The organism is Cyclobacterium salsum, assembly GCF_010119245.1.
GTDB classification, from domain to species: Bacteria; Bacteroidota; Bacteroidia; order Cytophagales; family Cyclobacteriaceae; genus Cyclobacterium; species Cyclobacterium salsum.
Window position 1 is genome coordinate 229774 of sequence record NZ_WNKG01000002.1, and the last position, 230686, is coordinate 460459.

A 230686-nucleotide genomic window follows, 5' to 3' on the forward strand; every position below is an offset into this window, starting at 1 on the left:
AAAAGTTTGTTTTCATCGATGTTCGCGAAGAATATGAATTCGAAGATGATAACCTGGGAGCCTGGCTCATACCCCTGGCCCAGTTGCCAAATAAATTAGCTGAATTGGAAGCCCATAAAGAAGAGGAAATCATCATCCACTGCCGTTCTGGGGCAAGAAGTGGCAATGCCAAGCAATTTCTGGAAAGCAAAGGCTTTCCGAAGGTCAGGAATGTGTTGGGAGGGATTCTGGCATACCGGGAATTGGAGGAAGAGGACTGAACTTTCCTGAGCTCGCATTCCTGGTAAAGACTATGCTGCTACGCTGCAAATAAGGTCCAGAAACAAATCCCAACGTCAGAATCGTACCTAGAAATCCAACCGTAAACGAAATCCCCCTTTCTCAAAGGGGGATAGGGGGATTTTTTCGATGGCCTCATTATTTAATATTGCTGAATCGGAAAAGGTCCGTACTGCTCACAATGTACGGCAGCTATCTGGAATTTACGTACCTAGAAATCCGACCGTAAACGAAATCCCTCCGCCGCGGCGGAGGGAAAGAGGGGTTTTTTCAAGAATTTCAAATATATAAGCATTACTCGATCATGAAAGGTCTGGGGATAAAGCAGAGGATAAAGATCAGAATGGCAATCCATCCCAGGATTTTTCTGTTCTGGTCCAACGGTCGGCCATCCGGTACTTCGGGATGATTAATACCCAATACCCTGCCAATTAGAAAGGCAAATAACAACCATCCCGAATAGCCCTGAATACCTGGATAAAAACTGACCAGGGTGTATTGAATTGCGGCCATGCCCAAGGCGATAATCCATTGGTTGGTATTCGAAATTCCTGCTTTTCGAAAGCATATATAAAGAAATCCAATGTAGAGGGGAAGGGCAAAAATCAGGTAATTCAGGTCCTCGTAGGGGCTGATAACCCCCAAGCCGGCAAAAAACAAAAACAAGGTATAGGCCAGTAGCGACAGTTCTTTATGGTGCTTTGGCAAGATCCCAAATACGACGTGTCCACCGTCCAGTTGCCCGATGGGAAGCAGGTTTAAGGCCGTAAAGAACAGGGCAAGGTAGCCGGCAAACAGGTAGGGGTAATGAATGACCTCTGCCATTTCCGGCATTCGTTCCGGGTCGGCCAGTGTTTCCTGCATGATCCAGAAAAGCAGGTTGTAGCCCAACTGAATATCCATCACGTCTTCATCTGCATCTTTATCATAGCTAGGGTCCGCGTATTCCGGGTGAATTTCATAAATATAGGATGCCTCGGGAAGGGTGGTAAAGCCATAGACAAGAACCGCTAATGCCACTACGAAGCCTGCCAAGGGACCGGCCACCCCGATATCAAAGAATTTTTTACGGGAGCCCACCTGGCTTTTCATCTGTATCACCGCTCCAAAGGTACCGATGGAAGGCGCTCCGATAAAGCCCAGCCAGGCCGGGATAAAGAAGGGTAGGGAGGAGCGGACTTTATGGTAAATGGAGGTAAACAAATGACCCATTTCGTGTACAAATAAAATCCCCAGGAAGGGAATGGAAAATTGCATGGATAGGAGAAAATACTCCCAGGTGAGCGGTTTTTCATCAGAAAGCACGCTTCTGCCGTACAACCATTCCCCGCCCGCAAGTGTGGTGGCAATAAGGGTCAAAAATAAGAGTAGTCCGTGCTTTAGGTAGTCCCTGTTACTGTACATCCTGAAAAAAATTGATAAGTGCTTTAGGGTGATCGATATGAAAGGTTTTAAGGCCAACCTTTTCGGCACCCAAAAGGTTTTCTTTGAGGTCATCAAAAAACAGGCATTGTTCGGGTTTGGCCCCTAGTGTTTGAAGTACCGATTGGTAGATGGCCTCGCCGGGTTTTCTTAGCCCCATTTCGTGACTTAAAAACAAGTGCTCAAACAAATGGGGCCAGGTATTTTCCGGCAGTTGGTTTACAAAGGCCTGTTCGACTACCTTAAAATGGATGGCATTGGTATTACTGAGCATAAGCAGGGGGTACTTTTGCTTGAGTTTCAGCAGCAGGTCCAGCCTTTCCTGGGGGATCGCCACCAGCAGGCTGTTCCACACCTCATCGATCCAGGCATCTTCCCAATCGGCGGAGAAATATTCCCTTACCCCATTTCTAAAGGCCGCTTCATCTATTTTGCCGGTTTCCAGGTCATAGTGGATGGGAGAAACCATGAAATCCTTTACCATGGCATGCTTTTCGTTGGGCAGTTTGGCATACAACTTATCAAAAGTCCTTTGGTAGTCAATATCATAGATGACATTTCCCAGATCAAAGATTAAAAATTGGATTTCCGGATGGTTTTTCATGAAGATATATGTTGTGAAATTAAAATCAAATATGTAACATTGCAGTCCCAAAAGCAAGGTAAAATGATCAAAAAAAGCGGTATTTTAAGCTTTAAAGGCTTGGTTAGTAGTTTGCTTCGGGGATAGAAAATAAAATAGAATGGGCCTATAACTCAGTTGGTTAGAGTATCTGACTCATAATCAGAAAGTCCCTGGTTCGAGCCCAGGTGGGCCCACGATAGTCCTGATTATCAGGTAGTTACAAGAAAGTGGTGCAAAAAACGTGCAAAAACACCAAGATTCTTTTAGGGGAATTAGTCCTGTCAGGATCCACTGGCAGGACTTTTTTTATACTCACTCCCGAAAGTTAAACGGAACTTGATAAAGTCAAATCAATTTTATCTAATGCTTGCTAACCGTTCAGTCAAGTATGCGACCCATTTATTTGAGAACGGTACGATATACGGTACATTCAGGAATTGTTTGGGTACCAGCGCCGCATGACGACTGAGAATTGTATCTGTGGCAGAACGAAGTCTTTGCAACATAAAATGTCTCCTTTCTATTATCTTTAAAGAAAAAATTAGTAATATTAAACCGTGGTGGAAAGATAAATTATGAGGGATGACCAACCGATGTTGGTCAAAATTTCCTGATGTTGTCAGGTATATATACATGTTGTGCTTCATCAAACAGAATCTATGAATAGAGCTTTCCTTTCACATAGCAGTAAACAAAAAGAACTTATCAGAAAAATAGCAGCTAATCTTGGTAAGGCCAATTGTGTTTTCGATGAATATGAATTTGAGTCGGGTATGCCAATTCTAGATGAGATCTTAGCGGGCATGGAGAACACAGAGTTATTTGTAATTTTTATTTCCGATGACTCTCTGACCTCAGAGTGGGTCCAAAAAGAAATAACTCAAGCCCAAAGAAACTTAGAAGAAGAGAATAACAAAAGGATGCTTCCCATCCTTATTGACAAATCAATTGATGTAGTCAAAGATTCAAGAATCCCAGAATGGCTTAAATCATATCTTCTCAAACCTTATCAAGATCACTTCATCATCACAAAAAAAATTAATCAACGATTAAGGGAAATAAGCTTCGAACAAAACCCTCATTTCAAAGCAAAAGAGAGCTTGTTCGTTGGAAGAAATATTCTTTTTGAAGACTTCGAATCAAAGATCTATTCCTTAAAAGAAGAAAAACCAAGCTCAATTATTGTTTCTGGACTAGAAGGAATTGGACGACGGACCTTTTTAAAAAATGCTTTGAAGAGAACAAATAAGATTAAGGAATTTTATAATCCAATATTTTTAAGCCTAGATACAAAGGATAGTATAGAAGATTTCATTATTAAACTTCAAGATTTTGATGATGAAACATCCAGCGAATTTCTATCAGAGCTTCAAAAATTATCATTGACTGAGAAAATTCAACAGGCTAAAGAGCTACTAGACAAGGTTCAGGATTCGAACGAAATTATTTTCGTTATTGATGCTGGTTGTATTGTGCGACCGACTAGTGAGGTTGCTGAATGGTACTTGAAATTAATAAAAAATCAAAAACACAAAGAAATTTTTACTTTAAATATCATTTCTAGGTTTAGACCTTCGAATGGCTTGTTACGTTCAAGAAATGATATTATTCACTTTCATGTTACGACTCTTTCCGAAAAGGATACGGAAAAGCTGTTCGTTAAGTATTGTGAAATGTTAAGGCTGGATTTGAGCAATATTGATGCTAAATCCATTCTCACAGTTATGAATGGCACTCCCTCTCAAGTACAATATTCTGTCGAATATATTAGTGAATACGGTGTTAAAGAAGCTATTAAAAACATTAGCGAACTAATAGATTTTGGTGAAACACAAGTTTACTATTTAATTGAGCTCGTAAAATCAAAAGGCCAACATGCTAGTTCACTACTGGCTTTGTTAGCTAGTTTCGAATTTGTTAGTTACGACTTTGTTTACTCCATAACTGGGAATTCTAATGAAATTGAAGAGCTACTAAGTTATTTCTTTATAATTGGGATATTCGATCTTGTTGGTGCTAACAAGGAATACATAAAAGTACATTATTCTATTAGGGACTATTTGAGACGATCAAAACAAAAAATAAGTGCCTCACATGCTCAAAAATTACGTCAAAGCATTAAAAATTTCATTGCTGAGGAAAGTGAACACTCAGATTTCAAAGACATTTCAGAACTACTTTTCAATATAAAAGGTGCAATACTTGCTGGTCACAAGCTTCCAGAGAAATACTACATACCTTCTTTCGTACTTAAAACAATAGTTGAACTATACTATCAAGGAAAGTACAGAAATGTGATTTCCCTTATTGATAAGGTACTTGAAAACCCGGGCAGACTTGATACCAGCTTGGAAAGGGAATTTAGATACTGGCTTTGCCTGACTCTAGCTAGAAATAAGTCTTCAAGATTCGAAGTAGAAGTTGATTATTTGGATGGAGCCGATTATGATTTCCTTTATGGGTTTTATCTCCGGTTTAAGGGGAAATTAGAAGCAGCGATGACTTTCCTACAAAGATCCCTTGAAAAAAACCCAAACTCTCAAAAAGCAAAAAGAGAATTAGTAAACATTTTATTACTTAATAAAGATTATAAAAAAGCGATTGCACTAGCAAAGGAAAACTATGAACAACAAAAACTAAACGCCTTTCATATACAAGCTTATTTTATTTGTCTTATTCGAAAACCATATCTGTCAAAGGATGATAAATTGGTAATTGATCAATTGTTTAAAAGTATTGAGAAAAGCTATGACTCAAAGTCGAAAGAAATAGCCTCAGTAATGGAAGGTGAGTATGAATATTATGTAAAAAAAGACACTACTAAGGCAATTAGCATACTCCGAGAGTGTATTAAAAATAACAGTAGCAAGCATTACCCACAAAAAGCCCTGGAGGAACTTTATAATGCTACTGGGATGATTGCAGCAAAAAATGACATATCAGACAAATTTGCTAAAGTGGAACAATCATTTTTGGAGTAAGAAAGACGAAGCACATTGTATAAATATAATGCGCGATGAACGGCTAAAAATGAGCCTTTTGCGACTAAGAGACTTGCGATGAGTAGACAGTGAATCGCTCCGAATTCCGCACTACGCTCATACTTGACCACTGTTCTTCAAGATAAAAATATCATCGCTCATCCAAAACCATTCGTTTCTTCATCAAATCCTACATCTAAAAATCAGAGGACAAAATTTCATTCAAACCTAGGCCCCATACTGAACAAAATTCAGTAAATTGACCAAAAAGAAGGTAATAGTTAGCGTAAATGAAAGTAAACAGCTTGAAACCCAGGAAGGCATTAAACAAAGCCTTTTTAAAAGTAAAACCGAACAGGACTGAAATTGAAGGTTTCAAGACCAACCTGATCCAGTTGGCGTCATTGTCGAAGCCAAGAAGCCCACGAATAAATCTGATAGGGTGACTTCCTGGTAAGCCAGAAAAACAACTGGATAAATCAGCATTCTAGTGTTGGTAGTACCAGACAGTACACTTACTAGCAACAACAAATGCATTAAAAACGAACTAATGAAACAACTGGAAAAATCTTTGATGAAGCTGATGAATTAAAATGAAAACTTTTCAACTAGAAATCACCCCTCAAAAAACCTCGGGACATTTTCTACGCCGCTGATGACGGGGATGATAGATGTGGAAGAATAGGACCCAACTGATTTTGAGGAAGGAGATGAAGAGGGAATGATGATGGGTGAGCTTGAAATGAAATATAAATCCAAGACCAAGTAATTATGCTGAGTTATCAGGAGTACGAAAAGGCTGTCTATGATTCTTTGATGGAGAAAAGAAAGTCAGATAATCGATACAATTTTTCAGTAAGACAAAAAGCTTCAAATGGGGCTGAAAAAGATTACTTCATAGGAACCGAGAAAGGCAAATATTTTGGAACCACCTTTTGGAAAATCAACGTAGGATTTCCTGGTTCTGCGGGCGACTTGATTAATATTTTTTTTTGGTACACGCCTGATTCAAAACTGGGATATTATTTTGAATGTAACCAAACCAAAAATCCAGATAATGATCAGAATAAATGGGCTTTGGAATTGATAAAAAAACTGGAACCGATCCTTGAAGAAAAGATCGGTTTAGCTAAAAAAAGCAAGCCTAGTCAAAAAATACTCAACTATAAAACGAAGGGTAGACAGGCCTCCTATACTTCATTAGGGGATATGATGGAAGATGTTTTTAAAGACGGTGAAGTCATCATTCCCCTGGTAAATCAAGAAATAGATAAGATCAAAACTAAGCACCCTCAATTTGTAGCACACCAGTTTACAGATGAAGAATTTGATCAAATGCAGGAAAAATTAAAGAACCGCATGGATAAGGATTCTTCAACTGATCAAGAAAAAGTTTCTGATGAAGAAGTTCATGTACAAAGTGAGGAACTTTTACGCTTCCCTCTCAATCAAATTCTTTTTGGCCCTCCGGGTACTGGCAAAACCTACCATACCGTCAATGAGGCACTCCAAATAATCGGTATAGATATTTCCGGATTGATTCGTGCCGAAATCAAGGAAGAATTTGACAAGAAGATAAAGGAGGGACAAATTGTCTTTACTACTTTTCACCAAAGCATGAGTTATGAGGAATTTATTGAAGGAATTAAGCCTGGTCTTGAGCCTGAAAAGGATGGTGAGGAAGTTATTTACAAAATCGAGCCGGGTTTATTCAAAAAATTAAGTATTGAAGCATCCTTTGACATTGCCAAGTTCAGAAAGTCAAAAGGAACAGCTGAAGTGTTGGATTTTTCAAACCTCCATGATATGTTCATCGAGGAAGTGCAAGAAAGGCTAATCAATGAGGAAGAAGTAGAATTGAAAACTAAATCGGGGGGTACTGTATTGATTGATAGCATCTCTCAGCAAGGCAATATTATCATCAAACATCACAATGGCACCAGAACCTACACAGTTTCCAAAGGGAGGTTGACCAAGCTACAAGCCGCCATTGATAGTTTAGATAGCGTTAGTAATATCAACGATGAATTTAGAGAGGTAATTGGCGGCAGTAATTCATCCGCCTATTGGTCTGTTTTGAATGCCATAAAACAGATGACCAAGAGGGCGAATGGCAAAGTTGAAGAGAAAACGTACACCTACAACGACAAAGTTGAAGTGGTTAAAAAGATGATCAAAGAAGACTTCTATACTGCTAAAGGGAAAAACTACGTCCTTATCATTGACGAAATCAATCGGGGAAATGTATCTCAAATTTTCGGGGAGTTGATCACCCTGATTGAAGAAGACAAACGTCTCGGCAAAAATGAAGCGTTGGAAGTAAGCTTGCCGTACAGCAAAGAGAAATTTGGTGTACCTCCCAATCTCTACATCATCGGCACGATGAACACGGCTGATCGAAGCGTAGAGGCATTGGATACTGCGCTAAGGCGAAGATTTAGCTTTACAGAAATGCCTCCCCGATACGATTTAACCGGCCTTGATTATGGATTTGCCGGAGTTAAGGGCTCTGAAATTTTAATGAAGATCAACAAGCGTATTGAAAAGCTTTTGGATAGGGACCATCTGCTCGGGCACTCGTATTTCTTACTTAATGAACAAGAAAAACAGCAACCTGAAGCCAAGCTATTAGACTCATTCTACCGCAACATTATTCCCCTGCTGCAGGAATATTTCTTTGGTGATTATGCCAAAATCGGTGCAATATTGGGCAGTGGATTTGTCTACGCAGAGAATGAAAGTGATCAGGCAGAATTCGCCACTGGATATGAAAATGAGGATTTCGCTGAGAAAGACATTTACCAGATCATAGATTACAGGCCCAATCAACCGGTCAGCAGGTACATTCAACCTGGAATGACCTTTGAAAAGGCCATTCGCTTATTGATGAACCAGCAGGTGGAACAAGAAATTGAAAGCTAAGAGAGAACATATCCGTGTTTTTGAACACCAGACCATCGTACTCAATCAGCGGTTTGAGGACGGGGTGATTTTTGATGAAACCAAACTAGAAGCTTTTGTGCGCTTTTTCGGGAAGGGCGTTGCCTATTATAGCTTGATTCGAAACGGAATACAATTCAATGAATACGTAGGAGCCATTCAGGTAGGTAATACCCTTATCAGTGTGCTGCCCAAAGCGGACAAGAGACTGAAAGAGGATGAGTCGGAAAAGAAAAAATGGAATCAGGTCATGATTGATATGCTACGGGCCGTACATGGTTTTGATGTAAAAGCCTCTAGTTCATCGCATTTGAAAATCAAAAACAATTCCGTACTGGATTTGTACTTTGAACTATTGGTGTTAGAAGTCGAATACCTATTGCATCGGGGTCTGGTCAAAAAATACCGCAAGACCGAGGGTAATTTAAATGCCCTCAAAGGAAGCTTGCAATTCAGCCAGCAAGTAAGTAAAAACCTGGTACACAAGGAGCGATTTTTTACAAAGCACAGCACCTATGATACTGAACATGTCCTCCATGTTATTCTCTATCAAACCATACAGGTACTCAATAGGATCAATACCAACTCGGCATTAGCCGGCAGAATCAATGCCTTATTGCTGAATTTTCCGGAAATGCCCCATCAGAAAATAACCGAATCGATTTTTGATAAACTGGTTTTTAACCGCAAATCAATGGGCTATATGAAAGCCATTGAAATTGCCCGCTTAATTTTACTCCACTATCACCCTGATTTGAGCAAGGGAAGAGATGATGTACTGGCCTTGATGTTTGATATGAATTCACTTTGGGAGCAGTTTGTATTAGTAAGTTTGAGGAAAAACAAGCAATTTAACGTTAGAGGTCAGCATTCGAGGTATTTCTGGAAACCGGAAGGAGGACAAAGAAGAAGCATAAGACCCGATATTATCGTTTCAACTAAAGACGGAAACTACGTGCTGGATACGAAATGGAAGTTGGTAGCCGACAAGCCATCTATGGAAGACATAAGGCAAATGTATGCCTATCATCATTACTTTGACGCGAACAAAGTTGCCCTTTTGTATCCCGGTGATGCGCCTTACGTCACCGGAAAGTTTGTTGATATCAAGGGTCAAAACCAATTGACTGACTTAGAGTGTGGGTTATTGTTTACGCAATACAGTGATTCTGTAAAGAACTGGCAGAAAAGAATCTGCAAAGAGATAAAGTACTGGATCAATTAAATGAACGAATAAATGAGCTATGAGTAATCAGAAGATGGATTGGTAGATGCCTCCGGGAAAGGTTGATAGCTTAAGTCAGCGGCTTAGCCATTCCCAAAAGTCTACAGAGGAAGGAGATTAAATTTTTCCTTTTTCAACCGGCTATATTTTAAAATTTATTGCTAAAAGCCGGATGTACTATATAACAGCCCCGCCTTCATTTTGCTAGGGGAAATGCCCCCCAGGGTAATTTCATTCTCAAAATCAGGAACCCCGCTCACAGAAACTAAAAATTTCAATGGGGCTCATATCCACTTTCGGAGGAGTAGAAAATTAATGGTTCATACCCTAGGGAAGGTCGCAGGTAGTGGAGGCCATTGTTTATTTTTCAAGTATACATGCGGATTTCATCACTTCAATCTTAAACCTCCCAATATTCTACACGGATTCCGGTTCAAAAATCAGGTAATCAAAATGGGACAGCTGGTGGCTTGCTTCTTCTTGGACTTTTTCACTGGTCTTGCCGGAATAATTTAACGAGACTATTTTTGTGCGCTGGATTGCCTCCAACTAGGTGGCCAAAATTTCAGCCCACCTTAAACCGCTGCGCTATTTTCAGCGCACGATCTTGACCGAACCAGAATCCCGCACCAGCGACCCCCGCATATACTTTTGGCACTCAAGGCAAAAAAGTAAAAAACAAATCAAACCCTTCTCCTCGTTCTGAATAGAAATAAGGGGCAATCCCTTGACTCCTTGCCCGAAATCCTTAATTTGTGTTCCAATATCAATGAATTACTGAACATATTCCTCAAACAACATTGCGTCTGGAACATTGAGAAACAAAGTTGTAACGCCTCGTTTTAATAGAACAGCTAATAATGAGATTTTCCTCAAGAAATAACTACTCACCAAAAGAAGTTCCAATCACGACAAGGGAAGAAGCACCGCCCGAACTACAAGAGTTTATCATTCAGACAGCGTATGACTTTAACTTTGGTCCAGCGGGACTAAGAAAAATTGTATGCAGGTTGCTCCGAAAGTCTCCTAACCGGAATAATTGGACCGAATTTCCAAATATTGATGGTGAAGTCCATGACTTATTGGGCCAATGCGAATGGTTTTACGTCTATGATTTAATTGAAGAGCTATATGAATGCATTGGGAAACTGTTAAAACATCCATCACAAAAGTCTGATGAACAGTTCGCAGAAGAGATAAATCAATTCTTTAGAACTAACGGTATTGGATGGCAATTGAGAGATGGTAAAATAGAGTATAGAGGCGATGACGATTTTGAGGCCCTTCGAGAGAATGCAGTAAAAGCGCTAGAAAATGCAAATAAAGAAACTTCCAAATATGAAATTAAGGAAGCAATAAACGACCTTTCAAAAAAACCTAACCCAGACATAACAGGCTCAATCCAACATTCTCTGGCCGCCTTGGAATGTGTCATTCGAGAGGTTACTGGAGATACAAAATCAACGTTAGGGAAATTAATTAACGATTATCCCGATATTGTACCGAAACCAATTGATACCGTTATCGCCAAATTATGGGGATATACTTCAAACGTGGGTAGACACATTGAGGAAGAAAACCCGCCCGATTATGATGAAGCTGAATTGGCAGTCGGCGCTTCGTCAATCATAATCTCTTACTTAGCAAAAAAGAATTTTCAGGACAAAAAAGAGAATAGCGACTTGGGATGGTGATTTTAATTGCGGGTTAAAAATGATTTATGCAATTGACCAACCAGTATTTTGTATAATTTTTCTTGTTCACAGCCATCAGCTGACACTTCGCTAGCAAAAAAGCTTTTTTTTGCCCATACTTTACTAAAATGTTGGTAGTTTAGAATTGAATTAATAGGACCGAAAATAAATGTCTAAAAACGCAAACAATAAAAAGTCGAAATCAATTGAAGAAACCCTATGGGAATCAGCGAATAAACTGAGGGGTTCTGTAGAATCCTCGGAATATAAACATGTAGTCCTCGGGCTGATCTTCCTAAAGTTTGCCAGCGACAAGTTTGAAGAACGCAGAAAAGAGCTCATTGATGAAGGGAAAGAAAAGTACCTGGAAATGAAAGAGTTCTACAATATGAAGAACGTTTTCTTTCTGCCAGAAGAATCCCGTTGGTCGTTCATTATAGAAAATGCCAAACAAAGCGATATAGCCCTGAAAATTGACACGGCGCTGCATACGGTGGAGAAAAACAATCCTGCATTGAAAGGTGCTCTGCCGGATAATTACTTTTCCCGGCTTAATCTCGATTCCAGTAAACTGGCCGCCCTACTCGATACCATTAACAATATCGATACCATCAAAGATAAACAAACCGATATTGTCGGTAGAGTGTATGAATACTTCCTCAGCAAGTTTGCCCTGGCGGAGGGCAAAGGCAAAGGTGAATTCTACACCCCCAAAAGCATTGTTAACCTGATTGCCGAAATGATCGAACCCTACAAAGGGGTGATCTATGATCCGGCCTGTGGTTCCGGTGGTATGTTTGTGCAATCGATCAAATTCATTGAAAGCCACCACGGCAACAAAAAAGAAGTTTCCATTTACGGCCAGGAATATACGGCTACCACCTACAAGCTGGCCAAAATGAACCTGGCCATACGAGGAATTTCCGCCAATCTCGGTGATATCCCGGCTAATACCTTTTCCCGGGACCAACATCCAGATTTAAAAGCCGATTTTATTATGGCCAATCCCCCTTTTAACCAGAAGGACTGGCGGGCAGCAGATGAGCTGACGGATGATCCCCGCTGGAATGGCTATGAAGTACCACCCAAGAGCAACGCCAACTACGCCTGGATACTCAACATGGTGTCAAAACTTTCTGAAAATGGTGTCGCCGGGTTTATCCTGGCCAATGGCGCATTATCAGGTAGTGGCGAAGAATACAAAATTCGGAAAAAACTGATTGAAAACGATCTGGTGGAGGCGATTGTAATCTTACCTAGAAGCATGTTTTATACCACTGATATAAGTGTAACAATTTGGATCCTAAACAAGAACAAAAAGCAGCGCACACTGAAACTGCCGGACACAACCAGAAAATATAGAGACCGACAGTATGAAATATTGTTCCTCGATTTGAGGGAAATCGGCGTGCCCTTTGAGAAAAAATTTACGGCTTTTAGTGAAGCCCAGATCAAAAGCATAGCCACAACCTACCACAGTTGGCAACAGGAGGAGAGCGGATATGAAGACCAACCGGAATACTGTTATTCAGCCACATTAGAGGAACTAAGGACCAAAGATTATTCCCTGGTGCCAAGCAAATACATTGAATTTGTAAACCGGGACGAGTACCTGGACTTTGATAAAAAAATGGCAGCGCTTCAAGGAGAGTTCTCCGAGTTACTGAAACAAGAAGAACAATCCAAAAAGGAATTGTTGAAAGTATTTAAAGAGTTGGGCTATGCGATCGAATTATAAAAAGCTGGGAGCATTTATTCGACCTGTTAATGTCCGCAACACGGATTTGAAAGTTGAGAAACTGCTTGGTGTGAGTATTCAAAAAGTATTGATGCCATCTATTGCAAATACAGTTGGAACCAATATGAATACGTACAGAATTATTGAGAAGAATCAGTTTGCATATGGACCGGTGACATCAAGAAATGGCGATAAAATATCTATTGCTTTATATGCAGATCATGAGAAAGCCATCATTTCCCAGGCCTACACAGTATTTGAAGTCAAAGATGAGAATAGGCTAGATCCGGAATATCTAATGATGTGGTTTAGAAGACCAGAGTTTGACCGATATGCTAGGTATCATTCACACGGTTCAGCCAGAGAAACATTTGATTGGGAAGACCTGTGCGATGTTGAACTCCCCGTCCCCTCAATTGAAAAGCAGCGCGAAATGGTTGCCGAGTACAACACGGTGGTGAACCGAATCAGACTCAACGAACAGCTTAACCAAAAACTGGAAGAAACGGCTCAGACCATTTATCGACGGTGGTTTGTGGAATTCGAGTTTCCCATCTCCAAGGAACAGGCTGCTGGAATGGGTCAACTAGAGTTGGAGGGCAAACCTTATAAATCTTCCGGTGGTAAAATGGTGTGGAATGAAGAGTTGGGGAAGGAAGTGCCGGAGGAATGGAGAGTTTCTAAATTAGAAAGCTATCTTGACTGCAATGTGTCGAATTACAGTACGGATTATGATTTTGATGAATTACTGTATTTGGACACAAGTAATATTACAAATAACAAATTTGACGAAATAAAACTATTAAAAGTTGGTTCAGATACCATCCCAAGTCGTGCAAAAAGATTGGTAACACATAATGATATTTTGTATTCAACAGTACGTCCAAATTTGAAACACTTTGGTTTAATAAAATACCCACCTGAAAACATGGTTGTTTCAACAGGGTTTGCAGTCCTTAATAATAAGGCAAATATATATTGTTCAGAAATTCTTTATCAAATATTAATCGAGGAGGAAGTGATTAACACCTTACAATCCAAGGCGGAAATGAGTGTTTCAACATATCCTTCAATCAAACCAGAAGACTTATTAGAAATAGTAGTTGCCCTCCCGAAAGAAGATGCTGAGTGTTTGCACATAATAAAGTCACACTTATCGGCTACCTATGAACTGATATACTACGATAATTTGGAAATTGATAAGCTAAATCAAATGAAGGCGATAATGCTATCTAAAATGACCAAAGTTGAACCGGAAAAACAACTGGTTGAGTAAACAGAAATTAAGGATATGAATATGAATCTGAATTATTTCCCCATTCATTTTGATTTTTCGAATTACCAGATAATTACTAAACCCTATTCTGACGATCTACTTGAAAAATTGAGACTAAAATATAATAACTGGTATTCTTTTTTTAGATACGATGATTTGATTGTTGTTTCCAATAAAGATGATGATGACAATCAATTAACTGGTGAGGTTGAACAACGGTCTGTATTTGAAGATAACAGGGTTACTTCATCTTTGGTAAAGCATATATTCTTCAGGACATTTAAAGGTTTTGTTCCAGTAGACTTCTACCCATTCCGTTTTTATTCTCGCCAAGAAAAAGATGATTTGATCTTAAGCTTTCTTCCTGAATCACTTAAGCATAAAATATCCTTTAAAAAGCTTATTGAAGTTCAATTAAGAGAGACAAATATTAATGGAACAAAAGGCTTTGCGTTTGTAGTGAATATTCGTAGGAATTGGGTTTTTAATATTTCTTGCAAAGAACTTGCTAAAGAGGGATTTGATCTAACAGACTTTGAAGTATTACATGCTGAAGTACTTCCTGGATTAGACAATATTCTCGCTCCTAATGAAGAGTTTGTCGGTACTCTTCATGCAATTAAAGGCGACACTGCTCTAGTTTATACAAATGAAGGAGAGAAAAATTATCCTCTAGATAAATTGTTTATTCGTAAAACGAGAAAAAACATCCAAGAATATTTAAACTTCGCCATCGGTCAACAAAAATCTGAACTGATACTGTCAGCTGTGAGAAAGGAGCAAATTAGTAGACAAAATCCTGAACATCTACTCAAAGAAATAACACGTATAGCAAAGTATTTATTTTCCGAACAAGGCGAACCTATCCTTTTTCAGAACAAAGATGGATTTTGCTTTAAGGTAGATACCACGCCTTTAAAGGTACAAAATAGCACCAGTTTAGAAACCCCAACATTTATATACGATCAAGCCCGAACCAAAACAAATAATTACAATGCAGACAAGGGGTTAAGTTACTACGGCCCCTATGATAGCGTAACTTTTGACATTAAAAAGCCGGATGTTTTAGCTATCTGTCATAAAGCAAACAGAGGGTCCTTTACTAAATTTCTACATGATCTAAAAGACGGGCTACCAAATTCAAATTATTTCAAAAAAGGGCTATTAAGGAAATATGAATTGCAAGACGTGGATTACAATATTCAGGAATTGTCAGGCTATTCTTTAGATGAATATTTGAAAATTATCCGAACAGAATTTAGCGACAGGCCTAACCTTGCAATTATTGAAATACCAGAACAATTTAAAAAATTACCTGATTCAGAAAACCCCTATTATAAAATTAAGGCAAAACTATTGTCTTTGGAGATTCCGGTTCAGTTCATAAGGAGCTCCAATATCAAAAAATATGATCAAAACCTATTAAATTCAGTTGCCCTTCAAATCTATGCAAAACTTGGGGGAACACCGTGGGTATTACCTGCACAAGGCTCAGTAGATCGAGAAATTGTTATTGGGATTGGTCACAGCTGGTTAAGAAGTAACCAATTCAGGGGAGCTGAAAGTGATCGTGTGGTAGGTATCACTACATTTATGTCTGGAGATGGCCAGTACTTATTGGGTGATAAGGTAAAAGATGTACCTTATGAAAGATATTTTGAGGAATTACTTATAAGTCTCAAAGATTCAATCAAACGATTATCCGAAGAGTATGCATGGCAAGAGGGAGATACTGTCAGGCTTATATTTCATATTTTTAAACCTATTAGGAATGTAGAGTTTGAGGTTGTCAGTAAATTGGTTCAGGAAATCTCTCAATTCAAAATCAAATTTGCTTTCGTTACAATTAGCAAAGGACATCCAAGCATTATATTCGATGCCAGCCAGCAAGGTATTTCAAAATATGGCTCGAATACAGTAATAGGAAAATATATTCCTCTAAGAGGTAGCAATATCTTTATTGACGAAGAAACCAGTTTGGTACAGATGCTCGGGGCAAAAGAGCTTAAAACTTCTAAACATGGTATGAGTACACCAATTCAAATCAGAATTAGAAAACCACAAGGTAACTATGAAAATCCTGAATTAAAAGGAATGTTATTTCACGATCTAAATTATATCACCCAACAGATTTATTCATTCACATACCTGTCCTGGAGAAGCTTTTTACCAAGAGAAGATCCAGCCACTATGCTTTATTCTAATCTAATTTCGCATTTACTTGGGAAAATGAGAAATGTACCGGAATGGGATGCAGATAAACTGAACTATAGCCTAAAGAGAAAAAAATGGTTTTTATAGAAGAAAAGCATAGGTATTTAAGCAGTTTGTCAGACCAGCCTAAACAACAAGCTCTGTTTACATTGGTTGCTGAGGAAATATTTCAACCTCCGCAAGATAATGTGTCGGAGACAGATAATATCTACTTTTCGTCAATACAGGCAATAAAAAAGAATTCCAAAGAAGGATTCGATACTCAATACATTAAAATTTCAAAACGCAAAGTCTCGGAAAACTCAACAGCGCCTTTTGTTCATGATGACTTTTTGATATTCACCTTGATCATTGGAGTTCTCAAATTTGAATTAGGAAAAGAGTGGCTATTGGGGGTCATAAAAAATCGAGCAAAAAATGCAACAACTACGACTTTTGAAAACCTGCTTACTGGGAATTATCAGAGCAAGGCAAACATTCAATCATTGGTATTGGTGTTTTTGTTTTTATTGGACAAATCCAAGATAAATAATAATCAGCTTATTGAAGCTTACAATACAATTAGTGATACGCATCAATCATTCAACGGTGATTTTATTCGCATTATTCATTACAGAGCTGTCGATATAATTGTTCAATTTAAATTGCCAAGAGATTTAGATAAAATTTCTCAGCTATTGGATTTTGAAATTATTTTTAAAAAGCGAATTAAAATCTTTAGCTATTTCGTCTATAATATTCTTTTGTTGGCGCTCTTATTTGCAAGTTATCAAATAGTACACTCACTATCGGAGGAACTAAAATTAAAAATTAACGAGGTAGCTATAATCACTGGGATTGCTGGAGTAGGGCTTTTTGGAAACCTCATTCCAAAGTTTAGAGTAAAATTTCAAGAATTAGTGTTACGATCGTTTGGTTACCCGAAGGAACTGAATAAATAGAAACTAAATATGCCCGAAACCAATCGTATAGAATATAAAGCCCAACTTACCAAAGACTTGGATCTGGAAAAAGAGGTGGTGGCCTTTCTGAATTACCGGGAGGGAGGGTTGATCTATATTGGCATTGATAAAACGGGCAAGGTATTGGGTGTTGCGGATACAGACGGGGATGCCTTGAAAATCAAAGACCGCATCAAGAATAATATTGCGCCATCTGCCATGGGTCTATTTGACGTGGTACCGGAAGAACGTGAAAACAAGGACCTGCCTGGTGGAGAGGCAAGTATTCTTAAAATCATTGTGGCAAGTGGTAGCGAAAAACCCTATTTCAAAAAGAAGTACGGTATGACAGAAAAAGGCTGCTATATCAGGATTGGTACAGCAGCAGAGCCCATGCCTCAAACGATGATCGACAAATTCTTTGCCTCGCGCACCCGCAACTCCATCGGTAAGATCAAAGCCCACAGGCAAGATCTGAGCTTTGAGCAGTTGCGCATCTACTATGAGGAAAAGAAAAAGCCGCTCAACAAGCAGTTTAAAAAGAACCTGGAACTACTCACCGAAGATGGCTCGATAAACTATGCCGGTTATTTACTGGCAGATGAAAACAACGTCTCCATCAAAATAGCCAAATACAGTGGTGATAACCGGGTGGACCTGATAGAAAACAACGAATACGGCTACTGTTCGCTGATCAAGGCCACTAAAAGTGTACTCGACAAAGTTGAGCTGGAAAACCGTACGGCTGCCACCATCACGGCTAAAGAACGAAAAGAACAGCGGCTATGGAATGCCATTGCTTTACGAGAGGCCATTATTAACGCCTTTGTTCACAACGATTACACCCGGGAAATTCCACCAAAGTTTGAGATTTTTGCAGACCGAATTGAAATCACTTCTGCAGGGTCGCTACCGGAAGGGTTGAGCCGGGAAGAGTTCTTTGAAGGGTATTCCATTCCCCGCAATAAAGAGTTGATGCGCATTTATAAAGATTTGGAAATGGTGGAGCAGTTGGGTTCAGGCATCCCACGAATTTTGGAGACTTACGGAAAAGAATGTTTTCACTTTTCTGAAAACTTTTTGCGAATGGTTTTCCCTTGCCGGTCCGGGATGCGGGTTCCTGTGGAAAAGCCCCCCCAAGATACCCCCCAAGATACCCCCCAGGTCACCCCCCAGGTCGAAGGACTACTTTCAGTAATGGATAAAGACCTATCAAGGGTTGAAATTCAGGAAAAACTGGGATTATCTGATAAAAAGAACTTTAAAGAAAACTATTTGTCTCCGGCACTTGAGGAGGAGCTAATCGAAATGACTATACCGGAAAAGCCTAGCAGCAGACATCAAAAATACCGGTTAACCCAAAAAGGAAAAGCACTTTTGAGCCGATGAAATCAAGAATGACGCAAGCGACTCACGGAGGAATGATTATTCATCATGCGAAGATTCCATGTGACCTTTGAAAAGCAAATTATAAACACATGAAATTTACGGAGGAAAAACTAGAACAGGTATTTACTGAACTGCTCAGCCAGCAGGATATCCCCCATGTGCACGGATCAACAATTAAACGTAGTCCGGATGAAGTGCTCATTGAAGAGGATCTAAAAACCTTTCTGTTTTCAAAGTACGAAAAAGAAAAACTCACGGAAAATGAAGCTGATCAAATTGTCCGCCAACTAAAAAGCTATGCAGCCTCTGACTTGTACGAGAGCAACAAAGCGATCATGAAGTTGCTTTCGGACGGATTTATCCTGAAACGTGAAGACCGTTCTCAAAAAGACCTCTATATCCAGCTCATCGATTATAGTGGATTGGCGGCTTTCCGAAATCCTGATACAGAACAACTTCCCTATATAATAGGGGCAGATCCTGAACCGTATAGTAACGTCCACAACATCTATAAGTTCGTTAATCAATTTGAAATTGTAGGTTTTGAAAAGCGTATTCCGGACGGCATTCTTTATATTAATGGGTTACCGCTAGTCGTTTTTGAATTCAAAACGGCCATTAGTGAGAATTGTACCATTTATGATGCCTATATTCAGCTTACAACCCGATACAAACGAGATATTCCTGAACTGTTTAAATACAATGCTTTTTGCGTCATCAGTGACGGTGTAAACAACAAAGCAGGTTCGCTCTTCGCTCCTTACGAATTCTTCTATGCCTGGCGTAAAATTGAAGGCATGGCAAAGGAAGTGGATGGAATTGATTCCATGTATACCTTGGTTCAGGGTATGTTTGACAAAAATCGTCTGAGAGACATCATTCGAAATTTTATCTATCTGCCCGATTCATCCAAAAAGGATGAAAAGATACTTTGCAGATATCCGCAATACTATGGAGCAAACAAGCTCTTTCAAAGCATCATTGAACACCAAAAACCGGAAGGTGACGGAAAAGGAGGAACTTATTTTGGGGCTACCGGCTGCGGAAAGAGTTTTACCATGCTTTTTTTGACCCGTCTTTTGATGCGGAGCAAATTATTTTCCAGCCCTACCATCGTATTGATTACAGACCGGACCGATTTAGACGATCAGCTGGCAGGACAATTCACAAACGCTAAAGAGTACATTGGGGATAACAATGTCATCAGTGTAGAAAGCAGAGCGGAATTGCGTGAAAGATTACAGGGCATACAAAGTGGCGGCGTTTACCTTACAACTATTCACAAATTTACAGAAGACACGGAACTACTTACTGACCGATCTAATGTCATTTGCATATCCGATGAAGCCCACAGAAGCCAAACCAATCTTGACCAAAAAGTAAAAACCACTTCAAAAGGTGTTTCAAAGACCTATGGTTTTGCCAAATACCTTCACGATTCTTTGCCTAATGCTACTTATGTTGGTTTTACAGGAACTCCGGTTGATGCAACGCTGGATGTGTTTGGGGATATTGTGGATGCCTATACCATGACGGAATCTGTAAAAGATGAAATTACGGTTCGCATCGTCTATGAAGGCAGAGCGGCTAAAGTATTATTGAATAACAGTGAACTGCAAAGAATTGAGGATTATTACAACCAATGCGCTGAAGCAGGAACCAATGACTACCAGATAGAAGAAAGTAAAAAAGCCGTCACCAACATGAATGTGATATTGGGCGATCCGGACAGATTAAAGGCATTGGCAGAAGATTTTGTAACGCACTATGAAACCAGGGTAAATGAAGGCGCAACCGTAAAAGGGAAAGCCATGTTCGTTTGTAGCAGTCGTACGATTGCATATGAATTTTATAAAAATGTTATAGCCTTGCGTCCTGAATGGGTAGAAATAATGGCCGCAGAACCAGGGTCTGAACTTACCGAAAAAGAAAAACGCGAAATCAAGCCGATGGAACGCATTAAGATGGTAATGACCAGAGGCAAAGACGACCCGAAAGAATTTTATCACCTACTGGGTACAAAAGAATACAGAAAAGAATTAGACCGCCAATTCAAGAATGCCAAATCAAATTTCAAAATAGCCATTGTGGTGGATATGTGGCTTACTGGCTTTGATGTGCCCTTCCTGGACACCATATACATAGATAAGCCCATTCAACGGCATAACCTGATTCAGACCATTTCGCGGGTAAACCGAAGGTTTGAAGGGAAAGAAAAAGGCCTGGTCGTAGATTACATCGGTATCAAAAAGCAAATGAACCTGGCACTGGCTCACTACAATAAGGCTGATAGCCAAAATTTTGAGGATATAGAACAGTCAGTGGTTGTTGTAAAAGACCATTTAGACCTATTGGCCAAGATTTTTCACAATTTTGATAGTAGCAAATACTTTTTAGGAAGTCCGGTAGAGCAATTAAATACGCTGAACATGGCTGCAGAATTTGCGCAGCTGACCCAGGATTTAGAAAAACGATTTATGTTTCTTGTAAAGCGGATGAAAGCAGCATATGACATCTGCGCTGGTAGCGACAAAATAAATCAGGCGGAAAGAGATTGGATCCATTTTTACCTTGCCGTTCGTTCCATCGTTTTCAAACTGACAAAAGGAACAGCACCCGATACCGCTCAAATGAACGCTAAAGTGCGAGAAATGATCAAAGAAGCGTTAAGCAGTGATGGGGTAGAAGAAATCTTCAAACTAAATGATGATAAGAACGCTGAAACCAATATTTTTGATGATGACTATTTAGCTAAGATTGAAAAAATTAAACTACCTAATACCAAGATCAAACTGCTCCAACAGCTACTTGCCAAAGCCATTGAAGATTTTAAAAAAGTGAACCGTGTTCAGGGCGTTGACTTTTCCAAAAAAATGCAAAGTCTTGTGGAGAAGTACAATGAACGAAAAGAAGGGGATGTGCTCAGAAGTGAAGTTCTTGAAGACTTCACAGATGAAATCATAGACCTCTATCATGCCTTAAAGAAGGAAAAGGAATCCTTCAACGAACTGGGGATTGATTTTGAAGAAAAAGCGTTTTACGACATCCTTAAGGCATTAACCGTCAAATATGACTTCATCTACCCTGACGACAAATTGATCCATTTGGCTCAGCATGTAAAAGAGGTTGTTGATGACAAAGCCAAGTACACCGACTGGAGTAAAAGGAGTGACATTAAAGCGGAATTGAAAGCCGACTTAATCATTTTATTAGCTGAGAATGACTACCCCCCAATAGATAGGGATGAGGTTTATAAGGAAATTTTTGAACAGGCAGAGAACTTTAAAAAATACCAAAAATCGTAAAAAACCACACACATTGCCCGGACGTTCAATTCCGAATCTTGGTAGAGTTAAGATTACAGTCTCGTAGACCGACACAGTTTAATCGTATTCATGCGACAAAATCCGATACTTCAGAAACCGGCTTCTGTAGGCAAAGATGTCGCATGAAAAGAATAAATGAATTGGGCTTTATAGGGAATGGAAAGAATCCGGAAAAGGCAAAGCTGATTTTGCCGGTGAAAAAGGTATCGGACAAAACACATTTTGTTACCGGACCAGCCTGTTCAGCAAACTGTTGACGATTGTAGTTCGATCTTGAAGAATCTTAAATTGCTTCGGAATAAAAATAAGTATGGAAATCATTCAACTAAAACATTGGAAAAGGAAGGACTTATATACTAAGTTTATTGACTACGAGGATCCAATTATATCAGTTAATGCAAACATCCCAATACACGATGCGATTGATTTTACGGAAACTATGGACATACCCAAGACTATTTTTTTTATTTATATAATATTGAGGAGTATAAATCGATTAAATGATTTTAAGTATATTGTGATTACCGTCTCAAAAGGCTTAACGGGTGTGGGCGATGACCGTCCTGTTTGGGAGTCCATCAAAGACTTAAAAGCCGGAGAAACCTACGAGCACATAGAAAAAATCCAGTTGTTTTACGGCAAAAAAGTAACCTACCACGCGCCATTTGATAAGTGCGATAGGGTGGAGGATTATAAAGTGGTGTGGGGGCATTTGGAGGAGGTTTTTAAGGAGGAGAAAGTATGATGGAAACTATAGAATTCATCAATGAAGTTAATAAGCTCAAGCAAGCCAATGTAGATACATACAGGAGCATCACACGCAGAATAACGGCTGACTTTAGGCTGGAAAGGGCGACCACAAAATCGTATAATGGTCGTCAAATATTGGAACTGCTTCAAAATTGCGATGACGCGTTAACAGAGTCTTCAAGTTGGGAAGAATCCAGGGTGGAAATATCACTAGACACGAAGAATCAAATTTTGAGTATCGCCAATTTTGGGGAACCCTTTTCCATTGATGGTATAGGCTCTTTGCTCATTGCGAATACTTCTAGTAAAGGAAAAGAGTTCATTGGAAATAAAGGGTTAGGGTTCAGGGCAATACTAAATTGGTCCCATGAAATTAACGTTCTAACGCGCGGTTGCAAAATCACCTTTTCAAAAGATCGGGCGCAGAAAGCCTTTGAATCTTTGATTTTGGAATCGGAGCAACAGGAACTGCGCAAGGATAATGCAGACTACATTGAAGGTAATGAAGTGCCTCTGGCTGTTCTTTCAATGCCAGAAGTTCGTTCTGCCGAAGATCAATCGAGTTACTCTACCGTCATAGAAATCAAGTATAAGGAAAGTAAAGAAGAAGATATAAAAAAGCAATTGAATGAGTTAAACACCAAACTACTTCTCTTTCTCAATTTCATTAAAAAACTCACCATTTCCTACACAGATGAAGGGCTTAACCGTATTTTGGAAGTTAACCGAGAGGTTAGTAACCCCGAGTTTGTTTTCACCAACGATGGGGCTTGGCACCTTGCAGATTCCGGTGATCAACGCTACGAAACTGAAGGCGAAAATGAAAAATTCTACCGTATTAAAATAGCTTGGCAGGATAGCCTCAACGAGGCTGATGCCAAATTCTACACTTTTTTTCCAACGGCCGTTCCAACGGAGTTGCCTGTACTTATTCATGGAACCTTTGATTTAGACCCTACGAGGAATTATTTGAATAAGTCTGATGACAATGCCAATCAAATTATCTTACAGGCCACTGCAGAATTGATGTTGGAAACTGCAAAAATTCGGCTATGCCATGGCGATTCATGTAATTGGGATGCATTTCGCTTCATGTTTCCCCAAAAGGTCTCATCAAATAAGATGCTTGCCGAATTTTATACTACGCTGAACACATACCGGGCAGAAGAAGCAGTTATACCTTGTGTAGACGGATGCTACAGAAACTTGCAAGATGTTGTTTATTTGGGAGATGAATTTTCTAATTGGATTATAGAGAACCAATTGGAAAATGAATTCTCCAACTTTATTGTTGCCAAAGGAGAGTTACCCATAAATATTACGAGTTCAGTCGGGTTTGAAGTGTTCCATGATATCCTTGATCAAGTGAACGAGCGAATCTCAATATCAGCCCGGGTTGACATCCTACGCATGATCACCATGAATCAAGAGGGACTTTTTGATTTCCTATTCAACCAACCTGATAAATTACCACTACTATTAGATGTGAACGACAAGCCTGTATCTGTTGCCAGCCAGGTTTTCACAAAGGATACAGAAAGCGCCGAATACGATTTACCTGATTTCATTGGTGATATTGCGTTCATTTCAAAGGCCCTATATGCTGCCATCAAGGAAGGATTAAAAGAGCAAATGGAGGATAAACAATTGGATACAGAAAAAGGCCGCCCCTCACGAGCTGTAAAAAGACTACTCAGTCCGGTTGTAAACATTGGATCAGATGACATAACTGATGTTATTCAGCATATCGTTTCCCAAACCAATAGGAGACTGGAAGAAATTAGCAATGATACGAAGACTATTAAAAAAATGGTGAAGTCTCTGTATTCCATATTTATTGTTAATACCGACAGAAAGGGAACTTTAAGTTCCATTCAAAATATCCCCTTGGTCACAAGGGAAAAGACCATTCGAGTAGCAACCAAGTTAAATTTTGGAAAAGAGTTTAAAAAAGGTGTTGAACCGGAGCTCATACTCGGGTGTACTCGTAAAGATTCTGACTACCTCATTGGAAATGAGTTTTGGGAACTTAACGCAAATGGCAATGAACTAGAGCTCTTTTTCACTTGGTTGAATGTTAATCATTTTGTGAGGTATTTGAACATTGAGAAGGAGTTAGGGAGATACGATTCAGACCCTTATACTGAATTCATAATAACCCACTTAGATAGACCAAGAAAAGATACTCATAAGACTTATAAGGTCCAAATTATTGATAACATTGAAGGTGTATTGAACCATCAGAATTTTACTATCGAACATTTAATAACTTGGGTAGCTAAGGATCAAAACTTGAGAATTTCTTTAACCTCCGAGCATAGTGATATTTTCTCAACTAAATTAGGCAAGATTCAAGATGATTTTACAAAAATTACTTCTTTCATAAAGTTTCATATTTCAGTTTCAGGAATTACCCGCAATGTTTTTGCAAATATACCGGTAGATAGCCTAAAAGAATTTAGGAGCGTAGATTTTAATTGTGACCTATTCAGGCAACTAAACTTGAGGGAGTCGGAGATCATGGAAGCTATATACGCACTCGGTATTAAGACTTCTTTTAATGACATAAGACCTGATGAAGTTTACCATATTCTTGCTAGTTTGCCCGCTTCCGCTGAGGCGCAAAAAAGTCAATCAATCTATAAATTGATCTATGAGTACTTTAAGAATAATGAGGGAACTCAATTAAAGGACTTTCCACCACAGTTTGAAGGTATGCGCTATTTCTGCAGACAAGGAGGCATTGGAAGGGAAATAGCCATAAAACCAATAGATGAAGTTTATTATTCAGATAACAAGTTGCTTCCTCAAAGTATCCTGGATAGGTATTGGTTCATCAATCTACCAAGACGTATCGGTGAAAACCGGGTAAAAAAGTTTTTCGGAGTTCAGTTAATTAAAGATTTTGTTGATGAGATAAAAGTTGAGCAAATAGAGCTAAACAACTTGAATGAAGAATTCAATAAGTATTTAGATCAACTAAAACCGATTATTCTTTGCTATAGGCTTGAATCTCTCAAACAAAATGAGTCCATTAAAGCAGAGACTCAACGGCTCAAAAGCTTGCATGTTAAATTAGTGAAGGATGCTTCTTTCCGCTTTGCCGGTGCGGAAACTGCTAAACTAGGTGAAGGAGAATTGCTACCATCAGACAAAGAATTCATACTCAGGAGCTCAATCCAGTATTCGTTGACTAATCTCAGAAATGATAAACTGCTATGCGATGCTATTGCTGAGTTGTTTTCTATTCTTTTTAAGGTTCAGGACTTAAAAAACACATTTAGAAGAGTATTTAAAGATGGTTTTGGCGACAGTATGCATCTTATTAAAACAGACGACCTAAACAGATATTATGAAGAGGCTGTTACTTTGTTGGGTGTGAGTCCGGAAGAAAAGGAATTCTGGCAAAGCTTATTTCCAAAAGAAGAACTTGACTTTCTCAACCGAGAAGTCTTAAAAAAACAGTTAGTAAATAAGTTGGGAATGCCATTATCCACGATTTATGAAAATATGAACTTCTCTGAGTTTTCGGGAAAATTAGAGCTTGAATTCTTGTCAGAGATATCCCAAAAGACAGGTGTTTCAACTAAATACTTCTTAAAAGAAGGAGCTTTGGAAAAGTGGCACAAGCTAAAATTGGTAGATAAAGTAAAAGACTTAGCCAATCAATTCGAAGAGAAATTATGGCATATCGCCAATGTCAGTGATGATCTTATGATGAAAAAGGATTTCTTCAAAAAATGTATCGACTTTGAAGATGCCGTTGATAATTATGCCTTTACCTCATACTTGTCTGAAAACCAATTTGAGCTCTTCCCTGATTACTTTAAGGCGATTCGAGATTATGCTAAAAACACTTATGGCATAGATCTTCAATCGGAAGACAAGTCTCAATTTAAGGCAGAAACCAAGTATAGGTCCATCATTGCTGGATACTCATTTGGGATGGATCTAGCGGATATGGAGAACATTATTAAGCAAGACTCTCTCCAGTCATATAGCCTGATGTACTTTGACGGTTTTGAAGATCGCATCAAAGAGGCCTGTGAAGCGCAGCAAACTGAATTTAATGGCGAAAAGAGCAATGTAGATGAATCGGAAAATATGGAAGGCCATCTACTTGTTTTAAAAAATGCCGAATTAAAGGCTAAACACACTTCCCCTACTGGCGGCATAAAAAAGGGTGGTAGTTACTCCCACACCACAAAAAGTGATAGGAAGAAAGCGCGTGCCGGTAAAAAAGAAGAAAACAAAGTCTTTCAAGCACTAAAAGAACAGGGATTTGAGGTTAGACGTGTTTCTCAAAAAAGAGACTCCAAACACTATGACCTGGAGTACAAAGAGCCGGGCAAAGAATGGCGATTCCTCGAAGTGAAAAAAGATTCAGGAGGCTACTTTTTCTTAAGTGCAGCTGAAAAAGAAACAGCTTTGTCGAACGAATATTCTGACAGGTATGATGTTGCAATTGTAAATGGTGATGAAATTCATTTGGTAAAATGTCCTTTCGAGTTAGGAACCGAGGAATTTGAAAACAATTCAAATTTTTATGCAGAACCAACAGAGTTTCTAATTAGCTTTTCAATAAAAGAAGAATAGAAATGCTTAGTTTAGACCATTCCATAGAAATAAAGTGTAGTAGCTCTGATGTTATCTGACAGTTGGATAAATTTAAACCACATTTTATTATGGGATATTACTCCGTATATGATTGTAAGATAAGGGTCTTTTTACGGCCCCTTGATCATTTCGGTAGTCCGGGGTATTCCTGACAGGTGGGTCACCGCCAGAGCCTATTTCCACTTCGCCCGGCGTTGGTAAAGTTACGACTTTTTCATGATTTAAGTCCAGCATTTTTTCGTCAGACGAATAAATCACTCATAACCAAGTTTCAAATCCTGGGCTTGCGCTGAAAGAAATTTCAATTTTTCTTCTCTGGTCCATTGAAGGCACTTTTCGTAGGTGAGCAAATCTCCTAATAGGATTCTTCGATGCTCCCCACTTTCTTGAACGGAATGGTAGTATTGTTTTCCAGTAATTTAATCCACTTTGGTAATGTTCCTGGGCTTTCGTATTTTTCTTTTCAATAGCTATCCCAATTTGAACAAAGAGCAGGTTCTGGCTGCACTTTTTTTCCATTCCAATAGTTAAAAGGGACGATGCAAAGTCCTCTCGATTTTACCTACTGCCTGGCAACCTTCCTGCCAATGAAAATGAGCATGTTACTTGAAGGTTTCGGTAATTTTCCGATAGTTAGAGGGGAGTCCTTTTCAGGCGATAATAGAAAAAACAGCAAGGATTTCGGTTAGCCAATAGTTGCTTCATTTTAGTTTTCATTTTTATAATTGTAATTGTATTTCATGAGATAAGCGTATTATTAATCATAATTCATGAAAAGTAATTGATTTTCATGGTATATTTGTACTTGTATGTCATAAAAAGGGATAATGCATCACTGTTTTTCACAACAAGTAACTGTATTTCATGGAAGATCTACTCCAGAACCTGGATTTCTTGCTGGATATGCATTATTAGTAGCTATAATTGAGGAAAATGGGGTGAACGTTCCTTTACCTGACAGACTTGCCATTATTACTGAAAAACATCAACGGTACAATACCAACCAATGGCAAGTATTTACAATCAGACATAAACCTGCCAATGACATAACCAGTCATTTAGCTTTTGCCATAAAATACGAAGGAATAGATCTATACATTCTAAAAAAATTCTTTCAGCACACAGGGAGCGAGCCTGTTCTGCATATGCTAAAGAAAGAGCCAACCAGTCAATACAGCAGAAAGGTATGGTTTCTTTATGAATGGCTAATGGATAAAGTGCTTGACGTACCAGATCTCAAGGCAGGAACATATGTCGAAATAGTCAATCCCAAACTTCAATACACAAGCTCTTCAATTAACTCTACCCGACACAGAATAAAAAATAACCTACCGGGGACACCTGCATTTTGTCCCATGATTAATAAAACAGATAAAATCGAAAACTTCATATCTAAAGATTTATCTGGTTCAATGGAAAAAGGCTTGGATGGCAGGGACAAAGATATCATTAGAAGGACTGCTGCATTTCTGTTATTAAAAGACTCAAAAGCTTCCTTTGCTATTGAAGGAGAATATCCTCCAAACCTTAGAGCAAGAAATTGGGGAAAAGCAATTGGACAATCAGGAAAAAAACAACTAACCATAGAAGAATTAGAGCGGCTTCAAGACATCGTTATTGGGACAAAAAAACTGAAGAATATGGGGTTAAGAACGCAGGAAGGCTTTATCGGAGAGCATGATCGCGAAACCTTTTCTCCCTTACCTGACCATATATCAGCAAAATATGAGGATTTACCATCTTTGATGAAAGGACTATTGGATGCAAATAAGCTTCTACAAGAGTCAGCGTACGACCCTGTATTAGCAGCAGCCACCATAGCATTTGGATTTGTATTTATTCACCCTTTCTCTGATGGTAATGGCCGTATACACAGATACATAATTCATCATATATTGACTCGAATGGGGTATACTAAAAGGGGCATGATTTTTCCAATATCAGCAGCCATACTAAATCGGATTGATGAATACCAGTCAATTCTAGAATCATACTCTTCTCCAAGAATAGAATTAGTAGAATGGGAGCCCACACCAGATCATAATGTTAAAATCCTCAATAATACAATTGATCTATATCGTTATTACGACCTAACCAAACAGGTGGAATTTTTATACGAATGTGTAGAGGAAACCATCGAGCAAATAATACCAGAGGAACTAGATTATTTAGAAAAATATGACCGAATAACTAATTATATAAACAATTATTTGTCTTTGCCAGACACCAAGGTGGATTTATTGATCAAGTTGCTAAATCAGAATAACGGTAGGCTATCAAAGAATAAAAGACAGAAGGAGTTTGACGATATCACTGATGAAGAAATTTCATCAATTGAAGAGAACTTTCAGTCCATTTTTGAAATAAATAATAAATAAACGAAAGCCCAACAAGAGCTAAACTGCATTGAAACGCAGTTTAGCCAAAAGAGATGATTTATGGTGAGAGACCTACGGCATACTTTGATTTTCGGTTCAGATTGAGATTTTGTAAATTTGAAATGGTTTAAAATTAATAAGATAGGTGAAAATAAGTTCGCTGATTTTTCATTGACAGATGAAAATTTAAACTGGAACGATTACGACTTGATTTTCCTATTTCTGATTTATATAATGGACAAATAGAAGCATAAAGATTGACTGTATGGTTTACGCCTACAACTTTTGCATCATACCTCTAATCGAGCAGCAAGGAGCTGCCAAAGTTACCCTCTTGATGAGGTTTATGATTAGCACTTTGTACAAAGGAACCAGTTAACTGACATGATAATGCCAAAAAATAAAAGCTTTTCCAGCAGAAAATACCAACGGCAAAGCAACCCTGTTATCGAATGCGCCAAATCCCACATCACCCCTTTACCCGGTCAGACGCTGGAAAATTCCACATTAAACCATTGCCCGTTTATTCACCGGAACATTGGGTGCATATTGCTCGTTTTTTTTGCATCCTTGCTATGCGCATGTGCTCCGTCCAAAGTCCCTTCTGATACATTTTTTGATGGCCAGTCATTCAGGGGCTGGAATGCCCACACAGCATCGGTTTGGCGCATTAAGGATGGAGTCATCACGGGTGGCAGTTTAAAGGGGAATCCGCGCAATGAATTCCTGGCAACGGACAAGGTCTACAAAAACTTTCACCTGCGGCTCGAATACCGGCTTGTTGGCACAGAAGGATTCGTGAATGGTGGCGTACAGTTTCACAGCCGGCGAACCAGCCATCCGGCGAATGAGATGAGTGGTTACCAGGCAGACATCGGTGCAGGCTACACGGGCTACCTCTATGATGAGTCTCGGCGTAATCGCTTTTTGGCGGAGGCAGACTCTGATTTCGTTGCTTCGATTGAGCGGCCGGGCCAATGGAACCAATACGAAGTCATTGCCCGTGGCAAGCAGGTGACGATTATTCTCAATGGTCAACGAACGATTACCTACCAGGAGCAGGAGGAAGCTATTCCGCTGGAGGGACACATCGCCTTGCAGATCCATGGCGACAGCAAATCAGAAATCTCTTTCCGAAACCTTCAAATTGAAGAGTTGGATGATACCGTCATCCCTCCCAATGAGGCTATCCTGAGTCGTTTCGGAACCTTACAGAACCGGGCACCCGTTCCCGCCTTCGAAGAGGGCAACTTCCAGTTGCAAGAAGAAGATGTTGTCGTATTTGTAGGTCAGGAAAACTTTGTGCGTGAGCAAAAATCGGGCGAATTGGAGTCGCTGTTGGCGGCAGGTTTTGCCAGGCAACGGCCCCGCTTTCGTTCGATGGCCTGGGAAGGTGATGTGGTCTATGAGCAATGGCGTGACCTGAACTTCGGCGATTGGGGCGATCAATTGGATGCGGTGGGCGCTACCGTGATCCTGGCTCAATTCGGTCAGATGGAAGCACTGGATGGACCCGACCGACTGGCGGATTTCGTAGCAGCCTACCACCAGTTGCTGGATCAATTTTCCCGCCGTACCCACAAGTTGGTGCTGGTGTCACCCATCCGTTTTGAAAAACCGCTTGCTTCCCATGCACCCGATCTTAGGGAAAGGAATGACGATCTTCAGTTGTATGTGAAATCGATGGAAAAGATTGCGGCTCAACGCAATGCGCTATTCGTGGATCTGACCAGGATGCGTTCCGGGAATCGGCTCACTGAGAATGGAATCCATCTGACACCGGAGGGGCTTCGCCGGGTGAGCGCGGAAATTGCCAGGCAGTTGGATGTTGAAATCGGGGAGATACCTTCGGAGAGGGTCCGTCAGGCCATCGTTCAGAAAAATCGCCTCTGGTTCGATTTTTGGCGACCGGCAAACTGGTCCTTTGTCTACGGAGATCGCGTGAATCAGATGTATGGGCAAGGTGCCGGGGAGGAGCCCTCGTTGCAGGTCGCGTTTGAGCAGCAGCTGCCCCTTGTGGAAAGCGCAGATGCCGTCATTTACGACCGGATCGCTGGTAAAGAAGCACCGGGAGTCTCGGTCGCTCCGGTGGTGTACAGTGAGATGGATGCGTTGACACCGGAAGAACAACTGGCGGGTTTCACGACCGCAGAGGGGTATTCGGTCAATCTGTTCGCTTCAGAGCTGGAAGGAGTAGTGAATCCCGTGCAATTCGCATGGGACGAGGAGGGAAGACTCTATGTAGCCTGTTCACCCTCCTATCCGCAGACATTGGCTGGGATGCCTGCGCAGGATTACATTCAAGTCCTGGAGGATCGTGACCGTGACGGGGTAGCAGATAGTTCCTGGCGGTTTGCCGAAAACCTGAGCATGGTTCAAGGCATAGAACCGGGTGGAGACGGGGTCTATGTCTGCGACTTCGATCGAATTCTCTATCTCCGTGACACCGACGGGGACAAAAAGGCCGATGAGCGGGAGGTACTATTCTCCGGTTTCGGCGTAGGCGACACGCATCAAATGGTAAACAGCATTACGCATGGCCCGGATGGGACACTGTGGTTCACCCAGGGGCTCCACGCCATTTCCCGGGTCGAAACCCCGCATGGAGTTGCCCGTCTGGACCGGGCCGGGGTTTGGCGATATCGTCCACGCCGCTTAAAATTGGAGAGTTTCTTCGGAGGGGGAATGGCGGGCGCCAATTGCTGGGGCGTCGCATTTGACGACTACGGGCAGGTCTTTCACAAGACGGGAGATCGCCCGGAAGGCTATTGGACCGTGCCCGGATTGGTTCCTTTTCCGGAACAAGACGATTCCCGCTACCATGAAGATCCGAACACGGCCTACGAAAAGAACAATCCGGAGCAGTATCACGATATAGGCCCCCTATTTGAGACTTCACCCAAAACAACCTCCCTGGAAATCATTGGAACATCCGCCATGCCCGAAGAGCTACAAGGTGCGGCACTGATCGCCGGATACTTTGGATCTGTAGTGGAATTGCACCAATTCGAGGACGCAGGTTCCGGATTTGCTACCCAACAGCTTCCCAGATTGATCACGTCGTCTGATAATTCCTTTCGCCCGGTGGATGTCTCTGTGGGACCCGATGGGGCTATGTATGTGGCCGATTGGTTCAACCCGATCATTGGTCACTACCAGGCGAGCTATGCCGACCCACGACGTGACAAGTCACATGGCCGCATCTGGAGGATCACAGCAGATTCCAGGTCGTCCTTTAACTATCCCGATCTATCCGCAATGGATGGGGGCCAACTGCTTGCACTTCTGGATTCTCAGGAGCGATGGTTGCGCTACCAGGCGAAGCGCTTGCTTTATTACCAACCAACGGAAACGGTTGTGGCCGCAGCAGATGGGTTGGACCTTCAGGATCGGAAAGATCAGTTTCTCCTCGAATTGATCGGAGTCTACCAGGCCCATGAAACGGTCCGGCCGGAGTTGCTCGATCGCCTGTTGCGGTCGAAGGATTTCCGGATTCGGGCCTATGGTGCCCGTGTGCTGGGAGACTGGGCGTCGCGGCTGGAAGGTGGAGCGCTTGGTCGGCTAAGGGAATTGGTTAATGATTCCCACCCCCGGGTCCGGTTGGAGGCAGTGATAGCCGCCAGCTACCTACGGGAGATCCCTGCGATCGAAGTGGTAACCGCAGCGCTCGAACATGAGTTGGACCCCTTTCTACAGTACGCGTTGAGGCAGAGTGCACGGTCCCTTCAAATGCTCTGGGAGACTCCTTTTCAGGAGGGGGAACTCCACCCTGCGTCCAAGGTTCAGGAAAACTTTCTGCGCGAGCTGCTGGACCAGGGCCCTGCGCTCGTTTCTACTGGCGAAGCCTTGTATGAAAAGGCCTGCCTGTCATGCCATCAGCCGGGTGGTAAGGGCCTGCCAAAGGTGTATCCACCCCTGCTGGGTTCGAAGCGGGTCACCGGAGACGAAACGAAGCTCATCAAAATCGTGCTCAATGGGCTTACCGGTCCCCTGGACGTAGCGGGAGAGCAATACGGTGCCGGAACCCAGTCCATTCCCATGCCTTCCATGGGTGGAATGAGCGATCAGGAGATCGCTGAGGTCCTCACCTACATCCGCAAGGAATTTGGTGACGGATCTCCCGCGGTTGCTCCCGAAACGGTTGCGAAAACCCGGGCGGAGGTCTCCGGACGAACCAAGCCCTGGACTGCTCGGGAGCTGGACGACTGAGCAGCCTTACAGGAAAAGCACCCTAGTGCGATTAAATGAGGGGCAGTTGGTGCCAATGCAAAAAGAGAGTACTGGCACCAATACGAAGCTAAAAGCAAGTGGGCGGAACACTATTCATTTATCATTCATCCACAGGTACTTCTTTGACATATTGAACAATGGTCTGATAAGGCATTTTTTCTCCATATTTGGCTTTTAGCTCCTGGTATTCAGCTGCTTTTTTATCTTCCTCGTTTGGAACCAGAAACTCGGAATATTCCAGCTTTTTAACATCGAATTCATCTGTATCTTCCAAGTGAAAATCCCAGAACGATTTCATTACCTCTGCCCGGTAAACATCCGCTGTTAAAGGCTCAATCGAACTGGATGAGCTAAATTTTGAACTTTCAGAATTCTGCGAGCTGATGGTAATGCTCCTGCCTTCCACATCAATTTTGTATTCTTTATTTAAATATGCTTTTTCAACCGTTGAAAGGTTACTTTCGCTGTAAGCGGAAAAATGTTTTCGATGCTTTTTACCAAAAGCAACCACATCTTCATGAATGACCAGGTCCACGTCCATCACTTTATATGCTTTCGTTACCTTAAGTATTTCAGCGTCAGGATCCTGCTCTGATAAAACCACACTGACGACAAAAGCCTCCACCTTATCACCATACCTTTCTTTTAAAATCCCATAGTTTTCAGTTGCACCAGCCTCCGGCTTTTCCAGCGGAACAAACCTTCCCGAAATCATTATTGGGGCATCTTTACGCAAATCAAATCGGGTAAAAGAACCTTCTCTTTTAAGTTCGAATACATCGGAATCATCCATTTGTTTCAATACCATGGGGCCGCGCTCCTTTTCCCTCTGAACCTGCCAAACCGCCAGTTCCTCGCCCTGCCTTTCAATCTTGTAAACCGGGCTTTTCATTTGTTGCTCCATTTGCACCTTACGCATTCCGTTCCATTGCACGGCTTTCTGATCGTTTTCCTCAAAAAATTCATTTACCACTTCATCGTTTTCAAAAACCACTTCTCTCACCTCATAGTATTGGGCATTTATGAAAAAAGGTGCTGTCAAGAAAACGATTAAAAGGACTGTCTGCTTCTTCATCATCATTTATTGGTTTTTGGTTGCACACAATTTTTAAAATAGAAAAAAGAATGTTCTTTACCAACCCTAATCGAATGATGAAATCCTTGGATTCATCCTGGAGAAATTTGAAAAAAGAACTTTATGAATGCGTATTTGAAAGAATTTTACGATTTAGGTAAATCCAAAAATGGAAATATATTTTTTATTAAACCCAAAAAACATAATTTTATGTTTAAATATACCTAAATTGCAGCTAAATATTCTACTAAAAATAAAGTTGAATTTCTCTGGAAGTTCTGCTATTTTATATTCAGAAGGTGGGTAGGGTGTTATTTTTATTTTTAAATAAGTACCCCTAAGTTAAAATGAGATGGGCTATAAAAATGAGTTGGCAGAAGCCAACCGAAAAATCGAATTTCTTTATCAGGAAAAGGAAAAAAGGGCGGGGGAGTTGTATATCGCTAATCTGGAGCTTATCTACCAAAACGGGGAAAAGGAAAAACGCGCAGATGAACTGGTAACAGCCAATCTGGAGTTGGATTTTCAAAACGAGGAGAAAGAAAAGAGAGCGGATGAATTAATAACCGCTAACCTGGAATTGGACTTCCAAAACGAGGAGAAGAAGAAAAGGGCTGATGAATTAGCGATCGCTTACCTGGAACTTACTTTTCAAAATAGGGAAAAGGAAAGTAAAACCGAAGAACTGATCCTGGCAAACAAAAAGCTTTCGGTTCAAAAAGTCCAATTGGAGGATTTTTTCAATATTGTCTCTCACAACTTACGAGGCCCTTTGAACAATATTTTCATACTGGTGGATGATATTACCGAAAGCAAAAAGGAATCAGAAGTTGCCACACTTAAAGAACTTCTAAAAGGATCAACCGTAATCCTTAGGGAGATTCTAGATGAATTGATGGAATCTCTTCAGGTCAAATATGATTTAGAAATCAGATCGAAAAAAATTGACCTGAAAGACTATTTCTTAAAAACATGTGCAGGCTTGAGAGGGGAAATCGATCGTTCCAATGCGCTGCTTGAATGCGATTTTGATGAGTCGCTTTTTCTCCATTTTCCGCCAACGTATGTTCGGAGTATCATGCATAACCTGATTAGTAATTCATTGAAATACAAATCACCTTTACGTACGCCCCATATTTGCGTCACAAGTAAACGAGAGGGAAATAAAATGGTACTTTCTGTTGCGGACAATGGTTTGGGTATCGATTTAAACAAGCATGGCAAGGACCTGTTCAAAATCCGAAAGGTATTTCACACGCATCCAGACGCTAAAGGATTTGGTTTGTATATCACAAAATGTCAGATGGAAGCCATGAAGGGCCGAATCTGGGCCGATAGTATCCCCCAAGTGGGTAGTACCTTTTATGTGGAGTTCAATAACCAACCTTTATGACTGTAATTTCAACGGCAAAAACATCTATTACGATAGATGCTGCTCCGTAATCTAAAAACCATGACCGTGTTTGCTAACGAACCCGGCTCGAATCAGGTAGGCAGGTAAGAGATGTTTCTGAGAGACCGGTCCTGATAGCAATCAAGAGCTACCGGGATACAAAATCGGCCGGATGACCGAGATTAATCTCCTTAGTAGAAGGCGGTTTTAACATCAGAAAAATGCTCTTTTCGACAATAGCTAATGAAATAATTAGTAATATTAACTACTGATACACAGGTAGAGTTTGTGAGGGAGATCTATTCGGAGTTCGTTTCACAACCCTGATGCCCCTGGGTATCGGCAAATTTCAAGGGCATGTTGAGGGAAAATTTGATGGCGAAAAAGGAAAGGAATTAGCGCCATTTGCTGCCTAATAAAAAACGGTTGGATCAATTAGTAGACAAAGACGACAACAATTTTTCAATAATGAATAAAAAAGTAAAGGACTTTGGTCACTTTCAATGGATAGATATAGAAAATCCACTGGAAGAAAGTCTTACAGACCTTGAATTCCCTTTCCGCTTGGATATAAAATTTCTGGAAGATTCTCTTAAATCAGGGCATTTGCCTAAACTGGAAAGGACGGCTGAATATACTTTTTTGATACTTCGAGCCTATACGGCATCGGAAGATGAAAAAGCAATAGAAGTCGGTCAAATCAGTAATAAAATTGCCTTTTTTGTAAATAAGGAAGCTGTAATCACGATACACCGAGCTTCTTTTTCATTTTTAAAAAATATTCATGACAATTTTGACTCTTCAGATGAATTGGTCTTACATATTATCAATGATTTACTCCAAACCTTTGAAACCCCCATCAAAACACAATCTGAAAGGATGGATGCATTGGAACAAAGCATATTTCTTAAAGGAGGAGACGATCTATCTATCGAAAAGCTCTATTTTGAAAAGTCTAAAGCAAGGTTAACCAAGAAACTTTTGGTAATCATGCAGTCAGTGTTCCATCACTTTAAGGTTGATGATTCTTTAAATACCAACCTGCAAGATATTAAAGACACCCTATTGGATTTGACATTACGAACGGAAGAGGTGGTAGATGATGCAAATGCCTTGCTAAATTCATATATGACCTTCCAAGCCCAAAAAAGCAATGATGTAATGAGGTTGCTGACTGTATTTTCTGCGTTCTTCCTTCCTCTGACGTTTATCGCAGGTGTTTACGGAATGAATTTTGAAAATATGCCCGAACTTCGCTGGGATTATGGATATTTCCTTTCATTATTGGTAATGCTCATTATTGCTAGTGCCATTTTTATATGGTTCAAAAAGAAAAAAATAATTTGAATGCTTGAGAATCATGGAATCTGCAATGATCAATCGTGCAGACCTGGAAAACAGACCATTTATTTTCAGGACGGTTCGAAAATCCTGCGTCCTGCCACCTTCTGGTTTCGTTATTGAAAACGCTGGAGCGCAACCGATCGGACAGGGATGTCACGGGCGGCCTTTGTTGCGCCTGAGGCAGGCCGTTGTGATGAGTTCTGGGCAGTTACCTAAGCCTTTGCCTGCTCCTTACAGGCATTTACCAGCACATCCAGCTCGTCCAGCGTCGTATAGAGATTTGGGCTAATCCGACAGCCATGGACATTTGAACCGTCGATGGCAACGGTAAAAATCTTGTACTTTTCCATCAGGATTTTCGCAAAGTCAGCTGGTTTCAGGCCTTCAATGCCGACGTTTCCGATTCCGCAATGTCGGGCAGGATCCTCGGGCGTGTTTACAATTACCCCCGGAATATCCCTGACCTGGCTGGTCCAGTACGTTTGCAAATACCGGAGGCGTTCTTCTTTTCTTTTTCCCCCAATGGCATGATGGTAATCAATGGCATCACTGATGGCCAGGTCGGTATACGCCGGGTAGGTTCCAATATGGTTCAGGCGATGGATGTCGTTGGGGTCTCGCTCTCCTTCGGCAAGCAAGGGCCAGACATGCTCCGCATTCCCTTTCTTTACGTATAAGAGGCCGGCACCAAGCGGCGTGCTCAGCCATTTGTGCAGGCTTGTCCCGTAATAGTCGCAGTTCAGATCGGGTAGGTTAAACTGGAAATGGGCAAAGGCATGCGCCCCGTCCACCAACACCTGCACCCCTTTGCTATGGGCCATGTCACAAATCTTCCGGACGGGCAAGATCTGCCCGGTAATGTTGATCATGTGCGAGACCATTAGCAGCCGCGTCCTGGGGGTGATGGCAGCCGCGTAGAGCTCCACAATTTCTTCGTCGGATTGGGGCAGGTTCGGAACGGATATCACCTTGTTGACCACCCCGTACCGTTTGGCGGCCAGTTTGAACTGATTCAACATGGCACCGTAGTCCTGCTCGGCCATGACGGCCTCGTCTCCTTCCTTCCAATGAATGCCGGTAATGATCAAATCCAGGGACTCGGTGGCGTTTCGGGTGATGACCACCTCCTCGGGGCTGCAGCCGCCCAATTCCGCCAGACGGGCAGTGGTGGCCGCTTTGTTTCCCTTCCGCTCGTTTCGCATGTACCAGGATCCCTGGTAATTTACCTCCCGCACATGCCCGATTAAATTTTCAAGGGTTTCCTGCGGGACAAAGCAATAAAAGCCATTTTCCAGGTTGATGTAATCGGGTTTGAGCCGGTAACCGGCCCGGATTTCGGCCCAGAAGTCTTCGTTGGAGGCAAGTTGAGCAGGAGGGATGTGCTCATAACGGGACAGGAGCTGGCCAAAGGAATTGACGCCGGGGCTGGCCGTAACACCCAGGGCCAAAAGGTTTTTCAGAAAGGTTCTTTTTCTCATCTTCTGGAACATTTGTATAAATGTAAGAAAAAAATAACTGGGTGTAAAGGGAGTATTTCACCCCAGGGGAGGATTGGGTAGCTGAAGATTATTCCAGAGCATGTAGAGATGAATAGGTTAAAAATATGCACTTCTAAGGAAATCGGTAGATCTATTGTGCTTCGCTCAACCGTTTTCCCGCTGCAACTTTGGAACTCGAAAATCGATTTATAGATATAATTTCAGATTTAATTAAAATAATATTTTTAATATAAAAAAAAATAGAAAGAATATTCGTCTTTTATTTAGAATCAGAAAAACGGTAATCAGCTGGGTGTTGATCAAATAATTTTTTAGTGACTTATTAGTCAACAGCTCGGATGCCGCAGCCATCATAACGATTATCATTGGAAGATCCGGGTTGAACTGGCTAACATATCATACGTTTTTGATAAGATGAAGGACAGTAATCTTTTGCCGATGATTTAATTTTGAATTCTACTAACAAATTAAATAATTGTATTGTATAGAGAAGTAATACAGGATAAGCTTGTTCATTTGAATCTGAATTTAATTGAAAATAGCCAGTTCAAGTAGGGTTTTACACTGCTAATAATATAGGTTTGGTTGCCAGGGATTCGCCCTGTTTCCTCAAAATCACGGATGGTAAAACTTGCTGAAAAGAATTGACTGAGGTTACGCGCATGCTGAAGGTTGGATGGATACTGACCAGAATAGATGGATTTATTTTGAATTAATTAGGTTAATACGTTAAGTGTCTGCTTTACAATCCGATTTTTCAGCATGTGCGGACTTTGGTTGACTATCATTTATTTAAGACGAAGAGCCCTGTCAACCTGAGTTCGATTTTAATGGATGGCAATTTGGTTCTTTGGAACGGCTTTTTGCTTGATTCCGGGCCTTTTTGGAAAAAAATGTTCAACCCACTCCGGGGTTGCTGGAAGGATAGATTGGCTCCTAAACCCCGGGTTTCGCTCGGGGTTATTATTGTTGAAGCCCTGCAGGCTTCGGAGTCGAATAGGAGTTTGTTTCTTGAGCAGTGATCTGGAACCTCCTTATAACGTAATTGGACTAACGGAAAAAAACGCTATAGATGCCAATTTAGGCTGCTGCTGATTCTCTCAGTAAAAGCAGGCCTGAAGGGCCTGAACAACAATAACCGTGGGTGCAACCCGCGGAAAGCTAACAAAAACGAAGCTCCAACCCCGGCAGGGGTTGAACCTTTTTACGGAAAATAGATCGAACTTAGGTTGTCAGGTTTTTGAAACCTTACAGATTTTTTTTTCTACTCTTTTAAAAACCGGATCCGGTCCGTAAATCCGCTGTTTTCCAATTTAATAATATACAAACCGGTTTTTAGGTGAGCTACCGGTATGGGAAGTACCTTCTCGTTGGCGGGGAGTACATAGGTTCCTACCACCTGCCCATCCACAGACAGCAGGGTCACTTGGCTGGGCTCCGGGAAGGCGCGTTTTACCTCAAGGGCCGCCTGGCCTGTTGAGGGATTGGGGTTCAGGCTAACCTGCCTTTTGACTACAAAATGAACCGCATTGGTAGTCAGCAACTGACCATCGCTTCCTTTCAGGATTGCTGAAGTTTGGTAGGAACCTGGACGGAGCTGTTCCGGTAAGCTGTGCCAAGTGAGTTCATCGCTTTTTTCCCAGGATAGATTTCCCAACTTTAGGTCTTGCGTCAAGGCGATGCTTTCCGATCCATGCAGTGGGCTGCCGGTCTTTAAAATCAATTTCACCTTCCCATCTGTTTCCTCTGCGCGTAAGCTGGCCTCTTGTCGCATCCGCAGGCTGCTTGGGGAAGATTTGCCCAGTTGGATAAGCAGTGGCTTGGAAGACAGGGGTAGCAGCAGTTGGCCGTTTTCATAGCCTACAGTAGCAACTTCCCCCTGTGGGTCCAGTCCGGAAAGGTACCAGGCCGATGCTGCAGGCAATTCGTAGGGAAGGGCAAGGTTTACGGCCACAGAATCATCCCCGGTGACCGGTCTCCAGGCGATTAAATGGCTGTCTTCACCGGCTTCATTGCGCAGCAGGTAAATATAGGCCTTATCGTCTTCCTTCAATACTTCTTGAAAACGTAGGCTGGCCATTCGGTTTTGAAGTGCTTCGGCAGCGAAAAAGGACCTTTTTTCTTTAAAGTTAAAGTTGAGGGATTCCGTAAGGCCGGAGCGGTCGTAGTTTCGTTGGGAGTCCGTACTTTCCAAATCCACATTCGCATAGAAATACCAATGGGCCCGGTCAACGCCCATGCGGCTCAGCCAAAGCAGTCCTCTCACGGCATACACGGCTTGGGAAATGGCCGATACGGCTTCGCTGTTGGAAGCGGTTTCATTGGCACTGGAAGCATCCCAGCCCCATTCGGTGACGTGGACCTCCTTGCCGGGCATGTTATGATCCCGGAAGCGCAGCCCGGCAAAGAGTGCCCGCATCTCCGAAGCCGGATGCTCCGGGTGCACGGCCAGGCGAATTCCCGCTTCGTTTCGGATATAGCTGTACAGGTGCAGGTTGATGCCATCCAGGTACGGAGCAGCGGCTTCCGATAGTTTGTAGCCCATGTAATTTTTGCTGATTCCGGAATTCCCGGCCTCGGGATTGGAGGCCTGAAGCGCCGCAGGCAGCACGGTCAAGGCTGGGTCGGCGGATTTCATACCCTTTGCCATGCCCTCCAGGATAAGCCGGTAGGTCTCATTGCTGTAATCCCAGGGTTCGTTGCCAATCTCCGCGGAACGGATAAGATCCAGGTTTCCAGGTCCGAAGGTGCCGGCAAAAGCCTGTCCCAGGGCCTCCCCCGATTCGTAGGGGCTATCCCAGTCGGACTCCCGAAACCGGTCGAAGGTGTACGTCGCATCCACGGAAAACCCCTTATTTTTCCAATCGGAATATTCCTGTTCCCATTGGGTCCATTTCAGGTGCACCTGCAGGTTGTCCGGATCATAGCTGGGGATCTGATCCGGATCCGGGGTATCCCAGTGGATGTTGTGATAATTTCTGGCCTGGGAAGCCGCCCGGATAAATTTTTGAGCACCTTCGTCGGGACCCTGCAGGTTCGGTACTTTCTTTGTTCCCCAGGCCCAGACGGTATTCAGCCCAAAGAGTTCCCCGAAACTCCGGTCCTGTGGTTCTGGGGCAGGAGGGGGGCCATAGTTGCCGTATTCGTCGTAAACGGTGATTTCCTGTATGGTGGCTTTTTTATAATTTTCATCGGCCAACTGTATTTCCATCCTCAGGTAGCGGGCCGGAATGGGTTCGGGCAATTGGATCGTTTGGAAATCCAGGATGCTTGGGTCCAGGTCTTTTACCCCTACCAGGCTGTCGGGATGGTTTCCCAGGAGCAATGTAGCCGAAATGGCGGTGCCTGCACCGTTCCATTGCCGGGTTCGGATCCAGGAAACTTGCTTTTTCTCTCCCAGATCCATGGTCAGGTGCTCGGTCAGGGGCTGGCTGTAGGCCGCGATTTCCTGAATGCTGAAGGCCGAAGGAGAACTCAAATAAACTTCGGTGACCTGGTCCAGTTCGACGGTAAACCGTTGGTGCCCACTGGTACCTACCGGATAGGAAAGTTCTTTCCTTTCTCCGTTGGCCGTGGTAAGGCGTATGCTAATGGGTTCGCTGAAATTGTTCGAAATCCGCAATCCCAGACGGTGAATGGGCAGGGAAGGAACAGAAAGGCGGTACCAGGCGAGGTTTTCTCCCTCGGGTATTGGAATAGTGGGCGTACTGTTTCCCAATAAACCATCGGTAGCTTTTTCGACAGGGATCGCTCCGGATGCTTCTCCGGCCAGATGCAGGAGCACATTTTGCAGGGGATTGGAAACGTACCGGTCAGGCAGGGGATTATCGGATACCCAGGCCGTGGAAAAATCGTTGTCCAGGACCCTGGAGGCCTGATTTTGCGCTCCGGCTGCGGTGGAACTGGCAACTACACTTGCCTCTGAGGACAAGGCCGGGTAGAGACCGGCATGCGGATCCCATGTAACGGAGGGCGGGGGATTAGGGGCATTTTCCCCAAAAATTTCCAGTTCAAATACGGATACCTTCTTATAATTTTCAGGTACCAGGGTATGGGCAATTCTAACGTACCGTGCTTTTATGGCCTGCGGAAATTCGGTAATAACAAGCGAAAGGTCTGTTGGATTGAGGCTGCCTACCTGTACCAAGCTGTCCAGGTGGGTACCCATCAGCAGGGATGTTGCCGTGGCATTGCCCCAGCCGGCCCAGTGCTTGCTGTGGATTTGCTTTATCCATCGGTCCTGCTCCAGGTCAATGGTAAGGTATTCCACAGCGGCTTGCTCCAGGGCTGCCAGGTCATAGATAAAAAAGGGGGCAGTACTGGAAAGGCTGATGCTGACAATGTTTTCTACATCCGGCGTGTAACGGATCGTGGCGTTATTTTGGATGTCGGTGTAAAGCAGCAAGGTAACGTTGCCGGAGGCATCAAAAAGGTTGATTTCAACATCTTCCTGAAGGCCACCCAAACGAAGGCCCAACAGGTGGATTTTTTTTGGATCGGAGAAGAGCAGTGCTGCAGTTGCCTTACCATCGACTAGGCTGATTTGAGGAGTATAGGTACCTAATTTCCCATCGGTGGCATTGGCCAATATTGTGCCAGAGGGGCTGTTCAGGGCTTGCCCCAACAAAATATTTTGTTCCGGATTGCTGAAATAAAGGTTTGGAAAAGGATTGGCCGATACCCAGGAGGTACTGAGATTGCCGTCAATGGCTTGTTGTGCCGGGGCATTGGCTGCGGCCGAACTTGCGGTGACGGTCCCGGTCACTTTGATAAGCGGATTTTCCCCGGAAAACGCAAAAGAAGCGCTTTCGCAGAGTAGCAAAATGCAAAGGGGGAGTAATCTAAAAGGCATAGGCTAACAGGAATGAGAAGGATGACCCCGCAAGTTAAATCAAATTCCCTGAAGTTGGAATTGGTTTTTTTAGATGAATTGAAAATCGGTTGCCGATTGGCTATTGACTTTTTTAATTAAATGTTTTAACTTCCTGATAGGTAGGTAACTATATATTCTGTTTTCCCCACACTAAACAACAGGGCTATGAAGAGATTACCTCTGCTATCTCCTTACTTTGACCCGGAGGGCAGCGAAAAGAATTGGAGGCCGGCCATTAGAGCAAATTTGTTTGCCGGGATAGGCAGTTATTCCAATGATTTTGGGGGTTCGTCAACTATTCGGGATGATATCGTTCGATTCGGGGGATCTATTGAGCCAGGTATCCTATTTAACCCCCGGAAGGGATTATACCTGGGCATGTACTTCCCCTTATTCTCTTATACACAGACCCGGTTTAGCAATGAATTTACCGCAGAACCCTTTGTCGACAAGCAGTTTAAATTTGGCCTCAACAAACCCGGCCTGGGCATGGAGGTGTCGTTTAGGTTTTAGGTGGATTGTTCGTGAAGTGCCTGTCGAAGCAGTAAACATGGAAATCAGGGAAAGCCGAAAGTGCAGAGCAGAAGACACCCAACCTATCAGTAGCATATATATAGCTTCAAAACAGCATCCCCTCGTCTTAAATCTCAAGGCAACCGTTGGTGAAATCCTATTTTTCCACTATCTTGCCCGCATTGCTTATCGCTGAATCATGTTTTGTAGAATCTTTTTAAGTGGAAGGAATATCCCGGAGAGGCAGTTTTGTTAAAAAGGGGCAGCGGAGATTTGGGCAATGAAAAAGAAATTTTGTATTGTTGAATTCCAATAGCTTGTACGGAGTTAATTCTTTTTAAATAGGAACAATAAAACGAGTTAATTGGCGACCTGGTTCTGTTAATATCTATTTTAAAGTGCTCGTAATAAATAGGTTAATAGAAAGTTAGAAAACAAGGAAGGTCCGAGAAAGCCTACGGAGTCGTAGTCCAGCGGTGTTCAAATGAAATTTTTGCAATGGAAAAGTGGAGTCTAGAACCCACTAAAAAAAACGGGGCGGAAACGAAAAGCCAAACGAGTAGTATAATTTAAATTTTAAAAAAGATGAAAGTATTAAATTTTTCAGTGGTATTTTTTCTATGCTTAGGTGTCATATCTTGTAGTGAAGATGATTTTAAACCAGAAAATTCAGAAAGATTAATTACAAATGCAGAAACAGAAAACCGGAGTAATGAATGGGACATAACAGGTCAACTTCATAATGATTTTTTAGATTTTTTTATAACTCGTGATGATTTTGAAAATAGTGCTTTTCGCAGTAATTTATTGGAAATAACTAGAGAATTTTATTCTATAAATAACCTACCCTACAATGGGAATGAAATCAATGCAACATTTGATGTATTCCAAGAAATGGAAAACGATGGTGTGGATGTAGGAATAGTTTTAGACAATCAATCGTCGACTGGATGTGATTATATTCCGACATTATGCGATCTCTTCCCTTTCAATCCATTTCCAATACCAGATTTTAATTTTATAACTTCCGGTAACAATACCGATAAAGTATTAGATTTTATCGAAAGAACTAAAGAACTAGAAAATGATGTATTAAAAAATGATTCTTTTAGTGAAGAGCAAAAAGCTGTTCTGTTAGAATCTTATGCTGTTTCGAGATATTCACATCAATATTGGCATAATCAGGAAGTTTTGGGGAATGAAAGTCAGTGGGTGGACTCTATACGCGAAATAGATGTAATTGAACAAGCTTGCTCTGTTTGTAAAGCTGATTTTGTCGGAGCAGTTACAGGGGCATTTACAGGTCCTGGAGCATTGATTGGGGCTGGTGCCGCAAGTGCTGCTCAAGCATATGCTAATTGGTTGTTTGGGGAATAATAAATTTTTCTCTTTTTCAGGTGAATAAAAGCTGTTTTAGAATTCTATTGGCTTTAAAACGTTTGAAACCATGGAAAATAGTTGATTTTCTATGATTTGATTTTTAATAGCAATTAAACTTAGAATTATCTAAAACTACCCCATAAACTCACCTAAACTCAGGAGCGGGTTTGCAGATAAAATTACACTATTATACTTAAAATTAAGCCTAGTGATTTTATTGAAACGAAAGTAAGTTAAACCCGCTCCTGCATGTATAAGGCCTGACTTGAAGGGGTCACAGAGCTTTGGAACAGCTCATCGACATGCTGATGTGGGAATCCGACTTTAAACAGGTTGCATCGAGCAGCTTTCTATACAGAAGGGTTGTCAAAATGGCTGCTGCTGTTTTTGAGAATTCATGCTTAAGGGGAGGTATTTATGCGAGTTTTATCGCATTCCGGCAAGTACCGGTGGAAGGGTGTTCCCCCTTTTCCTGAACTGATTAGTTCTAAATAGAAAAAGACATGCTAAGTACGTACTTTTTTCATGTATTTATACGTATTAGTTATAATGAATCATGGATAAAAAATCAACATTGAAACTTGACAAATCCGTATTTGTACCGGATCGTTTCGGACATGGTAATAAAATATCGGGCAAACTTGGTTTATTTTAAAATATTGACCAATTTGTACCAACCTGCAAGAGTTATGAAAAAAATCAAAAGAAAATATATCGTTGACGAGGACCAAAAAAAAGTGGCCGTACAAATTGATATCGCCGATTTTGAAAAAATAGAGCAGCTATTAGAAGATCATGCACTGGGAAAATTAATGGAGGAAAATGATTCTGCTGAAAATCTAGATTTAAATGAAGCGAAAGCCTATTACGATCAATTAAACAAAACCTGATTGGGTGACTGTCCGGATTAATAAAAAATTTTTAAAAGATTTGTCCAAAATCCCCGTAAGTGATCGGAATAGGATAGCCCAATTTGTTTTTGAGGAAAGTGAAAAGATTGTTTCGATCGGATCAGAGGGAATATTTGAAAATGGATACAGACCAACTAGCCAAGGATTTTTTGCCAAAAGAAATAATGTTCAAATTGTACCGAGACATCCCTATTTGGGATTATCGACAGCAAATTGATCTGGTAAACAGCTACGCCGGGACCATTAAAGCAAGCATGGATCGGGAGGTTTTTGATATTAAACTTCATCATCAAATTGGATATTGTTACTGGCAAGGAGGAATTTACCGGCAAGCGATCGTTCATTTTGAAAAAGTAACCAACAAATTAGCCCCACATCACCATCCTTCCCTTTACTTTCAGATAGTAGGCCTTTTGATACGATGCAACCGGCAGATTCAGGAATTCCGCAAAGCACTTAATTGGGCCGAAACCGCCCTAAAGAATCAGGAGACTACTACATCCTCCTTTGAGAAATTGAATATCCTGAAAGAATATGTAGATGCGTTGAACGACTCTACCGAACCCTTTAACAAGGATTACGAACCAATCATTGAATATGTAATTGCCGATTTGGGCTTTCCGGAAACGTTAACCGATCCCATTGAGACCGTAAATGCCATTCGAACTACCCATCATATCTGGAGCCGCAAACTTTCTGATGTTGAGCTATCCCAAGCGCATCTGGAAGAAGATCAAATCATACGGGCCTTTGAAAATTACAAGCAGCACTGCCCGATTGAATGGTATCGAAATTACGCTCAGCATGCAATTGATATTAGAAATCGAGCATGACGAGTGCTCCGCTTTTTACTTAGTGTGGTAAACTGCTTCGATGAATTTTAGGCAGTTACACAGGTTGTATTTCAGTCAACATACTGTATAATATTGTCAAAATAAAGCACACCTTTTAAAGCACAAAATCCTAAAATTGAATATCCTTTTCAACCAATTAGGCAAAAGAGATTTTTCCTAACATTTATTTCCATGAAATCGAGCATGATGGAGGCGACACACAGAGGGATGATTATAAAGCATGCGAGATTCCATATGGCCACTTAAAGACAATTATAAACATATGAAATCGACCATGACGAGATCCTCACACACTGGGATCATTGTTAAACATAGGAAATTCTCCCGAATCAAGTTCGAGACAGGTTATCACGACCTTTCGTTTGGGACAACGTATGATCGTTAAGAAGCAATTATAGTCACCATGAGACAGCATTTTCAGAACTTCCTTTTTATTTTAATAACTGCTTTTTGTTTTGGCTGTGGGAATAGCAATAAATCGGAAAAACCCGGCAGGCAAAAAGAAAGCTTTGATTTTGATTGGCGGTTTTCCAGGGGAGATTTTCCGGAAGCTTCGCAGCCGAATTTTGACGATAGTGGGTGGGAAGAAATCGATGTTCCCCATGATTGGGCAATTCTGGATGAATTTTCACCAGATAATCCTACGGGCAGGCCCGGGGGCTTTTCATCAGGAGGGGTGGGATGGTATAGAAAGACCTTTTTATTAGGGGAAGAGGCTGCCGGGTCCAAAATTTCCATCGAATTTGGAGGAGTATATGAAAATAGTGAGGTCTGGATAAACGGGCATTACCTGGGACTTCGACCTTATGGCTATATCAGTTTTAACTACGATTTAACCCCATACCTGAATGTAAATGGAAACAATGTGATTGCCGTGCGGGTAGACAATTCCCAACAGCCAAGCGCACGCTGGTATACCGGTTGCGGTATCAACAGGCACGTCTGGCTGGTTAAAACCAACAAATTGCATGTTGCCCGACATGGGGTTTTTGTAACCACTCCCCATGTCACCTCAGAAAGTGCCCAAGTAGCTATCCGTACCACCATCAAGAATGATTGGGAGCACGACGAGCCATTTCAGCTGTTTCAGGAACTGTACACTTCCAGCAATGAACTGGTTGGCCAATCGGAAATAACGGCTCAGGTGGATCCCGGGAAGGACACGACCTTCGACCAAAAATTAACCCTCCTTGAGCCCGATTTATGGTCTCCCGATGATCCTACCCTCTATACCCTTAAGACCCTTTTGCGTCAAAAAGACTCCCCGATGGATGAGCTACATACACCGGTAGGCATACGCTATTTCGAGTTTTCACCGGACAATGGATTCTCCTTAAATGGAGAAAGGATGAAAATGAAAGGCGTTAACATTCATGCGGATTTAGGGGCACTTGGTACAGCGTTAAACGACCGGGTGTTGGAACGCCGGCTGGAAATATTAAAAGACATGGGTTGCAATGCCATCCGGACGGCACATTATCCCCATTCGGAGGAATTGATGGAAATGTGTGATAGGATGGGCTTTATGGTGATGGACGAAGCCTTTGACGAATGGCTGGAATCCTGGCCTTTTGGGGGAATAAAGCCGCCGGAAGGAAAAGCAAAATACGGGTACCACCTGCATTTTGACGAGTGGGCAGAAAAGGACCTCACCGAGCTGATCCGTAGAGACCGAAATCATCCGTCGGTCATTCTTTGGAGTGTTGGAAATGAAATTCCAGACGCTTGCTTTGAAATAGGGACGGAGCGATTGAAACGATTGATGGAAGTCGTTAGAGAAGAAGACCCGACCCGGCCGATTACCGCGGGTATAACCCACATGCACTTGGCCAACGAAAGTGGATTTGCCTCCCAATTGGATGTGACCGGATATAATGGAGGAGGTGGCTCTGCGTTTATGTATGAAGCAGATAAGGAGACCTATCCGGACAGAATATTTTTGGCGACTGAAGTTCCCCACTCCTTTCAAACCAGAGGAGTGTACCGGACCCACTCCTGGTACCGGGGACAAAATCCCCTGGGAGGAATAATGAAAGTTCCGAATCTTACGGAAGAGGAGGTCTTTACCGACGTGCCCAAACATTACAGTTCTTCCTATGACAATGCCATGGTACGGATAGGTGCGCGTGATTCCTGGAGGAGAACACGTGATTTACCCTACATGGCAGGCGAGTTTCGCTGGACCGGGTTTGATTATCTGGGAGAGTCGTTGATGGGGTGGCCGGCGAGATTCTGGAATTATGGGATCATAGACATGGCCGGATTCCCCAAAGACACCTATTTTTTCTATAAAAGCCAATGGACCGATGCACCCATGGTACATATCCTTCCTCATTGGAATTGGTTAGGCAAGGAGGGCGTGGAAATACCTGTGGTGGCCTATTCAAATGGTGAGTCAGTGGAGTTGTTTCTAAACGGCAAATCGTTAGGAGAAAAGGAAATGGGGGATAAGATGGACCTGGTTTGGCTGGTTCCTTATGAACCAGGAGTTTTGGTGGCTAAAGGCAAACGGAATGGTGAAGTGGTTTCGGAAATGGAAGTGGTGACCTCAGGAGATCCGGCAAAAATTCAGCTTTTGGCCGACAGGCAAACGATAAAGGCCGACAAGCAGCAAGTGGTTCATGTGGAAGTAAACATTTTGGACAATAACAACCATTTCGTTCCCAATGCTTCCAACAGGATTCAGTTTAAAATAGATGGCGAGGCAAGCATTATCGCAGTAGATAATGGAGATCCGTTAAATGAGGAAAGCTTTGATAACCCCTCACGTAAGGTTTTTAACGGAAAATGCCTGGTTATTGTAAAATCGAACGGAAAACCGGGACAGCTTACCTTAACCGCTAAAGCAGAAGGCCTGGAGGAAGCAGAAGTGACGGTTGTTACCCAATAAAACTTATTCGAAAAAGGTGTACCGAACAACCTGCAGGAAAAGGATACTTATTTGCCGTCCGAAATTTGATGTATAGTAATGAATTTGGGGTAAACAAATCATAAATTTAGCATTATGCCCAAACCTTTAAAAAAGAGAAGTATGATCGGGACTTTTACCCGGCCTGTTTTGGTTCTCCTTGGCCTGCTGTTGCTCCTTTCCTGCAAGGAACAGGCAAGGCACCCCAATATCATTTTAATCCTCACGGATCAGCAAAGCGAGAGCATGATGAGCAGTTCGGGTAACCAATACCTCCATACCCCTGCCATGGATTACATCGCCAACAATGGCATTCGTTTTACCCGGGCCTATGTTACCAATCCGGTATGTTCTCCCTCCCGGGTAAGTTTGATGACGGGAAGGTTCCCTGGCTTTTACAAAGACGCTGAAGGCCGGCAGGTAAGGAACAATGCAGGGGCTATGGATATCCCGGCCAACAGCCCGGAGGCATCAGGTGACAATCTGGCAAGCTACTTAACAAATGCGGGGTACGATTTGGTGTATGGGGGCAAACAGCACCTGCCAGCATTCCTGGATCCGGATTTGGTGGGATTTCATGTGCTCACCGAAGATGCCAGAGGGGAATTGGCAAGCAAGGCTGCCGACTACATCAGGGCCGATCACGATAAGCCCTATTTTATGGCCGTATCCCTAATTAACCCGCATGACATTTGCTTTATGGCCATACGGGATTTTGCAGATTCCACTTACCAGCAGCAGTTGCAACGAAATTTTAAAACGGAATTGACGCTGCTGGACAAGGCCCTGGAGTTGCCGGGAGGCGTCAGTCGAGAGGAGTTTTTTGAGCAGTACTGCCCACCGCTGCCTCCCAATTTCGAACCCCAGGAAGACGAGGCGAAGGCCATTGAGCTGTTTTTGGACCGTGACCCCCGGTCCTTTCGGAGTGGGGCCCGGGAAGAATATACCGAAGAGCAGTGGCGCATGCACCGCTGGGCCTATGCCCGGTTGACCGAAATGGCGGATGCGCACGTTCAGGAAATTTTGGATGCGCTGATTGAAAGTGGCAAAGAAGAAGAGACGCTGATCCTTTTCACCAGCGAGCACGGAGACAATGACGGCTCTCATCGATTGGAGCACAAAAATGTACTGTACGAAGAGTCGGTTAAGGTTCCGTTTACCGCCATGTGGAAAGGACATATACCCGCTGGACAGGTAAATGACCGGCAACTGGTGTCGGTGGGCTTGGACTTATTACCTACTTTGGCGGACTATGCCGGCATCACCGCCGAAACGGACCCGCGTGGCAGCAGTTTGCGCCCGCTTTTCGAGGGTGAAAAAGTGGATTGGCGGGAAAGCCTGGGCATAGAGGGGGAGATCAGCAGGGCGGTAATCCAGGAAGGAGGTATCAAATACATCCGATATGATGCAGCGGGATTTGAGGAGCGCCTGATGGACCTAAAGGAGGACCCCTATGAGACCACCCATTTTACCCATGACCCGGCTTATAAGGAGCAGTTGGAAAAGATCCGGATTGAATTTGAGGAATATTGGTTTGAAGGTCATTGAAAAACAGGATGAGCGAATTGTATTCATTGTTGTACAATAAAAAATCAAAAAAAGAGGAAGATGAAAACCATTAACAGGATGATGACAAACATCTGCTCGGACAACCTAGCTGAGAGCGGAGAATTCTATACCAAACTATTCGACTTTCATGTGGATTATGATAGCGATTGGTTTGTGCACCTGATTTCGAAAGATAAACAATTTGAACTGGAAATTATTAAACGAACCAGTGAAATGGTTCCGGATGGCTATCAAAATAATCCACAGGGATTTTATGTAACCTTTGTTGTCGAAAATGCTGATTCCGTATTTGAACGGGCAAAAGAGGAAGGTCTTGATGTCTTAAGTGAACCAGCGGACACCTTTTACGGACAAAGAAGATTATTGCTTAAAGACCCAAATGGAACATTGGTAGATGTTTCCTCACCCATGCCAAATTTCGACTAAACGTAAAACGCAAGAGGGCAGCCGCTATGAAAACCAGGAGCGGTAGATTGCTTTACGGCGATCTTTGTCACGGCGTAAAGAAAAGCGCTCCGAACAAAAAAACAGTTTGCCTGACTTCGGCCCGACGCTAAAAACCCATAACCCAATGATCATGAAAAAAACAGTTTCTATCTTTCTTGTCTGTTTAGTTAATGTATGGCTTTTTCCTGCCGTATGGGCTCAAAAAAGACCGAATATTCTCCTCATCATGGCGGACGATATGGGCTATTCCGATATGGGAAGTTTTGGGGGAGAAATCTCCACCCCAAACCTGGACAGACTGGCCGAGGGAGGGATAAAATTCACTCAGTTTTACAATGCGGCCAGGTGCTGTCCCACCCGCGCATCCTTACTCACCGGACTGTATCCCCATCAGGCAGGTATAGGTGGCATGACCAACGACCGGGGCGTCCCTGCTTACAGGGGAGACCTGAACAAGCAATGCGTGACCATCGCCGAAACGCTAAAAGAGAGTGGCTACCAAACTTTTATGTCTGGAAAATGGCATGTGACCAAGCATGTGGATTTCTGGAGGACCTGGTTGACCGAAGATCAGAAAATACGTACATCCAAGGATAATTGGCCCGTACAGCGGGGTTTTGATGCCTTTTTTGGTACCATCCATGGAGCTGGCTCTTATTACAATCCTGCTACCCTGACCCGAAACAATACCCCCATCAATGCCGGGGAAAACTTTTATTATACGGATGCCATCAGTGAGCATGCATCGGAGTTCATCAGAAATTTTGGAGAAGCGGGCGGAGATGAAAAGCCTTTTTTTGGCTATATCGCCTACACCGCTCCCCATTGGCCCCTTCATGCCATGCCTGAGGACATCAAGAAATACAAGGGCAGGTATGATCAGGGATGGGACAAGCTCCGGGAGGAGCGCATGGCCCGAATGACCGCCATGGGCTTGATTCCGCCCGATTGGAAATTGAGTGACAGGGATCCCGATAATCTTTCCTGGGAAGCAACCGAAGATAAGGAATGGTGGGCAGCCTGCATGGAAGTCTATGCGGCCATGGTAGACCGAATGGATCAGGGCATTGGAAAAATCATTCAGTCACTGGAAGCAACCGGACAATTGGACAATACCCTGATCTTCTTTTTGCAGGACAATGGAGGTTGTCACGAGGTATTGACCGATAACTGGCCCAGATCCCTTCACTTTCCGGCTTTTCAGCGGGATGGAAGTCCCCTGCTCAGGGGCAATGATGTCAGTCAGATGCCCGGTCCGGAGAGCACTTATATGAGTTATGCTTCCGAGTGGGCAAACGTGAGTAATACCCCCTTTCGACTATACAAACACTATATCCATGAGGGAGGCATTGCTACACCCCTGATCGCCTACTGGCCGGAGGGCATTCAGCAAGCGTCCCGTACTACGGATCAACTGGGACATATCATCGACATCATGCCCACCATTGTAGAAGTGGCCGGAGCCAGTTATCCCAAAGAATACAAGGGAGAGAGGATCCAACCCATTGAGGGGCAGAGCCTGGTGCCGGTGTTCCGAAATGAAAGGTTTGATCATCAGCCCATTGGATGGGAGCATGAAGGCAATAGGGGATTTAGGGATGGAAAATGGAAGTTGGTGGAGCGAAGAAATCCCGGGCTGGCCTGGGAGCTTTACGATATGGAGACCGATCGCACGGAGCAAAATAATTTGGTGGAGGCGTACCCCGAAGTGACCCAATCCATGATTCAAAAATACCAAACCTGGGCAGATCGGGTGGGGGTGGTGGATTGGCAAAACCGGTAGGAAGTCGAGTCGCCGACGGGAGCAAATATAATAGGCTGTTAGTTTCCTGAATTTTTTGTGCGGTGGCCGTTTTGAGAGCAGCTCACGAACCAAAACGAGTTCATCGGCTCCTTCGGCGTTTGGCTGGATGATTGAGAGCCAAGAGTTTTCCTGGCCATGCTAATATAACATGCTCTTTTGGTAAGATGATGGATGCGTTTCTTTTGCTGGGTACCTACCTTTCTTAGCGCGTTTAAAGTGATCAGGATACCCCGACTTTCGGTAATAGGGGAGTTTTCGATGGGGTGGGAGGTGAGTCTTTTTTGGGAGAATTTACTTGCCGCAAACCCATTTTCAGCCAGGTAGATTGGGGGAAACGTAAGTAAAACTGCTATTGTAACCCAGGTGACAAGCGGGTTGAGGTTTTTCCTGGTAGCGGATGAAATGCCCGTTCCATGATCATTAGACCCAATCAGAGCAGCAGGTATAACAAAGATGCCATATGATTATCAAAAACTTACCCAATTGGATTTTCATAGGAATAATAGCAGGTATCTCATGTACCGAAATGCCTTCGTCCGATGTGCTCCCTGGGTATCAACCAACCTATCTGGAGGCTGTTTCCTACAGAAATGTTCGCATCAACGATGATTTTTGGACTCCAAAAATCCACCGAAGCCGGGTAAACGGACTGCGTTCCGTCTTCGCCGAAGCCGAATCCTCACTGGCAAACTTCGCGATTGCGGCCGGTATTCGGCAGGGGCAGCATAACCAAATGATGGCCAGTGACTCGGATGTGTACAAGATGATTCAGGGAGTGGCCCATGCCCTTCATCACGAATCGGATGCGGAACTGGAAGCATTTTCCGACCAGCTGATCGACACGATTTCCGCTGCACAATTGCCTGATGGCTACCTGTTTACCCCCCATATCGCCGGTGACCGTACCGAACGATGGACCGATATCGACCGGGACCACGAACTGTATTGCGCCGGGCACCTGTTTGAGGCGGCGGTTGCGTACTACGAAGTGACCGGCAAAAGGAAGCTGTTGGATGTGGCGATTAGGTTTGCGGATCACATCGATTCCATTTTTGGTCCGGGAAAGCGGCGGGAAGTACCGGGTCACCAGGAGATCGAATTGGCCTTGTATGCGCTTTACCAAACAACCGGAAACGAAAAATACTTCCGCCTCGCCACCTTTTTTCTGGACGAACGGGGAAATCCAGCACGCATTGACACCGTTCCTCCCAAAGTAGATCCGTACGCCGATACGCCCTTACGTTGGAGGCATCCATTTTACCGGCAGGACCATTTGCCCGTGGACCGGCAGTACCATGCCCGCGGTCATGGTGTCCGGGCGGTATACATGTATTCGGCCATGGCGGATATGGAAATGGAAACCCAGTCGGGTCGTTATCTTCCCGCGCTGGATTCTTTGTGGTCGGATATTGTCACCAAAAAAATGTACGTAACGGCAGGAATTGGTACCCATGAGTTTCGGGACGAAGGCTTTGGTAGCCCCTACAAATTACCCAACTCTAGCGCTTATAGCGAAACCTGTTCCGGTATTGGTTTTACGCTATGGAGCAATCGCATGGGGTTACTACGCGGACAGAGTAAATACGCTGATCTGGTGGAGTACCTGCTGTACAATGCCGCCATTTCCAGCGTTTCGATGGAGGGCGACCGGTTTTTTTACCGAAACTTGTTGGCGTCCGACGGAGGTTATCAACGTAGACCCTGGTTTAACCCCGCCTGTTGTCCAAGCAATATGGTGCGGTTTCTTCCAGCGATCGGCTCGTTGGTATATGCCAAAGACAAACAAGGTATTTATGTCAATCAGTTTATTGGAAACGAAGCGAGTCTTCTGGTGAAGGATCAACCGGTGTCGCTTCGAATGGAATCCCAATTTCCCTGGGATGGAAACGTATCCCTGTTTGTGAATCCGAAAGAAGCGGCTTTTTTTGACCTACGTATCCGTATTCCGGGTTGGAGCAGGGGAAATTTCCTTCCTGGTAGCGATTTGTACGTCTACGCGGATACACTGGCTCTTGACCGGGTATTCCCTTCGATCGCCTTAAACGGTGCGCCCTTAAAGGACGCTATCCTTACCAATGGCTACCTGCTAATCCAGCGTACCTGGCAGCCGGGGGATCAGATAACCCTTTCTTTTCCCATGGAGGCGAGGGCTGTAATCGGCCATCCGGAGATCGAAGACACAAACGGCAAGGTAGCGTTGGTCCGCGGGCCGCTCGTATATTGCATGGAAGAGGTGGACAATCCGGACTATTTTCGGGACAAGGAAAATCACCGAATCCATTACAAAACCCTCGAAAGTGCGTTTGAGAGAGACCTTCTCGAAGGGGTGGTCGCCGTTACAACCCGTGCGTCAAACGCGAAAAACGAATACCTAGACCTAACCTACGTACCCTATCACCGATGGGCTAACCGGGCAAACGGGAAGATGCAGGTATGGGCACGATCGGAATAAAAGGCGGCCTTTGGCGAGTCAGGGGGCTTCTCCTCGACGAATATCCTCCATTAGAAACAGCTTTGGAGTTATCGACCATTTCTACTAGCTGCGGCAGACTATGGTTTTTAGAAAATCGGAATGAAACTATTGCCACCGGTATTTTTAAAAGCGTCCTTTGTCAACATACAATACATTTTGGTTAAAATACTGAATAGTTAAGACGGGTCATCTTAGTACTTTTATCGACAACTTAAGTTCGATGATTAAAATGGTATCAAATGGGAATGCCATTACCTTCCAAAGCGATTGGTTATGAGTATCATTCTAAAAGTAATTCTGGGGATCATGACGGGAACGTTTGGGTTCTACTTTATTACTGACGTTTTTAAAAATAGAAAGATGTTTTCCGGCAAATCATGGTCAGGTCTTTTAGGAACCGGATTTATTACCAATTTTTTCGACACCCTGGGGATAGGAAGTTTTGCACAGCAGACCGCTATTTTTAAGTTTTTTAAGCTTGTTGATGACCGCCTGATTCCAGGTACAATGAATGTTGGAAATACAATTCCCACTGTAACGCAGGCTTTTATATTCATGACGGTAGTTCAGGTGGACCCCGTTACCCTGGTCAGCATGTCAACAGCTGCACCCCTGGGTGCATTGCTTGGTGCCGATATTGTGTCCCGGATGTCACGCCGCAGGATTCAGATGGGACTTGGTTTTGGTCTGCTGGCTGTGGCCCTGATTATGATAGCCGGCTTTTTGGATTTGATGCCTGTTGGCGGCGAGGCCATAGGACTGACAGGTTGGAAACTGGCGCTTATTGTTGGTATGAGCTTTATTTTTGGTGCCTTGCAAACTGTCGGAGTCGGGTTTTATGCCCCCTGTATGGCAATGGTCTATGCGCTAGGGATGCATCCGCTCACCGCCTTTCCAATTATGATGACCGCAACTGCCATGTTAATGGCGGCTGGCGGGGCACAGTTTGTCAAAAAAGGAGCCTATGACAGGAAAGTTTCATTATCGCTATCGATTGCTGGGATTATTGGCGTGTTTCTGGCCGCTTTTGTTGTTAAATCGTTACCCCTGTTAATGCTCAAATGGGTGGTCTTATGTATCGTTCTTTATACATCGGTATGGATGTTTATTTCTGCCTTCCGAAAAGAAGGGGAGTCGAAAGTCGAAGTAATTTAAAAGGAAAAAACCCATTACCCCGTTTTTTAGTTTGTTCCATGGAAATAACAGCAACTTATGAGCGGTTAGCTGCCATGTGGGTTAAGAAAAAGCTTGAGAGTCATCGACCATTTTTACGAGTTGCATTCGACTACATTTTAGAAAATCGGGATAATTTCATTCCTATCGGTATTTTTGAAAGCGTCCTTTGTCAATATACAACACATTTTGGTTAAAATAGTGGATGGCTTGCCTGGAACATCTTAATACATTTAAATAAAAAGATTTTTATCCAAATTGCTATTAGCCTACTGGCGAAAGCGCCTTTAGTTAATTTACTGACAGGTGTCGGATAAGGCACCCAGGAAAAATGACCATTACCATAGCCTATGCGTTATATTATATTGTTAATACCTATTATGATCTTGTCTTTGCCAGGCAATCACATTTTTGCGTATGAATTTAATAGGGGAAATTTAACCCACTATTCTCAATCCACATTTAATTTAAATTCAAATGAAACCCTGGTTGGCAATAAGCTATTTCAAGCCAATTCAACCCCATTCGAAGTACCAACTAAAAAAACTCCCCCCAACATCATCCTTATTTTTTGTGACGACCTGGGCTATGGGGATCTGTCCGGCTATGGCTCGGTCTGGAATCAAACTCCGGAAATAGACAATATGATGACTGAAGGGCTGCGGTTTACCAACTTTTATGCCGGAGCACCCGTCTGCACCCCATCACGCGCCGCATTGATGACGGGCTCCCTGGCAAGAAGGGTTGATCTAGACCTGGACATACAAAACCGTTGGGTGCTTTTTCCTAAAGCATCAAAGGGCATTAACCCTACCGAAAAAATATTACCTGAGATTTTGAAGGAAGCTGGATATGCTACTGCCATTATAGGCAAATGGCATCTTGGGGATCAACCGGAATTCCTTCCTACCAAACATGGATTTGATTTTTGGTATGGCCTGCCCTATTCCAATGACATGGCGATACGCGTAAATGATGAACCCATACTTCCTTTGATGAGAAATGAAGTAGTCGAAGAAAGAATCAAAGGAGGAGCGAAGAACAGGGAGCATCAGGCCACCTTAACTCAAAAATATACAGAAGCATCTCTTAAATGGATAGACGAACATAACGAACGTCCTTTTTTTCTCTACCTTTCCCATACCATGCCTCATGTTCCTGTGGCAGCACGGGAGGCCTTTCATCAGCAAACGAACCACCCCAATACCGCATTTGGAGGAAGTATTGCTGAAGTGAGTTGGTCTACCGGGCAGCTATTGGAATACCTTAAAGAGAGGGGACTTTCGGAAAATACCCTGGTGATTTTCACCTCAGATAATGGAGGGGCACAAAAATTTGGTTCTAGTAATGGGATACTGAAGGGAAGTAAAGGACAAACCTTTGAAGGGGGCATACGCTTCCCTTTTCTCGCCTGGTGGCCGGGTAAAATTGAACCCGGTACAACCTGCCATGCACCCGCTTCCGTTTTGGATTTATTGCCTACTTTTTCATCAATAGCCGGGGCAAAGCCGGATCGTTCGCCAAAACGGGACGGCATGGATATTTCCGATTATTTTTTTAATCCGGATTCCCGCCAGGACGACCGACCTTTCTATTATTGGCATGCCGGGTACCTTATGGGGGTAAGGTTAGGAGATTGGAAGCTCAATTTGCTGGGCACCTTCCATGAGGAGGAGAAGAAAAACATTCAGAAGTCCACTTATAATTTAACGCAGTTTCCGGAAGACATCGAATTAATTAACCTTCGGAAGGATCCAGCTGAAACCACGAATGTTTCAAAAGATTTTCCGGAAGTGGTCGAAGCATTAAGGAAATTAGCGGACAAACAAATTGAAGCCCTGGGCCAATATGACCAGTACGGTCCGGAAGTGAGAAAAACCCGGGTAGTGGATCGCCCTGTTTTTCTAATCGAATAAAAATGGTACCATGAGTTGGAAAAAAGATTACGTATTACTGAAAAATGAAAGCATGAACAAATTTACTTTAATCGTTTTGGTGTGGGTTGCCTTTTCTTGCACAGGGTCCGAGGAGTATGCCCTTGATTGCGGGTTATGCCCGGAATCAGGTGCCCAATGGCTGGAGTCGGACCGGCCCTTACCTGAAGCGGATTCTCTTTTTTATGGCCCGCGACCCGCACCCCTTTTTCGAAAGGAGTTTTCAGTGTCTTCCGAGATTGACAGCGCCACGCTATACATTACGGCTGCCGGTTATTACAAAGCAACCATCAATGGCGACACCTTGGGAAACAAGGTTTTGGATCCGGCATGGACGGATTATACCAAACGAGTTTATTTTACCGAATACGATGTGTCCAATCACCTCGAAGCAGGGGAAAATAGCATCGGCGTGACCTTGGGAAATGGCTTTTACAACCCCCTCCCTTTGAGAAAGTGGGGGAGAAGAAACCCGCGGGTGGATCTCAATGTCGGAAAGCCCACGTTTATTGCCAGGCTACGGGTGACCTACGCGGATGGGAGTGTCGCCGAAATAGTTACCAACGATAGTTGGAAACATAACTTCGGGCCTCTTATTAAAAACAGTGCCTACCTGGGGGTGGTCTACGATCAAACCAAAGAAATGGAGGGCTGGGATTTGCCCGGATTTAACGACGCTGCCTGGAAGCCAGCGATTCCCGGAACCGGTCCGGGGGGAGCTTTACAGAAAGCCTTTTTCCCTGCTGTTCAAGTGACACAGGAGATCAGTCCCGTAGCGGTGCATGGGGTAGAACCCGGGAAATTTATCGTAGACATGGGGGTGAATTTTACGGGCACCTATCGAATCAAGCTTTCAGGAAATGAAGGGGATACCCTTACGTTTAGATTTGGGGAGCGCATCTATGAAGATGGTAGCTTGAATCCCATGACCACGGTGGTGGGCCAAATCAAGAAAGAGGGGATTGGTGGTCCGGGAGCCCCAGCCATTGCCTGGCAAACGGATCGCTACATAATGGCTGATCAAGAGGCTTATTTTACGCCGGACTTTGTGTACCGTACCTATCGGTACATGGAAATTGAAGGACTCGAAGAGGCTCCCTTGCTTTCAGATATTCAGGGTTTGTTTATCCACTCCAACATTCCCGATAGAAGTAATTTTACCAGTTCCAATCCCCTGTTGAATGACATCCAGGAAGCGGTGCATCGAACCTTTCGATCCAATCTGGTGAGCGTGCAGTCCGACTGTGCGGTGCGGGAAAAGTTTGGATACGGGGGAGATCTGAATGCGACCAGTGAGTCGTTTATCTATAATTTTGACATGCAGGATTTCTACCGGAAGACCATTTACGACTGGGTGGATGCCATGAATGATTCCACCTTTGTGGACACGGCCCCTTATGCCGGGATTAAGTATTGTGGGATTAGTTGGGAGTCCGCTTATTTAATCACCCAATATTACCTTTACCTCTATTATAATGATACCGCAATCGTTACCGAACTTTACGATTTGAATAAACAGTGGATGGACAAAGCCGCACGCATTCATCCAGAGGGAATGGTAAATGAAGGGTTGGCAGATCACGAGTCCCTGGAACCAGTGCCCGTTCAATTGACAGGCACTGGCCATTACCTACAATGCGCCAGGATTATGGAAACTTTTGCCAGCCTTGTGGGCGATGAAGAAGGTGCTGCTGAGTATGCCCAACTGGCGGCCAACCTAGCGGATATATTAAAGAAGAACTTTTGGGATAAGGGAGTGGCGGAACCCATCAATAAGCAAACCCTTTTTTCAACCCTGCTTTTTCATGAAGTGATACCGGAAGAGGATCTTGATCGGGCAAAGGACTCCCTGTTGATGGCCGTCCAAAAGGGTCCTTCCGGGCAATTCAATACAGGCATCTTTGGGACTAAATACGTTCTGGAAATGCTTTCGGCCCATGCCTTCCCGGATGTGGTTTTTGATGTGGTCAATAGCACTGCATTTCCCGGTTGGGGCTTTATGATTGAAAATGGAGCCACCAGCATCTGGGAAACCTGGAAAGAAAGTGATAACACTTTTACCAATAGCCATCCCATGTTTGGAACGGTCACCGAGTGGTTTTACCGATGGTTGGGAGGAATCAGACCTGATCCGAATCACCCGGGATTTAGCGAATTCACGCTGGCGCCATCTACTCCGGAAGGGCTGGATCAGATCAGTTGCCACTACGAGGCGCCACAGGGTACCATTGTTTCCAATTGGCAACGAAAACCGGATCAATCAGTGGTGTTTGAAATAGAAATTCCACAGAAAAGCAAGGCAAATGTTACCCTGCCTTTACGTTTCAATCAAGAAATCTCCCTGGAGAAAAACGGCAATCTTGTGGAGGCCGGACAACTGGTAGGAATGGATACCGGAAAATTTACCCTGGAGTCGGGATCTTATCTCATTACCCTTTCGGGAGCGGGAAGTTAGGCGTTTCGTTGCTAATCAATTGATTTAAATGTTCGATGATCAGCAGTTAAGATTTTGGTAATCAATTATATAATAATAAAGGCGGATCTTGCTAAGATAAGATCCGCCTTTATTATTATAAGTGGTTCAGACAGTTGGTATGGATGGAGAACGGTTATTTGAGTGGCTAATATACCACACATTTTGGTTAAAATATTGGATGCTTTCCGCTGTACATCTTGATAAATTTAAAAATTGTTCATTTAACCAATTTGTTATGAAAACAATTTATACCGAATTAATTAACGTAAAAGATAAAAGGCTGGATAGAAAAATGGCCCCTTTTATTTTCAAAATGAGTGGTTATTTTTTCCTGCAGTTATTGCTGCTGCTGGTGATCGCAGGTGCCCCCGTATTAGCGGAAGGGAAATTTATCGCATCTAATAGCAGCGGTACCAATCCATTTGGAGCGGACCCTGTTGAAATTCGCAACTCTGGCGAAGACCTGAACAGTCAGATAGCAGAAATCCAGGTCTCCGGAACCGTTACTGATGACACTGGCGACCCTTTGCCCGGAGCTTCCGTCACCGTCGCGGGAACTACTACGGGTACGGTTACCGACATCGATGGCAACTACACCCTGTCGGTGGAGGAGGGGGCCACCTTGGTTTTTTCCTTTATTGGCTTTGAGAGTCAGGAAGTGGCCGTTGGCAACCAGACGCAGATTGACATTACCCTGGAAGCGAATCTATCCTCGCTTAATGAAGTAGTGGTCGTTGGATATGGTACCAAAAAGAAGATCAACCTTACCGGTGCCGTTTCCACCGCTAGCGGGGAAGACATGGCCAATCGTCCGGTCACCAATGTGCAGCAGGCGATGCAAGGGCTGGTCAGTAACCTGGTCATTCAGCCCAACACCGCAGGCGGAGAGCCGGGAGCGGATATGGCCATGACCATCCGGGGATTAGCCTCGTTTGAAGGAAACACCGCTCCCTTTGTTCTGGTCGATGGGGTTCCGATGGGCATTAACGACATCGATCCCAACGATATTGAATCTGTTTCTGTGTTGAAGGATGCCGCTTCCACTTCCATCTACGGGGCTCGGGCAGCTTATGGGGTAATCCTGATTACTACAAAAAAGGGCAGTAAGGGATCACGAATTTCCTATTCCACCAATGCCGGATTAAGTACGCCAACCATATGGCCAAAGTTACAGGGAGGAACCGATTGGGCACATGCCTTAAACGATGCCAGGACCAATTTTGGGGCCTCTCCGTTTTATCCGGAAGAAGCCATTCAGCGTCTGGAGCAAAACCTGGCCGATCCGGGTAGTGCGCCGGGCATGTTGCCGCTTGGATCGGGCGATAATTGGGACCTAATGAATACGGGTACCAGAGGGGTGGCCAATGATGGTATTAGAGATTTGATCATGAAGGACAATTCTTTCAGGGTGAAGCACAACCTGTCTGTTTCAGGTGGAAACGATAATGTTAATTATTATTTATCCACTGGTTTCTATGAGGAAGATGGCCTGTTGAGATTCGGTGACGAATCGTTTAGTCGATTTAATGTAGATGCCAAAATCGGTGCCAAGGTCACGGATTGGATGAACCTGGATCTATTTGTTAAATACAAATCCGAAAACGAGGATTTTCCCTGGAACCAGAACTTTGGACGGGCCTGGTACATGAACTGGATTGGCAAAATAAAATTTGGTACCCCAGCCAAGTATCCCGGGACCGATATTTGGACCCAACAGACCCGTGTGGAGGAATGGAGAAAAGTACGGCAAACGATCACGGATAACCAGATCGTCCTGTCCCCAAAAATAGAGTTAAAGCCGATAGAAGGTTGGGTGACCACTGTACAGCTGAATTATACCTCCACTCAAGTGGAAGACACCAGAACTGGTTTACAATATCCATGGGTCAGGCCTGGTGATGGTCCGAATTTTTCTGGTGGCGATATTGATTTTATACCACAAAACCGGGAATCAACAGAGTATCACAATGAATTGAGAAGAAATACCTATCTCTCCCCTAATATTTATTCTTCTTACTCCCGGCTATTAGGAAAACACGATCTTCAATTGATGTTGGGATACCAACAGGAGGAGTATACTTTCAGTAATTTAGGTGCGAGGAGCTTCTTCTTACTGAGTGATGCCATTCCATCGATCAGTACCGCAGTGGGGGATCAACTGGTGAATGACGGAATTGGACACTGGTCTACCCGAAGCTTTTTTGGAAGGTTTAATTATATTTTTGACGAAAAGTACCTGCTTGAAGTAAACATGCGGACGGATGGGTCCTCCCGGTTTGAAGAAGCTGAGCGATGGGGCGTATTTCCATCGGTATCGGCCGGATGGATACTTTCGGAAGAAAACTTCTTATCATCGGCTGATTTATTCGACCTGTTAAAATTAAGAGGTTCTTACGGAACATTGGGTAATCAGGATGTGGCCAATTATTTATTCATCCCGACCATGCCCATTCGTCAAACCAATAATTGGTTATTTGGTGATCAGCGGGCCTGGACCGTTCGGGCACCCAATCTGAATAGTGTGAATTTATCATGGGAAACCGTATCTACCTTAGATCTGGGTATCGATGCCTCCTTACTCAATAGCCGATTGGGAGTTTCTTTTGGGGTATACGAAACCAGGACATCCGACCTGGTTGGACCCGGACAACCTCTTCCCGCCGTATTGGGATCAACCGTGCCAAAAAGGAACGAAGGAGAAATAAAAACACGTGGATGGGAGTTGGAGCTTTCCTGGAAAAATCAGGTTAGCCCGGATTTCCGTTACGAAATCAGAGGCCAATTAGCCGATTACAGAAGTACCGTGGTGGATTATAACAATCCAAACGGATTGTTGAATACCTTTTACCCGGGACAGGATCTCAATGAGATCTGGGGATATCGCTACGATGGCCATTTTCAGACCGAGGCTGAAATTAACGAAGGGGTAGATCAGAGTTTTATCTATTCCGGAGTGTGGAGAACAGGTGATTTCAGGTATCAGGATTTGAACGGTGACGGCAAAATCGATATCGGAGATAATACCGTTGGTAATCCTGGAGACCTTGAAATCATAGGAAATACGACACCACGATACACTTATGGACTGAATTTAAACGCCCAATACAAGAATTTTGATGTCTCGGTGTTTTTCCAGGGAGTGGCCAAAAGGGATTGGACATTTGGAAACAGTTCCGTCTTTAGAGGACCTGCAGCAGGACCCATGCACAATAATGTCTTAGAGGGACATATGGACTACTGGCGTGACGAAACAAGTGTTTTAGGGGCAAACCCAGACGCTTATTTCCCAAGACCTTATGCGCAGTTCTTCGGCGAAAATGCGAAAAACTACGGCAGACCGGTCGACCACCTGATTCAAAATGCGGCCTATTTAAGGCTAAAAAACCTGCAGATTGGCTATTCGCTTCCTCAAAAAATTGCCGAAAAAGTGTTGCTAACCAATGCCAGGATCTTTGTGTCGGGTGAGAATCTGTTAACCTTTACCGATTTAATGTTTTTTGATCCGGAGGCACTTGCCGGAAGATGGTATGGTGCTGGGGACGCTTATCCCTTGAGTACAACCATGTCTGCAGGTATAAACCTTAACTTCTAAAAAAAGACATCATGAAAAGAATATATTATATACTAATAGTAGCATTAGCAGGGACCACATTGCTGTATTCCTGCCAGGAAGATTTTCTGGAGAGATCACCACTCGATCAGATATCCGATCCGGAATTCTGGAATAGTCAATCCGATTTGGAATTATTTCTTAACTCGTTTTATGACTCCTTTCAGGGATGGCCAGCCTCCGGAGGCGGAAAGGCACCCACTAAGGACGAGGGAACAGACTTTGCACTAGAAGGCCTCAATGCCTTTGGTGGCACGTTTACGCAACGCATGGATGGTGTTTTAAACGTTCCGGGTTCTGGTGGCGGCTGGAATTGGGGAAATATTCGAAACATCAATTATTTCCTGGCTAACGTCGATCGGGTTGCCGAGGGAGGTAATATGAGAGAGCATTATGTGGGTGAGGGACATTTTTTCCGGGCATGGTTTTACTTTGACCTGTTCAAGGATTTTGGAGCCTTACCAATAATCACCCAACCCGTTACCGCAGAAGATGAGGATATTTTGTATGGGGCTCGTTCCAGCAGAACGGAGGTTTTTGATTTTATTCTCAGCGATATTGATATGGCCATCTCCAAAATGGATCACAGCTACCAGCTGGCCACTCCCGGAACCCGGTTGAGTAAAGATATTGCTTTGTTATTTAAAGCAAGAGCCGCTTTATTCGCAGGTACATGGGAAAAATACCATCAGGGCTCCGTCTTTGAAGGACAAACGGATGGAAGCGACTATATAGAAGAAGCTGCAGCAGCTGCCAAACAGATTATTGATGATGGGCATTTTTCCCTCGTAGCAGGGGATAGTAGCAGCGTCTATTTTGAGCTCTTTAATCAGGTAGACTATGCCGGCAATCCGGAAGTGATTTTTTACCAACACTTCGACAGAGCAATTGGTGACAGTTTTAGTAATCAATTGTGGAACTGGCCAAACGGTTACGGATATACCTACGATGCGTCAAAATTTTATTTGAGCAATGATGGCTTGCCCATCGCCGTTAGCCCAAATTTTGTGGGAGATGAGACCTTAGAACTTATTGAACGGAATCGAGATCCACGACTTGCGCAAACCTTTATGGTACCTGGGGATATCCGAAGAATACAAGGAACCGATACCTTGTATTATGATGCCCCGGATGTGGACAATAGTGGTACCGGTATCGAATCACAAAAGTTCCGGCACATCGTAGTAGATCCTTCCGTAGGCATTAACAATGGCAATGTCGATTATATTTTTATGCGGTATGCCGAAGCACTGTTGATTTATGCCGAAGCAAAAGCAGAACTGGGTACTTTGACGCAGGCGGATGTAGACATGACTATCAATCAGCTCAGGGACAGGGTAGGAATGCCGCACCTTAACTTAAATGACATCACTCCTGATCCCAATTGGCCGGATTACGGTTATCCTTTGACCGACGTGTTACATGAAATCAGAAGAGAACGTGTCGTAGAATTGTTTGCAGAAGGGTTTCGTTTTGATGATTTGATGCGCTGGAGAGCACATGAATACTGGATGGGAGAGCGATTCGTGGGCACCTTTGCTACGCCCGAATTACAGGAAATATCTAATGTTCCGATCAATGCGGACGGATTCTTTGATCCGTTTCGGGATCGGCTAAGTGGCCCGGACGGGGGATATGGATTTGATCCCGAAAGAGATTACCTGATACCCCTCCCCACCAATGAGCTAACCTTAAATCCAAACCTGGATCAGAACCCGGGTTGGTAGCCGGTACGGCTTTCGTGTAAAGAAAGGAGCCTGAAAAAGCAAAGCTACGCCAGCGCGAATACCCAATTCGCACTGACGTAGCTTTGTATTTTATAGACAGGTTCATAAAAGACCGCCCGATTTTGACTATTTAAACAACGAAAAACTCGATTACCGTTTCGTTCACCGTTGATCAGGCATTTGTGGATCAGAACCGGAACTGGAGATTCGCTGGTTTATGAACAAGGATTTCCGAATGGCCACGCTCAGGGACTGGATTGCCCAGACTCCTGAGAAAGTGATCGATTTTACCCGCTACGACCTGGAGGCGAAAGAACCTGCCGACGCAAAACCAGGGCAGCCAATCCGCAACTGGAGCCTGATGAATCGCCTGAACCAAAAGGGTACCCGACCGCAGGATGTGCCCATGAAAATAGAAGCACTTTATGCCGAAGAACAGGAAATGATCAAAAAGAGATATCCGGTTTTGTTTGAGGAAGGGCATCCGCTAAGTATTAAATAAACGTTCTGACTAGTCCTGAAAACTACACTAAGTCCCTACAAAAATGCCCTTAGACTTTCCGAGCAGCAGACGGTGCCCAAAATGAGTGACGGCACCCTTCCCTTTGTGGAGAAGGCAATGGAATATGCCTGGGATGACAGTCAGTTTTTGCTTCCAGCGATCGCTTTAGAACTCAAACGAGCTGCCAAAAAGGTGAAATTTCCCAGTCAAAATGCGCAACGCTCCACCTCCGAACAGCAAGCTTGAATATAAAGAGCTGACTGGTAAAATAAACTTCATTTAGAATCGAATCCCAGGTTAATAGGATTCTGAACCCATTGTTGCGTTGGAAATTTTTTTTGAGTATCACATTTAGGTCTTTATGAAAGTTACAGAAAATGCTTGAACCCAGCCTTCCCATTGCTAACATACCATATTTTTTGGCTAAGATGATTGAGGGTTAACCAGCGCAAACCCGTTAATTTTAAAGAATGATTGCAAATAGGCTCTGCGTCAAAACAACTAGTAAAATAGGTTTATATTGTTTTAATTTTCGTTTTGATCGAATAATAACAGCTAATGTACCCATGATAGGTTACCTGTCTGACGGTTTTCCAACCGTCTGGCAGGTGTGCAGGCTATATATCCAATGAAAACAATAATAATCACATGATAAAATCTGCTTTCTTTCTAACGCTGCTGCTATGCTTCACGGTAATGGAGGTAAATGCACAGCTCATCTTTGAAAAGGATGAATACGCCAACCGTAGGCAGAAACTCATGGATAGTATTCCTGATGGAATTGCCATCATCCGGGGTGCATCAGAACCTCTGGGCGATATGCCTTTCAGCCAATACAACAACATGATGTATTTTGCCGGGGTTGAAATTCCCGATGCCATTCTTATCGTGGATGGTGAAAGGCGGGAAAGTACACTATTTTTTACCATCAGTGAGCAGCATGCTGATGGTGAAAATATTCCCCTGGACCTGGTCAGGGAGCCTGTAAAAGTTACTGGAATTGAAAACTATCTTCCCTACGAAGATTTTTCTGAAACGCTAAAAGGAAGGTTAAACAGCAGTACGGTAATTTATACGCCCTTCAGTCCGGAGGAATATATAGGCGAAAATTCCATGGAAAAATACCACAAATTCAGACGTTCCGTAACCGAAAATGAATGGGATGGCAGACTTACGCGGGAAATGCAATTCGTGGAGGTTCTAAACCAGCGATTCCCTGACAATCAGGTGTTGAATTGTACGCCCTTTATCTGGGAACTGCGAAAGATAAAGTCCAAAGCTGAAATTGATGTACTTCGTAAGGCTGCCCAACTTTCCGTAGAAGCACACAAAACGGTCATAAAAAATACCAGGCCCGGTGTAGCAGAGGTAAAACTGGCTGCCCTTTTCCAGCAGGTTTGCATGTCTGGCGGGGCAAAAGGATTGGCATTCGGGACCATTATCATGTCGGATAAAAACCATGCCTACGGCCATTACATGCAATATGACCGCACATTGCAGGAAGAAGACTTTATCATCCTGGATGGTGGGGCCAATGTGGGGTACTATGCATCAGACGTTTCAACCACCTTTCCGGCAAGTGGAAAATTCTCCGAAACACAGCGGGAGATATACGAGCTGGGTCTTTTTGTAAGGGAAATATGCCAGAGCCTTTACCGCCCGGGGATTTCTCTGACAGAGATCGGTGCGGTCGTTAAAGGGGAGCTTGAAAAATTGGGATTTGACACCACCGAGCCCCGGTTCAAGTTATGGATTCGGGACGGCGGATTCAACCATAGTATTGGCATGGCCGTGCATGACCGGATGCTCGACTTCGACCGGGGAGAACCGTTGAAACCTGGTTTTGTCTTTGCCTGCGACATCATGGGAAAAGCGGACGAGGTAACCGGTATACGGATCGAAGACACCGTGGTGATCACTGAAGATGGCTTTGAAATCCTGTCAGCAGGGCTGCCACGGACTGTAGCTGAAATAGAGGCATTTATGAAAAATAATCAATAAGAAATCTAAAATAATTCAAAGAAACGATGAAGTATCTTTTTTGTTTTGTAATGCTCTTATTGGCTCATCACGGACTGTTAGCCCAACAGATGGATATTTATCAAAGGCCGGTTACCCTAGAACCGGACAGGGATTTCGATGCCTTACATTACCGCATAAAGCTGGATATCGATATGGAGAGGAAGCAATTGACGGGACAAAACACGGTAACCCTGACACCGCTCAGAAGTAATCTAAACAAGGTCAGCCTGGATGCGGTATCACTAGATGTAAGCGATGTGCTCGACAGTAAGGGATTTCCGCTTTCCTACACTCAGGGCGGAGACAAAGTTCATATTAACCTCTCCCGCACTTATTCCTACTTAGACACCCTAACTTTTACCATAAAGTACCTTCTCGCAAAGCAGGTAGAAGGCCTGAAATTTATAGATGAAACGGAAACCAATCCCATGCAGGTTTCTTCCGATTGCTGGCCCAACAAAGCCAGGCAATGGATTCCCTGTTACGACTATCCCCACGACAAAGTGACTCAGGAGATGATCGTGACGGTTGATAATAATTATAAGGTATTGTCAAACGGCAAGCTGCTGAGCATTACGGAAAATCAGGAAAATGGTAAACACACCTACCATTGGAAACAAAGCCTGCCACATTCCACCTATCTCACAAACCTTAGCATTGCAGATTATACGGTCATCGAAGATTCGCTGGATGCGCTACCGGTAAACTATTGGGTATATGAAAGACATGAGAAGGACGCAAAAAGATCCTTTGCCAAGACACCTTATATGATAGATTTTTTTACCAGGCTATATGGCTATGCCTATCCCTGGGAGAAATATGACCAGGTGGTTTCTGCACATCAGGGAGGGGGCGCCGAAGCCACATCGGCAACGCTTCTAGGAGAAGGGGCTGTAACTACCAGCGAAGAAGAAATCGACTTTTCTTTTGAAGGGATTCTCGCTCATGAAGTTGCGCATCAGTGGTGGGGAGACCTGGTTACATGCAGAAGCTGGGAACATAACTGGATCAATGAAAGTTTTGCTACCTATTCCGATTACTTGTATAAACGATTTGATTGGGGTGAGGATGAAGCAGCATTTGACCTGATGCGGAAAAAAAACGCCTACCTGCGTGAAGCGAATAACCGGTATATGCGCCCCATTGTCTTTAACCGCTATGAAAATCCGGGACAGAATTTTGACAGCCATGCTTATCCCAAGGGAGCCAATGTCTTGCACATGCTTCGGTTTGTTTTGGGTGATGATACCTTTTTCAGAGTTATCAGTCAGTTTCTGCATCAATTCGAATTTCAGGCAGTAAGCACCCAGGATTTTATGCGATGTGTGAAAGAGGTCAGTGGCCTGAACATGGATTTGTTTTTCGAACAATTCCTGTTTCATCCGGGACATGCCGTATTTGAGGTCAGCAAAAACTGGGATGAATCAACCAAGACGCTTGCGTTGGAAATAAAACAAACGCAGGATAAGTGGGAGGATGTGCCCATTTACACCATTCCCGTTAATATCGGATTTTACGATACCGATGGAAAGCGGGTTGAAAAAATAGCATTGAAAGATCGTGTCGAGAGATTTGAATTTAAATTCGATACAGCCCCTTTGATGGTCCGCTTTGATGAAGGCAACCACTTGCTCAAAGAATGGACATTTATTAAAACCGGGGAGGAGCTTTTGTTTCAGGTGGAAAAGGATGATGTACCCGGCAGATTATGGGCTATTGATCAACTTAAGGCCTTTAGCAGCTCTCCGAAAACGATTCAGAAGTGGACGGAGCTTGCCAGGGGAGATAATTTCTGGGCCGTCAGGGAAGCGGCTGTTCAGCACTTGTCTGAATTCCATGCAAGCAATAGTAAAGAAGTTTTCTTAGATGCTGTCAGCGATAGCAATTCAAAAGTAAGGGCTGCAGCTGTAAAGGCTTTGGGACAGCTAAAGGACCCTTCCATGATAGCTGATTTCAAGCGTATTTACCAAACGGATGACAGTTTCCTGGTTAGGGCGGAGGCACTTATCGCTATCGGGGAAAATGGCAATGCATCACATCTGAGATTTCTCAATGAAGCTGCAAAAGTCAGGTCGCCCCGTAATACCTTAAAAAATGCTGCTGAGAAGTCGATTGAGCTTATTCGTAATTCAAACCAATAATGGTCTGAAATTTTGTAAAAACCGGGTATGATGAAGGCTACCCACAGAGGGATGCTCCCGAAGGTCGGGAGTATTCAGTAGAGACGAGTTATGGTCCTTGAAAAGCAAATAGTAATCACATGAAATCGAGCATGTCGCAAGCGACACACGGAGGAATGATTATTCAACATGCGAGATTCCATCTGACAGCTAAAAAACAAATTATAAACAGATGAAATTTAAATTACATATCCCGGAACGATCCCTAAAGGGCATGTTACTCATTCTTCCGATTTTTTCAATCGCCATACCTACATTGGCTCAGGGACCAGCCGGCTATGTTGAATGTAAAGCGGAACACTCTTTTGAGGAGCCAACCAATGTTGCTTTTGGCAGCGATGGGAATTACAAATACCTGTTTAATCAGGTGGGGCCGATTGTTTTTTCGCGGGGACAGTTTTTTGGAGGGCCGAGTTCGGCAAAAGTGGAAAAAGCATGGTATCAAACCATCAGTGAAATGGATGTGGAGACCCCTTCTGCAAAACTCGCGGAGGCCTTTGCAAAACTTAAAAAGCATTTGGTCGGCGAGGCGTTACTTTCGGCCAGCCAGATTATGCAGCAGGACTCCATTATTCAAGCCAATATTTCAGCGATTGGCATCAAAAAGGAAATCATCGAGCAGGCTTTTGATCTGGTAAGTACCTACGAGGAGACGGCCGGACCCTTATTCGATATCCAAGGGGAAAAAATAATGTTACCTCGGGAAGTACAGCCGGGTATGGAGATTCATTATGCCCTTTTTTATATCATGGATGCCATTACCCGTAGCTACAGCGCTTCAAAGCTGGAAGAATTCCCGCAGGTATACCATGGCGCCATGTTTAAGACGGCTGCTTATTTTCCAGGAAAAGTTGATCCACCAAAGGATGCGGATAATGTTTACCGGGTTAAGGTAAAAGCATCACAGGCGCCAAACTGGGGGACGCCCATCTATTTTCACCAGGATGCCTATTCCCGCCGGCCTACAGGAGCCTACGTAGCACCAGGTACGATTGTTAAAATCAAAGTACCTCCGGCAGTTGTAAATAAGGGATATACCATCAGGGTGGGCACTCATTTTTGGGATTTAAAGTACCGGAACAGAATCGCCCGGCTCGACAGGGCAACCATCATCTATCCGGTAGTCAATGAAACCACCACGGTAGGTTCCCCCCTCGGAGGGAATATTTATTTTGAAGTACCGGAGGGAAAAGAGGATGGTATCATTGATTTGGAAATTACCGGAGCCGTACGTTCTCCCTATTTTTCGACCAGGGATTATAACAAAACAAGCCTGAAAGAATGGAAAGAAACCGAGCGCCATTACACCGGAGCATGGGCAGACTTTGAAACCGATAAATTTCTAATGCAGGTGCCCACAAGTTGGATCGATGATTTTGATGACCCGGAGACTATGCTGAAGCGGTACGATACAGCGATGGATGCCGTTGCCGATCTCTTGGGCAAGCCATTGCCGCAGGGGACCCATTTTATGTTTCGGCAGGTAGATGCGATCATGCGGGCAGGGGTTCACGCCCCGGGATATCCGGAGATCAACGTTAGGTATGACCCTACGGAAGAATCGGACGGAAAAGGAAATCATATCATGCTGCAGTCACCAGTAAAGCAGCCTTGGGTCATTTTCCATGAAATGGGCCACTCTCATGTTCCTTCCTTTTTTGTTGACGAAACGGAATCTATTGTTAACCTCTTGCATGTAGCCGTGGCAAATGACGGATTTGGTATGGAACTGGATTCGGCTTTCGGATCGTCGATAAGCAATCGGCTTGATGTAGACCTGGACATGGCTGCTATCAATTTAATGGTTACGGAACCCTTCCGAAACAATCAACCCTTAAACAGGAACCGCATGTCTTACCAGCACCGGGGGCATGCCAAATATGTGGATGTGGTCCGCTTATTTGGATGGGATGCCCTGAGAGAGATGTTTAAAAAAGTGAATGAGGATTATAACCGGGGTATTGTCATTACGAAAACCCACCACCCGACTGATGATCGGATTTTACGAATGTCCGTGGCCGCCAACGCAGACCTCCGCCCATTGCTTCATTTTTGGGGCAGGCCACCCGAAAACAATAAGGCATTGGCTGACAGCCTTGATGTGGCAGGATTATCACCTTCAAGGGAAATATTTGAGACGCTGGAGCATTATAAATCCATCCTTCCCAAAACACTAACCGAGGCCAGGGCCCATGCAAAGCTAATGTTTCCAAAAGACGGCCATCCTTCATCCGATGGTCACGACCTGGAGCGGGACATGGCCTTTATTTATACCAGTTGGAACGAAGAATTTGCAACGCAATCGATACAACAAATTGAATTAATCCAAACGCTTTATTTCCCGGAAGACTGGCTTGATGGTGAATAAATCAGAAAAGGAGATTGGAAGTTATTGCAATTTCACGAAGAGTGGGTACTCGACGGAGGTCGGGAGAAGTTAACTGAAAATAACGCAGTTGAATTGTACAACCTATCCTCGGATATCGGTGAAACAACGAACCTTGCTGCAATAGAAACTGATAAACGGGATGAGTTGCTTGATGATCTTATAAAGTGGCAAGAGGAAGTTAAAGCACCAATTTCCATGGAGGTGAATCCAGAATACGAAACAAAAGTGAAGGGGAAGTAATGGTTATCATTTTAACCTGAATAGGGATTTAAAAAGCCTTTAATCTAATTGTAAATATCAAAATGAAAAACATTTATTACTTAGTTATTATCTCCTTGGTTTTTGTCTCACATAGTAGTTTCGGACAGGAGATTTTCAAAGACAGTTTACAGAGCGATGTAAATCAGGTTACTGAGAAACTCTTAACGAAATATGGAGAAGAAAATTCAGAACGCATCGCTAGGGGTGTCAGGCACCTTTCTAATCTTTGGTTTGAAGAAAACGGTAGTGGTTCCGAATTTCAGGAGTTCTGCCTGAAGCAGTTTATTCCTTCCGGTCCACAGCTTGATCATGCATTGAACATTGCTGAACAACAATTTAGTGCCATCAATGGGTACCAACGAGAACTCTCTCTGGCACTCGATTACCCATTGGTGACAATGACGCGACCTATCACTGAGCTCGACAGGTTTTTTAGCGATTCAAAAATTACGATTGATTTTTTCAAAAGCAAACTTGCACTCGCCATCGCCCTCAATTTCCCCTATTATACCAATGAAGAAAAGGAAGAATTTGGCACAAGCTGGAGTCGAAAGAAATGGGCAATGGTCAGGTTGGGAGATAAATTTGATTTCAGGTCCGATCCGGACAAGGAGCCCGACCCCATGCCGATTCCCGATGAGCTTCGTGATTACACCACCCGCTATATTCTATCAATGGATCATGTGGTATCACCCGAACTTGAAGTTCTTTTTCCTGAAGGAACCCGATTAAACAGTCACAATGGACTAAGGGATGAAATCAAAGGGCTTTATTACAGGGATAATCCTCTGGAAAAGCAGCGGGTAATAAGTACCATCGTGATGCATATCATCTATCAAACCATACCGGAATGCATGGTAGGAGAAACGGCTTATTATTGGGAACCCATTACCAATAAGGTGTATCTGAAAGAGGGAGAAAAACTTGTCGAAACAGATTTTAAGGCTGAACCTGATAATAGGTACAAAGTTTTACATCACAACATGTTATCCAAGATGCAACAGGATGCCAAATATCCTGAAGGATCAACCTATTTGACCCGAACCTTTAAAAATGCCCAACTGAGTGAAGAAAAAATTGTCTCCTTGCTGGAAACCGTTTTAAGCGCGACAGAAAAGAAAGCCGTAGCGTCGCTGATTGAAAAAAAGATTGGGAGAAAGTTAGAACCCTTCGATATTTGGTACACCGGATTCAGCGACAATACGAATTATAAAATGGATGAACTGGATCAGCTGATCAAAGAAAAATATCCCACCCCAATGGCATTCCAGCAAGATCTACCCAACATCCTCAAAAGAGTTGGTTTTCCGGATTTTGAAGCTGAATTTTTTGGCAATCACGTGGTTGTTGATCCCATTTCCTCCGGAGGTCATGCCAATGCGCCACAAATGAAAGGCGCTAAAGCACATTTGCGTATCCGTTTTGAAAAGGATGGCCTTGATTACAAAAATTACAGGGTAGGGATGCATGAAATCGGCCATACCATTCAGCAGAATGTAGGTACTTATATGACAGATTATTATTTTCTTAAGGGCATCCCAAGTAGCCCTTATACAGAGGCCATGGCAGATCTTATTGCTTACCGAAGCTTGATTGCCTTAGGAATAAATGAGGAATACAGTGCCAGGGAAAAGCAGGACAATGCCTTGGCCGCGTTTTGGTTTGTTTGTGAAATGGGATCGGAAGCGCTTCACGAAATCAGGGTTTGGCATTGGCTGTATGATCATCCGGATGCTACGGTTGAAGAGCTCAAGGCAGCAACCATTACGATTGCGAAGGACATCTGGAACCAGTATTTTGCAGACATTTTTGGTGTAAGGGATGTCCCGATCTTAGCCATCTATAATCATTTTATTTCCGGGGCGCTCTATTTGCACAGCTATCCTATTGGAAATATTGTCGTCATGCAATTGGAAGAGCAATTCGAGGGAAAGGATTTTGCAACGGAAATGATACGTACCTGCAAAATCGGAAAGCTTACTCCGGATCTTTGGATGATGAATGCAACAGGTGAACCTTTAAGTTCCAGGCCACTATTGAGTGCCATGCGAAATGCGCTTGAAGCCTATAAATAACTTTTGTGCAAGGCTTTACGGCATCTCCGGAAAAATTGTAAAAACTTTAACCCCTAACTAAATACCTTATTATGTGTAGTAAAACGAGTAAATTTCTCCATCAAATAATCTTCCATTTACTTTTATTAATTGGTTGCGTTACTACTGTGCATGCCCAAAAGATTAAATTACCGGCCGACACGTCTCTTGTCTCTTCCAATGAAGTAACTGTTAACGGGAAAAGAATACCCTATCAAGTTACGGTAGGCACTCAGCCGGTATACGGTGAAGATGGAGAACCAGATGCAGCGCTGTTTTATACCTATTACAGGCGAAATGATGTCGATCAGGTTGAGAATCGACCCATTGCATTCTCATTCAATGGGGGGCCAGGCGCTGCATCGTTATGGATGCATTTGGGTTATTCAAGTCCGAAACGGCTGGAAATAAGTGATGAGGGATATCCCATACAACCCTATGGTGTCGTCGATAATCCCCATTCCATTATAGATGTGGCAGACATCGTTTATGTTGATCCCGTTAATACGGGTTTTTCACGCCTATTGAATGACGGCAAGCGTGAAGATTTTTTCGGGGTGTATCAAGACATTACCTACCTGGCCGACTGGATCGACAATTTCCTATCACGACAAGAACGTTGGAGATCCCCAAAGTACCTGATTGGGGAGAGTTATTCGGCAACACGCGTAGCGGGCTTATCTGCTGAACTGCAAGACAAGCATGGGATATACCTTAACGGAGTAGTTATTGTGTCCGGGACTAAAATGGAACTGCCTATCGCAAGCAATGAAGTACTACAGTTGCCTAACTACGCTGCGGTAGCCTGGTATCATAAAAAGCTACCTGAAGATTTACAGAAAAAAAGTCTTAAGGATGTTCTCTCAGAAGTTGAAGAGTATGCCATAGAGGAATATTTACCAGCAGTCGAAAGAGGCGGATTTATTGGTGAAGCTCAGAAACAAGCCGTTGCAGAAAAATTAGCCCGGTACACAGGTCTCAAAAAGGAATTTATATTGGACCACAATTTGGCAGTCCCCACGAAAGCTTTCAGAAAAGAATTACTAAGGGAGGAAGGATATTTCCTGGGTCTCTCGGATGCACGGTATAAGGGTATCGATAAAATGGATGGGGGCGATTCCTTTACCGGAACTCCACCCGAGTCAGCTGCCTGGGATAATGCCTTCACTCCTGCAATTAATACGTATCTTCGAGATGAGTTAAATTTTAAAACAGACCTGCAGTACCATGTTTCTGGTGCTGTATTTCCCTGGCCCTGGGATAGATTTACGGATGGGACCGGAGAGAAATTGCGTAATGCCATGATGCAGAACCCCCATCTTCAAGTATTATTTCAAGCCGGATATTACGATATGTTGGTCAATTATTTTAGACAAATGAATGGTATGTGGAAGCTTGATCCAAGCGGTAAAATGAAAGACCGTTTACATTTTAAGGTGTATGAAAGCGGTCATATGATGTATGTGAGGGAGGAAGATTTGGTAACGTCTACCAATGATCTCCGGGAGTTTATTCAACAATCAATCCCCCTGCAGGGTGAAGCCGCAAAGTATTGATGTAAGCTATTCATAAGTCTAATATAATGCAATCGTTTATAGATCAACGAATCGTCCTTCATTTCGTTTACAACTTCTGGTGCTGGTGTAGAATCCACAGGGGGGCAGAAAGGAGTGGCTTTAGAAGTAATCAACCCAATTTACAAATAAGGATAAATAAGCCACCTACATTTATTTTGCAATTACACCTTTCTATCCATCGCAATGAAGTATTTCCAACTCCTTTTCGGTGGCAGTTTTCCAACAGAGTAGTTCCATTTCGGTAATGGCAGAAATAGCAGGGTTGGAATCGGACAACCTGCTGTCAATGAATTCTTCAGCAGAAGGTGGAAATTGCTGCTGAAGGTAATAGATTGCTGTGTTGGTATCCCAGGGGCATTTTATTCCCATTCGCTGCGTAACTCATTTAGTTGTTGGTCAACCTCGCCGATAGGTTGTTTGGACATGGCTCCCTTGTATCGGCCCCAGTCTGTAGCATCCTTTTGACCAGCCTTTTTTTTCCTTATTCGAATCAATTTAAGCAATTCTAAATCCTGTAAAAGAAGGATGGCTTTTTCGTTGATAATATCAATAGTGATCGATTTCATTCCTCAATTATTTAGTGGCAAAAGCCTGTATGGTTTTGTAATAACCCTGAGCTACACTACATTCTCCGAAAGTTATAAAAAGGTACGATAAGAAATTTGAAATAAAGGCTTTTAACAAAAATATGGTGTCTATTTATACGAAACAAATGGTAAAGGTATTGTTTGCTAGCGCCTATTTGCTTGTCTTTTAACCAAGAAATACGATTCAAAAAAGTTTGATACAGAGAAAAAATACGCTCATTTGGGTGAAATTTGCAATTACACCTTATCTATCGCCCTTATTTTTGCATTTTCAGCCCTGATCATGAATCAGGGCTGAAGAATATCGAGCATTGATTCACCCATTGATTTCCCAATCAGAAAATAGGATTCGGCGTTTCTATTCCAGTGATAGGACTGATTGGCTGGTGAGTCTTCGACTTCACGCCAGAAATCTCTTGTCTCTACCACTTTGACATCACCCATGAATTCCGGTAAATCGGCGACAGCCAATTGGGCCTCCATCAATGATAAAGCCCTAGGATGGGTTTCCTCCCAGCCTGACATCCCTGTTGTAGCCAGGACAAAAGGAAGGTTGGATACGCCAAGATCTTTTCGAACCTCCTTAATAAAACGGATCATATTCTCCTTGTAGGCATCATTAGCGGCTTGATTGATCCGGTCATTCCATCCCTGATGCCATCCAAAGCCCATAATTTCATAGCCCTGACCTTCATAAGAAGGCACATAATCTTCCAAATGGCCCAGCACTTCATTAACTATTGAAAGCATCTGCACATAATAATATCCGGTATCTCCAGGGGTAATTGGTCGATTTTTATACCCTGACGCACCTGCAGCACCCGGAGGAAAAAAATCAACAGCAAGGCTTTTACCACCCCAGGCGGTTTTAATAATCAAGACATCTTCATCGAAATGATCTCCCACAACATGGCCAAATTGTAATTCGGGGCCGATTGTATTTTCGTTGGCACCATAGCCAACTGTCAATCCACCGGTATGAATTTTTTCCTGATGGTTAAAGTAAATAAATACATCATCCCGTACCTTCCAGTCACCTTTTTCATCTACCAGATGCTGGTATTCTCCCTTTTTATCATTTCCAATCAGGTAGTTAAGATTTCCCCGATCTCCCTTTTCAACCTCCCCATGACCTACCATATTGGATTGTCCTGCAAGAATAAATACTTTCAAAGGCGCAGGGCTTTTTGGTGTAAATCCTGTAAAAGATAGAATGGTAATTATGAATACGCTTAGACCAATTCTCAGAATATTTGCCGGATGTTTTTCCATTATTTTATAAGCGTAGCGTTTATTAATTGTATCGTTACCTGAATTCATATGCATTCAGTTTGGAACTATGTGGCGGATCAAATTCTCCAAGCAGCTTTTTTAAAAATGGTACCCTACCCAATTCTTCTGAATGAAGTTTACTGGGCCCCTGCAGGTAAATGGTTAAGCAAATACCTCACCATATAAAGCCTCAAATGCAGTGAAGTGCCTTTTCCCTCACTCAGACCATGATTTCGGTTGGGATAGGCCATATAGTCAAATGGCTTACCCAATTCGATCAGGCGATCCACCAGCCCCTCGGTAATTTCAAGGTGGGTGTTGGTTTCACCTGTTCCGTGAATGATCAAAAGATCCCCCTTTAATCCTTCTGCGAAGTTTATTGGTGCCGATTTGCGGTATCCTTCAGGATTCACCTCAGGAGTTTTCATGTATATCTCCTGAAACCATGCGTTGTAAAGGTGCGGTTGTGGCTTTGGTGCAACAGCGATTCCCACATCATATACGTCCGGTTTACGAAACATTGCATTTAGGGTATTTGACCCGCCGCCGCTCCATCCCCAGATCCCCACCCGGTTAAGGTCAACATAGGGCCTGTTTCGCCCAAGCTCCTGTAAGGCTGCTGCCTGCTCATCCGTTGACAGGGGACCCAAACTTCCGGCTACCGCCCGGCGCCATGCTGCTCCTTTTGGGGATGGGGTTCCCCGGTTGTCAAATGACACTACCACATATCCCAGATCGGCGATAACACGATGATAATCAGCCATCGCATGTCCCCAGGAATCCATTACCGTTTGCCCGTGAGGTTCGCCATAAACATACACAAAAACAGGGTATTTGGCGGTCGAATCAAAATCGGAAGGCTTGATCATCCAGGCATCCATAACCACCCCATTGCCTATATCAAGGCTTAAAAGCTCTTTTGGCTGTGGGACCAGCCATTTGACTTTTTCATGGAGCTCAATGTTAGCTTCAAGGACACGTTCCACTTTATGCTCAGGAAGACTGACAAGTTCAGTTACAGGAGGAGTATTTGCTGAAGAAAAAGTATGAAATGCCCAGTTCCCTTCAGGAGAGATCGTATAATGGTGCGTCCCCGGCTGATCTATTGGAGTTATCCTTTCCGCTTTTCCTTTTCCGTCCACAGGTGCCCGGTACAAATACTTTTGGGTCCCATTGTCCGGAGAGGCATAATAGTAAAACCACCCTTTATCCTCATCCATACCTGCCCTTCCGATGACATCATAATCTCCCGGTGTCAATAATATCTCTTTCTTTCCTTCAGCAGACACCAAATAGGCGTGTCTCCAGCCATCCTTTTCAGTCAGGATAATAAAATTGCGGGTATCAGTAATCCAATCCACTCCTCCGTTTGTTCCATAACTAGCTACTACCCAGGCCGGATTAGATTCCTCGTAAATAGTACTTATACCTCCATTATTAATGTCGGCAATCAAAAATTGTCTCTGGTCCCTGAATCGGCTTCTCTTTTCCACAAGTACCTCCTCCGAATTTCCTGCCCAGCTTACCTCTCCAAGATAATATCCTTCTTTTGGGATTGGTATTGGTAACCACCGGGTCTCTTGTCCTGATGTGTCCACAACACCCACACGCAATACAGCAATGTCTCCCCCGACCCGGGCAAATCGCTGCTCTCTTATTTCCGGGTAAGAAGGATCACCGGGAATAAGTGAAGCTCTTTTTCTCACCTCTTTCACATCGGATTGCACAAATGCGATATGCGTACCATCAGGACTCCAAACAGCCCTTCCGTTGGTAACCGTTTCGGAATTGGCATCAAACGTAAGTCGGGTAGTATTTTTACTGATCAGGTTATACACAAAAAGATCTGCTTCTTCAGCATAGAGAATTTGCGTACCATCCGGAGAAATACGGTTATTTCCTCCGGCCACAACCTTTTCATTGGCACCTGTATTCCGATCTACCATCCAATAATCGGACTCCGTGAAATCGTTGTCCTTACCGGACATTTCTACTAAAATTTTGTCACCCGCCGAAGACAAAACATAGTTTTCAATGATAAAAGGGACTGAATAGCCATACCTGTCAAAATCCTCTGGGGAAATCAGCACCGTTCGGTTTCCCCCGGGTACACCATAATTTACCAGTGCTTGTGTATCCTCTCCCGGTAGATTTTCAAGTAGAAGGTACCCCGAACCATCAGGAAGCCATTTTCCATTGAATGAATTCGTTATATAAATATTATCTTCATAAATATCCTTCAACTTCTCTTTAGTGCGCTCAGGGACTTCAACCTGACGATAGGTCTGGGATGAAATTGACTGACAGTTGGCGACATTCGAGAGAAGAGAGGCCTTTACCAGGAAAATCATTACAATTAAGAGTAATATTTTTACGTTTTTTATCATAATTTTCTCCAATTATGGGTTTCGGTCCCGAATGGACCCATTATTCCAATCCCTGTTTTGTAACTATAGGCACATATCCTACCTCCATACCCGCTGGTGGACTGACGATCAAGGCTGGGTCAACATCGGCTAACTCTCCTATCAAAGGTGGAGGCAGGTATTCCTGGTCTTTTTTCCAATGCTTGTGCAGTAGTTCCACCCTTCTTTGCATTTCTTCACGTGCTGCTTTACTCATGTCGGCATTGAGCAAGGCAGGTTGGTCGGCAAATCGATACCAGTAATAGGTAACGGTACTGCCATCTCCCAGTTTTGCCTTGAAAGGCCCAGCCGCCGGGCCTGGATTTTTCCAGCTACTATCTCCCTCTTCAGGAGTAACATAAGTAAGGGAGGGCCTGTCATCTTCAGCCCTATTAAAGCTCACATTATGGAGTCCGGTTTCAGAAGGGACCTCTTTCGGAGCCACTGCCACCCATTGCCCCATATCGTCCTCGCTGGATTTCTCCATTTTATAGTATTCAGGAAGTGTGATCAGGTTATGGCTATTTGTTTTTCTTTTTGTAATCAGGTCTCCTTCCCAGCGAACCCTTAAGGTAGTCGAATCAGTAACATTTGCGTCCATGTAGGAAGTAATATTCATTAAAGCACGTTTGTCGGTTGGAATATGTTCTCCGTAAAATTTCCAGTTTGATCTGACACCTTTGTTAAACTTTTGCAAGGTAGCGTGTTCCAGTTTTATTTTACCGCCAACAGCATCACCCCCGTCAAACCATGCTTCGACATTGTCCCATAGGGCCTCCTTTTTATAGACCATCAGGCGGTGAAGCAGTTCCGAGTTGCCATCTGGACCTGCCGGATATTGCGTCGGAGCCATACGTGCATAGGTCTGACCTTTGGAGTCAGTGGCTTCATAGGAGTGAATATGCTGGGTTTCCATTTGAAAGGGTTTATTCGGTTCTGAGGGACGTTGATCTAAAAACAGTCCACTCAGACGAGGGTCTTCCACTGATGCTTGACTCCAAAAATAAGGAGTAAAGAATGCCACGGGACCCTTAAAATTTCCGGTATTTAAAAATAAGGTCCAGCACTGATTGCCAGTGGGTACAGCTGTACCTGCGGTGGTAGATGTCGGCTCAGTAAGCGGTAAAGGCAGGTATCCACTACCAAATAGCTCACCATTGGTGCCTTGTTTGAGATTCAGGCCATCCGGAGGCCACAGTAGCCATGGACTCAGTTGAGCTACGCCGTATTTCCCTTTCGGGTCGCTCCAGTCCCTTCCTCTACCGGCCCCTGGACCGTTGGCCCATCCTGCAAAATTAAGTTGTACACCGCCCATTATAAATTTAGGCGTCGACGTTGCAAACTCGGTATCGCGCCACCAGCCAAGACCTCCTTCAATATCCGTATACAACTTTTCTACTGGCAAAGGCCCGTCATACTGCGGGTGCATCCAGGTACCAAACAAGCCTGATTGAAAACTCCTTCCTGAATATTCCCTTAATAAAGGCCAGGCCGCTGCATACATGGAATAGCCTGCATTGTATGATTCATCAACCTTTTCCCTTTGAGTAATCATGTAACCGCCAACATTTGCCTTTCGGATCTTACTTGCGTCGGATTTATCTTTATTATTCTGTGCAGTAACAGCAGTGAAAAAGAACAAGAGTATAATAGAAAGTCCCATAGCCACTGTTCTGGTATCCGCCGGATTCTTACAACTAAAATAGGATAGGCATGTCCCTTTAAGTTGATGCCCGTACAAGGTGTTTTTCTTAATTACAGTCATTTGATATCGTTTTTCTACCTGCTGGGAAAATGGATGCTATATGGAAAGCAGAAGTCCGTTATCCTATGACATTCATCAACAGAAGCAGGTAGAGGGTAATAGAAGGTTTTTGCGGGTTTATTAAATATACCGGCTCTTTTGGTTCTAACTATTTACAATAACGGTTCAGTACTGAAGAATCGACACCTGAAGCGCAGCAGAAAAGCAGAATTAATCTAAAAAAACCACTGAGTGAATATAGTAAATTCCTGCAAATTATTCGCAATAAATATGGGACGGTGTTTTTTTCTTTACTTGACTCCGATAGCAGGAAGCGAATCTATTCATCTTCAAATTAGGCTGGTGTAAAAATTGATCGGTTGGTTTATGGTAAGGTGCTTTTTGTTTCCGTAAAGAAGAATAGTATGTATTATGCCTCGTTTAAGTCTCCTCCAAGAGTGGGAGGGAACAAAAATTCAGATTCCCTGAAGGAATAAACAGGAGAAATAAGTAGCTTATTTATGAAGAGGAAATAATCACCTTTTTTAACGTGACTCGTCCTGAATTTGGTTTACGCAAAAAATGAGGAAAATGGAAAAAAGGAGTAAAACTAACTTAGGACAATGGATAACTTTGGATTATAAATAAGCAAGCTGCCTAATAGTAAAAGAAGAATTGTAGTGCCTTATTGAGAAATAATTTCACACATTAGTAAAGGGAAAACATGCATAAAACCCTGTATCCGCTTTTTGGCATCGTGACGGTTTTGAACACACCCTTCAAAGCCGGTGGAGCCATTGATTATGCTGCCCTCCGGAAAAATGTCCGGGAGGCCCTGTCGGCCGGGGTGGCTGGATTCCTCGTGCCGGCAATGGCTGCGGAAGTGTACTCCCTTTCACATCGGGAACGGATCAAACTAGTGGAAACCGTTTTGGAAGCCGTAAATCAGAAAGTTCCGGTCATTGCAGGGGCAGGGGAGGCGGACCCGGCAAAAGCAAAATCCCTCCTAAAATCCTACCTTGATCTGGGCTGCAAGCAAGTACTGTTTCAAATCCCTTATCAAACCGAGCAACAGTTTAAATCTGATTTTTTTCGGTTGGCAGAGATCGACGTGGAGATGATCATGTTGCAGGATTGGGATGCTTCTGGCTATGGATTGCCAGACGATTTAATTTGTGAGCTTTTTGACAGCGTGGAGGCATTTCGTTGCTTAAAAATCGAAACCGTTCCGGCTGGGTACAAATATTCCAGGATACTTTCGCTGACCGGAGGACGTTTGAATGTGAGCGGGGGATGGGCGGTGACCCAATTGATAGAAGGACTGGAAAGAGGAGTACATGCCTTTATGCCCACCGGTATGCATTGGATTTACACGGAAATCTACCGGCTCTGGACGATAGGGAAAACAACCGAGGCAGCGGAACTTTTTGAATACATCCTTCCCGTACTGGCGTTTTCGAACCAACACCTGGAGATTTCTATTCCCTTTTTTAAAAGGCTGCTATACCGTCAGGGAACGTACCCTTCCCCTCTTGTCCGCAATCCTGCCCTTCCTTTTGACGCTTACCATGAAAACACAGCAGACAGGTTGATCCAAAGGGTCATCGAATTGGAAAATCGGATTAAAAACGAACGGGCAGGCCCTTAAAACAGGCAATTGGTCCGCTGGTCCTGCAAACGAAGGGAGCTTTAATGGAAATGATTGTGGGCTTTACTGAGCCGAAGCTCCAATGTCGGTATAGACTGCCCAAAACTTAGGAAATTTGTTTTGGTTTAAATTTAAGGAAAAACTTCATGCAATTTTGTTCATCATAACAAAATTTATCAGTTCTCTGGTGTTTTTACATTTCGCTTTTGTTTGAATATTCCTCCTATGGGTCCGCACCGTTTCATAACTGATTTGAATGAGTTGTGAAATTTCCTTGCTTGTGTATCCTTTGATCAACCATTTTAGAATTTCTAACTCACGGGCTGAAAAAAGATTCGTTAAAGGTTTTAACCCCAGGCTTGAATTACTTAAATGGTAATGTTGGTTGGAAAATCCGTTGATGATTATAGCATGTGGAATATTCGCGGGCTGAAGGTGTGATATGTCTGTAATAATATTGGCGAATACAAACGGTATGTTGTTTTCATCAAATACAAGTGGGATATTCTGGTTTTGTATAACGATGACCTCACCGTTTTTTTTGACAGAACGCGCATAAAAAACCACAAAAACGAACGGTCTTTCTTTTATCTCAAGATCATTGACAAGCCTCATGGCTTCATGAATTACATGGATGACAAAAGGAAAATCCTCCTGGTGAATAAACGAAGAAATAAAATCCTTATTTCTAGTTACAATCTCCTCGTTAGAATATCCGATTACTTCCATACTATTTCCGGTGACCATCTCAAGTTCCCAGGTATAAGTATTTGCAATAAAAGAAAACCATTTTCCCACCGTCCAAAGTCCCGTTAGAATGGGGTTTTTTTTTATTGCCTCTTGAAAATCCTTTTTAAAGATGGTATAATTCTGTTTTCCAAAGGCTTTGACCAGGTCGATATAATCAATTTTTTTCTCCATGGTTACACATTAGATTACCACATTTGAGGTATTGCTGTACGGCAATTCCTTGCTTAAATTGTGTATAAAATACTGAAAATCAAAATAGTGAAAACAATGGGTTTATTTATAAACCCATTTGACCACCCTAAAAAAAACATTACTATGAAAAACCTCACCTTATTTATCTTTCCCTTAGTCTCCGTTCTTCTGATGGCAGTTATTTTCTCATCGGTTGGATATGAAATTGGTTTAAGTACCCCTGGCGATGAACGTTTATCTGGTCATGAGAAAATGGCAACTTATGTGGTTGGTAAAGTCAGAAACGAAAAGGCAGAAATTGTACAATCGCCCCGTTTGAAAAAAGCGCTTAAAAGCCACTTTGAAGGAAAGCGCATGTTAACAGACCTGAGAATTGCTTCCGATGCCAATGATTTTTTTCTTGTCCTAACGGCAAAAGAAAAAGACGGTAGTACGAGTGAAATTGCTTATGAACTGGTCAGAAAGGGAATTAATCTTGAAGCGACGGCCGCTGCTAGCGAAACCTGCTCAGGATGTTCTCATTGTGCTTTTGCAACCGAAGGTGGTTGTGTGTGCGTTGAAGAAGGTTCCTGTACCCACAGTACGACAAGAGATAGTTTGATGGATATATTGGAAACCGAAGGATTTTGAGCATTTCAGGAGCATGTTTTTTCAGATTTCTCCGTTCGACTGACACCTTCACCTGGAAAAAATGCCCTTTAATTGATTTTTTAGGGCTTTTTTTCTATTCCTTCATTTCCGCTCCATTGGTCCGCTCCCTTCGGCTCCGCTCAGTATCCGGGAATGGGCCGATAGCACCTGCGGCAGTCTGTCGGTGTACGTTTCCATTACTCGTTTTCTAGTTCCTTTCTACGAAGGACTTGCGTTTTCGCTCCGGATCAGATTGCTTCGCGAGGCTACCGATGACGTATTTTATAAGTATTTGGTTTTCAATATGATATAATCACTTCAAAATTATACCGTCATCCCGATTCCTGCGTTTTTTAAAATGTTAATTCTCGCAATGACGGCAAGTACGGTCACTGCGAGGGTGCGGACCTGATCCTATTCGAATTTCGTTCACCGCGCCAGCACCCGCGGCAGTCTGTCGTTGTACGTTTGCGCTACTCGTTTTTTATTTGCTTTCTACGGAGGACTCGCGTTTTCGCTCCGGACCAGATTGCTCCCTTTTCAGGCTGAGCCTGCCGAAGCCCGACCGGCTCAGGGACCAACGATGGGTTTCTTCATCCCTGCGGAAGCTGCCATCACTGTGAGGCAAAAGGGTTAACATACCATGCCTTTTGGGTAAGATCGTGGAAGATTTAACCGATGCCTGGCCTTACATTTATAATCTTTTCGTCTTAATCCATTTATATTCCCTTGGTTCGCATAGTCTCAAGCCTGTACAAATTTGATATTCCTTTCCGCAACCCGGCAGCATCCCCACTTTTGCTGGTGATATGGCTGTTCTTTTTTGCGGGCTCTGGCTGTACTTCCCGGCAAGAAAAAGAAAAACCAGAAGTCCTTCTTTCGGAAGAATCTTTTCGCAATCCGGCTACCGAATACCGTCCGCTGGCACTATGGACCTGGATGAATGGGTATGTGGATACCGTAAAGCTGGTGGATGAGTTAGAGGAAATGAAAGACAAAGGCCTACGGGGTGCCATTATCTGGGACATCGGTGCCCTAATCAATCCCGATGGGATGATTCCGGATGGTCCGGCCTTTCTCGGGCCTGAATCCTTACAATACATATCGTTAGCCCTAACTACCAGTCATTCATTGGGGCTTGACTTGGGCATTAGTTCGGCCAGCAGCTGGAATTCCGGTGGTGAATGGATCAATGAACCGAACGGCTCAAAAGAATTATTAAATACCGCTGAATGGGTTGAGGGTCCCTCCACAATAAAGCTAGAACTGAAGAATCCCAAATCTTCCAGAGGAACAGCCGAGAACTGTGAACTCCTCACGGTGATTGCGATTCCTCAAAACACGGCAAAGGTATATGATCCGGAAGATGCCATCATTCTTTCAATCCCTGAAAATGCAGGAGAGCCAATAGAATGGCAGGTACCGGAGGGACGGTGGGAAATCCGTTCATTTTTCAGCTGCAATACCCTGCAGCCTTTGGTAGTACCCAGTCCTAACTCATCAGGTTTAATCATCGATCACTTGAGTGAAAAGGCTACTGAGCGTCATTTTGAAGAATTATTCTCAAGGTTGGACCAGGTCAGTACGCCTCAGAAACAGATGGATTTCATTTTTCTGGACAGTTATGAGGTGTGGGAAATGACGGATTGGACACCGGAATTTATGCGGGAATTCGAAGATCGGTATGCCTACGATCCTCGGCCCTATCTGCCCTTCTTGCAGGGGTTTCACCATTCCGATTCCCTGGTTGAGGACCGATTTGAAGCAGACTACAGGCGATTGGTCAGTGATTTGCTGATTGAAAACCACTACGCAAAAACGGTGGAGATGGTAGAAGAACGAGGTGTTCAGATGGTCACCGAAGCGGGCCATGGTGGCAGTCCGAGGGTTGAACCGCTGAAAGCCCTTGGAAATTCCCACATACCTATGGGTGAATTCTGGAACCGTCAACGGCACTGGGTTACGAAGGAAGCCGCCAGTGCTGCCCATATTTACGGAAAGAATATCGTTGCCTCAGAATCACTAACTGGCTGGAACCATTGGCAACACGGCCCGACAGACTTTAAGCAGCTTATTGATATTGCCTTTTGTGAAGGGCTGAATCAGGTAGTTTTTCATACGTTTTCTCATAATCCGGAAATTGCCGGAAAGCCCGGATTTGTGTACCATGCTGGGGAGCATGTCAATGTCAACGCTACCTGGTGGGAAATGGCCCGGCCTTTTATGGATTATATAGCCAGGTGTTCCTATATGTTACGCCAGGGCCATTTTGTAGCCGACGTACTCTTATATTACGGAGACGACGCACCTAATTTGGTACCTCCCAGGAGGATGGACCCCAACTATACCCCTGACATGCCGGGCATTTTCCCTCCTTATTTTTATGACGAAAGTAAGTGTCCCCACTGCGGCAGGCCCAAACCGATCAACCCCGGAAATCTGCCGGGATATCAATCCGATTATATCAATGAAGATGTGATTACCAAAACCCTGGAAACCGAAAATGGACAATTGGTATTGCCGCATGGACCGGCCTATAAAATGATGGTGCTCCCGGACCGGGCGGATATATCCCTTGAAGTATTAAAAAGGCTCGATAAACTGATAGCTAATGGAGCAGTGGTGATTGGGAGAAAACCCGAAAGAAGCACCTCCTTAAAAAATTATCCAGCGAGTGATCAGGAAGTGAGGCAGATCGCTGGCAGAATTTGGGGTGATTGTGATGGTGAAAAGGTCCTTTCCCACAAGTACGGAAAGGGCACCGTTTATTGGGGGAAGTCGGTGCAGGAAGTATTGGAGGAACGTTCCATACCTCCTGATTTTCAGGTTTCCGGAACCGATAATCAGGACCTCCATATCGATTTTGTTCACCGGCAGACGGAGGATGAAGATATTTTTTTCCTGTCCAACAGCAGCGAACAACAGGAAAAAATCACCTGTATTTTCAGGGTAGATCCGGACAGCAAACCCGAATTGTGGGATGCTGAAACAGGACTAATACAGCGGCAGGTCGAATTCGCAAAAGTAGATAACGGATTGCAAATGGAGATTACTTTGGATCCGCTGGCATCCAGATTTGTGGTTTTCCGGAAGGAAACTAATGGAATAGATGATGAGGACTTGCACCACGATTTGCAGAATGGATTAAAAGCTCACCTCCACTCAGAGGAGAACTACCCGTCAATTGATCTTTCCACGCAGTGGGATATTGCTTTTGATTCCGAAATGGGCGGTCCGGATTCACTGAAATTAGACAAGCTTATTAGTTGGTCTGAATTGGAAGATGAAGGGGCCAGCTACTATTCCGGTTCCGCCATTTATACCCGGGAATTTACCATCGATGCAGATGTGCTAGCTGCTGAGGCAGAGGCTTTCGTTTCATTTGAAGACATTCAGGAAATGGCCCAGGTTTTTGTCAATGGGAATGACTGTGGGATGGTGTGGCTTCCTCCGTATGCAACCCGTATCACGCCGCATTTGAAGCAGGGAAGCAACACCATTACCGTAAAAGTAATTAATACCTGGAATAACCGGATTGTCGGGGACTTTCGGAATCCGGAAAAAACTCCGTTTACGCAAACAAACGCCAGGGGGAAATTCACGGGCAAGAGCCCATTATTGCCGTCTGGCTTGTTGGGAACAGCCGCCATCAGTTTAATTAGTAAAAAATAGGATGAAATCGACACGATTAAAATCATCATTAAACACACAGGGCAATGTTTATTTTAATCGTCAAAGATTCTCCCGATTTGGTATCGGGACAGGCTATGTGACCGCTAAAAGACAATTATAAACACATGAAATCGAGCATGATGGAGGCGACACACAGAGGGATGATTATAAAGCATGCGAGATTCCATATGGCCGCTTAAAGACAATTATAAACATATGAAAATGAGAAACCGATACCTTTTATTTTACGCAAAGAATAGGCTGCAATTTCAGCGCTTTGTTACCTATCTATTTTGTGCATCATTCTGTTTATCAGTTAGCTGTGCTCCCAAAACAGAAGAAAAAAAGCCTAATATTATCTATATTTTGGCAGACCAATGGCGGGCTTCGGCCACAGGATATGCAGGGGACCCGAATGTAAGGACACCGAACCTGGATCAACTGGCAAAAGAAAGTTTTAATTTCCGTAATGCAGTCTCTGTCATGCCCATTTGCACGCCCTATAGAGCGTCCCTGATGACAGGCAGGTATCCTACTTCTACCGGTATGTTTTTAAATGACCTTCACCTTCCGCCCACGGAATTATGCATTGCGGATGCCTTGGTTTCCGGAGGGTATCAAACGGCCTATATCGGTAAATGGCATCTGGACGGACAGGGCCGTCACTCCTTTATCCCTCCCGAACGCCGTCGTGGGTTTCAGTACTGGAAGGCAGCCGAATGTGACCATAACTACAACCATTCGCATTATTATACAGGGGACTCTGATGAGAAATTATATTGGGAGGGTTATGACACCTTTGCCCAGACAGCGGATGCCCAGCAGTACATTCGGGATCATGCCGACAGCGATAAGCCCTTTGCCTTATTCCTTTCCTACGGGACACCGCATTTTCCTCATCACACGGCACCTGAGGAGTATAAATCCCGCTATCCGTTGGATGAGATTACCCTGCCCGCAAATGTACCGGAATCTAGAAAAAGCGAGGCACTCCAGGAAGCACAAGGATATTATGCCCACAGTGAGGCCCTTGATAAAAGTATAGGGGATTTGCTAGCTACCTTGAATGAAATGGGGCTTGATGAAAACACACTGCTGGTATTTACCTCAGATCATGGTGAAATGCTCGGTTCTCACGGTGTAAGGCCAAAGGCAAAACAGGTACCCCTAGGTGAATCCGCAGCCGTTCCGTTTTTGCTTCGGTACCCAGCTATCCATGGAGAGAAAGGAATGGTAGTAGACATGCCCATTACTACGCCAGATATATTTCCCACCCTATTTGGTTTGGCCCGCTTACCTATCCCCGAGACGGTTGAGGGAGAAGATCTTTCATCTGTGGTACGAGACGGGGTGGAAAAGGAAGACCGAGCCGTCCTATACATGCAACTTGCCCCCTGGGAAAGAGGGGAATATAGTCGGGAGTATCGGGCAGTAAAAACAGCCAGGTACACCTATGTACGGTCCCTCGATGGCCCCTGGCTTCTTTTTGATGACCGCACCGACCCACTTCAAATGAATAATCTGGTTTCGAATCCCGAGTATTCGGATTTGGTTCAGGAGTTGGATGCAAGGCTTCAGGATTTGCTGGTAGAGATCGATGATGACTTCAGACCTGCCCAATCCTACATTGATGAATGGGGGTTGGTATTGGCTCCTCATGGAAGTATTCCCTATTCAAACGACAGTGATGCCGGACCCCAACCACCGCAAACACCGCAGAGAAAAGGGAACGGTGAGTAGTCATCTATTTTCTGTTTTACAAGCTGGAAAAAATAAGTACATTTCGCAAATGGTAAAAATCAACCTCTTTTTCCTTTTTTCACTAAATAACCTTCTTTTTTTAGGTTGTGATCAATCGGGAACAAAAGAAGCAGAATATGCTCCGGTCAATATACTTTTGATAACGGCGGATGACTTGAATTATAATTCACTTGGCTGCTATGGTAATTCGATAGATCAAATTTCTCCAAATATTGATAAACTGGCCCAAAGCGGCATGCGGTTTACCAATGCCTTCGTCAATATCGCTGTATGCCAACCCTCCCGTCAGTCCATTTTGACGGGCAGGTATCCGCATAATAACGGGGCTCCCGCTTTCGACCCCATCGATAAAGCCGTCACTACCTTGCCGGAACAGCTTCACAATGTCGGCTACCTGAATGGGGTTCTGGGAAAGGAAATACACCTCAAACCCACGGAAAAATTTTTCTGGGATTATTACATTCGGGAAGGAGATCTTGCCTCTGGGATGGGTATTGGAAGGGATCCGGATCTGTATTACCAGTATGCCCTGGAATTTTTCACGAAATCAAAGAAAGAAGCGAAACCCTTTTTTCTTATGGCAAACAGCCATGATCCCCACCGTCCCTTTGCTGGCAGTGACCAGGAAAAAAGGCAATGGGGCGAAGACTTGCCGGAAGTCACCCGGACCATTCTCCCTTCGGAAGTGGAAGTACCGGCTTTTCTTCCTGATTTGCCAGAGATACGGAAGGAGATTGCGGAGTATTATACCTCTGTTCACCGTCTGGATCAAACTGTTGGGGCCCTGCTGCGAGCTCTATCCGATGCAGGATTGGACGAAAACACGATGGTTATGTTCATCAGTGATAACGGCATGGCCGTTCCGTTTGCCAAATCAAACTGCTACCTCAACAGCAACAAAACACCTTGGATCATTAAATGGCCCGGGAACGTTCGAGAAGGACAGGTGGACAGCACCCATTTTATTTCAGGTATAGACTTTATGCCCACGATCCTTCATGCCTTGCATTTACCTGTGGTGCCAGATATGGATGGTACGTCTTTTTTACCTGTACTAAAGGGGCGGACTCAGCAAAGCCGGAACACCGTTTTTACGGAATTTCACCGGATTTTTGCGGGGGTTGACTACTCAATGCGCGGTGTCCAAAAGGAAAAATTTGGGTATATTGTCAACTTCTGGAGCGATGGGGATCATGAAATCAGGGGCGATGCGGCCAGTGGCCGAACGTTTCAGGCCATGAAGGAAGGGGCACTTGAAGATGAAGCCATTAAAGAACGCCTGGACATGTACGTGTATCGGGTTCCAGAGGAACTGTATGATTTTAAAAATGATCCCGACGGGCTGGTAAATTTAATTGATGACCCAGCCTATCAAGAGGACATCGTCCGGCTCCGGGAGCTTGTCCGGAAAGAAATGAAACGAACAGCTGATCCCATTCACGATGAATTTGTAGAACGGTTTATGAACGAATAGCACCGGGCTTTCTCTAAATACCAAAAACCATAGTTAGTAAAAATGATGAAAAAACACCTGTTATTAATCCAACCAAGGCTGCGGAGGCATTCCGGAATTTTGCTGAGTGTATTGCTTATAGTGAGTGGTTTTCTTACCAGTTGTCAACAAGAAGAAGTGACTGAGAAGCAGCCCAATATTCTTTTTATCATGACGGATGACCACACCCAGCAGGCCATAAATGCCTATGGACACGGGTTGCTGGATAGTGTTTATTTTCCAAATATGGATCGCCTGGCGAAAGAAGGAGCCCTTTTTAAAAACAGTTTTGTCACCAACTCTATTTGTGCCCCCAGCCGTGCGGTCCTGCTATCAGGAAAATACAGCCATCTCAATGGGAAAGTAGATAATGTGGGGCCATTCAACTGGGATCAGAGCATTTACCCCAAGTTGTTGCAGGAAGCGGGGTATGCAACGGCACTTATCGGAAAAATACACCTGGGAGGAAAACCGCAAGGGTACGACTTTTCGCTCACCCTACCCGGTCAGGGAAGTTACTATAACCCTGAATTCATAAAAAACGGAGAAGAGGAAGTGAAGTTTGAAGGGCACTGCGAGGCACTGATCCCTCAGTTTGTGGTGGACTGGATAGAAAAGGATTGGGACCGAAGCAAACCTTTTGCCATTAACTACCATACCAAAGCGCCCCACCGGGACTGGATGCCGGAAGAAAAATACCTTTCCTATCTGGAGGACCAGGAGTTTGAATTTCCGGAGAATTTCTTTGATGATTATGAAGGGAGAGGGACTGCTGCCCGGGAACAGGAAATGGAAATTGTTGACAATATGTATTGGGGTTGGGATATGAAATTTAAAGAAAATCCCTTCACCGGTGAGCCGAGTCGTCTGGCTGCGCCTTTCGGTCGCATGACGGAGGAGCAAATGGACGCCTGGAACGCCGTATACGGTCCGCCAAATGAAAAATTCAAGGAGGACTTGCCCAGGGGGGAAGAACTTGCCAAGTTTATGTTTCACCGTTATTTGAGAGATTACCTTAAGGTAGTAAAATCAGTAGACGATGGCATCGGAGAGGTACTGGACTACCTGGAAGCAAATGACTTACTGGATAACACGATTGTGGTTTACACTTCTGATCAGGGTTTTTACCTGGGCGAACACGGTTGGTATGACAAGCGCTTTATGTACGAACAATCGCTAAGCACTCCCTTGCTGGTGAGGTATCCCAAGGAGATCAAAGCTGGCACCGTGGTGGAGGATTTAGTGCTAAACCTGGATCATGCGCCAACCCTACTGGATTATGCAGGATTGGAAAAGCCCGATGATATGCAGGGAGAATCCTGGCGCGCGCTGGCTGCAGGAGAGGAAATTCCCTGGAGAGATGCCATTTATTATCACTACTACGAATACCCGGGCCCCCATGCTGTAAAACGGCACTATGGTGTCCGGACGGATAGGTATAAATTGATTCATTTCTATTACGACATTGACGAATGGGAAATGTATGATTTGGAAGCCGATCCTAACGAAATGAATAGTGTTTATAACGATCCCGACTACCAGGAGGTGCAGGAAATGCTCCACAACCGGCTGGAGGAGCTTCGGGAACAATATGGCGATTCGGATGCCTTGAATCAGCAATTTATCGATCGATCGCTTTCCAAAAATTAACCACATTTCTATCCCATGCGAAGTCAAATAAAAGGAAAAAGCCTTGCAGTCCTACTTTTAGTAATCGGTTGCTGGAGTTGTCAGGTTCCGGAAAAGGAGGGTGCCACCGAAAACGAAAAGCCAAATATCATTTTTATCTTGACCGATGATCAGCGATGGGATGCCTTGGGATTTGCCGGAAATGACATTATTCATACGCCGAATATGGATAAGTTGGCCGCTGAAGGCTTGTATTTTGAAAATGCCTTTGTAACCACGCCTATTTGTGCGGCAAGCCGGGCGTCTCTGTTTACCGGCCTGTATGAGCGGACACATGATTTTACGTTTGGCAAACCTCCCTTGCAGGATGCCTATATGGTCAATAGCTATCCAAACCTTCTCAAAAAGGCCGGTTACCGTACCGGTTTCGTGGGGAAGTTTGGGGTGAAGGTCAATGAAGGGATTGAAGATTCCATTTTTCACCAGATGGACAAAACCTTTTGGCCCTACTTAAAAGAAGTGGAAGGTGAAGAGGTTCACCTGGCAGATATCAATGGGGACCTTGCCATTGACTTTATTAATGCTAGTACGGACCAGCCTTTCTGCCTTTCCCTTTCCTTTTGGTCTCCACATGCAGATGATGGGGCAGAAGAGCAATATTTTTGGCCGGAGTATATGGATCATTTATACCGGGATGTGAGCATTCCGGTGCCGGAAACAGCCGATCCTTCTTTTTATGATAGTTTACCTGAATTTTTACAAAACACCATGAACCGGGAAAGGTGGTATTGGCGATTTGATACCCCGGAGAAGCACCAGAAAATGGTAAAAGGCCACTATCGGATGATTAGCACCGTGGATAGCGTTTTGTCAAGGATTCGATTGACCCTGGACGAAGCGGGAGTGGCCGACAATACGGTTATCATCTTTATGGGGGATAACGGTTATTTTATGGGGGAAAGAGGCTATGCCGGTAAATGGCTGTTACACGAAACTTCCATTCGGGTTCCGTTGATCATTTATGATCCCCGTCAGCCTGAGAGCAAGCGAAGCAAGACCCTTTCCCAGATGGTCTTGAATGTGGATGTCACGCCTACCATTTTATCTTTGGCGGGGGTAGCCATACCGGACGATTATCAGGGAGAAAGCCTCACCCCATTCTTGGACGGATCCCCGGACTCATGGCGCACCGGGGTATACCTGGAACACCGGCTTGAAAACAATCCCAAGCTACTTAAGACATCCGGTTACCGGGATGAGGAATTTAAATTTATTCGCTACGATGACAGTGATTTGATCGAATTGTATCATCATCAATCGGACGTTAATGAGGTCAATAACCTGGCGTTAGAGGAGAAGTATGCTGAAAAAATAGCCTATTATTCAACGAAGTGTGATTCCATTGTCCACCGGTTAGTCCAGCAAAGAGTAACGAATCAATGAAACTAAAAGCTAAAATTCTTGACCTTGTAGTGAGGTGGCCCCATGTCGTTACGGACCTGGTTCTGGCATTTTTCTCATGTTCCGAGAAACTGGAGAACAGCGCTCCAAACGTTGTCATTATCTATGCGGATAATATGGGATACGGAGATCTCAACATCCAAAATTCCGACTCCTCATCTGGACCAGCTGGCATCAGAAGGGATGCGTTTTACCAATGCCCACAGTTCCTCCGGGATTTGTTCTCCGAGCCGCTATGCCTTGCTGACGGGAACGTATCATTGGAGACGGCAAAAATGGACAAGTTGATTTCGGAAAACAAGGCCAAAGGGTATCTGATAAAAGATGAATAAAGTCTGGTAAATGAGAAATTACGAACAAACTACTTAAGAAATATTGTATATGATCTTTAGCATAAAATTTAGAAAACTCCTTTTGCCCTTGTGCTTTGTTTTTTGGGGTAGCCTTTCTGCACAAGAGGTGATTGTTATTGATGATTGGAACCAATTTGGCGACATCCCCAAAACATGGGAATTGGTAGGAGGGGTGACGACCGATTGGGAGCAGGATTCGTTTTTGTCAACAAGTCAGGGAACGGGCATTCTGGTGAATCCACCAAAGTCAAAAAACGGTCCGCATTTGATTTCAGGGTTTGAGCATGGAGATATGGAATTGGAACTGGAGTTCATGGTTCCCAAAGGGTCCAATTCCGGGATTTACCTACAGGGGCGCTATGAAATTCAGATTTTGGATAGTTGGGGTAAAACCAATCCCAATTCCGGAGATGCAGGAGGGATTTACCAGCGCTGGGATGAAGAAAAACAACAGGGCTTTGAAGGAAAGCCGCCGCGTACCAATGCGAGCAAGGCACCTGGTTTGTGGCAAAAGGTAAAAATCGATTTCGAAGCCCCAAGATTTGATGCTGCAGGTAAAAAAATAAGGAATGCAACTTTTAGCCAGGTCTATTTGAACGGGGTATTGGTCCATGAAAACGTAGAGGTGACCGGACCGACCCGTTCCGCCTTGTTCGAAGACGAAAAACCGCTTGGCCCGCTTATGATTCAAGGGGATCATGGTTCGGTAGCGATCAGAAATATAAAGTACAAACCCTATGGAGATCCGGTTCCTGAAATCACGGACTTGAAATTTGCCTATCATGAAGGTAAGTTCCAATCAAATGAGGAGTTCCTGGGGAATCCCCCAAACGAAAGCGGGCAACTCAATAAAATAACCTGGGACCTGGGCCATGGGGTGCTTGATTTTGCATATGTGTATACCGGGAATTTGGAAATTTCGAAATCAGGAGAGCATACCTTTTCCCTGGCTGCTTTCGGTAAGACCAGCCTTTTTTTGGATGGCCAAAATGTATTAGCTGATGAAACCCAATTCCCCAACAATCCCCCCAGGAGCAGGACCTTATCGCTGGAAAAAGGTACGATCCCCTTTCAATTGGTGTTTTACAAAAATAATTATCCGGGCAGAAGTCCACAACTCGGCGTTTATATAGAAGGTCCGGGGATCAAAAAAAGTCCCTTGCACGATCCGAATTCTTACAAAGAATCTGCTATCCAGAAACCGATTTATTTGGGACCATTACAGGAACCTATGATTACACGCGGGTTTTTCCAGCATAAAGACGAGAAAAAGACGCATGTGGTAGCGGTAGGAGAACCATCGGGTTCAAACTTTGCCTATGATCTTCAACAAGGAGCGATCTTGAGTATTTGGAGGGGAGGCTATCTGGACACCTCTCCCATGTGGAGACAAAGGGGGACCTCGCAGTTGATGCTACCCACAGGAGCAATTGTCGAATTGGCAGAGGGCCCTTTCCTGGCCAAATTAGAAAATACGGACAGTCCCTGGCCGGATTCTCTCAGTAGTGATCTGATTCAAATTCAGGGATATACCTTAAATCGGGACAGACGGCCTACTTTTAACTATGCCCTTGAGCAAATAGCTGTTGAAGACTTCTTTGAACCGGAAAGTGACGGAAAATTTTTAACCCGGACCATCCGCTATGCGAATCCTCAAAAAACACCGGATGTTTGGGCCCGGATAATCGCTGCGGATAAAATAGCGGATCTTGGCGAGGGAATTTACCTGGTGAACGAAGGTGAATACTATGTAAAAACAGCTGCACCTATGCTGGAGGATTCCTTGTTACGAAATACGGCTAAGGGTCAGGAATTGTTATTTCCACTGAACTCAACAGAAGAAAACGGACAAATGAAATACAGTATTATTTTCTGATGGGTTTCGGATAATTAAAAAAAAGAATTTATTGAAAAATAAGCATATGAAATTAGATGATAATGGATTGTTAATCAGGAATGCTAAACTCAATTTTTTACTCCAAAAATCGCATTCCAATAGGTTTTTGGGATGCTTATTAGCAGGGTTTTCCTTACTTATTTCGGTTTCGTTGCCTGCCCAACAGGCAGCGGACCCGGAGGATTTGATTGCCCAGGAAGAAGATTACTATTCGATAGTGGACATCCCTATTCCCGATGGCATTGAACTTGAGGTGGGTGGCATGGCCATTATTCCAGATGGAAGTTTGGGGGTCGCCACGCGAAGAGGGGAGGTCTGGCTAATAGAAAACCCCTATATGACCGGTTCCCGGATTCCCGAATTCAGCCGCTTTGCATCCGGTTTACACGAACCGCTAGGGCTTGCCTACCACGAGGGAAGTCTGTATACCAGTCAACGGTCCGAGCTAACCAGATTAACAGATAAAACCGGAAACCGGGAGGCAGATGCTTACGAGACGGTCGTTTCCTGGCCCCTTTCGGGAAACTACCACGAATATTCCTATGGCCCCTTATTCACTCCGGAGGGTGACATGCTTATCACCTTGAATTTAGGTTGGATAGGGCATGGGGCCAGCCTGGCAAAATGGCGCGGCTGGATGATGAACGTTTCTCCGGATGGTGAAATGACTCCGGTCGCATCTGGAATGAGGTCTCCTGCCGGATTTGGCTACAATGCAGAAGGGGATGTTTTTTATACGGAAAACCAAGGGGACTGGGTGGGTTCCGGCCGCATTACCCACGTAGAGAAAGGCGATTTCGTGGGGAATCCGGAAGGCCTTGTCTGGAGTCATCTGGAAGAATCCCCCGTTAAATTGAAGCCCGAAGATATACCCGATACGGGACAACCCATGTCCAAGGTAGCTGCCGACATTCCCGGATTCAAGACCCCGGCCGTCTGGCTTCCTCATGGCCTTATGGGGATTTCCACCTCCGCTATTCTTACCGACCAATCCGGTGGAGCATTTGGGCCCTTTACCGACCAACTCTTTGTGGGAGATCAGGGGCATAGCAAGATCGTAAGGGTTTACCTGGAAAAAGTAAACGGTGTCTACCAGGGAGTGGCCTTCCCCTTTAGAGAAGGTTTTTCTTCCGGTATACTGCGAATGGTATGGGGCAAGGATGCTTCCTTATTTGTGGGCATGACGAGCAGAGGCTGGGGTTCCACGGGAAAGGATCCGTTTGGATTGCAACGACTGGTTTGGACAGGTAAAGTACCTTTTGAAATCAAAACCGTAAAAGCCAAACCTGATGGATTCGAATTGGAATTCACCCTTCCTGTTAAGGAATCGGTGGCCAAAAATCCGGACTCCTATCAACTATCCAGTTTTAACTACAAGTACCACCACAATTACGGGAGTCCTGTCATCGAGTTAGAAGATCTTGCTGTTAAAGCGGCGATTGTAGCAGAGGACAGGATGTCTGTGAGATTGGTGGTAGATGGTTTGAAGAAGGGGTATATTCACGAAATAAATGCCGCGGGTATTTCGTCCGAAACGGGTATGGATTTATTGCATGCCGCTGGTTATTATACCCTTAATGAAATTCCGGCCGGTGAAAAAGTGAACCTTTCGCTAGTAGAGAATTCACCTGCCAACTCCCACCAAGGCCACCAAAATAGCGATGGAAGTACATCCAAAGAGGCAAGCGCAGCTACTTCAGCGGCAGCAACTACGGAAAATTCTCCGAAAAGAATGACAGAAATGCCTGAATCCTGGTCAGATGGGCCGGACCAAACCATTGTGATGGGGACAAAACCCGGCTTGAAATACGATCTGGAGAATTTTGAAGTAAAGGCAGGGAGCAAGGTAAAGGTCACCTTTAATAACAATGACGATATGATGCACAACCTGGTGATCGTACAGCCAAATACCGCCATCGAAGTAGGAGAGATGGCCTTAGAGATGGGATTGAAAGGTTCCCAAAAAGATTATATCCCCGATTCTGATAAGGTGCTCTACCATACCAACATTCTTTCCCCGGAAACTTCTGAAACCATCTATTTTGAAGCGCCGGCTGTTCCTGGAGAGTATACCTATGTATGTACTTTTCCAGGACATGCATATGTGATGCAGGGGATTATGAGGGTGAAAGAATGAATAAAAGGGAGCGGCTGCAGCCAGCGTCGAAATAAATTTGTTTTACTGGAGAATAGGATCCGAATTTCAAAATTCTCTCTAACTTCATTTATTAATGCATTGAAATTATTGACTTGTCCTGCAGAATTTTTTAACTTCAACTATCTTATCTTCAACATTAAAATTTATGGACATGAGTTTTCCCAGACAAATATCCCTAAAATTTTATTTGATAGTAATATTATCTAATGTCTCCTCTATATTGCTACAGGTTCAGGCGCAAGACTTGGAGTTTAATACGGATGGCTTATACAATGCCGAACTTTTCGATTTTATTTATAGAGGTCACTTTGAAAATATTGAAATGAGTCGCGAAGAATTGGAGTTTGTCCAAATCTTTAACTCCTATCTAAGAAGCTACGCCCGACAATGTCCTGACTTCCTACCTAAGGACAAGGAAGAAATCATGAATACGATATGCGCAAGAGAGCAAGAACAAATTACAAAAAATGGATATGGTGTCGAAATTAGCAGGACTTCGACATGTATAGAATGGACTACCGAGGGATCGGGCCTGTACGCTCGTTCTGATTTGTACGCTGCTTATTTGGAAGTAGAAGGAATTTATAATCGGAATGCATTGAAAAACTTCGTGGATATCGTTTCGGACCAAAATCCTATTGGTAATAATTTAGATCGATTTCACAAATCCAAGGCTTTGCAATTTGATATGGCTCAAATTTTTGAGTTAAACGATTGTAATAGCCCTGGAATCAGGAGATTTGAAGATAACTTAAAGGCCTTTGCTTTAAACAAGTCTCCCGTTCGCATGGAAGAGGAGAGCAAATATGTCGCCGTGAAAAAATCCGGAGGACCGACGGGATTACAAGATTTAAATAAATTGATAGACGATCTGGTCGCTGATCAGTCAAAAACATGGATGTTTAATCGATATAAGCCAGGAAGCATCTCCGGAGTTACGGTCCAGGCTCAAGACAATCAGGGAAGGCCTACTTCAATAAAAGCGAATTATAATTATACAGGATTTAGTGGGGCGAGCGAAGGCTGGGTTGAAATCATTTTTAAAAATGGATTGCCTGCGGGTATCTATTTCTTCGATTATCCAAATAATCGCAAAACGCCCAATAGTAGTATTGTGGCCTCCTATGCCCAAGGAGCGTATCAGAAATAAATTTTCATTGATTTTATTTTTTTAGATTGCCTGAATCCCAGTAAAATAAATTCTCCTAACCAAACAACTGTAAGGGGCGTAAAACAGGGGGTGCTGGTTGCGGTTCTGGGTCAGCTCTCCTTATCCGACCTAATGGCTTCCTTACATGGTTTTCAGGTCGACTGGGATACAAAAACAGCTGTCTGGCTAAAGGTGTATTTAATAAAGAAGAACTTCCTGCCCTTCGTTTTGGCTTCCGATCGGCGGTGCTATCCGGGATTATTTCAGGGCTTTAGGCATACGGGTAAATATCTGCATGCGCTGCTCACCGATTGGAATGGTCAACTTTTTAACTTATATTAACCATAAAGGGTACGAACACTATATAACCTAATGCCCGCTGAATCGCTAAAATTGAATAGTTTAGTATATAATTAACGTGTGTATGTTGATCGCTATTTGCGTCGAAATCTAAGCGTATACGGTATCCTCGGCTGCTAATAAAGTCATTCAAATAAAACAACATGGATTTATTCGATGTACAAAAATCTCGTCCGGATATCTTTCAACAATTTTCCTTGGAAGACACCTTGTTTTTATACTACAGTTGTCCTCAGAGAGATAAAATCCTACACCTATATGCTAAGCATACCCAATTCAATTTTACGATAAGTGGAAAACGTATTTTTCATCATGGTAAAAAAACCTGGGTTTCAAATCCCAATAAGGGCTTATTGGTGAAAAAATGTGCTTTTTTGCAAGAGCTGCCGCCTGATTATGAGGGCTGGGACGTAATGGTATTTTATCTTAAAGATGACTATTTGCGCTCCATTTTTGATGAATTTAGACCCTTTCTGAATTTGAATGACCTGCCAGAACCCAACGTCGAAATGTTGGAGACATTTGCAATGGATAACCAGATCCGAATGGGTTATCAAAGCTTGTTGCCTTATTTCGGAACCAATAAAAAATTACCACACAGCATCTTAGAAAGCAAGTTCAAGGAACTGCTTTACAATATTTTTGCCCATCCCGAAAACAAACACATTCTTGCCTACATTATTCGAATTGTAGACAGGTATCAAACACCCATTTGGGAAGTGATGGAGGCTAATTATATGTACGATCTCAAAATACAGGATTTTGCCAATATCTCAAACAGGAGCTTATCTACTTTTAAACGTGACTTTATAGCCTATTACAAGATCTCTCCGGGAAAATGGATCACCGAAAGACGATTAAAAAGAGCGAAAGCACTACTGGAAACTACAAGCAAGAGTGTAAGTGAGGTAGTATTTGAATCAGGTTTCAATAACGCTTCGCACTTTAGCAGAATATTTAAAGAAAGGTTTCACCTTTCGCCTTCAGAGGCTCAGAAACGTTGAACCGAATAGAATACTAGAAGCTATTCTTAGTTTTCCAATAGCTCCTGCGGCCTGGTGGGAGATGAACTGGAACCTAACTGCCTATCATCACCAGGTAAAAGAAGAATCCAGTCGGCCGATGGTATTCGAAAAGGATATACTCACCTACTCTGTACAATTGATTAATAACTTTCTCTTACCCAATGACTGGTCAATAGGCATAGACGGGAGGTATAGGAGTAGTTATTTGGTTGGAGACCAACGCGTATTTGATTATCCTGCCCTCAATCTGGGGGTCAGAAAGAATTTTTCATCTGGCGGTTCGTTAAGTTTCACTGTTCAGGATGTTACCAATACCGCTGGAAAAAGAAGATGGGAGTATCATCAGCCGGAATTAGGTGTCAAAACATTTGGTTTAAATAATTTTTCCGAAAGACAGGTGCGGGTCACCTGGAACATTCTATTCGGCAATCAAAAACTATTGGGCAAAAGACAGCGTAAAACGGGATCAGAGGAATTAAAAAACCGGATGTAGAAATTACATTTACCGAAAATGAAGCGCAGGCCTACAGACCATGCCACCATCGCTAAAGTAACCCTCAGTTATCTTTGTGGGAGTCGATCAGTACATAGTCAATAGCACCTTCAGGAGTTGATAAGGTCAGTTTGTCAAGTATATCAACTTCCTGTTCAGCAAACCTGGCTCTTTGATGTTAGTTTTTAATCTTTTGCAATTTCCTGCCAGACAGGTGGTGATCGGATCGTTGCTGCAAGTGGCTCATGCCACAGAGTGTGAATTTCCCCTGCCCATGCTGGTACTCATGTTGGTACTGGTGTAAGTTTTCCATTACCGTATGGTCTATCAAATTGGCATTTGTAAAATCAATCCGGATACTTTTTCCTTTTGGGAGGCTATCCAACGATTTTTTAAGGTTGATGTAGTTGCTGAAAACAGCAGAATGATGTACAAAAACGGTATACTCCTCCTTTTCTTCCTCAAAACTAACCGTAAATAAGGGCTTAAACAGGTATTTCAGCGGAAGGCCATTAGCAAAGTGGATGATCATTTTGAGCAGAATGCCTGCTGCAATTCCAAGTAGTAAATCCGTAGCCAGGGTTACCAGCAGGGTGGTCAGGAAAATGGATAACTGCTCCTTTCCGATTTTGTAGGTGTTGACAAATTCCTTGGGAGAACTCAGTTTATACCCCGTATACACCAGCATGGCAGCCAGGGCCGCCAGTGGTATCTGGTGGATCAGCAAGGGGAAAAAGGCCACAAAAAGGAGAAGAAAGACACCATGGAAGAAATTCGACCAGGCGGTTTTAGCTCCATTGTTGATATTGGCCGAGCTTCTCACAATTTCTGAAATCATGGCTAATCCACCGATCATTCCTGCCAGGACATTGCCCAGCCCCACACCCATCAGGTCCTTGTTCATATTTGATTTTCTGCGGTATGGATCCAGACTGTCTACCGCCTTTGCACTGAGCAGCGACTCCAGGCTTCCCACCAACGCAAACATAATGATGTACTTAATGGAAGTCATGGTCAATACCTGTGAGAAATCAGGAAAGGTCACGGCTGACAACATATTTTCTGGTAAGGTGACCAGAAATTTTGGCCCAATGCTGTATTCGTGTCCATCCAGAAACAGGTATTTATGTTCGTGTTCCAGATCAAAATAGATCCCCATGGGGATGGCAACCAAAATAACCAGCAGCGGTGCCGGAATCATCCGCAGGTATTTATTTTTGATTAGGGGAAATAAGAAGAGGATTAGTAAACTGATTCCACCAATGATGGCAATATCCGGATTTATTGCTGTCAGCGCATGAGGAAGCTCCCCGAACAATTCCAGCGTTTCATTGGCCTCCGGTTTAACTCCGACCAGGGTAAACAATTGCTTCGCAATAATGATAATACCGATAGCGGCCAACATGCCATGTACGGCAGCCGAAGGAAAGAAATCGGCTAAGATACCAGATTTAACCCAGCCAAATACGACCTGCAATAAGCCGGCAACCACAATGACGGCTAAGGTTAACCGGTATCCCATTAGGGCATCGCCTTGGCCTAAATCGGAAACGGCTCCGACAGCGATGATGATCAATCCGGCAGCAGGTCCTTTGATGGTCAGATGAGAACCTCCCAGGAAGGTCACCACCAATCCACCGATAACCGCAGAAAAAATCCCCGCCATTGGCGGAAAGCCGGAAGCCATGGAGATGCCCAAACAAAGTGGTAATGCAATAAGGAAAACCAGGAATCCCGATACCAGGTCCGATTTCCAGTTCTCCCGAAGTCCGGCCAATCCAGACTTGGGAACTTCAATTAAATGATTTTTCATGATACTTGAATTAAGAAGATTTTAAAGCGGTGGTATGATAATTTTTGATATGCGGGCCAAGGAACAGCCGGGCATAGATCCGGATAAGGGCAATGCCCCCAAAGATGAAGCTGATGGCATTAAATGCCGCCAGGACGTACTGGTCTTCATGGATATGGCTGAATAGTAAATCCACTCCAATGAAGGTAGGACTGATAGGAAAGCCCATTAGCGCCAGTGCGGCAAGCAAAAAGATCAGGGCAAGTTTGGGGTGCTCGTATACGTGCCCATAATATTGATTCAGGTCAAAATGATCCTTCTCCTTATTCCTTAGCCGATTCAGTATCCAATATCCTGTGCCCCCCGCCAGTACCACTCCACTGAGGTAAATCAGGGTCTGCTTGTAATCGAAGGTTTCATTAAAGGACACTGCCAGGGCTATCCAGAAATGATTAGCCATCACCAGCATCAAAGCCAGCCTGGGATGATTTCTCTCCGAAAAAGCCTTGAATACCATCATCAAACCTAAAAACCCAAAAAGCCCGGGTATGTAGTACTGAATGGTTTCAGGAATAACACCCTGATTGAAATACAGCAACAAACCGAGTAGATAGAGGGGTAAAAAATACTGCAACAGATTTTTGGGTGTCAGGAAATCAAGTTTTCTTCCCAGTCTTTTGACCGGTTTGAAGACCAGCGTGTTCAGCATCGTATCCAAATTCCATTCTTTGAGAGATAGGATATAAAGGCTGTAAGCTAATCTTTTGGAGAAAGAATCCTTTAGACGGATTGGTTTGGGCTTGAAATGGTAAAACTGATCCCTGATCATATAGGCAACCACCGAAGGAGATACCAGTAGTTGGTAGGTTCTTAGGAAGGCATTTCCTGCGAAGTGTATCAATACCAGATGCTGCAGCCCTAAGGCTATTTCGATAAACATGATCCCTATCTGGGCGATGGAAGCGTAGGCTATCTGTGTTTTAATAGTCGTTTGCACCCTCGCAATCGCATAGGCAAGCAAGGCTGTCAGCAGGCCCAAACCTCCTATCAGTATTCGAGCCATCAGTTGATGCTCCCAAAAGGGGAAGGTCCGAAGCAGTAGAAAAACCCCAAAATGTACCGAAAGGGAGCCGTAAAATATGGCCGAAGAGGGTGTCGGTCCTTCCATGGCTCGCGGCAACCAGGAAGAAAACGGAAACTGAGCAGATTTGGCTGCAGCCGCAATTGCCAAACAAACAGCAATGAACAACCCGATACCCCCGTGAGCGCTCATTTGTTCGGATACCAGATCTCCATCCAATAATTTGATAAAGGTGATGTTTTCGTGCCATAGATGATGACTAGCCCACATCGCGAGAATAATGCCTATATCCCCAATCCGGTAGATCGAGAAAACCTTTACTGCATTCCTTACCGGTAAATAGCGATCCCGGTAAAAAGCGATCAACAGGAAGGAAGCGATTCCTAGCATTTCCCATCCTATAAATAAGGTTTCGAAATTCCCAGCTACCACGGTAACGTTGTAAGCCAGGTAGAAAAAGAGCAAGGTATTGAAGTACCGTTTGTACCCTTCTTCCAGGTGCATGTAAAACCGGCTATACCGGGTTATCAGAAATGTAATAAAAGCACCCACCCAGAGGTAAACCGCTGTAAGGCTGTCAAAATAGAAATCCAGCAAAAACTGGTAATGACCATTATTGTAAATTTCCCACTCCCGGATATTCACCGGGTGCATCCCACTGAAAATCCAGTAGATAATATAGCCTGTGATTCCCAATAGCTGCAAACTTACCGATCCCATTGCTAACCTGGAAAAGCTGGTTTCATGGCCGTCCGGAATCAGCAGGGATAAAACAAAAGCTACCAGTGGCAACAAGACGAAAAAACCAATCATTATGTGATGTTCCATGGTATCAGGAGATTTGGTAAACGGGGAGGTTTTCAGCAGTATTGGCGAGGAGCTCATCCAGGTTTTGAATGGCTTCGATCGTTTGTGTAACCGGCTGGTACTCGGCAAACGCTCCTTCCTTGAAAACAAAGGCTTTTTTGCTTTCCGGATGGATGCAAACCAGCTTAACCCAATCGTTGGAAAACCACTCATAGGTTTGTTCATGGGTTTTGATGGTTTTGAGGACGACTTCGGGATAGTGCTCCACCGTGATCAAAATCCGAAGCGGGTCGTGGATATTGACCATTTGCAAGGGCAATCCTGTCCGTAAGTCCCCATCCATCCCATTGGCTACACCGATCAGGCCCATAACGTTGTGCGGTAGCTTACTTCCGGCACCCAACCTGTCGTTATCTACTTTGGAGAAGTAATATTCCAAATTGATTCCTCCGCATACTGGCGCTACCGCTTTGAGTATGCCAAACAGGTAACTTCCCTCCGGATCAATGCGGTGGTCATAGGAATTTAAGAAGGCGCGCTTATCTAAAAACAAGTGTCGATTATTTTCCCGTTTTCCGATGACGCAGAGTGCATTCGTAGCGTGGTTCCATTCCGGCCGGGTTACAAAAAGGGACAGGGCTCTTTTTTTCACCTTTTCATGGACCTTCCTGGCCTCCTGACTGGAGTCGACGGTATGAAATCTTCTGGACCTTTCTTTGGCATTGTAATCCAATGCCGTGTCGAAGGTCTGTTTATTTCTTTCATGTAAGCGTCTGTTAGCTTTGAGCAGCAGCTCCTCATCATAAAATTCCATTTCATCCCTGGTGGTATCATGTAGCCCACCGACAAATTGGGTCGTGTCGGGAATATGAATTCCTCTTTCGGTAAGCATTTCCCTTACTTCGGGATTGTTGCCAATCGAAGCTGCCACACGGGCATTGACCGATCCGGACCGTCCGCTGCAAGCTCCACAGTCGTACCCGGCATAGTGTGTATTGTTTACCGAACTCGCTCCATGCCCAATTACATAAATCAAGGGCGCAAAACCCTTCACCAACCCGATGCTTTTTAGCAAGCCTTCCATTGCATCGGTCATTTCTTCCAACGTAAAGCCGACCTGAAGGCCATGTTGTTGCTGTTTCTTGTTTTTGATACTAAGTTTACCTTTGGGGTCCATGTGCTTGAAGGAAGAGACCATGGCCGGCGTTTCCGCAGGAAAAAAGATGCTTTTGGCCATTTTCAACGCGGACCAAAATCCCATGGTCTGACTGATGGCCCATCCGCCGAAGACCCCCTTGGTGTGCTTACTGAAATGCACATCTTTTTCATGTCGGATGTTGGATTCGGTTTCTTTGATCAGGTGTCTGGGAGTGATTGGTGCAGGACATACTTTGGTCAAAAACTTCCCATGTTCCGGCTGAAAGTAGAAAGGGAGGTTAAAGAAGCCTGCAGTGCCGAAAGTTTGCGCATTCGGGTCAAACCTTTCCACGTAGCGCCGGATGGAACAACACCTGTCATCTATGCAAAACATGGCCTGAAAGGATGCTGCTTTTTGAAAATCCTCCTCATGACTAAGCTGTAATCCCCTGATAACCTGGTCGTAATAGGTCCATTCCAGCGCCTCTTGCCATAGTTTATGAACGTCAAAAAATTCCGAATACCTGGATTTCCCAAATAATAGGGGTAAATCTGTGGGGATCCACTCCGCCAAAGCGCCCCATCCATTTCCTCTTCTTCTGTCCAAGGCATCTATTTCCAGCAGACACTCCAGAAAAATCAGGTCTTTGAGGCAAATTTTTCTTTTGTCCAGCAGGCTGCTTTCATTTTTCTCCAACACTGCCACCATACCCGACCAACCCGGGTGGGCAAATTGCTGGTCGTAAAGGTACTGGCCATGGTATTTGTCATTACCCACCAATAGCTGTAACAAATCCTCCAATTGTGTATGGGGGTCAAGGAAGAGTTTTCTTGCTCGCTCGCTTTTGATAAAGGTACTGAAACTGTTTTTTTCCAATTCCCTGACACCGGCTAAAAGCCCGTTGGTTTTGGCAGGGAATTTCCAGATGGCAATTCCCTGATCCAAGTAGGAACTCACCAATCGAAATAACGTCTGATGGACCTCCTTGTCCAAATTGAGGTTGTAGGCCTTTCTCCAGAGTTTTCGGATTTGGCCCACTCGCGATTCGGGATAGTCAGAGAGGGGTTGATGAAGCAGACGGTGAGTCCAATGGGCCAGATCATCTGCACCTTTATGGGAGATGATTACCCGTTTCAGAATTTCTGCATTGATTTTCTTTTCGTGAAACTGTGCCCTGTATTTTTCAAGGTTCCAATAGACTTTGAAACCGAAGTTTTCTGCGGCATCTTGTAGGGCTTCATGAAAAGGCAACCGCTGGAATGCATGCAGCGTATTGTGATGCACAAAATCCCTAAGTGGGGATTGTGCAGGAAGGTAATGGGCCAATTCGTGGATAACTTGATCCAGGCCCGATGACACGCGATGCGCCATAAGTAACGAAAATTAAGGTGGAAGGATAAAATTAAAAAGGCTGATAAAAAATCAGTTTTCGCATTGGCTTCAGGCCAGATCTAGCCGGAGGTTTTGAAAAAGTAGGTAAAAGGGGACCTTGGGATAAATAACAATGGCAGGACTAAAAAAGGATTGTGCAATCAGGAACGGTTTCATTCCCTGGAATCCAAAAGGAGTACTTCCGGTACCCAGGGAATGTTTAGATGATTTTTCTTCCTGATTCTCCTCCTCTTTTTCCTCCGCTTCCTCCATGAAGAAATCCGCAGTTTTTCCGGGGATTTCGTGGGGATCGGCGGCCGAAACCCTGGTTGGGTGTAATGAAATGTCTCCATCTCCCACCACCATATCGGTTAGGTGGAAACCTAAAAAAACTAAAAAAAGCAGACCCATGAAAATTCCAAGTGCGGGGAATTTCCAATAATTTGTCTCTCTTTGAAGTTTGTTGGACATTGCTAAATGTTAAAATCCAAAAGTAACGTAAATTGAATATAATCTCGTTATTTTTCTTGTTTTTTACGAATCGTAAAGGTAGACCGAGCCGGGTGAATTGGTGGTGATTTTTATCACTTAGGGGTCTGGTGTCCCTTTAAAATCGCCGGCAAAGCAGCCTGGGACAATAAAACGCCCGGATTATTACTAGTTGCTTTTTTTACTGATCAATCGGCATGCTTTTCCAATTCTCCTCTATTCCATTTTGAGGTGATAGCTGCGGCCTCATAGGTGCTTTGCAAAAAATCCAGGAGCATTTCCTCCGGATGATCCGATTGTTGCACGTCTTCGTATTTCAGCATAAATTCACCCATTTCAGCGCTGTAAAAAGCGGCTTTCGGAAGGACCTTTTGTTCGCTAAAAAGCGGGTCCGCCGGATAGGCGTAGGAATAAAAGATAGCAGAGGGAAAATCTTTTGACCCCGGCCAAAAACCGGCACTGCTGACTTCTTTGGAGTAGGCTTCCTGCATGACATCCAAGGGCATGTTGGGAGCACCTCCCGGGTGAAGCGGTGCAGGTCTTCCTGAAAAGCGGGTCACCGCCAGGTCAAAGGCACCCCAGAACAAATGAACCGGACTGCATTTCCCGATAAACGTACTTCTGAATCGGCTAAAAACGTCGTGTACCCTGGCCATGGCCAACCATAAGGTATGGGCAGCAGTGGGATCATAGAACCGGTTAATCGTATTTTCCTGGAATGGAATGGCAGTTTCCAGTTCATTGGGACTCCCATGGATATCCACATGGATGCCCAGATTGGCAAGCTTCTGGAACAGCTCCTCGTAAAAATCAGCTACCGTCATGGGTCGAAGATCCATACTCAGACTTGCCCCATGGGCGCAGGAGATGAAAAGTTGGTGCTGCCTGAAATCAAAATCGATCTGAAAAAAACTCCCCTCATAGGGAATGACCTGAGTAGTGTACCCATGCGCACTCAGATATAAGGTGGTATGCCAGGAGTGATTTTGCCAGGGCATGGTTTGAATGCGTATTTTTCCAACAATTTGAATCCACTGGTGCAGGGTTTCTAGGGTATCTTGGATTTCTCTGAAATTCAAGACAGGCCAGGCTAGCGGTTTTTTTTCTGATTCCATACAATAATTTATATAATTTTTTTTGGATCATCAATAGGCAGGCAAGTTTTCAGGTATTAATTTAATCAATCTGTTGATCAAAAAAGTTAATCCCCAAGTTCCCCATCAATGAACTCTGGGCAAAACGACTATACATGGTTCAAGAATAGTTGCTTTCGATCTGGCATGATAAATTCTTGTTTAGTTAGCTTGCCGATTAAAACTGGATGCCAGCTTTATTTTATAAACGACGTCGTACCAGGTAAGCCAGCCCATCAGCCTGAAAAGGGCTCCAACTAAAACCAGCGGCTCCCAGGAAAACGAATATCGGAAAATCATAAAATAATACATAAAACCGCCAATTTCGGACTGGTTTTGAATGTATACTCCGTAGGTCTCCTGAAAAAATTGATTGAACGTTCGTTGGTCATAGACGTACTTGCTTATGTCACACATGCCATTGGAAATAGGTGAGTTGAGGTCAAAATGGGCAACATTGGTAGCTTGGTTTCCATCTGAATCCAGCAAATAATTGGCAGCATTGGCAGGATTGTATACATTCGTGGCGCTGCCATTCTGCAGCTTGCCTCATAAAGCAATCTTAATCTTCGAGGTACGAAATGCTGGATATTCATTTGCCTTTTGTACCTTTCCGGCCTCAAACCCTTAAAAATTCAACTATATGAAAAATCCAAAATACCTCAATTTAGCGGCAGCCCTGACCCTTATGCTCTTTTTATCAGTGGTTTACCAATCTCATTCCCAGATCCAGGCTCCTGCTCCCAGTCCGGCAGCTTCTGTCTCACAAAACGTGGGTTTTACCACCATCAGCATGAATTACTCTTCACCCGGCGTAAAAGGCAGGATGGTATTCGGGGAACTCGTTCCCTATGGTGTTCCCTGGAGAGCCGGTGCCAACGATCCGACAACCATCGAATTTAGCACTGCCGTAAGCATTGGTGGGACAACGCTCGGTCCTGGAAAATACTCTGTATTCATTACCCCTGCCGTTTCAGGAGACTGGACCGTCCACTTCAACAGTAAGGGAAACGCTATTTACGCTTACATGCAGGGCGATACCGTAGATGCCGCCGCCCTGTCGAAAGACGATGCAGTAGCCATTAGTGTGAGTCCGGTAATTACCGGAAAGCAAAAAGAAAGACTTTCTTACAGCATTTCCGCCGCCGATAACAAAGTCGCCGAGGTGGTTTTTGAGTGGGACGATGTCATGTTTTCATTTGAGGTGGACACGCAAGTTGACCAGAAAATGGAAAACTTTAAGGCAGCCTTCAATTAAGAGAAAGGTGCCGCATTTGGGCGCGTCTTTTTCAACGGAATTGGAACTGAAAAATAACAAAAAAACCTCCAAACGGAGGTTTTTTTGTTAGGAATAGTTCAAAGCCGACAATAACTGGTATTTCAGGTTTCCGCTGCCGGATACCATCGGCCGAAGCAAATCGTTATCAGCCCCTGGAGCCCTACTCCTTCCTGCGTGCTGCTGCCACAGCGAGATTCAGGTTGATATGCGCATTCATTCCCAGCATAACATGTTGAACAGTTATCAGTGGCTTGTCCACCTGATCAAAGGCATAGGCCCAGGCGGCGCTTATCTCTTAGTTTTTTTTTAGGCGCTGTAGGCATCCAGATATAATTGGGCAAATACCACGTCAAATTTTTCCAGGCGTTTGTTATCGTCAAAAGGACCCAAAGCAATTTCGCAAGCGATCTCAAAGGTAGTACGCTGGTAGACATAAGCAAACAAGCTTATCATGCTGTTGTTATCGATACTCTCCTCTATGATACGATTAAGCTCCTTAAGGAAACCCTGAATGGTAGTGGTTTTATCAATTTTGATGACCGAACCTTTCTAACTCAAATCACAAGTCAACCATTCGTTTTTAGCGGCTAGTCCGATCTTTTGGGTTGGCGGATAAGCTAAAAAAAAAGCCAAACCATCATGGAAACAGCATACCAAATGTGCTGGGGTTTGCCTTGCAATCCGAAGGTTTGCGAAGGGGTTGACCTTAGAGTTAAAGCCATTTACTCATAAATTCAAAGTTCGAGAGACGGTTAAAATTCCTGTCAAGATTTTAATGCTGCAAAATAAACTAATGGCCTTCCATTGGTTTTATAGGCAGGCATTCCATAAGCATAATCTTCAGTTATTTCGCTGTCTGCATTTATCACCTATGTTCTAATTTTGTTTAGAATTTCCTGAACATCTTTTGGGAAGGAGCCTATGTTCTTGTCTACTTCATTCATAGGGTTAAATTTTTTTTAATAGTCATTGTTGTGATTTATTCTTTTTATTGTAAAAATAGCCTATAAGAAAAAAAGTAAGCGTAAGAGCAAAAGATATACCTGTAAAATAAATAAGCCCCATCTTTTGTATAATAAGTGGAGAAAGCCCTGTAATTAAACCACCTCCGACAAAAGGTTCAAATAAAAGCTGTTTTAATGCAAATGCTTCTTTACCGTTACTTTTATTGTTTTTGTCTACGATAGATTGAAACATTAAGCCAATAGATGTGGTCCCCATCGACTGCCCATAATCAGCGATGCCCCTTTCGAACGCGTAATTTGGAATAAGGATTCTATATGTTAATAGAAAGCAAGATATATTCCATAAAAAACCGGCAACCAGCAAAACAAAGACTAAAATAATGTTATCCTTTATAACGGTTAAGTTTATGGTCCCAATGGCCATAATGATGACAGCATCCAGAGAAAAGGTTTGAATTTGCTTCACAGTTCTTCTATTAACTATATCAATCGAAATAAATCTATTAATTAGGACTTGTAGAATGGCCCCTCCAAGTAAGGCCAACGGAAAAAATGGGATGTACTGTACAAATTCGGTTTTATATAAAAACTTTAATAATACCGTACTTTCGATATAGTAAAGGGAGTCCAATAACAACTGACCCAATACTATGGCGATTCCGATGATAGCCAGTTGTATAATGAAAGTGTTTTGAAACCTGCTAATTTTTATTACTTCTTTATTACTTTCCTGCTGTTCAAGATGAATTATTTTATCTTGATTTTTAAAATTAATTAAAAAAATACCGCTTAAGATTCCGGTTAACATAGCCAACGGTGCAAGAGCTACTGTTATAGACTTTGCGTCAGTTAGACCAATAGACCTAAATGTCTCATCCATTCCTACGGCAACTCCCACGCCTCCTTGAAAACTTATCTCAATAAAACTAGCAACACTTGGGTCCAGGTCAAAAATGGGAATCAATACAAAAAATGTGAGTAAACCTCCTATTAAATACTGCCCCCAAGCGAGCGTCTGTCCTAATGAAGCTTGTGGGATTGCCAACCTCATTGAAGTTTTAAAATTGGGGATTTTTCTTCCCAGAAAAATGCATGCAAAGACTATATTGACAAAAAACAATGCCAACTCATTCCATGAGTCTTGTATGTCCTGAGAGATAAAATTTAAATCGAGAGTTCGCCCAAAAACCTGAGGACCAGCGAGAAGAGCGATTAACCCTCCCAAGAAGGCCCTTGGGATGTGATATTTTTTTAGAATTGGAACAAAACTTAAAATGAATTCTGCTAATAGTGCAAAAACCGTTGCGAGAAATAAAGCTTTAAAATAAATTGGGATGGATTCATGCATAAAAACACTTATTTGTATGTCATACTTAACAAAATAATTGTTTTAATTAAAGCTCTTTACTGATTCAATTATTTAGCATGTTTCAATTGGTTTATTTCAAGGCAAATGCTGCGCTTTCTTTTCAACCAAATGGATCAAAATGATTTTGAATAAACGACAAAAGGCACTTTAATAGGCTCTAAGGTACGAAATGTTTCTCTGTATACTGCAAAGCTTCGACCAGACTGAGATAAAACCAATTTTATGTAAATTTTGTTTTTAAATATTTACCCAGATTTTTATTTTTTAAAAAGTACTTTGTTTTGTGTTTTGTACGGTTTTAATATTTATAATTATTTAGGTCTTTGTTGATCAGGTATTGGACAGGTTTGTAAAAATCTGGCAATAAGGTTAAGTTGGCGCGAGGTTAGGTCTTCAGGCATATTCTGACAGAATAGAAAAAAGCCGTAAGGGTTTCCCATAATCTAATGGTCCCGACAAAAAAACTGGTACAGTTATAAAATGAAATAAGTGCTCAATAATACTTAAACGTGTGGACCGATTTCGCGTTAGAAAGAAAGTTTCCAATTATCAAAAACGAAATGAATAGTAAGCTAAAAGCCTTTTAGAAACAAGCGCAGACTTTACCGATTTAATAGTAAACCTTTTTTAGAAATGCAACACAGACAAGAGTATGATAAAAAAGCGATGGGCCTATGGACAGCCACCTCGATCGGAGTAGGTGCAATGATCGGAGCCGGGATTTTTGCCCTCATGGGCATTGCCGTTCAAATTGCTGGAAAATTTGCCTATCTCTCATTTATAGTAGCCGGAATAATTGCTGCCTTAACCAGCTATTCGGTGTCCAGACTTGCCGTAAAATTTCCCAGTAAAGGCGGGCCCGTTGAATATTTAAACAAGGCCTATGGTAAAGGTACATTTGCAGGAGGATTGAATATCGCGATGTGGTTAGGTTACCTGATTGTAACCTCTCTCTATGCCAAAGCCTTTGGCGAATACGGAACTGCGCTTTCAGGAATGGAGAATAGTTCATTCCTGTTACCCATTTTGAGTAGTTTCATTGTGATTTTTTTTGTTTTTATAAATTTTATAGGTGCCTCATTGGTAGGTAAATCGGAATTAGTTACCGTATTGGTCAAAACCGGGGTTCTCCTGTTGTTTTGTGCAGTTGGCTTAACTACAGTTCAGACCGAAGAGCTGATGGCAGCAACATCATTTCGTTTTTCAGATGTAGTGTTCGCCAGTGGAGTAATTTTCATGTCCTACGAGGGTTTCGGCCTTGTGGCAAATACAGCTGAAGATTTAAGAAAACCATCTAAGAATCTCCCAATAGCGCTGTTTTTAAGTGTTGGCATTGTCATGCTTATTTATATTTTGGCCACAATGGTTGTGGTGGGCAACCTTTCTATACCTGAAATAGTAAACGCTAAAGAATACGTGCTGGCAGAGGCTGCCAGGCCTTTGTTGGGGAGTTTAGGGTTTGAGATAATGGCTATTGCGGCTTTATTTTCGACTGCATCGGCCATAAATGCAACTGTCTATGGTCCAGTGAACATGGTCCAGGAGACGTCTAAGGCCAAACAGTTACCATATTTCTTTACGAAAGATCTTTTTGGACACCAGTCCGGTATAGCACTATTGATAACAGGAGGAATTGTACTGCTGATCACTAATACGTTAAATTTAGAATCGATTGCAGAGGTAGGGAGCTTGGTGTTTTTAATGATTTATACCGCTGTGAATATTGCCAATTTTAAACTGCGACATCAAACTAAAAGTAAAATTTGGTTAGTGGTGCTGGGAATTTCAGGGACTACCTTTGCATTTGGTGCTCTTTTTTATTATCAGTGGCAAAAAGACAGCCTCTCTATATCTGTTTTTCTTGGCTTAATCCTGCTTTGTTTTATGTATGAGTGGTTTTTTCAGCAGAAGAATGAATTAAGGTGAGCAACACATGGGGTAGTTCACAGAGAGGAATAAGCCGCCGCCAGCCGTTGATCACCCAGTAGGAGGCTTTTTACTCTTAGGCCAATCACCTGAACTTATTTAACCCAGAATACAGGTCATTTGATCACGGATTCTTCGTGTTAACTTGAGATAAGAATACACCAACAAAAACGATAGCAAGACCGGTAATATCCATTGGTTGGATTTTATCTCCAAAAGCAAGCCAGGCCATAAACATGGTTACGGGAGGCCCCAGGTAAAACAAACTGGCCACCCGGGTAGCTTCAATTCGTTCGATTAACAGCCATAACAATACATAGGCTCCCAGTGAAACAGCAAGCGTTAGCCAGATCATGGCGTAGATGAATTCGGCCTCCCATTGGGTAGCTAATTTTTCAATAAAAATAGCGGGTAACGCCAAGGCCAAAGTGGTTGCCAGGCTTTGATAGAACAAGGCGAGGTCTACTGGTAATTTTTTACTTCTTTTTTCTACTTCCATCCGTCGCTGTATCAGACTTGCCCCAGTCATGCCAATAACAGATCCCAACGGAATAAGGTATCCAAAAATGGATGAATAGCTCCCAAAATCAATTCGGAAAGCCACGGTGATAACAACGCCCAAAAAGCCCAATACCAGTCCTAACCATTGGTACCAATTTGCTTGTTCCCCGCCAACAACCACTCCGGTAAGAGCACCAGTAGCCAAAGGCTGTAATGCCACAATTAATGCCACAATACCCGCCGGAACCTGGTAATCCAGTGCTAGCAAAACACAAGTAAGCCACAGGCCGTGAGCCAAAATACCAATCAGCATATGGGGAGCTGCCAGGCTCCAACTTACCCATCGAAAACGCTGTCTTAGCAGCAAGTATAAAACGATTACCATCGTTAGCGCCAGGTACCGCCAAAAAACCAAGGTGAAAGGTCCGGTGTAGGGAAGCCCATAAACGGCTCCAATAAATCCCGAATTCCATAGGAGAACAAATCCCGTGATTAGTATAAGCGTGGTTCTTTTCATCAAAGCCGACACCGTATAAGCAACATTATTTTTATTTTGGGTTTTCTTTTACATCAGTCCGGTTGTCAATTAGGGTTTTTAGGACGGACAAGCATCGATAATAAAAGATAAATTCTTTTTTAATTAAGAGGCTGGTTCGATTGTCCCTCGCCCGGTATTGCTGGGAATAAGTTAACAATTCCATTCAAAAAACAAAGCGAACCGATTTCATGTAGGTAGGAAACGACCAGGATACCATCGTAGACCAAATTGAATGGTACCCGAAAGGTATTTTTCTTGTTTTCGCACGAAAATGGCTTTTCTTGTCCAAACGGCATCGCACTCTCTCGGGAAAGGGCCCATGGATGTGCCTCATTTCCATTTTTGTCTAGCGTAGTGGTTTACTTTTTCGGTAACAATCTCCATTTGGGATAAGATACCATATTTTTTGGCTAAGATGTAGCATAGGTTTCGCCATACAGAATTCTAAATTAGCCTATCCTTTCACATCTAATCAACGCTTATGAAAAATGTTACCCTACATCCCCTATTTCACAGGACTTTCCTTTGCATAGGGGCAATGCTGCTTTTGGGGCTGCTGGCCTCTGAGGCATTCGCACAGACCCGGGTCAGTGGTACGGTTCGCAACGAATCCAACGAGCCTTTGCCTGGAGTCAGTATATTGGTGGTGGGCACCTCCACAGGAACCGTTACGGATATTGAGGGCCAATATGCCCTTACCGTTCCCGAGGGCTCCCAACGACTTTCCTTTTCCTTTATCGGTTTTGAATCCCAGACGACGGATCTTAATGGCCGTAGCACCCTGGATGTGGTGATGCAGGAAGATTCGCAGGACCTGGGTGAAGTGGTGGTCACTGCCTTTGGTGTACAGCGGGAGCGAAAAGAATTGGGCTACACCGTGCAGGCGCTGAAGCCGGAAGACCTGACCACGGCCAATGACTTTAACCTGGTCAATTCCCTGAGCGGAAAAATCGCCGGGGTGCAGGTAACCAACAGTGGTTCCCAGGTAGGCGCGTCTTCCCGAATCGTTATCCGGGGAAATGCTTCCTTCTCCGGAAACCAGCCCTTGTTTGTCGTAGACGGAATTCCCATCGATAATTCCAGCAGCAATCTGGGAGGAGCCGGTGGACTGGATTATGGCAACACGGCCGCAGATATCGACCCGGAGAACATTGCCTCCCTGACCGTACTGAAAGGGGCCAATGCAGCCGCCCTGTATGGCAACCGGGCTACCCACGGGGTAATTTTGATTGAAACCAAAAAAGGCAAGCAAGGAAAAGCCGGATTGGGCGTGGAGTTCAATTCTTCCATGGTTTTTGACGTGCCCAGTTTTTTTATGGATTTTCAGAACGAATACGGCCCCGGTCAGCGGGGTGGCGAATACGACTGGCAACAGTACCTGGAAAATAACCCCGGGTCCAACCTGAGTTACAACGAATACGCCAAGCAAAACAGTTACAATTACGTCGACGGCATCGGGGGAGGTGTCAATGAAAATGCCACTTCCTGGGGACCGCGATACGATGCCGGCCTGCTTTTGGATCAATGGGTAAAAGGACCAGACAGTCCCTGGGAATCCATTCCCAATAACATACAGGACCACTACTTTCAGACCGGAAAGAACTTTATCAATCAAGTGGCGGTGACAGCCAGAGGCGAGGAAGCCTATGGTAGGGTGGCCTTTTCCAACCGGCAAATGAACGGGACCTTTTTCAATACCGATCAGACGGTCAACACCTTCAATGCCAGCCTGACACTCCTGCCCACCGACAAGTTGAAAGTGAGTACGGATTTTAACTATGTCAATCGATACAGTGATAATATCCCGGTGGTTTCTTACGGGTCCATGACAAAACTGGCCTGGGGAGCTTTTCGAAACATTCCCCTGGACGAGGTAAAGAAGGTTTATGAGGAGCATGGAAACGAAATGGGAAGCGGTTACAATAGAAATGCCAATAATTTCTACTATGATTTGGAAAACACCAACAGCATGGATCGGAAGCGATTTTTTGGTAACATTAATCTGGATTACCAGCTCAACGACTGGCTTTCCGCCAATATGGTCACTGGTTTGGATTACTATAATGAGGAAAGGGAATCCATCACCCTTTCCCGCACCCGGGCCAATATCAACAATAACCGAGGGGGGCAGTTTTCGCTTACCAATCTGAGCCGGCAGGAGTTTAACAGCGATATCCGATTGAATATCAACAAGCAATTTATGAATGATTTTTCTTTGGTGGCATTGGTTGGAGGAAATTTCCGGCAAAATACCACTGATTTCTTGTCGCTGAGTGCTCCGGATCTTGCGGTTCCGGACCTGTTTAATATTTCCAATGTCAGAGGAACCCCCGGCACTGGCATGTCTGAAAGCCAGCGCGAAACCTACAGTGTGTATTCTTCCGCAACACTGGGGTACAAAGGGTACCTGTTTCTAGGGGCTACCGGCAGAAACGACTGGAGTTCCACCTTACCGGAGGAAAACCGCTCGTATTTCTATCCTTCGGTGAACATGGCCCTTACCCTATCGGAAGCATTGGATTTGAATTCGACTACCTTCAGCCATGCCCAGGTTCGGGCTAGTTTGGCACAGGTAGGTTCGGATACGGATCCCTACCAACTCATGGGAACCTACGGTACGACTACTTTTAATAATATTTCCCTATTTACGCCCACGGCGGTAAAGCCACCAACCAATCTATTGCCGGAGATGACCACTTCGTTTGAAGTGGGGGCCGATCTGAGGTTTTTCTCAGACCGCCTTTCCCTGGATGCGACCTATTACCGGCAGGTGACGGAAAACATGATTTTGCAGGTGCCGACAGCCCGGTCTACCGGCTATGCCTCACAGTTGATCAATGCTGCGGAGATCGAAAACAAGGGAATCGAACTGATCTTACGAGGCAGTCTGATGCGGCGAGGGGACTTTTCCTGGGATGCTACGGTTAACTGGGCCAAGAATACCAGTACGGTGGTTTCGCTGTATGAAGGATTGGAAAACATTACCATCAGTTCCGGATTTGGTGGCGTACGCCTGGTGGGTACTCCCGAGCAGCCCTGGGGTGATCTCAGCGGATTGCCTTACGTGCGGGATGACGCAGGCAATATCATGATCAACCCCAATGGGACACCCATGACTACCAATCAGCAGGTAATCCTTGGGAATGTAACCCCGGACTGGATCGGAGGCATTCAGAATACGTTCCGATACCGTAATTTCACCTTTGGGGGATTACTTGATTTCCGCATGGGTGGAGATTTCTTTAGTACCACTTACTGGCATTCCTATCCCACGGGAGCCTTTGAAAACAGCGTGCAAAATGACGTGAGAGCAGAAGGTATTGTAGTAGAAGGGGTTCAGGGAGATGGCTCTCCAAACGACGTACGGATCTCGGCGCAGGATTATTACAACGGATCCTGGGTATGGAACAACCACGAATATTCGATCATTGATGGTTCTTTCGTAAAACTTCGGGAATTAACCTTCGGATATCGGTTCAACATCTGGAAATTACAAAATGTTACGTTCTCTGTTTTTGGTCGGAACCTAGCCATCCTGCATCGCAGCGCGAAGGCAAAAGAACTGGGACTTGATCCCGAATCTGCTTCCCAAATGGGGGGTGGAGAAGCCGGTACCGGATTTGAAAATTTCATGCCGCCGACCAACCGATCCTATGGATTTAACCTTCGGATAGCCCTTTAATGGTAAATCCAACAAATGTTACTTCGCAAAAACATGCTAAAAATGAAACATACAATCACATATAAATTCTTCGGCCTGCTGGCAGCTTCCGCAGTGCTTTTTGCCTCCTGTACGGAAGAATGGAATGAAATGAATACCAACCCAAACCAGCCCTCTGAAGTCCCGGCCAGCAACGTACTGGGAGCGGGCATGACGGTGGTGGCGGGTCAGTTATTTGGAGAGCGTATAGGAATCTATTATGCCGGGACATGGTCAGGGCAGTTGGCCGCGATAGGAGCCGGTGATTACGAATTCCGCGTAGATATCAACAACAGTCAATGGGACAACCTGTACAGGGGCATGGCCTATTTTGTGGATGCTGCTGAAATCGCCAGGGAAGAGGGTAACCAAAACCTGGAAGCCGTAGCCCAAATTATGAAAGCCTACACGGCCCATCAGGTAACGGATATGTGGGGAGATATCCCCTATACACAAGCCTTTCTATTAGATGAGGAGGGAATCTTAAGCCCGGAATTTGATTCCCAGGCAGCGGTGTACGAGCAGATTTTGTCGGAATTGGAGGAAGCGAACACCATGCTTGATCCTAACGGCGCAGCGTTGGGAGTGGGAGATTTCATTTATGATGGCGATATCCAAAATTGGAAAAAGTTTGCCAATTCCATTCGGCTGCGAGTGGCCATGCGCATGTCATCCGTAGCACCGCAGGAAGCGGCCCCGGTGTTGAGTCAGATAATTGGAAATCCCGCCACGTATCCCGTGTTTGAGGATCATTCGGACAATGCCTATATGGATTGGCCTGGAATCGGTGCCAATATCGAACCCTGGCGACAGCGGCTGGGAGCACCAACCAATAAAACGGATCAATACCGGACGAACCATGAATTGATCCAAACCTTGAAAGACCTGGACGACCCCCGTTTGCCGGTATATGCGGACGAGAATGAAAACGGAGTCTTCAACGGATACAAAATGGGGATCGGACAGACCAGTGATCCCATGAATACCCAAGCCAATGTTTCCCATATCGGAGACCGTTTTGGATACGATGACATGGGTTTTTCTCCCTTCATGAACGCCGCTCAGGTTTGGTTTATCAAAGCCGAAGCGTTCGAACGAAACCTGGTTTCGGGAGGGAATAGCCAGGAAGCCTATGAAATGGGGATTACCGTTTCCCTGGAAGAAAATGGTATTTCTCAGGAAATGATAACCGAGTACCTCCAAAGCCCTGGAGTTGCCTGGGATTCCGGTGCTACCACTAATCTGGAAAAGATCCGCCTGCAGAATTGGATCGCCTTGTTTAAGCAAAGTGTAGAGGCCTGGGCAGAGGTGCGCCGGACCGATGTACCCATGCTGGATGACGTTTCCAACGACTACGCTGCCAACCACAACCGGCCTCCCTTTCGCATGTCCTATCCCGCTAATGAAATTGCACACAATCAACGTTTTCCATCCGATATAGTGGAGGAAGACATTTTCTATGGCATTCAGGTTTGGTGGGATACCCGGAACGGGGTTGAATAGGGTGCCTTGGATAACTAAGAACGACATCGAATTCGAATGCCAACTTGGGTGAATCAACGGTACTATCGCGTGATTTTGAATTAAAAGCATTATGTATATACGAATTTTAGTAAGTGGATTATTATTGGGAATAAGTGGCCTCGTAATCCATGCATCTGACCCTGAAAAAGGCAAATCCCCACCTGCGTCAGAGCTCTCCCAGCAAGCCAATGGACTCCACGGTTATATCGGCTACAGTTCACCGAAGCGGCCGGAGGGGTTTGGAGCAGGAATCGGATTTTATACAGCGGTCTGGCCACTGGTGGAACAGCCGCTAGCCGGATTTCAGATCGGATTGCCAGGAAATTGGATCATCCCGGATAATCCGGACAACAAAGACATGGCTTGCTGTCCGGAAGGAACCATTGCGCGGACCTGGGAGCCACGAGGACCGACCTGGGCCAGCGTGTTTCAAACCCAGGAAGGTGGATTGGGCTATTGGCGGGGAAACCGTTACCACTATGGCCCGCCCAAGTTCAGTATGAACGGGGTACCGAATTGCTACAATTCAGAAATAGCCTCTCCGGGCTGGCCGTTCTTTTACCGGGCAGAAGCCCTGCCGGAGGACGAGTTGGGAATTGCCCAGCTAAGCAACCGGATAGTGGTACCACCGGATGGAATTACCTTTGTAGAGGACCTGGAGGGCAAATTTCTAGGTTACACCCATATGATGCTTCCCCTGACCGAAAAAAGGGAGGGGCCACCGCCCACCGGGGATCAAAGCTGGACCTTGTTTCTCAATGCAGCCAATTTTAAGGGACCCGTGGCCTACTACATTCCGGAAATGTGGAGCCGGTTATCAAAAGAATACCCTGCCATTGAGGGGATGGGGCTGGATGCCCGCCCAGGAACCATGGGCGGGGGAGGTGCCATGGAAATCAATACCGTGCCTTCCTTTGAAATGAAAACGGAGCAGGGAGAGTTGTTCATCAAAATCCCGCAATTGCAATTTCCAGTAGATGAAAAGGGCCGCTCTGTTTTGGTGCAGGACGTGACCTATTATTCCAAAGATGCCTTATTCAACCCGGTAAAAGCATGGAAGAATGGCGGAGAACCGGTGTCCGGCGCATTTAGCGAAGCCCATTCCTGGAAGCCGTCCATCAGTCCCCGAAAAATCTCATTGGATCAGGGAGCCCGGTTAAATGCTGGAGGTACCCGTTTAGGAGGGCTGGATAGCGTGGTGGAAACCATCGTCAACGAATCCAATGCCTTTGGTTTGCAATGGCAGGAAAATCCTTATGGGTCCAGAGGCTTATTTCCCCAATATTTCAAGCAGGTAGGAGAGGAGCGCATCCCGGTTTCAGAAGAAGAGGTTCCGGCGGAATTGAAAGGCAGCTCCTTTGCCCTGGCAGGGACGGAGAAAGAGTACGTCAATTGGAGGGATGGGAACGAGATCGTCTCGGGAAATTTTGTCATTGATAAAAGCCTTCCCTATTCTACTCCGGAATCAGGCGCCTGGACTCGTCCGGGACCCGCTTCCAAGGCCTATACCGTCGAGCTAAAAGACGGCTCTACTGTTACCTACAAATGGTATCGCTTTATCGATCAACCTTCCTTTCAGCAATTTGACTGGAGCCAGGCCGAAAAAGAAGCCTTGCAGCAACTGGTAGAAAAGATCCACCAACGCTGGACCATTGACAAAAACTACATGGCACCTCCCACAACGGGGGAACTGGTGCAAATTGATCCTGCCCTAATCCTGACACCTCCTCCGGGAATGGAAGTAGGCTACGTACCCATTGTGGTCCGGCAGGAAAGAAAGGTGCTGGCTGCTGAAGATCCGATGAAGCCTCCATTAGCTGATTTATAGTAACGTCCAATAATTGAGTAAGTACTACCTGTTTGCTGATAAGTTGCTTAATCATCCGTCTTATCAGTTACTACGATCACCAACAAAAACCCAAAAGATGCAGGTAGCTTTTGGGTTTTGTTTAAAAAAAATCAGGTAGCAACCCATGCATTTTGCTACCAACTAACTCGAAGATGAGGCATATTTTACGTTTTACTACTTATTGGACCCTCGGGCTGCTCATTTTTTGGAGTCTTTCTCCTTTGAATTCGGTGGCCGAAAGCCAGGATCCGCCTCGCCCCAATATCATTATTTTCCTTACAGATGATTTAGGATACGGTGATCTGGGTTGTTACGGGCATCCCCTTATCAAAACACCGCATCTCGACCGATTTGCCAGCGAAGGGGTTCGAATGACCGATATGCATTCCGCGGCGGCCGTTTGTTCTCCCTCCAGAGCGGCTATACTTACCGGAAGAAACGGGTACCGGAGTGGCTTTTACAATATCGCCGGTTTTTTTGGAACCACACTGGATAAAAATGAAATCACCCTTCCTCAATTGCTTCAGGAAGAAGGGTATGAAACGGCCTTTTTTGGAAAATGGCACCTTTCTAAGTTAGAGTCTCCCCATGAAGTCTCGGTAAACGAAATGGGTTTCGACTACTCCCTGGCCACCTCGGTCAATGCCTTCGGTACCGGACCCAAAAATCCGGATAAATTTCTTAGAAACGGAGTCCCCGAAGGTCCGATGGAAGGCTGGTATGTCGATATTGTTTCCCGGGAGGCAGCCGATTGGATTGCCGAAAAACGTGATACGGAAAAACCGTTTTTTCTCATTATTTCCACCAACGAGCCGCATACTCCTATCGATCCTCCAAGAGATTTTGCCGAACAATACGACGCAAGGGAAGTTGGGGAGACGATCCAGCAGGTTTCTTATGGAGGGTTGAGCCGGCCGGAAAGAGATATATCCCAGTATGCTAATGAATATTACGGGACGGTATCGCAGGTAGATGACTCCTTTGGTACCTTCATGAAATTTATCGATGATCAGGGACTAAGGGATGCTACCCTGGTTATTTTCACCAGTGACAACGGTCCGGAATACCCAGTGACCCTGGAAGAATCGAACGGGGAATGGGAAGACCCGATTCGGGATAAATGCTTTGGTACACCCGGCAACCTGCGGGGAATGAAACGTTATCCCTACGAAGGAGGTCATCGCGTTCCCGGATTGATCCGTTGGCCAGGGCACATTCCTGCCGGCACCATCAGCGATCAACTCTTTAACGGAACGGATTTTCTTCCCACCCTATGCAAATTGGCAGGAGCTTCCATTCCGATGGATAGGGCCATTGACGGTACGGATGCGTTCAATGCTTTTCTGGGCAAGCATTACCAAAGAGAAGTCTTACCTATCTGGTTTTTTCTGTTAAATTCCTCCCACATGCCGGGAATGGCCCAAATGGCCATGCGCTACAAGGACTATGTGCTGGTGGGCCGGTTGGGACCCAAGCGGGAAAATTTTACTGGAATCTCAAACGAAGGAACCTTTCCAGCCGTTGATTGGCTAAAGACAGCCGTTCCGGATTCATTTGAACTGTACAACATCAAAAAAGACCCGGGTCAAACCATGGATATTTCGCAGCAGGAATACACAACCTTCCTAGAGGCAATTCCCAAAATGCAGCAGCTTTGGCTGGATATCCGGGATGAAGGCCCCTGGTGGGGAAGAATCCCCGATTAAACCAGTCGAAATAGTTTTTTTAATCCTATTTGGTTTATATTTTCAAAATTGAATTCTTGTAAAATAACATGACGTTGAAATTTTATCCCCGGCAAACGATTTTAATCCTGTTTATTTTCGTTTCCTGCCAAAGCAAATCTGAAAAGCACTCCCTGAATGAATCCGCTGCATCTGGTTTTATCCTTCAGGAATCCGAGCTTCCCGAATACGAAAAAAACATTGACCATAAGGGGCTGTTGGAGGACCTGGGAGACCGGCATGGGGAATCCATGAGAACTGGTGAGCATATCTATACCAACACCTGTATCACCTGCCATGGAAATCCGGAACAAGAGGGTTCCCTGCCCACCGCTTTTAAATTTTGGGCGGACACCTTTAAGGTGGGTCAAGATCCCTATGCCATTTATCAAACCCTGACCCGCGGTCATGGAGCCATGCCGCCTCAGGTAAATCTGACTCCGGTGGAGAAGTACGATGTGATCCATTACATCCGGGAGACTTTTATCTCAAAGGAAAATCAGGCCCAGTATTTTGATATTAATGAGGAATACCTGGCGAGTTTGCCAAGCGGTTCCAGCGAGGGACCTGCTCCCAGGGAATACAAGCCCTGGGCGGAGATGGATTACGGTAATTTTTTGATCAATACCTATGAGCTGGTCGATGCGGACGCTCCTCCCAGGGAAAGGTCCACCGGGCCCGTACAGCCCCTTCCGGATGAAGATTTTGGAGATGCCAATTTTGCCTACAAGGGCATTGCAGTAAGATTGGACCCCGGTGCCGGGGGAGTGGCTGCCGGGAAGGCCTGGATGATGTTCGACCATGATCTGATGCGGATAGCCGGGGCCTGGACCGGAAAAGGATTTATCGACTGGGAAGCGATTCTCTTTAACGAGAAACACAACATCTCGCCAAGAACCGTTGGTGAACTTCACTTTGAAAACGAGACGGGTCCAGGCTGGGCACATCCTCAAACGGGAACCTTTGAGGATCCACGGTTTCAAGCCAGGGATGGAAGAAGGTTTGGTCCCCTTCCCCGGGATTGGGCACATTATAAGGGGCTTTATCCATTTGAGGACCGGTTAATCCTATCGTATACGGTGGGTGAAGCCGAAATTTTGGAAACGTTTGGCTTGGATTCCCTGGGAGACCAGCCTGTTTTTACCCGCACCTTGAATACCACGGTTTCGGGTGACCTGCTTAAAATGCGGGTGGCTCCGGTCGGAACATCGGCGGCCCTGACCGGGACAGGGGCCGAACTGGAAGTAGAAGACGACTTCCTGGTGGTCAACTTTACGGGCAAGGAGCCGGGCAAGATCAAGTTATTTCTGGCAGCTCCGGGAGTCAAGGGCCTGGATGCACATGCAAAAGCGGCTACCCCTGCCGAATCCCTTGCCGATTTTACCAAAGGAGGACCTGCCCGGTACCCGCAAACCTTGGAAACTGCGATTTTGCCTGGACAGCAGGAAGGGGCCTTTCAGGTTGATGTCCTGAATCCTCCCTTTAACAGCCCCTGGAAAAACCAGCTGCGATTAAGTGGGTTGGATTTTTTCGAGGACCGAAATAAGGCCGTGATATGTGCTACGGACGGAGACGTATGGCTGGTAGAAGGATTTACAGAAAATGAACAAAAGCTGACCTGGCAGCGGATTGCTTCCGGATTATTTCAGCCCCTCGGAATAAAGGTAATCGACGAAGAGATTTTCGTCACCTGCCGGGACCAAATTGTCCGCTTGCATGATCTCAATGGGGACCGTGAAGCTGATTTTTACGAGAGTTTCAATAACGACCATCAGGTAACCGATCATTTCCATGAGTTTGCCATGGGCTTGCAAGCCGATGCGGAGGGAAACCTTTATTATGCCAAAAGTGCCCGGCATGCCCGGGAAGCCCTGGTTCCCCAGCATGGAACCTTACTGAAAGTCAGTTCCGATGGGCAACAGACGGACATTATTGCCACCGGTTTTCGGGCGGCCAACGGTGTGTGTCTCAATCCGGACGGGACCTTTATTGTGACAGATCAGGAAGGGCACTGGAATCCCATGAACCGGATCAATTGGGTAGAAGAGGGAGGTTTTTATGGTAATATGTTCGGTTTTGACCCACCGGCGGATAGCACCGATTCCGGCATGGAGCAACCCCTGGTTTGGGTGGAAAGGGAGCGGGATCGTTCTCCTTCCGAACTGCTATGGGTGGACAGTGAAAAATGGGGTCCGTTAAACGGGAAACTTCTGAATTTTTCCTATGGGTATGGGAAAGTATACCTGGTTCCCTTTGAAAAAATTGACGGGCAGGTTCAGGGAGGTATTGTGGAACTGCCTTTACCTCGCTTTGCCACGGGCGTGATGCGTGGACGATTTAATCCGGAAGATGGTCATTTGTACCTTTGCGGCCTTTCCGCCTGGGGCTCTACCCAACCCCAACTGGGAGGACTATACCGGATCCGAATGACCGAAACCCCGGTAAATTTACCGGTTGGCATTCAGGCCCAGAAAGACGGGGTTTTGCTAACCTTTACGGAGAAGCTGGATGAAAGCAGCGTAAACGAGCTGTCGAATTACACGGTTGCCACCTGGGATTTATTACGGTCCAGAAAGTACGGTTCCAAGCATTACAACGAGAAAGAATTGGCAGTTTCCGCTGTTGAGCTGGGGCCGGATAAAAAATCGATCAAGCTAAAACTACCCGAGATCGAACCGACCTGGGTGATGGAAATCCAATACCGATTGGAAAGTGAGCAAGGCGAAACGGTAGAGGGCCTGATCCAGAATACCATTCACCAGTTAGGCGGAGTGACTTCTTTATAGTTTGAGTTTGATGTAGGTATTCACCGTTAAAAACCTATCCGACCATCCAAACAAAACAAACAGAAAGGAGGCAAGAGGAATTTCATATCGTAGATCACATTATGTTTAGCGTGTTATCAACCGGACTTGCTCAAAACCAATCCCCAAATCAGGGATAGTATATTATCTTAAACGTTTTGATTTTATCAAAAGGGAGTTTTATTCGTTATGCCTGCCTGGCGTGAATATACTAGAAGTACTTAAACCGTTTTATAACCTTATTTCTTTTAGCAAACCTTCCAAATCCAGTCTTCGGGTATACATTTCAAGGGAGCCATCGGGTTTTTTAGGCCATTGCTCTCTGGGCCGGTCCCAGTACAATTCCACTCCGTTGTTGTCCGGATCGTTCAGGTAAAGTGCTTCGGATACACCATGGTCTGCGGCACCGGTCAAGGGATACCCGGCTTGCAGGATTCGGTCAAGAATGGTAGCCAGGTCTTTTCGGGTCGGGTACAGAATGGCTGTGTGGAATAGTCCGGCGTTGTTTTTAGGAGCTGGAGGAGCATCTTTGCTAAACCAGGTATTCAATCCGATATGATGGTGGTAACCGCCGGCAGAAATAAAGGCAGCGTCCTCCCCATAGGTGGTGGTCAGTTCGAATCCCAACATCCCGCAATAGAAGTCAAGCGCGCGCTGTAAATCCGCCACTTTCAGGTGCACGTGCCCGATGCCGGTACCGGCTGGGATTTTATAGGTATTTTTGTTTTCTGAAGGCAATTTTCTTTTTTTAAATTAAATGTTTGTAGCTCAAATTGGTGAATGGAAACACATCCTCTGACTTTTTCCGTTAATAAATAAGCATTTTCAGTCACTTTTTATCCACTCCTTCGTTTCATCAATATTTTCCTGTTTTTCTGAATCGCTTTCTCTTCAAACCTTTTCTAGTTCATGAAATCTGAAAAATCGTATCCGGCCTTTTTGTCCACAAGTAACAATAGAAAATCACTTCCCCAGCCATTGGCCCATGGCGTAAAAGTCTGTGAGCCACTGGTTTTAACCTCTCCAAGTGGCAGGACCTTACCATTTCTGGGATTAAACCAATAAGCCTCGGCTGTTTCCATATTAAATCGGGTTAAATCAAGGGTTAGCGGCGTTCCGGTAGGTATATAGGCAAGTATTAGGTCACCCTTTTCTGTTCTGGAGGCCAGCATGTGGGACTCGTTTTTTGGATTATCCCCCAAGATCAGGCTTTGATCTAGTTGCAACTGCTGCCAGGGAAGCGCTGAAAGGATTTTTTTAAGGTAGCCCATCTGGGAGGAGCCGGGCAGGTCCAAGGCCACTTGCCAACCCGTACGGGCATTGATAATTGGCGCCCTGCCGCTTTCGTACATTTGCCAGACATCATTGCAACCGTAGGTGTAGCCGGCAGCTCCCGAAAGCATGCTCCAATAACCCGCAACCCGGACATCGGCATCATCCAGCCAGCCGTAGTCTTTATTTTCCCAGAACCGATCCCGGATATTTTCGTACCTGGGCTCCCCGTTGATCACTGGCCGGGCGGGGACGGCGCTTCGCGCATCCAGTACGTATTGATAATCCGTTGCCAGCCGGCTGTGACCGCTCTGAAACATATCCAGGCTCAGCCAACTATCCTCCCTAAAATAATCCGTTGCCTTTTTTGCTCCCACGGGATGAAACGTCAATAAATGCTTCTCGTCAATCGCCCGGATTCCTTTGGCCATAGAGCGGATAATTTCATAATGGGTTTCGTTTTCTATGGGTCGGTCCCCGCCGAGAATCCAGACCAGATTGCTGTGGGGTTGATAGCGTTTGGCCAATAGTTCGCCGTAGGTTTCTGCATTTTCCGGAGTGAAAATTTCCGGGCCAACACCCCATTTTTTGTTAAACTTATCTCCCCAGGTAGGCAATAATCCAACGTACATGCCCAGTTCAGCGGCTCTCTCCAACACGTAATCCACAAGCTTAAAGTAGGCTTCGTTAAGCTTCTCCGGATTGTTGTCGATCAATGGGGTGTCTCCCTGAGCATTTGGTGTGTTCAACCCATCCAGTTCTGCCAGGATGACGGTTTGAATAAGTGTAAAGCCCTTGTTGGCACGGTCTTGCAGATAGTGGTCGATTTCTGTTTTGTCCAGTCGGTGAATCAATTCCCAGGCCGTGTCTCCTAGCCAAAAAAACGGTTGGTTGTCCTCTGTTACGAGGTAGCGATTATCGGGGGAGACCTTTAAAAGCGGGAGTTCCTGCCCGTTGGTGAAAAGTGCTAAAAATAGTAAGACTAAAAGCAGGAAAAGGTTTTTCATTCGTTTTTTTAAGGTTTATTTCGGTTTTTGATGGCCGGAGAATGGAAATGGTGTGCAATTTACATACTGGCAGGCAGTATGAAAGTAAATATCGTTTAAACAAGAATTAATTGCAACGGAGGGTGGAAAAAGCTCATGGATGACAAGAATATCTACGTTATTGTACGTTAGGGATGAAAATCCAAAACCTGCTAATGTGAATGAGACGATCAACGCGATCAAATGAATTGGCACATTTATTCACTATTCTCCAATGTTCTTTTTGCAGCGTTGTCAAGACTGTCCTTTGCTTCCCGGAAGGCCTCATCTAAACGCTCCTCGATAAGCTCTTCAAGTATGCTCCCTTCCATTTCGTTTAACACTGATTTTATAGAGCCTAAAAGGTATTTGAATGCCGGTATGCCCTTTGAAATTGGAATGGGAGTGGTTGAAATGTATTCAAGCATACTTCTCAAAGCGGCGATGCCAACCACATTGTCTTGCATTGCAATGGCTTCCTTGAGACTACTGGCTAATTCCTCTTTCGTTCCATCATTGATCCCATTTGCCAGTACATTACCTATTCGACGTAAATTTAAAACATGAAGATTACCGTCGGGCAATCCTTGCTTCTTAGCATCGTTTAAATACGTTCTAGCGGTAGCCCTCATTTTACGCGCAATTTTATTTAGATCATTTTTGTCTAGTTGATCTATCAAGTCATCAAAATCAGTTCTAAGAAATTTTGAAGGATGGTAATGATAAATTTGGGAACCATTGGAAATAGTCAATACCGTGAGGAAGCACCAAAAAACCAATGTCATTCTAAGGATTGAGTTCGGTACCTTTATTTTTTCAGTAACCATGGCTGCTGGTATTTACTTAACACACATATTATCAATATTTTACATATTAATTTAAATAAAAAATCTAGTTAAAACAAATTTAATGAGCAATGGTTCTCGTGTTTGTGATTCACTTTTATGAAGAAATAAAAGAGTATTTAAAAAGATTCATTTTTTTTATTAAGATCCCAATTGAATAGTTTAATGATAAAAAAGTTGGTGTTTCCCTTTCTTTCATTTGAAAACAAATGTTCTTAAGCCGCCATAAATCTGTCCCGGACGTCGGGAGAATCTCATGCCTGCCAGCTGGCAGGTGTTAAATATTATCTCCACCATTGACGATTGCGCCACGGTCGTTTTAATTCCTGTGTTTACCCTGATACCTTAAAGTCGAAAACATCAATTTAGTCCATGCCAATGATTTGCTTGTTTTCCACCAGGCGATTCTTTAACGTTTCATAAGGCAGATCTTGAACGGTGCGCTGTTTCTCCAGGCAAAGGTCCGCCGCAATACCGACAGCCTCTCCCAACAGCATAAAGGTCCATTCCAGGCGGATGGCTCCATAGGCAATATGGCTGGCGGACAGGCAGGTGGGGGTCAGTAAATTGGTGCATTCGGATTCCCGAGGGACCAGGCTGCGGTAGGGAATGGGAAAGGGTTTCCAATTATCCCCTCCAAATACGAAGCCTTCGTTGTAAGCTTTTCCATCACGGACAATGCGCCGCACATGATGCACATCTGGTGGCCAAAAGGCAATGGCTACCGGATCCTCAATAAAGATGGAAGTGTCGTTTCGGGTATGATGTTCTGTAATCACATAGTCCGACTGCATTCTTCTTCCATCCCGAATATAGAGCATTCGCGGCCAGCCCTGATTATCGGTAAACTCGTCTTTGGTCGTGCCCCATTGGCTCCATTCCTGCCGGACGTTTTCGGGCACCTCCCGATCGTTGGCCAAAAACCAGAAGAGGCCACGGGTAAAGTCCAGGTGGTATTGGTAAATCTCCTGCCGTTTCTGGTAATCCCCTTCCGGGTATTCGTGGTTCATCCCGTAGAGATTGTGCGACAGGTCGTGCCAGGCACCCAAGTCGGTTTTGTTATTAGGTATGGAATAGGAGGGTTTGTACAAGGTACCGCCTGCATCCAGGTAACGCAGGTAGATTTCGTACCAATCCCTGTGGTAATTTTCCGGTTTCCCAAAGGGAACCCGATTGGAGGGGTCCTTGGTCAGGCAGGCCCGAAAGCAGTAGGCCTGTATGCGCTGATCCCCCGTACCTGCCTCACCCAGTATTTCGTCCTGTATGCTATGAATCAAACCGCTTTCCGGATTTCCGGGCTCCACATAGGGATCTACCGCCACTTCAAAGTTCCGGTAGGTGTTGGTTGTTCGGATGCCATTTTTCGTTTCCCCATACAGGCTATTGGGTTCCCGGCCTACAATGGTGGATATGCCGGCATAATGCAGCAGGTCGCCTTCGTAGGACGCATCAATAAAGAAGGAAGCCCGAAAAGTTTTTCCATTAACCGTTTCAAAGGAGGTAATCTGCCCGTTTTCTTTCTTCACGGCATCAAATGCAAGCCGCAGCCCCGATTCCGTGTAAACGGGAATATCGTAAGCCTTCAGCCATCGGTCAAAAATCGCTTTGGCCACATGGGGTTCAAAGCGCCAGGTTTGGCGATCGGCTCTTGCCGAATCAAAGTCCGTGATTCCGTAATGCTGGGCCACTTCTCTGTAAAACTCCAGGGTAAGCCCCCCGATCACTGAATCGTTTTTGAATCCTCCATGATTGTTTATATCCGACCCACCCAGGCCCTCAATCGTCATGCCGCCTACGTATTTATCCGGACTAACTATCACCACCTCCCTGCCACGCTTTTTTAATTGTACAGCTGCCAGAATGGAAGCGCTAGAGTTGCCATAGATGCAAACATCCGATTGGATGGGTTGCTCTTTCTTTTGGAAGGCTGCAAAAAGCCAAAAAGCCAGAAGAAAGTATTTTACCATTTCCCCGGAAAGGACCTTAATTCGTGGTTTCATGTGCAGGAGTTGTTTACCTTCAAGTTTATTATTTTTTCTTTCCCTTTAAGGAACTGAAAAAGGGTTGCGATAAAAACTTCCAAAAAAACATGGAAAATTTATGCTTCAGGGCCTATTAAACGATTTGGGTGTTTTTTTTATTCAATAACTTCTTGTTTTAGGTAAAGTAGGTTATTTTTATACCGGCAAGTATTTCAATACGATTCCAATAGCTAACCAAACGTAGCAGGTCAATGCGTTCCACTTTAATACTTTTTCCAGTAGTGGGCTTTTTGGAGCCATCTCTTTATGATGCATCACATCTTTTCCTTTGAAAAAACCGAGGTAAATCAATATTCCGGAAAGGGCCAAAAAAACGGCATTCAGATAGAAGGTATAATCGATTGTAAAATGCTCTTTTTCTGTGATACTTTTTGCGGAAGCTTCAGGGATCAGGCCGAAAAGATCAAAACTGTAATGCAACAATAGGGAAGCGGCAATGAGAGACGTAAACAAAAGAAACAGGATAAAAAGAGACATCTTCCAGCCATAATACTTGGCATTAATGCGGAGAACGGGGAATACTACCAGATCGCTGAAAATGAATGCCATGACACCAGCAAAACTTACTCCCTTATCAAATAGCAGGGCTGCAAGAGGAATATTTCCCATAGAGCCAATAAAAGTTAGAAAAGCGGCTACCGGCCCTACCACTACATGCTCAAGTAGGGTAAAAAAGCCGAATGATTCCTGGCCTTCACCGGAGTTAATAAAGAGTGTTTGAAAGAAAGAATCGGGTATAAAGGCGGCAACGATCCCTGCGATGGTAAATCCTACCGTTACATCTTTCCATACCATTTTCCATTCCATCGCGTATTGTTTCCCAACCTTAGCCCATTTTTCCGGGGATTTAATTTTAATTACCATGGAGGCCTCTTTTTTATGTTCATCCTCTTTAGAGTCCTCCAGCCGTTTACGCGCTTTTTCTATCATTTTTTTTGGATTGATAAGGCGGATCAGAAGCCAACTGAATAGAATGAGCAAAACACCCCCAATGTATTCGCCCACCACAAACTGCCAACCGAGAAAAATGGAAATAATGATTCCGAGTTCAATGACCAGGTTGGTGGACGCCAGCAAAAATGCAATGGATGAAACAAAACTGGCACCTTTTTGAAACAAGGATTTTGAGGTGGCTAGCGCTGAAAAACTACAAGAGCTACTTATAAAACCAAAGAAGGTACCGAGAAGAATGCTCTTGCTTCCTTCATCGCCCATGGTTTTTTGCATTCGCTTTTCCGTAATAAAAATTTGGATTAGGGAGCTGATAATATAGCCCAAAATAAATGCCCACAAGGCCATCCAGAAAAAACCTAAACTAGTATACGCAGCATCACCCCATTGTTGGATAAATTGATTCATTGTAATTTGCACTTTTTTAGTAATTAAACCAGTTAGTTAGTTTTTTTTATGGTTCATGTCTTTTTTATAGTTCTTTAGGCTTTTCCCAAACTTTTTGTCTTTTTTTCGTTTTTCAGCAATGGTAGAGTTAAAATGGACGTTCTCTTTCTCCAATTTCAGGTAATTTTCGTAGGACGCCTGGTCTATTTCCCCTTTTTCAATGGCTTCTAGTATTGAACAACCAATCTCATTTGTGTGGGTGCAGTCATTAAACTTGCAATCTTGAGAAAGTTTGGTAATCATATCAAAAGTGATTTCTAATCCGGTAGTTGAATCGGCAATACCAACTTCTCTCATTCCAGGATTGTCAATAAGTATTCCACCATTTTCAAGAACAATTAACTGCCTGTGACTAGTAATATGCCTCCCCTTATTTGTATTCATGCTTAGTGTATCTGTTTGCATTAGGGGTTTGCCCGAAAGGTTATTCAATAGAGTGGATTTCCCTACGCCTGAAGAACCTAGCATACAATAGGTTTTTCCTTTTTCAATATTCATTTTTATTTTTTCGTATCCTTCTTGTGTTTTATTACTTATTGCAACAATCGGAATAGCTTTAATCCGAGCATTTATTTTGTTCCCTATCTCAGAGATTTGATGCTCATTTATTAAATCAATCTTTGTTAATACTATAATTGGACTAACCTTTGACGAACTACAAATAGCCAGGTATCTTTCAAGTCTGTTTATATTAAAGTCCCTATCAACAGCTTGAACCAATAACGCATAATCAATATTTGTTGCAATTATCTGCTTCTCTCCATATCTACCAACATTCCTTCTTGAAATAATTGAGTATCTTGGAAATACTTTCTGTATGAGGGAAAAACCTGAATCATAAATTGTGAGTGCAACCCAATCTCCAACTGCGGGTAAATCTTCTCGATGATTTGATGAAAATCGTAAGTTCCCTGTTATTTCAGCGTTGATATCCCCTTTTTCGGTTTTTACAGTATACCTATCTTTATGCTCGGAAACGACCCTTCCAATCTTAAAGTCCTTCAGGTTATTCTCAATCCTGAACTTTTCAAGTTTATCATTATAACCAAATTCCTCTAATTCCATTTTTCTGATTGATCGCGAGTTTTTAGCATGAAGCACAACGAACCTGGTCGTGGAGTATTTGGAGTTTCGTAGCCGAATTCCTGTATGCCTGCGGTCAGTTCGTTAGTTAAACCAACTTGTTGTTTACCGTTAAGCAAGAGCAATGTAAAAGCCGATAAGGGTGCATAGAATATTAAATATAGGTCAAAAAGCCCAACCGTCCAAAGGATTAAAGTTTGGTACCATTGGCTATCAGTATTCCTTAAACATTGTTGGAAGTAGAAGATCCGTACCCAGAACAGAAAATGATTCGGCGCCACGCTCGACAAAATAACTTGTATTCTCCTTGATCATGGTAATGGGCAGCGCCGGACACCCGAAGGGCAGCGCGTTCGCTATTCCCGATAGATATCTCTAATAACCTATAAAACTTTCGAGTACTGCTCACTTCGACCTGCTCGATTAAGTAGCGGCAGTGTACGGTATCCGTTATGGGCGGAAAATCAGATGGTAGGGAGTGCAGGGTTACCAAACCCCAGACCCATACTTTAATCGGCTATTTTTTATGTAATTGATAGTCAGTAACATATTTTTTTATCAGTCATTTCGCATGTTACATCGCTTTCTATTAAGGTAATAAGTTATATTAATATCTTCGTTTTGAAGAAATTAGGTATAAAAAGTCACAGAACTCTTTCACATAAACCTGTAGCTTTGTATAAAATTAGAATTTATGAATTGGAAAAAAGAAGTCAAGAGTTGGGGGATTATGTTGGGAATTTTTGCGGTGCTGTATTTTACCGGGCTGATGACACCCATCGTTGGAGGCGTTCAGTCACTGGTCTTGTCCACCGGACTGATCAAACCCAAGGTGCTTTTGGAAGATAAATCCAATGAGGCGTTTGATTTTAGCGGACAGTTTTTGGATACGGAAGGTGACCGGGTGGGACTCTCCCAATATCGGGGTCAAACACTCTTTATAAACCTTTGGGCCACCTGGTGCCCTCCCTGTCGGGCAGAGATGCCCCACATTTCTAGTTTATACGAAAAGGTGCGGGGGAACGACTCCATTGAATTTCTAATGATAGCGTTGGATGACGATTTTAGTAAAAGCATTCAATTTGTAGAAGACAAGGGTTTTTCTTTTCCAATCGTACACGCTGCTTATGGATTAAATCCTTCCTTGCAAAGCCAGGCCATCCCTACCACACTGGTGGTCAATCCCGAAGGAGAAATCGTCTTTTATCAGGAAGGAATGAGTAATTTTGATAACCAGGAATTTCAGGAGTTTCTGCAAGGTTTGTAAGAAATATTCAGGATAAAGCCAGCGCGGCTTCCCCCTGCCGAGGACAGATTTTATACCACATTGAAGGGCTCGCCGCCACCATCCAAAAGCCGCGTATCGGGTGGCGCTTATTTGGCGTTCATGCCTCCCACCATGCCTTCTCCTTTACCCTTCAGGTCGCAGCTACCGGTATTGCAGTTTTTAAAAGATTTCATCTTATTTTTTGGGTTTTTAAAAGGGCATGAAGTTTTACGCAGAGGCGAATAGCTCCCAATAATAATACCGCTAGGTAAGTTCGTTTCAAAGCTGAGGGAAGCGGATGCGTAGCCCGATTCCTATATTCGAATAAATCCCGGAATGCGCGTCCTGCAATCCCTGAAACCGGGAGCTGATAAATTATTACTGAATAGAGCTCTTAAAGCTAAAAAAATATTGAAATAGTTTTATATGTGCACTACAGTTTCACTACCTCTCGGTTTTTTTTCGAAAGGATAGAAAATGGCTTAAGATCTTCCTGCAATTATTTTATTCAAAACAACTTCTTAGGAAAAAATATTTTTTTGATTTTTTTTCCACTTTTCATTTAGCCGGGTTGTTTAAAGACTTTAGAAATGGATTGGCAATATAATAGAATTATTTTTATAATTTGAATTTTTTTTTTAGTAAAATTACTGTGTAAAAATCGGGCGAATTGTGGATAAACTGAATCAAAAAATTTTTTTAAAATAAATAATTTGTTTTTTAAATACATATATACGTCTTTTGAATCAGGAGTAGGTTTTAGTTTTCAACGTAATTGGATTCTGTCGTGATCTTGTCAGGGTACAATTTCTATTTGCTAATTTCTATTCAGAAAGTAGGTTTATCACATTATTTTCATTCAAATGAAACACCGTTATCTGTTTAATGCACTCTTTCTCTTGCTGTTATTTTTTAACGCAGCAGAAATTTCAATCAACGTAGCTCGCCCCCATTCCCCTGAGTTTGATGACGTGCTTCCATCGGAAGATCCTCAGCCGGAATTCCGGTTTGACCTTACGGGCAAAGTCCGTTCCCTGGAAGCTCCCTGCCCTGGCATTAGTCCCCTGGATTGCAGCCAGATTCTACAGGGTTTGCCGGTAAATTTTGATTTTACCCAAAACCAGGGAGGTCTTTCCGAATCCGGGTTTACCATGGTGCTGGAGCCTAGTGTTCCCCTGAGTACCCCTAGCGATCCGGACGTACCAGGATACGAGCCAGGTTTGATCAGCCGGGATGCCAGCGGATTGACCATTACCAGTACGAAAGGGATCTTTTTTAGCCAGCCTTCTGGCACTCCTTCCAGTAATAATACCAATTCTCAGGTAAATGCGCTGGGTGTCGGATTGGATGTGCCCACCGGGACGTTTAGTGTTTCCTCCACCCTGATCAATCCCAATTTTGAGGTGAGTGGTGCGAGTCAATCCCAGCAGGCGGGTATCTGGCTGGGTAAAGACGAAGATCATTACGTTAAACTCGTGGTGGTAAAGAATGGAACCACCAACCAACGAAAAATCCAGCTGCAGGTGGAAAACATGGACAATACCACCCAGCAAACGGCATTTCTGGAAATAAATACGGCCAATCTATCTACGGATACGGGCCCGATAACCCTTCGCCTGGAGTTTGACCCTGTAGCCAATACGGTACAGGGTTTTTACCGTTTGGGAGCGGGAGAAGAGGTGCTTGTTACAGGTCCCGAAGGAGACATCCGTGCGGTTCCGGCAGCGTATTTTTCAGGACAGACCTATTCCGGGATATTTACGTCACATCGCAATGCGCCGGAGAACGAACCCATTACGGTACTTTTTACTGACTTCTCGATTGAGGAGGCACCGGTAGTCGATCCGGATTTAGTGGCCATCCCTTACCGGATGAACGTGGCCGGATTTGACTACACAAAAGATGGAGACTTGTTTTTGCAGGAAAATACCGATTTCCTGGTGGAAACGGAGGGAACGTCAACTTCTCTTGGTTCCTACTCCCCATACGAGGTAAGTGGGGGGCATATGGACCTTTATTATCCCAGAAGGTTCGGAGGAAATTTTGGTTACAACTTCCCGATAGCCAACGGACAATATACCGTTAGGGTCCACATGATCGAGAATTACCATGAGGGTTCGGGGCTTCGAGTTTTTGACATCCTTATGGAAGGAGAACTGGTTCAGGACGATCTGGATCTCTTTGCCCTGTATGGTAAAGGTGTCTTGGGAATTATCCAAAATGACGTGACGGTTTCGGATGGAGAACTGAATTTACAATTCCTGGCCTCAACCAATAATGCCCTGATCCAGGCCATTGAAATTTTACCTTTGACCGCCAGTTCGGAAAAGGATATTCTTGGGTTTTCGGTAGATGGCCAAATCAGCGCAGAAACAGATATGGGAGCGGGCACCATTGAAGTAGTGATGCCTTCGGGAGCGGATGTGACTGCTTTGTCACCAAGCTTCACCCTATCGAATAACGCAACGGTAACCCCAGTTTCCGGTAGTACTCAGAATTTCACCAATCCGGTTACCTACACGGTCACAGCGGAAGATGGCAGCAGTAAGGACTGGACGGTCACCATTACGGCCCTTCCTTCCGATTTTTCCTTTATTGAAAATTTTGATACCTACGGAACAGGCAACCTGCACGAAATAGCTCCTACGCAATGGCTAAAAGAAAACGCAGGAGATGCATCTATTCCGGTTGTAAACGAAGGTCTAAGTGATAATACCAGCCATTACCTGGATTTTTCCCTGGGCAACCATGCCCATGACCTGATTCCCCTTACGGACAACCCCGTATCCCTTACGCCAAACGTTCCCTTCTATTTTGCTACCTATTTTCAGATAAATGGTCTTGGATCGGGCTCGGGTGACAGATTACGTACCGCCATCCGCATCGACGAAAATTCTGGTTCTACCCCCTGGGTACGGCTGCAGATGGCCAAAGGGGGCAGTACAGGTCTGATCGCTCGTGTCGGCCTGGGTGGACCAGCCTCCGACAACGGCACCCAAGAAGTACCCTTTGGTGAAACCATTCAATTTTTGGTGAAAGGAGTCTGGGATGGTGCTAACAGCATTGCCTATGAATGGACACTGGCCCCAACGCTTTCTGAAGAAGCCAATACCTGGACAAGTGCCGGGAGCCAAACTGTTTCCGGTACACCTCAGATTGGGCGGCTGTTTATCAGTTCTGCTTCTACCAATAATGCCAATGTCGGACCGGTGCGCTTAAGTACCGATTATGCCCAGGTGGTGACCGAAGACCTGACTGCGGTACCCCTATTTACAGGAAATGACATCACCTCTTTTTCACTGGCTGAACAAGTTGAAGCGGCATCGATTGATGCCGAAAATCGTACGGTGTCAGTGCTTGTTCCTTTTGGTACCGATCTTACTGCGCTGTCTCCCACCTTTACTCTTTCTGAAGGGGCTAGCTCTCTGCCTGCCAATGGAGAAGGCCAGGATTTTACCAATTCCGTAACTTATACGGTTACAGCAGAAGACGGGACGGAAGTGGATTGGACCGTATCGGTAACCGAAGAAGCGGAAGTAGCAAAAGGCTTTCAGACGTTTGCCCTTTCTAATGGAATAGGGGAGGTAAACATCAATCAGATAGACCAGGAGGTGACGATTCTGGTGCCCTTCGGTACCGATATTACGGCCCTTTCTCCGGAATTTACTTTTGACGGCTCAGGGATTAGCCCGGAGTCCGGAGTGGAACAGGATTTTACTAATCCGGTAGTTTACACGATCACAGGTTCAGATGGATCCAGTGCCGATTGGACGGTATCGGTAACGGTAGCCTCCGGTTTTGCGGCCAATATCAACTTCCAGGACCGCACGTCTACACCTCCTGCCGGCTACCTGGTAGATTATGGCAAGCAGTTTGGCCATGCCTCAGTTACGTTTGAAGAAACGGATTATGCTTATGGCTGGAAGCTGAAATCTGACGGCACTCCAATTGACGCTTCGGATGAAGCAGCCAATAACGGCCCTGGAGTAGGCCGAAACCGAATTTCCGGTACCTATGCCAGTGCGTCCGATCAGGAGAAACTGGAAGGTACACTGGTCCATTTTCAGGGTGATAACATTTTGAATACCACTGGTGGCGTTCAATCCTGGTCTGGACAACCCAGAGGCAACGAATTGATCTGGGAAATGGAAATTCCCAATGGAACATATGAAGTAACGGTTGGCCTGGGAGATGCAGGAACCGATCTGGATAGCCGCCACAGTGCCACTGTGGAGGGATATACTGCCATTGCGGCCTTTGTGCCGGAAGCAGGAGAAACCAGAACCGGAACCATTACGGTGGAAGTGACCGACGGACTCCTGACCATCACCGGGCTTGGAGGATACAACAGTAAAATCACCTACCTGGACATAACGGCCAGTAGCGGCACCGCTGCCAGTGGGCAATTGAGCTTTGAGCCGGCAGCGGTAAATAACAGCCTGGAGCCGGGTGAAGCAGGTACCTTCAGTAGCAGCCTGAGTGGAGCTGGCGCAGGAAGCATCGGTCTGGTGATTGATGACAACATCAATGCCGAAGACAAATTTATAACCGGCAGCAACGATTGGTTGACTTTGCCGGAAAGCGCAGCGGCTGGCGCCATTGATTTTGCTATGGATGCTTCCTCTCTCAGCGATGGGGAAAGCAGAAACAATACGATAATTGCCACTGCAGAGGGATTTGCACCAGCATTGCTGGAGGCAAGTCTTACCGTTTCCACTACCCTGAGCGATGAGAAGTCCTTGCTGACTTTTGCATTTCCAGGTGATATCGGGGAAAGTACGGTAGATGCCACCAATTTTGCAGTGAATGTAGAAGTGCCGTTTGGTACGGATGTAACCGCTCTTGCCCCTGAATTCACCCTATCCGAAGGAGCCAGTGCTTCCCCTGAAAGCGGGCAGGCACAGGATTTTACCAACCCGGTGGTTTACACGGTGACGGCAGCAGATGGAAGCGAGCAGGAATGGACCGTGACAGTGGCCGTAGCAGACCCGCTACCTTGTTCTCCCTGGAGTTTACTGGATTGTAACGGTATTCCCAAAGCCCTTCCATTGCGATTTGAATTTGATGGTACGGAAGGTGGATTGGAAGATGGAAGTGGTGTTGGTACCGGGTTTACCATGGTAGACCCTCATTCCGAAACCCGATTATCGGCTGATTTGCCGGTGACGTATCCGGAAGTTATTGGGTATGAACCCTCTAAAATAGCGATAGGTGGAGGCAACCTGACCCTCACTGCATCCAAAGGCATTGCCTATCTCAATCCAGGGCAGAGTGCTAATACCAATACTCAGGTGAATAGCCTCGGGGTAGGAATTACCGATCTGTCTCAGCCTTTAGTGATTGAAACCCAATTACTGGGGATCAATACCGGAGGAAATTCGGCACAGGCCGGTATTTGGTTCGGTTTGGACGAGGATAATTTCGTGAAACTGAATGTAAATGCGAATAACGTAGAACTACGTAAAGAACTTAATGCCCTATCTGTAAACGGAGCTGATTCCCCGGATCAGATTCAGGTGGATAATGTCGGCGTTTCAGGCCAGAATGTAACGTTGCGTCTGGTCGTCGATCCGATTGAAATGACCCTCACAGGGTATTATGCCATCGGTGCCGGTGATTTTGTCGAGTTGACCAAGGCGAGCTTGGATGCCATGACCCTGCCTCAGGAATACCTAAACGGTTTGACCGTGGGAGAGGAGACAAGCCTGGCTTTTGCCGGTATCTATTCTTCCTACCGAAACGGAAGCACGGCATTTGATACGGATTTTGCCTATTTCGCTGTTGATCAGGAAACAGCCCCGCTGAGCCTGGATTTCTCGGTTTCTCAGTTGAATTTTTCCGGTGAAGAAGGGACAAGCATTGCAGCTCAGTCGGTGGAATTGACTTCCAGTACTGGAAATCCAACCGTCGTTATTTCGGATGATCCGGATTCAGGCGAATGGTTGACGCTCCCCATCAACCCTGTTTTGGGAACACTTGAATTCAGCGTGAAGGAAGGTTTGGAACCAGGGACCTATTCCACCATGGTTATGGCGATAGACCAGCCGGATATGGGATATAGCAATGCCGAAATGGAGGTAAGCCTGGTGATTACGGAAGCAGATGTCGATCCGGGTACACCTGATTTTGAAGCAAACATCAATTTCTCTGATCCCGAAACGGCAGCCCCTTCTGGCTATGTTCGAGATGCAGGCGATGCTTTTGGAGATAGAGGCAACGGCTTCAGCTATGGCTGGCTGGATGCAGCAGGAAATACCCTTGCTGACCTTACCCTGAACGGCAGAAACCGTGCAGTAGCCGGAGTATCTGTTTTAGAAAACACACTTTCCCACATGCAGTATGGGGATGTTTCAGACAATGCAGCCAATGGTTATTTGCCGGATGCCAAATGGGAAATTGAAGTACCAAATGGCACCTATAACGTAACGGTAGGTGTAGGTGACCCAAATATTGATGGCTCGGTGGACGACACGCCTTCCCATACGATAAATGTGGAAGGTATCAATGCCATCAACGCTTTTGTTCCCGAAGGAGAAACAGGAGCGCCTGGCCGATTCACTACCGGTACCGTACAGGTAGTTGTTGCAGATGGTCGTCTGACCCTGGACCCCGGAACCGGGTTCAACACTAAAATTAATTTTGTCCGCATTACTGCCGGAGAAGGAGGCGTACAAACCCCTCGAATTCTCGGGGTGAATCCGGAAGATGGAGCTATTAACGTATCGGTTACTACCAGTGTTTCCGCTAATAACCTATTCCTACCCAATCCGAATGAAAACGGATTGACTAGTGTAGACAACAGTACCATTACAAACAGTACGGTTAAGTTGTTTAAACAAAGTAATAGCACCCCAATTGGTGCCACCGTCAACGGAACCGGAGGCGGGGATGCCATTAACCTGGTACCAAGCCTGCCATTGGAATCAAATACTACCTATGTTTTTGAGGTAGATGGGGTAAAAGATCTTGCCGGTGAAACGTTTGAGCCCTTTACTTCCTCCTTTACCACTGGTTCCGGAGGAACCCCCGGACCCACCACTGACCTGGACAACGTTTCCTTTACCAAGCAAGGTGCAGTAGCTTCGGGGGCTAAGTATACCACACTTACCATCGGGCCTGACAGCAAATTGTACGGATTGACCATTGGAGGGGATATTCATCGCTGGACCATAAATGCGGATGGAACCCTATCTGGAAAGCAGACGCTTTCTGGCTGGAAAGCCGGGTATGATGGTCGCACGGCAGTAGGCCTGGAATTTGATCCGACTGCTACCGCCGGAAACCTGATTGCCTATGTATCGCACAATTCCGCCGGACTTAGCAGTGCCCCGGATTGGGATGGCAAACTATCCCGATTGACCGGAGCAAATCTGGAAAATGAGGAATTACTGGTAACCAACCTGCCTCGGTCTTTGAGAGATCACCTGACAAACAGCATCGCTTTCCGGCCTGGAGAGCCAAATATGCTTTATTTCAATCAGGGTAGTAACAGTGCCGGTGGAGCACCTGATGGTGCCTGGGGTAACCGGGAAGAAAGCCTGCTTTCTGCGGCGACGCTGAAATTGGATTTGACAAAACTTCCTGCTACGCTTCCATTGGACGCGATGACCACCCGGGACCAGTCGGCCATTAATAATGTGGACGTAAATTCTCCCACCCTGGATGGCATGTACAATCCTTATTACGTGGATGCCCCGATAACCTTGTTTGCTACAGGGGTAAGAAATGCCTATGATTTGGTATGGCATTCCAATGGACAGTTATATGTGCCTGCCAATGGTACTGCGGGGGGTAGCAACTCACCTGCCTCTGTCAGCGGTACCCGCAGACCGGATGGCACCATTTATGACCATTCCGATGCCGACTATCCTGCAATTTCTGCCTCAAATAATAACAATGTTCAGCGAGACTGGCTGTTCCGAATGAACCCTTCAGCAGGATTAGGCTATTATGGCCATCCAAATCCATTCAGAGGGGAATTTGTTCTGAATCGCGGGGACGCAGATGTGGATAATTCTGTATATAATGGCGTGCAACCTGACGTGAATTATAGGGGTGCAGCCTTTGATTTTGAGTTTAATAAATCTCCAAACGGAGTTATTGAATACCGAAGCAACGCCGAAAATGGAAACCTAACTGGTGCCTTATTGGTAGTCCGATACAGCGGAGGCAGTGATATCATTGCCCTGGTACCCGATGGACCGAATGGAGACATTTCCACCTTCAAGGAAGGCATCCCCGGATTTACCGGATTTGGTGATCCGCTAGACCTGATAGAAGATGTTAGCACCGGAAATATCTACGTTTCGGATTATGCCAGAAACGAGATTGTGCTGCTAAAGCCGAGTAACCAGGCGGCTCCGACACCATCCATTGCGGTTGGTACTGAAGCGGTAGTGGGCGATGCAGTTGTTGGAGAATCTATTTTCGAAGAAGAGATCCTGTTGTCCAATCTGGGCAATGCACCATTGGAAGGAATTACCGCCACGATAACGGGTACCCATGGCGATCAGTTCACCGTGACCGGGCTTCCTACGGTAGTCAATGCCCAAAATTCGGCCTCTTTTACCGTGGAATTTACTCCAGCGAGCACCGGACCTAAGTTCGCGCTATTGACCATTTCAGGTCAGGGTGCCGATCCGGTGCAGATAAGCCTGAGTGGATTGGGTAAAATTGGTACTAGCGGAAGCGAAGAACCATCTCTGCAGTGGATCCTGGATACCCAATTGGGACAAGGATTGATTGATGTGGGAGATACCGAACCGGCTACCAACCTGATCAATTTACCTGCCGGAAGCTCGTATAACAACCTGCTTGGAGACGAGCTGGATATTCAGTATTTCCAGCGGGCAACCGATGCTCCAGTGGAATTAGAAGTATTGGGCGTTTATGGTCCGCAAAGCAGCAATCCAATTGTAGGATTCGGCTGGTACAACAGTACGGATGGCGGTTCTACCCAGGAATTGTTTACGGTACAGAATACCATTTCCGGAAACGGACAGACGCTGAATCCGGTTATTAACGGCAACACTTCGTTTGATCCCGGAACCGGAAGTTTCGGTTTCTACAACCGTTGGCCATTCTTCGAAAACCGATTCCTCTACAGTGAAGATGCCTTGAATACCTTCAGCGGTGCCATTCCACACCATATTCGGGTCTATGCGCTTCCTGGCGAACAAAACGCCTTCATCATAGCCACGGAAGAACACGTCAGTGGATTTGATTATCAGGACATTGTGGTGATCGCCAGAAATGTGAGACCGTTTGATGGAGCATCCGACGGATGTTCCCCTATTAGTTTGCTGGATTGCAGTGAACTGGAAGCGGAATTACCGTTTAGCCTGCAGTTTTCAGGCGATGAAGGCGGATTAGGCAATACAGGCTTTACGATGGCAGACAATCCATCTGCCCGTCTGGAAGCAGATGGACCGGTATCCTATCCAAATGTACCTGGATACGAACCGGGAAGACTCAACCTGACAGGAGGGAATCTGGAGGTGAATGCCGCAAACGGAATCGCCTACAGAACCAACGGCAGCACGAATACTACCAGTACCGACGTTAATTCCCAAATAAACACGCTTGGTGTGGGATTGGACGCTGACGGACAAGGGAATTTCAGTATTAGTACTACCATTTTAAATCCTTATAGTGATGGGTCCGATAATTCCGAACAAGCAGGAATTTGGTTTGGATTGAATGAAGACAACTTTGTAAAACTGGTTGTCGCCAATGGTGGAAAAGTGGAGATTCTGAGAGAGATCAATGGATTGGCTCCTGCAGACGTTGCGAATAATATACAGGCGAACGGTGTTTCGGCCATTCATAGCAGTGCGGTCACCTTACGATTGTATGTTGATGTAGAAAACAACCTGCTCACCGGTTACTACAGCCTCAATGGAGGAGCAGAGGTTGAATTGGGTTCAGTAGCACTTCCTGCAGTATATCTCAATGGTAACCCTGCCCACCAGGACCTGACTTTTGCCGGTATTTTTGCAAGCAAGCGAAGGGAAGCGGTATCCGAGGTAGTGTACACCTTTACCGAATTTTCTGTTACTCCTGATCAGTTGCCAGACACGGACTTTGATCCAATCAAGATTAACTTCTCCAGACCAATCGATGATATTCCAGCAGGGTATATCAGGGATAGCGGTGCTCCTTACGGGGACCGGGGAGAAGGAAGGACCTATGGCTGGTTGACCACCAATGGTCAGACGGGACTTAACCTGACGGACAATACCCGAAACAGGGATTTGGCCGGTGTGGATTTAATCCAAAATACCCTCATACACATGCAGTATGGGGATGCAGGAGGCACCAGTGGTGTCACAACTGAAGGAATATGGGAAATGGATGTTCCTAATGGTACCTATGAAGTAACCATTGGAGTAGGAGACCCTGAAGTGGACGGGCAGGAAGGTACGACTCCTTCCCATACGATCAACGTAGAAGGGGTCAATGCCGTGGATGGCTTTGTGCCAACAGGGCCTGATGGAGCGCCAAGCCGAATGACCTCTGTTTCATTCACGGCAACCGTGCTTGATGGGCGATTGACCATAGATGCTAGTGGTGGATTTAACACGAAGGTGCATTCGTTGGAGATCGTGCAAAAAACCGATTCCAATGTACCGCTGTTTACCAACGTGACACCGGCGAATAATGCTACAAACGTTTCCCTGAATGACCTTCAGGTAAACGTGGAAATCCTGACTCCGGATGGTTACGAGTTGGATAATGGTACACTTGCTGGAAACATCAACTTGTACGAGCTGACCGTGGATGGCGAAGTATTTGTTCCGAGTAACTCCAACGATACCGGTGGAGGAGATGCCATTACGCTTACCCCCATCGAGCAATTAAAAGAGAATACCACCTACTTGTTCCGTATTTCGGGAGTGGAAGCGAATCGCGCCGGTGATTTATCGGATCGGTTGACATTTGCCACCTTTGAATCCAGGTTTACAACCGGTACAGAAGATGACCTGCCGGTTCCGGTCAGGGATCTGGAAGGAGTAGCCTTTACGGCCGTTGCTGGCGGGACAGATCTGGGAGAAGGTACGGTCAACGAACGATTCTCTAGTTTGGTAATCGGGCCTGACGGAAAGCTATACGCCAGTACGATTGGAGATTTCCAGTCTGACGGGAAGATTTTCCGTTGGGATATGGAGGCCGATGGTACCTTGAGTAACCTGGAAGTATTGAGTCCGGAATTAAACGGTTCACCGCATCCGGAGACCGGTGTGATGGCTGGAAACAATCGCTTGATCATCGGTTTGGCATTTGACCCTGCCTCTACTGCGGATAACCTGATCGCCTATATAACACACAGTGCAGCCTCGTTAACTAACGGACCGGCATGGGACGGAAAACTGACCAAATTGACAGGTCCCGATCTGAATACCGTGCAGGATTTGGTGATTCACTTGCCACGCTCTACCAAAGATCACCTGACCAATAGCCTGGCCTTTGACGAGGAGGGGCTGATGTACATTGCTCAGGGAAGTAATTCTGCGGGTGGAGCTCCCGATCCGGCCTGGGGCAACCGAGCCGAGCGATTGCTTGCCGCTTCAGTATTGAGGGTAGATCTGGATAAATTGCCAGCAAATCTTCCGCTGAGCGTGCATACCACGGACGATATTGGAGTGATCAATGCAGCTCCTGCAAATGGGCTATTGATGGGAGATGGAACGACCTATAACCCCTATTCGGTAGATTCTCCGGTGACTATATTTGCCACTGGTATCCGGAATGCTTACGATTTGATCTGGCACTCCAATGGTTGGCTATATGTGCCGACGAATGGAACGGCCGGTAACAATAACGATTCTCCAAATTCTCCGTCAACGAATAACTACTCATTGGCCAGAAGAATTGATGGGCTGACCAGTATTCCTTTTGCACCTGCACTCACTGGAGGAGAAACACAAAAGGACTGGTTGTTCAAAACCCAGGGGGGCAGTTATCACGGACATCCTAATCCCTTTAGGGGAGAGTTTATCCTGAACCATGGAGGGATGCCGTATAGTGGTGTGCCGGGCCAGGAAACCGAGCCGTACAGGGATGTGGCGAAGTACCCAACTACTTTGGGCCCTGATCCAAACTACCGAACCCCTGCCTATGACTTTGGAAAAAACAAGTCTCCAAACGGCGTGATTGAATATAAAAGTGATGCCTTCGAAGGAAGGCTTCAGGGACTGTTGATGGTAGTAAGGTTCAGTGGACAGGATGATATCTTCGTCATGGAGCCGAATAACAATGGTAACATTGGTGAAGTATACAATCAGATACCTGGTCTGGGGGGATTTGATGATCCGCTGGATTTGGTGGAAGATCCCAATACAGGAAATATCTATGTGTCAGAATATGACAGGGACAACAATGGCATCGCCAGACTTACCCTGTTGCGTGCCGCCATCCCGGCGACATTGAAGCCAGAACTGGTAGCTGCGCCTGAGGAATTGTTGTTTGAAACGACCAACAATACGGCAGGAGATCAGTCTCAGACAAAAGTGGTAGAAATCACCAATGAAGGAAATGAGGGCGTAACCATTACGGGTGTTTCGGTAGCCGGACCTTTTGCGGATCAGTACGATCCGGTAAGTCCTGCCGGTGCGACAACCCTGGCACCTGGAGAATCAATCAGCTATTCGGTGACCTATGCGCCCGATCTGAATACCAGCAACCTGGGATATCAGGAAGCGGTATTGGAAATTGCTACCGATAATCCGGACCAGTCAGTGCTGGAAGTAGGGCTGCACGCCTTGAAGAAAACCGGATATGAAGGTGGAAACGAGCCTCCGCTGCAAGATGTGGTAGATGCCCTTGGTATTGGTATCAATGTAGGCTGGACATCCCTTTCGGATGGCACGCAGCCAGTATTGAAAGGAGAGGAAGTGCTGGTACAGCAGTGGGTGAAAGCAGGTGCTGAGGACGTGAAAATTACACCGGTCGGTAGGTATTCGCCAAATGAAGAAATTCCTTTTGGCTGGTATACCCGGGAGGAATCGGTAACGCTTAATGAAGTAGGGGTGATGTCTGGAGAATTTGGACAGCATCAAACCCTTTATCCCGAAATTTCGGAAGGCACGGATACATTTGATCCTCAGGGAACTGTTTTTGGGGTCTATGTCACTTCTCAGGTATTTAACCGAACCAATTATACGGAAGACGACCTGAACACAGAAGTAGCCAGAAGGGTGAGAACCTATCCTGTAAAGGACAGGGAAGGTAATCTGGTAGAAAACAGTTACATCATCAATTTTGAGGATGCAACGAACGGAGACTACCAGGATTACATGTTTGTTATTGAAAATGTGATTCCGTTTGAAGACGGTACCCTGCGATTGGAGTTTGATCCGGAGGTACTGGCATTGAACGGAACCATAAACGATTCGGATCCTGTGGTACAGGAAGTAACCCTTTCAGCGAATGGTGGATTAACCGCAGGTGAAGTAAGCTTGAGCAGTTCGGACACCCGACTCAGTCTGCCTGCGACTTTCGAATTGGGTACCCCATTTGAGATCAGTTTTGACAAGGCCGGGTTGGCTATCGGTAACTATACCACCACGCTTACCGCAGACGCGCCAAACTACGAGCCAGCAACGCTGGAGGTGAGGGTGAATATTACCCAGGAAGCGGTCTACGTGTACCAGTTCAATTTCCAGACACCGGAACAAGTATCCGCATCTCCTGAAGGGTATATTGATGACCTGGGTGCGCCTTATGGTTTGCAAACCACGGATTTGGGCCAGTTGAATTTTGGTTGGGTACTTCCAGGTAGTGAAACACCGGCCGATGCCAGCGTTAACGGGCGAAACCGTAACACGGCTGCCGATGAAGATCCTTTGCTGAACACCTTCACCATAATTGGTCACCGTACGACGGCCACCTATCCGCAAAGAGACTGGATGGTGGAACTGCCAAACGGGTTGTACAACGTAAATATCAGCGTTGGAGATCCGGATTTCACAGATAGTTACCATGCATTGGATGTGAATGATGTACGAGTCATAGACTTTAATCAGGAGGGCAATAATCCGGAAAATCTGATTTTTGCTGAAAATACCGAGTTGGTGGAGGTTACCGACGGAAAATTACGGTTGAGTCTGGCTGCAGAAGGTGTAAACGCCAAGCCAAATTACATCCGGATTGCGCCTATCAATACAGCTGCTCTTCCGCCAACACTTAGTGTTGAGTTTGAAGGGTTACAGGCAACAGAGGGCGTTTACAGAGGTCCGGTTTCTATCAGTCTGTTAGCCGAAGACCAAAGTGAGAGCGGAGCGATAGAGCGATTGGAGTATAGCATCAACGGCGGTGCCTTCGCAAGCTTTGATGGGCCTTTCGTCCTGGATGAAACCGGTGATTACGAATTGCTGGTAGAAGCGGAAGATGCCAACGGCAATACCACTTCCAGAAATTACTCTTTCAGTATAGAGGAACCTTCCGACGCATTGTTGGATATGGAAAACATGACCAAAGTTCCGGGCACGGATAGGGGATTCCCAGCAGAGGATTATTTTACCTTCTACCGAATCAACAACACTGGATCTACCGGGGCGAGGTTCCATGACAATAATGTCATGAGGTTGACTAATTCGGGAACCGAACCGTTGGTTATCGATGAAATTAATATTTCCGATGAAAATCGATTTATCTACAACATCGTACCACAGGGTATTGAGTCTACAGAGTTACCATTGACCATACAGCCAGGCGCTTCCAGGGATCTTTCGATCACATTCATCGGTGTAAATGGAAACAATACCACCATGATGAAAGAGACCATAGAAATCATTAGCAATGCCGACAATGGAGCCAATGCTCTGGCAACGCTTCATGGCGGTTATGTACCGGTACCGGAAGGCGGCAAGGAGATAGACGCGCAGCAGGTATTTGATGCCTTCGGTTTTAAAACCAGCATGCTGAGTATCGTGAATGACGAGGGCACCATCGACCCACCAAATAACATTACCTACAGACCGAGTTCAAATTACCCGGATCCGGCCAATATTGATGCTGGTTACGAAGGTGACATAATCTTATCGGACAACTTCGTGCAAGCAGATCCTACCAAACCGGTGATTGGTATTCAATTATCAGCGCTTCATGGAGGACCATCCAGCAATGGGTCCCGATTTGTGGAAGTAAATGGCACCGGCACGGTAGGTGGTATGAGTTTTAGCCATCAGGCTAATTGGTACCAAACGTTACTTCCAAAAGGAGGTGACAATGAGACCATCAATTTCGATGTGTCTAATAACATCTCGCAGGCCTTCCGTATTTCGGTTTCCAGTTACCTTTCCAGTGGCGGAAACAATATCAATGGAGATCGTCCTGATTTACTTGGATTGAGGATCTACAAGGCAATTGATCAGGATGGCAACATCATTCCTAACGAGTACATTGTTCTACAGGATTTTGTACAGAACGGATGCGGTGCCGGATCGGCCAATTGTGATTGGAACGACAATACCTTCTATTTCATCAATATCCGACCGGAAGCAGTTCCGACTGCAGCTGCCCTGGAAGATTACCTGGTAGACCTTGGAGATACCTTTAGTACGGACTTATCCGGATCCTTTGACAAAGGATATCCTGGCAACAAGCTTCAATACAGTGCTACACTTGTAGGGGGCGCAGCGCTCCCGGGATGGCTGACCATTTCCAGTGAAGGAGTGTTGGCAGGAACAGTGCCAGAAGACGAGGAGAATAATTACAACCTACTGATTACGGCAACGGATGTCAATGGATTGACTGCAGATGCGGAAATGAATCTGCTGATCAATAAAGCTCCGGTAGTCGTGTTGGAAGCAGATGTAACGGAGGGAAGAGTACCACTCACCGTAACCTTCAGCAGTGATAATTCTACTGATGAGGGTGAGATCGTGTCCTTCGATTGGGATTTCGGAGATGGAAACAGTTCTGAAGAACCTAACCCAACACACACCTTCACTACAATAGGTGAATACACAGTAGAACTTACGCTGACAGATGATAGAGGCCTGTCGAATTCAGCTACCCAGCAAATTCAAGTAGTGGATCTGGCAGAGCCAATAGCTGTAGCAACAGCTGATGTGCAGCAAGGAATTGCACCGCTGACCATTCAGTTTGATGCCAGCGAGTCTGAAGCCAATGGCAGCATTGTGGCTTATGCCTGGGATTTCGATGATGGAAGCAGCTCTACTATGGTAAGTCCTGCGCATACCTTTACCAGTCCAGGTACCTATACGGTAAGCCTGACGGTGACGGATGATAATGGAGCAAATGCGCAAACGACACTGGTAATTGAGGTAGAAGAAAACCTGCCGCCAGTCGCCGTGCCAGAAGCAAATGTTACCACAGGAAATGCGCCCTTGACTGTTTCCTTTACTGGAGATGGCAGCAGTGATGATCTGGATGATGTGACTTACTTCTGGGATTTTGGAAACGGTGATTCGTCTACAGCAGAAAACCCATCTTATACCTTTACCCAACCAGGAACCTACACGGTAACCTTGACCGTTACGGACGGAAACGGGAATGTAGACGAGCAACAACTCGAAGTGGTGGTGACTGATCCGGGAGTACAACCTTCGTTCGAACTGCGCATAAACGCAGGTGGGCCGGAAGTCTCCTTTGATGGAAAAGTGTTTGATGCCGATAACTACTTTGAAGGAGGTAAAACGTACACCAACACGAGCGCAACCGTACCGGCATTGTATCAAACAGAACGGAGCTCAACACCCAAAGTGTTTGGCTACAATATACCGGTGCCGAACGGGACTTACGAAGTGATTTTGCACTTCGCTGAGATTTACCACGGAGCTACTGGTGGCGGTGGTAGTGGAACGGCAGGTCAGCGTGTTTTTGATGTTAGCATTGAAGATGCCCTGTTGCTGGATAATTACGACATCAACGCATCGGTAGGACCTCAGACTCCGGTAACAGAAGTATTTGAAGTAGAAGTCATTGATGGTCAGTTAAATATGGATTTCTCAGCCTTATCAGAGGTTGGGGGAACAGATCAACCTAAGTTAGCTGCATTTGAAATTCTCAGTGTAAATGAGGAACCGGTGGCACCTGACTTCACCCTATATCTGAATACCGGAAGCGCAGCAGATGTAAGTCTGGAAGGCAAGACCTTTATAGGTGACATTAACTTACCAGACTATTTCGATACGGATCATACCTACACGAATGCCTCTGCAAGTTCAGAACCCCTCTATCAGACCGAACGAGGATCGGGTGCAGATCTTGCGCCGCTGAATCTAAGCATTGAGGTTCCCAACGGGACCTATACGGTAAGCACTTATCATAACGAACTTTATTTCGGTAAGGTAGTCGCAGGTAGTGCCGGAAGCAGGGTGTTTGATATCGTGATGGAAGGGCAGCTTGTCAAAGACGACCTGGACCTTTTCCTTGAATCAGGTAATACGCCGGTTAAATTGACCTTTACTAATATAGAGGTAACCGATGGTTTACTGGAGATTGCACTGAATCCTAGTGCGAACCGACCTAGTATTTCGGGTATCGCTATAGAGGGAGCAACCACGGCAAACGAGCCTCCGGTTGCGGTAGCAGAAGCAGATGTAACCACCGGCTTTGCGCCGCTAACGGTCGAGTTTACCGGTGCGAACAGTACGGATGCAGAAGGGGAAGTAAGCTACCTCTGGGACTTTGGCACTGGTGTAACTGCGACCGAGGCAAACCCTGAGTACACTTTTGCCTCCTCGGGAACCTACGAAGTATCACTGACCGTGACAGATGAGTTGGGTGCCAGCAATGCCACAACCATTACTATTGAAGTGGCGGAAAACCAGCCACCGGTAGCAGAGGCAGAAGCAGACGTAACCTCCGGCTTTGCGCCGTTGACGGTTGAGTTTACCGGTTCGAACAGCACGGATGCAGAGGGAGAAGTGACTTATCTCTGGGACTTTGGAACCGACGTTACGACGACCCAGGCAAACCCTGAGTACACTTTTGCCACTTCGGGAACCTACGAAGTATCACTGACCGTGACAGATGAGTTGGGTGCCAGCAATTCCGCTACCATTACTATTGAAGTGGCGGAAAACCAGCCACCAGTAGCAGTGGCAGAAGCAGACGTAACCTCCGGCTTTGCGCCGTTGACGGTCGAGTTTACCGGTTCGAACAGCACGGATGCAGAGGGAGAAGTGACTTATCTCTGGGACTTTGGAACCGACGTTACGACGACCCAGGCAAACCCTGAGTACACTTTTGCCACTTCGGGAACCTACGAAGTATCACTGACCGTGACAGATGAGTTGGGTGCCAGCAATTCCGCTACCATTACTATTGAAGTGGCGGAAAACCAGCCACCAGTAGCAGTGGCAGAAGCAGACGTAACCTCCGGCTTTGCGCCGTTGACGGTCGAGTTTACCGGTTCGAACAGCACGGATGCAGAAGGGGAAGTAACCTACCTTTGGGACTTTGGAACGGGGGTAACTTCGACCCAGGCAAACCCAGAGTATACCTTTGCGACCGCTGGTACCTATGAAGTATCGCTGACCGTGACGGATGAATTGGGTGCGAGTGATGAGGCTACAATAAGTATAGATATAGATGATAACCAGCCTCCGGTCGCGGTGGCTACTGCCAACGTAACTTCCGGAACTGCCCCATTAACGGTAAACTTTACCGGAGATAACAGTAGTGATGTGGAAGGTCCGGTTAGTTATCAATGGGATTTCGGAAATGGATTCACTTCCATTCAGGCGAACCCGGTTTTCACATTCAACCAAATAGGTACCTATAATGTAACGTTGACGGTAACCGATGCACTGGGTTCAGAAGATACAGATGAGCTAGTGGTTACCATCTCGCCGGATATAGTAATTCCGGTTGATCCTTCCTTCGAGCTGCGCGTCAATGCTGGCGGTCCGGCTCTGAGCTATAATGGCAAAGCCTTTGAAGCAGATAATTACTTTATCGGTGGAAAGAGCTATACCAATAGCAGTGCAACGGTACCTGCACTTTACCAAACCGAAAGGAGTTCTGACCCGAAAGTCTTTGACTATGCGGTGCCCGTTCCGAATGGTACTTACCAGGTAATGCTACACTTCGCCGAGATTTTCTGGGGTGCCAATGGTGGCAGTGCTGGCGGAACAGGTAAGCGGGTGTTTGATGTGAGCCTGGAAGGTGAACTGGTGTTGGACGACCTGGATATCAACGAAGAAGTAGGAGCACAGACGGTTTTGACCGAGTCTTTTGAAGTGACGGTGACCGATGGCGAGTTGAATATGAATTTTACTTCTCTGGGAGGGACAGATCAGCCAAAGCTTTCCGCCTTTGAGATCCTTGGAACTAACGAGCCACCGGTAGCGGAAGCAACGGCAGATAAAACTTCGGGAATTGCACCGCTAGCAGTCAGTTTTGGTGGAGATAACAGCAGTGATGCAGAAGGTGCGGTGACTTACCTCTGGGACTTCGGTACGGGAGCTACTTCCACGGAAGCGAATCCGGAATACACCTTCACTGAAGTCGGGGATTACGAAGTGACCTTGACAGTGACGGATGCTCAGGGAGCAACAGATAACGCCAGCATTCAGATAACCGTGGAAGAAGCGGTAGTGATACCGGGTGATCCTTCCTTCGAGCTGCGTATCAATGCAGGTGGCCCGGCACTGAGCTACGATGGCAAAGTCTTTGAAGCAGATAATTACTTTATCGGTGGAAAGAGCTATACCAATAGCAGTGCAGCGGTACCGGCACTTTACCAGACCGAAAGGAGTTCTACACCAAAAGTCTTTGACTATGCGGTGCCGGTTCCGAATGGTACTTACCAGGTAATGCTACATTTTGCTGAGATTTACTGGGGCGCCAATGGTGGCAGTACCGGCGGAACAGGTAAGCGGGTGTTTGATGTGAGCCTGGAAGGTGAACTGGTGTTGGACGACCTGGATATCAATGCAGAAGTAGGAGCGCAGACGGTGTTGACCGAGTCTTTTGAAGTGATAGTGACCGATGGCGAGTTGAACATGAATTTCACATCGTTAGCTGGTGTGAATCAGCCGAAGCTATCTGCCTTTGAGATCCTTGGAATTAATGAACCTCCGGTGGCAGTTGCAACAGCGGATAATTCATCCGGCACTGCACCATTGACAATTGATTTTACAGGATCGAACAGCAGTGATGCAGAAGGTACGGTGAGCTACTTCTGGGAATTCGGTACGGGAGCAACTTCGACAGAAGCGAATCCGGAATATACCTTTACAGAAGCAGGGGATTACGAAGTGACCTTGACAGTCACGGATGCTCAGGGAGCAACGGATAACGCCAGCATTCAGATAGCCGTGGAAGAAGCGGTAGTGATACCGGATGATCCTTTCGAGCTGCGGATCAATGCCGGTGGTCCTGCACTGAGTCACGATGGTAAGGCCTTTGAAGCAGATAATTACTTTATCGGTGGAAAGAGCTATACCAATAGCAGTGCAGCGGTACCGGCACTTTACCAGACCGAAAGGAGTTCTACACCAAAAGTCTTTGACTATGCGGTGCCGGTTCCGAATGGTACTTACCAGGTAATGCTACACTTTGCTGAGATTTACTGGGGAGCTAATGGCGGCAGCACCGGTGGAACAGGTAAGCGGGTGTTTGATGTGAGCCTGGAAGGTGAACTGGTGTTGGATGACCTGGATATCAATGCAGAAGTAGGAGCGCAGACGGTTTTGACCGAGTCTTTTGAGGTGACGGTGACCGATGGTGAGTTGAATATGAACTTCACCTCGTTAAGCGGCGTGAATCAGCCGAAACTGTCGGCTTTTGAGATAGTCAGTGTTAGCGGTGAATCCATTACCTCTGAAGTTGGGTTGCGTACTCAACAGGAAAACGCACCCATGTTGGTAGCCAGTCCTATGGAAGGATCGGGACCATTGATGGTGAAATTCTCAGGAGATCTACTGGGAACTGCAGATCCGGACTTGAGCTACTATTGGGATTTTGGAAATGGAAATGCTTCGAAGGAAAAGAACCCGGTATCAATCTTTACCGAACCGGGGGTATACGAAGTCAAGGCCCGCATCAGCAAATACGGTGTGCCAATTTATTCCGAAACGCTACAAATTACGGTTTTTGAGGATGGTGCAACTCTGGAAAACGATCCAGCAGTGGCTAGTCGAGTAACTATAGAGATGTATCCGAATCCGGCATCTACCTTCCTGAACCTTACCTTGGATCATGAGACGGAGCAGATTGCGGAAGTCAGAATATTTGATCTCAGAGGCAGGTTGGTTAATACCTTTGTGCCAGGTGATGACCACTTGAGCAAGTCTTACGAAATCTCCGTAAATGACCTGCCAGCAGGGGTGTACTTTGTGAGTACCATCACCCATTCGGGTCACCGGGACATGCAGCGATTAATTGTAGTCCGCTAAAAGGTGAGTAAGGAGTTAATGAAAGGGAGTCCGATTTCGGGCTCCCTTTTTTTGATTTGAATCATCTGGTGTTCTTTTTATGATGTATCGTCTGGTTCATCGCTCTAACGGATTTATTTCCTATTTGTATTAGGAATCGTAGATTGAAATAAAAACAAGTAACCCTGATTTCTTAGATTAGAAAATTGACAAGGTAGCGACGCTGCATTTATACATAGGGAATCCAGCCTACCTGAAGACAGGCCTGAGGCAAGCTTCACACGGAGGAAGGTCCCGGTCATTTTGGAAGAAAATGTGGGGATCTCTTGAATTGGTTTCAGATCAGGCTACCCCGACATTCTGATAGGGGACAAGTTGGGACCGTTAAAGAATAATTATTAAACAGGACTCAAATGATTGCAGATGGGGGGCATGAAGCTATTTGCAAATCTTTCTTTAATGAAAATGAATGCTTTATTTTTGATAATTCAGGGAATGCTCTATTTTTGGATTCAGAAAGAAATTTTGCTTTCTGAAACCCAGAATTAATTTTTATTTAGGGAGAAGATAATCAATTTTATAGGAGCAGCATGCTCGTGTAGTTTTTAAACCATAGATAATGAAAATACAAAATATTTGTTGTATTGGGGCAGGATACGTAGGAGGACCTACCATGGCCGTAATCGCTAAAAAATGTCCTAATATTAAGGTTACTGTAGTCGATATCAATGAGGCAAGAATTGCTGCCTGGAACGATCAAAATGTGGAGAATATACCCGTTTATGAACCGGGTCTACCTGAAGTCGTGGCAGAGGCGAGGGGAAGAAATCTGTTTTTTTCGAATGATGTAGACAAGGCCATTGACGAGGCTGAAATGATTTTTATTTCAGTGAATACCCCTACCAAGACCTACGGAGAGGGTAAAGGGCAGGCGGCGGACCTGAAATGGATCGAATTATGTGCTCGCCAGATTGCCCGGGTGGCAAAAGGAGATAAAATTGTAGTGGAAAAGTCCACTTTACCCGTTCGAACCGCCAGCACACTCAAAGATATCTTGACTCATACGGGAAATGGATTGAGTTTCCAGATTCTATCCAATCCTGAATTTTTGGCAGAAGGCACGGCTGTTGACGATTTGATGAAACCGGACCGGGTGTTGATTGGTGGAGATCAGACAGAAGAGGGGTTAGAGGCCATACAGGCACTAGTGGATGTTTATGCTCATTGGGTTCCGAATGAAAAAATACTGACGACAAACGTTTGGTCATCGGAGCTTTCTAAATTGACTGCCAATGCTTTTCTTGCGCAGCGGGTGTCTTCTATCAATTCCCTCTCCGAATTGTGCGAGCATACCGAAGCAGATATCAATGAAGTGGCCAGGGCGATAGGCACTGACTCACGGATTGGACCAAAATTTTTAAAGTCTTCTGTGGGTTTTGGGGGGTCTTGTTTTCAAAAGGACATCTTGAACCTGGTATATATTTCCAGAACTTATGGTTTACAGGAAGTGGCGGATTATTGGGAACAAGTGATCATCATGAATGACCACCAGAAAAGAAGGTTTGCCAAAAAAATCATTAACAGCTTGTATAACACGGTGAGTGGTAAAAAGATCGCTTTTTTGGGTTGGGCTTTTAAAAAGGACACTAACGATACCCGGGAATCAGCTGCGATTTATGTGGCAGACCACCTTTTGAACGAACAATCGGAAATTGAAATTTATGATCCAAAGGTAAAAAAGGAACAAATATATACCGATCTGGACTATTTAGGATCCAGGTCATCAGAAGAAAACCGGGCTAATCTGTCGGTGGGCACCGATCCTTATAAAATTTGCGAAGGAGCGCATGCCGTAGCCATATTGACCGAGTGGGATGAATTTAAATCCTATGACTGGCAACGAATTTATGATAGTATGCTCAAACCTGCGCACGTGTTTGATGGCAGGAATTTGCTGGATAAACAAGCCTTAAAGACGATTGGATTTCAGGTTCATGCCATCGGTACGGCTGATTAAAAAATGGAAGCTGGTTGGTAAATCAGTAATAAAAAAAAGGGTGCGTGCTTCGTCACCCTTTTTTTATTTTTAGTTAATGGAAATACCGATTACTGCTTTACATCGTCTTTTACCTCATTCATAATCTTTTCTAAGGCTTTGACATCAAGCTGTTCATCCTTTGCGAAAAAAGAAGCCAACTTAGCAAATGAACCACTAAAGTAACCTGAAAGCAGGTTTTTTATAGTGAAGCTCCGGTATTCATCTTTCGAAACAATGGGGTAATACTCGTGTGATTTTCCATAGGCCCGGTGTTTAACAAAACCCTTCCTTTCCAATATGCGGATAATGGTAGATACCGTGTTATACGCCGGTTTTGGTGCTTTCATTTTTTCCAGGACATCTTTGACAAATCCTTTCTCAATGTCCCATAGAATCTGCATGATCTGCTCTTCTGCTCTTGTTAATTCTCTCATAATTTTTACTAAAGTAGGTGATTTTGCATGAACTTAACCATTTAGTTTTTTAATTGCAAAGCTTTTTTAAAAAAAATATGTGATAAAAGGAATTATTCAAAAAATACTACTAAAAATGAAATACAATGGCAAAAACAACTGGCGTTTCAGAAAAATGGAAAAGCATGCGTCAGAAGCTGTTCCATTGAGCCTAACGCGCTTGTTTCAATTTAATAATCCCGGAAGCATGCAATAATTTCACGATGGGGTAGGTAGGGTCGAATTCAAACCATTTCACGGCAAAATTTACCCTCATTGGTAATCGGTGATGGTTGTTTTGGAATAGTTCTCCCAGCATCAAAAAGTCCAGAAACAAGGAATTTTTAGAATGGTCGTTATTATCAAAATTGGCATAACCATATTTATGACCGCTCCAGTTGACGATGGCACCGTGTACCGGGCCCATCATGAAATGAATAGGGAGTAGAAAGTACATCCACCAATGTGTTCCCGCCAATTCAAATACGCTGATGCTCAATACATAAATTAGGATATACACCAAAACCCACCCGATACGTATAATCATGGTGTCAGCGAATCGATCAAAACGATTCCAATCAGGGACATCCTTTGAAAACCTGTCCTCTGCCTGTACTTTGAAGGTAAAATGTTCGTTGTAGATTTTTTTGGTTTTCCACATCATGGTAAACAAATTTTCAGTGTGATGTGGGCTATGTGGATCTTTGGGGGTATCGCTATACGCATGGTGCATACGGTGCAAAATAGCATATGCCCGTGGGGATAGGTAGGAACTTCCTTGTGCAATCCAGGTAAATAGGTAGAAAAACTTTTCCCAGAATTTACTCATGACAAACATCTGATGTGCGGCATAGCGATGCAGGAAAAAACTCTGGCAAAACAGGGAGAAATACCAATGTAGTAAGAATAAAATTATTAAGATCACTGTTGTTAAAATTTAATGAGAAGCGTAAAATTAATCCCAAAATTCGTTACTATTTCATCGCTTGGAATATTTTTTACGAATGGTGACGAAATTCATCTAACCGAAAGGAGATATCCCTCTTTTCTATCGGCCATTTACCTATTCTTTTATTTCTAACATAATTGAGTTACATTTAGGTTCATAATGCACGAACCCAAAATAATACATTCCTTTCCGGTAGCTCCGGATCCGTCTGCCCTCTCACCTGGTGTGAAAGAGAATGAAACAGAACTATGGGATCAGTTTAGAAAGGGAAGTGAGTCGGCTTTTATTATTATTTACGATCGCTACTTTGATAAATTGTTTCAATATGGCAATCAACTTTCCGGCAAGCCAGCATTGACAGAGGACTGTATTCAGGATATTTTTATTCAAATCAGGCAAAAGCGAGAAGGGTTAGGAAACACCAATTCCATTCATTTCTATCTGATGAAATGCCTAAAGCGAAAGTTGATTCGGGAAATGAAAAAAAACAGAAATGACATGGAGTTTTCCTATTCCGATCAATTTCTGATTACCTATTCGCACGAGAAAACACTGATTGATCGGCAAATTCATGAGGAAAAAGCCTCCTTGCTCAACGCTGCTTTGAAACAACTTTCCGGCAGAAAAAAGGAAGCGTTGTACTATTTTTATTTTGAAGGACTAAGCTACTTGCAGGTTAGTGATTTGATGGGGCTTTCTCATGTGAAATCGGCAAGAAACCTGGTATATCAAGCGGTTTCGTCGCTTAAGGAAGCCATTAAAGGTGAGCCGAAATAATCCAGTCCAGGTAAAGGTACCCTATGCGTGCTAATTTTAACCTAAAAGGTAAGGTCTAAAAAAGAAACTTTTTTTGATAAATTTCCATGTCATTTTAGGTCGTGCTGCCTTATAGGGATGTAAGCGTATAGCACATGCAGAAGCAAAATGATATTTTCTTATTCTTATTAACCAATCCGGAATTTGTCCGCTGGGTAAAGAAGCCGAGTCCAGAGCTAGAGACCTATTGGAAAAACTGGATGCTGGCTCACCCTGAAAACCTTGGAGCGGTAAAAAGTGCGAGGGAAATGGTGGCAGGTTTGCGGCAACCATCTTTTAGACCCGGTGCTGATGCTAAAAGTAGGGTTCTGCAAACTATTTTAGTGAGTGACACGATACCGGATCAGCAATTTTCAAAGAAACCTATTGATTGCACCAAAACCTTTTTCTGGTTTGCCCTTGACCAATGGACTAAAGTAGCAGCCATCTTATTCTTGACATTATTTTCTACGGTTTTTTTTAACAAGATGACCATTTCACCGTCCGCTCAGGAAGAAGATGTGATTCCGGTGCCGGAACTTGTTACCAAAGTTACCCAATTCGGGGAAAAATTGAATATTAAACTTCCTGATGGATCTTCAGTCTGGTTGAATTCGGGTAGTGAACTGGAATTTCCGGAAAAATTTGATTCGCTGGAACGAAGGGTCATTCTCCGTGGAGAGGGCTTTTTTGAAGTAATATCTGATCCCCATCGGCCGTTTCGTGTGGAAACGGGAAAAATAGTCACCGAGGCCTTAGGCACCTCCTTTGCTATTAATGACATAGTGGAGGACAAGCTGGAAATTTCGTTGGTCAGCGGTAAGGTAAAAATAAATCACACCAGCACAAGGGAGACCGTTTTACTAAATCCTGGAGAGCAACTTCGTTACAGAAATTCCAATCAAAGTATGGAGGTGGGTTCCTTTTCGGTTGATAAAATACTTGGCTGGAAAGAAGGAGTATTGCAATTTTCAAACGCAGGTTTTGAGGAGGTAATCCATAAGCTGGAACGCTGGTATGGGGTACAGATCACGTTTTCGGGCCGTCCGGATAACTCCTGGCGATTAAGTGGCCGATACGCCAATCAAAATCTGGACCTGGTACTAAACCGAATGGCTTACATAGAATCATTTGACTACCGCATTAAAGGAAAAAATGTTCACTTAAAGTTTTAACGCTATGAAATAAACCAAAAATATCCAAAATGGAGCCATGGCTCAAAAAAAAATGGTTCGGCATGGAAAGTCATTGGGGAATGCACCATCACCGAACCAGGCTTAATGAATGTATCAATAAACCTCTTAAAAGTATGAAATTTAACTTACAAAAGACAATCTACATGTTGTCAAGGTATTTTCTTTATGGGTTCACCTTGCAGTTGGTGTTTCTCAACCTGGTATTGGCAGGTAATGTTAACGCCCAATATGAAACGATAGACAAGGTCTGGGTTACTCTGAACCGGCAAGAAATGTCTCTGGGTCAATTTTTCAGACAGATTGAGACCAGTACATCCTATTCCTTCTCCTATGATCGGAACGATATTGACCCGACGGTGCGGGTTGAATTAGGGTCCGACAATGCCAGCGTGGAGACCATGCTTCGGGAAGTTGCGCAGCAAACTTCTCTGAGTTTCCGGCAGGTTAATGATCAGATAGATGTCCGGAAAGTAAGCCCGGATCAAACGGAACGCGTAACAGTGGAAGATCAGAACGTGAGTGGTGTGGTCAGGGACGATCAGGGAGAGCCGTTGCCCGGAGCCACGGTATCTGTCAAGGGTACTTCTACCGGTACGGTTACCGATTTGGATGGAAGCTACTCTCTGACGGTACCCGATGGTTCGGTGTTAGTGTTTTCCTACATAGGGTACGATTCCCAGGAGGTAACGGTGGGAAACCAAACCGTTATCAACATTTCCCTGACCATGGATGAATCGTCCCTGGAAGAAGTAGTGGTAATTGGATATGGAACTCAAAAGCGGAGTGATCTGACGGGTGCTGTTTCTTCGGTAAAAGCAGAGGAATTGACAGCTTATCCAGCCATTGATGCGGTGCAAGCCCTTCAGGGCCGCGCTGCAGGGGTCCAGATCCAGGCCAATAATGGTGCTCCCGGAGCCAGTATGAAAGTGAGAATCAGAGGGGGTACTTCCATCAACGCCAGCAGTGACCCGATTTTTGTGGTGGACGGTTTCGTTGGCGCAGCCATGCCTCCTCCGGAAGATATTGCTTCCATTGAGGTACTAAAAGATGCTTCGGCCACCGCCATCTATGGTTCCAGAGGTGCCAATGGGGTTATCATGGTTACTACTAAAAGAGGTAAAAGCGGAGCGGCCAGGGTTGAGTTCAATACCTCGTATTCCATGCAAAACGAAATCAACCGATTGGATTTGTTAAATGCAGAACAATTTAACGACTACATTTCAGATGCCAGACCGAATATTGAGCCAGCTGGTGGAGATACCGATTGGCAAGACCAGATATTTCAGACAGGTGGCATACAAAATTACCAACTGTCGATCAGCGGAGGAACGGACAATGTGAATTATTATGTTTCCGGTGCTTATTTTGATCAGAAAGGGGTGATCATCAATTCGGACTTCAATCGATTTAGCATCACCAGTAACCTGGATATTCAGGCTTCCGATAAACTTAAATTCGGGTTGAATTTATTTGCTCGCAGAAGCAGTAGCGATGGGGTAAGAACGCAGGAAGGTTCCGGAGGCCTTACTCCCGGTGTGGTGGCCTCCGCATTTAAATTTGAACCAGACCAGCCGATTTACCGGGAGGACGGAACGTTCACGATAGCCCGATTGAATGATCCGCATGACAATCCCTATGCGGTAGCCACCCAACTGATCAACGAAAATGTAAACGATCGGTTTCAGGGAAATTTCTTTGCGGAGTATGACTTGATGGAGGATTTGAAGTTTAGAACTACCTTCGGTGCCACGGCCAATACCAGTCGTACCGGACTGTATTCTCCAACTACCGTTACGGAAGGTAGAAATGTGGGAGGCGATGCCCGGATAAATGCTTCCAGGAATACCTTGCTACTAAATGAAAACTACCTGACCTATACCAAAAATTTTGCTGGTGATCATACCTTTTCAGCCATGGCGGGATACTCTTATCAGTCTTCAGAAAATGAAAATTGGGGCGCCAGGGGCACTTCGTTTATTACGGATGCTTTTTCATATTGGAACCTGGGTTCTGCTGCGGTCTGGCAAAGACCTGGTTCCGGACTTTCTGACTGGAGAATTTCTTCTTTCTACGGTCGATTGAACTATTCGATGGGAGACAAATACCTACTGACTTTTAATGCTCGGTACGATGGGTCATCTTCCTTTTCCAGAAATAACAAATGGGCTTTTTTCCCTTCTGGTGCCTTCGCCTGGAATATGAAAAACGAACGCTTTCTCGAAACTTCGGATCTGATTAGTTTCTGGAAGTGGAGGGTAAGCTACGGTATTACCGGAAATCAAGCCATTTCTCCATACCAAACATTGGCTAGATTTTCACCCGTGTTTACCGTAATTGACGGAGTTCCTGTCAATGCCGTTCGCCCAACGACGGTGGCCAATGATAACCTTACCTGGGAAACCACCGCTCAATTTAACCTGGGAACGGATGTTGGCTTTTGGGATGATCGGGTGACGTTATCTGCTGAATATTACCGCATGGTCACTTCAGACTTGTTGTTTGCGGTGCAATTGCCCCAATATTCGGGGTACACCAACCAGCTCAGAAACATAGGTGAAGTGGAAAACAAGGGGATAGAGCTAACCGTTGGTTCCCGGAATCTTGTTGGAGCCTTTCAATGGGATATGGATGTCAACTTCTCCAGAAACCGAAATACGGTCTTGTCATTGCCGGAAGGAAACGACATCCAATACGGGTCCGGACCCGGCCACATGGTAGGCCTGGGCACCACGCAATTGCTGAAAGAAGGATACCCCGTAGGAAGTTTTTTCGGATGGGTTTATGATGGAGTATACCAGGAAGGTGAAGATTTCCTTCCGGGTGGCGGATTTGAGCAGACTCCCGGTGGAGAAAGGTTCCGGGACTTGAATGGAGATGGAACCTTGAACAGTGATGACAGGGAGATTATTGGCAACCCGCATCCTGATTTCTTCTGGGGCTGGAATAATGATTTCCGATACAGGAATTTTGACCTCAATATATTCTTTCAGGGTTCTTTCGGAAACGATATTCTGAGCTATACCCTTATGGAGCTGGATTTAATGTCTGGTATCAACAACGCCACTACGGCAGCATTGAACCGATGGACACCTTCAAATACACAAACAGATATTCCCAGGGCTTTTAACGGAAGGACAAGAAGGGTTTCTACCCGTTGGATTTACGATGGCACCTTTACCCGGCTGAAAAACCTTTCCTTGGGATATAATTTCCCTCAAGGGATAGTAGACAGGCTGAATCTTTCCAGGCTAAGGGTGTACGTAAGTGCTCAAAATGTGCTGACATTTACCGAATACGAAGGATATGATCCCGAGGTGAATTACCGCTCTGGTGGTGCCACCGATGGCAACCGAAATATGGGGCTGGATTACGGAAGTTATCCCAACGCAAAAAATTATACCGTGGGATTAAACGTAGGATTTTAAATTAGCCAACTAAATTGAAATAACCATGAAAACGAAAATATATAAAACTTTGGTTTTGGCCACAGCCTGTTGGTTTGCCGGATGTACGGATCTGGAAGAAAGACCAGTAGGATTGTTGGCACCTGAAAGTTTGTTTAATTCCGCCAAAGATGTGGAAACAGCCATCTTCGGAGCTTATGGCTGGATGGCTTCTGAAAGATTGTACGGAAGGCAGTTTGTATCCGCCCTGATGCTTCGGGGCGATATGGTAGATATTGGAGATAGAGGCACTCCTGCCGAGCGGCAGCAAGTGAATGATTTCAATATGGATGATAATAACGGGATGGTCAGGTCTTTCTGGCCTTATTGGTACCAGGTGATAAGTGCGGCAAATGCAGGGATTTCGGGAACCGAAAGTCTGGAATTAGGAGAAGAAGTGAGGAACAGATTGGTGGCGGAGGCCAGATTTGTACGGGCTTTTAGTTATTTTCATTTGGTTCGGGTATTCGGCGACATTCCTTACATTGATTATTTTATTAATGATCCGGAAGCCGTTAAGGATATTTCCAAGACCAGCGCATCAGAGGTATACCAGGGTATAGTGGCTGACTTGGAATACGCCAAACAATGGTTGCCCGACAACCAACCAAACAATGTACGGTCCAGACCTACCAAGGGTACGGCAGCTTCGTACCTTGCTTCCGTTCACCTCACATTTGGGGATTATCCGGCGGCTTATGAAGAAGCTAAATGGGTAATTGACAACAAAGAAAGGTTTGGATACGCATTGGAGGCAGATTATCAAAACCTATTCCGGGCCGAAATGGCCGATAATCTTGAGGAGCACATCTTTGCGCTGGACTTTTTGGGGCAGCAAAACGGTGGCGGCGGTGCCAATGACGATCTCATGCCACCGATGACGGGTATTCGGGGTGCGGATCAGCTTGGTTGGAGCGTTTTAGTCCCTTCGATGGCTGTATACAATACCTGGGATGATAGGGATTATCGGAAAGAAGTTAGCTTTCAGCCTGAAGCGTTGATAGAAGGAGCTTTAGAGCCTTTTTCGGAATACGACAATACACAAAGGCCGCACATCGCCAAATACAGAATGTACCCAGGGAATAGCAATTCCGATGGAAGGTATTCTGACCATAATTATGCGGCCATGCGCTACGCAGAAGTGCTACTCATCGCTGCGGAAGCCGCGACCGAAGTTAATAACGGCCCTACTGCAGAGGCAATTGGCTATGTCAATGCCATTCGGGAGCGAGCTAGAAATGCTGGCGGGGAACAAAATACCTTCCCGGAAGACGTCCAGGCAGGCCTGGATGAGGCAAGCTTTATTGACCTGGTGCTCAATGAGCGGAGACTGGAACTTTCCTTTGAGTACAAAAGATGGTATGATATCAAAAGGAGAGAGCTCGGAACGCAGGTGTTTACAGGAAGTGAAAGCCTGGAGCCACACCCTAATTTTGATCCTGCCAGAGACTATCTGATGCCATTACCCAGGATCGAGTTGGATGTAAACCCTAACCTGGGTCCACAAAACCCAGGGTATTGATCCTGAATTTCAAATAGAAAAAGCTAAAAGGCGGTGGGAGCTTCTCACCGCCTTTTTTATTTATTAAAATAGTCGACTCACCGGCTTGATTTTTTAATATACATGGCCCTTCTCCTGATTCTCCTCGGACTAAAATGCTATTTCTTGTTCCAATAAAGGAACCCCACCTGCTCCTTTGATTTGAAAATTCATTAGTTGGTCCTGCCAGTTGATGTGTAATAGGCCATAATGAAGTTGGTGTATGACCTTTCCTATCCGGTACTGATTTGGCTCGCCTGAATAGGCGGTGTACGCATGGGTTAGGCCGCTGCTGGTAATCTCGTATAGCGGATCTCCATTTGCCAAAGACATTCGGGATATTTCCGAAATGTGTCGATCTCCGCTTAGCAGGACCGTATTCTTCGGAGCGTTGTTATGGATCAGGTCCAGCAATTTTTTTCTTTCTTGCGGAAAATTCGCCCATTTTTCAAATCGATGTTCTTCCGGAATGACCTGTATACTTGATGCAATTAGGTTGATTGCGGCTTCACTATTTTCCAATTCTTTTTCCAGCCACTTCCACTGGGCTTCTCCCAGAATGGTTCCTTCCCGATTAGGGATATAGTGCCCGTTTTCCTTGGTTAAGGTGTCTCGGTGATACCGTGTGTCGAGTAGAAAAAGCTTCACTTGCTGCTCTTCCACACCAAAGGTATGAGCAGTATAGGTGCCTTTCCGGGTTCTTCGGGGGCTGGAGGCAGGCACTTCTAAAAAATCCAGTAATAACTGCTGGCTGGAATCTTTTTGGCTAAAAAATTTTCCTCCATCATTGATCCCATAATCATGATCATCCCAAATACCCACCACTTGAGTTGATTTTCTTAAATTCTGATAATCAGGCTGGTTAAATTGCATGGTGTAATCGGCGGCCATTTCCTGCATGTCTGGCGTATCAGCATAGATATTATCACCTAGCCAGGCCCAGACATCCGGATTATCATCTATAATCGGTTCCCATAAAGGCTGGTCCAGTTGCTGCCGGTTACAGCTACCAAAAGCCAGTGTGAAGACCTCTTTTTCCTCACTGGTTTTCGTGGACGGACTCGAACAGCAAGCGATGAGAAAGCTTACCAGGAACATAGAAAGGAGCCCGAAAGAAATGAATTTCATAGAGGGAGAGATTTGCTATATTTTAAATTAGGCAAAGTTAACCAGGGAATTTCAATAAACGGGAAATTCCTTGGCCAAACCTGAAAAGCTATCGATCATTTGCCATTGGTCCTCGCTGACTTTTTGCCGCGCACCGACCGCTGAACTACCATATTGAATAAAGGTCAAGGCACTGGCCAGATTGGCCTCCCGGGTGTCTCCCCAATTAAACGCAGGGTTGTCGACGGAGGGAATGGTAACGGGAAATCCATCGTAATAAGCTGCATTTCCTTCCGCATTGGCAATAGCAAAGGTGATCGGAACCAGTTCTACTTCATTTTGCGATAGCACCTGATTAAACTGAGAAAGGGGGAAAGATCCCACCGGTTTGCCATAGGTTTTTTGACCCACCAATACCACCTCCATATAGGGTCTCAGGCAGTTAATCAGTAACTCGCTGGCAGAGGCAGAACCCCTGGAGGTAATCACCACCAGGCGATTCAGATTCAAACTACCGGTCTTTGTGAATTGAAAGGTTTCATTCAAATCCCTTTTATCCCGATTGAGCGCATTGGTATACATGAGTTTTTCGTCATCAGCCGCTGGGATCAAGGCGTTCATGATTTGTTCGGCCACATCTACCGACCCACCACCATTATACCTCAAATCCAAGATAAGCTCATCGACCCCTTCGTCTTCAAAATAGGACAAGGTTTCTTCCACTTCCTCGCTTCGGTTAGGACTAACCCCCGGGCTGACTTTAAAGCTGTTGTAGACCCAGTAACCTACATTTTTGCTGCCAGCGTTGATCACATCCCGGTAAAGTACAGAATTGGCCTGGTATTCAGCTTTGGTGTTTTGCCGCGTGGTGGTCGTTCCATCTGGCAATTTAAAAGTGAAGGTATTCGTGACCCCCGGGGAATTCTCTCCTAATTCAAAGTTATATCCGCTCCCTATTCGGTATTCTTCAATGGTCTTCCCATTGATCTTCGTAAGTTCCCAGCCTCTTTCCCAACCATCTCTTCCCGCCGGTGACTCTTCATAAACAAACGATACATACAATTTTCCATCTTCACCCAATCCAAAACCAAATCCATGACCTGCATTTTGGCCTGTAAAAGCCCTGTCAAATGCTTTCCGGGTGGTAAGGTAAGACCAGCGATCCAGTTGCAGGTACATTAAGTCATACAATAGATCATCGTTGCTGCGGTATTCGGTCGGATTTATGGCCATCGGCAACTCCTCATTCCAGTAATACCATTCCTTCATGCTCTCAAAAATGGCTTCTTTTACCAGGTTTTGGCTGGAAGGCGTTTCTCCCAAATCCTCGTTGCACGAGGTGAGGGTGAATGTAAATACCAGTAAGAAGCCAATAAAATAGTTGTTCAATTTCGATATCATAACCTATAATTTCCCTTTCTACCAAAGATTAACGAGAAAAAAGTCTAATTGGATGTACAGGATGTTAACAATTCCGCGCTATTAAAAAATTCCCCGGGCTTTTCGAAATTCATTGGTAAAAAATTATTTACACCTTTTTACAAACCTCTTCCTGCCTCTAGTTGTTGTTTGTTCGGAGTTCATTAAAGAGAAAGCAATGACAGAAAAATCAAAAGAACAAAAGACCGATAAAAACAAAATAATCGATGCCTACATCCATCATGTATTGGAAACCGGCAAAGAACCGGCATCGGTTTTTAAATTTACCAAAGGGTTAAAAATGCAGGAGGCATCCTTCTACGATCATTTTAGCAACTTTGAAGCCATCAAGAAAGCAGTATGGGAGCGTGTTTTTGAGGCCACCATTACCAATCTTGAAAGCCAGGAGGTGTATAAATCCTACAGTACCCGGGAAAAATTACTGGGATTCTATTTCACCTGGATCGAAGAAATGAAAAGTCGTCGTTCCTACCTTTTGGCAGTTTACGGGAAGAACGTATTCAAAGACCGAAATTTCCCGGTCGAGCTAAAGGGATTTAAGCATCGTTTTAAAGAATTCGTCAATGAACTGATTTTGGAGGGAAAAGAGACGGAAGAAATTGCTAATCGCCCTTATGTGGCAGATCGCTATGACGAAGCGCTTTGGCTGCAGGTGCTGTTTATTTTTCGGTTTTGGCTTAAAGACGATTCCCCAGCCTTCGAAAAGACCGATGCAGCCATCGAAAAATCAGTGAATCTGGCATTTGATCTCATGGGAAAGTCCGCGGTGGATAGTTTCGTAGATTTTGCCAAATTTCTATTCCAATCCAGGTAACCCATGACAGAGAAAGTTAAAGAACAACAGAATATTCCCATTTCCAAAGTGCAGCGGGCGGCCAAATTTATTAGTACCGGTGCCAGGGTAGGCGGAAATTACATGAAACACTATGCCAAAAAGGTAGTAAATCCTTCCATGAATAAGGATGACCTTCACCGGGACAATGCCACCGATATTTACGATTCCCTCAGTGAACTGAAGGGTAGTGCCTTGAAGGTAGCGCAAATGATGGCTATGGACAAAAACATGTTGCCCAGGGCGTACCAGGATAAATTTACCATGGCCCAGTATAGCGCGCCACCCCTATCTTATCCCCTGGTGGTGAAAACCTTTGCGCAGTATTTCAAAGCAGGTCCGGAAACGTTATTCGACACCTTTACTCCTTCGGCGGTCAATGCGGCTTCCATTGGCCAGGTGCATCGGGCCTCTAAAGACGGAAAACTATTTGCTGTCAAAATTCAGTACCCTGGGGTGGCATCGAGCGTGCGATCAGACCTGAAGTTAGTCAAGCCATTTGCCTTGCGCCTGCTCAACATGAATGAGCGGGAACTGGATCATTACATGGAAGAGGTGGAAGAAAAGCTTCTGGAAGAAACGGATTACGAATTGGAAGTGAGAAGGAGCAAAGAGATTTCGGCAGCTTGTTCCCATATCGAAAACCTTAAATTCCCCAATTATTATGAGGAATTGAGCAGTCCCCGGATTATCACCATGGACTGGATGGAAGGATTGCACCTGAGAGAGTGGTTAGCGACAGCACCTGACCAGGCTGCAAAAAATAAAGTGGGGCAAGCCTTATGGAATTTTTACCATCACCAGGTTCACGAATTGAAGCAGGTTCATGCCGATCCCCATCCGGGAAATTTCATCATTCAGGACGAAAATAAACTGGCGGTTATTGACTTTGGCTGTGTGAAAGTAATACCAGAGGAATTCTATCAGGGTTATTTTTCCTTGATCAAAAAGGATTTGTTAATCCGGGAAGAGGAACTGAATCAAATCTTTTACAATTTGGAATTTATCAGCGATAAAGATTCTGAAGTAGAAAAGGAGTATTTTAAATCCATTTTCAAGGAAATGATTTCCCTGTTAGGAAAGCCTTTCCACGTAGATCGTTTTGATTTTGCTGACGATCGTTATTTTCAGCAGATATTCGCCCTGGGAGACAAAATCTCCAACGATAAAATGTTTCGAAAATCCAAACAGGCAAGGGGTTCAAGGCACGGGCTGTATATCAACAGAACCTATTTCGGATTGTACAACTTATTGAATCAGCTTCAAGCTTCAATTGATACCACCAAGCCAGACTGGTTAAAATGAAGGCTGGGGGTGAACCCGCATTTTTACAGGGTTTGAATAAATTTATGTGCCAGCTTGAAGGGAAGCATGGGATCGTCTGATTGACTCACAGTCCCGGTTAGAATCAGGTGAAGCTTCGGTACGTTAAGAGCAAAAGCACCTGACATACCGGTATGCCCGATCATTTCAGGAAGCTTTGCTCCTGTAAATCCGTACCTGCTTTTCTGATACCGGGCAATTCCGAGGCCGTAGGAAAGGGACGGTCCCATTGGGATCCATTTCTGAATGGCTTCCAGTTCTGTTAGCGGAAATAGCTGACCGTGAAATAGTGCCTTCATAAATCGCATGCTATCCCTGGCGGTGCTGACCATCCCGCCTGCAGGGCCAAAAGAGGTCATGGCCTGTGGAATTTGCAGTTCTTTGCCATCATGGTAAAAGGGTGCCGGAGTGCGGTCATAGAGATCCGAGTAGACATAGGTTTCCCTTAAGCCAAGCGGTTGGGTTTGAAATTCTTCCAGGGACTGTTTTAAACTTTGGCCGGTAACCTTTTCTATCACCTTTCCAAGCAGTTGATAATTGGTATCTGCATAATGAATTTTCTTGGAATTACCTGGTCTGAAAACCGGTTTTAATTTCCTGACGGCTTTAATTAGCTCTTTGAATGTCCAGGATTGGTCATTTCCGGCAAGAAGCTCCTCTCTCAGACTTTTTGTTCCCTGGAATGGTGACTCCATGTAATCTGGCAAGCCTGAAAGGTGGGAAAGCAGGTGTTTCAGGGTAATTTCAGAGGTGTAATCCTGATCCCGGATTAGGGATAATCCCGAATATTCTTTTTCCGGGAGAAAATGGATCATGGCATCGTCCAGATCAACCCTGCCTCTAACTTTTAGTTTGACAAGCAAGGCCATTAAATGCAGTTTTGCCACGCTGCTGATGAAGTAGGGTTGTTCCGGTGAAAGAACTCCGGAGGCGCCACTCCAGGCCAGGAGTTCTTGTTTTTCCTGATACAGGGAGAGGATGATTCCGGGTAATTTTTCCCGTTTGCAGAATCGATCTAACAGGTTTTGCCATTGAGTAAAAATAGGGGAATCTTGATCACTTAAAAGCATGTTCAAAACGTTGAGTTACCAGGAAAAGTAATTTGTAGTTTGATGGTTTAATTTAACCAGAAAATGGCATAAAAAGCCAGTTACTTTCCTTAGATTGCATAAATAATATGTAAACAGCCTTTTACAGGTAGTTTTAAAGCTTAATAAAAGTCTTACTAAATTTCTACCAACCATGCTTTTTTTCTCCGCATTTTACACCATCCTTTTAGTTATAATTTTTGTTGTTGTTTTCAAATGGGCCAAAAGGCATAACGACCTTAAAGAGGAGCAAAACCAAATACTCCGACAAATTTTGGATAAATGGAACAATCAATAATTGTTAAAATACCTGGTAATTCCTAGAGTTGTCCGAGAAATTACCTTAATTTGATTGACACCCCAAAGTAGCTCAGCGATTGCGTTTTTAAATTTCAACTAACTAATTGATTTATGATTTCGAAGCATCTCCTTCTATCTGGGCTGTCCTGTGCCTTGATCACCCTGTCACTAATTGCTTGTAACAACAATACTGAAAACACCGAAAATGAGTCGGAAAATTTACCTCGCGTTGCGATAGCGGGATTGGCCATAGAATCGAGTACTTTTTCTCCTGCGGTGACGGAGGAGGAAGCCTTTCTTGCCCGAAGAGGCGCGAAAATATTTGATTATTACCCCTTTATGCATGAAGACTCTTTGAATCGTGCAAGGGCAAATTGGTTTCCCACCTTGCGTGGACATTCCATTCCTGGGGGCATCGTTTCGCGGGAAGCGTACGAATCCCTTGTAGGAGAGACCCTGGATAGGCTAAAAGAAAACCTTCCTTACGATGGCTTGTTTTTTGATATTCACGGTGCCATGAGCGTGGTAGGATTGGATGATCCGGAGGGAGATTTTATCAATCGGGTCCGTGAGATAGTAGGGGAAGAAACCCTTATTTCCACTTCCATGGACCTGCATGGAAACGTTTCCTGGCGCCTGGCAGCCCATTCGGATTTGATTACTTGCTATCGGATGGCTCCACACGAAGATGCCTTGGAATCCAAAAAAAGAGCGGTAGACAATTTGTTAGAACGACTGGAATCCGGCAAGGGAAAGCCCGCTTACAAGGCTTGGATACCCGTTCCGATTTTGCTTCCTGGCGAAAAAACCAGTACCCGGGTGGATCCTGGAAAAAGCCTTTATGCGGAGGTGTATCCTGCTGCTGAGCAGGAGGGGGTAACAGATGCTGCTATTTGGGTAGGTTATGCATGGGCCGATGAGCCAAGAAATCATGCGGTGGTCATGGTTACAGGAGATGATAAATCCAAAGTGACGGGAACCGCCGAAGAGCTGGCGCAACGTTTTTGGGATAAAAGGTTCGAATTTGACTTTATTGCGCCAACTGCCAGTTTACAGGAAAGTCTGGATATGGCCATTGCCAGTGACAAAAAGCCATTTATGATTAGTGATATGGGAGATAACCCCACTGCCGGAGGTGCCGGAGACGTTACCTGGACCCTGAGAGAGATATTGGCCCGGACGGAGTTCCAATCCCCGGACGGCCCCTCATTAATATATGCTTCTATTCCTGGTCCTGAATTGGTAGAAGCAGCCGTAGCCGCCGGAGTGGGAGGAGAGGTATCCGCCAAAGCCGGTGCTGCAGTAGACGATCGGTTTTCACCGCCCCTAACCTTGACGGGTACCGTTAAGGCCATCGAACACGGGGATCGAAATGCAGAGACAGAGGTAGTGGTAGCGGTTGGAAGCGTTCAGGTGATTGTCACCAAAAAACGAAAACCCTACCATAGAGAGCGGGACTTCACCAACCTGGGGCTAAACCCACGGGAAACGGATATCGTAGTAGTAAAAATTGGTTACCTGGTGCCCGAATTGTATGATATGCGGGCCGATTGGATCATGGCCCTAACTCCCGGAGGGGTGGATCAGGATTTGGAGCGGCTGGAATTTAAGCGGATCAACCGGCCCATGTTTCCCTTCGATAAGGACATGGAAACCCCGGACCTAAGTGCCCGATTAGTTCCCCTGTCTCATGAATACTGAGGTGGAAGGGAACATGGTTCTGCGTATTTCAACTCATTGAACACTCCGGAAAACGGTATTCCTATCCTTACGTCAGATACGCTGTGTTCAAAAATCATGGCATATGGTTTGATATGCCTTTTAGTTGTAAAAGTCATTTAAAAATGGATTGGAGAATCATTTGTATTTTCTTGGTGGGGTTTTCCATTGTTGCTCACGGGCAGGAAAAGATAGAGCGCGAGTATCGTGTGAAAGAGAGAGAAGCACCCGGAGAGGCCAGGGAATGGTTAAATGATGCGTTTGAAGGGCGTAAAAAAGTGAAATGGTTTAGGGAAGAAACCTCAGGAAAGAGTAGTTATGAGGCCAAATTTAATTGGGAGGAAGCAGATTACAGTGTGGAGTTTGACCTTTCCGGAACAGTGGAAGACATTGAAATAATCAAAAACTGGGAAAACCTTTCCAGTAACCTGAGGCAGAATCTGGAGGCTTATTTTGATAAACATTATAGAAAGTGGAGGCTCGAAAAAATTCAGTTGCAATATAGTGGTTCCCCTGATGATCTGGAAGATCTCATCGATGAAGATGAAATGGAGGGAATCCTAACCAGGTATGAAATAGAATATTATGGGGACGGAGAAGAGGGTAAGAATCTATGGGAAGGTACTTTTGACAAAGATGGCCATGTAATAGATAAAAGAGTCATCATTATTCCACCGGCAGATAATTTATTTTTTTAATGATAAGAATTGTTTGGATCATTTTATTGGCCCTGCCGATGGAGTTGATGGGGCAGGGGAGGATAACAAATTTCGGGCTATTTCCGGAATTCCAACTTGGATTTAGTGCTGCAGAAAATCTTAAAATTACAGGAAAAATAGAAAGTCAGCATGGATTGGTGGATAAGGTAGCGCACGAACAGGCAGATTGGGGATTATACCACAACCAAACCGATTTTCAGGGATTCATCGGTAAACCCCTAAATCCGTTTGTAGCGATCACGGGTGGTTACCAGTATCGCCTGGAGTCTGGAAGCGAAGACAGTCACCGGGCCATACAGCAAATCTCTTTTTTACAAAGAAAAGGTACTTATCAATTGGGACACCGGTTCCGTACTGATCAGACTTTTGCGCCGGATGGTCCGGTAGAATACAGGTTGAGGTATCAGGTCTCCATTGAAATACCCATAGAAGGCCAGAGTCTTGATCCGGGTGAATTTTATCTGGTACTTAGCGATGAACCCATTTACAGCCTTCAATCGGGAGAAAGTGGCCTGGAAAACAGGTTAGTAGCGGCACTAGGTCATTTATCTAAAGGAAAACAAAAATTTCAGGCCGGAATCGATTATCGAACCGATCGGTTTTTTGATGCCGCACTCAGACAACGAACCTGGTTTAAATTTGGATGGTACCTCAGCTTATAAAGACACTTGAGGCCACTGCCCCTATCAGGATTGGATTATATTAATAAGTCAGGTGTTAATACACGTCTAAAATCGTATAGCTCCTGTCATTCATTGAAAAGGAATCTCCTTTCTTTTTTCCTTCCATTTCTGCATAGATGGGTGCCTTTCGCGATATACCGAAAAGATTTTCGCCATCAACTTCAAAATTTTCAATACTTACACTTGGGAAAAAGGTCATTTTATCCGTTTTGACTATTGCTCCCAGGGTTACTTCTTCGAAAAGGTTAGCAGCGGTTTTCATCTGTTTCAGAAAATCCAACTCCTCAATTACAAAATTTAACTCATCTGCCATGCGATTGATTACAATGGCACTTTCATCTTCTTGCCCTTGTTGGTCGTATTCAAAAGGCTGATCCTGTGTTTGTTGCTCCCCATCTCTTAGTTCTTTGATGCGGTTTCTAAAATCAGCTACCAGGGCTTCCTGAGTAAGGATGGCTTGCTCCATCACCTTCTTTTTATAGGCTAATTTTTCCATTTTTTGGGTTATGGTTTTAAAATAGTGGGTATTGAATTGAAAAATTTTCAATTGAAGATCTTAAAATACGCACAAAATCCCTGTAGTCCAAATACCCGGTGATGCGGACAGGGTTATCCCGTTCCGGCGTCTTGGAAGTTTTTACAAAAAGTGTATCTTTACCGGTGTGTATAACCATTAACCGAATAAACGATGAAATTCTTACAAAGTATTAAATCCATTGCACTACTAATGTTGCTTATGGGATTCTTCTTTTCTGCCACCGTAACTTCCTGTGGAAACAAGAAAACAGATGATACCGAGCAAGCTGCAGACCATCCGGAAGAAGAAGGCGAGCATCCTGAGGGAGACGCTGAACATCCGGAAGGTGGGGATGAGCATCCTGAATAATCGGCAGTAAAAAATGCTTCCCCTTTTAGTCAAGGGCTATAACGAAGTGGTGAAGTACAAGAAGATTCGATGAAATATAGCGATCAGGATATTTTCTGATCGCTATATTTTTTAAAGGGATCGGCTGTGTTTTAATACTTCGTTTTTTATTACCATTTCAAAAGGGATTAAAGGATTCTTGTAAATGAAAAGGAAGATTGCGCTACTGCTGGCTGACCGCCAATTTCAAGAAGTGGATAGGCCAGAAAATTAATGGGTCCTGAGGCAGGCCCCGGATTCAGCTCCAAATCCCTTCCTCTGCTAAATTCAATACGATTGGCAGGATGCCTTCCAAAATAGTACGTGGCAAGGGCGGTATACTTGTTCCCTTCGCTAATATCCAGTGGCCACCATTTTCCCTCTGCATGAAATTCAGCCCAGCAATGGTATCCGTCTATTCCCCCCTCGTTGCGGTCAGAGGGAATGGCTGCGCCGATCGAAAAGCGGGCAGGAATGCCTACTGACCGCGCCAGTGAAATAAACAGCGAATGAAATTCGGTACAATTGCCAGTCTTGGTATCGCAGGCGTAAACCGCATCACCCTTGCCATATTCCCCTGATTTGGCATAGCGCATATTGTCAATAATATAGTCATAGATAGCTCTTGCCTTCATCAACTGGCTGTCGTTTCTTTTCTCCCCAATGGCCTCCAAAGCGATTTCACGAAACCGCCGGTCTACCGGCATGAGCCTGTTTGAAGCCAGGTAGCGGTCCTCGACTTTCCCACCATCTTCATAAGGGCCTTTTTCTTTTCGGGATACCTTGTACGTCAGCTCGATTTCATCACCGCTATTTTCGGGAGCCAGCTCCAAATAGAGAATGGTGTTGGAATTTTTCTCATCCTTGATCATACGATGGGTTCCGGGGACTTCCATGGATTCGAGTTCTACCGTTTGAAAAGGATCGCTAACAGCTATTGGGATCCACATTTTTGCGGGGACCTCCAGGCTGGGGACGGTGGCTTTGTAGTGAAACCGAAACTGGTCCTGACCTTCGATCACGCCCATGAGTTCATTCGTAGCTTCTTCCATCGGTAAACGAAACCAGGTTTTATCCTCTCGTTGTTTCCAGCTGTAAAAAGGTTTTCCGTTTAACTTATGCACGGTAGTTTGGGTCACATCCATGGCCCCGGGTTTGCCTTCCAGAAAAAAATCAACGTCGTAGACATCTCCATTGATGTCTGCCAGGTCCACGCAGGCAAAATGGCTGTTGGGACCCAGATTAGATAGGTATTCAGTGTGTACCCGGACCAAGCGCAACCGCAGTAGTTTATCGTCGTCCTTTACCAAAAAATATCCTTCGTTTTGTTCGGTTTTGGCGTCAATATAGGCTTTGATCCCTGCCTCAATATCATCAATGGCTACTTTGGGTTGTGCAGGAGTTTTAGCAGATTGAATGGCAGCGTCCTCCTGCTTTTGATCCGACTGACAGGAAACCCAAAAGACAAGGGCCAAGATGATTATTAGTAAGCGGGAGAGGATAGGAGACGATAGGTAAGCAGTGAGCGGGAGCAGTTGGTTGCGATTCATGGTTTAAGTTGCGTTGGTTGAATTTATACATTTCAAAGATACTGTTTATCCTATAAGTATCAAGGGCCAGATCTGCAAAACCCTCGTAACGAATCGCTCAGGAGGGCGATTGCCTTGATTCAGTAGCGGTGTTCTTTTCCGGCAGGATTTACTTTCTGGTTGATTTTAATTTTATAAAAACCTTATTTGACTATATTGCACCTTTAATTTTCTGTACAGTGCCAAGTGAATTGACAAAAGACCGAACCCATTAATCCATTTGTTCATGAATTTCACCGCCTTAGACCTGATCATCTTTATAGGTTACTGTTTGTTAATTCTCCTGATGGGATACCTGGTATCCCGGGAGAAAAAGGGACACATTAAAAATTCAAACGATTATTTTCTTGCCAGTAAGGCATTGCCCTGGTGGGCGGTGGGCGCTTCCCTGATCGCTTCCAATATCTCTGCCGAGCAGTTTATTGGCATGTCAGGATCTGGATTTGCGCTTGGGCTTGCAATATCTACCTACGAGTGGATGGCAGCTGCCACGCTGATTATCGTCGCCATTTTCTTTTTACCGATTTACCTCAAAGAAGGCATCAGCACCATGCCGCAGTTTCTGTTGCGGCGGTATGATTCCCGGGTTAGAACGGTCATGGCCGTCTTTTGGCTTTTGGTGTATGTTTTTGTAAACCTGACCTCGGTGCTTTACCTGGGAGCCCTAAGCCTGGAAACGATCCTGGGTGTTCCACTGGTTTACGGAATTGCGGGGCTTGCCGTATTTGCCATGCTTTATTCCATCTATGGAGGCTTAAAGGCAGTGGCCTGGACAGATGTGGTTCAGGTTTTCTTTTTGATCTTGGGTGGTCTGGCGACTACCTACCTGGCCTTGTCCATTGTGGGATCCGGCGATGTACTGGCAGGTTTTGCTTCTCTGCTTCAGGAGGCACCCTCCCACTTTCAAATGATTATTAACGAAGGTGAAATGATGATTCCGGATGGGGCCGGAGGAGAAAGGGATGCGTATATGGACCTTCCCGGTATCAGTGTTCTTATTGGAGGTATGTGGGTTATTAATTTAAATTACTGGGGGTTTAACCAATACATTACCCAGCGGGCACTCGCGGCCAAATCGCTTAATGAAGCGCAAAAAGGAATGGTTTTCGCCGGATTCTTGAAATTATTGATGCCACTGATTGTGGTAATCCCGGGTATTGCTGCCTTTGTCATCGTTAATCAGGGCTTAGATGCCACTTTCATCGAATCCATGACCGATCCGGATACCGGTATTATAAAATCGGACCGGGCGTATCCCACCTTGCTACAACTCCTGCCTTCAGGGTTGAAGGGACTTGCTTTTGCAGCGTTGACGGCTGCCATCGTGTCATCCCTCGCTTCCATGGCCAATAGTACTTCGACTATATTTACCCTGGATATCTATAAGACCTTTTTAGATGAAAAAGCCTCGGAAAACAAGCAAGTACGGGTAGGAAGAATTACCGCAATTGTTGCTTTTGTTGTTGCAGCCATCGTCGCACCGGCATTGAGCGAATTGGACCAGGCTTTTCAGTACATTCAGGAATACACGGGATTTGTTTCCCCCGGCGTATTTGCCATCTTCATTTTCGGTTTTTTCTGGAAAAAAACCACCTCCAATGCCGCACTGACCGCTGCAGCATTGACAATTCCGCTATCGACAGCCTTCAAATTCCTGACGCCGAGCCTTCCCTTTATCGACCGGATGGGGGTGGTTTTCTTAATCATTTCCGCTTTGATTATCGGAATCAGCTTGTATGAAGGAAGAGGAAAGGACCATCCGAAGGGAATTGAAATCACAAAAGATCTTTTTGTTACCAGCACAAAATTTAAGATCGGTGCCATTTTAATTTCGGGAATCATTGCTGCCCTCTACATAGTATTCTGGTAATAAAAAAAAGTATACACTTTCATGAGACGACTACTGATTGGATATGACGTGGGAAGTTCTTCGGTTAAAACCACCCTACTGGATGCGGATTCTGGCAAAGTGGTGGCTTCCAAGGGATTACCCAAAGAAGAAATGAAAATTGATGCACCGCAGCCGGACATGGCCGAACAGGATCCGGAGCTTTGGTGGAAATACATTCGGGCCACGACCCAGGAAGTAATCCGAAAAGCTGATGTGAAACCTGGCGAAATGAAAGGAATCGGTATTTCCTACCAGATGCACGGACTGGTGTTGGTGGATAAAAACTTTTCAGTGATCCGTCCCGCCATTATCTGGTGTGATAGTAGAGCTGTTGCGATTGGAAGAAATGCTTTTCGGGAAATGGGAGAGGAATACTGCTTGAAGCACCTGTTGAATTCCCCGGGGAATTTCACCGCTTCCAAGCTCAAGTGGGTCAAAGAGAACGAACCGGCAACGTATTCCAACATCCACAAAATAATGCTTCCCGGGGACTTCATTGCTATGAAACTAACCGGTGAAATCCTGACCTCGGAAACCGGCTTATCGGAAGGTGTGTTCTGGGATTTTATAGAAAACGATGTTTCCGGGCAACTGTTGGACCACTATGGGATTGATAAATCCCTTTTGCCAGAGGCCGTTTCTTCCTTTGGAAACCAAGGGAAGGTCTCGGAATCCGCTGCCCGTGAATTGGGGCTAGAACCGGGTATTCCGGTCACCTACCGTGCCGGCGATCAGCCGAATAACGCCTTTTCGCTAAATGTACTGGAAGAAGGTGAATTGGCGACGACAGCAGGAACTTCGGGAACCGTGTATGGAGTTAGCTCTCGTCCGGTGTTTGATCCTCATTCCAGGGTAAATACCTTTGTTCATGTGAATCACCGGTCTGATGATCCCCGATACGGAGTGTTACTTTGTGTCAATGGAACCGGTATTTTGAATAGTTGGCTTAAAAAGCTCTTGGGAGGAAGCCAATACAGCTACGAGAAAATGAACCAACTTGCAGCAGAGGTACCCATCGGTTCGGAAGGCTTGCGTTTCATTCCTTTTGGTAATGGGGCAGAACGAATCATGCAGAACCAACAGGTGGGGGCGCATCTGTCCCGGCTAAATTTACTGAAGCATGACCACAGACATGTCCTGCGTGCCGGGCAAGAAGGAATTGTATCCGCCCTTACCTATGGGTTTCAAATCATGAAAGACATGGGGCTCAACCTAAAGACTGTGAAAGCTGGGAAAGCCAACATGTTTTTAAGCCCCCTTTTTAGGGAAGCTTTTGTGAATATGAATGAAGTTTCCTTGGAATTGTACGATACCGATGGAGCCCAGGGGGCCGCAAGGGGAGCAGGTGTTGGAGCCGGAATTTACGCCGGTCCGCGAGAAGCTTTTGAGGGATTGGAGCGAATTCAGGTATTGGATCCGGAGATGGAAAAAATAAAGGCTTACCAGGATGTTTACCAGCAATGGGAAAGCAACCTCAATCAAGTGAAATAAATTAATTACAATTGTAAATACCTTAACTAATCGATTACCATGTCAAAATCATATTTTCCAACTATCGGTAAAATCAAATTTGAGGGGCGGGATTCTAAAAATCCGCTGGCTTTCCGGTTTTATGACGAAAACCGGATCATTCAAGGAAAAACCATGAAAGACCATTTTCGGTTTGCGATTGCTTATTGGCATAGCTTCTGCGGCACCGGGAACGATCCTTTTGGTCCGGGCACCTTGGTGCGGGAATGGGACAAAGCATCTGACCCGATTCAGCGAGCCAAGGATAAAATGGACGCTGCTTTTGAATTCATCAGTAAAATAGGTGCTCCTTTTTATTGTTTTCACGATGTGGATTTGATAGATGAAGGGGAAGATATTGCCACGTATGAAAAGCACATGCAGGCCATAGTGGAATATGCAAAACAAAAGCAGCAGGAAACAGGCATCAAACTGCTTTGGGGCACGGCCAATGTGTTTAGCAACCCCCGCTACATGAACGGTGCTGCTACCAATCCTGATTTCAACGTTTTGACCAGGGCGGCCACGCAGGTCAAAAATGCCATTGATGCCACCATCGCACTTGGCGGCGAAAATTACGTTTTTTGGGGAGGAAGAGAAGGGTACATGTCCCTCCTGAATACCGATATGAAACGGGAAACTGAGCACCTGGCACAATTTCTCAGCATGGCAAGGGATTATGGTAGAAAGCAGGGATTTAAGGGTACATTCCTGATCGAACCAAAGCCCATGGAACCCACCAAGCATCAATACGACTACGATGCAGCAACGGTCGTAGGATTTTTGAGGCACTACGGACTGGATAAAGATTTCAAATTAAACCTTGAAGTGAATCATGCCACCCTGGCCGGACACACCTTTCAGCATGAATTGCAGGTTGCTCAGGATGCCGGTTTGTTGGGCAGCATAGATGCCAACAGGGGAGATTATCAAAATGGATGGGACACCGACCAGTTTGCTATCAATCTTCAGGAACTGACCGAAGCCATGCTGGTATTGTTACAGGGGCCTGGATTCACTACCGGAGGGGTAAACTTTGATGCCAAAATCAGGCGGAATTCCACCGACCTGGACGATTTGGTTCACGCACACGTAGGAAGCATGGATGCATTTGCCAGAAGTTTACTCATTGCCAGTGATATCATGGAGAAATCCGATTATCAATTGCTCCGTAAAAGAAGGTATGCTTCTTACGATGGTGGAAAGGGAAAGGATTTTGAAGAAGGAAAACTTAGCCTGGAAGATCTGAGATCCCATGCACTGGAAATCGGTGAGCCAAAGATGATCAGCGGTAAGCAGGAGATGTACGAAAATATCCTCAATCAGTACATTTAGTAGGTACAATTTGTAAAAGTATAAAGACCAAAAAAACGGCTTCTCATCTAGAGAAGCCGTTTTTGGTTATCCTTTATTCCTGGGCTAGCAAGGCATTTATTTCCTTGATCAGGATTTCACTGAGCCCTGGGACCAGATTCAGGTCTTCGTCCCAAAAATCAATTCTGGAAAGTACACTACCAACGAGGTCTTCCGGCGTTTTGATCTTCCATAATTGATCGAAATAATGTAGGTTTTCCTCCTTATCCCTCAGGGGAATAGGCTCTCCTTTGTAATGCCCTCGGTAGAAAACTAATAGCGCAGCAAAGGCTTTACACAGGTTTGGCGGCAACTGGTCCTTTTTTTGGATATACTCCAACAGCGAGGGGAGCACCCGTACCTTCCATTTGGCGATGGAATTCAAGGATATGTCCATCAGCTTGTGTTTGATAAACGGATTCCTGAATCGATCCAGCACATCGGCAGCAAAAGGTTCTAACAGATCGGGAGACAAATCCATGGAAGGGATGATTTCTTCAAAAATGGTTTTCTCCACAAATTCACTGGTTTCGGAGTCGTCCATCGCTTCCTTGACTAAACGCTGTCCATTTAGATAAGCTACCGGTACCATACTGGTATGGGCACCGTTTAATATCCTTACTTTCCGTGTGCGGAAAGGACGAAGATCGTCAACAAATTTCACGTTTAGCCCCAGTTTCGCTACCGGAAAAGCCTCTGGAAGCCATTCGGGTCCTTCTATGGCCCAAAAGTGAAATGGCTCAGCTATTACCAGCTGCTCGTCCCTAAACCCAAGTTGCTGCTGGATTTTTGGGGCTGCCTCTACCGGGAATCCGGGTACGATACGGTCCACCAAGGTATTGCAAAAAGAATTATATTTCACCAGCCAATCTTCAAAGGAACCGGGAAGGTTCCAGAGATTGGCATACCTGAGGACGTTTTCTTTGAGTTTATCTCCGTTGGATTCCACCAGTTCACAAGGAAGGATTACCAGGCCTTTCTCAGGGTCTCCTTTAAAATGGGTAAAACGCTGGTAAAGCATTGCTGCCAGTTTTCCGGGAAAAGCATCGGGTGTCAGCGTGCGGTCCATGTCCTTTTCTTCAAAATAAATCCCAGCTTCGGTAGTATTGGAAAAGACAAACTCCAATTCCGGCTCGTTACCCAACGCCAAAAATGCGGGGTAATCGATATAAGGGTTAATAGCACCTCTTACGCATTGAATCAACCTGTCTTCTTCGACGGTTTGACCTTTTTGGAAGCCCCTTGTAAGCAGGTGATACAGGCCATCCTGGGCATTGATCCCGGCTGCCGGTTGGCGACTGTGTACCTGTACCATTTGAATGTCACCATTAAAATCTGTTTTCTCATTCAGCAGGTCTACCATCCAATCAGCGAATCCCCTCAAAAAATTTCCGGTACCAAACTGGACTATTTTTAAAGGTCTGCTTTGGTCGGAGGGAATGTTTTTTCTGTGTAAAGGTTTCATAAATTATTCAGGATTAGTTGAGTTAGTATTAAGTTGGATATTTGGAATTCTGCTAGAGGAGGTACGAATGATCAGGTTAGCGTCCAGGACTTTTTTAATCCTGGGTTTTGGCCTGGGATCACCGTTGATCATTTCAAAAAACAGGGCGGCTGTATTTTCGCCAATGGAAATGGCTTTCTGATCGACTGTGCTCAGTGCAGGTTCAGTAAACTCCGTAAAGGGTTCATTGCTAAAACCAATCAGCCCCACTTCTTGTGGAATCTTTACCTTATTTTTTTTCAATTCCTGCAAGGCACCCACAATGGCGTAATCACTTGCCGAAAAGATGGCATCAAACCCAAAACTCTGATCCAAAAGAAATCGCGCGCTATTCCGCCCCCCATCCAGCTGCATGTTGCTTTCTACTACCATCTTCGCATCAAAATGTATACCATTATCCAGCAATGCTTGCCTGTATCCGCGTAACCTTTCCAGGTAAATTTTGATTTTCATATGGCTGGTAAAATGAGCAATGTGCCGGTATCCTTGGTCGATAAGATGGTTGGTAGCTTGATAGGCAGCGGAATAGTCATCGATTATTACCTGATTCACATCCAGTTCGTCCGTGGTTCGGTCAAAAAACACCAATGGAATTCCTTTTTGGATGACGGACTCAAAATGTGCAAAAGAATGCGTGTTTTTTCCCAGGGAAACCATGATTCCATCCACCCGGGCATCTAACAGGGCATCGATCGTTTCAACCTCTTTTTTATAATCGTCATAGGATTGGCTGATCATGACTTTGTAATCCCTGGCATTGGCATATTCTTCTATACCTCGGACGATGGACGAGAAAAAATTTCGGTTGATCGTTGGAACAATAATGCCAATAAGCTTACTTTTCCCGTGCCGGAGGGCCGCGGCAATTCGATTGGGCTTGTAATTGATCGCCTTGGCAGCTTCCAAAACCATTTTCTTTGTAGCAGGACTTATTCTGGGATGATTGTTTAATGCCCGTGAAACGGTAGAGGCGGTGACCCCCACCTCCATGGCGATGTCATGTATGGTAATTTTTTCTTTTTTTTTCATTGGGCAGTCCAGGAAACCAAAAATAGCAAAACAGCCCTGAGACCGTTTAAAATGAATATTAAGGAAATAATCCAGTAAATGCAATCGATTGCGCTATTATATGTTTTATTCTTTTGTGATATTCTTTATATTTAATCCTTTATTAAACCGTTTCTTAATTCTTATTCAGGAAATGAAAGTGCCTATGCCGTGAATACCATAAAAAGTACTGTGGTAATTGATTTAATCTCATTAAACTTTAATATTTAAAAATACACTTATGAAATTCAATAGTAAATTTTGGTCACCTGTTGCTGCCTCAATTTTACTTTTATCCATCTCATGTTCCAACGAAAAAAATGTGGAAGAAGAAGTGAAAACTACCTTTAACGGAGAAGAAAACGAAATCAAATTATTAACCTTAGACCCGGGACATTTTCATGCCCACCTGGTTAAAAAATCCATGTACGAGCAGGTCGATCCAAAAGTACATGTTTACGCCCCAGACGGTCCGGAGTTAGAGGCTTACCTGCAAGCCATAGAAAGCTTCAATACGCGGGAAGAGAACCCTACCAGTTGGCAATTGGAAGTATACAAGGGAGATGATTTCCTGGAAAAAATGATTCAGGAAAAGAAGGGAAATGTAATGGTGACAGCCGGTAATAACCGGGAAAAGACCGCAAATATCAAGGCTACCGTAGATGCTGGGTTTCATGTGCTGGCAGACAAACCCATGGCCATTGATGTTGCCGGGTTTGAATTGCTCAAAGAAGCGTTCGCGTCGGCCAGTGAAAACAACGTGTTGCTCTATGATATTATGACCGAACGGTTTGAAATTTCGACGATCCTTCAACGTGAATTTTCCATGATTCCCGAAATATTCGGTACCTTGGTGGAAGGAAGCCTGGAAGACCCCGCGATCACCAAAGAAAGTGTGCATCATTTTTACAAGCAGGTTTCCGGCAAGCCGCTGATTCGACCGGCCTGGTTTTACGACGTGAGCCAGCAGGGAAATGGGATAGTGGACGTAACTACCCACCTGGTAGACTTAGTGCAATGGGAAAGTTTTCCCGAAACAGTTATTAATTATGAGACCGACATTGAAATGCTTGAGGCCAGAAGATGGACCACGGACCTGAGCATGGAACAGTTTTCTCGTTCCACCGGTTTGGACGCGTATCCGGATTACTTGCAAGGGGTAGTAGAAAACGACACCTTAAAAGTGTATGGAAATGGCGAGATAAACTATAAAATTAATGGAATTCATGCCAAGGTATCCGTAATCTGGAATTACATCGCACCGGAAGGGTCTGCCGACACCCATTATTCCATTATGAGAGGAACCAAATCTAATCTGGTGATCCGGCAAGATGCGGAAGAAAATTACACTCCGGAATTATACCTGGAACCAGTGGAAGGAGTGGATCCGGAAGCATTTGAAACGACGGTTCAGGAGCAGGTCAGCAACCTGTCCGGTAAGTTCAGTGGACTCGATGTAGTGAAGGTAGAAGGGAAAAATTCCTGGCGAATAGTCATTCCACAACCATTCAGGACGAGTCATGAAGATCATTTCAGGGAAGTAACAGAAGCGTACATCCAATACCTCACCGAGGGGAAATTGCCCGACTGGGAAGTTCCTAACATGTTGGCAAAATACTATGTCACTACCAGGGGGCTTGAATTGGCTCAATAATTTGCAGTAGCAATCTGTACATGGAAAATGAAAGAAGAGAATTTATAAAAAAGGCTGGCCTGGTTGGGGTGGGGCTGACAGGAGGGATCTCTTTCCCCGCTGCCCTCGCAAACGCTCCAGCCCAAACCCAAACCGAAATGAACCGTGCCGAACAGAGTATTATAGGACCTTACGGCCCTTGGTTGGATCGTGTCATGAAAAGGGAATTACCATCCCTCTCATTTCGTAATGATTCGTTTACTGATCTGAACGAATGGAAATCCCTTGCTCTTAGCCGTACCAGAGAAAGGCTGGGCATACCGGCGTTGGGGGAGCTACCCCGCATGAAGGTCCATGATTCTCACGTGTACGATGGGTTGCAGATAGAGGAAGTTTCCTGGCAGCTACCCTACGGACGTCCTACGAAAGCACTTATTTTGAAACCGGAGGCTGCTACCGGTAAATTACCAGCTATCCTTGCGTTTCATGACCATGGAGGGAACAAGTATTTTGGCCTCAGGAAAATAACGAAAACAGGAAAAGGTCAGCACGAATTGATGTCAAGTCATCAGGATCATTATTACGAAGGAAAAGCCTGGGCCAATGAGATGGCCAAACGGGGTTATGTGGTCATGATACCAGATGCCTTTACCTTTGCCAGCAGAAGGGTATTGTTGGAAGATGTTCCCGAAGATCAACGCTCCGGATTGTCCGACAGGGATCCGGAATCCCCTCAATCCATTGAAGCTTACAACCAATGGGCCGGTCAGCACGAGCATGTAATGGCCAAATCGCTTTTTTGTGGCGGCACTACCTGGCCGGGGGTGTTTTTTGCAGAGGATCAGGTGGCGCTGGATTTGCTTTTGGCTCGTCCTGATGTAGACGAAGAGAACGTAGGCTGTGGCGGATTATCCGGAGGCGGTCTACGTACCGTTATGATGGCCGGTTTGGATCACCGAATCAAATGTGCCGTTTGTGTGGGATTTATGAGTACCTGGACTGACTTTATGCTAAATAAAGCCTATACCCATACCTGGATGACTTACGTTCCCCGCTTACCGGAGGAATTGGATTTTCCAGAAATTCTGGGGCTGCGGACTCCACTACCAACCTTGGTTTTAAATGACGAGCAGGATCAATTGTACACCTTACCCGAAATGAAAAAGGCCGATCTGATTTTGCAGGAGGTCTTTGAAAAGGCTGGAGCAGCGAATAGGTACAAGGCCTCCTATTATCCGGGCCCACATAAATTTGATCAGGCCATGCAGCAGGAAGCCTTTTCCTGGTGGGACAAATGGCTGAAAACCTAAAAATAACTTCATGAAAAATAATCCTATTACCCAAATGGCGAGTGCCCTGCTGGTTCCCTTTTGTTGGCTACTGCTATCCATCACTGCCGCCGAGGCCCAAAAAGAGGCGGATGAGATGCTTTGTGTGGGGGCGCACTGGACCGAAGAGGAAGGAGCCGCATTCCTTCAAATGATGCGGGAAGAATACAAAAGTGAAAGGGCCTGGGATAAACGGGCCAAAGATATTCGAAAACAGATTCTGAAGGGAACGGAGCTACAGCGGATGCCTGAAAAAACGGCCCTGAATCCTATTCTGGGAGAGGTGCGCGTACATGAGGGTTATCAAGTTCAAAATGTAGCCTTTGAGAGCCTGCCAGGGGTATATGTGACGGGAAGCGTTTACATGCCCCTCGAAAATTCTGGAAAATTGCCTGGCATCTTAAGTCCGCACGGGCATTGGGATCAGGAAGGGGATGTCGGACGCTACCGGGCCGATGCCCAAAAACGATTCGCTTCCCTGGCACGAATGGGAGCCATGGTCTTTGCTTACGATGCCGTGGGCTACGGGCAGCAAAAGGAGCTGGGTTGGGAGCACCGTGCCGATGGAGAAGTGCTCAAGATGCAGCTGTGGAACAGCATTCGAGGGGTTGATTTTATCCTTTCCCTGGGCGCGGATCCCGAAAGGCTGGCCGTTACCGGAGCTTCCGGTGGGGCTACCCAATCGTTTTTGCTGGCGGCAGTGGACGATCGAATTGACGTGGCTGCACCGGTGGTAATGGTCTCGGCTCATTTTTTTGGTGGATGTGTGTGTGAAAGTGGCATGCCCATTCATAAATCCAAAAATTTTCAAACCAATAACGTGGAAATTGCTGCTCTGATTGCTCCCAAGCCCTTGCTATTGGTATCTGTAGGAGGGGATTGGACCAAAAACACCCCGGAGGTAGAATATCCCCACATTCAATATATTTACAATTTGAAAGGAAAGCCGGAAAGGGTACAAAATGTACATATACCAGAAGATAATCACGGATACGATGCCAAAAAGCGACAAGCGGTTTATCCCTTTCTGGCCAAACATTTGGGACTTGATCTTTCAAAAGCCTTGCATGCCGATGGGAGTTTAAAGGAAGCGGATGTAGTGTTGGAAGCGCAAGAGACGCTGTATCCTTTTGATGACAATAACCCCTTTCCTGAAACTGGAATCACCTCTATTTTTAATGTAAAATGGAACTAGAAATGAACAACAAGCAAACCTACAGAAGGGACTTTCTTAAAAAGACCCTGGTATCGGGATTGGCACTGAGTACCTTGGGAGCCTGGTCCGGCAACGCTTCTTCCATGAAATTTGGCCTGGTGACTTATTTATGGGGGAAAGACTGGTCCTTACCAGAACTGATTGCCAACTGTGAAAAAACGGGGTATCAGGGGGTCGAATTACGCACCGAGCATGCCCATGGCGTGGAGGCACACCTGAATAAAAATGAAAGAAGGGAAGCCCGAAAACGGTTTGCGGATAGTCCGGTGACCTGTATCGGGTATGGAAGTAACTTCGAATACCACAGCCCGGAGCCCGCTGTCCTGATCGAAAACATTCAGCAAACCAAAGCCTATATTCAACTTTGCAGGGACATTGGTGCCACCGGGATCAAGGTAAAACCCAATACCTTGCCGGAGGGAATTTCCCGGGAAAAAACCATCGCTCAAATTGCTAAATCGCTGAGTGAAGTAGGGGAATATGGAGCTGATCATGGACAACTGATTCGGGTGGAAGTGCACGGACGAACTACTCAGCAGTTACCGGTGATGAAGGAAATATTTGATCAGGTAACTTCCTCAAATGTAAAAATTTGTTGGAACAGCAACGATACGGATCTGATGGATCCTGGGTTGGAAGCGAATTTTGCCATGGTAAAAAAGTGGTTGGGAGATACCACTCACGTCCGGGCTTTCAACGAGAATTCCTATCCCTATCAGAAGCTTTTCCGCCTATTGGATGGTGCTGCCTACCAGGGATGGGTATTATTGGAAGCGCATAGCAATCCTGCAGATAAAATAGCTTCCATGCAAGAGCAGAAAGTACTCTTCGAAGGGTTCATGGAAAACATGTGATTTTTAAAAAGAATAAACCTAAAACTAAATATGTCAGAAAGAAGAGAATTTATTAAAAAAAGCCTGCTGGGTAGTGCGGGCATTGCCATAGCGGGAATGAGCATGAGTGCGAAGTCCTACGCTAGCATTATGGGTGCCAATGATCGGATGCATCTGGCTGTTATCGGAATCCGGGGACAGGGAACCAACCATATCAACCAATTTTGTAAACTGAAGGAAAGCCGGAATGTAGTTATTAAAACCTTGTGTGATGCGGATGAGAATACCTGGGCCGAAAAAGTAAAACTGGTAAAGGATAGCGTTGGAGACACGCCGGGTACGGAATACGACATGAGAAAGGTCCTGGAGGATCCGGAGGTAGATGCGGTTTCTTTTGCGACCCCAAATCACTGGCATGCACTGGGTACGGTATGGGCCTGCCAGGCAGGTAAAAATGTCTACGTGGAAAAGCCGGCCAGCCATAATGTATATGAAGGGAGAAAGATGATCGAAGCAGCGCGAAAATACAACCGGATTGTACAGGTAGGATTTCAGAATCGCTCCATCCAGAACGTAATGGAAGCCATGAAATTTTTACATGACGGCAATATTGGAGAGGTGTATATGGCCCGCGGATTGTGCTATAAGCCACGGAATTCCTTTGGTATTTCAAGGGACAGTGCCCCACCGGAAGGCCTTCACTATGATTTATGGCTGGGTCCAGCTCCTTACAGGGCCTACAATGAGAAAAAAGGCCACTACAACTGGCACTGGCATTGGGATACCGGAAATGGTGATACCGGTAATCAGGGTCCCCATCAATTTGACATTGCCAGATGGGGTTTGAATAAAAATGAACACCCCGTATCCGTGTATTCTGCGGGGGGAATTTACGGGATTACTCCCCAAGAGTGCTCGCAGGAAACACCTAATACGCAGACATCGCTCTTTACCTACGATGACGGAAAAGTGCTGGAATTCGAAACCCGGGGCAGGTACACCCATGGGGAATCTAGTCTGGGAATTAAGATAGGAAACATGTTTTACGGGACGGATGGCTACCTCGAACTGGATGGCAGTACCTGGAAGGCCTTTCGAAAGGATGAAAAAGAGCCTTTTGCCAGCTCCCAGAAAGCACAGGCTGAAACCTCGGGAGGATCCAATGTGTTGGCAGCCCCGGGAGGATCCGAACATTATGCTAACTTTCTGGATGCCATCAGAGACGATAAAAAGGAAAGCTTGCATTGTGATATCCGGGAAGGATACTATTCTTCTGCCTTGCCCTTGATTGCAAATATCTCTTACCGTCTGAAGAGAGAATTGAAATTTATGGGAGAGTATGAGAAATTTGCCAATGATACAGAGGCAGATACCATGTTGACCAGACCCAGCCGGCCACCTTATGTGGTTCCGGAGCAGGTTTAATTTCAGGCAGGATAGAAACAAAGGGGAAGACAAGATGTCATTCCCTTTTGTTTTTTCGGCTTTAACGGTTCTGCCGGATTTTTCGAAATGTACCGAAAAATGTTGCTTTGTATGATGAATCAAGTATTACCAATTCTGTAACCCATTTTCTTATGAATCGCATATTCTTCACCTTATTGATTTTTCTCTTTCTTGGTTTTTCAAGTCAGGCTCAGGAGGATTTAAAGGTCATTCAATCGCATTGGGTCAGTTTTACGGATGGTCCCAATGCGCTTTACAAGCATCAGGCAGCGCAGGCCTTTAAGATGCTGGATGCCAGAGAGAAGGCGGTAAAGGAATTGCATTCCCTTGAGGACTGGAAAGGTTGGCAGAAACAGGTTGAAAAAACATTGATGCAAGTAGTGGGACCTTTTCCGGAAAAGACTCCACTTCGCCCAGAAATCACCCGAACGATCCAAAAGCCCGGCTATCGGATGGACCATCTGGTCTTTCAGTCTCAGCCTGAGTTTTATGTTAGTGCCACTCTGTTTATCCCGGATGGATTAAAATCGAAAGCCCCGGCCATTATTTATTGTTCGGGACATGCCCTGGAATCCTATCGAAGTGTTACCTACCAGCATGTGATTTTGAATCTGGTAAAAAAGGGGTTTATCGTATTGGCTTTTGATCCGGTAGGTCAGGGAGAACGACTCGAATACTATGATTCCGCTACGGGAAAGCCTACCATTGGCGGACCAACCAAACAGCATTCCTATCCGGGTGCACAGGCTTTTATTTCGGGCTCCTCCCAGGCAAGATACATGATTTGGGACGGAATCAGGGCAGTTGATTACCTGATTTCCCGGCCTGAAGTGGACCGGGAAAGAATAGGCATCACCGGCAGGTCCGGCGGAGGCACCCAAGCAGCTTACATCGCTGCCTTTGATGATCGTATTTATGCTTCAGCACCTGAAAATTACCTTACTAATTTTAGGCGGCTATGGTTAACTCACGGGCCACAGGATGCCGAACAAAATTTCTATCGGGGGATTGCTTCCGGGCTGGATCAGCCCGACTTGCTGCTGGTGAGAGCACCTAAACCTAATTTGCTTATCGCCACGAGCAGAGATATTTTCAATATTGAAGGGGCAAGAGAAACGGCAAAGCAGGTAAGCCGGATTTACCAGGCTTTCGATGCGCCGGGTAATTTTGCCTTGGTGGAAGACGACGCTGGTCATGCATCTACTCAAAAAAACAGGGAGGCCATGTATGCCTTTTTCCAAAACCATTTAAATCTCCCTGGGGAGTCATTGGATGAATCGATAGATACCTTAAGCAACGAAGAACTCCAGGTCAGTCCAAAAGGACAATTACTGGAAACGTACCCGGGAAAGACCATACAGCAACTCAACCTGGAATTCCTTTCGGATCAACCTACCGGAACCCTGGAGGAACGGGTTGCGGATTCAAGGGAATTATCCGGATACCTGGAGCCGGTGGGTACATCGGAGCGAATGATGACTGGCAGGTACCAACGTGACGGATATACGGTAGAAAAGCACCTGATAAAAGGAGAGGGGGAATATTGGATTCCATTTTTGCTGCTGGTACCGGAGGAGATTACCGCTGAAGCGGTACTCTACTTGCATCCCGAGGGTAAAGCGGCCGATGCGTCGGTCGGGGGCGAGATGGAAGCTTTGGTAAAGGAAGGAGCCATGGTCATGGCACCCGACTTGTTGAATACGGGGGAAATGGGAAGCGGTGGATTCAATGGGGACTCTAATTTCAAAGGAAATTCCTATAACCATTGGTTTGGCAGTATTCTGATTGGACGGAGTCTGGTAGGTCTGCACGCCGGGGATGTCAATCGACTTGCAAAGACGTTGCAGGAAGTATCCGGAAATAAAACCATCAAAGGCCTGGCTAAGGGACGCATGTCAGCCGTTCTGCTGCATGCAGCAAATTACAATGAGGCTTATTCATCGATTGCGTTAATCGACCCCATGGTATCCTACCGAGCGCTGGTGCAAGAACGAAACTACGACCCTTCCCTGATTCCTTTTGCCGTGGCCAACTCGGTAACCCATTATGATTTGCCTGATTTGTTGGAAAACCTGGCGGACAAAAGACCCCTGGTATTGCAGGTCGATGCCGTGACGCCTTCTGAGGGTCAATCCCTGTTGCCGGAACGGGCAGCCATGGAAAAGATCAATGTAATTCAAACCGTTGATCTTGAAGAAAGAAGCGGTTATTTGAAGCAATGGCTGCAACCTTGATTTGGACAAGGACAATATCAATTTGATCTATGTATCGGGCTGGTTGCCCCTAAAACAGTAAAAGCTACCCCGCATTCTAAGGGGTAGCTTTTACTTGGTTATCGCTTGTCCGTTTTAATTACGGTTAATGGCGTTCAGCATATCAAAGGCCAATTCCAGTCGTTTCCCAAAATTTTCCTCCCCTTTACGTAGCCAAACCCGTGGATCGTATGATTTTTTATTAGGGTTATCCGCGCCCTCGGGATTTCCCAGTTGCGTCTGAAGGTATCCTTCTTTTTCGTGGTAATATTTCAATACCCCTTCCCAGAAGGCCCATTGCAAATCTGTATCGATGTTCATCTTGATAGAACCGTATCCATTTGCTTCCCGGATCTCTTCCACAGTGGAACCTGAACCGCCGTGAAATACGAAGTTTACAGGCTTACCGGTAGTTCCGAATTTTTTATTGATAAAATCCTGCGAGTTTTTTAGGATATCCGGCCGAAGTGAAACGTTGCCGGGCTTGTAGACCCCGTGTACATTTCCGAAGGCAGCAGCGATGGTAAACATGTCACCCACCTTGTTTAGCTCTTCGTAAGCATAGGCCACTTCCTCGGGCTGTGTATAAAGTTTGGAGCTGTCTACATCGGTATTATCTACGCCATCTTCTTCTCCACCAGTCACCCCCAGCTCTATTTCTATTGCCATCTGAAGTTTTGCAAACTCTTTGAAGTAGTCTACCGAAATGGAAATATTTTCTTCTAACGACTCTTCTGACAGGTCCAGCATGTGCGAACTAAACAAAGGCTTTTTAAAGGCTTCGTAATAGGCTTTTCCTTCGGCTAGTAGGCCGTCAATCCAGGGAAGCAATTTTTTGGCCGCATGATCCGTATGCAAAATTACCGGCACTCCGTAAACTTGCGCCATTTTTTGTACGTGCATGGCTCCGGAAACCCCACCTGCGATAGAAGCCTGTTGTTTGTCATTGGGCAAGCCTTTTCCGGCAAAAAATTGAGCGCCCCCATTCGAAAACTGGATCATCACAGGAGAATTGACTTTTTTTGCCGTCTCCAGTACCGCATTTACGGTATTGCTGTTGATACAGTTTACAGCTGGCATTGCAAATTCACTTTCTTTGGCATAGGCCAACAGGTCTTTGAGCTCTTCGCCGTATTTTACTCCAGGTTTGAATTTCATAAGGAATGGTTTTTGATTAATGATAGTAGGATTCTATTTCAGGAAGAAATAAAGAATCAACATGCAAAGATAATAATACCGCGGAACAATTGCCTTATGATTTGCATGAAAATAACCGATTTGCCAAAGAATGCTAGTGGAAACACGGTTTTAATCTTTATTAGAAACTATAAAATTTCCTTTTTATCTTTGATTTATGGAAAAGATAACCATCACCGGAGTACCAGAACATTTTAATTTCCCTTGGTTAAAGTTAGTAGAAAAGCAACCATTTTTGGAAGAGGATATCCAACTAGTATGGGAAAATGAATCCAAAGGCTCCGGAGCCATGAACAAAGCCATCCGGGAGGGAAATACGGATCTGGCGATTATTCTTACCGAAAGTTTCGTAAAGGACAAAATTGAAGGAAACCCGGGAAAAATGATTGGTTTTCATGTAGAATCGCCTCTTGTTTGGGGAATTCATGTACCTGGAAACTCCAAATTGGAGGAGGTTTCTGAATTGAAGAACGTTCCTTTTTTGGTAAGCAGAATGGGTTCCGGTTCCCATTTGATGGCCTTTCTTCTGGCCAGAGAGCATGGCTGGGACACAGCGGACATAAATTTTGAAATTATTGGAAACCTGGATGGTGCCATCAAATCGTTTAAGAGTGCCAATCCCAAAGCCTTTCTTTGGGAAAAATACACCTCCCAGCCCCTCGTATCAAAGGGTTGGTTCCGAAGGATCGGTGAAATACCTACTCCCTGGCCCTGTTTTGTGATTGTGGCCTCCGATAATTTTCTAAAGAATCACCCGGGGCTCTCCGACAGGCTGCTGAATGCCATTTATGACATCAACACGGGCTTGATGCAGGATAAAAAAGCAATTGCTCCGACGATTCAAAAAAACTATCACCTGGGTTCCGAGGATGTGAATAAATGGTTGGAACAAACTTCCTGGGCTACCTCAAAGGAGATTCCTCCGGTACATTTGGAGCGCACCATGAAAATTTTGGCTGAGGTAAACCTGATTCAAAAGACCCTTCCGGTTAGTGCGTTTATTGCAGCAGAAAGGCCATAAAAAAAGTGCTGTCCCGAATCGGAAACAGCACTAAGTAACTACCTTAAATTCGCTGGATGATCTTATTCACATCTGATAAAGAAGAATTAAACCTGTCAGGTTTCATCTACTTGAAGTGTGTTGTTGCTTGAATAGCAACAAAAACCTGACAGGTTTGCAGATTTTAGAAACTACCTTAATTATTTAATATTTAAATATCCGAATAGTCAGTCGGTTGAAGCAGGCGGGTATCGTTTCTGGACACCGTATTCCGGTATTCTTCCAAGTCTTTCATGGCTTCCCAGTCAGGATCGGTCCGAAAGGCATCCCAATGAGCATTCCGGTCTTCCATGTTTTCGAAGGTGGTCAGATACATCAGGTTTGGCATATTCGCACCCGCCAATGTTTCTGCGTAGAAAACGGGATTAAAATCAAGTTTGTCAAAAATGTCAATTTCACCGCTATTAAACATTTTTACTTTTTGGCGGTAAAGCCTTTCTGTGGCGGCTTCATAACTTCTGAGTTCATATACCCGTTCGGACATGGGGGCAGTCAGATTTGGTGTGGCCATTCTTGGGCTACCAGTAAATGCCTGAAGCAAAGCCGTCTCAAGACGCTCAAAAGGAGCCTTATCATGGGCGGCATGTATATAATCGTTGCCTGCATTCTGGTAGGTCTGGTCTTTATCCAATTTTCCCTGAAATTGAAAATACGCTTTTGAATTTTTGAATGGGAGCAGTACATAAATTTTCGTTCCGGCATCCTCTTCAGAACTCAGCGGTTTAAATACCCCTACATTGCTCAGACCAGCCCGGTGCGCTGCAGGTATAAATGCTGTTTTCAGGTATTCATCCACCATTTTTTCCTGGCTTTCGTTGGCAATATGGTAGATTTTTAATTCGTAAAGGTCTCTTTTTCCATCCTGTGCCTGAGATAGTGAGGAGCTGGTTAAAGTAAACAGTAGCAAAAGGCTTCCGGCAATCAGAAGAGGGCAATTTTTTAGCATGTTATATTGAGTTTTATGTGTTAAGAAAATCCATACTAGGGATTCTTTACATAAATGTAAATAAAAATCAAACTACTTTAAAAAAAAACGATAGCAATGGCAAATAAATTATTATTTTTGGTTTTTGCTTCTGTTGAATGACAGGTTTATATTTTGAAATATTTATTTTAAAGAAATGAAACGGATTTTAGTAACCGGAGGGGCTGGTTTTTTAGGTAGTCATCTCTGCGACAAACTTTTAGGTGAAGGACATGAGGTTCTTTGTGCCGATAATCTTTTTACAGGAAGAAGAAGAAATATCCACCACCTACTGGACAACAAAAATTTTGAATTTCTTCGGCATGATGTGACATTGCCCTTGTATGTTGAAGTGGATGAAATCTATAATCTTGCTTGTCCTGCCAGCCCGGTACATTATCAGTTTGATCCGGTACAAACGACTAAAACAAGTGTGATTGGTGCCATTAACATGCTGGGACTTGCTAAGCGATTAAAAGTAAAAATCTTACAGGCTAGCACCAGTGAGGTATATGGAGACCCGGAGGTGCACCCTCAACCAGAATCCTATAAGGGAAGTGTGAGTGTCACCGGCCCGAGGGCCTGTTATGATGAAGGTAAAAGATGTGCCGAGACCTTGTTTTTTGACTACCACAGGCAGCAAAAACTAAATATAAAAGTCATACGGATTTTCAATACTTACGGACCACGCATGCATCCTTCCGATGGGAGGGTGGTGAGTAATTTCATCGTCCAGGCATTGAAAGGAGAGGACATTACCATTTTTGGAGATGGAAAGCAAACTCGAAGCTTCGGATACGTGAGCGATTTGATTAGAGGGATGCACTCGATGATGAATAGTCCTAATGAGTTTATTGGACCGGTGAATATCGGCAACCCAGTGGAATTTACCATGTTGGAGCTGGCGGAAAATGTGCTGGAATTGACAGGGTCCAAAAGCAAACTGAAATTCCTTCCCTTGCCACAAGATGATCCCATGCAACGGAAGCCAAACATCGATTTGGCCAGGGAAAAACTAGGATGGGAACCCAAGGTGCATCTCAAAGAAGGCCTGGTAGAAACCATCCGGTATTTTGATCAGATTTTGAGTGAAGGGCATTATTAGTCAAGCTATTTATGAGGTTAGGGGCATTGTTTTTCTGCAGAAAGGCAATGCTTTTTTTATGCATAGTTTTTTAGTTGAATGAATTTGTTTATTTGCATCGCAATCGACTGTTTCTTTAAACACTGATTTTAGTTTTTTGGATTATAAATTTTGTATTTTATAATAAATCGAAATAAAAATTAATTTATGGACAATAATAATTTGTTTTTATTTAAAAATAATCATTAAAACCTTTTTTTATTTGTTATGTGATTACTACCTTTATTAAGTAAAAATTCATCACCTATAATACCTGTTGCCATGAAAAGCACTTATAAAATTTTTGCAATCGATGATGAGCCTTCGGTATTGCTGATCATCAAACATTACTTTAATGAAAAATTTGAAGTCAGTGTTTTTAATAAGCCTGCTGATGCTATTGCCACCATGCATGAAGGAAATTTGCCGGATATTATTATCTGTGATTTGAACATGCCGGAAATAAGCGGGACAGAGTTTGTGGAGTTGATCCGGTCTAGTGGTTTTTTTGAGGCCATTCCTTTAATCGTTCTTTCTGCCACAGAATCTTCGGAAAAGAAGATCGATATTTTAAACCTGGGAGCGGATGATTTCATGGTGAAGCCCTTCAACCCAAAAGAATTGGAAGCTCGGATAAATTCTATTTTGAGAAGGACTGGTAAACCAGCATTGGAATCCATTAATGGGTGATACGATACCAAAGATTGCGTTGATATCTGAAAATCAACAGCTAGTGGAGGTAGTTAACCAGGCTCTTACAGAGGTATTTGAGATTGCTACTTACTCCAATGGTATCATTTTTTACAACCAGCTGTCTCAGGCTAAGTCTGAATTTGCAATGGTTATCAGCGAATCCTCCATGAAGGGGGTTCACGGACTCCCGCTGAAGCATACCATGGAAAAGCTGGGTTTTGGCCATATTCCATTTTTTTTAGTGGTAGACCAGGCAAGCCGTGAAGACATTCTTCAAGCCGTAAGGCAGGGTATTTCTGATTTTATTTTCAAGCCCATTGACAAAAGAAAGTTGTTGACCCGATTGCAATTTCAGATCAGCCATCCGATTCAGAAAATAAAGGAATCGAAAATTACTCCCCTAAAACAGTATAAAATCCCAAAAATAAAACGGCTATTTGATATCCTGCTTTCCGGTTTGATATTAATAGCGTTGTCCCCTTTGTTTCTAGTAATTGCCATTTTAATAAAACTGGAATCCCGGGGACCGGTTTTCTATTATTCATACCGGGTTGGCACTGGGTACACCATTTTTAAGTTTTACAAATTCCGCTCAATGGATCCCGATGCAGATGCCAAGCTCCAACAATTAAAGCACCTGAATCAGTACCAAAAGCCGGAAGATAATAGCTCGCAAGAGGTAAAGGCGGCGGGATCGACTGCCGTAAAAGAGCTTTGCGAATTCTGCGAGCAAGCCGGAGGTGGCTGTCTTCAGCCACTGTATGACGATAATAAGATGGTGTGTGAAAAACTCTTGTTAGCTAAAAAATCTGGTAATCAAGATGCCGCCTTTATTAAGATAAAAGATGATCCCAGAGTCACCCGGATTGGAAAGTTTATTCGGAATACCAGTATAGACGAGTTGCCCCAACTTTGGAATGTCCTGAAGGGGGACATGTCTCTGGTTGGAAATCGCCCCCTTCCATTATACGAAGCGGAGAAAATAACTACTGACAAATATGCCCTACGATTTCTGGGTCCAGCTGGCATCACCGGACTCTGGCAAGTAGAGAAAAGAGGAAGAGGGGAGATGTCGGAGGAAGAGCGACTAAGCCTGGACAATGATTACGTCAAAAATTTCTCTCTCTGGTTTGACTTGAAAATATTGCTTCGGACCATTCCTGCTCTCTTTCAAAGCGAAAACGTTTGATTTAGTAATTCCCAAAACAGGGAAACCCGCCCCTCCCAGGTATTTTTAGAGGCTTCCTGATACCTTTGCAGGCCTTTTTGGGGAGTATCCGATTCCAATTCCTCGGTGATGGTCCGGCTAAAGGATAGGGCATCTTTTTCAAGACGGATGAGGGGAGAAAAGGATTGAATATCTTCCGAGAATGGTGTGGCCACGATAGGCTTGCCGGAGGCCAGGTACTCATTGATCTTCAGTGGGTAAATGCTTCTGGTAACCTCGTTGCAAAGAAAGGGTAGGATCAGCACATCGAAATGTGCCAGGTACGAAGGAAGTTGTTCTATTTTTTTTGGTCCGGTGAAATGCAGATTGGGTAACTTGTCCAAATCCACGTTTGTATGTCCCCAATGGTTTCTCGGTCCTACCAATACCATGCTTTTTTCGGGATTGTTCTCGCAAATGCCCTTCAAGAGCTCGTAGTCAATCCGATGGCAAATATTGCCGGTGTATCCAATGATAGGTCTGGGAAGGTTTTTTAATTCATCCGGTAAAGGGATTTTGTTTTCAAAGGCTGATTTGAATAAATTGAAATCTGCGGCATTTGGAAAATAGGCCACATTTTCTCCAGATAGTTGTTCCAGATCCTTTTGGAGCAATCTGGAAGTAGCCAGGCTTAGCCGGGCATTTTTTACGGCCTCAATTTCAAGGTAGGAACCATGCTTCCGGAGGTAAGGCTCCAGGGCTCTTATGTTATCGCGGGATTGGTAAACAAAGGCTTTGGGAGTGAACCTTTTCGGCAAGCTGCTCAGGTAAAGTGGGTTAAAGGAATTAAAAAAAATAAAATCTGTAATAGTTAATTTTAGGAGCCCCTTTTGAATGCTTTTGCTCAATCGCCGATTATTCCACCCCGCAAGCAGGCGGTATAATTTTCCCGGAGGCAGCCAATTAATGGGAAGCATCAGGGGAGGGGTCAACGCAAAAAGATTGGTATGGTATTCGGTAAGCGGAGTCAGGCAATTTTTTCCATAAAGCAAGGCAGGTATTCTCGCTTTGAGATGTGTTTTTTTTCTTTCCCGGATAAAATCAATAAGTGTAAATGGGTAATCCACATAAATGACTACCTGATTTTGGGCAAAGGTTTTGGCCAGAGACCAGGAAGCCGAGGAAAAGTCTCCATCCCATCGGGACATGCTGGTCATTACAATGGGAAGTTGCTTGAATTCATTAATCGAAAAATTGCTCATAAAAAAACCGTTATTTTAGCCTTGCACCTGTCGCATTCTAAGGAGTAAATTGTAAATTTAAAATAAAAATAACCATTAATTTTTGATGCTTTGATCTTGTTTGAAATTATTGTCTGGCTTTGTTGTTTTTATCTTCTGTTCCCCCTTTTTAGCGGTTTGCTGGCGGTCCTCAGGCCAAGGGAAAATCTTCGGGAGAAGCCTTTTTCAGCTAATTTTGCCTGTATTATCACCGTTTACAAAGAAAAAGATATTGCCTGGCCATTGGTAAGGGCTTTACTGAAACAGGATTATCCCCATTATCAGGTATACCTGGTGGCGGACGGGATCGAGGAAACGTTAGAAAACCAGGTTCAGGATGAAAAACTTACCCTATTTCAGCCGAAGCCTTTTTTAAATAGTAAAGTGGCTTCCATCGCCCTTGTTTTGGAAAAAATGAAAAAGACGCACAGCCATGTGGTCATATTCGATCCGGATAATCTGGTGCCTACCCATTTTCTGGGAGTGCTCAATCGCTATCATGCTGCGGGGTTTCAGGCAGTACAAGGGAAGCGGATCGCAAAAAACACCTCGGGTACCTACGCTGCCCTGGATGCATTGGGCGAGTATTACTATGATTTTGCGGTTCGGAATGTTCCCTACCGTTTGGGCTCCTCCTCCACGATTGCCGGTTCAGGGATGTCATTGGAGAGAGAAATCTACCAGCAAAACATTTCCCTTGAAATGCAGGTGTTAAAGGAAAAGGGGTTGGTCGTGGCGGAGGACAAATCCCTGCAGGTGCAGCTAGTGGGAAGTGGCATCCGAATAGGGTATGCAGCGGCAGCAATCGTTTTTGATGAAAAGATTACGGCTGCTACTCAAGTCGGTAGGCAAAGGAGCCGGTGGCTAAACAGTTATTTTGGCCAGATTCCAACTTCATTCCGGCTTCTTTTGAAAGGGTTGGGTTCCGGGGATTGGAATCGTATCTACTTTGCGGTAATGGTCTCCATGCCCCCCATGGTCATATTGGTAGGAGTAAGTTTGCTGCTCCTTGTTGCATCATTGTGGATGAAGGTAAGTTACTTTTTTCTTTTGGCGGGTTGTTTGATTTTGTTTGCGTTGGGTTTTCTGACCCTATTGGCATGGAACCATACACCTATGGAAGTTATTAAAGCCATCCCAAAAATACCTCTTTTCGTTTGGGGCCAACTGTCCGGCATGCTGAAAATACGGAAAGCCAGCAAAGATTTTATGGCTACCAGTCATCAGGAAATCACCGAAATGGAGCCGCTTTGGGAAAAACGGCAGCATGAATTCAGCCATCTGCAGGCATGGTGGAAGGAATTGCGATAACGATCAATTTATGGTTTTTGGAATTTTTCCATGAGGGAGGTCACTAATGTTGGGTAGGCCCGTGCCGCCTGTACCCAGCAATGGGTAAATCGCATTTTAATGTATCTATTGAGGACCAGGTGTTTGATTAAAGCGGTACAAAAAACCGCCAGAACCAACCCGTAAGCAGCTCCCAGTAAGCCTACCCAGTGAATGAAAAACCAACTCAATCCCGCGCCATAAATCAAGGTACCAAAAACCATTAGCATATTGATAAAGGGCTTGCCTATGGCATCTAAAAAGACACCAGACTGCCTGTCAAAAGGCTTGATCAGTGCCAGAAAAGCCATGATTCGTAAAAAAGGAACCGCATCCAGGTAGTTTTCTCCTGCGATAAATAAAATGATGTAATGCGCAAATACCAGACAAAATAACCAAAAGGGGAATGTCAGGCTAAGCATCATTCCGGTGGTCTTTTCATAAAGGTGGCCAAGCTCCTTTGTTTTCCCAGTGTCGTGGGCTTCTGCTGCCTTTGGGTAGCTAATGGAGGCAATGGAATTAACGGGAATCTCCACCATGTTCAATACCCTTCCGGCCGTATTGGCCATGGCTACCTGCACCGGCGAGAGCAGGGCTCCGAGTAGAAATTTATCCAGTCCATTCGTAAGCATGGACACCAGATTGGTTCCGAATACGAATTTCCCAAAGTGAAATATTTTTGCCAGCCAGTATTTTTTTACCCGCCATTGAAAACCGAAATAGTGCCGGACCTGATAGGCGGACATCAGGGTGGCTATCAAAAAAGCGGCATTATGGTACCAGGCAAGATGAACCAGGGATAGTTTATAGTCACTCAGGTACCCGATCAAAATTACCAGAAAGAAGGGTAAACTTTTACTGATTCCTGCCAGGAAATAGGCCTTGAAATCGTAACTGGCCTGCATCAAAACCAGGTTATGGGTATGGAGTACCAGCACGGGGAGCACCCAGGCATAAATCGTTAATATCGTCGCTAGTTTCGGAGCATTGAATAGATCAGCGATTGGATGAGCGGCCAGGACAAGTAGTGCGAGAATCAGGAAACTAAGCAAGGTATTGAGCAAAAGTGCGGCCGATTGGATTTTTCGTTTTACAGCCGGGTTCTTCCCTACAATGAATTTGATCATTCCGTTTTGGATAAAGCCGTTCCTGGCCATGTCCAAAATGGAAGTAATGGTGATGAGCAGTACCCAAACGCCAAAATCCGCTGGGGAGAAAATACGAACCAGAAACATGAATCCAACAAACCCCAGCAAAAAATCCACCCCTCGGTGCATCATGGTAAAAAAGCCGCTTTTTAGCCAATATTTTTTATCGCTCATGTCCGCTGGAGTATTTCCTGGTAGTTGGCCAATGTGGTGGCGGCACCCTTTTTATAATCAAACAGGGGAGGTCTTTCATTTCCTTTTTCTATTAATTTCTGCCGGATGTCTTCATTTTTCAGAAGTTGTTCAATGCCCTGTTGGATACTCTCCGGATCAAAAGGGTCAACCAGCAGGGCGGCATTTCCTGCGACTTCGGGCATGGAAGAGGTATTGGAAGTGATTACCGGACAGCCGCAGGCCATGGCTTCCAGGATCGGTAACCCAAAACTTTCACGAAGAGAGGGATAAAGGAACAGCACGGCTTGGCTATAAATGGCTGGGAGGTCTTCATTGGGAATGTAACCGGTCAGGTGGATTTTAGAAAGTAGCTGAGGAGCTCCGATATCGGAAAGCATGGATCGAAGCACTTCCTCTCCAATATCAGGCATGACCAAGTCGGGAAAAGACTCGGCTGACGAATTCAAAAGTGCCAGACTTTTCAATACTCCTTTTAGGTTCTTTTTTGGATCGGTATTTCCTAAAAAAAGCATGAAGGTTTTCGGTAGCTCATATGTTTCCCGAACCTCCTGCTGCTTGGAAAGACTTTGGGGCTTAAAGTGGCTGGCAACACCGTTATAGACAACAGCTACCGCCGAGGAATCCAATCCGAAATGCTGGATAATTCTACCCTGTTCGTACGCCGATACCGTAAAAATCCCGGCCGCTTTTTTCACCACAGCCGGCACATTCCACCGACGGTAAATGTTCCCCATTCGTTGGTACCAGCTACCCTCTTTCAGGTTTATTTTTTCCAGGTAGATGATATCATGAAGGGTTATGACGAGTTTCGTTTGGCAAAATACGGGAGCCGTATTACTGGTGCAATGCAGTAGATCAAGTTCGTATTTTTTTACTGCCCGGGCCAAATGATATTGTTCCCAAATGGGGTAGGGAGAAGCGGGGAGGGGGATAATGGTGAAATTATCAGTTGGCTGAATTGGAGATGAATCTTCCGTTTCATTTACAAAGATGAAATACTGGTTTTCGGTATCTATTTCCTGCAAATTGCGAATCAGTGCAACGGCCACCATATCCATGCCGTGTCTTTTTTTACGAAAAATTCGTTGTGCCTCAATGCCTATCCTCATGCTGAATTAAATTTAGGTTTTCATTAATATTTTGCATCAATAAGCCCTCTGCAAAGCCCTTGACATACGTTTTAGCATGGGCCCATTCCGACTGTACCAGATACATAAAAAGATTTTTGGGCAAGGCGATGGCCAGGTAATAAAGACCAGTAAAAAAGAATAAAGGCCAGGTTACATTTCTGCGTAAAAAAAGCCAACGATTTCGGCTCATGTAGTAGGTTTTCAACAAGGAGTTTTTTCCCACACTCATGGACTCTTTGTGTAAAATGTATGTCTGTGGCTCGTACCAGAGGGTATAGCCCCCATCCTTGATTCGCTCGCAATAATCCATTTCTTCGTAATACAGAAAGTACAATTCGGCCATCATACCGATCTTCCGCACCACCGATTTGGGAATAAACATGGCGGCTCCATGAGCCAACTGGGTGATTTCCGCTTTTTGATATTGTCCCCGATCTTTTTCCTGATACCCTTTTCCTTTGCCTCTGCCCGTAATCGGATTGATGGCTGAAAATCCGGCAAATTGAATGGTGTCGGGTTCGTCGTAGTACAGGATTTTTGGACAAACCAGTCCGATAGTTGGGTCTGAAAGGGTGCGCTCAAGCAGTACATCCAGAATGTTTTCGGCGACCTCGGTATCGTTATTGACAAGGAAAAAATAATCGCCATTTGCCGCCTCCATTCCCCGGTTGTTGCCCCCCGCAAACCCTTCGTTTACCGGGTTTCGGACTAGGATGGTGTTTGGGTACCGATCGAGAATCGCTGTCGGGTCTTCCTTTGAGGCATTGTCAACAACAATGATTTCTAGCCGGGGATAGGTAACCTTCTGAAACGAGGCCAGAAAATCAAGGGTATGTGTCAAACCATTATAATTAATGGTAATGACAGAGATCAGCGGTTTATCCATTTTGATCCGATTTTGTTAAGTTGTTTTCCAGTTGTGGAGAAAGATAGAAGTAAGCCCAGGACATGTACAGTATGATTCCCGTGGGCATTTGCCCCAAAAGTGGATTCCCTATGGAGGCGGCGGCAATTCCGGCATACCCTGCGAGCAGGGCAAATAATTTCTGTCTTAATTGGGGGCTCTTTACTTTCCAAATCCGAAAGAGGGCCATGATCCCGATAAAAGCCAGTATGGAGACATGCAGGTAAAGCCCAACAATCCCCAATTCCGCCCAGATTTTAATAAACCAGCTGTCGTTGGGTGTCTCTGCCAGGAAAGTACCAGGACTAAAGCGTTGTCCCCAAAAACCAGAGGTACCGACACCTCCCCCAAAAGGCCTGTTTTTCAGGTATTCGGAAAACTTCGCTTTGTTGGACAGCCTAACATTTAGCGAAGCGTCGTTGGGGTCCAATGCAGAGCGCAATCTGCGTATTTGATAATTTTCGTTCCCTATGCTGGTAAACTTTAGAAAGATAAATACCATGGCCAGTGCCGCTAATCCCATGGCCATGAGCTTAAAATTTTTTGATGCAAAGAGGTAGGCCAGGGTTCCCGCTACCGGCACCATCAACGCTCCTCTTGTTCCGCTCATTATCATCATGTAAAAAAACAGCAAGGCGCAACATCCGAAAAAGATCCGGTACCTTGTCCGGAAAGGCCCCAATGCCAGTACCAGTGCAATCATCCCGGAATGGGCGATTCCAGCTCCAAATTGGCCCGCATCCGAAAAAAAGCTGAATACCCTCAGGTTGCCAAATAAGACGTGGGTGGATCTGGATCCCTGGTCCAACCATCGGTTTTCAGCAAAGTCTAATCCAATGTAATATTGCCTTAGCCCCCAGAATGAAGCCAGTATGGAAAACAGAAAGATGATTTTAAGCAACCGGTCAAGGTCTTTTTGGGTATTGGCATAGAGTAGGGTGAGGGGCACGGTCAACAACATGTAAAGTGCCGTTCCCCGGACGGCATACACCCAGGCGGTAATGCTTCTGGCCTCGGGGTTGAAAATTTCTGCCACATTGTATCCCATCCAAATGAGGGTTACCGCCATCAGTGGATTTTTTAGGTAGGAGAAGTCGGTCTTGACACGGGTATGAAAAACAGCACTCACTAGAACGGCTGCGAGCGCGAAGTCTACGGTTAATCCCAATGGCAGACTCGGTACATACCTACTCGCCCCGATGGACACGAAAGCAAAAACCAGGGCGGTGTACAAGCAATGGGCAGGGTGGCCCATCATGAAGATGCCAAGCCCCACTCCCAAGGGAATAGCAAATAAGGTTCCTATTCCGAAAATCCCGGTCTGAACCACCCACAGGCTGACCAGCAGGGATAAGACCAGTACTGTCAGCGGAAAGGTTAGTTGAATACGGGATAGATCCATAGGTCAGGACAAGATTTTTTTAATTTTTGAGCGTAGGAAGGACCTTTCTCGTGGAATCTCCCCATTGACATCCTCTAGTTCATCGTCTTTCAACTTATTTAGCCAGATCACATGCGGGATTTCTATCATTTCTTTCAGACTTTCGTGAAAGCGACTATCGGATGAATTCCAGTTACGTTCGGCATCTAACACCATCACCAATACATTTGCCTGATTAATAAGGGAATAATTTAAGGGCAGCTCTTCAATATTGGGAAGTTCCCAAAGGATAAATTCTTTTTCCGTTTGGGCGATTCGTTCCTCCCAATAGGTATCTTTCCGGTCGTAGATAGCCGTTTCGTGGTGGTAGGAGAGGCTTTCGCAGGAAATTTGAGCGGCATCTTCGGGGCTACCCCAATAGACCGGTTTTCGGTTTTGGTCTGTTAGTTCTTCCACCAATTTTTGGATTAAAAAGGTTTTACCCTCTCCTTGCTTTAAACTATAAAACAGGATGACCTTTTTCCCTTGTTGGGGAAGGTATTTTCCAATGTTATTGTAAAATTGCTTTCGTAACCGGTTGTATAAGGTTTCCTTTTTTACGGCCTTGCTCAGAACCTTTTCATCGATCCATGCCCCGGAAACCTTTAATCCGGTCACCTTCTCTGCCAGTGGAGCGGATTTGATGGTTCGGTCCAGGAAGAAAGATAAAACCACCAGTGAAAACCCGAAGAAACCAGTGGCCAGGCTGCCTCCCAGGATAAACAACATACGCTTGGAAGGAAGGGGTGTTTTTGGATAATAGGGTTCATCGATCAATTTTTGTGAGGAGGACATTTCCAGGTCGTATTTCTGCAAATAAGCCATGTTTAGTCCGTGAAGGATGGAGAGGTATTGTTCTTCATTGACGCTAACCTCCCGTTCCAATTTCTTTAGTTCTGCACCTAGTGGCGCAAATTCTTCAATTTTCCCGGACAGGTATGCCTTTCTATTTTGCATTACATCCAGCGATTGTTTCTGCTGTTCAAATAGTATTTTTAGCCCTAACCACTCTTCTAACAAGGTCTCTCGTTGGATTCCCTGAAGGGAGTTGCTATTTCGGAATAGTTCTGTGGAGGCTTCCTCGATCTGGGATTTTAGATTTGTTATTTCAGCCGTTAACCTTTCTATTTTAGCATCCGAGCCGTTCTGAGATCGTAAGCCCTGGATTTCCATATCTCTGACAACAATTTCATCTTGCAGGGAGGAAATGGTTTGAATAATTACCTGCCTTTTGTCAAAATTCTGGAACATTTCCTGTATTTCGTCCAAATTGGAGCGGGTGCCGGAGAGCAGGCGTTTCGACCTTTCCTCGTCTTGTTCGTGTTCTAGTTTGGCGATATCCAGGTATTTCCCTTGCTCGTAGTAGTTTAGTATCCGGTTCTGAGTCATGAAGGCTTTCAAATTACCTTCGGCCTCCCGCAATTTGTCCTGAGCTTTGGTAAGCTGATTTTGAAAGTAGGCAATAGAGTTGGTGTTTTCCATTTCTTTCATCCCCGAATACCGTTCCATAAAAGCTTCTGAAACAAGTCTTAATGTGTGGTAACAAATACCAGGGTCATTTGTCCGATAGGAAATTTCCATCATATCAGAGGAGGATTTTCTTCCTACATACAACCTTTCCAGTACTTTTCTAATAGAATAGTGCTCGTGTTCCCGAAGGATGTATTCGATCGGTGAGCCAGGGATGTTTTGGTAGTGTTCCCTTAGCCGCAGGAGGGTTTGTTCCAGGTTGCCTGGTACCGCTAATTCTTCCCACAGCTCGGGGCGAATATGTTGCTGCAGGTTCCGATAGGAATCTTCCTGAATAATGCTGGGAACAACCTCAGCAAGCGACAGGTGCATGGCGAGCAGGCGGAGTACGGCATCCTCTATGGTTTCCCTCGATTTGACCAGCAAGGTGAGATTGTCAAATAAGTTATTGGAGGTATAAAAATCCATGCGCACCACTCCACCGTCGGTAGCACCGCGGTTGGTATTGGGGTTGGTGAAAACGATGGTTTTGCTTTCGTATTCGCGCGGCATGTTTTGAGTAAGGAAAAACACAGCCAGACCTACCAAAATTGGTGGAATCAGGATCCGGAATTTGTTTTTCCAGAGAAGACGAATCAGGTGTTTAATACTCATTTTTGCGAATTAGTTGGCCCAGCGGAACCCCGATTAATAATTCCAGTTTTTGAACCGCCACAAAAAAACTGCTTTTGGCATTTTCGTACTCCGATTGGGCGATGGTATGAATCTCAGCATTACGCATGTAACTGGTGGCATCCAGGTTACCCAGGTTAAATTCCATTTCCATTTGCAAAACGTTCGTTCTTGCTTTTTCCTGCATTTGAGAGCGAATGTTCATTAACCGCTGAGCCAGTAGCAAGTCATTATATTGTTCAATGACCTGTTCGGCTATGACCAGCTCCATTTCCCGGGTTTTGTGAAAGGTAGCTTGCAATTCATTTTGTTGCAACTTGATTCGGTCACCCCGGTTAATTATTTCAGCCAATGGAATGCTTAAATTGAGACCGGTCCGGTACCCGTTGGCAATATTGGAAAGATCAGCGCCTTGCGTCCCTGTGGTGACGATGGCCTGATTGCCATAGCCGTAATCCACATAGCCCCTCAATAAATTTGCCCAGGATTTTTTTGCCAGCTTGAGCCTCGATTCTGCAGAACCGACAAGGGCTTCGTTCAGCCGGACGGTGGGATGCTGTCCAATAGCCAGGTCGATAAGGCTATCCAGCGCAGGCAATTGATTTTCAATGGGAATATTCAAATCCAATTCTCCCGACACATCTCCATCCTGTTGAGCCAGTACGGATCCCCCCAGCGTAAAAAATCCTAAAAAGTAAATCAGGCCCAGGTTTAGGCACCTAAAAGGTTTTTTTACCATGAATTTCATTTATTTATATATCAATGACAATAATAAGTTTACGTAAAATATTTTATTGTTTTTACCTTATTTTTAAAATAAAAGTACTAAAAATTTTAATTTATCCTTTTTTTTTGAATTTAAATTTTCACCCTATATATTCATTAATTATTTAAAAGATACATGATTCAGCAAAAATTAGCGGATAGGTTACACGGGAAAAGCCATGCGCTTTTTGGACGGCAGGCGCGGACTACAGGTGAAAAGTGCCGCCTTTATCTGGCTTTTTTCAAGGAAGTACGCCAAGGTATCATCCGTTTATTGAATGGAAAAATCAGACTGAGGAAATGCGAGCAGGTAGGCAGATTGGTGACCGTACGAGGACGTCTCAGAGTAGAAGGTGATGGTGTAATACGAATTGGTGATCGGTGTAAACTTTGGTCCCATATGGGTGCCACACAATTGTATGCCGATCGAGGAGCCTTGTTGGAAATTGGGGAAGACACCTTTATCAATACGGCCTGTATCTTATCGGCAAGCCAGCACATATCCATTGGAAAAAACTGTCAGGTAGCCAATCAGGTTATCATTATGGATGGGGATTTCCATGGGGTAGAGAACCGGGATGAAAAAGGAAAATCCGGTGCTATTTTTATAGAGGATGATGCCTGGCTCGCCACACGGTGCATGGTGCTAAAGGGAGTTCGGATTGGCAAAGGGGCTACCGTGGCAGCAGGGGCCGTCGTAACGAAAGACGTAGCTCCCTATACGCTGGTGGGAGGAGTGCCTGCCCGATTAATTAGAAAATTACCGGAACCGGAGCCTGTATATTCGACATGATCTGGAGGAACCAATAATTAGAATGGGTATAGTTAACTTGATGATAGGGAAATGAATCGTTGTGTAATCATAGATGATGATGCGGCCAGCATTGAAGTGCTTTCGCATTATATATCAAAAACAAAATCGCTGGAATTGCTGGCTAAATTTACAGATGCTATCGATGGTTTGAATTTTTTGATCGAAAATAAAGGAACCATCGATTTAATTTTCCTGGACATTGAGATGCCTGAGATGAATGGTTTTGAGATATTGAAACACAGCCAGTATGATGGATCCCTGATTGTCATTTCTGCAAATCATGAAAATGCGATTTCCGCTTTTGAGACCAATGCCTGTTTTTATTTACCTAAACCTTTTTCCTATCCCCAATTTCTGAAGGGAATAGAAAAATGTAAAGAAGCCGAAGTAAAGATCGATCCGAGTTCCTATTCTAAGGATTTTATTTTTGTAAAAGACGATCGATTATACAAAAAAATCCTCTTTTCCGAAATCAGTTATTGTGAGGGAAAGGGAGATTACATCAGTTTAAAGTGCAAATCACAAACATTCACCATCAAATCAACCATTTCCAACTTTCTGGAAAAATTGGCTTCCAACTCGGAATTTGTTCAGGTTCACCGCTCTTATGTGATCAACTTACATTACCTGACCGATTTCGACAGTGATACCGCAGTCGTGGATGGAAAAATCATTCCTATCGGCGCGAAGTATAAAGATCAATTGAAGAAAAATGTTAATTTTTTATGATTAGGAGTCCAGGTTTTGTGATCGGAATCTGTCAGTAATATGCCGGTAGGCTTTTACTGGCCTACTCCGAATCAATATGCCTGGCTATTAGTTTTTTCACAAGCTTGTTTTCTACCGAAAATGTTTCTAACAGGGCTTTAATACTGGACTCCTCGAATTTAGTCAGGTTCTCTAGTTCCAGCGCAATCGTGTACAGCGTGTCCAGCCCAGCTGTTAAAGCAGAACCTTTTAGTTTATGCCCCTCGGTACAGATCCCAGCGAGGTTCTTATCGGAAAAGTGTTTTTGTAAAACCTTATCGGAGTGATCCAGTTCGGTTAACGTAAGTTTTAGAACTTCTTTGATTACTTCCGTCTCATCACCTAAGTATTCTTTCACCTTTTCCACGTTGAAATGGGCTGAAGGTTCCAGGTCTGCCGGGTCCGATTTCTCACTGTCTACTTTTTTGTCCTGGCTTATGGCTGCTGGATTTTTTTTAGCCTGCGTGTCTTTGGGAGGCAACCATTTTTCAAATATTTGACGGATGTTTTTTTCCACAATAGGTTTAGCCACAAAATCTACCATACCTGAATTCAGGCATTTTTCTCGCTCCCCTTTGATATTTCCAGCAGTGATGGCCACAATGGGAATGTCTTTAAGTAAAGGAGATTCCTTGATTTTTTTAGTCGCTTCATGGCCACTCATCACCGGCATTTGAATGTCCATCAGTATGATGTCGGGATGGTAATCTCTTACCATCTCAAACGCTGATAGTCCATCTGTGGCTTCCAGAATTTCGGTATTAGGAGAAACCTTAAGAACGATGGTTTTGGCTAGAAACATATTGATCGAATTGTCCTCAGCGATCAGCACCCGATAATTGTCCTGTAGGGATTTCGGTGAAGAGGGAGAGAAAGCGGTTTCCTTTTGAACGGGTTTACGGTGATTTAGCTGAGCTAAGGAATCGTAAAGGGCTTTGATTTTGATCGGTTTGGATAGTTTTATTTGGATGGACAATTCCTTGCATTTTTTATGGATATAATCGTCGTCTGCCGAACTGTGTAAAAGCATGATGGGCAAATTGGTTTTTTCCGGCGAAAAGTTGTTTCTGATTTTTGTAGCCGTTTCCAAACCATCCATATAAGGCATGTTTAGATCCATTAATACGGTATCGTAATCGCCATTATTTTCAATTTTCTGGAGTGCATCGAAGCCATTGGTCGCTTCATCCATTTGTATATTTTTAAGGGAAAACATTTCCCTTAAAATGAGGCGGTTGTTTTCGTTATCATCCACTACCAATACTTTTTTTATAAAATCAGTATCGGTTTTTTTAATGTAATTGCCATTTTCCGTTTTCAGGGGTATGTCAAAATAGAACCTACTTCCCTTCTCTAATTGGCTGATTAGTTTCAATTCGGATCCCATCATGGCCAGGAGTTTATTGGAAATGGTTAAGCCCAATCCCGTCCCCCCATATTGTTTGGTCGTGGAGCCGTCTTCCTGCGAAAAGGCATCAAATATTTTTTTCTGGTTTTCCTGCGAAATGCCAATACCCGTATCCCGAACCTCGAAGCGAATCAGCTTGTGCCCGTCTGCCAAATCTTCCAGCCTTTGAATTTTTAACTCAATTTCCCCCTCCTTGGTAAACTTAACCGCATTTCCGAGCAGGTTTATCAGGATTTGTTTGAGGCGGATATCGTCAATGTGCACAAAACGAGGGAGTTCTTTTTCCAGGTTAAGAAGCATCTCTACTCCTTTTTTCTGGGCTTGATAGGAGACCACGTCGGTTGCCTGCCCCGCCAATTCAAAAATATCCGTTTTGCTGATGTCTAATTCTAATTTCCCGGCTTCTATTTTTGAAAAGTCAAGGATGTCGTTGATTATATTTAATAGTGTAGTGGCGGATTGGTTGACGATGCCAATATACTGGTCTTGAACATCATTAAGTTCGGTTTTTAACAGCAGATCCGTGAACCCAATGATACCGTTCAGGGGTGTACGGATTTCGTGGCTCATGTTGGCCAGAAATTCTGATTTTGCCAGGCTGGCCTTCTCAGCAATTTCTTTTGATGCGATCAGATTTCTTTCCAAAAAATTCCGATCGATGGCATTGGAGATGCTGTTAGCAAAACTTTTTAAAAGGGATAGCTCTGCTTGTGACCACTCCCGCTCCATTTTGCAATCATCGTACCCAATGAAGCCCCAAAAACCTTCCTCTGTAAATATTGGAATGGCCAGGATGGACTTGATGTTTTGCTCTGCCAAAAATTCCCGCGTTGAAGATGATTCTGGCATATTGGAAAGAATCGCCTGAAAAACCTCGTTATTTTCCATGGGTTCCACAAATTCCCCAAAAAAATTGATGGGAACATCCTGAAGATCCGGATTATTTATTTGTGGTTCTACTTCATCGGCACTCCATTCAAATCGCTGAGAGGTCAGTATAGATCCATCCTCCGCTTTACTGTTTTCCCAATAATAAACACGGTCCACATCGGCCGCTTTTCCAATCAACTCCAGGCTATTGGAAATGGCTACTTTTAGATTTCTATTTGAAAGCAACTCGTCAGTGGCTTTGGAAATAGCAGAAAGCATCTGTTCTTTCTGGATCAATTGATTCTCTCTGTTCACTGCTTCGTTGATATCCTGTATGGTTCCAAATAGGTAAAGGCATTTTCCTTCTTCAATATGGGCTTCGCCAATGGTACGAATCCAAATTTCTTTGCCCTTGGCGGTTATAATTTTTAATTTTTCATCCCAGGCTTTCCCGTATTCGCTGGCCAACGAAAAAAGCTCCTGCATTCGCTCCCGGTAAAATCCTTCTTTATAAAACTGAAAAGCCTCGTCCAGGTGGGGCATGTAATCCTCCTCAACTTCAAATATGGATCTGGATATGTCTGTCCAGCTTAGGGAGTTTTTTTCCATGTCGTATTTCCAGCCGCCAATCTTTGCCATCATGTGCGTTTGGCTGAGCAATTCCTTGGCATTTTGGATGGTTTTTTCCAACCGTAGCCTTTCCGTAATATCGATGGAGTTACCGATTACATAGCTATTGCCCTGATAGTCCTTTTCCAGGGTGTTGCTGTACAGCCAGACCTTTAGTTTACCATTGGTCTGCCGGGTGGTCATCAGGCCCTGGGCTTTCCCGTCTTTATTTAATTCCTGGAAATAAGCATCAATTTCCGGGTGGAATTTCGAAGGAATGATGTCCCATAGTTTTTTGGACAGCATCTCCTCTACCGTATAGCCCAACAACCGGGCACCATAATTATTAAAACTTAAAAAGTTACCCTCCAGGTCGTGCGTCAGCATCAGCCCCTGGCTGTTTTCAAAAAAAGACCGAAATTTTTCCTCACTGGAGAGTAACCTTTTCTCTCTGTCTTTTTCCTGACTGATGTCCCTGCCAATCGCAAAAATCCATTTGTTTTTCAGGTCTCCGGTAGCGGTCCATGCAAAGGTTTTGTAGGTACCCGTTTCTGTCTTCAACCGGTGACTAAAATTGGATGTCGCTTCACCCTTGATCAGTTTATTGATCTCCACCATTGTCTGTTCCACATCTTTCGGGTGGATGTAATCGGCCATGGGTTTTTCCGAAAGTTCTGCTTCCCCATACCCTAGCAAGGTTTCGAAAGCTTTATTTACCTTGATGAATTTCCCATCAAAACGGATAACGGTAATGAGGTCTTGGGAAAGCGAAAGGGCTTTGCTTAAAAGCCGATCTTCGAAATTCTCGGTTTTAATACGGATATGTTCCCAAATTGCTTCTGATAGAATTTCAAGGCTTTCCGATATAGTGGCTAAATTTCCGGGAATAACCGGATCAGCTACTACTAAATAACCCACCACATCTCCCTCTATTTCTAAAACCGGCTGAACGGCCAGGTAGCCAGAACTTGTCAATGATTGCAAAAAATCACTTTGCTCTAACGGCTTGGCAACTTCCTTCGTATCCCGAAATTCCTTGCTATCCAATAGGTATTGGCAAAAAGGATCGTTTGTCGCAATGTAGTCTAGCGGTATACTTTCAGATTTGGATTTAAACCAAATACCCTCGGGATCTGGAAAGCCTATAAAGGCATGTTTGCAACCTGTAAGTTTCTTCGCTAAAACCACGATCCGGTCAAAATTTTTGTTGGGAATGCCCTTTCCGAGGTACAATCCGGAAACCCTGGTGGTCATATTGTTTCCCTTTAAAGAACTACCTTTACTCATGGTGTGACTGGTGCAAGTTGGCGGTAAGATCAATTACTAAAGTTACTATTAAAATAAATACAAACGCAAAGAAGTTAATCAAACGTTTCAATGGGTAAAAAAACGAAAATTATTGGTTGTTTCAACAATCCATTTCAATCATTCCACTTACTTTTACAAAATCGATATTAAAATTTAAAAATCAAATTCAGTCGCAAATTTATATCTTATGCTAGAGGTTCTATTTTGGATGTCGATTGTCGTTGTTTGGTATGCATTTTTAGGTTATGGAGTGATTTTGATTTTGCTGGTGAAGCTTAAAGGAATTTTTACGCGTAATCCTTCAGCGTCTTTTCCTGAAAATTGGCCGGAAGTTAGCTTGGTAATTCCCTGCTTCAATGAGGCGGATGTAATCCGGATTAAGGCTGAAAATTCGCTTGCCTTGGATTATCCCAGTTCCAACTATAAAGTTATTTTTATCACCGACGGATCCACCGATAACTTTCGGGAAGTATTAGCGGAATTCCCGCAGGTGGAAATCCTGCATGAGGATCGCAGGGCAGGAAAAACGGCCGCTGAAAATCGGGCCATGACCCAAATCAAAAGCCCATTTGTTGTTTTTACCGATGCCAATACCCTTCTCAATAAAATGGCCTTGAAAAACATCGTCCGTCATTTTTCTTTTGAAAAAGTAGGTTGTGTTTCCGGAGAAAAACGCGTGCTTATGGAATCGGCGGAATCGGCCAGTGCTGCTGGCGAAGGTATGTATTGGAAATACGAATCCTTTCTGAAGAAACTCGATAGTAGCCTTTACTCCGCAGTGGGAGCGGCCGGTGAGCTGGTAGCTTTTCGCTCTACCCTTTACCAAACGCTTCCGGAAGATACCATTTTGGATGATTTTATGCAGTCTATGCTTATCGCCTCGAAAGGGTATAAAATTGTATACGAGCCGGAAGCCTACGCCATGGAAACAGGTTCAGATTCCATTCCGGAGGAGTTAAAGAGAAAGATCAGAATCAGTGCTGGCGGCTGGCAGTCCATGAAAAGGTTATTTTTCCAAATTACGCCATTTAGCCAACCGCTGTTGTTTTTCCAGTACCTTTCCCACCGGGTGCTTCGATGGACGATTACGCCTTTTTTGCTTATTTTCATCTTTATTTTGAATCTGTTTTTATGGACTCAAGGTTGGGTCTATCAGCTGCTGCTGATTGGGCAGATCCTGTTTTACCTGGCTGCCGGATTGGGTTATTTTCTCGAAAATAGAAAAGTAAGGATAAAAGTACTTTTTGTCCCTTATTACTTTTGCCTGATGAATTATGCCGTGGTGGCTGGATTGATCCGCTTCCTGAAGGGAAGTCAGAAAAGCACCTGGGAAAAAGCCAAACGGAAGCAACATTAGTAATCCAGGAAAACAAAATAACTCAGGTAGGGTAAGAATTAATTTTGAGTTGGGATAGTAAAATTCAATGACGGATTCGTTGCTCCAGGTTAACTATTTTTGTTATTTTTTTACTACATTTCCTTCAATTCCTCTTTTCTTCCAAAATCAATTTGAGGCTGCCAATGAAAAAACCATGTCTGATTATTTTCTTGCTTTGTCTGGTAATGGCAGCAAGCTTCGCCCAAGAAACTACCTTCGAAACGTCCAATTTTCGACTCCTACTAGATCAACAAGGACATGTAAACAGCCTTTTCGATAAAAACAATAAAGTCGAATACCATTCTGGAGATCAGCCAAGTCCTTTTCTTCGCATTCGGGTTTCGGGCAAGGTGCTTTTTCCGGAAAAAATGGAAGTGCGGAGAGACCTGCTAATCCTGACCTTTGCCCAGGAGGATATCCGAATAAAAATTCAACCGAAAGCGTATTCAGATTACCTAAGCTTTGAAATTGTTTCTATTTCAAGCATACATAAGGTTGACTGGGTGGTTTGGGGTCCTTTTCCTACCACCATCCGGGAGATTATTGGAGAAGCTGTGGGGGTGGTCCGTAACGACGACTTTGCCATCGGGATACAAGCCCTGAATGTGAAAACACTGGGAGGCTATCCAGATGCTGAAAGTGATATCGAGCCGGCATATGATATTTTTGAAACGGGAGATTTAGTGGATTTGGATGCCAGCTGGCGAAATAAAAAATATTACAGGGGGCAGACGGCAAAAGTGAGCGAAAACGGAAGTCTGCTTCAGGCTTACAGCAGAAATAGAAACAAAGATCGGATCATTGCCAACGTTGGGCACGACAGGTATCTTGCTCCAGCCTTTGAGGATGGAGGTCCCGTGGGTTCCAAAATTGCACTTTTTGGCAGTTCCTCTAAGTTTGTCCTGGATTTGATTGGCAAAATTGAAACCCAGGAAGGGCTACCCCATCCGCTGATAGATGGGGAATGGGCTAAGAAATCCAGGAAAGCGACTTCCTCTTACCTGATTTTGGATTTTACGGTAGAAAATTTAGACAGGGCTTTAGAATTTACCCAAAAGGCCGGATTGGAGTACTTGTATCATGGCGGACCCTTCCGAAACTGGGGCCATTTTGATTTGAAGAAGGAATCCTTTCCGGACAACTGGAAAAGCCTGAAAGCATGTGTCGATCGTGCTCGCCAAAAAGGAGTGCAGCTAGGGGTCCATACCCTTTCCAATTTTATTAGCACCGATGACCCCTACGTTAGTCCGAAACCGGATCCAGGGCTGGCCAAGGTGGGGATTTCGAGTTTAGCAAAACCTCTTACCCGAGAGGATAATGTGATCCATATTGAGTCTCCTGATTTCTTCAATCAGATGGAAAATAATTCTCTCCAAGCCGTTCAGATCGGAGATGAAATAATCCGATACCGTTCTGTTTCCCCTGAGGCGCCCTGGAGGTTAGAGGGCTGTTTGCGGGGAGCTTATGGGACAGAACCCCGGGCCTATTCAGAGGGCACCTCAATAGGGAAATTAATAGACCATGCTTACCAGGTTTTTCTGGGAGATGTAAACCTGTCAAAGGAAATGGCGATCAGGCTTGCAAGACTCTTCAATGAAACCGGGCTGAAGCAAGTTTCTTTTGATGGATTGGAAGGCACCTGGTCCACCGGAATGGGCCAATATGCACGAAGCCTTTTTACCAAAACCTGGTTTGATCACCTAAATGCCGATTTACAGGGAAAAGTAATCAACGATGCCAGCAATCCATCTCATTTTAACTGGCATATCAACACGCGGTATAATTGGGGAGAACCTTGGTATGCTGGATTCCGGGAAAGCCAAACCAATTACCGACTGATGAATCAGGATTTTTACCAGAGAAATCTGTTGCCCGCGATGTTGGGCTGGTTTAGTATGCGCCCGGAAACCAGCTTGGAAGATACCGAATGGCTTCTGGCAAGAGCTTCCGGTTTTGATGCTGGGTTTGCCTTTAATCTGAGTTTTGATGCGGTAGAAAAAAACGGACAGTCCGCAGCTATTTTTGCGGCCATAAGAAACTGGGAGAAGGCGCGAATGGCTGGCGCTTTTACTGCAGAGCAGAAAAGCAGGATGCAGGATATTCAAAATGAATTTAGTCTGGTGCCTGAGGGCGCTGAGAAATGGAAGCTGATTCCCTATCAAATCGGACGCGTGGAGCATCCCCATATTTTGAAGCAACCAGGGGAACCCCTGCAGACTTCCATCCATTGGGAGAATCCAAACCCCAGTCAACCGTTGCAATTCCTCATTAGTCTGGTGCCGGCATCCGGTGAGAGCGTAGCAAAAGCCTCAAAAATAACCTTAACGGTCAATCAGTTTTATGCGCTGGAAATTCCGGTCACCCTGAAAGCAAACCAGCAAGTTAAGCTTATGGGAAATGGGGATCTTGTTGTATATGATAAGTATTGGCAGGAACTTGAAGTACTATCCGGATTGGAGGTGATTCCTGAATTGGAAAATGGGACCAATGAACTCTCGGTAACTGCAGATTTTGAGGCTGCTCCCGGAGCTACATTAAAGGTAGAAATAAAATCTCAGGGACCTGATGAAACCGTAATCGCAATGGACAGGTAATGGTGGTAGTAAAGGCGACTACCTATCCAGGGCTTGTACTGACTTTTCCCTACGCATTGCATTGGAAAGGAAATAGTTTTACTTTCACCGGTAAATAAACCCAAATACCGTTATGAAGATACTTATCCTACTCCTGCTGTCCATGGCCTTTTCCCAAATTCATGCACAACATTTCCAACCCCATCCCTCGGCTGTTTTTGAATACCAAATGTTACCCGTAACAACCCGGGGTGAGACAGCGTTAAGGCATTTGATGGATTGGCCCACCAAGACGCTGGAAAATTTTCATGTCGAACAGCTTGATCTGAAGGCTACAGAGGCTCTTGAAATAAAAGGCGACCAGGAAATGCTGGTGCTGGTATTGGACGGGGCGCTTCAATTGGATACCGACCATTCCAATGAGGTCATGGAAGAACGGAGTATCGCCTGGTTGCCTCGGAATAAAAATTTCAAAATGGCTCCGCAAAATTCCAGTGCTTCCGTTTATCTGATACGATGGACTGTTGAGGGCAGCGCTAAAGAGGTGGCAACTGACCGTCCCGAGGCGAAAATTTTCCATTATGATGCCATGGACTTTCAGGAGACTTCCAAGGGAGGCAGACGCGCTATCATGAGAGACGAAACGGAAATGTTACAAGAACTCGAAATGCATATTACAACCTTAAAGGAAGGTGAAAAAAGTCACGACCCTCACGTGCACGCTGATGAAGAAATTATTCTGGTGCTGCAGGGTCATGTAGCCGAACATATCAACGGAACCGAATACCAGCTGGGACCGGGCTCTTTGGTGTTTTTATCCGCCTATGACCCTCATGGAATTCGCAATGTGGGTAAGGGGGAATGTGAGTATTACGCCATTCGCTGGATTACAGCAAAAACGGGAAGGTAACTATTTCAAAAAAGGCATCTTTAAAAAAGGTATTTTTTTATTTAAAATGAAATAAGGTATATTGTATTCCCGAAACCGCCAAACCTGCTAAAGTATACTGCTTACTGTCCAATGTAATAAACCCTATCCCCAATCGTGAGTTCATGGGAGTTTTGCAAAAACATACAGATACGGAATTGCTGGCAAGTCTCCGGCAGGGAGACATGGCTGCCTTCGATGAGTTATATTTTAGGTATGCTAAAAAATTAATGGCATTTTCCCGTACTATTTTTACAGATCAGTATCTTGCCGAAGAGGCTGTTCAGGAAATTTTTGTAAGAATCTGGCAACGAAGAAAAAAACTGGATGCTTCCAAATCCTTCAAGACTTACCTTTTTCAATCGGTCAAATATTATGTATACAACCACATTCGCAATCGCAAAAAGGATTGTTGCCTGGAAGCGGTAGCAGGCCGCCCGGAGTTTGTGGACCAAAGTCAGGAAAAGGACATGGCCTACCACGAATTAGAGGAGTGGGCGATGGAGTTAATTAGTCGATTACCGACCGTGCAGCAAGAGGTTTTTCGCCTGAACAAGCTCGATGGCTTGAGTAGTGATCAAATAGCGGCACAGATGAATTTATCTAAACGGACCATTGAGCACCACATTTACCTGGCCTCAAAATCACTGAAAAAAAACCTGCTTCAGCATCCTACCTTTTCTGGACTTTTGTTTCTCAGTATTAGTTTTGGTATTTGTTAAAAATACCGTGTTATTGTAAAATAATATTCTTCTATTTTATAAAAATAAATTTTTGTAAAATTTATTTAAAGAATTTTTAGAATTCCATTAAGTAAATAGACTGTCTGATGGTTTCTATACCAAAGCACAATAAACCCAGTGAAAAAAGAAGTACTATCCCGGTTTTTGAATGGAACGGCCAGCCAGGACGAAAAGAACCTGGTATTAAGTTGGCTGGAGCAGGAGAATGCGCGGGAAATTTTTGACCGGCATTTAAAGGAAATATGGAAGGATTCCAGTCCTTCCGATGCGGATAGGACGGATTACGAATCCCTTTTACAGCGGATTCACAAGAAAGTGCAACCCGGATCAGGGAGGGGAAAAGTCAAACCCATGATTTCCTTGACAACATTTTTTCGGATAGCTGCTTCCCTGATTTTGGTTGTCGGATCTGCCTATTTTTTGAAACAGGGTTTGGAACACCAACATCCAGTCCCGGTAGTAAATGAAAAAACAATTACCAAAGTGACTCAAGAAGGTGAGAAGCTGACGTTGGATTTGCCAGACGGCACTCAAATCACTCTAAATGCGAATTCATCCCTTTCCTTTTCCTCCCATTTTGGGCAAGAAGAACGAGTCGTTCACCTTTCCGGAGAGGCTTTTTTTATTATCGCCAAAGATTCTTTACGTCCATTCCAGGTGATTACCAATGAGATGGTCACCACTGCATTGGGCACGGAATTCAATGCCTATGCGCGATCGGATCAGTACACATTGGCACTTACAGAAGGAAGGGTGGCGATTGATGCAGCGAGCCAAAGCGTCGAATTAACTTCCGGACAAATGGCCACAGTGGATGCAAGGTTACATCCCAATGACTTAAAAGTCAACCCATTTGATTTTGACAGAATCGTTGGATGGAAAGAAGGACAATTGGTGGTTGACCGCAAACCTCTAAGGGTCCTATTGGAGGACTTGAGGTCATGGTATGGAGTAGAAATGAAAATAGATCCGCAGTTAAACCTAAATCGACGGGTGATCGGCACCTTTCGAAATAAGAACCTGTCCGATGTGTTGACAGGACTGGGGTTTTCCATGGGATTTGATTTTGAAATAAACGGAAAAGTGGTATTCATCAAAAAAGAAAGCCTATGAACTAACAAAAAGCAGGGTAAAACTCCCATCGGCAAATGAAATGCTTTACCCTGCAGATCTTAATTTGTACTAATTAAAATCCTTTAAAATTATGAAAAGAAAATTACTGTACCTAATCAAAATGGTATCGAAAAACCTATTGTACGGGCTGGTTCTTCAATGTTTGTTAATGACAACATTGATGGCACATGAGATCAGTGCCCAGATTAAGCCCATTGATGAGTCCTTTATCCGGCTGAATAAGGCGGAATGGGGGCTTGAGGAAATCTTCCAGGCAGTGGAAGGTAAGACTGATTATCAGTTCGTATTTCCGGAAGAAATTTTGACGAATTCGGCCCGACTTCAGTTAAAGAGTAAACGGCAGACAGTAAATGAGTTGCTCTTGGATATAGCCCTGGGGGCCAATCTGAAATTCAAGCAGGTAGACAACTCCATTTACGTGGCTCAGGGGAATCAAACCTCCCGGGAACCGATTGAAATTTTGATCGATGAACGACCGGTAACCGGAAAAGTAGTTGACACCAACGGGCAGGGAATTCCAGGGGCTACGGTATTGATTGAGGGCACTACCATCGGTACCGCCACGGATATTGATGGCAATTTCAGTCTGGAAATTCCAGATGATGCCGTGCTGGTGATTTCATACATCGGATACGAGTCTCAGCGAATTGAAGTAGGTAACCAAAACGAAATCAATGTCACCTTGGAGGAGGATTTATCCTCGCTTGATGAAATCGTCGTCGTGGGGTACGGAACCCAGAAAAAGGTAAACCTAACCGGTGCGGTGAGTACCGTCACCTCAGAAGATATTGTGAACCAGCCTGTAGGTCAGACCTCCATGGCATTGCAGGGTATCGCTCCGGGAGTGACTATCACCCAGAGAAGCGGACAGCCCGGATCAGATGGCGGAGCCATACGAATTAGAGGGGTAGGCACCTTAGGTAATTCCAATCCCCTGGTCATGGTGGATGGGGTTGAAACCAGCATGAACAATGTAGATCCCAATGAAATAGAAAGTATTTCCATATTGAAGGACGCATCTTCTGCGGCTATCTATGGTGCGCGCGCCGCCAATGGGGTAGTGCTGATCACCACCAAAAGAGGGGTAGAAGGGGTACAGGTAAACTACAACATGTATGCTGGTTTCCAGGTACCTACCCGCATGCCGGATATTGTAGGCGCATTGGATCACATGGAGTTGGCCAACGAAGCTTTTACCAATGTGGGTAATGATCCCCAATACACAGAAGCGTTTCTCGCCGATTACCGGGCAGGCATGCCTTCTGACCAATACCCGAATACAGACTGGCAGGCACTGACCCTTAAGAATACAGCTTTTATGCAGAATCATAATGTCAGCATCAATGCTGGCAGTGAAAAGGCCAGGGTTTTTGGTTCGATCAGTTACCTGGATCAGGACGGAATCATTCCCAATACCGATTTTAACCGGTTTAACCTCCGTCTAAACTCGGATGTGAGCGTAACGGACAAATTGACTTTATCAATGGACTTGTTTTTACGCAGGGCCTATCAACGAGAACCCTCTTTTGGTACCGGATATGTTTTCCACTGGATGCGTCGAATACCAGCCAATGAAGTAGGTGTT

Annotated in this window: 142 protein-coding genes, 1 tRNA gene and 1 pseudogene (2 of these 144 running past the window's edge); 96 read left to right on the forward strand and 48 right to left on the reverse strand. The window is 44.5% G+C overall.

The features are described from left to right. A protein-coding gene (locus tag GJS45_RS03850; protein ID WP_162340147.1) for a rhodanese-like domain-containing protein crosses the window boundary here: on the forward strand, positions 1 to 260 show its 3' portion. The gene continues 49 nt to the left of window position 1, outside the view; only the last 260 of its 309 coding nucleotides appear in the window; its start codon lies off the left edge, out of view; the stop codon is at positions 258 to 260. A gap of 313 nt (positions 261 to 573) precedes the next feature. Here the strand turns inward: GJS45_RS03850 and GJS45_RS03855 are convergent, their stop codons facing one another. Both GJS45_RS03855 and GJS45_RS03860 read right to left on the reverse strand, forming a co-directional pair. After that, entirely contained in the window at positions 574 to 1683 is a 1110-nt protein-coding gene (locus tag GJS45_RS03855) for a site-2 protease family protein (RefSeq protein ID WP_162340148.1), read from the reverse strand. After that, complete coding sequence (locus tag GJS45_RS03860; RefSeq protein ID WP_162340149.1) at positions 1673 to 2305, reverse strand: HAD family hydrolase; 633 nt, start codon at positions 2303 to 2305, stop codon at positions 1673 to 1675. Before GJS45_RS03860 ends, GJS45_RS03855 begins: the two co-directional genes overlap by 11 nt. 141 nt (positions 2306 to 2446) lie before the next feature. On the opposite strand from GJS45_RS03860, the gene GJS45_RS03865 reads away from it, so the two are divergent. The 14 genes and pseudogenes from GJS45_RS03865 (at position 2447) to GJS45_RS03925 (ending at position 27396) form a co-directional block, all read left to right on the forward strand. Beyond that, positions 2447 to 2520, forward strand: a tRNA-Ile gene (locus GJS45_RS03865). 465 nt (positions 2521 to 2985) lie between these two features. Continuing rightward, positions 2986 to 5307 (forward strand): toll/interleukin-1 receptor domain-containing protein, encoded by a 2322-nt coding sequence (locus GJS45_RS03870; protein WP_162340150.1) that lies wholly within the window; start codon positions 2986 to 2988, stop codon positions 5305 to 5307. A gap of 290 nt (positions 5308 to 5597) precedes the next feature. Then, positions 5598 to 5705, forward strand: a pseudogene (locus GJS45_RS24160) (DUF7149 domain-containing protein); the annotation flags it as partial. A 685-nt stretch (positions 5706 to 6390) separates the two neighbouring features. Further along, positions 6391 to 8229: an McrB family protein gene (locus GJS45_RS03875; RefSeq protein WP_202928027.1), complete on the forward strand. Its 1839-nt coding sequence runs from the start codon at positions 6391 to 6393 to the stop codon at positions 8227 to 8229. Continuing rightward, a complete protein-coding gene (locus GJS45_RS03880; protein WP_162340151.1) occupies positions 8219 to 9472 on the forward strand; it encodes an McrC family protein in 1254 nt (417 codons plus the stop codon). Before GJS45_RS03875 ends, GJS45_RS03880 begins: the two co-directional genes overlap by 11 nt. 860 nt (positions 9473 to 10332) lie before the next feature. Further along, positions 10333 to 11166 (forward strand): AbiJ-NTD4 domain-containing protein, encoded by an 834-nt coding sequence (locus GJS45_RS03885; protein ID WP_162340152.1) that lies wholly within the window; start codon positions 10333 to 10335, stop codon positions 11164 to 11166. Between the two features lie 169 nt (positions 11167 to 11335). Beyond that, positions 11336 to 12904, forward strand: a complete 1569-nt coding sequence (locus GJS45_RS03890) for a type I restriction-modification system subunit M (RefSeq protein ID WP_162340153.1) — start codon at positions 11336 to 11338, stop codon at positions 12902 to 12904. Beyond that, entirely contained in the window at positions 12888 to 14180 is a 1293-nt protein-coding gene (locus GJS45_RS03895) for a restriction endonuclease subunit S (RefSeq protein WP_162340154.1), read from the forward strand. The genes GJS45_RS03890 and GJS45_RS03895 overlap by 17 nt, the downstream gene beginning before the upstream one ends. 15 nt (positions 14181 to 14195) lie before the next feature. Then, positions 14196 to 16481, forward strand: a complete 2286-nt coding sequence (locus GJS45_RS03900) for a Piwi domain-containing protein (RefSeq protein ID WP_235954579.1) — start codon at positions 14196 to 14198, stop codon at positions 16479 to 16481. Continuing rightward, positions 16469 to 17335, forward strand: a complete 867-nt coding sequence (locus GJS45_RS03905; RefSeq protein WP_162340155.1) for a hypothetical protein — start codon at positions 16469 to 16471, stop codon at positions 17333 to 17335. Before GJS45_RS03900 ends, GJS45_RS03905 begins: the two co-directional genes overlap by 13 nt. Before the next feature lie 9 nt (positions 17336 to 17344). Further along, the gene (locus GJS45_RS03910; protein ID WP_162340156.1) at positions 17345 to 18724 is read left to right on the forward strand and encodes a Fic family protein; all 1380 of its coding nucleotides are present in this window, start codon (positions 17345 to 17347) and stop codon (positions 18722 to 18724) included. A gap of 89 nt (positions 18725 to 18813) precedes the next feature. Continuing rightward, a complete protein-coding gene (locus GJS45_RS03915) occupies positions 18814 to 22029 on the forward strand; it encodes a type I restriction endonuclease subunit R (RefSeq protein WP_162340157.1) in 3216 nt (1071 codons plus the stop codon). 538 nt (positions 22030 to 22567) lie between these two features. Further along, a complete protein-coding gene (locus GJS45_RS03920; RefSeq protein ID WP_162340158.1) occupies positions 22568 to 22795 on the forward strand; it encodes a hypothetical protein in 228 nt (75 codons plus the stop codon). Then, positions 22792 to 27396 (forward strand): sacsin N-terminal ATP-binding-like domain-containing protein, encoded by a 4605-nt coding sequence (locus GJS45_RS03925; protein WP_162340159.1) that lies wholly within the window; start codon positions 22792 to 22794, stop codon positions 27394 to 27396. Before GJS45_RS03920 ends, GJS45_RS03925 begins: the two co-directional genes overlap by 4 nt. 279 nt (positions 27397 to 27675) lie before the next feature. On the opposite strand, the gene GJS45_RS03930 is transcribed toward GJS45_RS03925, so the two are convergent. Continuing rightward, entirely contained in the window at positions 27676 to 27936 is a 261-nt protein-coding gene (locus GJS45_RS03930; RefSeq protein WP_162340160.1) for a hypothetical protein, read from the reverse strand. A gap of 308 nt (positions 27937 to 28244) precedes the next feature. Between GJS45_RS03930 and GJS45_RS03935 the strand changes: the two genes are divergently transcribed. Together GJS45_RS03935 and GJS45_RS03940 are read left to right on the forward strand one after the other, a co-directional pair. Continuing rightward, positions 28245 to 29795 carry a Fic family protein gene (locus tag GJS45_RS03935; RefSeq protein ID WP_162340161.1) on the forward strand — a complete coding sequence of 517 codons (1551 nt, stop codon included), beginning with the start codon at positions 28245 to 28247 and terminating at the stop codon, positions 29793 to 29795. A gap of 390 nt (positions 29796 to 30185) precedes the next feature. After that, on the forward strand, positions 30186 to 34004 hold the full coding sequence (locus GJS45_RS03940) for a PVC-type heme-binding CxxCH protein (RefSeq protein ID WP_162340162.1): 3819 nt from the start codon (positions 30186 to 30188) through the stop codon (positions 34002 to 34004). 121 nt (positions 34005 to 34125) lie between these two features. On the opposite strand, the gene GJS45_RS03945 is transcribed toward GJS45_RS03940, so the two are convergent. Then, positions 34126 to 35106 (reverse strand): hypothetical protein, encoded by a 981-nt coding sequence (locus GJS45_RS03945; protein WP_162340163.1) that lies wholly within the window; start codon positions 35104 to 35106, stop codon positions 34126 to 34128. A 346-nt stretch (positions 35107 to 35452) separates the two neighbouring features. Between GJS45_RS03945 and GJS45_RS03950 the strand changes: the two genes are divergently transcribed. Further along, positions 35453 to 36493, forward strand: a complete 1041-nt coding sequence (locus tag GJS45_RS03950) for a sensor histidine kinase (protein ID WP_162340164.1) — start codon at positions 35453 to 35455, stop codon at positions 36491 to 36493. Between the two features lie 468 nt (positions 36494 to 36961). After that, positions 36962 to 37840, forward strand: coding sequence for a CorA family divalent cation transporter (locus tag GJS45_RS03955; RefSeq protein ID WP_162340165.1), 879 nt, complete (start codon positions 36962 to 36964; stop codon positions 37838 to 37840). Positions 37841 to 38049: 209 nt separating this feature from the next. Here GJS45_RS03955 and GJS45_RS03960 read toward each other — a convergent pair whose 3' ends face one another. Beyond that, a complete protein-coding gene (locus tag GJS45_RS03960) occupies positions 38050 to 39315 on the reverse strand; it encodes an aminotransferase class V-fold PLP-dependent enzyme (RefSeq protein WP_162340166.1) in 1266 nt (421 codons plus the stop codon). Between the two features lie 1285 nt (positions 39316 to 40600). After that, complete coding sequence (locus GJS45_RS03965) at positions 40601 to 44188, reverse strand: T9SS type A sorting domain-containing protein (RefSeq protein WP_162340167.1); 3588 nt, start codon at positions 44186 to 44188, stop codon at positions 40601 to 40603. Between the two features lie 186 nt (positions 44189 to 44374). Here GJS45_RS03965 and GJS45_RS03970 point away from each other — a divergent pair, with 186 nt between their 5' ends. From GJS45_RS03970 to GJS45_RS04075, 22 genes are all read left to right on the forward strand, one after another. Beyond that, positions 44375 to 44722: a hypothetical protein gene (locus GJS45_RS03970; protein ID WP_162340168.1), complete on the forward strand. Its 348-nt coding sequence runs from the start codon at positions 44375 to 44377 to the stop codon at positions 44720 to 44722. 585 nt (positions 44723 to 45307) lie between these two features. Continuing rightward, positions 45308 to 46099: a hypothetical protein gene (locus GJS45_RS03975; protein ID WP_162340169.1), complete on the forward strand. Its 792-nt coding sequence runs from the start codon at positions 45308 to 45310 to the stop codon at positions 46097 to 46099. 692 nt (positions 46100 to 46791) lie between these two features. After that, the gene (locus tag GJS45_RS03980) at positions 46792 to 46992 is read left to right on the forward strand and encodes a hypothetical protein (RefSeq protein WP_162340170.1); all 201 of its coding nucleotides are present in this window, start codon (positions 46792 to 46794) and stop codon (positions 46990 to 46992) included. Positions 46993 to 47177: 185 nt separating this feature from the next. Next, entirely contained in the window at positions 47178 to 47846 is a 669-nt protein-coding gene (locus tag GJS45_RS03985) for a hypothetical protein (protein ID WP_162340171.1), read from the forward strand. Positions 47847 to 48270: 424 nt separating this feature from the next. Further along, positions 48271 to 50757, forward strand: coding sequence for a glycoside hydrolase family 2 TIM barrel-domain containing protein (locus GJS45_RS03990; RefSeq protein ID WP_162340172.1), 2487 nt, complete (start codon positions 48271 to 48273; stop codon positions 50755 to 50757). A gap of 114 nt (positions 50758 to 50871) precedes the next feature. After that, positions 50872 to 52323: a sulfatase family protein gene (locus GJS45_RS03995; protein ID WP_162340173.1), complete on the forward strand. Its 1452-nt coding sequence runs from the start codon at positions 50872 to 50874 to the stop codon at positions 52321 to 52323. A gap of 78 nt (positions 52324 to 52401) precedes the next feature. Further along, entirely contained in the window at positions 52402 to 52770 is a 369-nt protein-coding gene (locus GJS45_RS04000; RefSeq protein WP_235954580.1) for a VOC family protein, read from the forward strand. A 151-nt stretch (positions 52771 to 52921) separates the two neighbouring features. Beyond that, entirely contained in the window at positions 52922 to 54574 is a 1653-nt protein-coding gene (locus GJS45_RS04005) for an arylsulfatase (protein WP_162340175.1), read from the forward strand. 481 nt (positions 54575 to 55055) lie between these two features. Further along, positions 55056 to 57047: a glycoside hydrolase family 127 protein gene (locus tag GJS45_RS04010; protein ID WP_162340176.1), complete on the forward strand. Its 1992-nt coding sequence runs from the start codon at positions 55056 to 55058 to the stop codon at positions 57045 to 57047. A gap of 294 nt (positions 57048 to 57341) precedes the next feature. Then, positions 57342 to 58223 (forward strand): sulfite exporter TauE/SafE family protein, encoded by an 882-nt coding sequence (locus tag GJS45_RS04015; RefSeq protein ID WP_162340177.1) that lies wholly within the window; start codon positions 57342 to 57344, stop codon positions 58221 to 58223. 398 nt (positions 58224 to 58621) lie between these two features. Further along, positions 58622 to 60157, forward strand: a complete 1536-nt coding sequence (locus GJS45_RS04020) for a sulfatase family protein (RefSeq protein ID WP_162340178.1) — start codon at positions 58622 to 58624, stop codon at positions 60155 to 60157. A 10-nt stretch (positions 60158 to 60167) separates the two neighbouring features. Next, positions 60168 to 62630 (forward strand): alpha-L-rhamnosidase, encoded by a 2463-nt coding sequence (locus GJS45_RS04025; RefSeq protein ID WP_235954582.1) that lies wholly within the window; start codon positions 60168 to 60170, stop codon positions 62628 to 62630. A 256-nt stretch (positions 62631 to 62886) separates the two neighbouring features. Further along, positions 62887 to 66243, forward strand: a complete 3357-nt coding sequence (locus tag GJS45_RS04030) for a SusC/RagA family TonB-linked outer membrane protein (protein ID WP_162340179.1) — start codon at positions 62887 to 62889, stop codon at positions 66241 to 66243. Positions 66244 to 66254: 11 nt separating this feature from the next. Continuing rightward, the gene (locus tag GJS45_RS04035) at positions 66255 to 67988 is read left to right on the forward strand and encodes a RagB/SusD family nutrient uptake outer membrane protein (protein ID WP_162340180.1); all 1734 of its coding nucleotides are present in this window, start codon (positions 66255 to 66257) and stop codon (positions 67986 to 67988) included. A gap of 217 nt (positions 67989 to 68205) precedes the next feature. Further along, complete coding sequence (locus tag GJS45_RS04040) at positions 68206 to 68490, forward strand: DUF3864 domain-containing protein (RefSeq protein ID WP_162340181.1); 285 nt, start codon at positions 68206 to 68208, stop codon at positions 68488 to 68490. A gap of 81 nt (positions 68491 to 68571) precedes the next feature. Continuing rightward, positions 68572 to 68736 carry a hypothetical protein gene (locus GJS45_RS04045; protein ID WP_162340182.1) on the forward strand — a complete coding sequence of 55 codons (165 nt, stop codon included), beginning with the start codon at positions 68572 to 68574 and terminating at the stop codon, positions 68734 to 68736. A gap of 402 nt (positions 68737 to 69138) precedes the next feature. Next, positions 69139 to 70491 carry a M24 family metallopeptidase gene (locus GJS45_RS04050; protein WP_162340183.1) on the forward strand — a complete coding sequence of 451 codons (1353 nt, stop codon included), beginning with the start codon at positions 69139 to 69141 and terminating at the stop codon, positions 70489 to 70491. Between the two features lie 26 nt (positions 70492 to 70517). Continuing rightward, entirely contained in the window at positions 70518 to 72653 is a 2136-nt protein-coding gene (locus GJS45_RS04055; protein WP_235954583.1) for a M1 family aminopeptidase, read from the forward strand. 211 nt (positions 72654 to 72864) lie between these two features. Then, on the forward strand, positions 72865 to 75060 hold the full coding sequence (locus GJS45_RS04060; RefSeq protein WP_162340184.1) for a M60 family metallopeptidase: 2196 nt from the start codon (positions 72865 to 72867) through the stop codon (positions 75058 to 75060). A gap of 24 nt (positions 75061 to 75084) precedes the next feature. Further along, the gene (locus GJS45_RS04065) at positions 75085 to 75321 is read left to right on the forward strand and encodes a hypothetical protein (RefSeq protein WP_162340185.1); all 237 of its coding nucleotides are present in this window, start codon (positions 75085 to 75087) and stop codon (positions 75319 to 75321) included. 62 nt (positions 75322 to 75383) lie between these two features. After that, entirely contained in the window at positions 75384 to 77417 is a 2034-nt protein-coding gene (locus GJS45_RS04070; RefSeq protein ID WP_162340186.1) for a carboxypeptidase M32, read from the forward strand. A gap of 71 nt (positions 77418 to 77488) precedes the next feature. Then, a complete protein-coding gene (locus GJS45_RS04075) occupies positions 77489 to 78991 on the forward strand; it encodes a S10 family peptidase (RefSeq protein ID WP_162340187.1) in 1503 nt (500 codons plus the stop codon). A 192-nt stretch (positions 78992 to 79183) separates the two neighbouring features. On the opposite strand, the gene GJS45_RS04080 is transcribed toward GJS45_RS04075, so the two are convergent. The 5 genes from GJS45_RS04080 to GJS45_RS04100 form a co-directional block, all read right to left on the reverse strand. After that, positions 79184 to 79381 carry a PIN domain-containing protein gene (locus GJS45_RS04080; protein WP_162340188.1) on the reverse strand — a complete coding sequence of 66 codons (198 nt, stop codon included), beginning with the start codon at positions 79379 to 79381 and terminating at the stop codon, positions 79184 to 79186. Continuing rightward, a complete protein-coding gene (locus GJS45_RS04085) occupies positions 79372 to 79578 on the reverse strand; it encodes a hypothetical protein (protein WP_162340189.1) in 207 nt (68 codons plus the stop codon). Before GJS45_RS04085 ends, GJS45_RS04080 begins: the two co-directional genes overlap by 10 nt. A gap of 309 nt (positions 79579 to 79887) precedes the next feature. Beyond that, a complete protein-coding gene (locus GJS45_RS04090; RefSeq protein WP_162340190.1) occupies positions 79888 to 80919 on the reverse strand; it encodes a sialate O-acetylesterase in 1032 nt (343 codons plus the stop codon). An 89-nt stretch (positions 80920 to 81008) separates the two neighbouring features. After that, positions 81009 to 83258, reverse strand: coding sequence for a S9 family peptidase (locus GJS45_RS04095; RefSeq protein ID WP_235954584.1), 2250 nt, complete (start codon positions 83256 to 83258; stop codon positions 81009 to 81011). A 40-nt stretch (positions 83259 to 83298) separates the two neighbouring features. Then, entirely contained in the window at positions 83299 to 85041 is a 1743-nt protein-coding gene (locus GJS45_RS04100; protein ID WP_202928028.1) for a hypothetical protein, read from the reverse strand. Between the two features lie 703 nt (positions 85042 to 85744). Here GJS45_RS04100 and GJS45_RS04105 point away from each other — a divergent pair. Then, positions 85745 to 86668, forward strand: coding sequence for a dihydrodipicolinate synthase family protein (locus GJS45_RS04105; RefSeq protein ID WP_162340191.1), 924 nt, complete (start codon positions 85745 to 85747; stop codon positions 86666 to 86668). 144 nt (positions 86669 to 86812) lie between these two features. On the opposite strand, the gene GJS45_RS04110 is transcribed toward GJS45_RS04105, so the two are convergent. Then, positions 86813 to 87589, reverse strand: a complete 777-nt coding sequence (locus GJS45_RS04110) for a LuxR C-terminal-related transcriptional regulator (RefSeq protein ID WP_162340192.1) — start codon at positions 87587 to 87589, stop codon at positions 86813 to 86815. A gap of 144 nt (positions 87590 to 87733) precedes the next feature. On the opposite strand from GJS45_RS04110, the gene GJS45_RS04115 reads away from it, so the two are divergent. Beyond that, positions 87734 to 88240, forward strand: a complete 507-nt coding sequence (locus GJS45_RS04115; RefSeq protein WP_162340193.1) for a hypothetical protein — start codon at positions 87734 to 87736, stop codon at positions 88238 to 88240. Positions 88241 to 88724: 484 nt separating this feature from the next. On the opposite strand, the gene GJS45_RS04120 is transcribed toward GJS45_RS04115, so the two are convergent. Then, a complete protein-coding gene (locus GJS45_RS04120; protein WP_162340194.1) occupies positions 88725 to 88880 on the reverse strand; it encodes a hypothetical protein in 156 nt (51 codons plus the stop codon). A gap of 89 nt (positions 88881 to 88969) precedes the next feature. Here GJS45_RS04120 and GJS45_RS04125 point away from each other — a divergent pair, with 89 nt between their 5' ends. The 11 genes from GJS45_RS04125 (at position 88970) to GJS45_RS04175 (ending at position 105691) form a co-directional block, all read left to right on the forward strand. Then, positions 88970 to 91912, forward strand: a complete 2943-nt coding sequence (locus GJS45_RS04125; RefSeq protein ID WP_162340195.1) for a glycosyl hydrolase — start codon at positions 88970 to 88972, stop codon at positions 91910 to 91912. Positions 91913 to 92134: 222 nt separating this feature from the next. Continuing rightward, the gene (locus GJS45_RS04130) at positions 92135 to 93652 is read left to right on the forward strand and encodes a sulfatase family protein (protein WP_162340196.1); all 1518 of its coding nucleotides are present in this window, start codon (positions 92135 to 92137) and stop codon (positions 93650 to 93652) included. Continuing rightward, on the forward strand, positions 93570 to 95147 hold the full coding sequence (locus GJS45_RS04135) for a sulfatase family protein (RefSeq protein ID WP_235954585.1): 1578 nt from the start codon (positions 93570 to 93572) through the stop codon (positions 95145 to 95147). The genes GJS45_RS04130 and GJS45_RS04135 overlap by 83 nt, the downstream gene beginning before the upstream one ends. Before the next feature lie 42 nt (positions 95148 to 95189). Next, positions 95190 to 96815 carry a sulfatase family protein gene (locus GJS45_RS04140; RefSeq protein ID WP_235954586.1) on the forward strand — a complete coding sequence of 542 codons (1626 nt, stop codon included), beginning with the start codon at positions 95190 to 95192 and terminating at the stop codon, positions 96813 to 96815. A gap of 15 nt (positions 96816 to 96830) precedes the next feature. Then, positions 96831 to 98237 carry a sulfatase family protein gene (locus GJS45_RS04145; RefSeq protein ID WP_162340198.1) on the forward strand — a complete coding sequence of 469 codons (1407 nt, stop codon included), beginning with the start codon at positions 96831 to 96833 and terminating at the stop codon, positions 98235 to 98237. Further along, positions 98234 to 98587: a hypothetical protein gene (locus tag GJS45_RS24165; RefSeq protein ID WP_449506088.1), complete on the forward strand. Its 354-nt coding sequence runs from the start codon at positions 98234 to 98236 to the stop codon at positions 98585 to 98587. The genes GJS45_RS04145 and GJS45_RS24165 overlap by 4 nt, the downstream gene beginning before the upstream one ends. Before the next feature lie 49 nt (positions 98588 to 98636). Then, entirely contained in the window at positions 98637 to 100484 is a 1848-nt protein-coding gene (locus tag GJS45_RS04155; RefSeq protein ID WP_162340199.1) for a family 16 glycoside hydrolase, read from the forward strand. Positions 100485 to 100530: 46 nt separating this feature from the next. Further along, on the forward strand, positions 100531 to 102642 hold the full coding sequence (locus tag GJS45_RS04160; protein WP_162340200.1) for a plastocyanin/azurin family copper-binding protein: 2112 nt from the start codon (positions 100531 to 100533) through the stop codon (positions 102640 to 102642). A gap of 172 nt (positions 102643 to 102814) precedes the next feature. Beyond that, entirely contained in the window at positions 102815 to 103813 is a 999-nt protein-coding gene (locus GJS45_RS04165) for a hypothetical protein (protein WP_162340201.1), read from the forward strand. A 503-nt stretch (positions 103814 to 104316) separates the two neighbouring features. Continuing rightward, a complete protein-coding gene (locus tag GJS45_RS04170; RefSeq protein WP_162340202.1) occupies positions 104317 to 105177 on the forward strand; it encodes a helix-turn-helix domain-containing protein in 861 nt (286 codons plus the stop codon). Then, on the forward strand, positions 105089 to 105691 hold the full coding sequence (locus GJS45_RS04175; protein WP_162340203.1) for an outer membrane beta-barrel protein: 603 nt from the start codon (positions 105089 to 105091) through the stop codon (positions 105689 to 105691). Before GJS45_RS04170 ends, GJS45_RS04175 begins: the two co-directional genes overlap by 89 nt. 178 nt (positions 105692 to 105869) lie before the next feature. Here GJS45_RS04175 and GJS45_RS04180 read toward each other — a convergent pair whose 3' ends face one another. The 6 genes from GJS45_RS04180 to GJS45_RS04205 form a co-directional block, all read right to left on the reverse strand. Next, positions 105870 to 107504, reverse strand: coding sequence for a SulP family inorganic anion transporter (locus GJS45_RS04180; protein ID WP_162340204.1), 1635 nt, complete (start codon positions 107502 to 107504; stop codon positions 105870 to 105872). A 10-nt stretch (positions 107505 to 107514) separates the two neighbouring features. Continuing rightward, the gene (locus tag GJS45_RS04185; RefSeq protein ID WP_162340205.1) at positions 107515 to 109392 is read right to left on the reverse strand and encodes a proton-conducting transporter transmembrane domain-containing protein; all 1878 of its coding nucleotides are present in this window, start codon (positions 109390 to 109392) and stop codon (positions 107515 to 107517) included. A gap of 4 nt (positions 109393 to 109396) precedes the next feature. Beyond that, positions 109397 to 111880, reverse strand: a complete 2484-nt coding sequence (locus GJS45_RS04190; protein ID WP_162340206.1) for a YbcC family protein — start codon at positions 111878 to 111880, stop codon at positions 109397 to 109399. 69 nt (positions 111881 to 111949) lie between these two features. Next, a complete protein-coding gene (locus GJS45_RS04195) occupies positions 111950 to 112351 on the reverse strand; it encodes a hypothetical protein (RefSeq protein WP_162340207.1) in 402 nt (133 codons plus the stop codon). A 206-nt stretch (positions 112352 to 112557) separates the two neighbouring features. Beyond that, complete coding sequence (locus GJS45_RS04200; RefSeq protein ID WP_162340208.1) at positions 112558 to 113484, reverse strand: DUF5996 family protein; 927 nt, start codon at positions 113482 to 113484, stop codon at positions 112558 to 112560. 180 nt (positions 113485 to 113664) lie between these two features. Next, positions 113665 to 113991, reverse strand: coding sequence for a hypothetical protein (locus GJS45_RS04205; protein WP_162340209.1), 327 nt, complete (start codon positions 113989 to 113991; stop codon positions 113665 to 113667). 154 nt (positions 113992 to 114145) lie between these two features. Between GJS45_RS04205 and GJS45_RS04210 the strand changes: the two genes are divergently transcribed. After that, positions 114146 to 114760 carry a DUF2911 domain-containing protein gene (locus tag GJS45_RS04210; protein WP_162340210.1) on the forward strand — a complete coding sequence of 205 codons (615 nt, stop codon included), beginning with the start codon at positions 114146 to 114148 and terminating at the stop codon, positions 114758 to 114760. A 181-nt stretch (positions 114761 to 114941) separates the two neighbouring features. Here the strand turns inward: GJS45_RS04210 and GJS45_RS24045 are convergent, their stop codons facing one another. The 3 genes from GJS45_RS24045 to GJS45_RS04220 form a co-directional block, all read right to left on the reverse strand. Beyond that, positions 114942 to 115073: a DUF5995 family protein gene (locus tag GJS45_RS24045; RefSeq protein WP_394351324.1), complete on the reverse strand. Its 132-nt coding sequence runs from the start codon at positions 115071 to 115073 to the stop codon at positions 114942 to 114944. Between the two features lie 14 nt (positions 115074 to 115087). Next, a complete protein-coding gene (locus GJS45_RS23910) occupies positions 115088 to 115318 on the reverse strand; it encodes a DUF5995 family protein (protein WP_317165089.1) in 231 nt (76 codons plus the stop codon). Between the two features lie 429 nt (positions 115319 to 115747). Then, positions 115748 to 117094 carry a sodium/glutamate symporter gene (locus GJS45_RS04220; protein WP_162340212.1) on the reverse strand — a complete coding sequence of 449 codons (1347 nt, stop codon included), beginning with the start codon at positions 117092 to 117094 and terminating at the stop codon, positions 115748 to 115750. Positions 117095 to 117748: 654 nt separating this feature from the next. On the opposite strand from GJS45_RS04220, the gene GJS45_RS04225 reads away from it, so the two are divergent. Then, entirely contained in the window at positions 117749 to 119041 is a 1293-nt protein-coding gene (locus GJS45_RS04225) for an APC family permease (protein ID WP_162340213.1), read from the forward strand. Between the two features lie 124 nt (positions 119042 to 119165). On the opposite strand, the gene GJS45_RS04230 is transcribed toward GJS45_RS04225, so the two are convergent. Next, complete coding sequence (locus GJS45_RS04230) at positions 119166 to 120059, reverse strand: DMT family transporter (protein ID WP_162340477.1); 894 nt, start codon at positions 120057 to 120059, stop codon at positions 119166 to 119168. A gap of 502 nt (positions 120060 to 120561) precedes the next feature. On the opposite strand from GJS45_RS04230, the gene GJS45_RS04235 reads away from it, so the two are divergent. The 5 genes from GJS45_RS04235 to GJS45_RS04255 all read left to right on the forward strand — a co-directional run bounded on the left by GJS45_RS04235 (position 120562) and on the right by GJS45_RS04255 (position 131663). Further along, the gene (locus tag GJS45_RS04235) at positions 120562 to 123762 is read left to right on the forward strand and encodes a SusC/RagA family TonB-linked outer membrane protein (protein ID WP_162340214.1); all 3201 of its coding nucleotides are present in this window, start codon (positions 120562 to 120564) and stop codon (positions 123760 to 123762) included. Positions 123763 to 123804: 42 nt separating this feature from the next. After that, the gene (locus tag GJS45_RS04240; RefSeq protein WP_162340215.1) at positions 123805 to 125283 is read left to right on the forward strand and encodes a SusD/RagB family nutrient-binding outer membrane lipoprotein; all 1479 of its coding nucleotides are present in this window, start codon (positions 123805 to 123807) and stop codon (positions 125281 to 125283) included. Positions 125284 to 125374: 91 nt separating this feature from the next. Continuing rightward, complete coding sequence (locus GJS45_RS04245) at positions 125375 to 127132, forward strand: hypothetical protein (RefSeq protein WP_235954587.1); 1758 nt, start codon at positions 125375 to 125377, stop codon at positions 127130 to 127132. 173 nt (positions 127133 to 127305) lie between these two features. Beyond that, a complete protein-coding gene (locus tag GJS45_RS04250; protein WP_162340216.1) occupies positions 127306 to 128859 on the forward strand; it encodes a sulfatase family protein in 1554 nt (517 codons plus the stop codon). 68 nt (positions 128860 to 128927) lie between these two features. Next, positions 128928 to 131663 (forward strand): DUF6797 domain-containing protein, encoded by a 2736-nt coding sequence (locus tag GJS45_RS04255; RefSeq protein ID WP_162340217.1) that lies wholly within the window; start codon positions 128928 to 128930, stop codon positions 131661 to 131663. A 249-nt stretch (positions 131664 to 131912) separates the two neighbouring features. Here the strand turns inward: GJS45_RS04255 and GJS45_RS04260 are convergent, their stop codons facing one another. The 6 genes from GJS45_RS04260 to rsgA form a co-directional block, all read right to left on the reverse strand. Continuing rightward, on the reverse strand, positions 131913 to 132419 hold the full coding sequence (locus GJS45_RS04260; RefSeq protein WP_162340218.1) for a VOC family protein: 507 nt from the start codon (positions 132417 to 132419) through the stop codon (positions 131913 to 131915). 164 nt (positions 132420 to 132583) lie between these two features. Next, positions 132584 to 133960, reverse strand: a complete 1377-nt coding sequence (locus GJS45_RS04265; RefSeq protein WP_162340219.1) for a glycoside hydrolase family 140 protein — start codon at positions 133958 to 133960, stop codon at positions 132584 to 132586. A gap of 236 nt (positions 133961 to 134196) precedes the next feature. Beyond that, positions 134197 to 134805 carry a hypothetical protein gene (locus GJS45_RS04270; protein WP_162340220.1) on the reverse strand — a complete coding sequence of 203 codons (609 nt, stop codon included), beginning with the start codon at positions 134803 to 134805 and terminating at the stop codon, positions 134197 to 134199. 383 nt (positions 134806 to 135188) lie between these two features. Continuing rightward, a complete protein-coding gene (locus tag GJS45_RS04275; RefSeq protein ID WP_162340221.1) occupies positions 135189 to 136823 on the reverse strand; it encodes an FAD-dependent oxidoreductase in 1635 nt (544 codons plus the stop codon). 177 nt (positions 136824 to 137000) lie between these two features. After that, a complete protein-coding gene (locus GJS45_RS04280; protein ID WP_162340222.1) occupies positions 137001 to 138224 on the reverse strand; it encodes a permease in 1224 nt (407 codons plus the stop codon). Positions 138225 to 138260: 36 nt separating this feature from the next. Then, on the reverse strand, positions 138261 to 139328 hold the full coding sequence (gene rsgA / locus GJS45_RS04285) for a ribosome small subunit-dependent GTPase A (protein WP_162340223.1): 1068 nt from the start codon (positions 139326 to 139328) through the stop codon (positions 138261 to 138263). A 712-nt stretch (positions 139329 to 140040) separates the two neighbouring features. On the opposite strand from rsgA, the gene GJS45_RS04290 reads away from it, so the two are divergent. From GJS45_RS04290 to GJS45_RS04300, 3 genes are all read left to right on the forward strand, one after another. Further along, on the forward strand, positions 140041 to 140613 hold the full coding sequence (locus GJS45_RS04290; RefSeq protein ID WP_162340224.1) for a TlpA family protein disulfide reductase: 573 nt from the start codon (positions 140041 to 140043) through the stop codon (positions 140611 to 140613). 863 nt (positions 140614 to 141476) lie between these two features. Continuing rightward, positions 141477 to 161984, forward strand: a complete 20508-nt coding sequence (locus tag GJS45_RS23765; RefSeq protein WP_162340225.1) for a PKD domain-containing protein — start codon at positions 141477 to 141479, stop codon at positions 161982 to 161984. 598 nt (positions 161985 to 162582) lie between these two features. Then, complete coding sequence (locus GJS45_RS04300; protein ID WP_162340226.1) at positions 162583 to 163980, forward strand: UDP-glucose 6-dehydrogenase; 1398 nt, start codon at positions 162583 to 162585, stop codon at positions 163978 to 163980. A gap of 89 nt (positions 163981 to 164069) precedes the next feature. On the opposite strand, the gene GJS45_RS04305 is transcribed toward GJS45_RS04300, so the two are convergent. Both GJS45_RS04305 and GJS45_RS04310 read right to left on the reverse strand, forming a co-directional pair. After that, complete coding sequence (locus GJS45_RS04305) at positions 164070 to 164435, reverse strand: BlaI/MecI/CopY family transcriptional regulator (protein WP_162340227.1); 366 nt, start codon at positions 164433 to 164435, stop codon at positions 164070 to 164072. Between the two features lie 190 nt (positions 164436 to 164625). Then, positions 164626 to 165378, reverse strand: coding sequence for an acyl-CoA desaturase (locus GJS45_RS04310; protein ID WP_162340228.1), 753 nt, complete (start codon positions 165376 to 165378; stop codon positions 164626 to 164628). A 183-nt stretch (positions 165379 to 165561) separates the two neighbouring features. On the opposite strand from GJS45_RS04310, the gene GJS45_RS04315 reads away from it, so the two are divergent. The 4 genes from GJS45_RS04315 (at position 165562) to GJS45_RS04330 (ending at position 172358) form a co-directional block, all read left to right on the forward strand. Continuing rightward, positions 165562 to 166179, forward strand: a complete 618-nt coding sequence (locus GJS45_RS04315) for an RNA polymerase sigma factor (protein WP_162340229.1) — start codon at positions 165562 to 165564, stop codon at positions 166177 to 166179. A gap of 134 nt (positions 166180 to 166313) precedes the next feature. Further along, complete coding sequence (locus tag GJS45_RS04320) at positions 166314 to 167372, forward strand: FecR family protein (protein ID WP_162340230.1); 1059 nt, start codon at positions 166314 to 166316, stop codon at positions 167370 to 167372. 134 nt (positions 167373 to 167506) lie between these two features. Beyond that, positions 167507 to 170818 carry a SusC/RagA family TonB-linked outer membrane protein gene (locus tag GJS45_RS04325; RefSeq protein WP_162340231.1) on the forward strand — a complete coding sequence of 1104 codons (3312 nt, stop codon included), beginning with the start codon at positions 167507 to 167509 and terminating at the stop codon, positions 170816 to 170818. Positions 170819 to 170843: 25 nt separating this feature from the next. Continuing rightward, entirely contained in the window at positions 170844 to 172358 is a 1515-nt protein-coding gene (locus GJS45_RS04330) for a RagB/SusD family nutrient uptake outer membrane protein (RefSeq protein WP_162340232.1), read from the forward strand. Between the two features lie 129 nt (positions 172359 to 172487). On the opposite strand, the gene GJS45_RS04335 is transcribed toward GJS45_RS04330, so the two are convergent. Together GJS45_RS04335 and GJS45_RS04340 are read right to left on the reverse strand one after the other, a co-directional pair. Continuing rightward, positions 172488 to 173504 (reverse strand): alkaline phosphatase D family protein, encoded by a 1017-nt coding sequence (locus GJS45_RS04335; RefSeq protein ID WP_235954588.1) that lies wholly within the window; start codon positions 173502 to 173504, stop codon positions 172488 to 172490. Between the two features lie 51 nt (positions 173505 to 173555). Continuing rightward, positions 173556 to 174884 (reverse strand): S41 family peptidase, encoded by a 1329-nt coding sequence (locus GJS45_RS04340; RefSeq protein ID WP_162340233.1) that lies wholly within the window; start codon positions 174882 to 174884, stop codon positions 173556 to 173558. Positions 174885 to 175080: 196 nt separating this feature from the next. On the opposite strand from GJS45_RS04340, the gene GJS45_RS04345 reads away from it, so the two are divergent. Beyond that, complete coding sequence (locus tag GJS45_RS04345; RefSeq protein WP_162340234.1) at positions 175081 to 175737, forward strand: TetR/AcrR family transcriptional regulator; 657 nt, start codon at positions 175081 to 175083, stop codon at positions 175735 to 175737. A gap of 3 nt (positions 175738 to 175740) precedes the next feature. Continuing rightward, positions 175741 to 177060, forward strand: coding sequence for an ABC1 kinase family protein (locus GJS45_RS04350; RefSeq protein ID WP_162340235.1), 1320 nt, complete (start codon positions 175741 to 175743; stop codon positions 177058 to 177060). 23 nt (positions 177061 to 177083) lie between these two features. Here the strand turns inward: GJS45_RS04350 and GJS45_RS04355 are convergent, their stop codons facing one another. Beyond that, positions 177084 to 178148 (reverse strand): serine hydrolase domain-containing protein, encoded by a 1065-nt coding sequence (locus GJS45_RS04355; protein WP_162340236.1) that lies wholly within the window; start codon positions 178146 to 178148, stop codon positions 177084 to 177086. A 429-nt stretch (positions 178149 to 178577) separates the two neighbouring features. Here GJS45_RS04355 and GJS45_RS04360 point away from each other — a divergent pair, with 429 nt between their 5' ends. The 3 genes from GJS45_RS04360 (at position 178578) to GJS45_RS04370 (ending at position 181566) form a co-directional block, all read left to right on the forward strand. Continuing rightward, positions 178578 to 180167, forward strand: a complete 1590-nt coding sequence (locus GJS45_RS04360) for a M81 family metallopeptidase (RefSeq protein ID WP_162340237.1) — start codon at positions 178578 to 178580, stop codon at positions 180165 to 180167. Between the two features lie 143 nt (positions 180168 to 180310). After that, positions 180311 to 180883, forward strand: a complete 573-nt coding sequence (locus tag GJS45_RS04365) for a hypothetical protein (protein WP_162340238.1) — start codon at positions 180311 to 180313, stop codon at positions 180881 to 180883. Then, positions 180883 to 181566, forward strand: coding sequence for a DUF2490 domain-containing protein (locus tag GJS45_RS04370; protein WP_162340239.1), 684 nt, complete (start codon positions 180883 to 180885; stop codon positions 181564 to 181566). The genes GJS45_RS04365 and GJS45_RS04370 overlap by 1 nt, the downstream gene beginning before the upstream one ends. Before the next feature lie 55 nt (positions 181567 to 181621). Here GJS45_RS04370 and GJS45_RS04375 read toward each other — a convergent pair whose 3' ends face one another. Further along, on the reverse strand, positions 181622 to 182083 hold the full coding sequence (locus tag GJS45_RS04375; protein WP_162340240.1) for a hypothetical protein: 462 nt from the start codon (positions 182081 to 182083) through the stop codon (positions 181622 to 181624). A gap of 192 nt (positions 182084 to 182275) precedes the next feature. On the opposite strand from GJS45_RS04375, the gene GJS45_RS04380 reads away from it, so the two are divergent. Then, positions 182276 to 182473 (forward strand): hypothetical protein, encoded by a 198-nt coding sequence (locus tag GJS45_RS04380; RefSeq protein ID WP_162340241.1) that lies wholly within the window; start codon positions 182276 to 182278, stop codon positions 182471 to 182473. 167 nt (positions 182474 to 182640) lie between these two features. Here GJS45_RS04380 and GJS45_RS04385 read toward each other — a convergent pair whose 3' ends face one another. Continuing rightward, on the reverse strand, positions 182641 to 184041 hold the full coding sequence (locus tag GJS45_RS04385; RefSeq protein WP_162340242.1) for a transglutaminase-like domain-containing protein: 1401 nt from the start codon (positions 184039 to 184041) through the stop codon (positions 182641 to 182643). A 265-nt stretch (positions 184042 to 184306) separates the two neighbouring features. On the opposite strand from GJS45_RS04385, the gene GJS45_RS04390 reads away from it, so the two are divergent. Genes GJS45_RS04390 through xylA form a run of 3 tightly spaced genes read left to right on the forward strand, consistent with a single transcriptional unit; the run spans position 184307 to position 188815 of the window. Next, positions 184307 to 185950, forward strand: coding sequence for a sodium/sugar symporter (locus GJS45_RS04390; RefSeq protein ID WP_162340243.1), 1644 nt, complete (start codon positions 184307 to 184309; stop codon positions 185948 to 185950). Between the two features lie 21 nt (positions 185951 to 185971). Then, positions 185972 to 187462, forward strand: coding sequence for a xylulokinase (locus tag GJS45_RS04395; RefSeq protein WP_162340244.1), 1491 nt, complete (start codon positions 185972 to 185974; stop codon positions 187460 to 187462). 39 nt (positions 187463 to 187501) lie between these two features. Then, on the forward strand, positions 187502 to 188815 hold the full coding sequence (gene xylA, locus GJS45_RS04400) for a xylose isomerase (protein ID WP_162340245.1): 1314 nt from the start codon (positions 187502 to 187504) through the stop codon (positions 188813 to 188815). A gap of 73 nt (positions 188816 to 188888) precedes the next feature. Here xylA and GJS45_RS04405 read toward each other — a convergent pair whose 3' ends face one another. Then, on the reverse strand, positions 188889 to 190298 hold the full coding sequence (locus tag GJS45_RS04405) for a tagaturonate reductase (protein ID WP_162340246.1): 1410 nt from the start codon (positions 190296 to 190298) through the stop codon (positions 188889 to 188891). A 3-nt stretch (positions 190299 to 190301) separates the two neighbouring features. Beyond that, the gene (locus tag GJS45_RS04410; RefSeq protein ID WP_162340247.1) at positions 190302 to 191366 is read right to left on the reverse strand and encodes a LacI family DNA-binding transcriptional regulator; all 1065 of its coding nucleotides are present in this window, start codon (positions 191364 to 191366) and stop codon (positions 190302 to 190304) included. Positions 191367 to 191625: 259 nt separating this feature from the next. On the opposite strand from GJS45_RS04410, the gene GJS45_RS04415 reads away from it, so the two are divergent. From GJS45_RS04415 to GJS45_RS04440, 6 genes are all read left to right on the forward strand, one after another. Then, positions 191626 to 193038, forward strand: a complete 1413-nt coding sequence (locus tag GJS45_RS04415) for a putative oxidoreductase C-terminal domain-containing protein (protein WP_162340248.1) — start codon at positions 191626 to 191628, stop codon at positions 193036 to 193038. Positions 193039 to 193058: 20 nt separating this feature from the next. After that, complete coding sequence (locus GJS45_RS04420; protein WP_162340249.1) at positions 193059 to 194327, forward strand: prolyl oligopeptidase family serine peptidase; 1269 nt, start codon at positions 193059 to 193061, stop codon at positions 194325 to 194327. A gap of 10 nt (positions 194328 to 194337) precedes the next feature. Further along, positions 194338 to 195540, forward strand: coding sequence for an alpha/beta hydrolase family protein (locus tag GJS45_RS04425; RefSeq protein ID WP_235954589.1), 1203 nt, complete (start codon positions 194338 to 194340; stop codon positions 195538 to 195540). Between the two features lie 2 nt (positions 195541 to 195542). After that, on the forward strand, positions 195543 to 196415 hold the full coding sequence (locus tag GJS45_RS04430) for a sugar phosphate isomerase/epimerase family protein (RefSeq protein WP_162340250.1): 873 nt from the start codon (positions 195543 to 195545) through the stop codon (positions 196413 to 196415). A 30-nt stretch (positions 196416 to 196445) separates the two neighbouring features. Beyond that, complete coding sequence (locus tag GJS45_RS04435) at positions 196446 to 197819, forward strand: Gfo/Idh/MocA family protein (protein ID WP_162340251.1); 1374 nt, start codon at positions 196446 to 196448, stop codon at positions 197817 to 197819. 152 nt (positions 197820 to 197971) lie between these two features. Next, complete coding sequence (locus GJS45_RS04440) at positions 197972 to 200074, forward strand: alpha/beta hydrolase family protein (protein WP_162340252.1); 2103 nt, start codon at positions 197972 to 197974, stop codon at positions 200072 to 200074. Between the two features lie 114 nt (positions 200075 to 200188). Here GJS45_RS04440 and fbaA read toward each other — a convergent pair whose 3' ends face one another. After that, entirely contained in the window at positions 200189 to 201250 is a 1062-nt protein-coding gene (fbaA, locus tag GJS45_RS04445; protein ID WP_162340253.1) for a class II fructose-bisphosphate aldolase, read from the reverse strand. Between the two features lie 196 nt (positions 201251 to 201446). Here fbaA and GJS45_RS04450 point away from each other — a divergent pair, with 196 nt between their 5' ends. After that, on the forward strand, positions 201447 to 202310 hold the full coding sequence (locus GJS45_RS04450; protein WP_162340254.1) for a type 2 periplasmic-binding domain-containing protein: 864 nt from the start codon (positions 201447 to 201449) through the stop codon (positions 202308 to 202310). Positions 202311 to 202500: 190 nt separating this feature from the next. Here the strand turns inward: GJS45_RS04450 and GJS45_RS04455 are convergent, their stop codons facing one another. Continuing rightward, positions 202501 to 203295, reverse strand: coding sequence for an NIPSNAP family protein (locus GJS45_RS04455; RefSeq protein WP_162340255.1), 795 nt, complete (start codon positions 203293 to 203295; stop codon positions 202501 to 202503). Between the two features lie 175 nt (positions 203296 to 203470). Between GJS45_RS04455 and GJS45_RS04460 the strand changes: the two genes are divergently transcribed. The 3 genes from GJS45_RS04460 to GJS45_RS23775 all read left to right on the forward strand — a co-directional run bounded on the left by GJS45_RS04460 (position 203471) and on the right by GJS45_RS23775 (position 206318). After that, on the forward strand, positions 203471 to 204418 hold the full coding sequence (locus GJS45_RS04460; protein WP_162340256.1) for a UDP-glucuronic acid decarboxylase family protein: 948 nt from the start codon (positions 203471 to 203473) through the stop codon (positions 204416 to 204418). A gap of 300 nt (positions 204419 to 204718) precedes the next feature. Further along, on the forward strand, positions 204719 to 205126 hold the full coding sequence (locus tag GJS45_RS04465) for a response regulator transcription factor (RefSeq protein WP_162340257.1): 408 nt from the start codon (positions 204719 to 204721) through the stop codon (positions 205124 to 205126). Then, positions 205119 to 206318 carry a sugar transferase gene (locus GJS45_RS23775; RefSeq protein ID WP_162340258.1) on the forward strand — a complete coding sequence of 400 codons (1200 nt, stop codon included), beginning with the start codon at positions 205119 to 205121 and terminating at the stop codon, positions 206316 to 206318. Before GJS45_RS04465 ends, GJS45_RS23775 begins: the two co-directional genes overlap by 8 nt. Here GJS45_RS23775 and GJS45_RS04475 read toward each other — a convergent pair. Further along, the gene (locus GJS45_RS04475; RefSeq protein WP_235954590.1) at positions 206300 to 207538 is read right to left on the reverse strand and encodes a glycosyltransferase; all 1239 of its coding nucleotides are present in this window, start codon (positions 207536 to 207538) and stop codon (positions 206300 to 206302) included. The two genes, GJS45_RS23775 and GJS45_RS04475, sit on opposite strands and share 19 nt — an antisense overlap. A 90-nt stretch (positions 207539 to 207628) precedes the next feature. Between GJS45_RS04475 and GJS45_RS04480 the strand changes: the two genes are divergently transcribed. Then, positions 207629 to 208867 carry a glycosyltransferase gene (locus tag GJS45_RS04480; protein WP_162340259.1) on the forward strand — a complete coding sequence of 413 codons (1239 nt, stop codon included), beginning with the start codon at positions 207629 to 207631 and terminating at the stop codon, positions 208865 to 208867. An 8-nt stretch (positions 208868 to 208875) separates the two neighbouring features. Here GJS45_RS04480 and GJS45_RS04485 read toward each other — a convergent pair whose 3' ends face one another. Genes GJS45_RS04485 through GJS45_RS04510 form a run of 6 tightly spaced genes read right to left on the reverse strand, consistent with a single transcriptional unit; the run spans position 208876 to position 216563 of the window. Continuing rightward, on the reverse strand, positions 208876 to 210207 hold the full coding sequence (locus GJS45_RS04485) for an oligosaccharide flippase family protein (RefSeq protein WP_162340260.1): 1332 nt from the start codon (positions 210205 to 210207) through the stop codon (positions 208876 to 208878). Beyond that, on the reverse strand, positions 210204 to 211337 hold the full coding sequence (locus GJS45_RS04490) for a glycosyltransferase family 4 protein (protein ID WP_162340261.1): 1134 nt from the start codon (positions 211335 to 211337) through the stop codon (positions 210204 to 210206). The genes GJS45_RS04485 and GJS45_RS04490 overlap by 4 nt, the downstream gene beginning before the upstream one ends. Continuing rightward, a complete protein-coding gene (locus GJS45_RS04495) occupies positions 211321 to 212244 on the reverse strand; it encodes a glycosyltransferase family 2 protein (protein WP_162340262.1) in 924 nt (307 codons plus the stop codon). Before GJS45_RS04495 ends, GJS45_RS04490 begins: the two co-directional genes overlap by 17 nt. Further along, a complete protein-coding gene (locus GJS45_RS04500; protein WP_162340263.1) occupies positions 212237 to 213664 on the reverse strand; it encodes an O-antigen ligase family protein in 1428 nt (475 codons plus the stop codon). Before GJS45_RS04500 ends, GJS45_RS04495 begins: the two co-directional genes overlap by 8 nt. 3 nt (positions 213665 to 213667) lie before the next feature. Then, the gene (locus GJS45_RS04505) at positions 213668 to 215806 is read right to left on the reverse strand and encodes a GumC family protein (RefSeq protein ID WP_162340264.1); all 2139 of its coding nucleotides are present in this window, start codon (positions 215804 to 215806) and stop codon (positions 213668 to 213670) included. Beyond that, complete coding sequence (locus GJS45_RS04510) at positions 215796 to 216563, reverse strand: TolC family protein (RefSeq protein ID WP_162340265.1); 768 nt, start codon at positions 216561 to 216563, stop codon at positions 215796 to 215798. The genes GJS45_RS04505 and GJS45_RS04510 overlap by 11 nt, the downstream gene beginning before the upstream one ends. Positions 216564 to 216725: 162 nt before the next feature. Here GJS45_RS04510 and GJS45_RS04515 point away from each other — a divergent pair, with 162 nt between their 5' ends. Together GJS45_RS04515 and GJS45_RS04520 are read left to right on the forward strand one after the other, a co-directional pair. Beyond that, a complete protein-coding gene (locus tag GJS45_RS04515; RefSeq protein WP_162340266.1) occupies positions 216726 to 217382 on the forward strand; it encodes an acyltransferase in 657 nt (218 codons plus the stop codon). A 51-nt stretch (positions 217383 to 217433) separates the two neighbouring features. Further along, a complete protein-coding gene (locus GJS45_RS04520; protein ID WP_162340267.1) occupies positions 217434 to 218132 on the forward strand; it encodes a LytR/AlgR family response regulator transcription factor in 699 nt (232 codons plus the stop codon). Positions 218133 to 218193: 61 nt separating this feature from the next. Here the strand turns inward: GJS45_RS04520 and GJS45_RS04525 are convergent, their stop codons facing one another. Next, a complete protein-coding gene (locus GJS45_RS04525) occupies positions 218194 to 222324 on the reverse strand; it encodes a response regulator (protein WP_162340268.1) in 4131 nt (1376 codons plus the stop codon). Positions 222325 to 222532: 208 nt separating this feature from the next. Between GJS45_RS04525 and GJS45_RS04530 the strand changes: the two genes are divergently transcribed. From GJS45_RS04530 to GJS45_RS04555, 6 genes are all read left to right on the forward strand, one after another. Continuing rightward, positions 222533 to 223702: a glycosyltransferase family 2 protein gene (locus GJS45_RS04530; RefSeq protein WP_162340269.1), complete on the forward strand. Its 1170-nt coding sequence runs from the start codon at positions 222533 to 222535 to the stop codon at positions 223700 to 223702. Positions 223703 to 223866: 164 nt separating this feature from the next. Continuing rightward, positions 223867 to 226317, forward strand: coding sequence for a hypothetical protein (locus tag GJS45_RS04535; protein ID WP_162340270.1), 2451 nt, complete (start codon positions 223867 to 223869; stop codon positions 226315 to 226317). Between the two features lie 112 nt (positions 226318 to 226429). Further along, positions 226430 to 227206: a cupin domain-containing protein gene (locus GJS45_RS04540; protein WP_162340271.1), complete on the forward strand. Its 777-nt coding sequence runs from the start codon at positions 226430 to 226432 to the stop codon at positions 227204 to 227206. Between the two features lie 143 nt (positions 227207 to 227349). Further along, positions 227350 to 227946 carry an RNA polymerase sigma factor gene (locus GJS45_RS04545; protein ID WP_162340272.1) on the forward strand — a complete coding sequence of 199 codons (597 nt, stop codon included), beginning with the start codon at positions 227350 to 227352 and terminating at the stop codon, positions 227944 to 227946. A gap of 138 nt (positions 227947 to 228084) precedes the next feature. Continuing rightward, entirely contained in the window at positions 228085 to 229080 is a 996-nt protein-coding gene (locus GJS45_RS04550) for a FecR family protein (RefSeq protein WP_162340273.1), read from the forward strand. Positions 229081 to 229171: 91 nt separating this feature from the next. Beyond that, on the forward strand, positions 229172 to 230686 hold the start of the coding sequence (locus GJS45_RS04555; protein ID WP_162340274.1) for a SusC/RagA family TonB-linked outer membrane protein. The gene runs 1809 nt beyond the window's last position; the window shows 1515 of its 3324 coding nt (coding positions 1–1515); the start codon lies at positions 229172 to 229174; the stop codon falls past the right edge of the window.

Coding starts and splice junctions, on each gene's coding strand:
- GJS45_RS04380 (WP_162340241.1), top strand. CDS start 182,276: ATGAAATTCTTACAAAGTATTAAATCCATTGCACTACTAATGTTGCTT.
- GJS45_RS03890 (WP_162340153.1), top strand. CDS start 11,336: ATGTCTAAAAACGCAAACAATAAAAAGTCGAAATCAATTGAAGAAACC.
- GJS45_RS03950 (WP_162340164.1), top strand. CDS start 35,453: ATGGGCTATAAAAATGAGTTGGCAGAAGCCAACCGAAAAATCGAATTT.
- GJS45_RS04075 (WP_162340187.1), top strand. CDS start 77,489: ATGTGTAGTAAAACGAGTAAATTTCTCCATCAAATAATCTTCCATTTA.
- GJS45_RS03905 (WP_162340155.1), top strand. CDS start 16,469: ATGGTTTTTATAGAAGAAAAGCATAGGTATTTAAGCAGTTTGTCAGAC.
- GJS45_RS04340 (WP_162340233.1), bottom strand. CDS start 174,884: ATGATATCGAAATTGAACAACTATTTTATTGGCTTCTTACTGGTATTT.
- GJS45_RS04425 (WP_235954589.1), top strand. CDS start 194,338: ATGAAAAATAATCCTATTACCCAAATGGCGAGTGCCCTGCTGGTTCCC.
- GJS45_RS04360 (WP_162340237.1), top strand. CDS start 178,578: ATGATTTCGAAGCATCTCCTTCTATCTGGGCTGTCCTGTGCCTTGATC.
- GJS45_RS03980 (WP_162340170.1), top strand. CDS start 46,792: ATGAAAAAAATCAAAAGAAAATATATCGTTGACGAGGACCAAAAAAAA.
- GJS45_RS04200 (WP_162340208.1), bottom strand. CDS start 113,484: ATGGAATCAGAAAAAAAACCGCTAGCCTGGCCTGTCTTGAATTTCAGA.
- GJS45_RS04110 (WP_162340192.1), bottom strand. CDS start 87,589: ATGGAGAAAAAAATTGATTATATCGACCTGGTCAAAGCCTTTGGAAAA.
- GJS45_RS04450 (WP_162340254.1), top strand. CDS start 201,447: ATGGAAAAGATAACCATCACCGGAGTACCAGAACATTTTAATTTCCCT.
- GJS45_RS04365 (WP_162340238.1), top strand. CDS start 180,311: ATGGATTGGAGAATCATTTGTATTTTCTTGGTGGGGTTTTCCATTGTT.
- GJS45_RS03955 (WP_162340165.1), top strand. CDS start 36,962: ATGAATAAAAAAGTAAAGGACTTTGGTCACTTTCAATGGATAGATATA.
- GJS45_RS04165 (WP_162340201.1), top strand. CDS start 102,815: ATGAGTTTTCCCAGACAAATATCCCTAAAATTTTATTTGATAGTAATA.
- GJS45_RS04220 (WP_162340212.1), bottom strand. CDS start 117,094: ATGCATGAATCCATCCCAATTTATTTTAAAGCTTTATTTCTCGCAACG.
- GJS45_RS03855 (WP_162340148.1), bottom strand. CDS start 1,683: ATGTACAGTAACAGGGACTACCTAAAGCACGGACTACTCTTATTTTTG.
- GJS45_RS04025 (WP_235954582.1), top strand. CDS start 60,168: ATGAGTTGGAAAAAAGATTACGTATTACTGAAAAATGAAAGCATGAAC.
- GJS45_RS04035 (WP_162340180.1), top strand. CDS start 66,255: ATGAAAAGAATATATTATATACTAATAGTAGCATTAGCAGGGACCACA.
- GJS45_RS23775 (WP_162340258.1), top strand. CDS start 205,119: ATGGGTGATACGATACCAAAGATTGCGTTGATATCTGAAAATCAACAG.
- GJS45_RS03990 (WP_162340172.1), top strand. CDS start 48,271: ATGAGACAGCATTTTCAGAACTTCCTTTTTATTTTAATAACTGCTTTT.
- GJS45_RS04300 (WP_162340226.1), top strand. CDS start 162,583: ATGAAAATACAAAATATTTGTTGTATTGGGGCAGGATACGTAGGAGGA.
- GJS45_RS04370 (WP_162340239.1), top strand. CDS start 180,883: ATGATAAGAATTGTTTGGATCATTTTATTGGCCCTGCCGATGGAGTTG.
- GJS45_RS04010 (WP_162340176.1), top strand. CDS start 55,056: ATGATTATCAAAAACTTACCCAATTGGATTTTCATAGGAATAATAGCA.
- GJS45_RS04405 (WP_162340246.1), bottom strand. CDS start 190,298: ATGAAACCTTTACACAGAAAAAACATTCCCTCCGACCAAAGCAGACCT.
- GJS45_RS04155 (WP_162340199.1), top strand. CDS start 98,637: ATGATCTTTAGCATAAAATTTAGAAAACTCCTTTTGCCCTTGTGCTTT.
- GJS45_RS04385 (WP_162340242.1), bottom strand. CDS start 184,041: ATGAATCGCAACCAACTGCTCCCGCTCACTGCTTACCTATCGTCTCCT.
- GJS45_RS04180 (WP_162340204.1), bottom strand. CDS start 107,504: ATGAAAAATCATTTAATTGAAGTTCCCAAGTCTGGATTGGCCGGACTT.
- GJS45_RS04115 (WP_162340193.1), top strand. CDS start 87,734: ATGAAAAACCTCACCTTATTTATCTTTCCCTTAGTCTCCGTTCTTCTG.
- GJS45_RS04235 (WP_162340214.1), top strand. CDS start 120,562: ATGAAAAATGTTACCCTACATCCCCTATTTCACAGGACTTTCCTTTGC.
- GJS45_RS04460 (WP_162340256.1), top strand. CDS start 203,471: ATGAAACGGATTTTAGTAACCGGAGGGGCTGGTTTTTTAGGTAGTCAT.
- GJS45_RS03975 (WP_162340169.1), top strand. CDS start 45,308: ATGAAAGTATTAAATTTTTCAGTGGTATTTTTTCTATGCTTAGGTGTC.
- GJS45_RS04095 (WP_235954584.1), bottom strand. CDS start 83,258: ATGATAAAAAACGTAAAAATATTACTCTTAATTGTAATGATTTTCCTG.
- GJS45_RS04320 (WP_162340230.1), top strand. CDS start 166,314: ATGCAGAAGCAAAATGATATTTTCTTATTCTTATTAACCAATCCGGAA.
- fbaA (WP_162340253.1), bottom strand. CDS start 201,250: ATGAAATTCAAACCTGGAGTAAAATACGGCGAAGAGCTCAAAGACCTG.
- GJS45_RS04225 (WP_162340213.1), top strand. CDS start 117,749: ATGCAACACAGACAAGAGTATGATAAAAAAGCGATGGGCCTATGGACA.
- GJS45_RS24165 (WP_449506088.1), top strand. CDS start 98,234: ATGAAACTAAAAGCTAAAATTCTTGACCTTGTAGTGAGGTGGCCCCAT.
- GJS45_RS03965 (WP_162340167.1), bottom strand. CDS start 44,188: ATGCCTTTTAGATTACTCCCCCTTTGCATTTTGCTACTCTGCGAAAGC.
- GJS45_RS04335 (WP_235954588.1), bottom strand. CDS start 173,504: ATGAAATTCATTTCTTTCGGGCTCCTTTCTATGTTCCTGGTAAGCTTT.
- GJS45_RS04390 (WP_162340243.1), top strand. CDS start 184,307: ATGAATTTCACCGCCTTAGACCTGATCATCTTTATAGGTTACTGTTTG.
- GJS45_RS03930 (WP_162340160.1), bottom strand. CDS start 27,936: ATGGAAAAAAAGTGCAGCCAGAACCTGCTCTTTGTTCAAATTGGGATA.
- GJS45_RS03885 (WP_162340152.1), top strand. CDS start 10,333: ATGAGATTTTCCTCAAGAAATAACTACTCACCAAAAGAAGTTCCAATC.
- GJS45_RS04160 (WP_162340200.1), top strand. CDS start 100,531: ATGAAATTAGATGATAATGGATTGTTAATCAGGAATGCTAAACTCAAT.
- GJS45_RS04375 (WP_162340240.1), bottom strand. CDS start 182,083: ATGGAAAAATTAGCCTATAAAAAGAAGGTGATGGAGCAAGCCATCCTT.
- GJS45_RS04420 (WP_162340249.1), top strand. CDS start 193,059: ATGGAAAATGAAAGAAGAGAATTTATAAAAAAGGCTGGCCTGGTTGGG.
- GJS45_RS04040 (WP_162340181.1), top strand. CDS start 68,206: ATGAACAAGGATTTCCGAATGGCCACGCTCAGGGACTGGATTGCCCAG.
- GJS45_RS04535 (WP_162340270.1), top strand. CDS start 223,867: ATGAAAAAACCATGTCTGATTATTTTCTTGCTTTGTCTGGTAATGGCA.
- GJS45_RS04485 (WP_162340260.1), bottom strand. CDS start 210,207: ATGAGCGATAAAAAATATTGGCTAAAAAGCGGCTTTTTTACCATGATG.
- GJS45_RS04145 (WP_162340198.1), top strand. CDS start 96,831: ATGCGAAGTCAAATAAAAGGAAAAAGCCTTGCAGTCCTACTTTTAGTA.
- GJS45_RS04530 (WP_162340269.1), top strand. CDS start 222,533: ATGCTAGAGGTTCTATTTTGGATGTCGATTGTCGTTGTTTGGTATGCA.
- GJS45_RS04255 (WP_162340217.1), top strand. CDS start 128,928: ATGACGTTGAAATTTTATCCCCGGCAAACGATTTTAATCCTGTTTATT.
- GJS45_RS03960 (WP_162340166.1), bottom strand. CDS start 39,315: ATGAGAAAAAGAACCTTTCTGAAAAACCTTTTGGCCCTGGGTGTTACG.
- GJS45_RS04195 (WP_162340207.1), bottom strand. CDS start 112,351: ATGTCCAACAAACTTCAAAGAGAGACAAATTATTGGAAATTCCCCGCA.
- GJS45_RS04520 (WP_162340267.1), top strand. CDS start 217,434: ATGAATCGTTGTGTAATCATAGATGATGATGCGGCCAGCATTGAAGTG.
- GJS45_RS04505 (WP_162340264.1), bottom strand. CDS start 215,806: ATGAGTATTAAACACCTGATTCGTCTTCTCTGGAAAAACAAATTCCGG.
- GJS45_RS04465 (WP_162340257.1), top strand. CDS start 204,719: ATGAAAAGCACTTATAAAATTTTTGCAATCGATGATGAGCCTTCGGTA.
- GJS45_RS03940 (WP_162340162.1), top strand. CDS start 30,186: ATGCCAAAAAATAAAAGCTTTTCCAGCAGAAAATACCAACGGCAAAGC.
- GJS45_RS04495 (WP_162340262.1), bottom strand. CDS start 212,244: ATGGATAAACCGCTGATCTCTGTCATTACCATTAATTATAATGGTTTG.
- GJS45_RS04455 (WP_162340255.1), bottom strand. CDS start 203,295: ATGCTAAAAAATTGCCCTCTTCTGATTGCCGGAAGCCTTTTGCTACTG.
- GJS45_RS04325 (WP_162340231.1), top strand. CDS start 167,507: ATGAAATTTAACTTACAAAAGACAATCTACATGTTGTCAAGGTATTTT.
- GJS45_RS04050 (WP_162340183.1), top strand. CDS start 69,139: ATGATAAAATCTGCTTTCTTTCTAACGCTGCTGCTATGCTTCACGGTA.
- GJS45_RS03925 (WP_162340159.1), top strand. CDS start 22,792: ATGATGGAAACTATAGAATTCATCAATGAAGTTAATAAGCTCAAGCAA.
- GJS45_RS04315 (WP_162340229.1), top strand. CDS start 165,562: ATGCACGAACCCAAAATAATACATTCCTTTCCGGTAGCTCCGGATCCG.
- GJS45_RS04510 (WP_162340265.1), bottom strand. CDS start 216,563: ATGGTAAAAAAACCTTTTAGGTGCCTAAACCTGGGCCTGATTTACTTT.
- GJS45_RS04005 (WP_162340175.1), top strand. CDS start 52,922: ATGAAAAAAACAGTTTCTATCTTTCTTGTCTGTTTAGTTAATGTATGG.
- GJS45_RS04135 (WP_235954585.1), top strand. CDS start 93,570: ATGGAAGTATTCCCTATTCAAACGACAGTGATGCCGGACCCCAACCAC.
- GJS45_RS04015 (WP_162340177.1), top strand. CDS start 57,342: ATGAGTATCATTCTAAAAGTAATTCTGGGGATCATGACGGGAACGTTT.
- GJS45_RS04210 (WP_162340210.1), top strand. CDS start 114,146: ATGAAAAATCCAAAATACCTCAATTTAGCGGCAGCCCTGACCCTTATG.
- GJS45_RS04020 (WP_162340178.1), top strand. CDS start 58,622: ATGATCTTGTCTTTGCCAGGCAATCACATTTTTGCGTATGAATTTAAT.
- GJS45_RS03945 (WP_162340163.1), bottom strand. CDS start 35,106: ATGATGATGAAGAAGCAGACAGTCCTTTTAATCGTTTTCTTGACAGCA.
- GJS45_RS04190 (WP_162340206.1), bottom strand. CDS start 111,880: ATGGCGCATCGCGTGTCATCGGGCCTGGATCAAGTTATCCACGAATTG.
- GJS45_RS04355 (WP_162340236.1), bottom strand. CDS start 178,148: ATGCTTTTAAGTGATCAAGATTCCCCTATTTTTACTCAATGGCAAAAC.
- GJS45_RS04540 (WP_162340271.1), top strand. CDS start 226,430: ATGAAGATACTTATCCTACTCCTGCTGTCCATGGCCTTTTCCCAAATT.
- GJS45_RS03970 (WP_162340168.1), top strand. CDS start 44,375: ATGAAGAGATTACCTCTGCTATCTCCTTACTTTGACCCGGAGGGCAGC.
- GJS45_RS04140 (WP_235954586.1), top strand. CDS start 95,190: ATGATGAAAAAACACCTGTTATTAATCCAACCAAGGCTGCGGAGGCAT.
- GJS45_RS04245 (WP_235954587.1), top strand. CDS start 125,375: ATGTATATACGAATTTTAGTAAGTGGATTATTATTGGGAATAAGTGGC.
- GJS45_RS03995 (WP_162340173.1), top strand. CDS start 50,872: ATGCCCAAACCTTTAAAAAAGAGAAGTATGATCGGGACTTTTACCCGG.
- GJS45_RS03915 (WP_162340157.1), top strand. CDS start 18,814: ATGAAATTTACGGAGGAAAAACTAGAACAGGTATTTACTGAACTGCTC.
- GJS45_RS04280 (WP_162340222.1), bottom strand. CDS start 138,224: ATGAATCAATTTATCCAACAATGGGGTGATGCTGCGTATACTAGTTTA.
- GJS45_RS04395 (WP_162340244.1), top strand. CDS start 185,972: ATGAGACGACTACTGATTGGATATGACGTGGGAAGTTCTTCGGTTAAA.
- GJS45_RS04120 (WP_162340194.1), bottom strand. CDS start 88,880: ATGTTAACCCTTTTGCCTCACAGTGATGGCAGCTTCCGCAGGGATGAA.
- GJS45_RS04130 (WP_162340196.1), top strand. CDS start 92,135: ATGAGAAACCGATACCTTTTATTTTACGCAAAGAATAGGCTGCAATTT.
- GJS45_RS04430 (WP_162340250.1), top strand. CDS start 195,543: ATGAACAACAAGCAAACCTACAGAAGGGACTTTCTTAAAAAGACCCTG.
- GJS45_RS04275 (WP_162340221.1), bottom strand. CDS start 136,823: ATGAAACCACGAATTAAGGTCCTTTCCGGGGAAATGGTAAAATACTTT.
- GJS45_RS04230 (WP_162340477.1), bottom strand. CDS start 120,059: ATGAAAAGAACCACGCTTATACTAATCACGGGATTTGTTCTCCTATGG.
- GJS45_RS04545 (WP_162340272.1), top strand. CDS start 227,350: ATGGGAGTTTTGCAAAAACATACAGATACGGAATTGCTGGCAAGTCTC.
- GJS45_RS04475 (WP_235954590.1), bottom strand. CDS start 207,538: ATGAGCAATTTTTCGATTAATGAATTCAAGCAACTTCCCATTGTAATG.
- GJS45_RS04350 (WP_162340235.1), top strand. CDS start 175,741: ATGACAGAGAAAGTTAAAGAACAACAGAATATTCCCATTTCCAAAGTG.
- xylA (WP_162340245.1), top strand. CDS start 187,502: ATGTCAAAATCATATTTTCCAACTATCGGTAAAATCAAATTTGAGGGG.
- GJS45_RS03900 (WP_235954579.1), top strand. CDS start 14,196: ATGAATATGAATCTGAATTATTTCCCCATTCATTTTGATTTTTCGAAT.
- GJS45_RS04265 (WP_162340219.1), bottom strand. CDS start 133,960: ATGAAAAACCTTTTCCTGCTTTTAGTCTTACTATTTTTAGCACTTTTC.
- rsgA (WP_162340223.1), bottom strand. CDS start 139,328: ATGGAATTAGAGGAATTTGGTTATAATGATAAACTTGAAAAGTTCAGG.
- GJS45_RS04000 (WP_235954580.1), top strand. CDS start 52,402: ATGATGACAAACATCTGCTCGGACAACCTAGCTGAGAGCGGAGAATTC.
- GJS45_RS04105 (WP_162340191.1), top strand. CDS start 85,745: ATGCATAAAACCCTGTATCCGCTTTTTGGCATCGTGACGGTTTTGAAC.
- GJS45_RS04305 (WP_162340227.1), bottom strand. CDS start 164,435: ATGAGAGAATTAACAAGAGCAGAAGAGCAGATCATGCAGATTCTATGG.
- GJS45_RS04525 (WP_162340268.1), bottom strand. CDS start 222,324: ATGAGTAAAGGTAGTTCTTTAAAGGGAAACAATATGACCACCAGGGTT.
- GJS45_RS04490 (WP_162340261.1), bottom strand. CDS start 211,337: ATGAGGATAGGCATTGAGGCACAACGAATTTTTCGTAAAAAAAGACAC.
- GJS45_RS04100 (WP_202928028.1), bottom strand. CDS start 85,041: ATGACTGTAATTAAGAAAAACACCTTGTACGGGCATCAACTTAAAGGG.
- GJS45_RS04415 (WP_162340248.1), top strand. CDS start 191,626: ATGAAATTCAATAGTAAATTTTGGTCACCTGTTGCTGCCTCAATTTTA.
- GJS45_RS04250 (WP_162340216.1), top strand. CDS start 127,306: ATGAGGCATATTTTACGTTTTACTACTTATTGGACCCTCGGGCTGCTC.
- GJS45_RS04070 (WP_162340186.1), top strand. CDS start 75,384: ATGAAAAACATTTATTACTTAGTTATTATCTCCTTGGTTTTTGTCTCA.
- GJS45_RS04060 (WP_162340184.1), top strand. CDS start 72,865: ATGAAATTTAAATTACATATCCCGGAACGATCCCTAAAGGGCATGTTA.
- GJS45_RS04500 (WP_162340263.1), bottom strand. CDS start 213,664: ATGGATCTATCCCGTATTCAACTAACCTTTCCGCTGACAGTACTGGTC.
- GJS45_RS04090 (WP_162340190.1), bottom strand. CDS start 80,919: ATGAATTCAGGTAACGATACAATTAATAAACGCTACGCTTATAAAATA.
- GJS45_RS04085 (WP_162340189.1), bottom strand. CDS start 79,578: ATGAAATCGATCACTATTGATATTATCAACGAAAAAGCCATCCTTCTT.
- GJS45_RS04045 (WP_162340182.1), top strand. CDS start 68,572: ATGAGTGACGGCACCCTTCCCTTTGTGGAGAAGGCAATGGAATATGCC.
- GJS45_RS04185 (WP_162340205.1), bottom strand. CDS start 109,392: ATGGAACATCACATAATGATTGGTTTTTTCGTCTTGTTGCCACTGGTA.
- GJS45_RS04240 (WP_162340215.1), top strand. CDS start 123,805: ATGAAACATACAATCACATATAAATTCTTCGGCCTGCTGGCAGCTTCC.
- GJS45_RS03910 (WP_162340156.1), top strand. CDS start 17,345: ATGCCCGAAACCAATCGTATAGAATATAAAGCCCAACTTACCAAAGAC.
- GJS45_RS04440 (WP_162340252.1), top strand. CDS start 197,972: ATGAATCGCATATTCTTCACCTTATTGATTTTTCTCTTTCTTGGTTTT.
- GJS45_RS03935 (WP_162340161.1), top strand. CDS start 28,245: ATGCATCACTGTTTTTCACAACAAGTAACTGTATTTCATGGAAGATCT.
- GJS45_RS04170 (WP_162340202.1), top strand. CDS start 104,317: ATGGATTTATTCGATGTACAAAAATCTCGTCCGGATATCTTTCAACAA.
- GJS45_RS04055 (WP_235954583.1), top strand. CDS start 70,518: ATGAAGTATCTTTTTTGTTTTGTAATGCTCTTATTGGCTCATCACGGA.
- GJS45_RS04410 (WP_162340247.1), bottom strand. CDS start 191,366: ATGAAAAAAAAAGAAAAAATTACCATACATGACATCGCCATGGAGGTG.
- GJS45_RS03870 (WP_162340150.1), top strand. CDS start 2,986: ATGAATAGAGCTTTCCTTTCACATAGCAGTAAACAAAAAGAACTTATC.
- GJS45_RS04270 (WP_162340220.1), bottom strand. CDS start 134,805: ATGGTTACTGAAAAAATAAAGGTACCGAACTCAATCCTTAGAATGACA.
- GJS45_RS04345 (WP_162340234.1), top strand. CDS start 175,081: ATGACAGAAAAATCAAAAGAACAAAAGACCGATAAAAACAAAATAATC.
- GJS45_RS04330 (WP_162340232.1), top strand. CDS start 170,844: ATGAAAACGAAAATATATAAAACTTTGGTTTTGGCCACAGCCTGTTGG.
- GJS45_RS23765 (WP_162340225.1), top strand. CDS start 141,477: ATGAAACACCGTTATCTGTTTAATGCACTCTTTCTCTTGCTGTTATTT.
- GJS45_RS03895 (WP_162340154.1), top strand. CDS start 12,888: ATGCGATCGAATTATAAAAAGCTGGGAGCATTTATTCGACCTGTTAAT.
- GJS45_RS04435 (WP_162340251.1), top strand. CDS start 196,446: ATGTCAGAAAGAAGAGAATTTATTAAAAAAAGCCTGCTGGGTAGTGCG.
- GJS45_RS03860 (WP_162340149.1), bottom strand. CDS start 2,305: ATGAAAAACCATCCGGAAATCCAATTTTTAATCTTTGATCTGGGAAAT.
- GJS45_RS04515 (WP_162340266.1), top strand. CDS start 216,726: ATGATTCAGCAAAAATTAGCGGATAGGTTACACGGGAAAAGCCATGCG.
- GJS45_RS04080 (WP_162340188.1), bottom strand. CDS start 79,381: ATGGGAATAAAATGCCCCTGGGATACCAACACAGCAATCTATTACCTT.
- GJS45_RS04030 (WP_162340179.1), top strand. CDS start 62,887: ATGAAAACAATTTATACCGAATTAATTAACGTAAAAGATAAAAGGCTG.
- GJS45_RS04290 (WP_162340224.1), top strand. CDS start 140,041: ATGAATTGGAAAAAAGAAGTCAAGAGTTGGGGGATTATGTTGGGAATT.
- GJS45_RS03985 (WP_162340171.1), top strand. CDS start 47,178: ATGTTCAAATTGTACCGAGACATCCCTATTTGGGATTATCGACAGCAA.